This window comes from Paraburkholderia sp. SUR17 (genome assembly GCF_029536165.1).
GTDB lineage: Bacteria > Pseudomonadota > Gammaproteobacteria > Burkholderiales > Burkholderiaceae > Paraburkholderia > Paraburkholderia kururiensis.
Genome location: NZ_CP120509.1, coordinates 974,929 through 1,205,614, shown reverse-complemented (window position 1 = coordinate 1,205,614; position 230,686 = coordinate 974,929). Strand labels below are relative to the sequence as shown.

194 protein-coding genes, 2 tRNA genes, 3 rRNA genes, 6 pseudogenes and 2 riboswitches (2 of these 207 running past the window's edge) are annotated in these 230,686 nt (G+C 65.3%); of the genes and pseudogenes, 88 read left to right on the top strand and 117 right to left on the bottom strand.

Annotated elements, in window-relative coordinates; all coding sequences use genetic code 11:
- From cydB to P2869_RS22835, 3 genes are all read left to right on the top strand, one after another.
- Positions 1-245: the end of a cytochrome d ubiquinol oxidase subunit II gene (gene cydB, locus P2869_RS22845; RefSeq protein WP_126877535.1), read on the top strand. It extends 760 nt beyond the left edge of the window; 245 of the gene's 1,005 nt are visible here — the last part of the coding sequence; its start codon lies off the left edge, out of view; its stop codon occupies positions 243-245.
- Positions 220-546 (top strand): hypothetical protein, encoded by a 327-nt coding sequence (locus tag P2869_RS22840; RefSeq protein WP_277599939.1) that lies wholly within the window; start codon positions 220-222, stop codon positions 544-546. The genes cydB and P2869_RS22840 overlap by 26 nt, the downstream gene beginning before the upstream one ends.
- A 627-nt stretch (positions 547-1,173) precedes the next feature.
- Positions 1,174-1,926, top strand: a complete 753-nt coding sequence (locus P2869_RS22835; protein ID WP_277599651.1) for a response regulator transcription factor — start codon at positions 1,174-1,176, stop codon at positions 1,924-1,926.
- Here the strand turns inward: P2869_RS22835 and P2869_RS22830 are convergent.
- On the bottom strand, positions 1,892-3,874 hold the full coding sequence (locus P2869_RS22830; protein ID WP_277599650.1) for a hybrid sensor histidine kinase/response regulator: 1,983 nt from the start codon (positions 3,872-3,874) through the stop codon (positions 1,892-1,894). The two genes, P2869_RS22835 and P2869_RS22830, sit on opposite strands and share 35 nt — an antisense overlap.
- 379 nt (positions 3,875-4,253) lie before the next feature.
- Between P2869_RS22830 and P2869_RS22825 the strand changes: the two genes are divergently transcribed.
- The 3 genes from P2869_RS22825 (at position 4,254) to P2869_RS22815 (ending at position 9,751) form a co-directional block, all read left to right on the top strand.
- The gene (locus P2869_RS22825) at positions 4,254-5,162 is read left to right on the top strand and encodes a hypothetical protein (RefSeq protein WP_277599649.1); all 909 of its coding nucleotides are present in this window, start codon (positions 4,254-4,256) and stop codon (positions 5,160-5,162) included.
- 244 nt (positions 5,163-5,406) lie between these two features.
- A complete protein-coding gene (locus P2869_RS22820; RefSeq protein WP_277599829.1) occupies positions 5,407-8,841 on the top strand; it encodes a GMC family oxidoreductase N-terminal domain-containing protein in 3,435 nt (1,144 codons plus the stop codon).
- A 106-nt stretch (positions 8,842-8,947) separates the two neighbouring features.
- Complete coding sequence (locus tag P2869_RS22815; protein WP_277599648.1) at positions 8,948-9,751, top strand: hypothetical protein; 804 nt, start codon at positions 8,948-8,950, stop codon at positions 9,749-9,751.
- A 41-nt stretch (positions 9,752-9,792) separates the two neighbouring features.
- Here P2869_RS22815 and hutC (P2869_RS22810) read toward each other — a convergent pair whose 3' ends face one another.
- The 8 genes from hutC (P2869_RS22810) to P2869_RS22775 form a co-directional block, all read right to left on the bottom strand.
- Positions 9,793-10,677 carry a histidine utilization repressor gene (gene hutC / locus P2869_RS22810; protein ID WP_277599647.1) on the bottom strand — a complete coding sequence of 295 codons (885 nt, stop codon included), beginning with the start codon at positions 10,675-10,677 and terminating at the stop codon, positions 9,793-9,795.
- A complete protein-coding gene (gene hutH, locus P2869_RS22805; RefSeq protein ID WP_277599646.1) occupies positions 10,658-12,334 on the bottom strand; it encodes a histidine ammonia-lyase in 1,677 nt (558 codons plus the stop codon). The genes hutC (P2869_RS22810) and hutH overlap by 20 nt, the downstream gene beginning before the upstream one ends.
- A gap of 17 nt (positions 12,335-12,351) precedes the next feature.
- Entirely contained in the window at positions 12,352-13,143 is a 792-nt protein-coding gene (locus tag P2869_RS22800; protein ID WP_017773643.1) for an ATP-binding cassette domain-containing protein, read from the bottom strand.
- Positions 13,144-13,213: 70 nt separating this feature from the next.
- On the bottom strand, positions 13,214-13,960 hold the full coding sequence (locus tag P2869_RS22795) for an ABC transporter permease subunit (RefSeq protein ID WP_126877543.1): 747 nt from the start codon (positions 13,958-13,960) through the stop codon (positions 13,214-13,216).
- A 14-nt stretch (positions 13,961-13,974) separates the two neighbouring features.
- Positions 13,975-14,697, bottom strand: coding sequence for an ABC transporter permease subunit (locus P2869_RS22790; RefSeq protein ID WP_277599645.1), 723 nt, complete (start codon positions 14,695-14,697; stop codon positions 13,975-13,977).
- Between the two features lie 144 nt (positions 14,698-14,841).
- A complete protein-coding gene (locus P2869_RS22785; protein ID WP_026121213.1) occupies positions 14,842-15,699 on the bottom strand; it encodes a transporter substrate-binding domain-containing protein in 858 nt (285 codons plus the stop codon).
- A 451-nt stretch (positions 15,700-16,150) separates the two neighbouring features.
- Positions 16,151-17,053 carry an arylamine N-acetyltransferase gene (locus P2869_RS22780; RefSeq protein ID WP_277599644.1) on the bottom strand — a complete coding sequence of 301 codons (903 nt, stop codon included), beginning with the start codon at positions 17,051-17,053 and terminating at the stop codon, positions 16,151-16,153.
- Between the two features lie 266 nt (positions 17,054-17,319).
- A complete protein-coding gene (locus tag P2869_RS22775) occupies positions 17,320-18,627 on the bottom strand; it encodes an MFS transporter (RefSeq protein ID WP_017773638.1) in 1,308 nt (435 codons plus the stop codon).
- Positions 18,628-18,744: 117 nt separating this feature from the next.
- On the opposite strand from P2869_RS22775, the gene P2869_RS22770 reads away from it, so the two are divergent.
- The 11 genes and pseudogenes from P2869_RS22770 (at position 18,745) to P2869_RS22725 (ending at position 30,374) form a co-directional block, all read left to right on the top strand.
- Positions 18,745-19,527, top strand: a complete 783-nt coding sequence (locus tag P2869_RS22770; RefSeq protein WP_277599643.1) for a GntR family transcriptional regulator — start codon at positions 18,745-18,747, stop codon at positions 19,525-19,527.
- A 26-nt stretch (positions 19,528-19,553) separates the two neighbouring features.
- Positions 19,554-21,242, top strand: a complete 1,689-nt coding sequence (mdcA, locus tag P2869_RS22765) for a malonate decarboxylase subunit alpha (protein WP_277599828.1) — start codon at positions 19,554-19,556, stop codon at positions 21,240-21,242.
- 5 nt (positions 21,243-21,247) lie between these two features.
- Positions 21,248-22,393 carry a triphosphoribosyl-dephospho-CoA synthase gene (locus tag P2869_RS22760; protein ID WP_277599642.1) on the top strand — a complete coding sequence of 382 codons (1,146 nt, stop codon included), beginning with the start codon at positions 21,248-21,250 and terminating at the stop codon, positions 22,391-22,393.
- Entirely contained in the window at positions 22,381-22,713 is a 333-nt protein-coding gene (locus tag P2869_RS22755; protein WP_026121211.1) for a malonate decarboxylase subunit delta, read from the top strand. Before P2869_RS22760 ends, P2869_RS22755 begins: the two co-directional genes overlap by 13 nt.
- A pseudogene (locus P2869_RS31140) lies at positions 22,710-23,561 on the top strand (biotin-independent malonate decarboxylase subunit beta); the annotation flags it as partial. The gene P2869_RS22755 and the pseudogene P2869_RS31140, both read left to right, overlap by 4 nt.
- A gap of 63 nt (positions 23,562-23,624) precedes the next feature.
- Entirely contained in the window at positions 23,625-24,443 is an 819-nt protein-coding gene (gene mdcE / locus P2869_RS31135) for a biotin-independent malonate decarboxylase subunit gamma (RefSeq protein WP_346833759.1), read from the top strand.
- Positions 24,443-25,237, top strand: a complete 795-nt coding sequence (locus P2869_RS22745; protein ID WP_277599640.1) for a malonate decarboxylase holo-ACP synthase — start codon at positions 24,443-24,445, stop codon at positions 25,235-25,237. The genes mdcE and P2869_RS22745 overlap by 1 nt, the downstream gene beginning before the upstream one ends.
- Positions 25,237-26,175, top strand: a complete 939-nt coding sequence (gene mdcH, locus P2869_RS22740; RefSeq protein ID WP_277599827.1) for a malonate decarboxylase subunit epsilon — start codon at positions 25,237-25,239, stop codon at positions 26,173-26,175. The genes P2869_RS22745 and mdcH overlap by 1 nt, the downstream gene beginning before the upstream one ends.
- Positions 26,176-27,387: 1,212 nt before the next feature.
- Complete coding sequence (locus P2869_RS22735; RefSeq protein ID WP_277599639.1) at positions 27,388-27,648, top strand: hypothetical protein; 261 nt, start codon at positions 27,388-27,390, stop codon at positions 27,646-27,648.
- Positions 27,649-27,723: 75 nt separating this feature from the next.
- The gene (locus tag P2869_RS22730; protein WP_277599638.1) at positions 27,724-29,901 is read left to right on the top strand and encodes a peptidase M23; all 2,178 of its coding nucleotides are present in this window, start codon (positions 27,724-27,726) and stop codon (positions 29,899-29,901) included.
- A complete protein-coding gene (locus P2869_RS22725) occupies positions 29,898-30,374 on the top strand; it encodes a hypothetical protein (protein ID WP_277599637.1) in 477 nt (158 codons plus the stop codon). Before P2869_RS22730 ends, P2869_RS22725 begins: the two co-directional genes overlap by 4 nt.
- 572 nt (positions 30,375-30,946) lie before the next feature.
- On the opposite strand, the gene P2869_RS22720 is transcribed toward P2869_RS22725, so the two are convergent.
- A complete protein-coding gene (locus P2869_RS22720; protein ID WP_277599636.1) occupies positions 30,947-34,177 on the bottom strand; it encodes a hypothetical protein in 3,231 nt (1,076 codons plus the stop codon).
- 473 nt (positions 34,178-34,650) lie between these two features.
- Here P2869_RS22720 and P2869_RS22715 point away from each other — a divergent pair, with 473 nt between their 5' ends.
- A complete protein-coding gene (locus P2869_RS22715) occupies positions 34,651-35,085 on the top strand; it encodes a universal stress protein (RefSeq protein ID WP_277599635.1) in 435 nt (144 codons plus the stop codon).
- Positions 35,086-35,127: 42 nt separating this feature from the next.
- On the opposite strand, the gene P2869_RS22710 is transcribed toward P2869_RS22715, so the two are convergent.
- Positions 35,128-35,718 carry an alpha-ketoglutarate-dependent dioxygenase AlkB gene (locus P2869_RS22710; RefSeq protein ID WP_126877553.1) on the bottom strand — a complete coding sequence of 197 codons (591 nt, stop codon included), beginning with the start codon at positions 35,716-35,718 and terminating at the stop codon, positions 35,128-35,130.
- Between the two features lie 189 nt (positions 35,719-35,907).
- On the opposite strand from P2869_RS22710, the gene P2869_RS22705 reads away from it, so the two are divergent.
- Complete coding sequence (locus P2869_RS22705) at positions 35,908-36,492, top strand: malonic semialdehyde reductase (RefSeq protein WP_277599634.1); 585 nt, start codon at positions 35,908-35,910, stop codon at positions 36,490-36,492.
- A gap of 21 nt (positions 36,493-36,513) precedes the next feature.
- Here the strand turns inward: P2869_RS22705 and P2869_RS22700 are convergent, their stop codons facing one another.
- Entirely contained in the window at positions 36,514-36,843 is a 330-nt protein-coding gene (locus tag P2869_RS22700) for a hypothetical protein (RefSeq protein WP_026121209.1), read from the bottom strand.
- Between the two features lie 498 nt (positions 36,844-37,341).
- On the opposite strand from P2869_RS22700, the gene P2869_RS22695 reads away from it, so the two are divergent.
- Both P2869_RS22695 and P2869_RS22690 read left to right on the top strand, forming a co-directional pair.
- The gene (locus tag P2869_RS22695; protein WP_277599633.1) at positions 37,342-38,514 is read left to right on the top strand and encodes a metallophosphoesterase; all 1,173 of its coding nucleotides are present in this window, start codon (positions 37,342-37,344) and stop codon (positions 38,512-38,514) included.
- A gap of 105 nt (positions 38,515-38,619) precedes the next feature.
- The gene (locus P2869_RS22690) at positions 38,620-39,684 is read left to right on the top strand and encodes an AI-2E family transporter (RefSeq protein WP_277599632.1); all 1,065 of its coding nucleotides are present in this window, start codon (positions 38,620-38,622) and stop codon (positions 39,682-39,684) included.
- A 90-nt stretch (positions 39,685-39,774) separates the two neighbouring features.
- Here the strand turns inward: P2869_RS22690 and P2869_RS22685 are convergent, their stop codons facing one another.
- From P2869_RS22685 to P2869_RS22660, 6 genes are all read right to left on the bottom strand, one after another.
- Entirely contained in the window at positions 39,775-41,220 is a 1,446-nt protein-coding gene (locus P2869_RS22685) for a heavy metal sensor histidine kinase (protein WP_277599631.1), read from the bottom strand.
- Complete coding sequence (locus P2869_RS22680; protein WP_017773624.1) at positions 41,217-41,903, bottom strand: heavy metal response regulator transcription factor; 687 nt, start codon at positions 41,901-41,903, stop codon at positions 41,217-41,219. Before P2869_RS22680 ends, P2869_RS22685 begins: the two co-directional genes overlap by 4 nt.
- Positions 41,904-41,997: 94 nt before the next feature.
- Complete coding sequence (locus P2869_RS22675; protein ID WP_277599826.1) at positions 41,998-43,569, bottom strand: efflux transporter outer membrane subunit; 1,572 nt, start codon at positions 43,567-43,569, stop codon at positions 41,998-42,000.
- A gap of 32 nt (positions 43,570-43,601) precedes the next feature.
- Positions 43,602-44,966 carry an efflux RND transporter periplasmic adaptor subunit gene (locus P2869_RS22670; RefSeq protein WP_152494976.1) on the bottom strand — a complete coding sequence of 455 codons (1,365 nt, stop codon included), beginning with the start codon at positions 44,964-44,966 and terminating at the stop codon, positions 43,602-43,604.
- Positions 44,967-45,006: 40 nt separating this feature from the next.
- A complete protein-coding gene (locus P2869_RS22665) occupies positions 45,007-48,243 on the bottom strand; it encodes an efflux RND transporter permease subunit (RefSeq protein ID WP_277599630.1) in 3,237 nt (1,078 codons plus the stop codon).
- Positions 48,244-48,470: 227 nt separating this feature from the next.
- Positions 48,471-49,505 (bottom strand): LysR family transcriptional regulator, encoded by a 1,035-nt coding sequence (locus P2869_RS22660; RefSeq protein WP_017773620.1) that lies wholly within the window; start codon positions 49,503-49,505, stop codon positions 48,471-48,473.
- A 517-nt stretch (positions 49,506-50,022) separates the two neighbouring features.
- Here P2869_RS22660 and P2869_RS22655 point away from each other — a divergent pair.
- The 4 genes from P2869_RS22655 to P2869_RS22640 all read left to right on the top strand — a co-directional run bounded on the left by P2869_RS22655 (position 50,023) and on the right by P2869_RS22640 (position 55,311).
- Positions 50,023-51,291 (top strand): MFS transporter, encoded by a 1,269-nt coding sequence (locus P2869_RS22655; protein ID WP_277599629.1) that lies wholly within the window; start codon positions 50,023-50,025, stop codon positions 51,289-51,291.
- Between the two features lie 31 nt (positions 51,292-51,322).
- Complete coding sequence (locus tag P2869_RS22650) at positions 51,323-53,755, top strand: glycoside hydrolase family 31 protein (RefSeq protein ID WP_277599628.1); 2,433 nt, start codon at positions 51,323-51,325, stop codon at positions 53,753-53,755.
- Positions 53,756-54,141: 386 nt separating this feature from the next.
- The gene (locus P2869_RS22645; protein ID WP_277599627.1) at positions 54,142-54,849 is read left to right on the top strand and encodes an MgtC/SapB family protein; all 708 of its coding nucleotides are present in this window, start codon (positions 54,142-54,144) and stop codon (positions 54,847-54,849) included.
- A gap of 210 nt (positions 54,850-55,059) precedes the next feature.
- Positions 55,060-55,311 (top strand): GlsB/YeaQ/YmgE family stress response membrane protein, encoded by a 252-nt coding sequence (locus P2869_RS22640; RefSeq protein ID WP_017773616.1) that lies wholly within the window; start codon positions 55,060-55,062, stop codon positions 55,309-55,311.
- A 62-nt stretch (positions 55,312-55,373) separates the two neighbouring features.
- Here the strand turns inward: P2869_RS22640 and P2869_RS22635 are convergent, their stop codons facing one another.
- From P2869_RS22635 to P2869_RS22625, 3 genes are all read right to left on the bottom strand, one after another.
- Positions 55,374-56,912 (bottom strand): acetyl-CoA hydrolase/transferase family protein, encoded by a 1,539-nt coding sequence (locus tag P2869_RS22635; RefSeq protein ID WP_017773615.1) that lies wholly within the window; start codon positions 56,910-56,912, stop codon positions 55,374-55,376.
- A 231-nt stretch (positions 56,913-57,143) separates the two neighbouring features.
- A complete protein-coding gene (locus P2869_RS22630; RefSeq protein ID WP_017773614.1) occupies positions 57,144-57,386 on the bottom strand; it encodes a hypothetical protein in 243 nt (80 codons plus the stop codon).
- A 128-nt stretch (positions 57,387-57,514) separates the two neighbouring features.
- Positions 57,515-59,731: an FUSC family protein gene (locus tag P2869_RS22625; RefSeq protein ID WP_277599825.1), complete on the bottom strand. Its 2,217-nt coding sequence runs from the start codon at positions 59,729-59,731 to the stop codon at positions 57,515-57,517.
- A gap of 202 nt (positions 59,732-59,933) precedes the next feature.
- Between P2869_RS22625 and P2869_RS22620 the strand changes: the two genes are divergently transcribed.
- A complete protein-coding gene (locus tag P2869_RS22620; protein ID WP_033350579.1) occupies positions 59,934-60,944 on the top strand; it encodes a LysR family transcriptional regulator in 1,011 nt (336 codons plus the stop codon).
- Positions 60,945-61,640: 696 nt separating this feature from the next.
- Here P2869_RS22620 and rrf read toward each other — a convergent pair.
- The 13 genes from rrf to phnS form a co-directional block, all read right to left on the bottom strand.
- Positions 61,641-61,754, bottom strand: a 5S ribosomal RNA gene (gene rrf / locus P2869_RS22615).
- A gap of 144 nt (positions 61,755-61,898) precedes the next feature.
- Positions 61,899-64,779: ribosomal RNA gene (locus P2869_RS22610) — 23S ribosomal RNA — on the bottom strand.
- Positions 64,780-65,071: 292 nt separating this feature from the next.
- Positions 65,072-65,147 (bottom strand) — tRNA-Ala (locus tag P2869_RS22605).
- Between the two features lie 40 nt (positions 65,148-65,187).
- A tRNA-Ile gene (locus P2869_RS22600) sits at positions 65,188-65,264 on the bottom strand.
- A 63-nt stretch (positions 65,265-65,327) separates the two neighbouring features.
- Positions 65,328-66,858 (bottom strand): 16S ribosomal RNA (locus P2869_RS22595).
- The 16S, 23S and 5S rRNA genes sit together here with 2 tRNA genes alongside, the layout of an rRNA operon.
- 549 nt (positions 66,859-67,407) lie before the next feature.
- Positions 67,408-67,977: a phosphonate degradation HD-domain oxygenase gene (locus P2869_RS22590; protein WP_277599625.1), complete on the bottom strand. Its 570-nt coding sequence runs from the start codon at positions 67,975-67,977 to the stop codon at positions 67,408-67,410.
- A 6-nt stretch (positions 67,978-67,983) separates the two neighbouring features.
- Positions 67,984-69,465 (bottom strand): phosphonoacetaldehyde dehydrogenase, encoded by a 1,482-nt coding sequence (phnY, locus tag P2869_RS22585; protein ID WP_277599624.1) that lies wholly within the window; start codon positions 69,463-69,465, stop codon positions 67,984-67,986.
- Complete coding sequence (phnA, locus tag P2869_RS22580; RefSeq protein ID WP_277599623.1) at positions 69,462-70,748, bottom strand: phosphonoacetate hydrolase; 1,287 nt, start codon at positions 70,746-70,748, stop codon at positions 69,462-69,464. The genes phnY and phnA overlap by 4 nt, the downstream gene beginning before the upstream one ends.
- A gap of 73 nt (positions 70,749-70,821) precedes the next feature.
- Positions 70,822-71,559, bottom strand: coding sequence for a phosphonate utilization associated transcriptional regulator (locus P2869_RS22575; protein ID WP_277599621.1), 738 nt, complete (start codon positions 71,557-71,559; stop codon positions 70,822-70,824).
- 84 nt (positions 71,560-71,643) lie between these two features.
- Positions 71,644-72,540, bottom strand: a complete 897-nt coding sequence (gene phnV, locus P2869_RS22570; protein ID WP_277599824.1) for a 2-aminoethylphosphonate ABC transport system, membrane component PhnV — start codon at positions 72,538-72,540, stop codon at positions 71,644-71,646.
- 4 nt (positions 72,541-72,544) lie between these two features.
- Positions 72,545-73,507: a 2-aminoethylphosphonate ABC transporter permease subunit gene (locus P2869_RS22565; RefSeq protein WP_277599620.1), complete on the bottom strand. Its 963-nt coding sequence runs from the start codon at positions 73,505-73,507 to the stop codon at positions 72,545-72,547.
- Positions 73,485-74,516: a 2-aminoethylphosphonate ABC transport system ATP-binding subunit PhnT gene (gene phnT / locus P2869_RS22560; protein ID WP_277599823.1), complete on the bottom strand. Its 1,032-nt coding sequence runs from the start codon at positions 74,514-74,516 to the stop codon at positions 73,485-73,487. Before phnT ends, P2869_RS22565 begins: the two co-directional genes overlap by 23 nt.
- A 350-nt stretch (positions 74,517-74,866) precedes the next feature.
- Entirely contained in the window at positions 74,867-75,955 is a 1,089-nt protein-coding gene (phnS, locus tag P2869_RS22555; protein ID WP_126879417.1) for a 2-aminoethylphosphonate ABC transporter substrate-binding protein, read from the bottom strand.
- Between the two features lie 388 nt (positions 75,956-76,343).
- Here phnS and P2869_RS22550 point away from each other — a divergent pair, with 388 nt between their 5' ends.
- Positions 76,344-77,453: a 2-aminoethylphosphonate--pyruvate transaminase gene (locus tag P2869_RS22550; RefSeq protein ID WP_199541334.1), complete on the top strand. Its 1,110-nt coding sequence runs from the start codon at positions 76,344-76,346 to the stop codon at positions 77,451-77,453.
- Here the strand turns inward: P2869_RS22550 and P2869_RS22545 are convergent, their stop codons facing one another.
- Positions 77,454-78,209 carry a DeoR/GlpR family DNA-binding transcription regulator gene (locus P2869_RS22545; RefSeq protein WP_017778314.1) on the bottom strand — a complete coding sequence of 252 codons (756 nt, stop codon included), beginning with the start codon at positions 78,207-78,209 and terminating at the stop codon, positions 77,454-77,456.
- Positions 78,210-78,591: 382 nt separating this feature from the next.
- Here P2869_RS22545 and P2869_RS22540 point away from each other — a divergent pair, with 382 nt between their 5' ends.
- Positions 78,592-80,154: an AarF/UbiB family protein gene (locus tag P2869_RS22540; protein ID WP_277599619.1), complete on the top strand. Its 1,563-nt coding sequence runs from the start codon at positions 78,592-78,594 to the stop codon at positions 80,152-80,154.
- Positions 80,155-80,200: 46 nt separating this feature from the next.
- Here P2869_RS22540 and P2869_RS22535 read toward each other — a convergent pair whose 3' ends face one another.
- A complete protein-coding gene (locus P2869_RS22535; protein ID WP_277599618.1) occupies positions 80,201-81,619 on the bottom strand; it encodes an FAD-binding oxidoreductase in 1,419 nt (472 codons plus the stop codon).
- Positions 81,616-82,623, bottom strand: a complete 1,008-nt coding sequence (locus tag P2869_RS22530; RefSeq protein ID WP_277599617.1) for a 2-oxoglutarate and iron-dependent oxygenase domain-containing protein — start codon at positions 82,621-82,623, stop codon at positions 81,616-81,618. Before P2869_RS22530 ends, P2869_RS22535 begins: the two co-directional genes overlap by 4 nt.
- A 271-nt stretch (positions 82,624-82,894) precedes the next feature.
- Here P2869_RS22530 and P2869_RS22525 point away from each other — a divergent pair, with 271 nt between their 5' ends.
- The 7 genes from P2869_RS22525 (at position 82,895) to P2869_RS22495 (ending at position 88,425) form a co-directional block, all read left to right on the top strand.
- Complete coding sequence (locus P2869_RS22525) at positions 82,895-83,722, top strand: transporter substrate-binding domain-containing protein (protein WP_017778310.1); 828 nt, start codon at positions 82,895-82,897, stop codon at positions 83,720-83,722.
- Between the two features lie 9 nt (positions 83,723-83,731).
- The gene (locus P2869_RS22520; RefSeq protein WP_017778309.1) at positions 83,732-84,382 is read left to right on the top strand and encodes an amino acid ABC transporter permease; all 651 of its coding nucleotides are present in this window, start codon (positions 83,732-83,734) and stop codon (positions 84,380-84,382) included.
- A 27-nt stretch (positions 84,383-84,409) separates the two neighbouring features.
- Positions 84,410-85,072 carry an amino acid ABC transporter permease gene (locus P2869_RS22515; protein WP_017778308.1) on the top strand — a complete coding sequence of 221 codons (663 nt, stop codon included), beginning with the start codon at positions 84,410-84,412 and terminating at the stop codon, positions 85,070-85,072.
- Positions 85,073-85,216: 144 nt separating this feature from the next.
- The gene (locus P2869_RS22510; protein ID WP_277599615.1) at positions 85,217-86,092 is read left to right on the top strand and encodes an amino acid ABC transporter ATP-binding protein; all 876 of its coding nucleotides are present in this window, start codon (positions 85,217-85,219) and stop codon (positions 86,090-86,092) included.
- Positions 86,093-86,272: 180 nt separating this feature from the next.
- Complete coding sequence (gene hutC / locus P2869_RS22505) at positions 86,273-87,064, top strand: histidine utilization repressor (protein WP_017778306.1); 792 nt, start codon at positions 86,273-86,275, stop codon at positions 87,062-87,064.
- Positions 87,065-87,209: 145 nt separating this feature from the next.
- Positions 87,210-87,395 (top strand): hypothetical protein, encoded by a 186-nt coding sequence (locus P2869_RS22500; RefSeq protein WP_017778305.1) that lies wholly within the window; start codon positions 87,210-87,212, stop codon positions 87,393-87,395.
- A gap of 154 nt (positions 87,396-87,549) precedes the next feature.
- Positions 87,550-88,425: a DMT family transporter gene (locus tag P2869_RS22495; protein WP_277599614.1), complete on the top strand. Its 876-nt coding sequence runs from the start codon at positions 87,550-87,552 to the stop codon at positions 88,423-88,425.
- 98 nt (positions 88,426-88,523) lie between these two features.
- Here P2869_RS22495 and P2869_RS22490 read toward each other — a convergent pair whose 3' ends face one another.
- Positions 88,524-89,615, bottom strand: coding sequence for a L,D-transpeptidase (locus P2869_RS22490; protein ID WP_277599613.1), 1,092 nt, complete (start codon positions 89,613-89,615; stop codon positions 88,524-88,526).
- A gap of 207 nt (positions 89,616-89,822) precedes the next feature.
- Between P2869_RS22490 and nadE the strand changes: the two genes are divergently transcribed.
- Positions 89,823-90,680 carry an ammonia-dependent NAD(+) synthetase gene (gene nadE / locus P2869_RS22485; RefSeq protein WP_199541275.1) on the top strand — a complete coding sequence of 286 codons (858 nt, stop codon included), beginning with the start codon at positions 89,823-89,825 and terminating at the stop codon, positions 90,678-90,680.
- 235 nt (positions 90,681-90,915) lie between these two features.
- On the opposite strand, the gene P2869_RS22480 is transcribed toward nadE, so the two are convergent.
- On the bottom strand, positions 90,916-91,458 hold the full coding sequence (locus tag P2869_RS22480; RefSeq protein WP_277599612.1) for a hypothetical protein: 543 nt from the start codon (positions 91,456-91,458) through the stop codon (positions 90,916-90,918).
- 397 nt (positions 91,459-91,855) lie between these two features.
- Between P2869_RS22480 and P2869_RS22475 the strand changes: the two are divergent.
- The 4 genes and pseudogenes from P2869_RS22475 to P2869_RS22460 all read left to right on the top strand — a co-directional run.
- Positions 91,856-92,070: pseudogene (locus P2869_RS22475) on the top strand (SDR family NAD(P)-dependent oxidoreductase); the annotation flags it as partial.
- A 1-nt stretch (position 92,071) separates the two neighbouring features.
- A pseudogene (locus tag P2869_RS22470) lies at positions 92,072-92,224 on the top strand (L-rhamnonate dehydratase); the annotation flags it as partial.
- Positions 92,225-92,775: 551 nt separating this feature from the next.
- Positions 92,776-94,239 (top strand): mechanosensitive ion channel, encoded by a 1,464-nt coding sequence (locus P2869_RS22465; protein WP_277599611.1) that lies wholly within the window; start codon positions 92,776-92,778, stop codon positions 94,237-94,239.
- 42 nt (positions 94,240-94,281) lie between these two features.
- Entirely contained in the window at positions 94,282-94,896 is a 615-nt protein-coding gene (locus tag P2869_RS22460) for a S41 family peptidase (RefSeq protein WP_346833758.1), read from the top strand.
- Between the two features lie 123 nt (positions 94,897-95,019).
- On the opposite strand, the gene P2869_RS22455 is transcribed toward P2869_RS22460, so the two are convergent.
- Together P2869_RS22455 and P2869_RS22450 are read right to left on the bottom strand one after the other, a co-directional pair.
- The gene (locus P2869_RS22455; RefSeq protein ID WP_277599610.1) at positions 95,020-96,735 is read right to left on the bottom strand and encodes a peptidase S1; all 1,716 of its coding nucleotides are present in this window, start codon (positions 96,733-96,735) and stop codon (positions 95,020-95,022) included.
- A gap of 120 nt (positions 96,736-96,855) precedes the next feature.
- Positions 96,856-98,418, bottom strand: a complete 1,563-nt coding sequence (locus tag P2869_RS22450) for a S53 family peptidase (protein ID WP_277599608.1) — start codon at positions 98,416-98,418, stop codon at positions 96,856-96,858.
- A 292-nt stretch (positions 98,419-98,710) separates the two neighbouring features.
- Between P2869_RS22450 and P2869_RS22445 the strand changes: the two genes are divergently transcribed.
- On the top strand, positions 98,711-99,226 hold the full coding sequence (locus P2869_RS22445; RefSeq protein WP_017778295.1) for a DUF1993 domain-containing protein: 516 nt from the start codon (positions 98,711-98,713) through the stop codon (positions 99,224-99,226).
- Positions 99,227-99,315: 89 nt separating this feature from the next.
- On the opposite strand, the gene P2869_RS22440 is transcribed toward P2869_RS22445, so the two are convergent.
- Positions 99,316-99,999: a LysE family translocator gene (locus P2869_RS22440; protein ID WP_277599607.1), complete on the bottom strand. Its 684-nt coding sequence runs from the start codon at positions 99,997-99,999 to the stop codon at positions 99,316-99,318.
- 149 nt (positions 100,000-100,148) lie between these two features.
- Between P2869_RS22440 and P2869_RS22435 the strand changes: the two genes are divergently transcribed.
- From P2869_RS22435 to P2869_RS22420, 4 genes are all read left to right on the top strand, one after another.
- Positions 100,149-100,619, top strand: coding sequence for an Lrp/AsnC family transcriptional regulator (locus tag P2869_RS22435; protein WP_026122149.1), 471 nt, complete (start codon positions 100,149-100,151; stop codon positions 100,617-100,619).
- A gap of 174 nt (positions 100,620-100,793) precedes the next feature.
- Positions 100,794-101,027 carry a hypothetical protein gene (locus P2869_RS22430; protein ID WP_042303213.1) on the top strand — a complete coding sequence of 78 codons (234 nt, stop codon included), beginning with the start codon at positions 100,794-100,796 and terminating at the stop codon, positions 101,025-101,027.
- A 237-nt stretch (positions 101,028-101,264) separates the two neighbouring features.
- Entirely contained in the window at positions 101,265-102,299 is a 1,035-nt protein-coding gene (locus tag P2869_RS22425; RefSeq protein WP_277599606.1) for a DUF72 domain-containing protein, read from the top strand.
- A gap of 205 nt (positions 102,300-102,504) precedes the next feature.
- A complete protein-coding gene (locus tag P2869_RS22420) occupies positions 102,505-103,659 on the top strand; it encodes a methyl-accepting chemotaxis protein (protein WP_277599605.1) in 1,155 nt (384 codons plus the stop codon).
- Between the two features lie 40 nt (positions 103,660-103,699).
- Here the strand turns inward: P2869_RS22420 and P2869_RS22415 are convergent, their stop codons facing one another.
- The 9 genes from P2869_RS22415 to cbiE form a co-directional block, all read right to left on the bottom strand.
- Entirely contained in the window at positions 103,700-104,383 is a 684-nt protein-coding gene (locus P2869_RS22415) for a Fe2+-dependent dioxygenase (protein ID WP_017778289.1), read from the bottom strand.
- Positions 104,384-104,471: 88 nt separating this feature from the next.
- On the bottom strand, positions 104,472-106,712 hold the full coding sequence (locus P2869_RS22410; protein WP_277599604.1) for a TonB-dependent siderophore receptor: 2,241 nt from the start codon (positions 106,710-106,712) through the stop codon (positions 104,472-104,474).
- 355 nt (positions 106,713-107,067) lie between these two features.
- Positions 107,068-107,436 carry a hypothetical protein gene (locus P2869_RS22405; RefSeq protein WP_199541265.1) on the bottom strand — a complete coding sequence of 123 codons (369 nt, stop codon included), beginning with the start codon at positions 107,434-107,436 and terminating at the stop codon, positions 107,068-107,070.
- 378 nt (positions 107,437-107,814) lie between these two features.
- Complete coding sequence (locus P2869_RS22400) at positions 107,815-108,462, bottom strand: DsbA family oxidoreductase (RefSeq protein WP_017778286.1); 648 nt, start codon at positions 108,460-108,462, stop codon at positions 107,815-107,817.
- 110 nt (positions 108,463-108,572) lie between these two features.
- On the bottom strand, positions 108,573-110,138 hold the full coding sequence (locus P2869_RS22395; RefSeq protein WP_277599603.1) for a methyl-accepting chemotaxis protein: 1,566 nt from the start codon (positions 110,136-110,138) through the stop codon (positions 108,573-108,575).
- A gap of 267 nt (positions 110,139-110,405) precedes the next feature.
- The gene (gene cobM, locus P2869_RS22390) at positions 110,406-111,146 is read right to left on the bottom strand and encodes a precorrin-4 C(11)-methyltransferase (RefSeq protein ID WP_277599602.1); all 741 of its coding nucleotides are present in this window, start codon (positions 111,144-111,146) and stop codon (positions 110,406-110,408) included.
- A gap of 27 nt (positions 111,147-111,173) precedes the next feature.
- Complete coding sequence (locus tag P2869_RS22385; protein WP_277599601.1) at positions 111,174-111,911, bottom strand: cobalt-precorrin-6A reductase; 738 nt, start codon at positions 111,909-111,911, stop codon at positions 111,174-111,176.
- Positions 111,908-113,011 (bottom strand): cobalt-precorrin-5B (C(1))-methyltransferase, encoded by a 1,104-nt coding sequence (locus tag P2869_RS22380; protein ID WP_277599821.1) that lies wholly within the window; start codon positions 113,009-113,011, stop codon positions 111,908-111,910. Before P2869_RS22380 ends, P2869_RS22385 begins: the two co-directional genes overlap by 4 nt.
- Positions 113,011-114,273 (bottom strand): precorrin-6y C5,15-methyltransferase (decarboxylating) subunit CbiE, encoded by a 1,263-nt coding sequence (cbiE, locus tag P2869_RS22375; RefSeq protein ID WP_277599820.1) that lies wholly within the window; start codon positions 114,271-114,273, stop codon positions 113,011-113,013. Before cbiE ends, P2869_RS22380 begins: the two co-directional genes overlap by 1 nt.
- A 98-nt stretch (positions 114,274-114,371) precedes the next feature.
- Positions 114,372-114,627: riboswitch (cobalamin riboswitch) on the top strand.
- Between the two features lie 130 nt (positions 114,628-114,757).
- Here cbiE and cobG point away from each other — a divergent pair.
- The 4 genes from cobG to cobJ are packed head-to-tail and all read left to right on the top strand — an operon-like array spanning position 114,758 to position 119,574.
- Positions 114,758-116,287, top strand: a complete 1,530-nt coding sequence (cobG, locus tag P2869_RS22370) for a precorrin-3B synthase (RefSeq protein WP_277599600.1) — start codon at positions 114,758-114,760, stop codon at positions 116,285-116,287.
- Positions 116,280-116,906 (top strand): precorrin-8X methylmutase, encoded by a 627-nt coding sequence (locus tag P2869_RS22365; RefSeq protein ID WP_277599599.1) that lies wholly within the window; start codon positions 116,280-116,282, stop codon positions 116,904-116,906. The genes cobG and P2869_RS22365 overlap by 8 nt, the downstream gene beginning before the upstream one ends.
- A complete protein-coding gene (locus P2869_RS22360; protein WP_277599598.1) occupies positions 116,903-117,661 on the top strand; it encodes a precorrin-2 C(20)-methyltransferase in 759 nt (252 codons plus the stop codon). Before P2869_RS22365 ends, P2869_RS22360 begins: the two co-directional genes overlap by 4 nt.
- Complete coding sequence (gene cobJ, locus P2869_RS22355; protein WP_277599597.1) at positions 117,649-119,574, top strand: precorrin-3B C(17)-methyltransferase; 1,926 nt, start codon at positions 117,649-117,651, stop codon at positions 119,572-119,574. The genes P2869_RS22360 and cobJ overlap by 13 nt, the downstream gene beginning before the upstream one ends.
- Before the next feature lie 66 nt (positions 119,575-119,640).
- On the opposite strand, the gene P2869_RS22350 is transcribed toward cobJ, so the two are convergent.
- The 4 genes from P2869_RS22350 to cobW form a co-directional block, all read right to left on the bottom strand.
- Positions 119,641-120,270, bottom strand: a complete 630-nt coding sequence (locus P2869_RS22350) for a VWA domain-containing protein (protein WP_277599596.1) — start codon at positions 120,268-120,270, stop codon at positions 119,641-119,643.
- A gap of 62 nt (positions 120,271-120,332) precedes the next feature.
- Positions 120,333-121,451 carry an ATP-binding protein gene (locus P2869_RS22345; protein ID WP_277599819.1) on the bottom strand — a complete coding sequence of 373 codons (1,119 nt, stop codon included), beginning with the start codon at positions 121,449-121,451 and terminating at the stop codon, positions 120,333-120,335.
- A gap of 26 nt (positions 121,452-121,477) precedes the next feature.
- A complete protein-coding gene (gene cobN, locus P2869_RS22340) occupies positions 121,478-125,428 on the bottom strand; it encodes a cobaltochelatase subunit CobN (RefSeq protein ID WP_277599595.1) in 3,951 nt (1,316 codons plus the stop codon).
- A 6-nt stretch (positions 125,429-125,434) separates the two neighbouring features.
- Entirely contained in the window at positions 125,435-126,562 is a 1,128-nt protein-coding gene (gene cobW, locus P2869_RS22335) for a cobalamin biosynthesis protein CobW (protein WP_277599594.1), read from the bottom strand.
- 210 nt (positions 126,563-126,772) lie between these two features.
- A riboswitch (cobalamin riboswitch) is annotated at positions 126,773-127,055 on the bottom strand.
- A gap of 167 nt (positions 127,056-127,222) precedes the next feature.
- Between cobW and P2869_RS22330 the strand changes: the two genes are divergently transcribed.
- The 3 genes from P2869_RS22330 to P2869_RS22320 are packed head-to-tail and all read left to right on the top strand — an operon-like array spanning position 127,223 to position 129,748.
- On the top strand, positions 127,223-127,816 hold the full coding sequence (locus tag P2869_RS22330) for a cobalamin biosynthesis protein (RefSeq protein WP_277599593.1): 594 nt from the start codon (positions 127,223-127,225) through the stop codon (positions 127,814-127,816).
- Positions 127,813-128,415: a cob(I)yrinic acid a,c-diamide adenosyltransferase gene (gene cobO / locus P2869_RS22325; protein ID WP_017778270.1), complete on the top strand. Its 603-nt coding sequence runs from the start codon at positions 127,813-127,815 to the stop codon at positions 128,413-128,415. The genes P2869_RS22330 and cobO overlap by 4 nt, the downstream gene beginning before the upstream one ends.
- A 19-nt stretch (positions 128,416-128,434) precedes the next feature.
- Entirely contained in the window at positions 128,435-129,748 is a 1,314-nt protein-coding gene (locus P2869_RS22320) for a cobyrinate a,c-diamide synthase (RefSeq protein ID WP_277599933.1), read from the top strand.
- A gap of 54 nt (positions 129,749-129,802) precedes the next feature.
- Here the strand turns inward: P2869_RS22320 and P2869_RS22315 are convergent, their stop codons facing one another.
- A complete protein-coding gene (locus tag P2869_RS22315) occupies positions 129,803-130,099 on the bottom strand; it encodes a hypothetical protein (RefSeq protein WP_017778268.1) in 297 nt (98 codons plus the stop codon).
- Positions 130,100-130,783: 684 nt separating this feature from the next.
- On the opposite strand from P2869_RS22315, the gene P2869_RS22310 reads away from it, so the two are divergent.
- Positions 130,784-132,760, top strand: a complete 1,977-nt coding sequence (locus P2869_RS22310) for a phosphatase PAP2 family protein (RefSeq protein WP_277599592.1) — start codon at positions 130,784-130,786, stop codon at positions 132,758-132,760.
- Positions 132,761-132,884: 124 nt separating this feature from the next.
- On the opposite strand, the gene P2869_RS22305 is transcribed toward P2869_RS22310, so the two are convergent.
- From P2869_RS22305 to P2869_RS22270, 8 genes are all read right to left on the bottom strand, one after another.
- Positions 132,885-133,679 (bottom strand): glucose 1-dehydrogenase, encoded by a 795-nt coding sequence (locus P2869_RS22305; protein ID WP_277599591.1) that lies wholly within the window; start codon positions 133,677-133,679, stop codon positions 132,885-132,887.
- Between the two features lie 49 nt (positions 133,680-133,728).
- Positions 133,729-135,210, bottom strand: a complete 1,482-nt coding sequence (locus P2869_RS22300) for an FGGY family carbohydrate kinase (RefSeq protein ID WP_277599590.1) — start codon at positions 135,208-135,210, stop codon at positions 133,729-133,731.
- Between the two features lie 105 nt (positions 135,211-135,315).
- Entirely contained in the window at positions 135,316-136,851 is a 1,536-nt protein-coding gene (locus tag P2869_RS22295; protein WP_277599589.1) for a sugar ABC transporter ATP-binding protein, read from the bottom strand.
- A gap of 11 nt (positions 136,852-136,862) precedes the next feature.
- Positions 136,863-137,804: a sugar ABC transporter substrate-binding protein gene (locus P2869_RS22290; RefSeq protein ID WP_017778263.1), complete on the bottom strand. Its 942-nt coding sequence runs from the start codon at positions 137,802-137,804 to the stop codon at positions 136,863-136,865.
- Positions 137,805-138,004: 200 nt separating this feature from the next.
- Entirely contained in the window at positions 138,005-139,045 is a 1,041-nt protein-coding gene (locus tag P2869_RS22285) for an ABC transporter permease (protein WP_277599588.1), read from the bottom strand.
- 179 nt (positions 139,046-139,224) lie between these two features.
- Positions 139,225-140,022, bottom strand: a complete 798-nt coding sequence (locus P2869_RS22280; RefSeq protein WP_277599587.1) for a GolD/DthD family dehydrogenase — start codon at positions 140,020-140,022, stop codon at positions 139,225-139,227.
- A 127-nt stretch (positions 140,023-140,149) separates the two neighbouring features.
- The gene (locus tag P2869_RS22275) at positions 140,150-141,130 is read right to left on the bottom strand and encodes a transketolase C-terminal domain-containing protein (protein WP_277599586.1); all 981 of its coding nucleotides are present in this window, start codon (positions 141,128-141,130) and stop codon (positions 140,150-140,152) included.
- Positions 141,123-141,974 carry a transketolase gene (locus tag P2869_RS22270; protein WP_042303194.1) on the bottom strand — a complete coding sequence of 284 codons (852 nt, stop codon included), beginning with the start codon at positions 141,972-141,974 and terminating at the stop codon, positions 141,123-141,125. Before P2869_RS22270 ends, P2869_RS22275 begins: the two co-directional genes overlap by 8 nt.
- A gap of 309 nt (positions 141,975-142,283) precedes the next feature.
- Between P2869_RS22270 and P2869_RS22265 the strand changes: the two genes are divergently transcribed.
- From P2869_RS22265 to P2869_RS22225, 9 genes are all read left to right on the top strand, one after another.
- Entirely contained in the window at positions 142,284-143,060 is a 777-nt protein-coding gene (locus tag P2869_RS22265) for a DeoR/GlpR family DNA-binding transcription regulator (protein ID WP_017778258.1), read from the top strand.
- A 109-nt stretch (positions 143,061-143,169) separates the two neighbouring features.
- Complete coding sequence (locus tag P2869_RS22260) at positions 143,170-143,877, top strand: FadR/GntR family transcriptional regulator (protein ID WP_277599585.1); 708 nt, start codon at positions 143,170-143,172, stop codon at positions 143,875-143,877.
- 78 nt (positions 143,878-143,955) lie between these two features.
- Complete coding sequence (ltnD, locus tag P2869_RS22255; RefSeq protein WP_277599584.1) at positions 143,956-144,846, top strand: L-threonate dehydrogenase; 891 nt, start codon at positions 143,956-143,958, stop codon at positions 144,844-144,846.
- 62 nt (positions 144,847-144,908) lie between these two features.
- A complete protein-coding gene (gene otnK / locus P2869_RS22250; protein WP_277599583.1) occupies positions 144,909-146,279 on the top strand; it encodes a 3-oxo-tetronate kinase in 1,371 nt (456 codons plus the stop codon).
- Positions 146,279-146,917, top strand: coding sequence for an aldolase (locus P2869_RS22245; protein WP_277599582.1), 639 nt, complete (start codon positions 146,279-146,281; stop codon positions 146,915-146,917). Before otnK ends, P2869_RS22245 begins: the two co-directional genes overlap by 1 nt.
- 192 nt (positions 146,918-147,109) lie before the next feature.
- Positions 147,110-147,886 (top strand): 2-oxo-tetronate isomerase, encoded by a 777-nt coding sequence (gene otnI, locus P2869_RS22240; protein ID WP_277599581.1) that lies wholly within the window; start codon positions 147,110-147,112, stop codon positions 147,884-147,886.
- A gap of 87 nt (positions 147,887-147,973) precedes the next feature.
- On the top strand, positions 147,974-148,957 hold the full coding sequence (gene denD / locus P2869_RS22235) for a D-erythronate dehydrogenase (protein ID WP_277599580.1): 984 nt from the start codon (positions 147,974-147,976) through the stop codon (positions 148,955-148,957).
- A gap of 139 nt (positions 148,958-149,096) precedes the next feature.
- Positions 149,097-150,083: an alpha/beta hydrolase gene (locus P2869_RS22230; RefSeq protein WP_277599579.1), complete on the top strand. Its 987-nt coding sequence runs from the start codon at positions 149,097-149,099 to the stop codon at positions 150,081-150,083.
- Between the two features lie 66 nt (positions 150,084-150,149).
- Complete coding sequence (locus P2869_RS22225; protein ID WP_277599578.1) at positions 150,150-150,440, top strand: hypothetical protein; 291 nt, start codon at positions 150,150-150,152, stop codon at positions 150,438-150,440.
- A 195-nt stretch (positions 150,441-150,635) separates the two neighbouring features.
- Here the strand turns inward: P2869_RS22225 and P2869_RS22220 are convergent, their stop codons facing one another.
- The 4 genes from P2869_RS22220 to P2869_RS22205 all read right to left on the bottom strand — a co-directional run bounded on the left by P2869_RS22220 (position 150,636) and on the right by P2869_RS22205 (position 155,616).
- On the bottom strand, positions 150,636-151,202 hold the full coding sequence (locus P2869_RS22220; RefSeq protein WP_277599932.1) for a DUF3005 domain-containing protein: 567 nt from the start codon (positions 151,200-151,202) through the stop codon (positions 150,636-150,638).
- An 88-nt stretch (positions 151,203-151,290) separates the two neighbouring features.
- Positions 151,291-152,910 carry a pyrrolo-quinoline quinone gene (locus P2869_RS22215; protein WP_277599931.1) on the bottom strand — a complete coding sequence of 540 codons (1,620 nt, stop codon included), beginning with the start codon at positions 152,908-152,910 and terminating at the stop codon, positions 151,291-151,293.
- 383 nt (positions 152,911-153,293) lie between these two features.
- Positions 153,294-154,112 (bottom strand): flagellin domain-containing protein, encoded by an 819-nt coding sequence (locus P2869_RS22210; RefSeq protein WP_277599577.1) that lies wholly within the window; start codon positions 154,110-154,112, stop codon positions 153,294-153,296.
- A 319-nt stretch (positions 154,113-154,431) separates the two neighbouring features.
- Positions 154,432-155,616 (bottom strand): acyl-CoA dehydrogenase family protein, encoded by a 1,185-nt coding sequence (locus P2869_RS22205; RefSeq protein ID WP_277599576.1) that lies wholly within the window; start codon positions 155,614-155,616, stop codon positions 154,432-154,434.
- A 238-nt stretch (positions 155,617-155,854) separates the two neighbouring features.
- Between P2869_RS22205 and P2869_RS22200 the strand changes: the two genes are divergently transcribed.
- The 3 genes from P2869_RS22200 (at position 155,855) to P2869_RS22190 (ending at position 157,578) form a co-directional block, all read left to right on the top strand.
- Positions 155,855-156,271, top strand: coding sequence for a MarR family winged helix-turn-helix transcriptional regulator (locus tag P2869_RS22200; protein ID WP_277599575.1), 417 nt, complete (start codon positions 155,855-155,857; stop codon positions 156,269-156,271).
- 49 nt (positions 156,272-156,320) lie between these two features.
- The gene (locus P2869_RS22195; protein ID WP_277599574.1) at positions 156,321-156,608 is read left to right on the top strand and encodes a hypothetical protein; all 288 of its coding nucleotides are present in this window, start codon (positions 156,321-156,323) and stop codon (positions 156,606-156,608) included.
- Between the two features lie 145 nt (positions 156,609-156,753).
- Entirely contained in the window at positions 156,754-157,578 is an 825-nt protein-coding gene (locus tag P2869_RS22190) for a MetQ/NlpA family lipoprotein (RefSeq protein ID WP_277599573.1), read from the top strand.
- Between the two features lie 13 nt (positions 157,579-157,591).
- On the opposite strand, the gene P2869_RS22185 is transcribed toward P2869_RS22190, so the two are convergent.
- The 5 genes from P2869_RS22185 to P2869_RS22165 all read right to left on the bottom strand — a co-directional run bounded on the left by P2869_RS22185 (position 157,592) and on the right by P2869_RS22165 (position 162,318).
- Positions 157,592-158,614 carry an SGNH/GDSL hydrolase family protein gene (locus P2869_RS22185; protein ID WP_277599572.1) on the bottom strand — a complete coding sequence of 341 codons (1,023 nt, stop codon included), beginning with the start codon at positions 158,612-158,614 and terminating at the stop codon, positions 157,592-157,594.
- A 145-nt stretch (positions 158,615-158,759) separates the two neighbouring features.
- Positions 158,760-160,055: an FAD-binding oxidoreductase gene (locus P2869_RS22180; protein WP_277599571.1), complete on the bottom strand. Its 1,296-nt coding sequence runs from the start codon at positions 160,053-160,055 to the stop codon at positions 158,760-158,762.
- 2 nt (positions 160,056-160,057) lie between these two features.
- Complete coding sequence (locus P2869_RS22175; protein WP_017778242.1) at positions 160,058-160,816, bottom strand: amino acid ABC transporter ATP-binding protein; 759 nt, start codon at positions 160,814-160,816, stop codon at positions 160,058-160,060.
- Positions 160,813-161,469 carry an amino acid ABC transporter permease gene (locus P2869_RS22170; RefSeq protein WP_042303179.1) on the bottom strand — a complete coding sequence of 219 codons (657 nt, stop codon included), beginning with the start codon at positions 161,467-161,469 and terminating at the stop codon, positions 160,813-160,815. The genes P2869_RS22175 and P2869_RS22170 overlap by 4 nt, the downstream gene beginning before the upstream one ends.
- Before the next feature lie 81 nt (positions 161,470-161,550).
- A complete protein-coding gene (locus P2869_RS22165) occupies positions 161,551-162,318 on the bottom strand; it encodes an ABC transporter substrate-binding protein (protein ID WP_017778240.1) in 768 nt (255 codons plus the stop codon).
- A 175-nt stretch (positions 162,319-162,493) separates the two neighbouring features.
- Between P2869_RS22165 and P2869_RS22160 the strand changes: the two genes are divergently transcribed.
- Positions 162,494-163,300, top strand: a complete 807-nt coding sequence (locus tag P2869_RS22160; RefSeq protein WP_277599570.1) for an IclR family transcriptional regulator — start codon at positions 162,494-162,496, stop codon at positions 163,298-163,300.
- Between the two features lie 66 nt (positions 163,301-163,366).
- On the opposite strand, the gene P2869_RS22155 is transcribed toward P2869_RS22160, so the two are convergent.
- The 3 genes from P2869_RS22155 to P2869_RS22145 all read right to left on the bottom strand — a co-directional run bounded on the left by P2869_RS22155 (position 163,367) and on the right by P2869_RS22145 (position 166,422).
- Positions 163,367-163,666, bottom strand: a complete 300-nt coding sequence (locus P2869_RS22155) for an antibiotic biosynthesis monooxygenase (protein WP_017778238.1) — start codon at positions 163,664-163,666, stop codon at positions 163,367-163,369.
- Between the two features lie 140 nt (positions 163,667-163,806).
- Positions 163,807-165,027, bottom strand: a complete 1,221-nt coding sequence (locus P2869_RS22150; protein ID WP_277599569.1) for a YeeE/YedE family protein — start codon at positions 165,025-165,027, stop codon at positions 163,807-163,809.
- 372 nt (positions 165,028-165,399) lie between these two features.
- Positions 165,400-166,422 carry a hypothetical protein gene (locus P2869_RS22145; protein ID WP_199541234.1) on the bottom strand — a complete coding sequence of 341 codons (1,023 nt, stop codon included), beginning with the start codon at positions 166,420-166,422 and terminating at the stop codon, positions 165,400-165,402.
- Between P2869_RS22145 and P2869_RS22140 the strand changes: the two genes are divergently transcribed.
- The gene (locus P2869_RS22140; RefSeq protein WP_277599568.1) at positions 166,415-166,636 is read left to right on the top strand and encodes a hypothetical protein; all 222 of its coding nucleotides are present in this window, start codon (positions 166,415-166,417) and stop codon (positions 166,634-166,636) included. The genes P2869_RS22145 and P2869_RS22140 overlap by 8 nt on opposite strands.
- A 48-nt stretch (positions 166,637-166,684) precedes the next feature.
- Here the strand turns inward: P2869_RS22140 and P2869_RS22135 are convergent, their stop codons facing one another.
- The 5 genes from P2869_RS22135 to P2869_RS22115 all read right to left on the bottom strand — a co-directional run bounded on the left by P2869_RS22135 (position 166,685) and on the right by P2869_RS22115 (position 172,400).
- Positions 166,685-167,917, bottom strand: coding sequence for an MFS transporter (locus P2869_RS22135; RefSeq protein WP_277599567.1), 1,233 nt, complete (start codon positions 167,915-167,917; stop codon positions 166,685-166,687).
- Between the two features lie 33 nt (positions 167,918-167,950).
- Positions 167,951-168,514: a hypothetical protein gene (locus P2869_RS22130; RefSeq protein WP_277599566.1), complete on the bottom strand. Its 564-nt coding sequence runs from the start codon at positions 168,512-168,514 to the stop codon at positions 167,951-167,953.
- Between the two features lie 51 nt (positions 168,515-168,565).
- On the bottom strand, positions 168,566-169,183 hold the full coding sequence (locus tag P2869_RS22125; RefSeq protein ID WP_346833756.1) for a hypothetical protein: 618 nt from the start codon (positions 169,181-169,183) through the stop codon (positions 168,566-168,568).
- Positions 169,184-169,548: 365 nt separating this feature from the next.
- Complete coding sequence (locus tag P2869_RS22120; protein WP_277599565.1) at positions 169,549-170,919, bottom strand: sigma-54 dependent transcriptional regulator; 1,371 nt, start codon at positions 170,917-170,919, stop codon at positions 169,549-169,551.
- Positions 170,904-172,400, bottom strand: a complete 1,497-nt coding sequence (locus P2869_RS22115) for a HAMP domain-containing sensor histidine kinase (RefSeq protein ID WP_277599564.1) — start codon at positions 172,398-172,400, stop codon at positions 170,904-170,906. The genes P2869_RS22120 and P2869_RS22115 overlap by 16 nt, the downstream gene beginning before the upstream one ends.
- A 366-nt stretch (positions 172,401-172,766) precedes the next feature.
- On the opposite strand from P2869_RS22115, the gene ilvD reads away from it, so the two are divergent.
- The gene (gene ilvD / locus P2869_RS22110) at positions 172,767-174,629 is read left to right on the top strand and encodes a dihydroxy-acid dehydratase (protein WP_277599563.1); all 1,863 of its coding nucleotides are present in this window, start codon (positions 172,767-172,769) and stop codon (positions 174,627-174,629) included.
- Positions 174,630-174,775: 146 nt separating this feature from the next.
- A complete protein-coding gene (locus P2869_RS22105) occupies positions 174,776-175,945 on the top strand; it encodes an epoxide hydrolase family protein (protein WP_277599562.1) in 1,170 nt (389 codons plus the stop codon).
- Between the two features lie 48 nt (positions 175,946-175,993).
- Here the strand turns inward: P2869_RS22105 and poxB are convergent, their stop codons facing one another.
- Together poxB and P2869_RS22095 are read right to left on the bottom strand one after the other, a co-directional pair.
- Positions 175,994-177,715 (bottom strand): ubiquinone-dependent pyruvate dehydrogenase, encoded by a 1,722-nt coding sequence (gene poxB, locus P2869_RS22100; RefSeq protein WP_042303168.1) that lies wholly within the window; start codon positions 177,713-177,715, stop codon positions 175,994-175,996.
- A gap of 386 nt (positions 177,716-178,101) precedes the next feature.
- A complete protein-coding gene (locus P2869_RS22095; protein ID WP_161978085.1) occupies positions 178,102-178,635 on the bottom strand; it encodes a TetR/AcrR family transcriptional regulator in 534 nt (177 codons plus the stop codon).
- A gap of 198 nt (positions 178,636-178,833) precedes the next feature.
- Here P2869_RS22095 and P2869_RS22090 point away from each other — a divergent pair, with 198 nt between their 5' ends.
- A complete protein-coding gene (locus P2869_RS22090) occupies positions 178,834-180,243 on the top strand; it encodes an amidase (RefSeq protein WP_277599561.1) in 1,410 nt (469 codons plus the stop codon).
- 193 nt (positions 180,244-180,436) lie between these two features.
- Here P2869_RS22090 and P2869_RS22085 read toward each other — a convergent pair whose 3' ends face one another.
- The 7 genes from P2869_RS22085 to P2869_RS22055 form a co-directional block, all read right to left on the bottom strand.
- Positions 180,437-181,828 carry a cytochrome c gene (locus P2869_RS22085; RefSeq protein ID WP_277599560.1) on the bottom strand — a complete coding sequence of 464 codons (1,392 nt, stop codon included), beginning with the start codon at positions 181,826-181,828 and terminating at the stop codon, positions 180,437-180,439.
- Positions 181,829-181,838: 10 nt separating this feature from the next.
- The gene (locus P2869_RS22080; RefSeq protein ID WP_277599559.1) at positions 181,839-183,614 is read right to left on the bottom strand and encodes a GMC family oxidoreductase; all 1,776 of its coding nucleotides are present in this window, start codon (positions 183,612-183,614) and stop codon (positions 181,839-181,841) included.
- Between the two features lie 3 nt (positions 183,615-183,617).
- On the bottom strand, positions 183,618-184,337 hold the full coding sequence (locus P2869_RS22075; RefSeq protein WP_277599558.1) for a gluconate 2-dehydrogenase subunit 3 family protein: 720 nt from the start codon (positions 184,335-184,337) through the stop codon (positions 183,618-183,620).
- 252 nt (positions 184,338-184,589) lie between these two features.
- On the bottom strand, positions 184,590-186,143 hold the full coding sequence (locus tag P2869_RS22070) for a methyl-accepting chemotaxis protein (protein ID WP_126876372.1): 1,554 nt from the start codon (positions 186,141-186,143) through the stop codon (positions 184,590-184,592).
- A gap of 326 nt (positions 186,144-186,469) precedes the next feature.
- A complete protein-coding gene (locus tag P2869_RS22065; protein ID WP_277599557.1) occupies positions 186,470-187,981 on the bottom strand; it encodes an alginate export family protein in 1,512 nt (503 codons plus the stop codon).
- Positions 187,978-188,892, bottom strand: coding sequence for a glyoxalase (locus P2869_RS22060; protein ID WP_277599556.1), 915 nt, complete (start codon positions 188,890-188,892; stop codon positions 187,978-187,980). Before P2869_RS22060 ends, P2869_RS22065 begins: the two co-directional genes overlap by 4 nt.
- A 94-nt stretch (positions 188,893-188,986) precedes the next feature.
- Positions 188,987-189,673: a hydrolase gene (locus P2869_RS22055; protein ID WP_017778219.1), complete on the bottom strand. Its 687-nt coding sequence runs from the start codon at positions 189,671-189,673 to the stop codon at positions 188,987-188,989.
- A gap of 262 nt (positions 189,674-189,935) precedes the next feature.
- On the opposite strand from P2869_RS22055, the gene P2869_RS22050 reads away from it, so the two are divergent.
- Entirely contained in the window at positions 189,936-191,519 is a 1,584-nt protein-coding gene (locus P2869_RS22050; RefSeq protein ID WP_277599929.1) for a Na+/H+ antiporter, read from the top strand.
- A gap of 131 nt (positions 191,520-191,650) precedes the next feature.
- Here P2869_RS22050 and P2869_RS22045 read toward each other — a convergent pair whose 3' ends face one another.
- The 12 genes and pseudogenes from P2869_RS22045 to P2869_RS21995 form a co-directional block, all read right to left on the bottom strand.
- Positions 191,651-192,055: a hypothetical protein gene (locus P2869_RS22045; protein ID WP_017778217.1), complete on the bottom strand. Its 405-nt coding sequence runs from the start codon at positions 192,053-192,055 to the stop codon at positions 191,651-191,653.
- Entirely contained in the window at positions 192,052-192,183 is a 132-nt protein-coding gene (locus tag P2869_RS22040) for a hypothetical protein (protein WP_277599554.1), read from the bottom strand. The genes P2869_RS22045 and P2869_RS22040 overlap by 4 nt, the downstream gene beginning before the upstream one ends.
- Before the next feature lie 17 nt (positions 192,184-192,200).
- A complete protein-coding gene (locus tag P2869_RS22035) occupies positions 192,201-192,338 on the bottom strand; it encodes a hypothetical protein (RefSeq protein WP_277599553.1) in 138 nt (45 codons plus the stop codon).
- Positions 192,339-192,374: 36 nt separating this feature from the next.
- Positions 192,375-192,539 carry a hypothetical protein gene (locus tag P2869_RS22030; protein ID WP_277599552.1) on the bottom strand — a complete coding sequence of 55 codons (165 nt, stop codon included), beginning with the start codon at positions 192,537-192,539 and terminating at the stop codon, positions 192,375-192,377.
- Between the two features lie 15 nt (positions 192,540-192,554).
- Positions 192,555-192,719 (bottom strand): OmpA family protein, encoded by a 165-nt coding sequence (locus P2869_RS31130; RefSeq protein ID WP_346833767.1) that lies wholly within the window; start codon positions 192,717-192,719, stop codon positions 192,555-192,557.
- Between the two features lie 15 nt (positions 192,720-192,734).
- Complete coding sequence (locus P2869_RS22025; RefSeq protein WP_017778213.1) at positions 192,735-193,025, bottom strand: hypothetical protein; 291 nt, start codon at positions 193,023-193,025, stop codon at positions 192,735-192,737.
- Between the two features lie 7 nt (positions 193,026-193,032).
- Positions 193,033-194,850: a tetratricopeptide repeat protein gene (locus P2869_RS22020; protein WP_277599551.1), complete on the bottom strand. Its 1,818-nt coding sequence runs from the start codon at positions 194,848-194,850 to the stop codon at positions 193,033-193,035.
- Between the two features lie 44 nt (positions 194,851-194,894).
- Positions 194,895-195,113: a hypothetical protein gene (locus tag P2869_RS22015; protein ID WP_277599550.1), complete on the bottom strand. Its 219-nt coding sequence runs from the start codon at positions 195,111-195,113 to the stop codon at positions 194,895-194,897.
- Between the two features lie 50 nt (positions 195,114-195,163).
- Positions 195,164-195,322 (bottom strand): annotated as a pseudogene (locus P2869_RS22010) (DUF2827 family protein); the annotation flags it as partial.
- Positions 195,323-195,350: 28 nt separating this feature from the next.
- Positions 195,351-196,460, bottom strand: coding sequence for a DUF2827 domain-containing protein (locus P2869_RS22005; protein WP_277599549.1), 1,110 nt, complete (start codon positions 196,458-196,460; stop codon positions 195,351-195,353).
- Complete coding sequence (locus P2869_RS22000; RefSeq protein WP_277599548.1) at positions 196,454-197,584, bottom strand: DUF2827 family protein; 1,131 nt, start codon at positions 197,582-197,584, stop codon at positions 196,454-196,456. The genes P2869_RS22005 and P2869_RS22000 overlap by 7 nt, the downstream gene beginning before the upstream one ends.
- Before the next feature lie 173 nt (positions 197,585-197,757).
- A complete protein-coding gene (locus P2869_RS21995) occupies positions 197,758-198,369 on the bottom strand; it encodes an OmpA family protein (RefSeq protein WP_346833755.1) in 612 nt (203 codons plus the stop codon).
- A gap of 296 nt (positions 198,370-198,665) precedes the next feature.
- Between P2869_RS21995 and P2869_RS21990 the strand changes: the two genes are divergently transcribed.
- Positions 198,666-198,905, top strand: coding sequence for a hypothetical protein (locus P2869_RS21990; RefSeq protein ID WP_277599546.1), 240 nt, complete (start codon positions 198,666-198,668; stop codon positions 198,903-198,905).
- A gap of 508 nt (positions 198,906-199,413) precedes the next feature.
- Here the strand turns inward: P2869_RS21990 and P2869_RS21985 are convergent.
- Positions 199,414-200,064, bottom strand: a complete 651-nt coding sequence (locus P2869_RS21985) for an EAL domain-containing protein (protein WP_277599928.1) — start codon at positions 200,062-200,064, stop codon at positions 199,414-199,416.
- Here P2869_RS21985 and P2869_RS21980 point away from each other — a divergent pair.
- Entirely contained in the window at positions 199,978-200,376 is a 399-nt protein-coding gene (locus tag P2869_RS21980; RefSeq protein WP_277599938.1) for a hypothetical protein, read from the top strand. The two genes, P2869_RS21985 and P2869_RS21980, sit on opposite strands and share 87 nt — an antisense overlap.
- 70 nt (positions 200,377-200,446) lie before the next feature.
- Here the strand turns inward: P2869_RS21980 and P2869_RS21975 are convergent, their stop codons facing one another.
- Together P2869_RS21975 and P2869_RS21970 are read right to left on the bottom strand one after the other, a co-directional pair.
- Complete coding sequence (locus tag P2869_RS21975; protein WP_277599545.1) at positions 200,447-200,701, bottom strand: hypothetical protein; 255 nt, start codon at positions 200,699-200,701, stop codon at positions 200,447-200,449.
- A gap of 289 nt (positions 200,702-200,990) precedes the next feature.
- Positions 200,991-201,221: a recombinase family protein gene (locus P2869_RS21970; protein ID WP_277599927.1), complete on the bottom strand. Its 231-nt coding sequence runs from the start codon at positions 201,219-201,221 to the stop codon at positions 200,991-200,993.
- A gap of 92 nt (positions 201,222-201,313) precedes the next feature.
- On the opposite strand from P2869_RS21970, the pseudogene P2869_RS21965 reads away from it, so the two are divergent.
- Together P2869_RS21965 and P2869_RS21960 are read left to right on the top strand one after the other, a co-directional pair.
- Positions 201,314-201,574, top strand: a pseudogene (locus P2869_RS21965) (MFS transporter); the annotation flags it as partial.
- A gap of 122 nt (positions 201,575-201,696) precedes the next feature.
- Positions 201,697-202,032: a recombinase family protein gene (locus P2869_RS21960; RefSeq protein ID WP_277599544.1), complete on the top strand. Its 336-nt coding sequence runs from the start codon at positions 201,697-201,699 to the stop codon at positions 202,030-202,032.
- Positions 202,033-202,485: 453 nt separating this feature from the next.
- Here P2869_RS21960 and P2869_RS21955 read toward each other — a convergent pair whose 3' ends face one another.
- From P2869_RS21955 to P2869_RS21945, 3 genes are all read right to left on the bottom strand, one after another.
- Positions 202,486-202,836, bottom strand: a complete 351-nt coding sequence (locus P2869_RS21955) for a VOC family protein (protein WP_042271375.1) — start codon at positions 202,834-202,836, stop codon at positions 202,486-202,488.
- Positions 202,837-203,082: 246 nt separating this feature from the next.
- A complete protein-coding gene (locus P2869_RS21950; protein WP_277599543.1) occupies positions 203,083-203,472 on the bottom strand; it encodes a VOC family protein in 390 nt (129 codons plus the stop codon).
- A gap of 176 nt (positions 203,473-203,648) precedes the next feature.
- Positions 203,649-204,170: a GNAT family N-acetyltransferase gene (locus tag P2869_RS21945; RefSeq protein ID WP_245639926.1), complete on the bottom strand. Its 522-nt coding sequence runs from the start codon at positions 204,168-204,170 to the stop codon at positions 203,649-203,651.
- Positions 204,171-204,893: 723 nt separating this feature from the next.
- Between P2869_RS21945 and P2869_RS21940 the strand changes: the two genes are divergently transcribed.
- The 9 genes from P2869_RS21940 (at position 204,894) to P2869_RS21900 (ending at position 213,945) form a co-directional block, all read left to right on the top strand.
- Complete coding sequence (locus P2869_RS21940; protein WP_277599542.1) at positions 204,894-205,676, top strand: GntR family transcriptional regulator; 783 nt, start codon at positions 204,894-204,896, stop codon at positions 205,674-205,676.
- A gap of 135 nt (positions 205,677-205,811) precedes the next feature.
- Positions 205,812-207,443: a gamma-glutamyltransferase family protein gene (locus P2869_RS21935; protein WP_277599541.1), complete on the top strand. Its 1,632-nt coding sequence runs from the start codon at positions 205,812-205,814 to the stop codon at positions 207,441-207,443.
- Between the two features lie 108 nt (positions 207,444-207,551).
- Positions 207,552-208,838 (top strand): oxalate/formate MFS antiporter, encoded by a 1,287-nt coding sequence (gene oxlT / locus P2869_RS21930; protein ID WP_017777567.1) that lies wholly within the window; start codon positions 207,552-207,554, stop codon positions 208,836-208,838.
- A gap of 275 nt (positions 208,839-209,113) precedes the next feature.
- Positions 209,114-209,977, top strand: a complete 864-nt coding sequence (locus P2869_RS21925) for an ABC transporter ATP-binding protein (RefSeq protein WP_277599540.1) — start codon at positions 209,114-209,116, stop codon at positions 209,975-209,977.
- Positions 209,970-210,782: an ABC transporter permease gene (locus P2869_RS21920; protein ID WP_277599539.1), complete on the top strand. Its 813-nt coding sequence runs from the start codon at positions 209,970-209,972 to the stop codon at positions 210,780-210,782. The genes P2869_RS21925 and P2869_RS21920 overlap by 8 nt, the downstream gene beginning before the upstream one ends.
- On the top strand, positions 210,779-211,756 hold the full coding sequence (locus P2869_RS21915) for an ABC transporter substrate-binding protein (RefSeq protein ID WP_017777564.1): 978 nt from the start codon (positions 210,779-210,781) through the stop codon (positions 211,754-211,756). The genes P2869_RS21920 and P2869_RS21915 overlap by 4 nt, the downstream gene beginning before the upstream one ends.
- 2 nt (positions 211,757-211,758) lie before the next feature.
- Positions 211,759-213,117, top strand: coding sequence for an amidase (locus tag P2869_RS21910; RefSeq protein ID WP_277599538.1), 1,359 nt, complete (start codon positions 211,759-211,761; stop codon positions 213,115-213,117).
- On the top strand, positions 213,114-213,779 hold the full coding sequence (locus P2869_RS21905) for a GntR family transcriptional regulator (protein ID WP_277599537.1): 666 nt from the start codon (positions 213,114-213,116) through the stop codon (positions 213,777-213,779). The genes P2869_RS21910 and P2869_RS21905 overlap by 4 nt, the downstream gene beginning before the upstream one ends.
- A 22-nt stretch (positions 213,780-213,801) precedes the next feature.
- Complete coding sequence (locus tag P2869_RS21900) at positions 213,802-213,945, top strand: hypothetical protein (protein ID WP_277599536.1); 144 nt, start codon at positions 213,802-213,804, stop codon at positions 213,943-213,945.
- Positions 213,946-214,622: 677 nt separating this feature from the next.
- On the opposite strand, the gene P2869_RS21895 is transcribed toward P2869_RS21900, so the two are convergent.
- Entirely contained in the window at positions 214,623-215,261 is a 639-nt protein-coding gene (locus P2869_RS21895) for a hypothetical protein (protein ID WP_277599535.1), read from the bottom strand.
- 280 nt (positions 215,262-215,541) lie between these two features.
- Here P2869_RS21895 and P2869_RS21890 point away from each other — a divergent pair, with 280 nt between their 5' ends.
- Positions 215,542-216,846, top strand: a complete 1,305-nt coding sequence (locus tag P2869_RS21890) for a chloride channel protein (RefSeq protein WP_126876552.1) — start codon at positions 215,542-215,544, stop codon at positions 216,844-216,846.
- Positions 216,847-217,082: 236 nt separating this feature from the next.
- On the opposite strand, the pseudogene P2869_RS21885 reads toward P2869_RS21890, so the two are convergent.
- The 5 genes and pseudogenes from P2869_RS21885 to P2869_RS21865 form a co-directional block, all read right to left on the bottom strand.
- Positions 217,083-217,358 (bottom strand): annotated as a pseudogene (locus tag P2869_RS21885) (tyrosine-type recombinase/integrase); the annotation flags it as partial.
- A gap of 257 nt (positions 217,359-217,615) precedes the next feature.
- Positions 217,616-218,806, bottom strand: coding sequence for a M20 aminoacylase family protein (locus P2869_RS21880; RefSeq protein ID WP_277599534.1), 1,191 nt, complete (start codon positions 218,804-218,806; stop codon positions 217,616-217,618).
- Between the two features lie 64 nt (positions 218,807-218,870).
- Complete coding sequence (locus P2869_RS21875) at positions 218,871-220,217, bottom strand: DUF3100 domain-containing protein (RefSeq protein ID WP_277599533.1); 1,347 nt, start codon at positions 220,215-220,217, stop codon at positions 218,871-218,873.
- 128 nt (positions 220,218-220,345) lie between these two features.
- The gene (locus P2869_RS21870) at positions 220,346-221,857 is read right to left on the bottom strand and encodes an aldehyde dehydrogenase family protein (RefSeq protein WP_277599532.1); all 1,512 of its coding nucleotides are present in this window, start codon (positions 221,855-221,857) and stop codon (positions 220,346-220,348) included.
- 29 nt (positions 221,858-221,886) lie between these two features.
- Positions 221,887-222,897, bottom strand: a complete 1,011-nt coding sequence (locus P2869_RS21865) for an NAD(P)-dependent oxidoreductase (RefSeq protein WP_277599531.1) — start codon at positions 222,895-222,897, stop codon at positions 221,887-221,889.
- Between P2869_RS21865 and P2869_RS21860 the strand changes: the two genes are divergently transcribed.
- On the top strand, positions 222,896-223,807 hold the full coding sequence (locus tag P2869_RS21860; RefSeq protein WP_017777555.1) for a LysR family transcriptional regulator: 912 nt from the start codon (positions 222,896-222,898) through the stop codon (positions 223,805-223,807). The genes P2869_RS21865 and P2869_RS21860 overlap by 2 nt on opposite strands.
- Positions 223,808-223,898: 91 nt before the next feature.
- A complete protein-coding gene (locus P2869_RS21855; RefSeq protein WP_277599530.1) occupies positions 223,899-224,213 on the top strand; it encodes a hypothetical protein in 315 nt (104 codons plus the stop codon).
- A 176-nt stretch (positions 224,214-224,389) separates the two neighbouring features.
- Here the strand turns inward: P2869_RS21855 and P2869_RS21850 are convergent, their stop codons facing one another.
- The 3 genes from P2869_RS21850 to P2869_RS21840 form a co-directional block, all read right to left on the bottom strand.
- The gene (locus P2869_RS21850) at positions 224,390-227,488 is read right to left on the bottom strand and encodes an efflux RND transporter permease subunit (RefSeq protein ID WP_277599529.1); all 3,099 of its coding nucleotides are present in this window, start codon (positions 227,486-227,488) and stop codon (positions 224,390-224,392) included.
- Positions 227,485-228,615, bottom strand: a complete 1,131-nt coding sequence (locus tag P2869_RS21845; RefSeq protein WP_277599528.1) for an efflux RND transporter periplasmic adaptor subunit — start codon at positions 228,613-228,615, stop codon at positions 227,485-227,487. Before P2869_RS21845 ends, P2869_RS21850 begins: the two co-directional genes overlap by 4 nt.
- 77 nt (positions 228,616-228,692) lie before the next feature.
- Positions 228,693-229,310 carry a TetR/AcrR family transcriptional regulator gene (locus P2869_RS21840; protein WP_026122002.1) on the bottom strand — a complete coding sequence of 206 codons (618 nt, stop codon included), beginning with the start codon at positions 229,308-229,310 and terminating at the stop codon, positions 228,693-228,695.
- Positions 229,311-229,396: 86 nt separating this feature from the next.
- Between P2869_RS21840 and P2869_RS21835 the strand changes: the two genes are divergently transcribed.
- Positions 229,397-230,686, top strand: partial view of an efflux transporter outer membrane subunit gene (locus P2869_RS21835; protein WP_277599526.1) — the 5' portion only. Its footprint extends 216 nt past the window's final position; only the first 1,290 of its 1,506 coding nucleotides appear in the window; the start codon lies at positions 229,397-229,399; the stop codon falls past the right edge of the window.

Genomic DNA, 230,686 nt, shown 5'->3' with positions numbered 1-230,686 from the left:
TCACGCCGTTCGTGCTCGCGCTCGGGCTCGTGCTGCTCGGCTACGTGGGGCTGCTCGTGAGCCTCTGGCCGTACGCCATTCCGCAGAGCCTGACCGTATGGCAGGCGGCGGCGCCGCGCTCGAGCCAGATGTTCACGCTGGCGGGCACGGTGGTCATTCTGCCGATCATCATCGGCTACACGACGATGGGCTACTGGGTCTTTCGCGGCAAGGTGCGCCATGGCGACCAACATCACTATCACTGAGCAGGCGGCGGGAACGGGCGGCGGGTCGGGTGTGCGGAGTGTGTCGGACATGTCGGGCATCCCGGCCGTCGCGGGCACGAGAGGCATCGCCAGCGTCGCCACCGACACGACGCGCAATGCCGCAGTCTCCGGCGCGGCTGCCCATGCGGCAGCCGCACGGACACCTTCCGTCGGGTCGCCGAGCCACCTGCCCGGCTGGTTCTGGTTCGTCGCGCTGTGGTGCGGCGGCGTGGGCGCCGCCATGGGGCTCGGGTTCGCCTTCAAGGTGCTGATGAACCTCACGCTGTTCGCCGTGAAGTGAGCGCCTGACCTGCCATTCGCCGGCCACGTGCCTGCCACTCGCTGACCACTTGCCGGCCATTCGCCGGCCACGCGTTGGCCACTCGCCGCCCCTCTGGCCGGCGCTTCAAAAATTCCTCCCGCTTTCCGTCTTCGAAACAGGCTCCGGCGTAAGCGCCGCCGGGGCCTCGCTGCAGTGCGGACGCGAAGGCCCGTGGCCACGCCACGAACCACGCGCTGGGTCGCAGACAGACCATAGAGTGCCGGCGCAGGGAACACGGCGCGCGGGGGGACCAATCTTTCATTCGCCGAAACCGTTGCAATCGTTCGCGAGCCGTGCGAACAATCACGCATCGCGCGAGAGGCAAGCGCGAGACGAAGCCGGCAAGGCACGGCGGGACATTGCAGCGTTCGCTGCAACATTCGCCGCCGCCATCGACGGGGAGCCGGCAGACGCCGCCGCACGGGGAGCGGCGCGCCTGCCGGCTGACGATGGACCGGCCGCGAGGCGCGACGAATGCAACGGATGCGGGGAACGGATGTCGAGAGCGATGGACAAGCGCGATGCAAACGAAGCGGCGCAGCGGGCACAACGTACCGGCAGCGGCAGCGGCGCAATCAACCGGCAGGGCCGGCACGCGGAGACACCATGAAGTTTCTTGTGGCCGACGACCATGAACTCATCCGCCAGGGCGTGAAGGGCCTGCTGCGCGGGCTCGACGCGGACGCACAATTCGACGAGGCCGACAGCTGGGAAACCCTCGTGGCCGCCGCGCGGCCCGATGCCGACCACGATCTGGCCATCGTCGATCTGCACATGCCGGGCATGAGCGGCGCGGCGTCGCTGGCGACGCTGCTCGCGGGCAACCCAGCGCTGCCGGTGGTGGTGCTCTCAGCGGAAGAGTCACCCGACGAAATGCGCGCCGTGCTCGCCGCCGGCGCGCTCGGCTTCGTGCCGAAGCGGCAGCCGGCCAGCGTGATGCTGAAGGCGATCGAACTGGTGCTGTCGGGCGGCGCCTACGTGCCGATGGAGGCGCTAAGCCTGCTCGGCGCACGCGACGGCGCCCAGCGCGAAGCGGCGCCGTCCGCACCCTTCTACGAAGACTCCGGCGCAACGCGATCCGCCGGCAGCGCCGCTTCTACCTCCGATACACCCGCCACGACCTCGCTCCTGCAACCCCACCAGCGCCATCTGCTCGAAAACCTGTCGCCTCGGCAGCAGGACATCATGCGGCTCGTCCATCGCGGCTGGACCAACAAGATGATTGCGCGCGAGCTAGGCGTAGCCGAGGGGACCGTGAAGGTGCACCTCTCCGTGATTTTTCGCGCGCTCGGCGTACACAACCGCTCCACGGCGATCGCCGTGATCAATGGATGGCTGGAGGCGGGCAAGACACTGTGAGCGTCGCGCTTGCCGAGTCCACCTCCTGGTGCTGCTGGTGCTGCTGGTGCTGCTGCTCCTCGCGCTCCTGCCATAGCGTCTGCAGCGTGCGGCGCAGCCGCGCCGGCGTCACCGGCTTGTGCAGCACGGGAATGCCTTGCGCCGCGAGCGCATGCAGCTCCGACGACGCCATGTCCCCCGTAATCAGCAGCGTCACCGGGTCCACCACGCCCGCGCGATGCAGCGCCTCGCGCACCGCGGCGAGCGCCTGCGCGCCGGTGCGATGGTCGGCCAACTGGTAGTCGCAGAGCACCGCGTCCGGCGCGAAGCCGGCTTCGATCTGCCGCGCGGCCTCATGTTCGTTGCGCACGCCGCGCACCTCGCAGCCCCAGCGCGCGAGCAGACTTTCCAGCCCGGCCAGAATGGCGGGCTCGTCGTCGATGCACAGCACGCGCCGGCCTTCGGGCGCCGCGCCCGCAGTCACCGTATCGTCGAGGCTCGTCACGATGCGGCTTGCGTCGCCATTGGGCACCGCGAAGCGGAACACCGTTCCCCGCTGCGGCGCCGAGCGCAATTGCAGTTCGCTGCCCAGCAGGTCGATCAACCGCTTCACCGTGGGTAGCCCAAGGCCATGCCCCTGGCGCGCGTCGCGTGCCGGATTCGCCACCTGGTAGAACTCGTCGAAGATGCGCTGCTGCTCTTCTGCCGCGACGCCGATGCCCGAGTCCCGCACCTCGATATAGCCGCCGTCCGGCCGTCCCCCGCGGCGAAAACCCATCCAGATGGCGCCCTCCTCCGTGTAGCGGATCGCGTTCGAGAGCAGGTTACCGAGCACGCGCTCCAGCAGCACCGGGTCGTCGTAGAGCACGGCCTGCGTCGGCGCGATGCGCAGCGCGAGCCCCTTCGCCGCCGCCTGCGGCCAATACTGGTTGCCCACGCGCTCGAACAGCTCCGCGAGCCGGAAGTGCAGCCGGATCACTTGCGTCACGCCGCTTTCGAGGCGCGCGAGGTCGAGCACCTGATTGAACAGCTGGTTCAACGCCTCGACGTTGTGGACGATGTGGCGCGCGGTCCGCTCGCGCTGCGCCGCGGCATCGGGGTTAGGGTTGGCGCTGGTGTCGGCCTGGGCGGCATCGCCCGTGCCAGAGCCTGCTTCGGTACCCGCTTCACCGCCCTTGCCCCCACCCTTCCCCGCGCCGGGACCCGCGGCGCCGCCGGGATCGTTCAATGACGCAGCCAGCAATCCGATGGCATGCAGCGGTTGGCGCAGGTCGTGGCTTGCCGCCGCGAAGAAGCGCGTCTTGGCGAGGCTCGCCTCTTCGACCAACAGCTTTTGCTGCGCGAGCGTCTCGGCGAGCCGCTGCTGATCGACGCGCGCTTCCACCACGCGGCGGAACAGCCGTCGGTAGCTCGCGGCGTAGACGTTGATCGCGCAGAAGAAAAACGCCAACACGATGGCGAGAATCGTGCGATCGAACGTGTGCGCGCTGAAGTGAAGCGCGATGGAAGGCAGCAGCAGGAACGGAATCGATGTCGAGAAGTTGAGGAAGTCGAAGCCGTTCGACATGAACACACCCGCCGCCAGCGTGACCAGCATGACGGTGTGCAGCACCGGCAGATCGGCCTGAGTACTATGAAACGCGAACCAGATGGACAGCCCCGGGGCGCTGTAGATGAACACGCCGCGCAGCGCGTGCAGCACGATCCAGCTGCGCGCGCTCAGCGCGCCTGCCGCGTACCGGTGCCACAGCCACAGCCCGAGCCCGGCCACGTTCGCGGCGCTGTAGAACGCCATCCATGCCGTGAAGAGATGCGAGTACGACGCCGACCAGTGCGGACGCTCGGACCAGTAGATCGCCACGAGCGTGCCGAGCGAAAACCAGTGGGTGAAAAAGGCGATGGGGTCCTGCGCGTAGAGCACGCGGACCTGATCTTCGTCGATGGCCTGCTGGACGGGGTTGGCCCGCATCGCGCGGTCTCCTTGCCGGATAGAGGGTGCGGCTGCTTTGGCTTTGCTGGGCTTTGGCTTTGCTGGGCTGCGGCCCGCTGGCGCCCGGTTGCATTCGATTGCGTTCGGCTGCATTCACGTGCGCCGTTGGGCTGCGTCGGCAACGGTTGGCGCCGCCCTTTCAGCGGGCGCCGTTCCTGCGCCTGACGGTTTACCCGCGCAGTTTACCCACCAGCTATCACTTAATCCATATAGGCGAACGGAGGGCCAAAAACCATACTGCGTGCAACTTTCCGCGCGCCCCGCTTTCCCCGCGAACCTCGCGGACGCCCGCAGCACGGGCCTCCCCGCCGGCTTCCCCCGTTTGTCGCGCGCAAGCCATTCCCCGATGGAGACCGCCATGAACGCCCTGACCACCGCGGCAAGCAGCCGGCCGACGCCAACGCCCACCCCCACTGCGTCCCGCCTTCCCGACGACGCCATCCTGCCCGACCTCTGGCGCCGCCGCACCGCGCTTTCCGACGACGAAATGGTCTCGATGTACGACCTCGTGCGCCGCACGCTGCGCAGCTACCACCCGCACGAGCTCTACGCGCTGGGCGAAGACAAGGACGAACTCGTGTCCCAGTTCATCTACGCGCGGGTGCTGCGTCTCGCGCCCGGCCGCGAAGACACCGAAGCCTGCGCGGGCAGCGCGCCCTCCAACGGCTACGCGCTGTGCGCCTACTTTCGCCGCTACCTGATCGACTGCCTGCGCAGCGCGAGCCACCAGCGCAACGTTTCGATGGAGGAAGACGGCATCCTGCTCGACATGGAGCGCCGCACTCACAGCATCGACGACCCGGTGCGCAGCGTGCTGCTCGACTACGGCCTCGACGAGTGCGGCGTGCGCGCCGCGGCCCGCACCTTCATTGCGAGCCTCGACGAACCGGAGCGCATCGTGCTGGCCGGCAGTCTCGGCTGGTGCTCCGAATACAAGGGCGGCCTCGCCGCGGTGGCCGCGGCGCACGGCGTGCCTTCGTATCACTACCGCGCCGTGAAACTCGGCGTCACCACGAAGAAGACGGGCAACGCCGCCGATTTTTCCACGACGAAAATCGGCCAGTGGCTCACGCAGGTGCTTCACATCGAGATCGAGCCCGACAATCGCGCGGCCATTCTGGTCGTGCTCAACCTGCTCGCGGCGGAATCGCGGGAATCACGGGATACGCAGGAGTCGCGCAATTCGCTCAATTCACGCGATGAACGCGATGAATTCGCCAATTGCGAAGAAAGCGCCGAGCCCGAATTCAACGAAGCCGCCGCATGATCGGACGCGCAGGCGTGCGCGGGTGCCGGGATCGCGACGGCACCGCACCCGCGAAGGACCGCCTGCGCCGCGGCCCGGCTTTTCTTTCCGCCCGCACCGTCTACGATGAATACGCGCAATACGCGTCCCGCCGTTTTCGCCGTCCGCTTGATTCCCGCCATTCCCGCAGCGCACAACACGTTCGGGCACGCCAGGGCACAGGTCCGTGGCCGCCCGGTCAACAACACGAGGTGACCGCATGGCCATGAATCGTCTGTCGAGCGCCATCGACGCGCTCAAGCCGCACTACGAAGTCGTCGTGATCGGATCGGGCTACGGCGGCGCTATCGCCGCAAACCGCATGGCGCGCGCGAAGCGCAGCGTCTGCGTGCTGGAGCGGGGCCGCGAGTTCATGGCCGGCGAGTTCCCGGCCACGCCGCTCGAAGGGCTCACGCAGGTGCAGTACAACACGGCGGCCGGGCAGATCGGTTCGCCGCTCGCGCTCATCGAAGTGCACGTGAATCCCGAGGTCAACGTGGTGGTGGGCTGCGGGCTGGGCGGCACGTCGCTCATCAACGCGAATGTCGCGCTGCATCCCGAACCGCGGCTCTGGGACGACCCGCGCTGGCCCGCCGCGCTGCGCGAAGACCGCCTCGGCGTGGCCGAGGGTTACGAGCGCGCCACGGCCATGCTGCAACCTTCGCCCGTGCCCACCGACTTCGCCCGCCTGCCCAAGCTCGACGCGCTGCAGCAGTCGGCCGCCGCGCTCGGCATGGAACAGTCGTTCTACCGGCCGCCCGTCACCGTGACCTTCACCACAGGCAAGAACGCGGCGGGCGTGGAGCAGACGCGCTGCATCGGCTGCGGCGACTGCAACTCGGGTTGCAACCACGGCGCGAAGAACTCGACGCACATGAACTACCTGCCCGACGCCGTCGCGCACGGCGCGCAGATCTTCACGGGCGTCTGCGTGCATTCGGTGGCACGCGACGACGAGACGCAGCCCTGGCAGGTGCGCTATCAGCTCGTGGACCTGGGACGCGAAAGCTACGGCGCGCCCGACCTCTTCCTGACCGCCGACGTGGTGATCCTCGCCGCCGGCACGCTCGGCTCCACGGCGATCCTGCTGCGCTCGCAGGCCGCGGGCCTGCCGCTCTCGCCGCTGGTGGGCCGGCACTTCACGGGCAACGGCGACGTGCTCGCCTTCGCCTTTAATACGGACCACGACATCAACGGCGTGGGCTGGGGCGCGCAGGCGCCCGGCGTGGTGCCGCCCGTGGGACCGACCATCGCGGGCATCATCGACCAACGCAATACGCCGGACGTGCGGGACGGCTACGTGATCGAGGAAGGGTCGCTCGCAGCGCCCATCGGCGAGGCGATGATGGGCGTGCTCGGCATTGCGTCCGCGGCCGAGGGCGTGCCGGTGGCCGATACGGCCGATGCCGCTGATGCAGCCGACGCAGCCGATGCCGAATTGCGCGCCGCCGCCCGCCTCGCACAAAGCGTGCTGCGCGGGCCGTACCACGGCGCCATGCGCAACACGCAGACCTACCTCGTGATGGCTCACGACGACGAGAGCGGCGAAATCCGCGTGGAAGAGGGCCGCGCGCGCGTTGCCTGGCCCAACGCGGGCAAGCAGCCCGTCTACGCGGCCATCGAAAAAACGCTCGAAGCGGCCACGGCGGCGCTGGCCGGCGACTACGTGCGCAATCCGATCTCCACGGGCCTCTTCAACGACCGCACGGTCACCGTGCATCCGCTCGGCGGCTGTGCGATGGCCGACGACGCCGCGCACGGCGTGGTGGACGACGCAGGCCGCGTGTTCCGCGGCGCGAGCGGCGATGCGGTGCACGCAGGCCTCTACGTGATGGACGGTGCCACGATGCCGATGTCGCTCGGCGTGAATCCGCTGCTCACCATCTCCGCGCTCGCGGAGCGCAACTGCGCGAAGCTGGCCGCTGCGCACGGCTGGTCCATCGACTACGCCGCGGCGGGCAATGCCGCGCCGCCGCCCGCGCCGCGCATCGGCCTACGCTTCACGGAAACCATGGTGGGCACCTACACGCCCGCGGACGGCAGCGCGCCGTCGCCCATGAGCTTCACGCTCACGGTGATGTCCGACGATCTGGAGGCGATGCTCGCGAGCCCGCAGCACGAAGCGCGCATGGCCGGCACGCTCACCTGCCCCGCACTTTCCGCGCAGCCGCTCACCATCGCCGATGGCCGTTTCAACCTCTTCGTCACCGATGAAGAGAACGTGGACCGGCGCAACATGAACTACCACATGACGTTGGAGTCGGCGGAGGGCAGACGCTACGCGTTCTTCGGGCAAAAGATCGTCACGCATTCGTCGCTGCTGGAGCTGTGGCCGCAGACCAATACGCTTTACGTGGAAGTGCGCGACTGGCCAGCTGCGTCCGCCGAACCCACGCCCGAGGTCATCGGGAAGGCCACGCTCATCATCACACCCGAGAACTTCCTCAAGCAGATGCGCACCATCGAAGTGACGAACGCGCCCGATCTCGAGACGCGGCTCGCCTGGACCCTGCGCTTCGGCCGCTTCTTCGCGGGCGTGCTGTTCACCGAATACGGCGGCGTGGCGGCGCCATTGCAGTACGCGAGCAGTCTCGCGGGCGACCCCGTGCCGCAGACGCCGCGCGTGCGCCGCGCGCTGCGCGCGCCCGCGCCGCAACTCACGTTCTTTCCCACCGCGGACGGCAAGACGCTGCGCCTCACGCGCTATCAAGGCGACGCAAAGGAACAGAAGGGCCCGGTGCTGCTGATCCACGGCTCGGGCGTATCGAGCCGCATTTTCTCGACGGACCTGATCGCGACCAACCTCGTGGAGTATCTGTGCGCGGCGGGCTACGACGTGTGGCTCGTCGACCTGCGCGTGAGCATCGAGCTGCCGGGCGCGGGCGACCCGACCACCGCCGACGCCATCGCCCGCGAGGACATTCCCGCCGCCGTTGCCAAGGTGCGCGAACTGACGGGCGCCGCGTCCATCCAGGTGGTCGCGCATTGCCTCGGCGCACTGGCGTTCACCATGTCGATGCTCGCGGGGCTCGAAGGCGTGCGCTCGGCCGTGCTCTCGCAGGTGTCGGCGCATCCCGTGCCGGGGCTGCTGCAAAAGATCAAGGCGGGCCTGCACACGCCGCAGATTCTCCAGCACCTCGGCGTGGAAGACCTGAGCGCCTACACGCGCGAAGCGTCGTGGCCGGGCAACCTGCTCGACGAAGCGCTGCGCTTTTTCCCCGTGGGCCACGACGAGGGCTGCAACAACGCCGTCTGTCATCGCGCGACGTTTCTCTATGGCCTGCTCTACGAACACATGCAACTCGACGAGCCGCTGCACGCGCATCTCGACGAGCTGTTCGGCATTCACGACGTCACGCTCTTCAACCAGCTCGCCGCGATGGTGCGTGCGGGCCATCTCGTGGATGCCGATGGCGAGGACGTCTATCTGCCGCACCTCGATCGCCTGCAACTGCCGCTCACGTTCCTGCACGGCGCGGAAAACCGCTGCTACGTGCCGGCGAGCACCGAAACCACCTTCGGCATGCTCGTGGACCGCTTCGGGCCCGGGCAGTACGAGCGGCACGTGATTCCGGGCTACGGTCATATCGACTGCATCTTCGGCAAACATGCGGCCACGGACGTGTACCCGCTGATCCGCGGGCATCTGGACGCGCACTGAGGATGCAAGATGCACTGACGAAGCGCGGTACGGGCCATGTTGTCATCGTCGTGCAGGCGGCCGCGCGCTACACTGCGGCCACCTGCAACAACGACGAACAACAACCATGGAACAGATGACCTTTCGGGACTGCGTGACGGGCAGCTGGGCGAGCGCGCGCCAGGCCATTGCGCAGATGTCCACGCTTTTCGCCGCGTGTGCGGCGGTGCTCGCCGTCGCGGCGTTCGTCTCCCTGCCGCACATGCCCATGGACGCACCTGAGGCCGACCGCGCGATGCATATGGCCGGCCGCGCGTTGGCGTCGGTCGCCATGCTTGTCGTGCAGCTCGTGCTCTACGCCGTGCTGTCCATCAAGGTGCATCGCTTCGTGCTGCTCCGGGAGGGCGCCCAGCCGATGATTCCGCTCAACGGCAAGCCGCTCCTGCGGTATGTCGCGGTGGCCGTCGGCATGGGATTGGCCATCATCCTCGCGGCATTGCTGCTCACCCTGGTGCTGCGCCCGCAGCACGTGGGCGGCGCGGTCTTCCTCCTGATCGTGCTTTATCTGGCGTGGATCTACCTGATGGTGCGCCTGAGCCTCGTGTTTCCCGCCATCGCGCTGGGCGGCCCCATCGCGCTGCGCGCCACGTGGCATGACACCCGCGGGCATTTCTGGAGCCTGACCGGCGTGACGGGCGTCGCTGTCCTGCCCGTCATCGTGATCGGCAGCGTGCTGCTCGTGCTGATGTCCGCGGCCTTCTCGATGCCCGACGCGACGTGGCTGCGGCCCGTCGTCGCCATCGTGGAAGGCGTGATCAACGCGCTCTTCGTGGTGCTGACCGCGTCGTCGCTGTCGTGGCTTTATCGGCGGTATGCGGACGAGCTGCCGACGCCGGGCGCAGGAGAGGCCGGGCAAGAGCCCCATCCGTAAGAGCAGGTAAGCCCGGGGCCTGGTCACATTGAAAACAGGCCCTAAACGTGCCCCGCCAAATGGAACCGTGAGGCGGGGTGCCACAGCTGAACCGAAGTCGCGATGTCCTCGCCCACCCAGGTGCGGCGCCACAGCAAGAGGCACGGCTCGCCGATCTCCATCAGCAAATGCCGGCGCACGTGAGCATCGGGCTTTTGCGCGTAGATGCGGAATTCGGCGTGCTGGATGGGCGCAAGCCGCACCATGTAGTGATTCGGCGTTTCCACCGCGAAGTCCTGCTCGAGGTAATGCGGAAAGACACGCGGATTGACGTAGCGGTCCTCGTACTGAATCGGCTCGCCCTCCTCGCTATGCACGATGCGCGAGTGAAACACCGGTCCGGTAGCGAGGCCCAGGGCGTCGCGGGCCAGGGCGTCGTCGCTGGCTTCTAGCGTCAGTACGCGAGCCGTATGCCGGTGCCCGCGCGCGGCGATTTCGTCGGCGATGTTGCGGATTTCGAGCACCGTGGATTCGTAGTGCCGCGGCGCCACGAACGTGCCCGAGCCCTGCACGCGCGTCAGAACGCGCTCGGTCGTGAGTTCGCGCAGCGCGCGCGACACGGTCATGCGCGCTACGCCGAATTCCTTCACGAGTTCGGCTTCGGAAGGAATCAGGCCACCCGGCTTCCACACGCCTTCGGCGATGTTCTTCACGACATAGCGCTTGATCTGCTCGTAGGCCGGCACAGCTTGCCGCGACACCGCGGCGCGCGGGGACGGCGTACTGACGGAGCTTTCCTCGTTCGTATTCACATGGGCCTCATGGATGGCGGGCGGAGCACAACGCAACGGGTCTTCGCATGCGGGCGCGGGCAGCGGCAGAACCGGACCGCTGCCGCTGCCCGCGAGTACGCGGCCCGAGCTCTGTTCAGCCGGCATGGGCAGCATGCGGGTCGTTGGCGGCCGGGTCTGACGGAGCGACGCCCGACGTAGCGACGCCCGACGTAGCCACACCATGCGCAGCAGCCTGGCCGGTCGCAGCCGCTTCAAGCGCCGCCGTTTCCGAACCGCCCTCGACCTTGCCCGGCTGCGGCCACGTAGGCGGCGCTTCGTCGGCGATCAGGTGGAACGCCACGGCGATGTCGTCGGCGAGCGGCCGGTCGTCGCAGTACGCCGGCACCTTCGCCCGCACGCGCTGCCACAGCGCTTCCGTGAGCGCGGCGCGCGGCGCGTCGGTGGGCTGAAGGTCGCAGGCCTGCGCCGTTGCCAGCAGTTCGATTGCCACGATCCGGCCGGCATTCTCCACAACTTCGAGCGCCTTGAGCGCAGCCGGCGTCGCGTGGCAGAGGTGATCTTCCTGGAGCCCCGAGGTGATGCCGCCGTCCAGACTCGCAGGCGCGGCGAGCCGCCGGTTCTGGGCCACGAGCGACGCCGCCGTGTACTGCGCGATCATGAAGCCCGAACAGGTGCCGCCCGGCTGCGCGAGAAACGCGGGCAGACCGCTCACGAGCGGATTCACGAGCCGGTCCAGACGCCGCTCGGCCATGGCGGCCACCTGGGCAATGGCGGGCGCGAGGCTGTCCATGGCGAGCGCAATCGATGCGCCTACCGCATGCGCCTGCGAGTAGACTTTCGGCGCGTCGGGCGTGCCGGCCACGATGGGGTTGTCCGTGATCGACGCCAGTTCGCGGTCCACCACGCGCGCCGTTTCCGCCAGCACGTCGCGCGCGGCGCCGTGCACGTGGGGAATGGTCCGCATGCTGAGCGGATCCTGCGTGCGTCGGCCCACGGCTGAGGCCAGCACACCGCTATCCGCAAGCGCCGTGCGCAGCCGTTCCCCCACGGCGTTGAGCCCGGGCGACAGCCTTAGCGCGAGCGATTCGGCGTCGAACGCCGCCAGTTGTCCGCGCAGGTTCTCGAAGCTCATCGCGGCGACGGCGTCCACCCAGTCGAGCAGCCGTTCCGCGCGCGCCACTGCAACGGCCGCAAGCCCCGTCACGCAGGGCGTGCCGTTCACGAGGCTCAGACCTTCCTTCGCCTGCAACACGAGCGGTTCGAGCGCGAGGCGCCGGTGCGCCTCTTTCGCGCTGATACGCTCGCCTTCCGGCGCGCAGCCTTCGCCATGCATGCGCACATAGCCTTCGCCGATGCACGCGAGCGCAATGTGCGCCATATGGCTCAGATATCCGACGGACCCGAACGCGGGCACTTCGGGCAGGCAGTTCGCATCGAGCAGCGCGACGAGCCGCTCGACCACTTCGAGCCGCACGCCCGAATGGCCGTGCGCGAAGTTGTTGACGGCGGCGGCCATGATGGCGCGCGTCTGCACGGCGGAGAGCGGCGCACCTACGCCCACCGCGTGGCTCATGAGAATGTTGTGCGACAGCGCGCGCTGTTCGCCCGGCGACACCACGACATCGCAGAGCGCCCCCACGCCGGTGTTCACGCCATAGGCGCGAATGTTGCGCTCGACGATGCGCTCCACGAGCAGGCGCGCCGCCGCGATGCGCTCGCGCGTGCTCGCCGAGAGTTGCAGCGCTTCGCCTGCGGCGACGGCGGCGATGTCGCGCCAGTCGAGCGGACGGTCGGAACGGATCACGGTCATGGCAAGCCTCGCGAAACTCAGTGGGCGGTACGGTGCTGGTGGCTCGAGACGAACTGGCGGAAGCGCTCCGAGCGCAGTTCGCCGAACACCTGGTCGGGCGTGCCGTCGTCTTCCACGCAGCCCTGATGGAGAAACACCACGCGGTTCGACACGTGCCGCGCGAAGCCCATCTCGTGCGTGACGACGAGCATGGTGCGGCCTTCCTGCGCGAGCGCGCGCATCACGCGCAGCACTTCACCCACGAGTTCGGGGTCGAGCGCGGACGTGGGTTCGTCGAACAGCATGACCTTCGGATGCATGGCGAGCGCGCGGGCAATCGCCACGCGCTGCTGCTGCCCGCCCGACAGATGCGCCGGATAGTGGCCGCGTTTTTCCGCGAGCCCGACCTTCGCGAGCAGGGCTTCGGCTTCCTCGATCGCCTCGGCGCGCGGGCGCTTCAACACGCGCATCGGTCCTTCGATGCAGTTCTCGAGCACGGTCATGTGCGACCACAGGTTGAAGTTCTGGAACACCATGCCGAGCTGCGAGCGGATGCGATCCACCTGGCGCCGGTCGCCCGGCTGCAGCTTGCCGTCGCCGCGGCGCTTCAGCACGAGTTCTTCGCCCGCCACGGCGACGGAGCCGTCGTCGGGCGTTTCGAGCAGATTGAGGCAGCGCAGGAACGTGCTCTTGCCCGAGCCGCTCGCGCCGAGAATCGAAATCACGTCGCCCTCGCGGGCATCGAGCGAGATGCCCTTCAGCACGTGATGCTCGCCGAACGACTTGTGGATGTTTTTCGCCGACAGCGCGACGGGCGCGGGTGCGTTCATGACTGTCTCCGCAGCGGTGAAGCTGGATAAAGAGGAATGAGGGTATGCAAAGGTGTGTCCGGGTCAGGCCTCACCGCGCGCCGCTTTGCGCGCTCGCCGTGGGCGGCAGCGTCTGGGACTGAAGGGGCGCCGCGCGCAGATGACGCGACAGCCGCCATTCGAGCCACCCGAGCAGCCTCACGACGATGAAATTGAGCAGCAGATAGATGAGCGCCGCGCAAATGAACACCTCGGTCGTGCGATAGGTCTGCTGGATGATCTGCTGCGCGACGCCCGTCACTTCCCAAACCGTGACGAGGCTCGCCAGCGCCGTCGATTTCACGAGCAGCACGGCTTCCGTCGAATACGCGGGCAGGCACTGCCGCAGCGCAATCGGACCGATCACGCGAAAGAGCAGCGTGAAGCCCGACATGCCGCAGGCGTAGCCCGCTTCGATCTGGCCCACCGGCACGGCCATCAGGCCGCCGCGAATGATCTCGGCCGTGTAGCCCGCCGTGCAGAGCGCAAGCGAGAGCACCGCGCAGGTGTACGGGTCGCGCAGCACCGGCCACACGAAGCTCTCGCGGATCACGCCGAACTGGCCGAGCCCGTAGTAGACGAGAAACATCTGGATCAGAAGCGGCGAGCCGCGAAACACGAGAATGTAGGCGCGCGCGAAGCGGTTCGGCAGCCAGTGCGGCGACACGCGCATCGCCACGATCACGAACGAAAGCAGCCCGCCCAGCACGAGCGAGCACGCGAAGAGACTCAGCGTGGTGGGCACGGCCGCGAGCAGCTGGCGCGTGGTGTCGAAGAGAAAGTCGAAGTCGATGGGCATGGCGGCGGTTCCCGTCAGTTGCGTGCGAAGTTGCGGCGAAAACTCTTGCCCACCTGCGCTTCGGCCTTGTTGAAAATGCGATTCGAAATGCCCGTCATGACGAGATAGAGCGCACCGCCCGCCACGAAGAACGTGAAGTACTGGTGCGTAGAGCCGGCCGCGACCTGGCTCGTGCGCAACAGCTCGGCGAGACCGGTGACGGAGATCAGCGCCGAGTCCTTGAGGCTCAACTGCCACACGTTGCCGATGCCCGGCAGCGCGAAGCGCAGCACCTGTGGAATCAGGATGCGGCGAAACACGGTGAGCGGCGCCATGCCCATGGCGCGCGCCGCCTCCAGCTCGCCGCGCGAGACGGCGAGCACCGCGGCGCGATAGACCTCGGCCTGGTACGCACCCGAGATCATGCCCACCGCGAGCGCGCCGATCACGAACGGCGGCACGCCGATGAACCCTTCCGCGCCGAACCATTGCCCCACCGTGGTCACGAGCGTGGAACCGCCGAAGTAGAAGAGATAGATGACGAGCAGTTCGGGCACGCCGCGAAACACGGTGGTGTACACGTCGCCCAGCACGCGCGCCACGCGAAAGCGCGACAGCTTCGCGGCCGCGATGGCCGCGCCCGTCACGGCGCCCACGGCGAGCGCCGCGAGCGTCAACACCACGGTCATCAGCGCCGCCAGCAGCAGCACGCCGCCCCACCCTTGCGGGCCGAAGCCGAGCATCTCGATCAATTCCATTCGCCTGCTCCTCGCTCGATGCGAGTCATGAAGATGCGCGCATCGCACGAGGCGATGCGCGTGCCGCCAAAGACGGCGGGGGTGCTGCTCAGGTCGTTACGCTCAGGTCGCCACGCTTAGGTCGCCACGCTTAGGTCGCCACGTTTAAGGCGTGACGTCCGTCTTGAACCACTTGGCGGCAAGCTTCTTCACCGTGCCGTCCGCGAGGGCCGCCGCGATGGCCGTGTCGAACTTCGCGCGCAGATCGGCGTCCTGCTTGCGGAACGCCAGACCCTCGCCTGGGCCCCAGATCGAGCCACCAATCTTCGGCCCGGCCAGCACGATCGACGCGTTCTCCTTCTTGTCCATCAGCGCCGCGTAGTACGTGACGTCGTCGAACGAGGCGTCGATGCGGCCCGCCACGAGGTCGAGATCGCGCTCGGGCGACGTCTTGTAGACGCGGATGGTGGCGACGTCCTTGAAGCTGTCGTTGATGAACTTCGTGTAGACCGTACCCGACTGGATGCCGATGGTCTTGCCCTTCAGCTGCTTGCGCAGCGCGTCGACGGTGGGCTGGTCGGTCTTCGCTTCGCCGGTGAGCTTCACGACCGGCGCGCCGGCGGCGGCCTTCGGCAGCACCTTCGTGTCCGTGACGGCGAACGTGGCGGGCGTGGCCGCATACGGACGCGAGAACGCGATGATCTTCTCGCGCTCGGGGGTAATGGAGATCGCGTCCATCAGCACGTCGAACTTGCCCGCCTGCAGGCCCGGGATCATGCCGTCCCAGTCCTGCGCGACCATGTTGCACTGGATCTTGATGCGCGTGCAGAGATTGGCCAGCAGTTCGGGCTCGAAGCCGCCCAGCTTGCCGCCGGGCAACGTCAGGTTCCAGGGGGCATAGCCGCCTTCCAGCGCGACCGTGACCGACTTCCATTCCTTCGCCTGCACGGGCGCGGCGAGCACCGCCGCTACGCCGAGCACGGCGCCCATCCTTGCCACCCACGTCATGCGCTTGACCATCACGTCGAATCTCCTTTTCTCTGAGGGAACATCATTCAGCGGCCGGGCGCCCACTTGATCAGGTTGAGTGCCGAGGTTTAAAAATTTGTATAGACAAGCTTGCACAGTCAAAAACAGTTGCGCAAGTGCATCGGCGTGGAAATGTGGCCGACCTCGGGTATGCCCTTATACCGGCGTGCCTTTCCGCGCCACACGGGGCGGGAACGACCGGTCTGCCCGGCGTGCCGTGCTTCGAAAACGGCCGTTTACGTCCCTTGGGCGGTGCAAAAGCACGCCAGCACGGTGCGTTTTGTCTAGACAGGTTGACGTGGAAACGATGCGCGCTGGGTGGGCTTAGGCGGTGTGCGAGCGGCCCATACGGGCACGCGAGCGCGTCGGCGCGGTGACGCGCTCGCGCGGGCCGGCACGGTGCCGTCGTGCCGAAGAAAAAGAAGGAGGCCGGGCCGGCGCCCGATCAAACGTTCATGCCGCGCCCTTGCACGCGCGCGTAGAGGGCGTCCAGATCCATGCCGGCGATGTCCAGCCCGAAGCGCTCGTGCAGACATTCGCCAAGTTCGGCCGCGCTGCCGATGGCGTGGTCGGTGCCGCGTCCGTCGCTGGCGCGCTCGGTGAGCCGGTCGTTGAAGAGCGTGGCGCGACCGTGCGGCATCACGCGACACACCATCAGGTTGTGGGTGAAGATGGATTCGGGCCAGGTGGAGGTGTACCAGTTCGCCACTTCGTAGTCGATCCACTCGGCAGGCCGCAGATCGAAACGGTAGACCTTGATCCAGCTGCTATCGGCGGCGGATTGCGCGGTGTCTTGCGAAGCTTCCTGTGAAGTTTCCTGGGAGATTTCCTGGGAAATTTCCTGGCGAGGCGCCTGGATTTCGAAGTCGAATGCGCCGTCTGCGGCTTCGGTGAGACGGCACGCTTCCAGCGGCGTCTGCTGCACGCCGCCCGCCGCGAGACGCAGCGGCGCGGTCAACGTGACCCCGCCGAAGCCGACGTCCGCGATCCAGGGTCCGTCGTCCAGATCGACGCGCAGCAGCATGTGCGAGCGCGCCGTTACAGCGTCCGGTCCGCGGCCCCAGAGCACGCGCGCGATCAGCGGCGTCACGCGAAAGCCTAGTTGCATGAGCACGTGCGCAAACAGCGTGTTGTGCTCGAAGCAGTAACCGCCGCGACGGCTCTCCACGAGCTTCTCCGCGATGGCGGGCAGCGTCAGCACGACACGGCGGCCCGCGAGCGGGTCGAGGTTCTCGAACGGAATGGCATGCGGATGCAGCCGATGCAGCTCCGTCAGCACGTCGAGCGTCGGCACGCGGGCGCCGCGGTAGCCGATGCGGGCGAAATATCGGTCGGGATCGAAGGGCATGGGCAGTGATCGCTTCGGGAGCGAAGGGTGACGGGCGGTGTTTCGTGGGGCGGCGAACCGTCGGGTCGGGTCCCGCTTGGGTCATGTCCCGCCAGGTCATGTCCCGCCAGGTCGTGTCCCGCTGGGTCGTGCCCCGCTTGGGTCATATCTCGCTGGGTCGTGCCCAATCAACCGCCGCACGCGTCATGATAGGCCGGCCCGCCCGCTTGGGGCGCTTCGGGCTGAACCCCAAAACCCGCCCCCTCACCACTCACTTCCCTCACCGCTCACTGCGGCAGCACCTCACCCTTCGTTTCCGGCGCGAACGGAATGATGAAGAGACCCGCGACGAACACGATGGCCGTCAATGCAACCGGCACGCCGAGCGTGTGCATGTTGAGCACCGCGGCGCCCAGCAGGAAGTTCACGCCCGCCCCGACGAAGCGCCCGAACGACGTGCAGAACGCAAACGCCGTGGCACGCACGCGCGTCTCGAACTGCTCGGGCAGCCACAGGCTGAAGAGCGCGAAGTTGCCGCCGAAGAAGCCGAGCACGAAGAGCCAGGCGATGAACGGCGCGAGCCCGTTGGGCAGATAGAACGCCCAGCCGAAGCTGCCCGCAATCGCCACGGCCATGCCCGAGAAGTACACCGCGAGTGTGCGTTTGCGGCCGATACGCTCGGCCATCGGCGGCAGCGCAAGGCAACCGAGGATGGTGCCGATCGAAAGCAGCCCCGTGGCGAGCGACGCCGTCTTGATGGCATCGGCCTTCGCCATGCCCGACTTCAGCGCGAGCTGGATGACGGCGGACGGCTCGTACACGGCGCCGGCCCACAGCCCGATGATCGCGATGGTCAGGAGCGCACAGGCCACCCACGTACGGCGGCGGTAAGCCGGTCCGAGAATCTCGTGCAGCGGACGCGTGCGCACCACCTTGGCCTCGGCCTTCTGCCACTTCTCCGATTCCTTCACGCGCGTGAGGATGAGGATGGCGACCAATACCGGCACCGCGCCCGTCAGGAACATCGCGCGCCAGCCGAAGTGCACGCCCACCGTGTAGTTCAGCGCGGCGGCAAGGAAGAAGCCCGCGTAGTAGCCGGTCTGCAGGTAGCCCGCGCCCATCTTGCGGCGGTCCTCCGGCCATGATTCCGCGACGTAGGTCCCGGCCAGCGCCCATTCGCCGCCAATACCCACGCCCGCGAGAAAGCGGTACACGCCCAGTTCCCAGACGCTATGGGACGTTGCCGCAAGCCCCGTGAAAATGGCGAACATGAAAATGGTGCCAGCCAGCACCTTGGTGCGGCCAAAGCGATCGGCGAGCGGCCCCCAGATGAACGAGAGCCCCCAGCCGACGAGGAAGAGCGCAAAGAGAATGGAGCCCGCCAGGCCGACGTTGCCCGGCGTGGCGGCATAGCCCGAGCGCGGCAGCAGTTCGGTGAGCGCGGGCGTGAGCACGAGCGCGTAGATGAACGAGTCCATCCCGTCGAGCGTCCAGCCCGCCCAGGCGCCCCAGAATCCCGCAATCTGCGAGCGGTTGAGCGGCGTACGCGCCGCGCGTGGCGCGCCCTGCGCGCGGTCCGTGATTGAATTCGACATGCTCCTGTCTCCGGGGGATACGGTTGGAATGCAGTAGAAAAAAGGCCTCGGGGCAGTACAACCCTGGGGCCGATCCTGACTGGAATTTGGTTGTTTTTATATATAATATGCAATCCCATGAATGACGCAACGAATGGTTTTCCCCTGGATCGCACCGCCACGCCTCGCCTTGGGGTCGCGGTCGCGCCTCGTGCCAGCACCTCGCGGGTGATTGCCGACGCGCTTCGCACGGCGATCATCGATGGCACGCTCGCGCCCGGCGCCCCGCTGCGTCAGGACACGATCGCGCGCCACTTTTCGGTAAGCGCGATTCCCGTGCGCGAAGCGCTGCGCCAGTTGGAAAGCGAAGGCTGGGTCAACGTCGAGATGAACAAGGGCGCCACGGTCGCGCCGCTCTCGGCGGACGAGGCGCGCGAGATCTACGAGATCCGCTCGGCGCTCGAAAGCCTCGCGCTCGGGCTCGCCATTCCGCATCACACGCCCGAAACGCTGGCTCGCGCGCGTGCGCTTTGCAATGCCGCCGAAGGCGAGCCGGACCCGTCGCTCTACGTCACGCGCAACGAGGCGTTTCATATGTGCCTCTACGAACCGTCGGGCCGGCCGCGCCTCATCGAGATGATCGCCGCGCTGCACCGGCGCGGCGAACGCTATCTGCGGCTCAAGTTCGGGCTGCCCGAGTACAAGGGCGAATCGGACGCCGAGCACCGCGCCATAGTCGATGCCGTCGTGCGCAGCGACACGGCGGCGGCACAGTCGCTCGTGGCCGCGCATCTGCTCGGCACGGGCGAACTGATCCATCGTTTTCTTACCGACCGCGCGCGTGCCGATGCCGCCGCAGGAGTAGGAACACGGACACCCCGCGCGCGTGGCCGTCGCCCGCGCGCTCAAAACGGGAGTTGAACCTGCCGATGAAGCCCCCAGCCGAGATGCTCTCCCCGTTGCCGAACCACGCCGCAGGCTCCGCTTCTCCGACCGCGGGCGCCGCGCGTTCGTGGACCACGCTGCGCGACGAAAAGGCCCGGCGCCTTGCCGCTGTCGCACCGTGGCTCGAAGACGGCGTGCTGCCGCGCGAACGTATCGTCGATGCGCTCGAACAGCTCGTGCGCCCAGGCGACCGCGTGGCGCTCGAAGGCGACAACCAGAAGCAGGCCGACTTCCTCTCGCGCTCGCTCGCGAAGGTGGACCCGGAACGCGTGCACGACGTGCATCTGCTCATTTCGAGCATCAGCCGCCCCGAGCATCTCGCGCTGTTCGAACGCGGCATTGCGCATCGCGTGGACTTCTCATTCGCGGGGCCGCAGAGCCTGCGCGTGGCGCAACTGCTCGAAGACGGCCAGCTCGAAGTGGGCGCGATCCACACCTACGTGGAGCTGTACGCGCGCATGTTCGTGGACCTCACGCCGCAGGTGGCCCTGCTGTGTGCGGAAAAAGCCGACCGCCACGGCAACCTCTACACCGGCCCGAATACCGAAGACACGCCCACCATCGCCGAAGCCGCGGCGTTCCGGCATGGCATCGTGATCGTGCAGGTCAACGAGATCGTCGATACGCTGCCGCGCGTGGACATTCCGGGCTCGTGGGTGGACCTCGTCGTGCAAGCGGACCGCCCCTTCGCCGTGGAGCCGCTCTTCACGCGCGACCCGCGCCACATCGGCGACCTGCAGGTGCTCACGGCGATGATGGTGATCAAGGGCATCTACGCGCCCTACGGCATCAGTTCGCTCAATCACGGCATCGGCTTCGACACCGCCGCCATCGAACTCTTGCTGCCCACCTACGGCGAAAGCCTCGGGCTCAAGGGCAAGATCTGCCGCAACTGGACGCTCAACCCGCACCCCACGCTGATTCCCGCCATCGAATCGGGCTGGGTGGAGAGCGTGCATTGCTTCGGCAGCGAGGTGGGCATGGAGGCGTACATCGCCGCGCGCCCCGACGTCTTCTTCACGGGCAGCGACGGCAGCCTGCGGTCGAACCGCGTGCTGTGCCAGTTGGCGGGCCAGTACGGCGTGGATCTCTTCATCGGCTCCACACTGCAGATCGATGCCGACGCCAACTCGTCCACCGTGACGCGCGGGCGCCTGGCGGGCTTCGGCGGCGCGCCGAACATGGGCCACGATCCGCGCGGCCGGCGCCACGCGAGCGAAGCGTGGCTCAAGCTGCTGAAGGACCAGGGGCCGGTCTCGCGCGGACACAAGCTCGTCGTGCAACTGGCCGAGACCTGGAAGAAAGGCGGCGAGCCCACCTTCGTCGAAGAACTCGACGCGGTGGCCGTGGGCGAGAAAAGCGGTATGCCCGTGGCGCCCGTGATGATCTACGGCGACGACGTGAGCCACGTGGTGACCGAGGAAGGCATCGCGCATCTGCACAAGGCCGAAGGCGTCGAGGAACGGCGCGCCGCGCTCGCCGCGGTGGCGGGCGTCACGCCCATCGGCCTCACGGCAAAACGCGAGAAGACCGACGAGCTGCGCCGGCGCGGCGTCGTCGCTTTCCCCGAGGATCTCGGCATTCGCCGCGGCGATGCGAAGCGCTCGCTGCTGGCGGCGCGCAGCATCGACGACCTCGTGACCTGGTCGGGCGGACTCTACGCGCCGCCGGCCCGCTTTCGCAGCTGGTGAGCGCGATGCCTCCTCAGTGCGCGACGCGGGATTCAGCGGCCCTTGGCTACGGCTGCGCGGAAACGTCCGGGACGGCAGTCGATGCCGCGGCGGGCAACGAACTCGCCCGCGCGCAAGCGCTCGCCGCTGCGTCCCTGCCACGCGAAACCGACGCCCTGCTCGCGCGCCTTGCCGTCGAAGCGCTCGTGGACGAAGCACTGCTTACACCGAAGCCCGCGCTCGTGGACACACGCGGCAGCGGCGCACATCGTGATCTGAATCTCGCCACCATGCTGCGTTCCGCGCACACGCTCGCGCCGACGTTCGCCGCGCTCGCACGCGCGGCGCTCGCGCACGGCGAGCCCTCGGCAGCGATGCGCACGGAACTCGCACGCATCGGACGCCACGGCGAAGCCGAGATGCTGCGCGCCACGGGCGGCAGCAACGCGCATCGCGGGGCGATCTGGATTGTGGGTCTGCTCGTGGCGGGCGCGGCAATCGACTCGCCTGGTGCTGCTGTTGCAAACGCAGCCGCCGTTGCCTCGCATGCGTGGCCGAACGCGGCGCCGGAAAGCTGTGCGTTCGCTGCAAGCGGCACCCACCGCGATTTCAGCGACGTCGCGCGCTGCCTGGGCAGCGCCCCAGAGCATAAGCACGACGACCACTACGCCCGCGCCGCCCGCATCGGCTCGCTCGCCGCGCAGATCGCCGCCTTCCCCGATCTTCACGCCGTGCCCACCCACAGCAACGGCGAGCGCGTGCGCGCCCGCTTCCAGGTAGGCGGCGCGCGGCGCGAAGCGCAAGACGGCTTTCCACATGTGATCAAGATCGGCCTGCCCGCGCTCGGCACGGCACGCGCGCGCGGCATCGGCGAAACCGCGGCGCGGCTCGATACGCTGCTCGCCATCATGGCCTCGCTCGACGACACCTGCCTGCTGCATCGCGCGGGTCTGGCGGGACTCGAAGCCGGCCGCGGCGGCGCGCAGCGCGTGCTCGATCAGGGCGGCAGCGCCACGCCCGCGGGCCGCGCGGCGCTCGCTGCACTGGAGCGGCGCCTGCTCGACCTGAACGCCTCGCCGGGCGGCGCCGCGGACCTGCTCGCCGCCACCCTTTTCATCGACAGACTGGTTCGACACCGCACCCGCGGAAGGACAAGCTCATGGAACAACTGACTTTCGACTACCCGGCGCACCGCGCATTGACGGCGCGTGCGCACGTGGGCGTGGTGGGCTCGGGCGACCTCGAAGTGCTGCTCTCGCCCGCCGGCGCGATGAGCGCGCACGTTGTAGTGCGCACGAGCGTGGACGGCTACGGCCACATCTGGAAAAGCGTGCTGGACCGCTTCTTCTCGCGCTACGACGGCGCCGCGAGCATCGAAATCAACGACTTTGGCGCCACGCCCGGCGTCGTCGCGCTGCGTCTCGCGGAAGCGGTGGAAGCCGCCGAGGCCACCGGGTCCGCAGAAAGCAACAACGAGGGAGGCCGCCCATGAGCGAAGCCGGCGTACAAACCGCAGCGGCTCAGGCACCGCTGCTGCGCGACAGCTTCATCGAGCTTTCGGCGCGCGAACGCGCGCGCGCCCTGCTCGACGCGGACTCGTTCCGCGAACTGCTGGGTCCGTTCGACCACATCGAATCGCCGTGGCTGCCGCTGCAAGGCATCGTCTGCCAGGCGGACGACGGCGTCGTGATCGCGCGCGGCAGCATCGACGGCGAACCGGCCGTGGTGGCCGCCATCGAGTCCGCGTTTCAGGGCGGCAGCATCGGCGAAGTCTCGGGCAGCAAGATAGCCGCGGCGCTCGAACTCGCGCTGGCGGACTGCGAGCGCGGCCGCATCGTGCGTCCCGTCGTGCTGTTCGAGACGGGCGGCGTGCGGCTGCAGGAAGCGAACCTTGGGCTCGCCGTGATCTCGGAGATCCAGTCGGCCATCGTCGCGCTGCGCCGCCACGTGCCCGTGGTGGGCGTGATCGCGGGCATGGTGGGGTGCTTCGGCGGCATGTCGCTTGCGGCGGCGCTGTGCTCGTCGCTCGTCATCACGAAACAGGGGCGGCTCGGCATGAACGGCCCTGAAGTGATCGAACAGGAAGCGGGCATCGAAGAACTTGATTCGAGCGACCGCCGCCACGTGTGGCAACTGATCGGCGGCGCGCAGCGCGCGGCCACGGGTCTCGCGGATGCGCTCGTGGACGACGACGCCCACGCCATGCGCGACGCCGTGCGCGCGGCCTTCGCGCGCGGCCTCGATGGCACGCCGCGCAGCGCGCAGGTGGAAGCTTATCTGGCTCGCCTCGCGCAGATCGACCCCGCCACGGTGACGCCCGAATCCATGCGTGCGGTGTTTCACGGTGGGGAACCTGCACGCGCTGGCGACCCTCCGGCTCAAACGCCCCAGGCGGCTCAGACAATCGAACCCGACACGCGCGGCGCGCACTGGTTTCGCGCGCTCGCGGGCGAGAGCGCGACGTCTGCGCCCGTCTGGAGCGCGGACGCGCCGCTCGGCGACGAACGCGCGCGCTTCATCGCCGTCGTGCCCGATGCCGGCAACCGCTTCCCGCGCGCCACGACCAACGTGGTCGGCCTCGAACAGGGCTGGCGCCTTGCCCAGGCCGTTCGCGAAGCGATTGCCGAAGACGCCGCGCGCGACGTGCGCCGGCCCATCGTCGCCGTGGTGGACGTGAAGAGCCAGGCGTACGGCTATCGCGAGGAAATGCTCGGCATTCACCTCGCGTGCGCCGCCGCCGTGGACGCCTACGCGTCGGCGCGCCAGGCCGGGCATCCCGTGGTCGCGCTGATCGTCGGGCCGGCGATGTCGGGCGCGTTCCTCGCGCACGGTTATCAGGCCAACCGTATCGTCGCGCTCGACGCGCCGGGCACCATGGTCCACGCCATGGGCAAGGAGGCCGCGGCGCGCGTGACGCGCCGCACCGTGGAAGCGCTCGATGCGCTCGGCGAGACCATCGTGCCGATGTCGTATTCGATGGCGTCGTTCGCGAAGCTCGGTCTGCTGGACCGGCTCATCGACGGCGTGGACGCCGACGCCCCCAACGACGCGCAGATCGAACGCGTGCGCAGCGTGCTGGTGGAGATGGTGCGCGAGGTCCGCGAGGTGGGCGCCGGTTCGCGCGATCTCTCGCATCGCTTGCAGTCCGAGACTGCGAAGAAGACGCGCGCCGCGTCCATCGAAGTGCGCCGGCGGCTAGCCGAACAGTGGAACGAGGCGTAATGCGCGCGTGCGCGCCACCGCCGTTTGCAGTCGCGGAGTCGGGCGCGAAGGCCGGCGTCAGGCCTGCTGACGAATTCGCTGATGGAGTCGGCCATGCAAACGCCGACACTGCTCACGCGAAGGCCGCCGCTGAGCTCACAACCGACCTCACAACCGACGCACGCTGGCGCGCGCACGATCTGCTGCGTCTCGCGCGCCTGTCTGCCTATGAAAACGAGCCGCCTTGGGTGCGCGAGGCCTGGACGCGCGCGCCGTTCGTCGTGGTGCGGCGAGCGCTTGCGGCAACGGGTTTCGTCGCTGTCGGCGTGCGCGGCAGCGCGCGTGCGCAGCGCTATGGCACGTGGGCCGAAACGGCGGACATCGAAGCGTCGATTGCCCCCGAAGACCTTCTCCACGTAGCGCCTGTGCCCACCCGCCGCGCGTTGCCCGCCATGCGCGCGCTCGTAGCGCTGCGCAGCGCGGCGTCGCCGCTCGCATCGTTCGTTTGGGGTCCTACCGGAAGCAGCGGATTCGAACTCGCGACAGGCATGCCCTGCGTAACCGAAGCGAGCGACCTCGATCTGCTAGTCCGCACGCCCCACCGGCTTGCGTGCGCCACCGCGCGCGACCTGCAAGCCGCCCTCGCGGAGTACGCCACGCACGCGGGCCTGCGCATCGACGTGCAGATCGAAACGCCCATGGGCGGCGTCGCGCTGGCCGAACTCGCCATGAGCAAGCCGCGCGTGCTCGTGCGCGATCCCGCGGGGGCACGGCTCGTGGCGGACCCGTGGGCGTTGCCTGCGGAGACAGCGTGATGCTCGCGCTGCTCTTTCCCGGCCAGGGCGCGCAAAGCGCAGGGTTTCTGCATCGTTTGCCGGAGCATGCGGCGGTGCGCGAAACGCTCGCCGAAGCATCCGATGTGCTGAACCAGGACGTGCTCGCCCTCGACACCGCCGACGCGCTGCACTCCACCGTAGCCGTGCAGATTGCGCTCATGGTGGCCGGCGTGGCCGTATGGCGGGCGCTGGAACGCGAAGGGCTGCACGCGCAGATCTGCGCGGGGCTCTCGGTGGGCGCCTATCCTGCCGCGGTGAGCTGCGGCGCCGTCGCGTTCGCTGACGCATTGAAGATGGTGCGCCGTCGCGCCGAGCTGATGGAAGGCGCGTACCCGTCGGGCTACGGCCTCGCCGCCATTTCGGGTCTCAACGAAGCGCAATGCGAGCGGCTTGCCGAAGAGCACGCGCGCGACGGTCATCCGCGCGTCTACGTCGGCAACGTCAATGCGCCGCGCCAGATCGTGATGGCGGGCGCGAACGCGGCGCTCGACACGTTCATCGAACGCGCACTCGCGGCGGGCGCGCGCAAGGCGACGCGCCTCGACGTGAGCGTGCCGTCGCATTGCGCGCTGCTGGCCCACGCCGCCGATGCACTCGGCGCCTGGTCGCGCGACCTTCCCTTCCGCGCGCCGCAGCGCACCTACGTCGGCAATCGCGGCGGCAGGCCGCTCTACACCGGCGAGGCGATTCGCACAGACCTCGCGAGCAACATGCGCTATACCGTGCGCTGGTTCGACGCGCTCACGGTCATGGTGGAAATGGGCGCGACGGTGCTCGCCGAGGCGCCCCCGGGCCAGGTGCTGACCGACATCGCGCGCGAGGCGTACCCCGACGTCACGGCGCTCGCGGCCTCCACGTTGCCCTTCGATCGCTTCGCCGCCACGTTGCGGCGGCGGCTCGGCACGGACGGAGAATAGAGCTCCCCCGCCCGTAGTGCTGCGGACAGTTAGAGTGGCCAACATGACGGACATGAGGCGATAGACGTCATATCCCTGCGGCGCCTCGAGGCGCAAGATCAGTAACGCGTTATGGGGCATTGGAACCGCTGTTTCCGTGTTTGTGCCATCGCCCAACGGCACGCAACGCCGAACGGCGAATGATGGTGCAGCATTTAATGGCATCCTGTATGGCCTGCGACAAGCATTTCTAAGGAAGGCCTGTCGAAGAAACTGGGTTTCAGTAGAGCGACATGACGTGCTGGCGGCTGTTCCCGGTGTGGCAGGTTCGCGGCGTGTTGAAGCCGTTGCATCCGGCGATGCCTGGCCGTTGCGTGCGCATTACCAGATTGATTGGAAGTGGGCGCGCCTTGGTGTGATCAATGTTTCCGGACCCGGCGGGCCAGGAAAGCGGCACCATCCCGACAGCCCCTCGGAAGCGCGGGTCAAAACGGCGCATTGCCGCGGACGGACGCGGTATTCCGATTACCATCGCTGTGACGGGTATCAACCGGCACGACTCGATAGCGCTCCAGTCCACGCCCGCCGCCATTCCAGTGGTGCCAGCCCCAATGGCCAAACGCACACACGCCCCGGCAGGTTGCAGGCGGACTAGCGCTATGACTTCGCCCGCTGTCGGCATTACCCGAAGCCACGCCACACCGGTATCGCCCATCGCCAGGAGGACGGCAGGGAACGCCTCGGACGGTATCGCTAGATGGTCGAGCCGATTCCGCCAGTTTGCTAGCCTCGACAAACTGCGCGTTCGCTTTAAGTGGGATCTCAATATTCATGTCGCGTTGCCGTCTCTTTCTGATGCCATTAGCCCTTCGCGCTTCGCGGACGAGTTGTTAGCGACTCTTAACAGCATGCGCGGAGCATGGCATTTATCAGAAGTTACTGTCCTCTGAAAAAACGGCCAAGTCTATTGACCATTAGTGACAATATCCACGTGGCGTTTCTGCTACGTTTATCCGATTTGATAACGTGCGAATTGACCAGCTTCGCATCGTTCCTTTAAACCGGACAGGAATGCACGGAATGAATACTCCCGCAAAGCGTTTTACCGATGCGTGGCTCCGCCCGAGAGCACGTCTGACCCGGCATCTCACGTTGTGGACCGGCAGTGAGGACCACGACCTGATGTGCTCGACTTCAGGGCGCACGGCGGTATCTGCAAGAACTACGTGGTCAATGTCACAGTCACTTCCGTGGACCACACGGCGGCCACCCCTCAATGGGGCCGCGACGCGCTGGAAGCGCATCCACACGAGTCGCGACGAAGCGGCGTACGAACAGAGCATCGAGCCGTGCTTCGCTGGGGACTATCCCGGCGCGTTCCCGATCAAGGTGGCGTCGTTCACGTTCGTCGGTCCCGATAACGTGCCCGCGCAGTTGCCTGTCCTGCCGAAAAGCGACCTCAAGGTCAACGACCGTCCTCCCCATACGAACTGACACGTCATGATCATCAGTCCCCCCTTTCTGCCCGCATCGGGCCTGACGTCCAGTGACGCGTCCAGGCCTGACCCCATGATGGATGCCGTCGACAAATTCGAGCTGGCGCACGGCATCTATCCGGTTGCAGCCGACCGGAGCTGGCATTGCGGCGCCCATCTTGCGCCGGACATGCACGGCCCGGTCCATGCCATCGCCGACGGCGAGGTGGTGGCGTACCGCGTCTGCCAGCATGCGATGGATGACGGCAACGGCAATGCGGGCTTCGTGCTGCTCAAACACTCCACCGAAACCGGTGATGGACGCACGCTGACGTTCTATTCGCTCTACATGCACCTGCTGCCGCTTGCGGAATACCACACGTTCGGACACGACGGGACCCAGCTACCGGCGTTCCTGCACAAGCCGTCCGGCCCGGATACCCGCGGGAAGGTCACGCCTGCGGCGAAGGGGAATGGCGAGAAGGTGCGGCGCAAGGATGTGCTGGGTTTTCTCGGCCGCTATCAGGGCGTCACCTACATGCATTTCGAGATATTCATGACGCCGGGCGATTTCGATGCGTATTTCGGGCACACGCAACTCGGGGTGGCCTCGCCGGGAACGGCGACAACGTCGGACTGCTGGGGGCATACCTGGTTCACCATTCCAGCAGGGCAGCAGTTTTACGCATTGCCTCAGGGAACGGACGCGCACGGCAAACTCCACGGCATCGCTTTCAAGGCCGGCCTCGCAGGCACGAACGCCCTGCCCCTTGTCGTCGAGATGTACTTCAGCAAGGGGGCGAAGTACACCAACGTCTGGAGCGTTGCTGCGGACGGCTCGCGCACACTTCTGACGCCAGAGCCGGTCGAGGAAAAGGACTACGAATACGATCTGTACCATCGTGCAACGGCGCTCTACGAAGCCTGCCCGAGCGACGGATACGAGATACTGCGCTTCGGGCGCATTCTGTCCACGCCTGCGACCCTCCCGGAGGCAGTCCGTGCGACGTGGGTGCAGATACCCTACGACACGGGGAAGCAGGGTTACATCGATATCAGCAAGGAAGAGGTCAGGAAACTTTCTGACGCGGATTTCCCGTCCTTCATGGGCTGGCAGAAGATCAGCGATGGCAATACGCCCTTCGGCAGTGACGGGTTGTGCGATGTCGACATGTTGAAGAAGCTCGTCAGGGACGCCGCGGCCAACGAGCAGCCCGCAGTAGTGAAGGACGCAACCGAAGTCCAGAAGGCAGACGCGCTTTCTTACTACGTGAAGGGCCATGATGAGGTACGTCGAACCCTGCGCGGATTCATCTGCAACGCGCCGAGTGAATGGGATAGCACGCACAACGAGACGCGCTTCGCGAGGCTGCTCGACGAGGGCGGGTTCTATCACGGCAACCGAAAGGGCTACGAGGATTTTCTGAAGTACCTCGAGGAACTTCAGTTCTGGGACGTGACGGGGTTGCCTGCCGGCCAGAAGCTCTGGTTTTTCCATCCGCTCGCGTTTATCCGGCATTTCAGGAAGTGTGGGTGGCTAAGCAAGGGGGAATTGTCCCAAATCTACGATGAGTCAACATACACAGCGCTAGGGAAGACGGGCGAGCAATATCGGGAACTTTATCGCGGAGCCATTAATGCCGTTTTTAGGAAATACAGGATTCATGATCCGATGCGTAGCGCTCATTTTTTTGGGCAATGCGCAATCGAGTCATACCATATGATGGTGGTTCGCGAAAGCTCCACCGCCATTGGTAAAGCAGTTAAGACAAATCACCCTTCGATTATTCCTGAATTGAATGGATATTTTCGCTCGCCTGCCGCCACCCCAATAGATGAGACATACTTTAGCCAATACGATGGAAATATAAATTTGGGAAATACCGATCCAGGCGATGGAATAAAATTTCGCGGAAGGGGCTTTAAGCAACTCACTGGACGATATAATTACTCTGAGTATTGGATATATAGAGGATGGCTCGATCGCAAATCGTACGATCACACGTGGTTTAAGAAGAAGGAAGGCAATAATTTCAAGCCCGGCCCAAAAATAAATAATCCAGAACTTATCGGAAATGACACCTACTCCTGCGTTGACATTGCGGGATTTTTTTGTGTTCATACTGCGCTTCAAAAGGCAGCAGATCATGGAATTTCAGAGTCCGTTTCGCGCACAGTGACCAAAATAGTTAATCCGTACGACGTAAAAAGTCCACCCTTGCGTTGGCGGGAGACACAAAATTCATATCGAGCATTGGGAGATCAGACGTGAAAAGATATTCTTTATTATTTCTTTTGGCGGCTCACCTTGGCAATGCATGGGCAGGTGTTGTCAGTTCTTGTGACGGGAATTATTCGGCAGTAGACAATGTTCGCGGTCAGGTAATGATAAATCATGGCGAGCGAAATATTGGATCAGCAAAAATCGACCATACTATTCGGGGAGGGGTATTTAGTCTCGATAATTCAATATTAGTAGCATTTGGGCCACCCAGGAAGATTGATCCGAATTATCCGCAGGTTACGCATCTATCCGTTTTTTTGGTGAAACCAAAATTTCGACTCATTGAAAAGGAGGTATATGGGGGTGGCGTGTACGATGCTGCGTTTAGCATTGACAAGAATTTTGTTGTTGTAAATAACCAATTTGGAGTAGATATAATAAATATCAAGAAAAAAAGGACTCAATTGTTTGACGCGGCGCATATTCCGAAATTCAAGACTCAGCATTGCCTGGAAAAATAGTTTCCTCGAAACCTTCCTTCTGCAAGGCCGACAAGCTCGAATCAGTTTAAGTGCATGAACAAGGAGCCTCTTCTGCGAAAAATTAGCTCGTATTTATAGCGCCATTCGCCACTTCGACCCGTGCATACTGTGATAACGCACCGAACAGCGCAGAATATTTCAATTCCCCTATGCGGATCAAGACAGAGAAATTTCATTGCTTGATAAATGAGAAGTCGATTGGCGCCCCACTGAGTTCGAATGATGGGGTAGTTGCTGTATCGGGCGCTGCCTACGTTCCTGTTGCTGATTTAAACCACTGCAAGGCTGATGTCCTCTTGCCATTCGGCGCGCACCGCCACACGCGGGATTTCTATTAGACGCAAATATGAGGAATGGCGTTTACCTCTCATTGCCCCCGGCTAGTGCCTCGCCCATGATTTTTTGGCAGTTTTTGCAAATCCTGATCAATGTAAACATTTTTTATGATGAATGCTTTACACAAGCACTATACAAGGGCACTAATTCGATTCGACGGGAGTTTGAAAGAGAATGCGCCAGCACGCGCAAATGACATAGTCGTCGCGAGAACCCTATGAGTTCCGCGCCGTCAGCGTACTCACCTCCCGCTCCGCCGATACCTGCTTCACGGACTGCGCACCGATCACGTACATCGGTCCCTTCACCTGCTGCTTCACGTTGATCTCGTAGGTGTACAGCACCTGGTTCGTCCAGCTCGCGGGCGACTCCAGCACGCGCGCCATCTCGCCCTGGATACGCGCAATCTCTTTCTTGTCTTCGTCGCTGTGCGGCCGGCCGCTTTCGTCGTAGAGACGCAGCACGTTGCGATACGCGTTGATTTCCGCGCCTGCTTCGGGCGTCATGCGCTGGCGCTCGCCATGAATCTGGTTGCCGTGGCCGCTGTTGAGCTTCACTTTCGTGAGGTACTCGTTGACCTGCTGCTGGCCGTGTTCGGCCGACGCGCTCCAGTCGGCGTTGCGGCTGTCGATGTATTGCAGATAGTGATCGACGTTCGTGAATTCGGTGTCGCGGAACGTGCGCTCCGGCACCACGTTGCCGTCCTCCTCGGCAATGCGCAGTGCCGCGCCGGTGGCCGACTGCAGGACCGACACGCCAATGCCGAACGCGGGCGTGCTCGGCAGCGAAGACGAGCCGAACGGACTGCCGGTTGAATACGGGCTGGGCGCCGGCGCCGCAACCAGCGACGCGCTGCCGTTCACGCCGGCCGTGCGCCCCTTCACCGCGGTCTCGACAGTCTGCATGCCGGTGGCGTCTTCGCGATGCATCGTGTTGCCGCTCACACGCCCTTCCGCCGTCGCATACGGGCCGAACTTGTAGCCGTCCGGGTTCACGTAGCGCGCGCCTGCCGTACCGGAGACAGACACGTAGTTCGTTGCCGAGTTGTTCTCGAGCCAGTTGATGGAGAGGTCCGGGTCCTTGTAGAACTCTTCGGCAAGGCCGTCCCACATCTCCGTCTGCGAGCGCGGCGCCTGCGCGCCAGGCCCGGACCGATAGATGTTGCGCACCACCGACTGCAGTTTGTCGCGCCACGCTTCGGGTTCCCCTGCGGGATCTTCCGTGCTTCTCACGCGTGCGCGAAACATCACGCCGCGCGGCTTGCTCGTGTCGCGCCCCGCTACGGCGCTACCGTAGCCGCTCGCCATGAGCCGGCCGCCCAGCAACGACCAGCCGATAAAGCCGCCCATGCCCGCGTGCATCGACACGCGCTTGTCCGTGCCGATGAAAAGCTGGCCGTTGTGCGCCGACGAACCCACCTCGACGACGGAATGCCGCCCGCGCAGAAGCGCCACGTCGGGCGCAATGGCCGCTGCGGGCAGCCCGACGATGCCGAGCGCTGTCGCCAGGTTATCCGAAATGTTTGCGTTGACGCCGTAGACACCGCCGCTCGAAAGCTGCATCTGCCACGTGCGCGGCATGTTGCCGATCACGTAGCAGAGCGAATCGCCAATGCCCTCCACGCTGCTGCTCGCCTGCGGGTCCGGTTCGTAGAGCACGACCTTCATGCGTTCGATGTTCTGGCGCAGCGTGCGGTCTCTCGTATCGGGCACCACGTCGTCCATGGCCGCGCCGGATTCCTCGGCCCAGGTGGCGAGTTCGTCGGCCGTCATCTGCCTGGGCAGGTCCTTGAACGCCTGGCTTTCGCGTACCGTCTTGCGATCCACGTGCAGCATCTTCGCGACTTCGCGCTCGATGATGCCGCGCTGCGTGCGTCCAAAGCCAATGCCCCGGCGCAGCTTGCCCTTCGCGCCAATCGCCTGCTGCCACTGACCGAGCGCGACCGCGCGCACCGCATTCTGCACGAGCTGGGGGTCCGGCTGCTGCCCGTACGGCGTGACGGGCGCAGCCACGATGCGGTTGTTGAGCTGCTTCATGACGACGTCGATGGAAAGCACCGTGCTGAAGTCGTCTTCGGGATGCTGAAGCAGGCCGCCTGCTGTGCCGAGATTCAGTGCGTCGTGCGCCGAATTATTGGTGCCGACGGTGTGCTGCGCGGCCTGCGCCATGCGCCTCGGACTCTTCATGAAATTGGCGGCGCGACGCAGCCACGAGCCGGTTTGCGCGTTCTGCGCGGTGCGCTGCGCCTGCGTGACCATGTGGTACATGCGCGACTGCACCTGCCCGAGCTTCTCTTCGCTGATGTGATTGCGAAACGCGAGATACGCCGAGCGAAAGCGCGTTTCGGGATTCGCCCGCGGATCGTCGATGAGCGCTGCGCCGCAGATCAGCGCCTTGGCAGCGAGCGGTTCGCTGCCAAGCGCCTTCGCGACCGTATCGGGCGCGTCGCTCGCCAGTCCCGGGTGGCGGTCGGCGCGCGGCAGTACGGTGTTGGCGGCCACCAGCATCTCGCCGATGTCGCGCGGACGCGGTTCGTTCGGCGGCCAGTGCTTGAGCAGCTTGTCGGCGGCACGCCGGGTTTCGCGATTCGCGTCGTTGTGAATCTTGTTCTCGGTCTTGCTGAACGAAGAGGACTGCAGTTGCGTGAGTTCGTGCGGCGCGACGATGGAGAGCGCCTCGAAGCTGAGCGGCGCACGGGACAGTGCGCACGTCAGCGCGAAGAGATCGCGGCGCTCGTCGTCGGAGCGCGGCACGGACGAATCGCGCAACTGGTCGAGCAGTGTGTTCGCACGGCCCACGTCGCCGCCCGACACCTCCGCGAGCGCGCGGCCCAGCATCAATGCGAGCGTGTGAGGCGGCTCGCCGCGTTTGTCCGCGGGAATGGCATCGCGGATTTTTTCGCCGAGCGCCGCCCGCTCGTCTCGCGCGGTGGGATGCGTGCCGAGCGTGAAGCCCGACGCAATGCGCTGCGCCGCGGGGCCGGCGTGATTGAGTTCGAAGCTGGCTTGCGAACGCGTGCGGTCGGTCTTGCCCGTCACCCTCTTCACGTCCTTGTTGCGCAGGCGTTCGACCGCGGCCGGCGCAGTCGCCTTCGGGTCGGGCGTGCGCACCTGGCGCTTGTGAAGCTGGACGTCGGGCTGGGCCGGCATGGCGTCGACGGCATTCTTCGTGTAGCCGGGCAGTACCGGAAGGGAACGCGTGCCCGGGCGGAACTTGCGACCCACGTCGCCCTTCAGGTCCGTCCGCATCACGGCTTTTTCATCCGGTTGCGCGGGCTGGCCACGCACCGCCTGGTTGAGTGCGCGCAGCGGCTCGAGCTGGGTGCCGGCCGGGCGCGTCTGGGCAACCGGCTTGACCGCCGCGGGCTCGTTCGGGGTGGCCGGCGTGGGCTGCTGCGGCGCGGAGGGCAGCAAATGGTTCTTTAGCCAGTTTCCAATCGTCGTCACATCGCCTCTCCAATGAGGGACTCGCCCGCCAGACGGCAGGCACAGCCACAGCAAGGCGACTATAGGTCCTGATCGCGATCCTTACGGCCGCCCTGCGAACCGGGAGACGAACGGGCGAAGCTGAATCGCACGACCGTGTCATACGTGTGACGAAACGCTATCGGGCGATGTGCGCGTATCCGGTTTTTATGCGCATAAAGTTTTTTTCGCGTTCGTGCGAGAGAACCGCACGAGGGACAACACTCCGCCGGGCGAAATTGGGAAAGTTGAGCGATATTGAAAGACGTTGAGCGATATTTACAAGCAATAACAATGTATTTCCCGTTACGTCGCGCTTTTGACACCCTTTTTACGCGCCGCCGCCTACTCTTCCCGTCAGCAACCGGAGGGCAACGGCGAATGCCGGTTCCAGCACGCTGTCACCCCCTTCGGCCGGTGAAATTCACTCCCTCATCCGCAAGGAAGGACCTGTCATGCTGAAGCTGCTGGTTCCCGTGGGCCGTTCGAAACGGTCGTTGCAGGCCGTGCGGCACGCGGCGTTTCTCTACCACGAGCGATGCGTGTCCGAAGTCGTGCTGCTAAACGTGCAGCCGCCGCTCGAATCGACGCGGCTCGAAGCGTTCTACCCGCTCGAAGAACTGCGCGCCATGGAAGCCGCTGCCGCAAACGAGGCGCTGGAGCGCGCCGCCCGCATTCTCGACGACGCCCACGTGCGCTATTCGCTAGCGGTGCAGGTAGGCCCCCTCGCCCCGACGATCGCCCATTGCGCCGACGAGCAACGCTGCGACGAGATCGTCGTCGCCGCACCGCCCAAGAGCGTGCTGCATGCAATCCGGCACATCGCCCGCCAAAGCGTGCTCGACCGGCTCGTGCGCATCGCACGCGTGCCCGTCACAGCGGTGCGTTGATGCAAGCGGACTTCACTCGCGCTCGTCGCGCTCAGGGGACCTTCAACGCCGCGGCGTCACCCAACGGAACGTGAGATTCACGCGTTCGCCGCGTACGTCCGGCGCTTTCGGCACGCGGTGCCGCCATTCGGCCTGCGTCCTGCCGCGCATCACGAGCAGGCTGCCCCCCTTCAACTGGAACGAGCGCACCACGCCCGTCGCGTTGTGCCGCAAATCGAAGCGTCGCGTCGCGCCCAGACTGACCGATGCGATGACCGGTTCCGGCCCGAGTTCAGGCTCGCGGTCGGCATGCCAGCCCATGCTGTCCGTGCCGCTGCGGTAGCGGTTGAGCAGCACGCTGTTGAAGCGCACGCCGCACACCGCTTCGGCCGCCGCTTTCAGCGCAGCCACGGCCGGCACCCACGGCTGCGGCACATTGCGAATGCCGGAATACACGTAGACCGCGTCGGGCTCGCCTTGCCATGCCGTCAGGCGCGGCAGCGGCACGCGCCCGGCGGGCGTGCCGATGGTGTCCTGCTGCCATGCAGTCTGCGCGATCACGTCGTCGAGCGCGCGCGACGCCTCGGCGGGCGTGAGCCAGTCGGGATACCAGGCGACATCGGGTTGCGCAGCGTCGTCGAACAGATCGAACATGACAGAGCGTGTAGCTGGACGTAACAAAAAAGGTTCGGAAAAAGCGGGGGTGCGCGGATAAAAACGTCTGCGTCGATCGTTATTATGGCGCTTGAAAAGCACGTGCCTTCCCGCGCCTTGCTGTGTCGTTCGCGTGCGAGCCTGCATCCGGTCGCGGCCCTTCCTCCTCCACGTCAAGAGGTTCCGATCATGATTCTTTCCGACGACACGCTCGACCAGTTGTTTCGCAAAGCGCGCACCCACAGCGTGTGGCGCGACGAACCTGTGGACGACGCGTTGCTGCATCGCATCGTCGAACTCGCGTTGCTTGGACCGACGTCGGCCAACTCGAGCCCCGGCCGCTTCGTGTTCGTGAAATCGCGCGAGGCGAAAGAGATGCTTCGGCCCGCGCTCGCCCCGGGCAATGTGGACAAGACGATGGCGGCGCCGGTCACGGTGATCGTCGGCATGGACATGGCCTTTTACGAGCACTTGCCGAAGCTGTTCCCGCATGCCGACGCGCGCAGCTGGTTCGCCGGCAACGATGCGGCCATTGCCGACACCGCGTTTCGCAACGCCTCGCTGCAGGGCGCGTACCTGATCGTCGCGGCGCGGGCATTTGGCCTGGATGCAGGGCCGATGTCCGGCTTTGACAAGGCGAAGGTGGACGCGGCGTTCTTCGCCGGGACGACCGTGAAGTCGAACTTCCTGATCAACCTGGGCCACGGCGACGCATCCGCGCTGCATCCGCGCAACCCCCGGCTCTCGTTCGACGAAGCAGCGAAGATCGTTTAGCGGCCTTCGTTTAGCGCCCGCTCACGCGAACAGCGCGATGTAGAACACCACCGCGCCCACCAGCGCACCGAGAAAGCAGAACCCCTCGGGCGGCTCGTCGGTGCTCGTGCGCAGCCAGGCGGCCGCGACACCGAAGAGCCCCGCAATGCCGAGCGCCACGAACACCATCACGGCGTCGAAGAGCGCGGTGCGTCCCAGCTCCGAGAAGGCGATGTGCCGCACGCCGTACCAGACGCCCAACGCCATCAGCGAAAGCACGACGAGCGGCAGCATCACATGACTGCCTTCGTGCCCGAGATGGTGAGTCGAGTGCGCGTGATGACCGTGGTGAACCAGCCTTGTCATTCTCATGGTTGTCTCCCCCGCCGCCGTCCGACGGCGATCGAACGCGCTGCCGGCCAAAAAACGTGCGCAGGACGGTGGTCCGCGCTCGATACGCTTGAGAAGCTCGAAGCGCTCAAGACCCGTGGCGGCAGGGTTCCATTCGAGAATAGTCGATGGCGGGTCTGTTTCAAAGCCTGCTTAATTCGGACCCCAACATAGATTTCGGCGACGCGGGGTGCTGTCGCGCCGGCGGCTCTCCAAGGCGTCAGCCCACTCCGATACTGCTCTGATACCGCACCGCACCCAACCCGCACACAGCCGCGTGCGCCCGCGCCATCCCGCCGTTTTTGCGTAGCCGGCAGCCTGTAGCGACTCTGGGTAGAATCATTGCAGCCAACGCTTTCGCGGACGCTGCCGCGTGCTTCGCGGCGGCGTCCAGGCTGTGCACTTGCGCGACCGGCCCTGCCGCCGCATGCCGCACCGCCTCCCCTGCAAGGCGCCCCTTCCCCTCCGTTCACCGCCCGTATGCGACGCTTCTCCTCGTTTTTCATCCGTTTCATCGTCATCGGCGTGCTACTGCACGTGTATGTCGGCTTCCGGCTGATTCCGGACCTGGCCGTCTCGCCCACCGGCAAGTGGCTCGCCGGGCTGTACCTCGTGCTCTCGTGCCTGCTGATTCCGCCCGGCATGCTGGCGCGCATGATCGAGCGCCAGCCGCTCGCGGACCGCCTCGCCTGGATCGGCCTTTCCGCAATGGGCTTCTTCTCGTCGCTGCTCGTCGCCACCTTCCTGCGCGACGTGCTGCTCGCCTCCTTGCTGACCATCGACGCCATCTGGCCGCACGTGCTCGCGCTCGCGCGCTGGCGCACCGACACGGCCGCGTTCGCCGTCGCGCTCGCCGTGGCGTTCTCGGTCATCGGCCTCGTCAATGCGCGGCGCCGCGCGCGCGTGGTAACTATCGACGTGCCCATCGAGCAACTGCCCGAGGCGCTGGAAGGTTTCACCATCGTCCAGATCAGCGACATCCACGTGGGCCCCACCATCAAGAACGACTACGTGAATGCGATCGTCGACGAAGTAAACCGCCTTGAGCCCGACCTGATTGCCGTGACCGGCGACGTGGTGGATGGCAGCGTGGACCAGCTCGCCGACCACACGCGACCGCTCGGCCGCCTCGCCGCGCGGCACGGCGCCTACTTCGTGACGGGCAACCACGAGTACTACTCGGGCGCCCATGCGTGGATCGACGAATTCCAGCGCCTCGGCCTGCGCGTGCTGCTCAACCAGCACGCGGTAGTGGAGCACGAAAGCGCGCGCGTGGTGGTGGCCGGCGTGACCGATTATTCGGCGGAGCAGTTCGACCCCGAACATCGCAGCGACCCCGCGGCCGCCCTGCACGGCGCGCCGCCCGATGCCCGCGTGAAGATTCTGCTCGCGCATCAACCGCGTACCGCGCTCGCCGCCGCGCAGGCGGGCTACACGCTGCAGCTTTCCGGCCACACCCACGGCGGCCAGTTCTTCCCCTGGAATTTCTTCGTGCGCCTGCAGCAGCCTTTCACGGCGGGCCTCGCGCGCCTCGACGGGCTGTGGGTTTACACGAGCCGGGGCACCGGCTACTGGGGGCCGCCGAAAAGATTGGGCGCGCCGTCGGAAATTACCCGGCTGCGGCTGGTCAAAGGGCTGGTAGCGGCTTTGTAAGCCGACCGTATACTTCCTGCATCCCTTTTTCGACCGGTTCGCCGCGCTGGCCCGTTACGCCTGTTATGTCCGTTACGGCCCGCGCGGCGAGCACCGCCCCCGCCCATGGACAACAAGAAGAACCTGAACCAGACGTCGTTCCACCTGTTGCTGCTCGCGGTCTCCATCGCGCTGTGCCTGATTCTGCTGCCCTTCTTCAGCACGATTCTGTGGGCCGCGATTCTCGCCATGATCTTTCAGCCCGTGCAACGCTGGCTGCTTGCGCGGCTCGGCCGGCGCCGCAACCTGGCGGCGCTCGTGTCGCTGCTGATCTGCGTGGTGCTGGTGATCCTGCCGTTGATGCTGGTGGCGGGCACCCTCGTGCAGGAAGTGGTCACGGCCTATACGGCCATGAAGTCGGGCGGGTTGAACTTCGGCGAGTACTTCAACCAGATGGTGCACATGGCGCCCGCGTGGCTGCAACGGCTGCTCGACCGGCTGGGCGTGTTCGACCTGCATGGCCTGCAGCAGAAGCTCACCGCAGGCGCAGCGCAGATCAGCCAGTTTGTCGCCACGCAGGCGCTCTCCATCGGGCAGAACACGCTGCAATTCCTGGTGAGCTTCGGCGTAATGCTGTACCTGTTCTTCTTTCTCGTGCGCGACGGTCAGACCATCTCGCGCATCGTGCGCGACGCGATTCCGCTCGACCGCGACCGCAAGCAATATCTGCTGCGCAAGTTCACCACCGTCATTCGCGCGACGGTGAAGGGCAACGTGGTGGTGGCGCTCGTGCAAGGCACGCTGGGCGGCCTCGCGTTCTGGGTGATCGGCATTCAGGGCGCGCTGCTGTGGGGCGCGCTGATGGCGCTGCTCTCGCTGCTACCCGCCATCGGCGCGGCGCTCGTCTGGGCGCCGGTCGCGATCTATTTCGTGCTGACCGGCGCGCTCGCGAAGGGCATTGGGCTCTTTCTGTTCTGCGCCCTCGTGATCGGCACCGTCGACAACCTGCTGCGGCCCGTGCTGGTGGGCAAGGACACCCGCATGCCCGACTGGGTGATCCTGATCTCGACGTTGGGCGGCATGTCGCTCATCGGCATCAACGGGTTCGTGATCGGCCCGCTCGTCGCAGCCCTCTTCATCGCCTGCTGGGACCTGTTCGCTCGCGACAAGCGCGAAGCGGACAACGAATGAGCGGGCTCGCTCGATACACGTAAGGTCGAACACACCGGCTTGAACGCACAGTTCGAACGCGCCAGACAGCCCCGCGTGCAACGCCCCCGCTCAAGTCGACGCGCGAGCCGGCAACGTGGTGCGCCCCGCGCGCCGCGGCTGCGCGGGTTCGCTCGATGGCGCCGGTTGCGCGCCGCCGCCGGCCGCCACTGAAAAGCCGAACGTGTTGATGCCGCCTTCGCTGCGCACGAACACGCTGCCGTTGTGCATCTCGGCCACGGCCTTCACGATGGAGAGCCCCAAACCGTGGTTTTCGCGGCTATTCGAGCGCGCTTCCTGCAAACGGTAGAAGCGGTCGAAGATGTGCTCGCGCGCCTCGGCGTCGATCGGCTCGCCCGGATTCGACACGGCAATCTCCACATGCTCGCGCTGCTGCACGATGGCGACGTGCAGCATGGTGCCCGCCGGCGAATGCTGGAGGGCGTTCACGAGCAGGTTGCTCATGGCGCGGCCGAAAAGCGACGTATTGACGGGCGCACGCGCGTCGCCGTGCATCGTGACGTGCAGTTGCGCCTCTTCGAGCGGAATCTCCAGGAACTCCAGCATGCGCGCCACCTCGCCTGCGAGCGAGACTTCGATCAGGCCACTCGCGCGTTCGCCGCGATCGCAACGCGAGAGGAACAGCATGTCGTTGACGATCACCTTCAGCCGCTCGAATTCCTCGAGGTTCGATTGCAACGTCTGGCGCAACTGCATGACGGAGCGGTCGCGCGTGAGGGCCACCTGGGTCTGGCCGATCAGGATGCTCACGGGCGTGCGCAGTTCGTGGGCAACGTCGGCGTTGAACGATTCGAGCCGTTCGTAGGCGCGGTCCAGACGTTCCAGCGCGCCGTTGAACGACGTAGCCAGTTCGTGCAGTTCTTCGGGCAACTCGTCGGAATGCAAACGCTGCCGGCGATTCACGGGGCTCAGTTGCGTGGCCTCTCTCGACAGACGCGTGAGCGGCGCAAGGCCGAAGCGCGTAACGGCCCGGCTCAGCAGCAGCACGACGAGCGTCGCGAGCGCGATCAGCAGGCCGAGCGCCACGCCGATGCGATGCAGCATGCGTTCGGTGCGTTCGCAGTCGCTTGCCACCACGAGCTTGAGGTTGGGACGCTCGCCGGCGCCCGGTATGTCGTAAGTGGCCGTGATGACGTCGTAGGGATGGCCCGGCAGACGGATCTTCGCGTAGCGGCCTTCGGGCGCCGCAGTCAGCGTGCCCTTGATCGGCGTGCCGAACGTGAAGCGCGGGTCGGGGCTCTCGATGTAATAGCTCGTGTGACTGTCCGGCGTGGAAAGATCAGCCAGCTTTTCTTGCACGAAATGCCATTTCGCGGCGAGCGGCGAATGCGAGACGATGACCGTCGCCACGCGCGAACGCGTGTCGAGCGTGGCGCGCAGCTCGTTGAAGAGTTGTCGCTGCATCATCACGAAGAGCCCCACGCCGACGAGCGTGAAAACGATTAGCGAGACCACCGCGAACATCGCGGAAAGCCGCATGGAAATGGAGCGCTTCATGTTGGCCCTCCCTCTTCGCGGACTTCGAGCACGTAGCCCATGCCGCGTATGGTGTGCAGCAGCTTGGCGGAATGCGGGCCGTCCAGCTTCGCGCGCAGCCGCTTGATGGCGGTCTCCACCACGTTCGCGTTGCTTTCGAAGTTGACGTCCCACACGAGTTCGGTGATCAGCGTCTTCGAGAGAATCTCGCCGCGCCGCCGCGCGAGCACGGAAAGCAGCTGGAACTCCTTCGCCGTGAGATCGAGCCGCACGCCGTCGCGCATGGCACGTCGGCTGATGAGATCCACCTGTAGATCGCCCACCGAAATGACCGTGGATTCCTGCGCCCGCGCACGCCGCGTCAGCGCGCGCAGGCGCTCAACGAGCTCGAGGAACGAGAACGGCTTGGTGAGATAGTCGTCGGCGCCGTCGCGCAAACCGTGCACGCGGTCATCCACGCGGTCGCGCGCCGTGAGCATGATGACGGGCGTCTGCTTGTGCGCGCGCAGCGTGCGCAGCACGCCGAAGCCGTCGAGCTTCGGCAGCATCACGTCGAGAATGATCACGTCGAAGTCGTATTCGATCGCCATCCACGCGCCTTCCTCGCCGTCCATCGCCACGTCGACGATCCAGCCCTGTTCCGTCAGGCCACTGTGCAGATAGTCGACGACCTTGCGTTCATCTTCGATCACCAATACTTTCATATCCCCTTCCTTACGCTTGCGCTCCGCGGTGTGCCGTGCGGGCCGCAGCATGGCGCGTTCACGAAGGCGAGCGCCATGGCACGGGCTGACCGCTTCAGCCGCCGCGCTTGCCTCGGTTGTCTGCGGCTGGACTCACCGCTTGATTTGCGGCTTGATTTGCCGCTTGATTCGCCGCTTGATTCGCTGCCCCGGCCGTCTCGACACCCGCTCCATCGTGCCCCATGCTGCCCGCGACATGCGCCGTCGCGTCGTCCGCGCTCCAGCCACCGCCCAGCGCCTTCGCAAGAAACACCACGAGCGCCGCGCGCTGCCCTTCGATCTGCACTTCCTGGCGCTCGCTCGTGAGCAGTTGCTGCTCGGCGCTGATCACGTCGATGAACGCCGCGAGGCCGCCCTGGTAACGTGCCTCGGCGAGGTCCACGAGCTGGCGCGCATCCACCACCGCCGCGTGCGCCTCCCGCGCGGCTTCTTCGAGCACGGAAAGCCCCGTGACCGCATTCTGCACCTCCTGGAACGCGGTGAGCACGGTCTGCCGGTAGTTCGCCTCGGCCGAGGCGTAGCCCGCCTGCGCAAACGCGACGCCCGCTGCGCGCTGGCCGCCGTCGAAGAGCACCTGGCTTGCGGACGCACCCACGGACCACACGAGGCTCGGCAAGCTGAAGAGACTCGCGAAGCGCGTGCTTTCCCAGCCGATGCCCGGCGTGAGCGTGAGGTCCGGAAAATACGCGGCGCGCGCCACGCCGATCTGCGCGTTGGCCGCCGCCATGGCGCGCTCGGCGGACGCGACGTCGGGCCGGCGCTGCAGCAGGTCGCTCGGCATGCCCGTGGGCAGCTTCGGCACGGGCAGCGCCTTCACCACGGGCGCCAGCACGAACGTGGGCGCCGGCTGCCCGACGAGCACTGCGATGGCATGCTCGAACTGTGCGCGCTGGTTGATGAGCAACTGCGTCTGGGTACGCGTGGCGTCGAGCTGTGCCTGCTGCTGCAACAGATTGAGCCCCGATACCGCGCCCAGGTCGTGCTGCGCGGTCACGAAATCGAGCGCCTTCTGTTGCAGCACGACGGACCGGTTCACCACGTCCACTTCGTTGTCGAGCTCGCGCAGCGCGAAGTAGTCGGTAGCAAGTTCAGCGGTGAGGACGAGCCGCGCGTTCGCGAGGTCGTCGCCGGCCTGCTGCGCTGAAGCCTTCGCGGATTCGATCGAGCGGCGAATGCGGCCGAACAGATCGGTCTCGTAGCTCACGGTGGGACCGATGGTCAGATCGTTCTGCACCGTGGACATGTTCTGCGTCGCGTAGTTGAGCTTCGGCCGGTTCTGCGAAATGCGCGCGCGCTCCGCGGAGGCGGAGAGATCGATCTGCGGAAACAGCGCCGACGACACGGACGCCAGCGTGGCGCGCGCCTGCGCATAGTGCGCGACGGCCATTTGCAGCGTCTGGTTGTTCGCGAGCGCCTCGATTTCCAGCGTATTCAGCTCGTCCACGCCGAATGCGCGCCACCACTGCGGATCGAGCGGCGCGTGAGACGGCCGCGCCGGCTGCCACCACGTGTCGCCCTGGGCGACGCGCCACGATGCCGGCGCAGCGGTTTCCGGGCGCTGATAGTCGGGGCCCACGGTGCACGCTGCCAGCATCGCCGCCGCAAGCATCGCGGCGGTCGCTCGCATGGCGTTCACGTTCGCTTTCACGGCCTCGCGCTTCACGACGCGGCTCCTCCTTGCGATGGCGCTGACTTTGCATGGGCACCGTTCGTGCTATCCGCGGTAGCCTGACGCGCCTGAGCGCCAGGCACGGAGCCCGGTGTGCCAGGTGTGCCAGGCGTGCCCGGCGCGCTGCGTCCGCCCGGTTCGCCACGCGCAGGAGCCTGCGCGACGATCACGCTGTCGCCGTCAGCCAGCGAATCGCTCGGGTTCACGACGATGCGGTCCTGCGCCGACACGCCCGTGCCGATCACAAGCGACTGCCCCAGGTCCCGCGTGATCGTGACCGGCTGCAAATGCACGCGCCCATTCGCATCCACTACGGCGACGCGCGGGCCTTCCGCGCGAAACAGCAGCGTATTGCCCGGCACCGTGAGCGTGCCCGGTGCGTCGGTATGCAGCGCCGCCTGCACGTAGGCGCCCGGCATGAGCTTGCCGTCGTGATTGGGCAGCGTGATCTCGACCTGCAACGAGCGCGTGGCGACGTCGATGGCGTCCGCGGTACGCGTAACGGTGCCGTCGAACGTCGTGCCCGGCAACTCGGCCTGGGTCACGCTCACGTGCTGGCCGCGCGCGACCTGTTGCGCGTAGGCCTGCGGCACCTGCACGTAGAGCCGCAGCGGATCGGCCTGGGCAATGGCGAACAGCGCGCGCCCCACGCCGCCATTGCCCGCGTTGATGAGGTCGCCCACGTCGATATTGCGTTGCGTGATGACGCCCGTGATGGGCGCCACGATGCGCTGGAACGACTTCAGCTGCGTGAGACGGCGCACGTTCGCATCCGCTGCCGCGAGGTTCGCGACGTCCTGGTTGTAGGCGCCCTGGCGGTCGTCGAGTTCCTGCTGCGCGACCGCATCGCGCTCGCGCAACTGCCGTGCGCGATCGAACGAGGTCTTCGCGAGCGCGAGCGTGGAGGCCGACTGCTCGCGTTGCGCGATGGCCTGCGCGAGTTCCTGGTCGATCTCGGGCGTATCGAGTTCGGCGAGCAACTGACCCTGCTGCACGTGCGCGCCGATATCGGCATACCAGCGCACCACGTAGCCGCTCGCGCGCGAGTAGATGGGCGACTCCACATAGCCGCGCAGCGTGCCGGGCAGCACGAGCCGGCCGTCGTCGCCCGCGGGCACGGGACGCACGACGGTCACGTACTGGCGCGCGTTCTGCTCGGTCATGCCTTCGAGCCGGCGCGCGTCGCGCAGGTTGGCGAGGATCGTGTGCGTCGCGCCGGCCGCAAGCAGCAGCGCGACGAGCAGCACCGCGATGCGGCCGCGCCGCCACACGAGGCTGCGCGACGGCAGATCGAGGCCGCCCTCGCGCGTACTCGCCTGGATGTCCAGAGAGGAGTGATGTTGGTGGTCGTTCATGTCGTCAATCGATCGATGTGGGCTCAGGGTCGGGCCGCATTCAGTGCCCGCCGCGCGCGCCGTCGTGGTCGTTGCCGTCGCCGCTTGCATGCGAACGCGGGCCGGTCATGTCGTCTCCTCCTCTTTCGCCCGCACGGGCCGCCGCGCGCCGCGCGAGCCGGCTGTGCACGCCGGCGAACACGAGCGGCACGAACAGCAGCGTGGAAACCGTCGCGAACAGCAGCCCGCCGATCACGGCGCGCCCGAGCGGCGCGTTCTGCTCCGCGCCTTCGCCTAGACCCAGCGCCATCGGCACCATGCCGATCATCATGGCGAGCGCCGTCATCATCACCGGACGAATGCGCGTGGCGCCCGCTTCGAGCGCGGCCGTGAGCGGCGGCGCACCCGCAGCGAGGCGCTGCCGCGCGAACGACACGACGAGAATGCTGTTGGCGGTCGCCACGCCCACGGTCATGATGGCGCCCGTAAGCGCCGGTACGCTCAGATGCGTGCCCGTGACGAACAGCATCCACTCAATGCCCGCGAGCGCCGCAGGCAACGCGCTGACGATGATGAGCGGGTCGGCCCACGACTGAAAGTTGACGACGATGAGCAGATAGACGAGCACGATGGCCATCGCAATGCCAACGCCCAGGCCGAGATACGACGAACGCATCGTGCTCACCTGGCCGCGCATCGTGATCGTCGTGCCGCGCGGCGCCGTGGCCTGCACGCCGGCAATGCGCTGTTCGATCTGCCCCGCCACCGAACCGAGATCGCGTCCCTCCACGCTCACCAGCAGATCGATGACGGGCCGGATGTTGTAGTGCGTGACCACCGCGGGATTCGTGTGCGCATCCAGTTGCACAAGATTGCCGAGCAGTTGCAGCGGTGCGTCGGCGCGCGCCGAAACCGGCGTGTTGAGCAACTGCCCGACCGACGCCACGTTGTACTGCGGCGTCTGCACGGCGAGCGGATATTCCACGCCATTGGCGGGATTCACCCAGAACGCGGGCGAGGTCTGCGAGCTGCCGGACAACGAAATCAGCACGTTCTGCGCAACGTTTTGCGCGTTGAGGTTCAACTGCTGCATGCGCGTGCGGTCCATCACGAGCCCGAGCGCGGGCTCGTCGTTGCGCTGCGCGATGTGGGCGTCCACAGCACCCGGCAATTGGCGGACCTCTTTCAGGAGGCGGCTTGCCAGCGCCATGTTGGCGTCCTGATTCGCGCCGATCACCTGCACGTCGATGGCCGCGGGCTGCCCGAAGTTGAGGATCTGCGTGATGATGTCTGCGGGCTGGAAGAAAAACTCGACGCCCGGAAAACGCTGCGGCAACAGCATGCGCAGACGGTCGATGTAGGTGCGCGACGGCGGGTGCCCGTCCTTGAGCGCGACCTGGATTTCGCCGTCGAGCGTGCCGATCGTGCCCGCGTTGCTGTACGAAAGATTGATGCCGCTATACGGCAGCCCCAGGTTGTCGACGATGGTCGCGAGTTGCGCGGGCGGAATCACTTCGCGAATGGTGCTCTCGACTTCGTCCGCGAGCCGCGCCGTTTCTTCGATCCGGTAGCCCGTGGGCGCACGCATGTGCAGGCGAATGTCGCCGGCATCCACGCTCGGGAAGAAGTCACGGCCCAGCACGAACACGAGACCGAGCGAAAGCACGCAGAAGCCGAGAAACGCGCTCGCGTAGAAGCGCCGGCGCGCGAGCAGCAGACTCAGCAGCACGATATAAGCGGAGCGGATGCGCTCGAACGCACGATCGAAGCCATGATGGATGCGCTCGAACCGCGAAGGCGCCGCACTCGCCGCAGCCTTGCGGTGCGAGAGCAGCAGCATGGCGAGCGTCGGCACGAGCGTACGCGAGAGCACATACGACGCGATCATCGCGAACACCACCGCTTCCGCGAGCGGCACGAACAGATAGCGCGCCACGCCGGTGAGGAAGAACATCGGCACGAACACGATGCAGATGCACAGCGTGGAGACGAGCGCCGGCACGGCGATTTCGCCCGCGCCCTCCAGAATGGCGTCGTGCAGCGGCGCGCCGAGATGCAGATGGCGCTCGATGTTCTCGATCGTGACGGTCGCGTCGTCCACGAGTATCCCGACCGCGAGCGCGAGACCACCCAGCGTCATGATGTTGATGGTCTCGCCGAGCGCATCGAGCGCAAGCAGCGAAGAGAGAATAGAAAGCGGAATGGACACCGCGATGATCACCGTGCTGCGCCAGTTGCCGAGAAAGAGCAGGATCATCATCGCGGTGAGCGCGGCGGCGATCAGCGCCTCGCGCAACACGCCCTGCACCGCCGCGCTCACGAACACGGACTGGTCGAAGAGCGGCGTGATCTTGAGGTCTTGCGGCAGCGTATCGCGCACATGCGGCAGCAGCGACTTCAGCGTGTTCACGACCTGCAGCGTGGACGCATCGCCGCTCTTGAGAATGGAGATCAGCACGCCGCGCCGTCCATCCTGGCGCACCACGTTGGTTTGCGGCGAAAAGCCGTCGCGCACGTGGGCCACTTCGCCCAGATACGTGGTCGCGCCGTTCACTGTCTGCACGGGAATGCGATTGAGACCGGCGATGGTGTCCGGCGATGCGTTCATGTCCACGCGGTACTCGGTCTGCCCGAGCTTCGCGGTACCGGTGGGCAGGATCAGGTTCTGCGCGTTGACGGCGTTCACGACGTCCGCAGGCGTGAGGCCTTTCGACATCAGCGCCTGCGAATCGATATCCACGGAAATGAGCCGCGTCTTGCCGCCGTAGGGATACGGCACCTGCGCGCCCGGAATCGTGATCAACTGCGGACGCAGGAAATTCATCGCGATGTCGTTGAGCACCTGCTCGCTCATCGTGTTGCTCGATAGCCCCAGCTGGATCACCGGAATGCTGGACGCCGAATAACTGATGACGAGCGGCGGCGTGGCGCCGGGCGGCATCTGGCGCAACTGCGCCTGTTCCGAGGCCACGGTTTGCGCGATGGCGGTCTGCAGGCTCGCGCCGGGCTGCAGGAACAGCTTGATGATGGCGATGCCCGGCAGCGATTGCGATTCGATGTGCTCGATGTTGCTGACCGTCGTGGTCAACCCGCGCTCATTCACCGACGTGATGCGGTCGGCCACGTCTTTCGCCGAAAGCCCCGTGTAGTTCCAGATGATGCTGATGACGGGGATGTTGATGGACGGCAGCACGTCGGTTGCCATGGTCATCAACGCGAACGGCGTGGCCAGCAGAATCATGATGGCCATCACGATGAACGTGTACGGCCGCTTTAACGCGAGATTGACGATCCACATGTGACAGCGTCGGGCAGGAGCAAAAGGCGGTCATGCCCAGGCGCGGGCGGTTCCGCATGATAGGAAAGCGCGCGGGGCGTGCCGATGACGCCAAAATGGCGCGGCTGTCAGGAAAGACGCATGCCGCAACGGCAGCTTGCCGTTGCACGAGCGCCGATCCTGCCTCTTCGAAGAGAACAGGACGGGCGTGGGTGCTTCGGTACGTTGTCGGCGATTCAGTGCGTGAATCAGTTCACGAGGCGCAGTCGCTCGGCTTCGCGGATGTCGCGTACGTCCCGCACGTCGCGTACATCGCGCGATGCACGGTGACGCATGCCGAATTCGGCGAGCCTGCCGTCGTGCGCACGCAGCGCGGCTTCCTGCTCCGTGAGCATCTGCGGCACGCTCTTGCGCAGGAATTCGACGAACGTGCGGATTTTTGCGTCGACGTAGCGACGCGACGCATAGAGCGCGTAGACGTTGAACTGCTGCAGGCGATGCGCAGGCAGCACGTGCACGAGCGAGCCGTCGGCGAGGCCCGGCAGTGCAACCGGTACCGGCAGCGGACCGATGCCCATGCCTTCGCGAATCGCAATGGCAAGCGCCTCGGGGCTGTTCACCTGGAGCGAGGTCAAGCCCGCGTGGCGAAAACGCTCGCCGTCCGCCCCGGTGGAGACCCACTGGCTCGCGGGCAATCCGGCCTCGGTCAGATGCACGCAGGTGTGCCGCTCGAGGTCCGCGAACGAACGCGGCGCGCCGTGCTTCACGAGATAGTCGGGCGAGGCGCAAAGAATGGCCGACGTGGTGCCCAGATGCTGCGAAATCAGCGCGGAATCTTCGAGTTCCGCAGCCACGACGATCGAGACGTCGAAGCCCTCTTCCACGACGGCGGGCATGCGCTGCGACAGCGTGAGGTCGACGGAGACTTCCGGCGCGTGCTGACGATAACGCGCAATGAGCGGCACCACGTAATGGCCGAAACTGGATGCGCCATAGACCTTCAGGCGGCCTGCGGGGTTGGCCTGGGCATCGGCGGCTTCGGCTTCGGCCTGGTCGATCTCGGCGAGAATCCGCTCGCAGCGCTGCAAGTAGCGCTCGCCCGCCTCGGTGAGTGACATGCGACGCGTGGTACGGTTCAGAAGGCGCGTGCGCAGCCGCGATTCGAGGTCCGTGATGGCCCGCGAGACCTGAGCCGTCGTCATGGCCTCGTTCGAGGCTGCCTTCGTGAAACTGCCCGACTCCACCACTCTTACAAACATCCGCATGTTGCGCAGCGTATCCATTGCCTACTCCTGTCCATCCGGTTTCGTGCCAGTCTGGAGAATGGACGAGAGGGGGTGACTGGATGCTGACCCGTTGATGACAACGGTGTCAGTTTTGCCGGCAAGCTCGGGCAAACGCGAAGTGCCGACCTGAACGCCGCGCTTTTTCGTTCGATGTTCGATCGAACATCAAAAGGCTTGACGACGCTCTTTTACGAACATACGATGCGGATCAGGTAGCCATAACATCAGTTATCAGACAACTAGAATCGCTCTGTGTGCGGCCCAAGGCGTTGGTCTGGAGTCGAAGCCGGATTGGCAGAAAAGCCCGCGCAGACTCACCCAATGACCCTCTTCCCGGCGTTGCAGAGAGGATCGCGACACCGGTGGTTCAGCCGACCAAGTTGTGTGACAACCTACCAGCCGAACGACCGACAACCGTCGCGGCATCAAAGAGAGAGCCGCCTTGTTCGATCGCGCCCTTCATCCAGCGCGGCGGCAAGGACGAGCAAACGAGACAAACAGGATGGAGACAACTTTGAAAACGATTAAAGGTCTGCGCTGGTGGATCATCGTGCTCGTCTGCCTCGGCACGATCATGAATTACGTCGCGCGCAATTCGCTCGGCGTGCTCGCGCCGGAACTCAAGCACGTGCTCAACATGTCGACCCAGCAGTACTCGTACGTGGTCGGCGCGTTTCAGATCGGCTACACGCTCATGCAGCCCGTGTGCGGGATCATCGTGGACCTGGTCGGGCTGCGGCTCGGCTTCGCACTATTCGCGGCGCTGTGGTCGGCAAGCGGCGTGATGCACGGCTTCGCGACGGGCTGGATGTCGCTCGGCGCCATGCGCGGCCTGCTCGGCCTCTTCGAAGCCGCGGCCATTCCGTCGGGCATGAAAGCCGTGGCCGAATGGTTTCCGGACAAGGAAAAGTCCGTGGCGGTCGGCTACTTCAACGCGGGCACCTCGCTTGGCGCGCTCATCGCGCCGCCTTTCGTGATCTTTCTCTCGCTGCGCCTCGGCTGGCAATCGGCGTTCATGGTGACGGGCGCGCTCGGCTTCGTATGGGCCGCGCTCTGGTACGCGCTCTACCGCTCGCCCGCAAAGCACGACCGCATTTCGGGCGACGAACTCGCGCTCATCAAGGACGGCCAGACCCAGGCACCGCCCGCCAGCAAGCGCCCCGTGCGCGACATCCTGACTTCGCGCCGCTTCTCGGCCATCGCGCTGCCGCGCTTTTTCGCGGAACCGGCCTGGCAGACGTTCAGTTTCTGGATCCCGCTCTATCTCGCCACCGAGCGGCACATGGATCTCAAGCAGATCGCCATCTTCGCGTGGCTGCCGTTCCTCGCCGCCGACCTTGGCGGCATACTGGGCGGATATCTGTCGCCCTTCCTGATGAAGCACTTCCGTATTCCGCTCGTGTGGTCGCGCGTGGCCGGCGTGGTGCTGGGCGCCTTCATGATGGTCGGGCCGGCCTGCATCGGGCTCGTCGCGTCACCGTACACGGCCATCGCGCTGTTCTGCGTGGGCGGCTTTGCGCACCAGATGATTTCGGCGCTCGTCAACACGCTCTCCGCGGACGTGTTCGACCCCGACGAAGTGGCCACCGCGAGCGGCTTCGGCGGCATGGCGGCGTGGACCGGCGGACTCGGCTTTTCGCTGGTGGTGGGGGCGCTGGCCGATCGCGTCGGGTTCGGTCCGCTGTTCGCCTGCCTTGGCGCGTTCGACCTGATCGGGGCCGTGCTGCTGATCTTGCTGATTCGCGGTCAGACGCGACAGGAACGTGCGCTGTCCGCTGCGTGAGCCGCATTCGCATCCCAATCGAGGAAATTTGATGACGTCGTTACTGCATCCGCCTGTCTTCGAACTTGCGCAACGAGAAGGCAATACGCTGCGTCTCGTGAGCGAGATGGGCCCGGTGATCGAGATTTTCGTGCTGGAAGAGGACATTGTCCGCGTGCGGGTGCTGCCTGACGGCACCGTGCGCAGTCCGCGCACGTGGTCGATCGCGCCGGGTGTGGACGACGTGCCGCTCGAAGGTCGCGAGCGGCTGGACCTCTCGGGCTTCGCATTGCCGCGCTTTTCGCTGCGAGAAGAAGCGGAGCGGATCGTCGTGGAGACTTCGCAGGTGCGGCTCGAGGTGGCGCTGCATGGCGGCTACTGCGCGTGGTCACTGCGACGCGAAAATGCCTGGCAGTCCGTGATGCAGGATCGCGCGACCCAGGCCTACAACTTCGGTTGGTGGGATGACCGCGCGTATCACTACCTGCGCCGCGAAAAAGGCGAGATGTATCTGGGCCTCGGCGAACGCGCGGGCGAGTTGGACCGCGCCGGGCAGCGCTACACGATGGTCAATGTGGACGCGATGGGCTACAGCGCACGCACGACGGATCCGCTCTACAAGCACATTCCGTTTTATCTCACATGGCGGCGCGAAGCGTCGCTCGGCTTCGGCCTTTTCTACGACACGCTCGCGGACTGCACCTTCGACATGGGCCGCGAACTCGATAACTATCACGGCCACTACCGCTATTTCGTGGCGGAGCATGGCGACCTCGACTATTACTTCATCGCTTCGCCGGATACGCCGCTTGCCGCGGTGCGCCGCTTCACGTGGCTCACAGGGCGCCCGGCGTTGATGCCGAAATGGGGCCTCGGTTACTCGGGCTCCACCATGACCTACACCGATGCGCCGGATGCACAGCGGCGCATGGGCGAGTTCATTGAACGCTGCCGCGAGCACGACATCCTCTGCGATTCGTTTCATCTTTCTTCGGGCTACACATCGATCGGCGCGAAGCGCTACGTGTTCAACTGGAACCACGAAAAATTCCCCGACGTGGAAGGCTTCGTGCGCGGCTACCTGGAACATGGCGTGAAGCTGTGCGCGAACATCAAGCCGTGCCTGCTGCAGGACCATCCCGAGTTCGGTCTGGCTCACGCCGAAGGTTTGCTGATCCGCTCTGCCGACGGCAAACCGGCGTGGGTCCAGTTCTGGGACGAAGTGGGCGCGTATCTGGACTTCACGAATCCGGCCACCATCGCGTGGTGGCGCGAACACGTCACAGCCGCCCTGCTGCGATACGGCATCGCCGCCACATGGAACGACAACAACGAGTTCGAGATCTGGTCGCCGGATGCCATCGCGCATGGCTTCGGTGCGCCGTTCCCGGCACGCGAAGCCAAGGTGCTGCAAACCATGCTGATGATGCGCGCCTCGCGCGACGCGCAGCGCGCGTGGGCGCCGCAACAGCGTCCGTTCCTCGTCTCGCGGTCGGGCGGCGTCGGCATGCATCGCTATGTGCAGACCTGGTCGGGTGACAACTACACGTCGTGGGAAACGCTGCGCTACAACCTGAAGATGGGGCTGGGCCTCGCGATGTCGGGCGTCTCGAACATCGGTCACGACATTGGCGGTTTCTCGGGCCCCGCGCCCGAACCCGAACTGTTCGTGCGCTGGGTACAGTTCGGCATCCTGATGCCGCGCTTCTCGATTCACTCATGGAACGACGACGGCACCGTCAACGAACCGTGGATGTATCCCGAGACCACCGCGCACGTGGCCGAGCTCATCAAACTGCGCTATCGCTTCATTCCTTACCTGTACCAGTTGCTCTGGAACTCGACGCAGCATTACGAGCCGGTACTGCGGCCCGTGTTCGCCGAATTCCCGAACGACGCACGCTGCCCAACGGACAGCGACGACATGATGGTTGGCCGCGCGCTGCTGTTCGCTCCGGTGGTGGAGCCGGGGCAAATCGCGCGCACGGTGTGGCTGCCAGAAGGCGCGCGCTGGGTGTCGTACTGGAGCGGCGAAACCTTCGACGGTGGCCAGCACGTCACCCTGCCCGCGCCGTGGGATCAGCCCGTCGTGCTCGTCCGCGAAGGCAGTGTGGTGCCGCTCAACGTGGCCGAACAGCATTTCGCGAGGCCGGCGGAACGACGTGCGTTCATCGTGGTGCCACAGGAGGGCACGGGCGTCACGACAGCCGAATGCATCGAGGACGACGGTGAAAGCGAAGCCTGGCGAGACGGCACGATCGGCTTCTGGCAAGTGCGTGCAGAAGGCGACGACGAAACGCTCGCGCTCTCGGTTGCATGGGCCGGGCGCATGGAGCGGCCAACTCAGCTCCTCGGGCCTGTCGAGGTCTGGCTGCCCGCGTCGGAATCGAGGCGCATCGTCGCGAAAACCGGAGCGCTCGTTTCGCAGCACGCCGAAGGAGGCTGGAAGCGGGTGATGATCGAAACGATCGAAGCGGCCGCATGACAGGACACGGGCAGGCTGCTCGCGCCTGCCCTGAACGCGCGCCTCAAAGGTTGACGTCGCTTTGCCGCGGCCCCTACAATCCGGCCCATCGCCGAACAGGAAACCTCATCTTGGACAGTAGCTGTAGTCGACCCACAGCCCGCTCCGCCCGCTGATCCGCAAGCTTCGCGTCAGATTCTCTTCTGCCGCCGTCTTGCCTGCCGGGCAGGACGGTGTGCGTCGCCGTTATTCCTTTCCAATCGCTGTTGCACGCTCGCCGTGCGACGTCCCACGCGTGGGCTCATCGCGCGTGCCGGGCGTTCGCTCGTGAGCGCGTGGTTTCCGGTCGGCCTTCGCATGCGTGTCATGCATGCCGTTCAACATGCGATAACGACCACAAGAAAACGATGACTCTCGAATTTGCCCTGCGGCTCGCCGCCGCTTTCGCCTGTGGCGTCGCCATCGGCCTCGAACGCCAGATGCGCCAACGTACCGCCGGCCTGCGAACTATCACGCTCGTCGCCAGTGGCGCCTGCCTCTTCGTCACGCTCGGCGTACTCACCGGAAACGGTGTGGCAGGCGTCACGCAGATCGCGGCTTATGTCGTGTCGGGCGTTGGCTTTCTGGGCGGCGGCGTCATCATGCGCGACAAAGGATCCATCCAGGGGATCAATACGGCGGCCACACTGTGGTGCTCCGCGGCCGTCGGCGTGTTGTGCGGATCGGGCCATTACCTGCCGGCATTTGCAGGCACGGGCGTCGTGCTGCTCACCAACACCGTGCTGCGAGACGTGAGCCGCATGATCAATGCGACGCCCGTTTCCGCTGCGGACCTCGTGCAGTTCTACGCGCTCACTATCGTGTGCCGCGAAGAAGACGAGATTCATATTCGCACGGCGATTTCGAACTCGATGTACGCAGCGCCGCTATCGTTTCAGAGCTTGACGAGCGAGGACGTGGCGGACCAGCCCGGACGTATTCGCGTGACAGCGACGTTGAAGCTGCATCCGAAGGACCAGTCGAAGCTGGAACTCATGGCGAGCCGCCTCAGCATGGAGAAAAGCGTGTCGAGCGTCAGCTGGACGGCGGCGGAAGCGGAGCCGGCCCCGGAATAAGACGATTCAACTTCGTCGCGTTGAACCTACGGTGTCCGAATGACTGCAGTCGATGCCACGACTGCTTTCAATTCCCTCACAGCCCATCGTGCCGGCCCGGCAAAGAATTTCAGATAATGTCAAATCGGGTCGCAACGTGTGGACGCGTTCTGTGCGTTCGTCTAAGCTCCCTTTCACCGTGAATTCTTCACGTCAACATGGAGCAACAACATGGAACACGGCATCATCGCCTGGCTCATCATCGGCGCAATCGCAGGCTGGCTGGCCGGACTTCTGGTCAAGGGCGGCGGCTTCGGACTGATCGTCGATATCATCGTCGGCATTGTCGGCGCGTTCATTGGCGGATGGCTCGCGCGCGTTCTCGGCATCTCGATCGGCGGCGGATGGATCAGCTCGATCATTACCGCGCTTATCGGCGCCGTCATCCTGCTGTTCGTCATCCGGCTCTTCCGACGAGGCTAGAACCGGTTGGCGAGAGGCCGGGCGCTGCAAGGCGCCCGGCCTTTTCTTTTTCGGGCCTGTTTTCAGGCTCTGCGCGCCTCGGCAGCCGGCACCGCACCGAAGCCATCGGGCAGCATCGAGCCACTTCCCGCCAGCCGCAGATGCCATGCAAACGCCTGATTCAACTGGTGCGGCGTCTGCCCTCCTCCCCGCAACGCTTCCCTGTAGTAATCGAGCAGCAGATCGCGGTAGAGCGGATGCGCGCAGTTGCGGATAATCTGCTGCGCCCGCTCGCGCGGCGCGAGCCCACGCAGGTCGGCCAGACCTTGCTCCGTCACGATGATGTCGACGTCGTGTTCGTTGTGATCGCAGTGCGGCACCATCGGCACGATGCTCGAGATGCGGCCGCCCTTCGCCACCGACTTCGTCGCGAAGATCGCGCACGAAGCATTGCGCGCGAAATCACCGGAACCGCCAATGCCGTTCATCATGTGCGTGCCGCCCACGTGCGTGGAGTTCACATTGCCGTAGATGTCGCATTCGAGCGCAGTGTTGAGCGCGATAAGCCCAAGCCGGCGAATCACCTCGGGATGGTTGCTGACTTCTTGCGGACGCAGCACGAGCCGGTCGCGATAACGATTGAGTTCGCCAAACACCTGCTTCTGACGCGCGGCCGACAGCGTGATGGACGCGCCGGACGCGAACGTGACCTTGCCTTCGTCGAGCAGATCGAAGGTGGAGTCCTGAAGCACTTCTGAATAGATCGTGAGGGCTTCGAACGGCGACGAGACGAAGCCGGATAGCACAGCGTTGGCAATCGTCCCGATGCCCGCCTGCAACGGCGGCAACGCGGAAGGCATGCGTCCGCGTGAAACCTCGTGTTGCAGGAACTCGATGAGATGGCCCGCGATTTGCGCGGTTTCTTCGTCCGCCGGCAATACGGTGGACGAGCTGTCGGGCGTGTCGGTCAGGACGATGGCCGCGATCTTGCTGGGCGGGATCTCGATTGCGGTCTGCCCCACGCGATCCTGAGGACGCACGATGGGAAGCGGATCGCGATGTGGCCGGCGCCCCGGAATCCAGATGTCGTGCAGCCCTTCCAATGCGAGCGGCTGCGCGAGATTGATTTCGACAATAACGCGCTCCGCGAGAATGGCGAAGCTCGCCGAATTGCCCACAGAGGTGGTCGGCACGATGCCGCCGGTTTCCGTGATCGCCGCGGCTTCGATGATTGCGAGGTCGAGCTTGCCGAGCTGGTTGGCACGCAGCATCTCCACCGTTTCGGAAAGATGCTGGTCGACGAACATCACTTCGCCGCGGTTGATGGCCTGGCGCAGCGTCGCGTCCACCTGAAACGGCAAGCGACGCGCGAGCACACCCGCCTCGGTCAGCATGCGATCGACATCGTGGCCAAGCGAAGCGCCGGTCATCAGCGTAATACGCAGCGGCTCGTTCGCTTCACGTGCGCGCTTCGCAAGCGCAATGGGAACGGCCTTCGCATCGCCGGCACGTGTGAAGCCGCTCGCGCCTACGCGCATGCCGTCGTTCACGAGTTGGGCAGCCTCTTCGGCCGATGTGATTTTTTCGCGCAGCGCGGCGCAGCGGATGCGATCGTCGTACATGAATCTTGTCTCCAGTGTCACCCGGTCTTGCCGTCACCGCTTGCTGCGGTTTCTGATGCGGCGCCCGAGCTCTTTCGATGTGGCCGGGAACGCAGACCGGACCCTGTTCTTGAAGGAACGGCCAGGCCGTGGCGTGGTGTCATCTGGCGTCATGCGTGTGCTCGCGCCGCGGCCCGTCTTGCACCATGCAATGCAACCTTGCAGTCGCATCATGGGCGTTGTGTTGCGTGCTTAGCTACCGAAGTAGATGTTGCAGAAGCTGACGGGACCAACGCACTCGTCCGTCTTCGAACGCTGCTTCACGGACTCCCGCCCTGCGGCCGATGCGGCGCCTTCCTGGTGCGAGCCAGCGACCTCGGCGACCTGTTGGGTCTTCTCCGGCGCGTTGTTGTTCGAGGATTGCGCTTGCGCGACGCCGGCGAGCGTAGAACAAACGATGGTGCAAGTTACAGCGGCGATATTCAGCAATTTCATTGTGTTTCTCCAGTTCGTACGGTTACTGCGTGGCAGTGCGAACACTATAGGACTGCGTCTGTCTGAGATTAAGAAGGCGGCCTGGAAGGCATATTTCCAGGCGGCGGCAAGATTCGATGCCGGCATGCTCATCGGGCCGCTGCGATGGACCATGCGGAACGCGGCGAACGCATACGAAGCGTGCCGAGCGGCGCGTCGCGATCGAGCAGCGCTGTGCGAATGAAGTGCAGGCAACTCAGCATGCGCTGCAGGTCGTGCCGCCGGTCGCGATCGTGGCGAAGACGATCGAGTACGTCCTGCGCCACCCATGTGGCGGCTCTAACGGCAAGCAATGCGCGTACGAGGCGGCGTTTATCGGGTCGCGCGAAGAGACGCGCGATCTCGCCTCTCAGGTCGTCGATGCTCGCGTTCCAACGCGAGTTCATCTGGTTCACGTACGCCGCCGCCGCGCACTCTTTGCGCAGATCGATGATGGCATGGCCGACCTCGAGCGTGACGAGCATCCATCGCAGTGCATCGCGATGCCTTCGCGAGCGTCGCGTGAGCAACATGCGCAACTGAAACATCAAGTCGTGCGTGCCGGACTGGAAGCGTCGATTGAGCCCAGGCAGCACGCCGTGGCATGCGAATACGCCCTGCCTTCTCAGATCTCCACACATGCGGTCGATCAGCCAGCCCATGTCTGGAGGAAACACGACGGCGAATCCAACCGAGGCGGCGAGCATGGACGCCACGATCGCCATGCCGTTGTTGATGAGCGGCATCGGAGCGTAGGCGATGACGTTGTCGGGCCCCGCGAGCAGACAAAAGAACACGGAGAAGCCGACGCCGTAGCCTGCAATGCCCCGACGGGTCATCAGGAACGCACCTGCAGCGAGCACCGGTGTGAGCGCAGCGCATAGGAGCGGAAAGCCGTCGATGGCGGGATACACGAAACTGGTGAATATGTATCCCGCTGCCGTGGCGAACAAGGCCCCCACTGCCATCTGAAATGCGAGGCGCGTCGCATTCGGCGCCGACGACGTGAGCGCGCAAGTGAGCGCCGCGCCGGTGAGGGCGAGACTGCCGCTGGGCCAGTCCGTCTCGATCCAGAACCATCCCACCATGGCCATGACCAGCGCTGTCCGCAGGAACATGAACGCGACGACATAGCCATTCGTCTTGTTCATGTAGGGGGCAATGCCCGGCTCGCGGCTTACGTTGTCTTCGATAGCAAGCGATGCATAGGTGTTCGCATAGAGCATGAACTCGCTGACAAAGCGGTAGAGCAATTCACCCGATGTATCGAAATCAGGCAACAGCGAAGGTGCGCGCGCTTCGACGGCATGGCGTGTCGACCGCATGCGTTTCGGCAGCGACGCCTGGAACGTCCCGAGTGCCGCAGACACGCGACTGGCATGCGCGCCATCGCTTTCGCCGTCACGCGGCGGCGCCGACAACAGGCTCGCAAGCTCATGAAAATACGGTTCAACGCTCTCGATCACTTCCCCGCGCCAGTGCAGACGTTTCAGCAGCTGGCGCAACGCATGCAATCGCGCGCACAGGTCCATGAATTCGCTGTTCAACCGCGCGAGATGCTGGCTTCGCATACGAATCGATGGGTCCTCGAAGGCAGCGAACACTCGCGTGGCTTCGAAACCTACGATCGCATCGACGAGATCGGCAAAACGACGCTCGAAGGTACCGCGAGGCAGCCGGGTTGAAAGCACGCTTGAGGCGAGCGCGGTAAAATTCGCGTACCGCACATGTAGCGTCCGCAGTAGCACCGTGCTGGTCTGCATTGGTACGATCAATGCACTGACTGCACTCGAGCACACGATGCCAACTGCTACTTCCGCTGCACGTCCGAGCGCCGCAAGATAAAGTGCATTTGGCTGCATCACGAGCGGAGTGCCGATCAGCGCCGCGGTGTATCCCGCAAGCACGAAGCCGTACCAACGAAAATGTCGATTCCGGACTGCTGCTGCCGTACAGGCAGCAACCCAGACAGTCAAGCCAAATACATACCATTCCGGCTGCTGTACGAATACGGCGCCCAACACGAGCGCCGCGATCGTGCCGACCGCAGTGCCCACGATCCGATAAAAGCTCTTCGCGAGCACCATGCCCGAAAGCGGCTGCATCAGCACGAACACGGTCGTCATCGCGATGCGAGGCTGCGGCAGGTCGAGCAGCATCGCAATGCCCATTGCTCCGAGCACGGCCACTACCGTCTTGAAAAGATGCAGCCAGATAAGGCCTTCGCCCGCTCCCCACTCACGGGCCGCGCGCTTGATGGCTTGCAGCATTGCTGCGCTGCGCCGATGCAGAGGCGACGTGCGCGAGATCGCCTGCTGCCGGTTCATGAAATGCACGACATTCCGCTCCGGCTGTTCCAGGAAATGAAGCCGGCAACGGCAAATACATACCGGCTGGACGGCGCCGATTGTAGGAGTGCCCCGCGCACGAATTAACGGGACATGCAGAGAACGTCCGTTATGGAATGCACAACAATGCCGTCGTGTGTCAGGCGGACAATATCGCTTCTTTATTGATCAAGAAGGGTTGATGGATACGTTACAGAATATGCGGGTGTTTGTCCGCGTCGTTGAAGCCGGCAGCTTTACCGCCGCCGCGCAATCCCTGAACTCGACCACCGGTGCAATGTCGCGTGCAGTGTCCGAACTCGAGGCGCACCTGCGTGCACGGCTACTCAATCGTTCGACAAGAAGACTCGCGTTGACGACGGCAGGCGAACGCTATCTGGAGCGCTGCCTGCACATTCTTGCAGACGTCGGTAAGGCTGAAGAGGAAGCAAGTTGCGCACATGAACGTCCCAGCGGCGCATTGCGCATGCACAGCTATGCCAGCATTGGTCAGCACTACGTGTTACCGGCGATCTCGCGCTACCGTGCACAGCATCCTGAAGTGACCGTCGAGCTCACGCTCTCGCAACGCATGCCGGATCTGTTCGAAGGCAGTGCAGATGTCGCAATCGTCACCGCTGCATCCCTGCCCAACTCGGATCTCGTCTCGCATGAACTGGGCTCTACGTGCAGCGTGCTTTGCGCGTCGCCCGCCTATATACGCTCAAGAGGTGTGCCGCAGTCGCCGGCCGATCTCGCCCGCCACGAGTGTTTGATTCTGAAAACGCCCGCATTCCCCGCACACGAATGGGTGCTCGATGGGCCCGAAGGCAGTGAGCGAATGGAAGTCGACGGACCGGTCCAGGTGAATATTGCGGAATGTCTCGTGGTGGCGATTCGGGAAGGCATGGGAATCGGCATGTTGCCCGTTTATGCGGCAATCAACGGGTTGCGCGACGGCACACTCATGCGAGTGCTGCCCGAGCATACATTGCAGAAGATGAACATCTACGCGCTCTATCCGTCGCGCAAATTCGTCGATGCAAAAACGAAGACGTGGGTTGAATTTCTCCGGACACATCTGCCCAAGGTCCTCGCGCGCGATAAGGCGCTGCTCGACGAGCTCTCACAGGCGCAATTGGACGAAACAGTCGTTCCGATGCCCGCCTCGACGACGTCCGCGCCTGCACCGGCTTTGGCAATAAAGGAGTGAAGTATCGTGCAGCGAAGCGGTCATGCAGCGCAATGCATGAGCTGCAATGCACGGCGCTTCACTTCACCTTCCACTGGAATATGCTCATCTTGCATTGAGCGCTACAGGACGGCGGAGCGCCTGACCTGCCGCCTGCGCGGCAGGGCCAACAGAAGTTCAGTGAAGTCGGCCGTCGGAGAATAGAGCTCGATGCGGCGAAGCAATCGTCGGGTTCCTGAAGGAAGCTGCGGGCGGTATGCCGGACAAAGAGCTGCTCAGCGAGCACGGGTTCGGTAACGCTTCGTTTTATACGTTCGGCGGGAGTTCGGCGGGCTGGATGTGTTGGAGGCGCGCCAGAGGATCTAGGGGCAGGGGAACGCGCGGCCGAAGAATCTGGGGGCAGACACGATAGTACATGTGGATGCGTTGCAAGTGGTGGCTAAAGGGAAGCCTGAGCCCGCGAGCCAAATGCAAAGCAACGAGGGGCGACTCCGGAGCGTCGCCCTGCCGTTTTCAGCAGCAGTGTCTGGAGCGGAACATCGGCCAACACTAAACGCTCATGGCGCATTTCAGGAACTGGCTTAAGTGTGGACTTTGCTGGAAGCTGTCGTGGCGAATACCGGAGGCCTGTCGGGCTGCCAGTGGGGATTGAGGGAAGCACGCGCGCAAAGCAGAAGACCCCGCCACATGGGTGGCGGGGTCTTTGCTGGGTAAGGAGCCTGACGATTACCTACTTTCACACGGGCAATCCGCACTATCATCGGCGTGGAGTCGTTTCACGGTCCTGTTCGGGATGGGAAGGGGTGGGACCGACTCGCTATGGTCATCAGGCATGACGGGTTGCTGCGTCGCGTGGGCGGGGCCGGTATGAGGCCCGGCTGCGGCGCAGCCAATCGGGAAGCAGCGTATGTAACTGTGGGGTTGTGACTGGGCACAACGCGCAACTGTAGCGGTGTGCTGAAACACACCGGTTATAGGATCAAGCCTTACGGGCAATTAGTACCGGTTAGCTTAACGCATTACTGCGCTTCCACACCCGGCCTATCAACGTCCTGGTCTTGAACGACCCTTCAAGGGGCTCGAAGCCCCGGGGAAGTCTCATCTTGAGGCGAGTTTCCCGCTTAGATGCTTTCAGCGGTTATCTCTTCCGAACATAGCTACCCGGCGATGCCACTGGCGTGACAACCGGTACACCAGAGGTTCGTCCACTCCGGTCCTCTCGTACTAGGAGCAGGCCCCCTCAAACTTCCAGCGCCCACGGCAGATAGGGACCAAACTGTCTCACGACGTTTTAAACCCAGCTCACGTACCTCTTTAAATGGCGAACAGCCATACCCTTGGGACCGGCTACAGCCCCAGGATGAGATGAGCCGACATCGAGGTGCCAAACACCGCCGTCGATATGAACTCTTGGGCGGTATCAGCCTGTTATCCCCAGAGTACCTTTTATCCGTTGAGCGATGGCCCTTCCATACAGAACCACCGGATCACTATGACCTGCTTTCGCACCTGCTCGACTTGTCGGTCTCGCAGTCAAGCACGCTTATGCCATTGCACTATCAGCACGATTTCCGACCGTACCTAGCGTACCTTCGTACTCCTCCGTTACGCTTTGGGAGGAGACCGCCCCAGTCAAACTGCCTGCCATGCACTGTCCCCGATCCGGATTCACGGACCTGGGTTAGAACCTCAAACAAGCCAGGGTGGTATTTCAAGGTTGGCTCCACGCAGACTGGCGTCCACGCTTCACAGCCTCCCACCTATCCTACACAGACCGGTTCAAAGTCCAATGCAAAGCTGCAGTAAAGGTTCATGGGGTCTTTCCGTCTAGCCGCGGGTAGATTGCATCATCACAAACACTTCAACTTCGCTGAGTCTCGGGAGGAGACAGTGTGGCCATCGTTACGCCATTCGTGCAGGTCGGAACTTACCCGACAAGGAATTTCGCTACCTTAGGACCGTTATAGTTACGGCCGCCGTTTACCGGGACTTCAATCAAGAGCTTGCACCCCATCATTTAATCTTCCGGCACCGGGCAGGCGTCACACCCTATACGTCCACTTTCGTGTTTGCAGAGTGCTGTGTTTTTATTAAACAGTCGCAGCCACCAGTTTATTGCAACCCCTTCACCCTTCCGGCGCAGGCCGGTCAAGCTACCAGGGCGTACCTTATCCCGAAGTTACGGTACCAGTTTGCCGAGTTCCTTCTCCCGAGTTCTCTCAAGCGCCTTAGAATACTCATCTCGCCCACCTGTGTCGGTTTGCGGTACGGTCAACGTGAAACTGAAGCTTAGAGGCTTTTCCTGGAACCCCTTCCAGTTGCTTCGCAGCCGAGGCCGCTCGCGCCACACCCTTGAATTGCGTGCCCGGATTTGCCAGGGCACCTTCTCCAATGCAGCGACCGGGACTTCCAACACCCGGACAACCTTCCGCGATCCGTCCCCCCATCGCATTTCACGCCGGTGCAGGAATCTTGACCTGCTTCCCATCAGCTACGCATTTCTGCCTCGCCTTAGGGGCCGACTCACCCTACGCCGATGAACGTTGCGTAGGAAACCTTGGGCTTACGGCGAGGGGGCCTTTCACCCCCTTTATCGCTACTCATGTCAGCATTCGCACTTCCGATACCTCCAGCACACCTTCCGGTGCACCTTCGCAGGCTTACGGAACGCTCTCCTACCATGCGAGCAAGCTCGCATCCGCAGCTTCGGTACATGGCTTAGCCCCGTTACATCTTCCGCGCAGGACGACTCGATCAGTGAGCTATTACGCTTTCTTTAAAGGGTGGCTGCTTCTAAGCCAACCTCCTGACTGTTTTAGCCTTCCCACTTCGTTTCCCACTTAGCCATGTTTGGGGACCTTAGCTGGCGGTCTGGGTTGTTTCCCTCTTGACACCGGACGTTAGCACCCGATGTCTGTCTCCCGTGATTGCACTCTTCGGTATTCGGAGTTTGCTATGGCGAGGTAATCCGCAATGGACCCCTCAACCATGACAGTGCTCTACCCCCGAAGGTGATACACGAGGCACTACCTAAATAGTTTTCGGAGAGAACCAGCTATTTCCAGGTTTGTTTAGCCTTTCACCCCTATCCACAGCTCATCCCCTGACTTTTCAACGTCAGTGGGTTCGGCCCTCCAGTACGTGTTACCGCACCTTCAGCCTGGCCATGGATAGATCACCTGGTTTCGGGTCTACACCCAGCGACTGGACGCCCTGTTCGGACTCGCTTTCGCTACGCCTGCCCTATACGGTTAAGCTCGCCACTGAATGTAAGTCGCTGACCCATTATACAAAAGGTACGCCGTCACCCCTTTCGAGGCTCCGACTGTTTGTATGCATGCGGTTTCAGGATCTGTTTCACTCCCCTCCCGGGGTTCTTTTCGCCTTTCCCTCACGGTACTGGTTCACTATCGGTCGATCACGAGTATTTAGCCTTGGAGGATGGTCCCCCCATCTTCAGACAGGATTTCACGTGTCCCGCCCTACTTGTCGTACACCCAGTTCTTCCAACCTGTTTTCGCCTACGGGGCTATCACCCGCTATGGCCGCACTTTCCAGAGCGTTTGGCTAACAGTTCAGATAAAGAGTACAGGCTGCTCCCATTTCGCTCGCCACTACTCTGGGAATCTCGGTTGATTTCTTTTCCTGCGGCTACTTAGATGTTTCAGTTCGCCGCGTTCGCTTCACATGGCCTATGTATTCAGCCACGGATACTCCAGAAGGAGTGGGTTTCCCCATTCGGACATCTCCGGATCAAAGCTTGTTTGCCAGCTCCCCGGAGCTTTTCGCAGGCTACCGCGTCCTTCATCGCCTGTGATCGCCAAGGCATCCACCACATGCACTTGTTCGCTTGACCCTATAACGGGTGTGTCTCTTCCCACACAGGGAACAGACCTCGACCGCTACAGGTTGAGTTTTAGCGTTGTGCCGTATTCCAATGCCATCCTTCGATGGCCCTGAGATACTTTCGATACAATCACAACCCTGACTGACCTACTCACGCCCATCTCACAAGGCGCTTTCGCATCAGTCAAATTACTGCTGCTTCCTGATTGTTAAAGAACGACAGCGGCATCAACCTCATGCCGTCTGGCTGGCAGTCGCCAGGGCGCAGTACCCGTGTCTCACCGACACTGCGCGCTGGGGACTGGTGGAGGCAGACGGGATCGAACCGACGACCCCCTGCTTGCAAAGCAGGTGCTCTCCCAGCTGAGCTATGCCCCCTCACCGACTCCTGCAGGGGACTGCCCGTCACAGACAAAGTTGGTGGGTCTGGTTGGATTCGAACCAACGACCCCCGCCTTATCAAGACGGTGCTCTAACCGACTGAGCTACAGACCCCTGAGTCTGTCATTCATACAGCCGACAAGTGTGAGCGCTCTGACTTTGGACGCGCTGCTCTGGAAAGGAGGTGATCCAGCCGCACCTTCCGATACGGCTACCTTGTTACGACTTCACCCCAGTCATGAATCCTGCCGTGGTGACCGTCCTCCTTGCGGTTAGACTAGCCACTTCTGGCAAAACCCACTCCCATGGTGTGACGGGCGGTGTGTACAAGACCCGGGAACGTATTCACCGCGGCATGCTGATCCGCGATTACTAGCGATTCCAGCTTCATGCAGTCGAGTTGCAGACTGCAATCCGGACTACGATCGGTTTTCTGGGATTGGCTCCACCTCGCGGCTTCGCAACCCTCTGTTCCGACCATTGTATGACGTGTGAAGCCCTACCCATAAGGGCCATGAGGACTTGACGTCATCCCCACCTTCCTCCGGTTTGTCACCGGCAGTCTCCCCGGAGTGCTCTTGCGTAGCAACTGGGGACAAGGGTTGCGCTCGTTGCGGGACTTAACCCAACATCTCACGACACGAGCTGACGACAGCCATGCAGCACCTGTGTTACGGCTCCCTTTCGGGCACCCCCGGCTCTCACCAGGGTTCCGTACATGTCAAGGGTAGGTAAGGTTTTTCGCGTTGCATCGAATTAATCCACATCATCCACCGCTTGTGCGGGTCCCCGTCAATTCCTTTGAGTTTTAATCTTGCGACCGTACTCCCCAGGCGGTCAACTTCACGCGTTAGCTACGTTACTAAGGAAATGAATCCCCAACAACCAGTTGACATCGTTTAGGGCGTGGACTACCAGGGTATCTAATCCTGTTTGCTCCCCACGCTTTCGTGCATGAGCGTCAGTATTGGCCCAGGGGGCTGCCTTCGCCATCGGTGTTCCTCCACATCTCTACGCATTTCACTGCTACACGTGGAATTCCACCCCCCTCTGCCATACTCCAGCGCTGCAGTCACCAATGCAGTTCCCAGGTTAAGCCCGGGGATTTCACATCGGTCTTACAGCACCGCCTGCGCACGCTTTACGCCCAGTAATTCCGATTAACGCTCGCACCCTACGTATTACCGCGGCTGCTGGCACGTAGTTAGCCGGTGCTTATTCTTCCGGTACCGTCATCCACCAGGGGTATTGGCCCCGATGATTTCTTTCCGGACAAAAGTGCTTTACAACCCGAAGGCCTTCTTCACACACGCGGCATTGCTGGATCAGGGTTGCCCCCATTGTCCAAAATTCCCCACTGCTGCCTCCCGTAGGAGTCTGGGCCGTGTCTCAGTCCCAGTGTGGCTGGTCGTCCTCTCAGACCAGCTACGGATCGTCGGCTTGGTAGGCCTTTACCCCACCAACTACCTAATCCGCCATCGGCCGCCCCTTGAGCGCGAGGCCCGAAGGTCCCCCGCTTTCCTCCTCAGAGCGTATGCGGTATTAATCCGGCTTTCGCCGGGCTATCCCCCACTCCAGGATACGTTCCGATGTATTACTCACCCGTTCGCCACTCGCCGCCAGGCCGAAGCCCGCGCTGCCGTCCGACTTGCATGTGTAAGGCATGCCGCCAGCGTTCAATCTGAGCCAGGATCAAACTCTTCAGTTCAAACCTGTTACTGTCTCTGTCCGTCTCCGGACAGGTCGCTCAACTCGGTACTGACAGGTCGTGAATTGCTTCACTTCCTATTCCTTACCGTGTGAGACTCTTGATACCTTTGCTTGCCCGGCAACACAACGTCACCGGGGCACGCCGCCATCAAGCGCCCACACTTATCGGCTGTAAGTTTTTAAAGATCGTTCGCACCGTCACCAGAGTCACTTCCCTCCAGCACCGCCTGCGTCGCTGCATCAGCAGCAGAGAAACGAGATTATGAAGACTTCCGGGTCAGCCGTCAACAGGTTTTTTACCGCTTCCCAACCCGCCAACTTCACCACCATCGCCCGGAATGCCACGCCACGCGGGCCTTCCCGTCTCTCCGCGCCCCGCTTCCCGGAGCGCGAAAGAGCGAGATTCTAGTCACCTCCCGCGCCCGTGGCAAGCAGTTTTTTAGGCTCTTGCCGACGAACTAAAAGAAGCCTCAAGAACGCGGTGCTCGTACCGCAATCGAAGCAATCGGGCGTCATCCGAAGCCGGTTGCGCAAAAAGCTCTAACGTTCACTGCGAAACTACATCTCCGTGCCGGTCCATCACGCGCCGCACTATCTCAAGGAAGTGTTCGATATCGGGCGTGGCCCTGTTCCGCTCCTTCGCCAGATCGTCCCAGTGGCGCAGCCGCACCGCGTCCTGAGCGAACGGCTTGCGCAAAAACGCTTCGACGCCCTCTTCGTCGAACACGCCGCCCTGCAATTGCAGGCTCCGCCTGGAATCGGCCGACAGGCGATCGAAGTACGTTCGATCGCTCGCACACAGATACCGCTTCGCATCCACATGCAGCCGAATGGGCTCCAGCACGCTATCGGGCAGCACCGGCCGCAGGAACGGCAGCACGAAGTACTGATGCACGTCGTCGATGCCGCGCGCCGTCGGCGTTTCGCCCTGCTGGTTCAACAGATGCCCGAGGTCGTGCAGGAACGCCGCAGTGATCAGTTCCTCGCTCGCGCCTTCCTGCTCCGCCAGCGCACCACTCTGCAGTGCATGTTCGAGCTGGCTCACCGGTTCACCGCTATAGGACATGCTCCCGTACTGCTCGAACAGCGTACGGACGTCGTCAACATTCAATGCCACGTCTTCCTACTCCCAAGGTAACGAAAACGTCTTCAGATTCGTGAAGCTCTTCATCGCTTCCTGCACGCCTTCCTTGTATCCGAGCCCCGAGTCCTTGATGCCGCCGAACGGCGTGAGTTCGATGCGGTACCCCGGCACTTCCCACACGTTCACAGTGCCCACGCGCAGTTCGTTGATGAACCGCACGATCGCGTCCTGCCGGTTCGTACACACTCCCGCGGACAACCCAAACGCCGTCCCGTTGCTGAGCCGGATGGCGTCGTCGATGGTGTCAAACGTAATAACAGGCGACACGGGCCCGAACGTCTCCTCGCGCACGAGCGTCATGCTCGGATCGACACGATCGAGCACCGTCGGCGCATAGAGCGCGCCCTCTCGCCGGTTGCCGGTGAGCAGTCGCGCACCCTGTGCCACGGCTTCGTCGACGCGTACCTCGAAGCACTTCGCCGCCGCTTCGTCGATCACGGTGCCCATCTGGCTGGATGGATCGAACGGATCGCCATACGTCCATTCGCGCGTCTTCTCGACCACAAGCTCGGTGAAACGCTCGGCCACGTTGCGCTGTACGAGCATTCGCTTCACAGCCGTGCAGCGCTGCCCCGAGTTCTTATACGAGCCCTGTACGGCCAGCGTCGCCGCCCGTTCGAGGTCGGCGTCGTCGAGCACGATCAGCGGATCGTTGCCGCCCAGCTCCAGCACCGTGCGCCGGTAGCCCGCCTTCGACGCGATGTACTTGCCGATCGCCACGCCGCCCGTGAACGTCACCAGTTCCGCGAGCGGATGCGTGATCAGTTCGTCGGCGATCTCGCGTGGATCGCCGGTCAGCACCTGCAGCATCGGGGGAGGCAACCCCGCTTCGTAGAGCAGATCGGCAAACCACAGCGCCGAGAGCGGCACCTTTTCCGAAGGCTTCAGCAGCACGCGATTGTTCGTCGCGACCGCGGGCGCCACCTTGTGCGCGACCTGGTTCATCGGATGGTTGAACGGCGTGATCGCGACAATGACGCCCGCGAGCGGCTCGCGCTGCGTGAACACGCGGCGCGACTTGCCGTGCGGGGTGAGGTCGCACGAGAAGCTCTGGCCGTCGTCGCGCAGCGCCTCGATGGAGGCGAACTTCAGCACGTCGGCCACGCGTCCTGTCTCGTAACGCGAGTCCTGCTTCGAGAGACCCGATTCGAGCGAGATCAGATCCGACGCTTCCTCGGCGCGCTCGCGCAGCAGCATGCCCGCACGTTCCAGAATCTGCGAGCGCTCATAGCGCGTCAGCTTTGCCTGATACGCGCCTGCGTAGTCGAACGCAGCCCGCACGTCGTCGACGCTCGCAAGCGGCACCGTGCCGACGCGCATCCCGCTGTACGGATCGAACACGTCGAGCGTGCGTTCGCGCGCCACGCGCGCGCCGGCGAGCCGCAGCGTCTCGGCGCGAAAGGCCGGATGAGCCGGATGAGCCGGATGATCGCGTCGCACCTCGTTCGCCACCTTGTTCACGACACCTCCACGTGATTCAGCGCCAGGTCGAAGACGTCGAAGTTGCGCAGCCGCCGGCCGCCGTAAAGGCGCTCGATACCCTCGATGCGCCGGTTGAACACGAGCGGCACGGTCTGTTCGGAGAGGCCGCCGTGCGAGCGCAGCGGCACCGTGAGCCCCGAGAGGTCGTGCTCTTCGCGCCGCGTGCCGAGCACGACGTCCTGCCGGCTAATCACGACGACGTCGCCGACGCGATCGCGCGGCAACTCGAAGCGCTCGCACGCCGCCGCGTTGTCGAGCACAAGCTCGATGCCATCGATCGAACGCATGCGCGCCATCACCTCGGCCGCATTCGCCTGTGCCGGCAGATACACCGTCGCAAACGACCCCAACGCGCCGTGATGCACCACATACGGGTCGGTGATCGGCAGGATCACGCGTGATGCGCGCGCGCCGAGCCACGCATCGAGCACGTCCTGCAGATAGATCACGTTCGGCTCGCCGCTCGCCCGGTCGTGCTTCGCGTTCATGCCGTGATCAGCCGTGAGGCCAATGGTCCAGCCGAGCGCATCGAGCGTCGCAAGATAGCCGTCCATCATCGCGTAGAACGCGTTCGCGCCGTCGCTGCCCGGGGCGCACTTGTGCTGCACGTAGTCGGTCGTCGAGAGATACATGAGGTCGGCCTGCCCGCTCTGCGCGAGCCGCACGCCTGCCGCGAACACGAATTCGGAGAGCTCGGCGCTGTACACGTCGGGCACCGGCCGGCCGACGAATTCCAGCACGTGCTCGATGCCGTTTTCTTCCAGCGTGGCCGCGTCGGCCTTTTCCGCCGAGAAGCAGATGCCTTCGAGCTGCCAGCCCAAAAGACGGCGCAGTTTGTCCTTCGCGGTCACGACAGCCACACGCGCACCCGCACGGGCCGCCGCAGCGAGAATCGTCCCGGCGCGCAGATAGGCCGGGTCGTTCATCATCACCTCGGCGCCCTTGCCGCCGTTCGCCTGCGGGTCCCAAAAGTAGTTGCCGCAGATGCCGTGCACCGACGGCGGCACCCCGCACACGATCGAAAGGTTGTTGGGGTTCGTGAACGACGGAATCACACAGTCGCCCTTCGCCGCCGTCCCCTCTCTCAGCATGCGGCCGATGAAAGGCGCCGCGCCGGCCGCGACCGCGGCTTCCAGATAGTCGTACTCGCAGCCGTCGACGCAGATCACCGCCACTGGCTTCGACGCCAGTTGCCCGACGCGATAGACGCGGCCATTCACCGCGACGTCGCCGCCGATGCTGCGCGCGGATGTGTCCTGCACGTTCGTATTTCCTTGCACGCTCGTTTCCCCTGCTCGCAATCCACTTCACCCGCCAGGCTCTGGCCCCGGGCTATCACATTCGACCCATTCCACCGCGGCCCGCGACGCCTGCGTTCCGCACCTGCCCCTCGCACGCCTCATGCGCCCGGCGCCGCCCGCCCTCGACATGCGCGCGCATCAACGCCGCGGCACGTTCGGCATCGCGCGAGGCGAGCGCTGTCAAGATCTCGCGATGTTCCGCGAGCGACTGTTCCATCGCATCGGCCCGCACGGCGAGCGCTGCGCGGCGAAACAGGCTCAGCTCGCCCACGAGACGCCGATACGTTTCATACAGCTTCGCGTTGCCCGCGCCCGCAACGATGGCATCGTGAAACGCCACATTGGCGCGCGCATAGGCGTCGTGATCGTGCACATCGAGCGCCTCGCGCATCGTCTCGACGCAACGGCGCAGGCGCTCGACCTGCGCGGCATCGACGCGGTCCGCCAACATCCGGCACGCCGCCTCTTCGAGCACGACGCGCACGGCGTAAATCTCGTCGGCCTCGCCAAGCGAGACGGTGCGCACGAACACGCCGCGATTCTTCTCGGTGCGCACGAGCCCCGCCTGCTCCAGCGCCCGGAAGGCTTCCCGAACCGGACCGCGCGATACGCCGAGGCGCGCCGCCCAGTCCGCTTCGGTGAGCTTCTCGCCTGGTGCGAGCGCCTTCTGCACGATGTGCCGCTCGATTTCGTCGCGCACGAGCGCCGTGAGCGAATGCCTGCGCACCACCTCGATGACGTCGACGGAATCGGATTGCATATTTTCAGTCATTTCGACACATTTTGCCACCTTCGCACGTGCGACCCAGGCACGGCAGCCGCCTCGGCGCCGGTGGAGAAAAAACACACACCAGCATCAATCCATGCGGCGACGCGGCGCGCGCGCGGCAATCAGCAACAACGCCGCGAGCGAGGCCAACAAAAGAATCAGCGAGAGCGCCGACGCCGGCAGGTAGTAGCCGCGCTCCACCTGGCCCACCACGACGATCGGCACCGTCGCGAATCCCGGCGGATAAACCGTGAGCGTCGCGCCCAGTTCGCCCAGCGAAAGCGCGAAACCGAGCGCGAGACTCGCGCGGATAGCCGGCACCAGCTGCGGCAGCACCACGCGGCGCAGCACCATCGAAGGCGGCGCACCGAGGCTTGCCGCCGCCTCCCTCAGCACGGTGAGTTCCGGCCGCAGCGCGGCCGCCGCACAGCGATAACAAAACGGCAGCACCAGCGCGAGCTGCACTAGCACGACGATCGCCGCCGAACTCGACAGATCGACCGGCGCCTTGTGATACGCGATCAGCACCGCGAGCCCGAGCACGACGCTCGGCACGCCGTTGGGCATCATGGCGACGGTGTCGAGCACCGCGCCCAGACCGCGCCGGTCGCGGCCTTCGAGCGCCAGCGCGAGCCACAGCCCGAGCGCCGTACCCAGCACCGATACACCGAAGCCGATCTCGAGGCTCGTCATCACCGCATCGAAATCGCTCGACGAAAGACGCTCGAACCAGCGCGTACTGAAGCCGTCGGGGAGGATCGTGCCGGACCAGTGCGCGGCGACGCTCGAGAGCGCCACCACGATCACGGGCAGCACGAAAAGCCAGAAGCACAGCAGCCCGGCGAGCGCGAGCAGCGCGCCGCCCGCGATGCGCGCGGGCAGGCTGCGCTGCACGGCGCGCGCGCGTCCGTGCAGCGGCGGCAGCGCGGCGGGCGCCAAGGAGGCCGGCCCCGGGGTCGGCAAGGCGGAGTCCACGCGGCTCATGCGCTCACTTTCCATCGCCGGCTCCTCCCAGCTTGCGTCGGTTCACGCGCCGGTACAGCGCGTAGAGCGACAGCGACATCGCGAGCATCACGACCGCACCGGCGGCGGCCATCGGCAGGTCGAGATCCACGGTCGCGGAACTGTAGATGGCGACCGGCAGCGTCACGAGATGCGCGCTGCCCAGCACGAGCAGAATGCCGAACTCGTTGAGCGTGAGCAGGAAGCAGAGAATGGTGCCCGCCGCGATGCCGGGCCACGCGAGCGGCAGCACCACGCGCGCGGCCACCATCCAGCCGTTCGCGCCGAGACTGCGAGCCGCCTCGACGAGCCGCATGTCGAGCAGCGCGAACGACGCCAGCGTCGGACGCACCACGAACGGCGAATAGAACACGACCTCGGCCAGAATCACGCCGCCAATGCCGAACAGGAAATCGAACGACGCGGAATCCAGATGCAGCAGCCGTTGCAGCCCGATGCTCACGGAGCCCTGCGAGCCATACAAAAAGATCAGCGTGAAGGCGACGAGAAACGACGGGAATGCCACGAAGAGTTCCAGGAAGCGCGTCACGAGCCGCGCGCCCGGGAACGGCTTGAAGAACAGGATGGCCGCGAGCGCCACCCCCAGCACCGAGGCAATGCTCGCGCTCGCGAACAGCACCCATAACGTCGTGCCCACCACCCCGCGCGACTCCGGATTCTGGAAGAACGCGGCATAGGCGTGCAGGCTCAGGCCGTGCGGCCCCGTGAGACTCAGCAGCACGAGCCGCACGAGCGGATAGATCACGAGCGGCCCCAGCACGATCACGGCCAGCAACAGCAGATGCCCTTGCGCCAGCCGCTCGCGACGCCGCACCGCCGCTGCATGCGAGGCGGCCATCGCGGCCCGGCGGTTGCTGGCGGCGTCGACCGCGTTGGCCACGTCGGCCGAACCCGCGGCACCCGCTTCAGGATTGAACAAGGACGACATCGTCTGCCTCGTAACGCAGTGACACGCGCGCGCCGCGTTCCGGTGTCATGCCCACGCCGCGCTGGGCCGTCACGAGCACCGGTTCGGCCGGCCACGCGTCCAGCGCGACGGAAACCGAAAGCACCGGCCCATACCATTCGACGGACGCAATCGTGCCGTGCAACTGCCCTTCGCCAAGCGGCACGATGCGCAGGCTCTCGGGACGCAGGCACGCAAGACGGTCGCGCTCGACGTAACGCGCGTCGCCCAATGCAAAAGCCACGTGCGGCGGCAGCAGATTGGCCGGCCCCAGGTAGCGCGCGACGTAGGCGTCGTTGGGCGTGTCGTAGAGCGCCTGCGGCGTGCCGAGCTGCGCGATGCGGCCATCGCGCATGAGCAGCGTGCGGTCGGACAGCACGAGCGCGTCGTCCTGGTCGTGCGTCACGCAGACGATCGTGAGATTCGGCAGGCGCTCGTGCAGCGCCTTGAGTTCGGAGCGCACCGAGGCGCGCAGGTTCGCATCGAGCGCCGACAGCGGCTCGTCGAGCAGCAGCACGTCGGGCTCGATCACGAGCGCACGCGCGAGCGCCACGCGCTGCTGCATGCCGCCCGAGAGCTGCGCGGGCATCACGTGACCCGCATCGCCGAGCTGCACGAGCTTGAGCGCATCGGCCACGCGCCGCGCAATTTCCTTCGACGCAATGCGCCGCGCCCGCAAGCCGAACGCGACGTTTTCGAACACCGAGAGATGCGGAAACAGCGCATAGCTCTGGAACAGCAGCCCCAGATTGCGACGATGCGGCGGCACGTGCGTCAGATCGTGACCCGCCACCGTGAGCGTGCCCGTCAGGCCATCCGCTTCGATGAAGCCCGCGATGAAGCGCAGCAACGTCGTCTTGCCGCAGCCGCTGCGGCCCAGCACCGTGAGCAGTTCGCCGCGCTCGATGGTGAGCGACAGGTCGTCCAGCACCGTGCGCGAGCCGAAGCGCACCGTGAGATGTTCGATCTCCACACCCGCCGCGCCAACCACCCCGCCTGACTGCGCGCCAGCGGCGGGCCGGGCCGCCGCCGCAGGCACATCGAGGCCCGCTTCGCCCGCCAGCGGCGACGCGGCCACAGCCGCCGTAGCGGCACGCGCCGCCGCGCCCTGCGCCGTGCTCTCAGTTGTCACCCGCTACATCCTCCAGACGTCGAGCCTGTACGCGGCAAACGCGACAGGCCCGGGATTCAGAACATGGCAGCAGCGCTGCGGCGAAGACTGGCTTGAAGTTCACGCGAAGCTCACCTGAACTTCGCACAAGGCTCACACGAAACCCCGTGCGAAGCCGCACATGAAACTCGCTTGAAACGCCCCCTGCCCGTCCGCCGCACCACCCACCTTTACTGCTTCGGCTTCACGACTTCCGTCTGCTTGCCCGAGCTGCCGATCACGTCGTTCTTCCAGCGCGTGGTCCAGTCGGCCTTCTTCGTCATGACCTGGTTCCAGTCCACGGGGATCAGCTTCACGCCCGCAATCGACTGCTTCACGGTTTCGCCGTTCTTGCCCGCGAGCGGCACGTCGGTGCGCGCCGGAATGCCGAACACGTCGGGCACCTTCGCCTGCACTTCCTTCGACATCAGATAGTCGATCAGCTTCTTGCCGCCTGCCTGGTTCGGGCCGTTCTTGATCAGGCCGATCGCGTACGGCAACTGGAACGTGGTGGGCTGGCCGTTCGACTCGGCGGCAAGAAACACCGGCTTGAGCGAAAGACCGCCGTTCGCCGCGTCATCCAGATCCATCTGGAGGTCGCCGTTCGCGACCATGATCTCGTTACGCGAGAGCAGCACGTCGAGGTAGCCTGTGCCCTTGGTATGGAACTTCGCACTTTGTTCGAGCTTCTTCAGGTAGTCGAACGCCTTGTCCTCGCCCATCAGCGACGTGGTGAGGATGATCACCGCCATGCCGTCGCCCGCCGTGGCCGGGTTCGAGTACGCAATCTTGCCGCTGTAGTCGGGGTGCAGCAGGTCCGCGAACGTCTTCGGCTGGGTCTTCACCACTTCCGGGTTGATCGCGAACGAGAAGTAGTTGTTGACGAACGTGGCCCACGCGCCGTCCGAGGCCTTCGCGATGGCCGGCACGTTCTTGTAGTTCACGCTCTGATAGTTCTGCAGCAGGCCGCCCTGCGCCGCCTGCTGGATGAACGGCGGCAGCGTGACGATCACGTCGGCCTTCGGCGCGTCCTTTTCGATGGTCGCGCGGTTCACCACCTCGCCGCTGCCCGCCGTCACGATGTTCACCTTCACGCCTTCCTTCTTCTCGAAGGCAGGCAGCACGTCGCGGTAGAGATTTTCGAGCCCATCGGCCGTGTACAGCACGACGGCGTCGGCTGCGTGGGCCGGCATCGCGGCACCTTCCATCACCGCCGCTGCCGCGAGCAGCGGCACCAGCTTGCGGACTGCGCTTGCGAGAAGGGGATGCTTCATTGTCATGTCGCTCTCCGAAGGCATAAAGATCAGACGGGACGCCCGGCATGCGGACAAACCCGGTAGCAGTTGTGATTGGGACGACGGCGCCGCCGGCCGACGGTATCCCGGATGTGGCAGGAATTGCAGATTGCAAACAATCTGCGCGCCGCGACCCGGGCGCAGGCGCTTGCGGGCTTCGCGGCGTGCGCCGCTCAAGCCCTCAAAGCCCCGTATTGCCGGGCACGGCAAGAATCACAGTGTTTCGTGACAGCGCCATGACGATTGGATCAATTTCCATAAAATGACACAATCCGCCAATAAAGTGCATATCATCGAGACGCTGGGCCGCCCGTTCGTGTCCCCTGCCGTTCGCATTCTTTGCCGTCCAATCCCTTCGCCGGAGGCCATGTTGATTCTCGGAAACGATCCCGTCCTGCTCACGCCCGGCCCGCTCACCACGTCGCCCTCGACGCGCGAGGCGATGCTGCGCGACTGGGGCTCCTGGGACGCGGCCTTCAACCGCATCACGCAAAGCGTCTGCGCCGATCTCGTGCAGATCGTACACGGCGAAAATGACTATGTCTGCGTGCCCCTGCAGGGTAGCGGCACCTTCTCCGTGGAAGCCGCGATCGGCACGCTCGTGCCGCGCAACGGCTGCGTGCTGGTGCCCGACAACGGCGCCTATTGCGCGCGCATCGTGCGCATTCTGGAGCGCATGGGCATTGCCCACGTGGCGCTGCCGCTCGGCGAGGACAAACCCGCGACGGCCGCCGCCGTGGAAGACGCGCTGAACCGCGACTCGCGCATCACGCACGTCGCGCTCGTGCATCTGGAAACGAGCGCGGGGCTGCTGAACCCGCTCGAAGCCATCGCTGCCGTGTGCAAGCGGCACGGCAAGCGGCTGATCGTGGACGCGATGAGTTCGTTCGGCGCGCTGCCCATCGATCTGCGCGACGGCGGCATCGACGCCCTGATCTCAGCGAGCGGCAAATGTCTGGAGGGCGTGCCGGGCATGGGCTTCGTGATCGTGCGCCGCGCGCTGCTGGAGGAATGTGCGGGGCGCTCGCCGTCGCTCGCGCTGGATCTGCACGATCAGTACGTCTACCTGCAGAAGACATCGCAGTGGCGCTTCACGCCGCCCACGCACGTGGTTGCGGCGCTGCGCCATGCGCTCGACCGCTTCGCGGCCGAAGGCGGCCAGCCCGCTCGCGGCGCGCGCTACACGCGCAACTGCGCCGTGCTGATAGAAGGTATGAGGGAACTGGGCTTCGAGCCGTTTCTACGGAGCGAAGTGCAGGCGCCCGTGATCGTGACGTTCCACGCGCCGCGCGACCCGGCATGGCGTTTCGCGGATTTCTACGCCGCCGTGCGCGAAGCCGGCTACATCCTTTATCCCGGCAAGCTCACGCAGCTGGAGACGTTCCGCGTGGGCTGCATCGGCGCTATCGACGCCAACGAGATGCACAACGCCGTCGCCGCGATCGGCCGCACGGTGGCGGCCCTTGGGCTGCACGTCAGGTAATCAGGCGACCACGATTTCCGGGCCGCGCGCCGTGATCGCCTTCGCGATGGCGCGCTCCGGCGCGAGTTCGGTCACGACGTAACGCACGGTCTCGAAGCCGTTGATGCGCACGGGCGTGACGCGGCCGAACTTCGAATGGTCCGCCACCACGATGGCCGTGCCGGCCGCGCCCAGCATGCGGCTGCGCACCTCGGCCACCATCCGCGAATAGTCGGTCAGATAGCCTTCGGTCGTGATGCCGCCCGCGCCCACGAACGCGAAATCGGCGTGGTATTGCGCGAGTTGCTGCACTGTGTCGAGCCCGAAGGCGGCGTCTTCGCTGTCCGAAAGCTCGCCGCCCAGCAGCGTCACGCGATTGTCGTTGCGGCGGCCCAGCAGCAGCGCGATGCGCCAGTCGTTGGTATAGACGGTGAGCCGGTGGTGCGCCGTGAGCGCGCGCGCCACCGCATGCGTGGTGCTGCCCGAATCGATGATGACGGACACGCCGTCGGGCACCAGTTGCGCCGCTCGTTCACCGATGGCGCGCTTCGCGCTGGCATTCGCCGCTTCGCGCACGTCGAGGTCGGGTTCGCGGCGCTCGTTGGAAAGCGCGCCGCCGTGTGTCGTCACGATCAGGCCGCGGCCGGCCAGGGTATTGAGATCGCGCCGGATGGTTTCGCGCGAGACGTTCAGCTCGCGTACCAGTTCGGCCACCGAGAGTGCGCCGTGCTTCGCGACCTGCGTAAGGATGTATTGATGACGTTGTTCTGCAAGCATCGCGTTGTCCGGGCCCCGGGGCAGCAGCGGTAAGGTTGAGCCGCCGTATTGTATTACGTGAAACCGCGCGACAGAATGCGTGCCCCGGCATGAAAAGCCCCATGCGAGCGGCCTGCGCCAAAGCGTCCAGCCTGCTGGAACGCAGCCCTCGCGACGCTCGCGGTTAGGCTCGTGGTTAGGCCCGGGGTTACGCCTTGGTTACGCTCGGGTGACGCCCTGGTTACGCCCTTGTATGCGGCCCTGAGCGCAAACCCTGATGCCCCGCCCCACTGCGTTCCCTGTTACCCTCAACGCTCCGATTGCGTGTCGAAGACCCGCACGCGCGCCGCCTTGCAGGCGGCACCGTCGCTCTTCCGCTGCTTTCCTGCATTCCGTGCGTTCCATGCGTTCACTGTTCCGTCGCTTCCTGCTCGTCCTGTGTGCCTTGCGTTACGGCGCCCGCCTGCTCCGGCGCGCGGCGCCCGAGCACCACAAGCTCCACTGGTTCGTCACGCTTGTCTCGGGCATGCACGAGGCCGGCAACGCGCCGCCGGGACTCGCCGCTGCGCTGCCGCGTCTCGCGCCGGTCGCCGGTGCATTCGCCGAGGCGCTTGCAGCGCACCCCGAACTGGCGCAGAGCACGCTGCACGACGCGCTCGACGCCGTCGCACATCTCGAAGAGCCGCTTGCCCCCGCCGCCACCGAGGCCGCGCTGCACACCGCCTTCGGCCGCCCGCTCGCCGACCTCTTCACTGCGATCGATCTCACGCCCGTGCACACGGGCTTCTGCGAGCAGACCCACATCGCGCAGCTCGCCGTGCCGGTCAACGGCCATCGCACCGTGGCCATCAAGCTGCTGCGCGCGCACGAAGTCGAACAGGTGGGCGACGAAGCCGCGTTGCTGCGCGGCGCCGCCCACTGGATGGAACGCTTCTTCGCCGCCGCTCGCCGGCTCAACGCGCAGGCGCTCGCGGAGTCGTTCACGCAAGATATTCAGCGCCGCTTCGATCTGCGCGAGCAGGCCGCCAGCCTCAGCCAGACCGGTCGACAGTTCGAAGGCGACGCGCGGCTCGTGGTGCCCGACGTGATCTGGGAACTGTGCACGGCGCGCACGCTCGTCGTGCAGCACGTCGAAGCGGTGCCGGCCCTCGACATCGCAGCGCTGCACGCGCACCACGTGAACGTAGCCGAAGTGGCCGTGCATCTGATCGAGGTCGTGACGCAGCAGGCGTTCGAGCACGGCTTCTTTCATGCGGCGCTCGACGCACGACGCGTGCGCGTGAGCGTGGAGCCCGAGAGCCGCGGGCGGCTCGTGCTGGCCGAGTTCGCCGTGATGTCGAGCCTCTCGTCGCCGGAGCGCGACTTCTTCGTGCACGGCGCCACCGCGCTCTTCGAACAGGATTACGGACGGCTTGCGCAGATCCACCAGGCCGCCGGCCACGTGCCCGCTCAGACGCGCACGGAACAGCTCGAAGCCGAACTGCGCACGCGCAGCGAGGCCCATTTCGCAGCCGCCCCCGAAGACCGTTCGGCGGGCGCGGCGTTCCACCATCTGCTGCACGCTGTGCAGCCATTCGACGGCGCCGTGCCCGCGCGGCTCGTCACCGCGCAGCGGGCCTTTAGCCAGGCCGAGACGCTTGCGCGTGCCCTTCATCCCGAGATCGATTCGTGGAACATTGCGCGCGGCGTGCTGGCCGATATCGCGCGGCGCGATCTGGGCCATCGCGGCTGGATCACACGGCTCTCGCGCGAACTGCCGCACCTCGCGCATATGGTGCCGCGCATGCCGCAGCTACTCGTGCGCTATCTGGAGCACGAGCATCGCGCGGATCGCAGTGAAACGCGGCTGCGGCTTGCCGCGGACATCCGGCGCGAACATCGGCGCACGCGTGCGCTGCTGTGGGCCTGCGCGCTCTGCGGCGGGGTGCTGGGCGCCAGCGCGATCGTGCTGACTGTGGTTCGCTGAACGAAAACGGCGTGGCGCTTGCGGGAAAGGCGCGCAGCGCGCCGGCCTAAATCACCTTGCCCGGATTGAGAATCCCGTTCGGATCGAGCGCGCGCTTGATCGCGGCCATTGCGGCCAGTTCTTCGGGCGAGCGCGACACTGGCAGAAACTCCCTCTTGAGCAAACCGATGCCGTGCTCCGCCGAAACGGAGCCGCCATACGGCGCGAGCATTGCGTAGACGAACGCGTAGACGTCGTGATGCGAGACGCCGGGCACCGAGTGTCCGTCCACGGTCACGTGCAGATTCGAGTCGCCGATATGCCCGAAGAAATACGAGCGATTGCCGGGCCACCGGCGGTCCAACTCGGCGCGGCAATGATCGACGAAGCGCCCGATGTCGCCAATCGGCAGGCTCACGTCGAAGTTGACGGGATCGAGCCGCGACGGAAACTCCGCCGTGCATTCGCGGATGGCCCACAGCGCGCGGGCATCGGCCACCGTCTGCGCGATCACGGCATCGCGAATGGCGCCGTCTTCCAGCGCCTCGCCGAGCAGGGTGGCGAACCGCTCGCCGCCGTCGGCCGCATCGAAGCTCGTGTGCTCCACGAGCGCATAGAGCGGGTGCGCCGTGGCGAACGGCGAGCGCGCGCTTGCCGTGAGCGCGACGCCGAAGTCGAAGAAGTCCGGCCACATGATCTCGAATGCGCCGATGTCGTTGCCCACCCGCGCCGACAGCCGCCGCAGCAGACTCACCACGGCATCGTAGCTTTCGAGCGCGACGAGCGCCGTATGCCGCGCCGCACGTCGCGGCTGCAGGCGCAACACGGCGCGCGTGATGATGCCGAGCGTGCCTTCGGAGCCGATGAAGAGCTGCTTCAGGTCGTAGCCGGTGTTGTTCTTCACCATCTTGTTCATCGAACTCAGCACGGCGCCGCTCGCGAGCACGGCTTCGAGCCCCAGCACCTGCTCGCGCGCCGTGCCCGACTGGATCACGCGATTGCCGCCCGCATTCGTCGCGAGGTTGCCGCCGATCTGGCACGAGCCGCGTGCGCCGAGATCCAGCGCAAGCTCGAAGCCCGCCGCCTCGGCCGCTTCCTGCGCAGCCTGCAGCGTCGTGCCCGCGCGCACGGTCAGGGTGGCCGCGGCGCGGTCGATCTCTTCCACGCCCGCGAGACGGTCGAGCGCAATCGCGATGTCGGTGGCGCGCGCCACAGCGCCTGCCGCGAGTCCCGTCATGCCGCCTTGCGGCACCACGGGCTGACGCGCAGCGTTGCAGATGGCGAGCGCTCGCGAAACGTCATCGGTCGTGCGCGGCAGCAGCAGCGCCGCGGGACGCGCCGGGGCGTGATGCGTCCAGTCCGTCATGGAACGCTCGCCAATTTCGTCGCCTGTGCGCACCGCGTCGTTGCCCAAGGCCTCGCGCAGCGCCGCGAGAGTCGATGCAAGCGAAGCGCTCTCGCTCTCGCCCGCGCCCGAATCCGTCATGCCGTTTTCTCCTGTTGTCCTGGGTGTTGCTGTTGCTGGGCCGCGAGTTTTTTGCGATAGCCCATCGAATCGTTGATGCGCCCAAGGATGTAGTCGCCCGCCGCCACAGGCGGATAGCGCACCTCGGCGGCCGACGTGCCCAGATCGCGCGGGTCGACCGTCGCACTGTACGTGGGATCGTAGAAGGTCGCGATGGAATAGCGCTCGCGGCCCGATGCATTGATCACGCGGTGCAGCGTGGAGCGGAAACGGTCGTTGGTCCAGCGCGCGAGCAGATCGCCCACGTTCACCACGAAGCTGCCCGCCATGGGCGGCGCATCGACCCACGTTTCGTTCGCGATCTCGCGCACCTGAAGCCCGCCCACCTGGTCCTGCCATAAGAGCGTGATGCAGCCGTAGTCCGTGTGCGGCGCGACGCCGAACTGGTCTTCGTCGGACTGCGGCGGCTGGGGCGGGTAATAGACCATCTGCGTGCGCTGCATCCGCTTCGTATAGCGCGAGGCGAAGAAGTGTTCGTCAATGCCGAGCCCCACGGCCACCGCGCGCAGCAGGTCCGCGCCGCACTGCGCGACGGCTTCGTAGTAGCCATAGAGCACCGGCTGCAGCGACGGCATGAAGTCGGGCCAGTTGTTCGGCCCGCGCAAGGCCTGGCCCGCGAGCACGTCGGGATCGTCTTCGGGCAGTTCCAGGCCGATGCTGAAGAACTCCTTGTAGTCGGGGCGCGTCGCCTGGTACATCGTGGCGTCCCCAAGCGAATTGAAGCCGCGGTGCCGCTTGTTGACTGCCGCGCGCCGCTTCGTTTCCACCGGAAACGCGAAGAACGCGCGGGCCGCTTCTTCTGCGGCGTCGATCACGTGCTGCGGCACGCCGTGATTCACGATGTAGAAGAAGCCGATCGTCCTACACGCGTCGTAAATCTCGCGGCCGGCGCGCGCGAGCGCAGCGGCGTCGCCCGCGCGCACGCCGGCGAAGTCGATCACGGGAATGGTGGCAACGGACGGCATCGGCAGCTCCTCGAATGGGCTTCTGGGGTACGTAAGGCGCAGGTATCGAAGCGGTATATACCGCCAAAACGCCGGCCGCAAGCTGCATCGCAATGCGTGTTTTCACGGAGCCGCAAGCGCTTGCCGGATAGCGCCCGCAAGGCCGCGCGTGGCCGTTTATCCCTGCGGTTTTTATTTTTTTCGCGCCAAACCTGCGGTATATACTGCGCCGCATACTCGCGCCGCTTCGCGTTCCCGCGCGACTTTCGCTTTGCCACCCGGAGAGAGACCCATGAAGATCGCTGCAGGCTGGAAGCGTGGTTTGCTGATGCTCGCGCTGTGTTCCGCGAGCCTCGCGGCGTACGCCGAAGATCAGCTCACGAAGGTGAAGAAAGCCGGCGAACTGGTTGTCGGCACCGAGATGCAGTTCGCGCCGTTCGACTTCCTCGAAAATGGCCAGCAGGCGGGCTTCAACAAAGACCTGTTCGCCGAGGTGGGCAAGGAACTCGGCGTGAAGGTGCGCTTCATCGACCTGCCGTGGCCGAGCGTGCTGCCGGGCCTCGAAGCGGGCAAGTTCGACATGGTGGGCGGCCCGCTCACGGTCACGAAGGCGCGCATGGAGCGCTACACGTACACGCTGCCCATCGCCGACGCCACCGATGCGCTGCTCAAGCGCGCCAACGACACCAGCATCAAGCAGTCGTCCGACATCGCGGGCAAGACCGTGGGCGCGGGCAAGGGCTCGGCGCAGCTCGATCAGTTGAAGAGCTATGTCGCCACGCTGCCGAAGGCGCCGGAGATTCGCGAATACGTGGACAACAACCAGGCCTACGCGGACCTCGCCGCCGGGCGCATCGTGGCCGTGGCCAACTCGATGACCAACATCGCGTATGTCGCGAAGCAGCGGCCCGAAACGTTCGCGGTGGTGCAGCCGCCGTTCGGCGCGAAGGTCTACTTCGCCTACTGCCTGCGCAAGGACGCCGACAGTAAGCCGCTCGCCGACGCCTTCAACGCGGCGCTCGTGAAGATGAACAAGGACGGCCGGCTCGCGGCGCTGCAGAAGAAGTGGTTCGGCGTCGCGATGGACGTGCCCTCCACGATGCCCTCCCCGAACTACTGAACTCCTGACATGTTCAGCCTGAGCGCGTTCGTGCAGGGGCTGCCGCTGCTGTTGCACGCGGCGGTGGCCACTGTCTCGATTTCGCTCGCCGGGCTCGTGATCGGCTTCTTCGTCGCCGTGGGCGTGTGCGCGGCGCGGCTTTCGTCGCATCGCGCCGCACGGCTTTTTGCCGGCGCCTACGTGTTCTTCTTTCGCGGCGTGCCGATGCTCGTGCAACTGCTGCTGGTCTACTACCTGCTGCCGTTCGCGGGCATCAACGTGCCGCCGCTCGTGGCCGCCATCAGCGCCGTGTCGCTGTGCTCGGCCTCGTACATTTCCGAAATTCTGCGCGGCGGATTCCTCAGCATTCCGCCTGGACAGATCGAGGCCGCGCGGCTGCTCGGGCTCGGTTCGTTCGATACGCTGCGCCGCATTCTCGTGCCGCAGGCGTTTCGTCTGACGCTGCCTTCGCTCGTCAACGAGATGGTGCTGCTCATCAAGGCGTCGTCGCTGATTTCCGTGGTGGGCGTGGCCGAAATTACGCGCACGGCGCAGAACATCGCCGCGAGCACGTATCGTCCGCTCGAAGCCTACGTCGCCGCGGGGCTCATCTACTTCGTGATCTGCGGCACGCTCGCGCTCGTGGCGCACGCCGCCGACGAACGCCTGCAGCAGAGTTAGCGCACGCCGCCCACCGCACAGACCGCCATGCAGCAGCTCGATCCCACCGTCATCACGCACAACCTGCCCGCCATCGGCGCGGGCTTCGCGATGACGCTCGGCACGTGGCTTGCCGGCGTCGCCATCGGCATCGTGCTCGGCTTCGTGATCGCGCTGCTGCAACTCTTCTGCGGACGATGGGTGCGCGGCGCATTGCGCGTCTACATCGAACTGCTGCGCGGCACGCCGTTCCTCGTGCAGCTGTTCCTGCTCTACTACGGCGGCCCGTCATTCGGCATCACGCTCGAACCGCTCACCGCGGGCGTACTCGGGCTCGGCGTGTACGGCAGCGCCTATTTCGCCGAGGTGTTTCGCGCGGGCTTTCGTTCCGTGCCGCGCGGACATCTGGAAGCGGCGTCGTGCCTCGGCTTCACGCGCTGGCAAGCGGTGTGGCGCATCCAGCTGCCGCAGATGGCCGTGCTGATCGTGCCGGCGCTCGTGAACCTCATCATCGTGCTGAGCAAGGAAACGGCGGTGCTTTCGATCGTCACCGTGCCCGAGCTGACGTTCGTGCTGACCGGCATCGGCTCCGCCACGTTTGCCTTCGTCGAAACGCTGCTCGCGCTGTGCGTCTGCTATCTCGTGCTGGTGGAACTCGCGTCGCGCACCGGGCAGTGGGCCGAGGCGCGGCTCGCACGGTTTATGGCCTGAGCGTGAAGACTGCCTTCACGCGCCTCGCGCTCTGACTGCTGCCTCACAACTTGCTGCCTCACGATTGCCTGCCTCGCGATTCCCGGCCCGATCGCCAGCAAAGCGGAACATCCCGGAAGGATCCGGAACAAGCGGAACAACCCGATGAACGTCATGACCGACCTGCCCTCCTCCTCTTCCGGCGCGCCGGCGCAAGCCACCGGCCGCGCGACGCCGCTGATCGAAGTGCGCGGGCTCGGCAAGCGCTTTGGCGACGTCGAAGTGCTGCGCGGCGTGAACCTGGGCATTGCGCGTTCCGAAGTGGTCTGCATCATCGGGCCATCCGGTTCGGGCAAGAGCACGCTGCTGCGCTGCCTCGCCGCGCTCGAAACCTACGACGAGGGCGAGGTGCTCATCGAAGGCCAACTGCTCGGCTACAGCGAACGCAACGGCCGCCGCGTGCGCGCCACCGCGGCCGAGATCAACCGCGTGCGGCGCAACGTGGGCATGGTGTTCCAGCAGTTCAACCTGTGGCCGCACATGACGGCGCTCGGCAACGTCATGGAAGCGCTCGTGCGCGTGCGCGGCCTGCCGCACGACGAAGCGCGGCGCCGCGCGGGCGCGATGCTAGAAACCGTGGGCCTGTCGCACAAGGGCGACGCCTACCCCGCGAAGCTGTCGGGCGGCCAGCAGCAGCGCGTGGCCATAGCCCGCGCGCTCGCCATGGAGCCGCACATCATGCTGTTCGACGAGCCGACGTCCGCGCTCGACCCCGAGCTCGTCGGCGAAGTGCTGCAGGTGATGAAGCAGCTTGCGCGCGACGGCATGACGATGGCCGTCGTTACGCACGAAATGGGTTTTGCGGCGCAGGTGGCCGATAAGGTCGTGTTCATCGACCAGGGCCGCATCGCCGTGCAAGGCAATCCGCGCGAGGTGTTTCACGACGCGTCGCATCCGCGGCTGCGGCAGTTTCTGCAGAACTACTTCGACCGCAATGCGTTCTGGACGCGCGCGGAAGACGTGGGCCCGGGCGCGGCATGATGGCGAACGGCGGGCATCGCGGCGACTGTTGCGCCCGGCGCGCTGGGCACGGCATGAGCCTCAAAGGCTTGGCGAGGCTCATCCGCAGCACGCGTCGCTGTTGCGCGCGCCATCCGCGCGCGTGCCCAACGCGAGCTTTATCGACGCATTACACGCATCACTGAACGAGGAGGCTGCGCGATGTCCGTCACCACGCACCACGGGGCACGCGAGAAAGCCGGGGCGGCCAGCCCGGCACACGCCGGCGACGCGCCGGTGGCCCGCTACGAGCAGGTCAAGCACTACATCCGCTCCTCGATCGAAGCGGGCACCTGGCAGCCCGGCGACCGCATTCCATCCGAAAACGATCTGGTGGCCTCGCTCGGCGTCTCGCGCATGACCGTGAACCGCGCGCTGCGCGAGCTCACGGGCGAAGGCTGGCTTACGCGGCTTTCGGGCGTGGGCACGTTCGTCGCGGAGGCCAAGCCGCAATCCACGCTGCTGATGATCGCCCACATCGGCGACGAGATCCGCTCGCGCGGTCACGAATACGCCTGCGAAACGCTGCTCACGCAACGGGAGACGGCGCCGCTCGTAGTCTCGAACGCGCTGGAGTTGCCCGCGGGCGCGTCGGTTTTTCACGTGACGTGCGTGCATCGCGAGAACGGCCTGCCCGTGCAACTGGAAGACCGCTACGTGAATCCCGCCGTGGCGCCGGCCTTCATCGAACAGGATTTTTCGACGGTGCGGCCGTCCGAATATCTCTATGCGGTCGTGCCTGTGCACGACATCGAGCACGTGGTCGACGCCGGCCTGCCCACGCCCGAAGAGGCCGAGCTTTTGCACATCTCGCCGGGCGAGCCTTGTCTCACGCTCGTGCGCCGCACGTGGTCGAACGGCGTCGCGGTGACCTACGCACGCTTCGTGCATCCCGGCTCGCGTTACCGGCTGGGCTGCCGCTTCACGCCGGAGTTCGCGCAGCGGCAAAGCTAAGCGGCGCTCGGCTCGCGTGCGAATCGCGAAGGAAATTCGGGCTTCGTCAAGCCGCGATCGGCAGGACTGCATTTCGCAGCGGGCACGAATTCGGGGCGGTTGCGTTGCTACACTGCGCGCTCGTCAGTTCAAAGGAGCACGCGACGTGTACCGAAAGGGAATTGCGGTCGAAATCCAGTTTCCACCCGAACGGCTCAACGACGCAGCCGGCGATCCTTACTGGATCGATCTCACGCTGGACGAGGCGCGCCGGCTCTACGAGCAGTTGCGCACGCGCTTTGCCGGCGACACCAGCACGAATCAGCCGGTGGATACCTTTTCCATCGAATAACCGCTGCGCCGGATCGAAGCCGGCACAGGCGGCACAGGCGGCACGGGCCGCACGGGCCACACATACGCCGGCATTGCACGACTGAACAAGACGCGGCCCCGGGCCTCACGCGATACTGCGGGCTTTCGACTGCCCACGCCCGATTGCCCCACCCATGCTCATTGCCACGCTGGCTGCCGCCGTGTTCGTCGTGCTCTGGTCCACGGGCTTTGTTGTCGCCCGTGCCATCACGCCGTTCGCCGACCCCAACCTGTTCCTGCTCGCTCGCTTCGGCGGCACCGCCCTGCTATTCGCGCTTGCGGCTCTCGCGGCGCGGGCACGGTGGCCTTCGGGACGCGACCTCGGCAAGCATCTGTTCGCGGGCGCCCTGCTGCAGGGCGTGTACCTGGGCGCCGGATACTGGGCCGTCGCGCAAGGGCTGAGTGCCGGCGTCATGGCGCTGCTCGGGGCATTGCAGCCGCTTTTCACGGCGGCTGCGGCGGCTCCGCTTTTCGGCGAACGGCTGCATCGACGTGGCTGGGCCGGCATGGCGCTCGGCCTTGCCGGCGTCGCGCTGGTCCTCGCGCCGAAAATCACTGCGCCTGCCGGGCAGGTGACGCACGGCGCCGCGCCGCCGTGGCTCGTCGTGGCCGTCTCGATTCTCGCGGTGGGCGCCATTACCGCCGGCACGCTGTTTCAGAAGACGTCGCTCGCAAGGGCCGACATACGCAGCGCGAGCGCCGTGCAGAACTTTGGCGCCGCGCTCGTCGCGTGCCTGCTCGCGCTTGCGCTCGGCGAGCACCGCTGGATTCCTTCGCCGGCACTGTGGGTTTCGCTCGCGTGGGGCATCGTCATGCTCTCCGGTGTGAGCGTCACGCTGCTCGTGTGGATGGTTCGGCGTGGCGATGCCGCGCGCGCCACTGCGCTGCTCTTTCTTGCACCGCCGCTCGCGGCCGTCGAGGGGTATCTCGGGTTCGGCGAGACGCTGCTGCCGGTGCAGATTGCGGGCTTCGTACTGGCGCTTGCAGGGGTGACGCTGGCCCGGTCGTGAAGCGCTGATCACTGGCGCGGGGCATCCGCTCCACTCGGAGCGTCACGTCCGCTCGGGCCGTGCCGGCTTTCTCTCGATGCCGCTTCGGCCGTTCGCGCTCAATCCGCCGTGTCGCCGCCCGGCGGCAAGTTGGCTCCCGCCTTCGGCCCCGGCAAGGGCGACCATGCCGGGCGTACCTTGCGCTCCGAGTCCACGACCACGAGATAGCGCCCGGCCCAAGGCGTGATGACGCGATCTCCATGCAGCACCCACAGCGGTTTGCCGGCTTCGACGGTCGCTTCGTATTCGGCATCGAGAATGCCGTAGTGATCGAGGAACGCATTGAGCGAGGCGGGGATGCGCACACAGCCCTTCGAGTGCCGGACGCCAAGCAGCGGCTCGAGGCGATCGGGATCGGTTGCGTGCATCTGGAAGCGCATCTGCGAGGTGCCGCCCTTGCCCCACCCGCGCTCGGCCTCGGCCCAGCCGAAATCGAAAATGCGCATGTCGCGTTGGCCATAACCGCGCACGCCGTTCTCGTTCATGGTGCCTTCCGCGCGAAAGTCCATGTTCGCCGGCGTGTGCTCGAATACGCCGAGCGGCGTGACGAAGTGATCGTACTGTCCCGGCAGGCCGGTCGCGACCGGTGACGCGCCGAGCAGTTGCCAGCCATCCACGGGCAGCGCGCGATAGTAGATGAAGAGCGCCTGCACGTTCTCGTTGCGATCCACGAGCACCACGTACTCGCCCGCAAGGCTCCCCAGGTTGTGCGCCGCGAGCGCGCCCTGCAACTGGCCGGCATAGAAGTGCTGATCCGCGTCGGGCACGTCGAGACGGCGCGTGACTTCGTGCGCGAAGGCGTCGCGCATCTTCAGGGCCGCGTTGGGGTCGCCGGGCTTTGCGCCTTCGGGAACGAACAGGCTCGATGCGGCGGGCGTCGATGCGGCCTGCGCGGGTGGTTCGGATGGCGGCAACGATGCGGACGACGCCGGCAGCGACGACTGCGCCAGTGCGGCCGTTGCGACCGCACCGGTCGTGAGGCAGACAAAGAACGTCGCGACGACGTGCGCGGCCCATCGTGACTGCGCCCGAGCTTTCGCCGGCAACATGCGGCGATCCGGCGCGCGATCACTTTCGTGGCGATTGTCCATACCTTCCCCGTGTGTGCCGATACAGCCCGTGCCGGCACACGTTTCTCCGTTCTGTTTCATGACGTATTCGAAAACAGGCTTCTGCGTATCATGAAGGCTAGTGCGTTCAGGCGCATCGACGCGCGCGTCGTAAGGCCGCGCATCGAGGTCGCATCATGAACAATCACGCATGATGCATGCCCGAAACAACTGGCCTGGCCAATCTTGAGTAGTGTGGAGCAGATGGATGACGTCCGCTGCCCGCGAGACCACGAAGGAGATCGCCCCATGAAGCCATCGAATCATGCCGCGCACGAGGCGCGCATCCGCGCGGAAATGCGCGTGACGCCCGACATCGATCCCGCCGCCGAAATCGAACGTCGCGTCGCGTTTCTCGCGCGTTATCTGCGTGCTAACGGATTGAAAGCCTACGTGCTGGGCATCAGCGGCGGGATCGACTCGGCCGCGGCCGGGCGACTCGCACAACTGGCGGTGGAACGGCTGCGCGCCGACAACTACGAGGCACGCTTCGTCGCGATGCGTCTGCCCTATGGCACGCAACACGACGAAGCCGATGCCCGGCAAGCGCTTGCGTTCGTACGCGCCGACGAAACGCTGACTGTCGACGTCCGCCCGGCCGCGGACGCGATGATGACCTCGCTGGCCGCAAGCGGCCTTTCATTCGCGAGCCACGAACAACAGGACTTCGTGCACGGCAACGTCAAGGCGCGGCAGCGGATGATCGCGCAATACGCGGTGGCGAGCGCACGCACGGGCATCGTGATCGGCACCGATCACGCCGCGGAATCCGTCATGGGTTTCTTCACGAAGTACGGCGACGGCGGCGCCGACGTGTTGCCGCTGGCCGGCCTCGACAAGCGGCAGGTGCGCGCGGTGGCGAAAGCGCTGGGCGCATCCGAAGCGCTGACGCAGAAGATTCCCACCGCGGATCTCGAAACGTTACGGCCGCAGCGTCCGGACGAAGAGGCTTATGGCGTGACCTACGAGGTCATCGACAATTTTCTGGAAGGCAAGCCCGTGAGCGAAGAGGCGCGCGAGACCATCCTCCGTTTCTATGACGTCACGCGGCACAAGCGCGCATTGCCTTACACGCCATACGACGAGTGGCCTGGCCGCGACGGGTGAAGTCAACGCGTCGACGGGCAAGCGTGGGGGCTACGGCGAGGCCGGTGCCGAGGCATCATGTTTGCGCGGGGCGCCTGACGTCGTGAGCACGTGGCGTTCGCGTGGTGCGCTTCGAGCGCTTCGAGCGCTTCAAGCGCTTCGAGCGCTTCAAGCGCTTCACTCGCTTCGCGCACTGGCACGCGCTCCCGCTATTAACGCGGGCTCGCGCTGAGGAATGCCAGCACCCTCAAGCCTCTCAAGAGCCGTTGTCGCCAGACCTTTCGGCACTCGCGCTCGCGCCGTCGTCAAGCTCTCCATCGCAGCGGCGCCCAAGACGCCCGTACCGCGCCGGCCAGTTGCCGACGATGGCGGCCTGTGCCTCGGCCAGCGTCATGCGCCCCGCGCACACGCATCGCTTCAGCCTCGCGGTCAGCAATTCCTTGCGGCGCTCGCCGGCGTGCCCGGCCCATGGGCGCAGCTCGAAATTCGCGGCAGCGTCCGGAGAACCACCCAGCACGATAGGCACGCGGCGATCCAGCGCGTACGAGGTGCCGTCCTCGGCATCGATACCGTGCCTCGCCAGCATGCGGTCTTTGCGGGCCATGATGCTGTCGAGCGACGGAGACACCGCGTCGGCATAGCCGGGCCGGCAGATCGTGTCGGCAACCGAATGCTGCGTCACACGATCGTCGAGCAGCGCCGCGTCTTGCGCCCACGCAGTGTGCATGCCCTGCATGCCGATCAGCCCGATTGCGATTGCGAGTACGGTGCGTACTCTCCGCTCACGCAGCGTCTTCACGCCTCCACCAGGCGACAGGCGCGCCGTCTGGCGATTCTCTTCTGTGTCTGCGTCCGATGTGTTTCCTGTGCTGGCTGTTTTCCCTGCGTTCATTGGTCGGCACACCATGGATGCGGAATGGATGAGTTAAAGGCAATTAAAACATATCGAGGATGGCTGCGTCGTGAAAGGCTGCCGTGGTCGCATGCGCCGCGGCAGCGTCGGGGCCAGCGCCTATGCGCCACGCCCGCCATTCATAGCGTCAAATTGGCACCCCCCTGGCCATCGAAGACATGGCACTTGTCCATCTGAAAAACAGAATCGTGTCGTTCTTCACGCCGCTTGTTCGCGAGCGCCCCGAGGTGGCCGTGTGGCCGGCGGTCGGCGGGCAAGCGGCACGCGAACGGAACACCGGCAACTGGAGCCGGCCGTGTGGCGACGCGTGATCGAATGATCGAAGTCGATCTGATCGGCTCCTACCTCACGTGCCGCAGCGTGGTACCGCACATGGTGGCAAAGGGCTTGGGACGTATCGTCAACATCGCCTCGGTGGCCGGCAAGGAAGGCAATCCGAATGCGTCACGCTACAGCGAGTCGACGGCCGGTGTGACGCGCCTCACCCAATCGCCTGGCAATGGGCGTGCCAACAACCAAGCACATTCGGGCGTTCACGCTGCGCGGAGCGGGCGCCGACAACCACGATCAAGGCCAGCGACACTGGATCGACGATCACTGCGCAACGCCGACGAGCCGCTACCCCGAGTACCGCAGCAGCCGGCAGAGCTTCGCTGCTGACGCACGTATTCGACGATTCCGTTGCTCACGCGCCGCCTTGCGAACAGGCTGCCGGAGCAAAGCTTGCGATGCATGCTCAAGCATTCGCTTCGGCTGACCGACCGTTGGATCTGCAAGGAGTCGTGGTGTGTCGAATGTGCCCGTGTGCGAGCCGACACAACTTCGTGACAAGGCGCGTACGGCTCATGGACCTGCCTCCTAGAAGTTATGTCGTGACGCCCTTAACGCGCCCTTAACGCGCCCTTAAGGCGAGAGGGCAATTCTTGACTTATGCCGCATGCACGCATGGAGACTGTGAATATTTCTGAACTCCGGTCGGCGCTCAGGCCAGGCGCATTTCGCTAGCCATCTCTTCCTCCATGGCCGAGCTGCGAGGCGCACTCGAGCGGAGGGGCACGCTTAAAAAGATCCGATGCCGCATTGTCACGAATAGTCAAATCCGGCACCTGTCAGCGCTACCGCGATGTATGCTCAGCGAGCAGGTTCTATTGCTGATGTCCTACGTAGTCCAAATTGTGTTTCAACAACGGGGAGGGAATAAAAATGGACGTATCCAGTTTCGTTTCGCCATTGCTGGCCGCCTTGGGAGGTTTTCTACCGAAGATCGCCGGAGCCATTGGTCTTTTGATCGTCGGTTGGATCGTCGCCGCGATTCTTCGAGTGGTCGTACGCAAGCTCCTGTCCGCGTTGAAGGTGAATCAGCAGATCGCGCATGGCACAGGTCAGGTGATTCGCGTCGAACAGGGCATCGCGGCGGGCGTGTTCTGGTTTGTGATGCTCGTCACCGTTGTCGGCGTGTTCAACGCGCTGAATCTCTCCGCTGTCTCGAATCCCTTTTCCGCGCTCATTGCGCGGATGGTGGATTACCTTCCGAACCTGATCGGCGGCGTCACGCTCGCGTTGATCGCGTGGCTCGTCGCATCGCTACTGCGTAGTCTGGCGAACCGCGCGCTGAGATCGGGCAAGTTCGACGACAAGCTCACGGGCGGCGCGGGCATCGCGCCGGTGAGCGGCTATCTGGGCGACGTTCTGTTCTGGCTCGTGATCCTGATGTTCCTGCCCGCGGTACTGTCCGCGTTTGCGCTGTCCGGGCTGCTCGCGCCCGTGCAAGGCATGATCGACAAGCTGCTCGGCGTCGTGCCGAACCTCTTTGCGGCGGCGGTGATCGGCTTCGTGGGCTGGATCGTCGCGCGCGTGCTGCGCGGGCTCGTGACCAACCTGCTCGCCGCGGCGGGCGCGGACAAGCTGGCGCAGAACCTGGACAGCCCGACGCCGGTGCGCGTATCGAGTCTCGTTGGCACCCTCGTCTACGTGTTCGTATTCGTGCCCACGCTGATCTCCGCGCTCGATGCCCTGAAAATCGAGGCGCTCTCGGGTCCTGCGACCAACATGCTCAACCAGTTTCTCGGCGCGGTGCCGGACCTCTTTGCGGCCATCGTGATCGTGACGGTCACGTTCTACGTTGCGCGCTTCGTTGCCGCGCTCGCGCAAAAGCTGCTCGTCGCCGCGGGCGTCGACGGGCTACCCGGCGCACTGGGTCTTGAGCGCGTGTTCTCCGGCATGCTGCAGCCGTCCGTGCTGGCCGCGCGCCTGATCGTGTTCTTCGCAATGCTGTTCGCGACAGTCGAGGCGGCCAACCGGCTCGGCTTCGCGCAGGTACGCGACGTCGTGACACTGTTCATCGAGTTCGGCGGCCATGTGCTGATGGGCGGCGTGATCCTCGTGATCGGTTTCTGGCTCTCGAATCTCGCGCGTCGCGTCATCCAGCAAGCGGACAACGAACATAGCGAGCTGTTCGCCCGCATCGCGCAGTTCGCCATTCTGGGCCTCGTGTTCGCGATGGGGCTTCGCGCGATGGGCATTGCCAACGAGATCGTGCAACTCGCGTTCGGCCTCGTGCTCGGCGCAATCGCTGTCGCTGTCGCGCTCTCGTTCGGTCTGGGCGGCCGCGAGGCGGCGGGCAAGCTGCTTGATCGATGGATAGGCCGCGGCCGGTCAGGCGAATAATCGTGGGGGCGCGAGTCACGTCGCGCCCCGCGTAATGCGGCAATTGCCTCGCCTGAAAACCGTGCGACTCGTCTACCGGCCGGCAGAAGACCGGTCGATGACCTTCGTTCTGACGCGCGCATTCATTCACCAAAACAACGTCACGTTGGAGCGCCCGGCACCAGGCTTCGGCTGCCGCAGCGTTGCAGGACACACATCGCCGTCGTGATGGGCAGCGCAACGTTCGGCAAGGGGACGATCCAGGTGACCGGTCCCTTGACAGGCGGCACCGGCCTCATGCCGACCGTCGCGCGCTACTACGCGCCAACGGGCCGGTCCATCCAGAACGTGGGCGTTCAACCGGATGTGCCCGTGGACGACCAACCGCCCGATCAATCCGGCGACCTGCCTGCCGTGAGGGAGATCGATCTCGATCGCCATCTATCGAGCCAGGCCGGTCGCCCGGACACCGCGCTGGAGCAAACGCATGCGCGTGAGGTCACAGGGCAACAGCAGACAATCGAGGCTCAACGTGCGCAGTCGTCCAACCCGAGCGTCGGTAGGCGGCCGACGACTCCACCGGTGGTGTACGGCAAACCCGGCGACTTCATGCTGAGCCAGGCGCTGAACTGGTTGCAGCACAAGCCGGTGAGCTTGTCGAAAGCGAAGCCGGAATAGTGCGCGACACCACCGCAGTCGACACACCGCCAATGCGTCGCAGATGCATCGCGCTTGCCGCCACCGAGGCCGACGGCAAGCGCAACGCCGCCACCTGACGCCTGGCGCTTAACCGCGACGCCGCTAACTCGTCTTGCGTGCCTGGAGCGCCCGAATGCGGCCCACCGCCGCCGTGTCGGACACGGTTGCGTCGTACATCTTCGCGAGGTCAGCCTTGAGCGCGGTACGTGATCCGCCGTCCAGATAGACCATGTGCCCCGATGGGTAGAACCGCGCCGACAGGTTTTGCCGCACCGACTGGCTCACGAGCGGCATCTGCTGGAGATCGAGCACCGTCTGGTAGAACGGCGTGACGAAGTCGTAGAAGCCGTTTGCCGAAAGCACCTTGAGATCGACGTTGAGCGCCATCACGGCCGCGAGATCGCCCGCCGTATAAAGCACGATGTTGCCCTTCGAGTCCAGGCCCTTCTGTTCGCCCGTTGGGTCGATGTGGCTGAAGTCCCAGTTCAGGAACGCCTGGTCGTTCAGATCCGTGAACGACGAGTTCGACGTGTACTTGAGCTGCTCGTTCAGGTACTGGTTCCACATCGCGGTGTAGACGCCGCTCACCGCCGTCATGGTCGGATCGTTGCCGCCCGAGTTCGGATCGATCTTGCCGGCAATGCCGGTATCGATAGCGGTGACGCGACCGTCATAGGCGCCCAGCGCCACGCCCTTCGATTTGAGCAACGTCGTCAGGAAGAGCGAATTGCCGCGGCTGTCGTAGGCTGCAACGTCGAGGCTCCATGCAAGCAGCGTCGTCTTGTCGATGCCGGTGTACTCGGAGAGCTTTTCCACCGTGGCGTCGTCGGTGGATGGAAACTTGCGCAGAGCGGCGAGATAGTCGGTGCGCGCGAACTGCGCGACCTCTTCCACGAACGCACCCAGGTCCGTTGGTGTGGGCGCCACGCCGAGTTTGCGGTGATACCACGCGTCCGCTGCTGCCGTAGGCAGCGCACCCACCGGATTGCCCGCCTGTGTGTAGTCGAGGATCGACGACTGCAGCGTGACGCCGTTCAGATCCACGCCGTCCTCATGCAAGCGGTACGCGAGCACGCAACTGCGCGCCGTGCCGTACGACTCGCCGAACAGATACTTCGGCGAATTCCAGCGGTTGTTCTTCGTGAGGAACCGCTTGATGAACTGCTTGATGGAGTCGGCGTCTTTGTCCACGCCCCAGAAATCCCGGTTCTTGTGCGGCGCGATGGCTGCCGAATAGCCTGTGCCCACCGGGTTGATGAACACGAGGTCGCTCTTGTCCAGCAGACTGTCCGGGTTGTCTTCGAGCTGATACGGCGCGGGCGGCGTGAAACCCGGCATCGAAGTCTTGATGCGCTTCGGCGCAAACGAGCCCAGCAGGACGAACACCGAAGACGAGCCCGGCCCGCCGTTATAGAAGAACGTGACGGGCCGCGCTTCCTCTTTCTGCCCGTCTTCGGTGAACGCCACATAAAAGATCCTGGCATTCGGCTGCGAACTGCTCGGGTCGACCGTGACGAGGTGGCCCGCCGTGGCCGTGTAGTTGATCTTCTTGCCGCCAATCACGATGGAATGCTTCGTAATGGCCGCGCTCTCGCTCGTATCCGTAACCGAATCGTCGGGACCGTTGCCGTAGGCGACGGGGTCGAAGAATGGCTGGTCGCCGCTGCGGTGCGCTGCCGGCGACGACGGCACCGGCGCCGGAGAAGGTGCCGCCAGTGCGGACGAAGCCGCGGAGGCTACCGACGCGCGCGATGCGGGCGACGCGTGGGAATTGTGGGACGACTGCACACTGCCGGAAGCTGAATCGGGGTTCGTCATGATCGCTCCATCGGATTCGTTATGCGTTTTCACGCCACGCGACCGCCCGGTGGCGAGCCGCGCCAGACGGAAACCGCCGGCAAGCCGGCGGCCCTTTCACCACACCACGTTCGCCAACGACTATAGAGCCGCGGCGATTTTCTGACCATTGGGGCTGCCAAGCCCCGTGCAGGCGTCCCAGCCCGGCGCCGCCTCGAAACTGCCGTTGTTGCCCTGGGTGATGTCGTTGCACACGCGTTGAGCCTTATACAGCTTCGGATTGATGAACCCGGCCGGCTGGCCCTTCGCTGCATTGATGCGCGCGATCAGTCCCGCCCACAACGGCGCCACGGCGCTCGTTCCGCCCACCACCGTTTGCGTGCCGTCCACCAGCACCTCATAGCCTGTTGCAGGCGATGCGTCTCCCGCAACATCGGGCACGCCGCGGCCGGAAAGCGCAATTTTCGAACCACCGGTTCGCGTTACGCTCAAGCCTTCCTGCCAGGCAGGGACCGGGAACGCCCCGCTCACCCCGCCACCGCCCGCGCCGCCTGAAGGTCCGTCGTTCCAGACGGTTTCGCTCGTCACCGACTGACCCGATGCCTGCACGCTCGTGCCGCCGCAGGCAAGCACATAAGGGCTCGATGCAGGAAAGTCGACGTGATCTGCGCCGTCGCTCACCCCGTCGCTCGATCCACTGTCGCCCGATGCCACACATACCGTGACGCCCACCGCGACCGCGGCTTGCAGCACGTTGTTGAAGGCCTGCAGGGATTGCGCTGTCCACGCCGTTTCCGGCGCTCCCCAACTGATCGCGATGACGGATGGCTTGTGCGTGGTGTCGTGCACCGCACGGCTCACCGCGTCGACGAAGCCGGCATCGCTGTTCTGAGTGAAATAGACAGCGATGGTCGCGCCCGGCGCAACGGCGCCCGCGATCTCGATATCGAGCGCTACTTCGCCGTCGGGCCCGCCCGGGTCGCCTGTCGGCAGGTTGCTGCCCTGGTCCACGCCCACGGCCACCACCTTCGGCGCCGGCACGCCGAGGCTCGAGAAATACTGCTGCAGGTCGGCGTTGCGATATCCGCCGCCCAGTTCGATGACGCCAATGCATTGGCCGGCGCCGTCGCCAGCCGGAAAGTCGTAGAGCGCGGCCAACTGCGGCGGCGTGAACGACGCGGTTTCGCGCGCCTGGGCCGGCCGGAACGGGGGGCGGATACGAAAGTGCGGCCGCGCCTGCGGACGATTGTCCAGCCCGAGCACGGCGGTGACGACGCCGTGCAGATCGTCTGGCAAGTTGACCGGCCCGGTGCGCCCGCGATAGCGGCCGATGGTGTGATGCTCGTAATGCTGCAATTCGACGTCGAACGCCTTCTGGAATTCGGCAATCGTGCCCTTCAGTACGACGGTGCACGCGGCGGCGTCGGAACGGACGACGGTCAACCCATGCTGCGCCGCGAAAGCCTGCACCTTGGCAAGGTCGTCAGCGGGCGTGCCGAAGCGCTTCGCGAACTCTTCCCTCGAAAGCGGCTTCGCGTCCGGGGCGCCGGACTCCAGCTTCTGCATGAGCGCGTGAAACGCCGGTTCGTCCCGGCGACGCAGCATGACCACCACCTCGATTACCTCGGCCGGGTCGCAATGCCCAACCACCTTTGATCCTTCAGCAACTGCACGCTCACTTCCTGCCAGCGGATGTTTCGCCATGGTTTCGACACCTCCGGAATGCACGACGGTAGCCACGCGTTGCCCGCGCCGGGCACGGCCGCAGCACGCACGCTGCGATTCGAACCCGAGGGGATTTTCGTTTCAGTGGGATAGCGCAGAACCGTCCGACAAAACCATTCAAGCACAGTTCCTCCGCACGGGCACCTGTCCGTATGGCCGATGGCGACGCATTCAGAAGATGACGCATAATGGGCCGCCCGCAGCTTCCGGTGCGTCGCAGTGCGCAACCGGGCGAAGCGCGGCGCACACTATCGAAGAACGAGGAATTCCCATGTCCATTTCCATGTATCAAGCATCGGTGCCCGTGCTGCTGCACGGCTTGACCAACCTGCAAGCCATTCTGGGCAAAGGCGAAGCGCACGCGGCCGAAAAGCAGATCGATCCTTCGGTGTTCACGGGCGCACGCCTGTTCCCGGACATGCTGCCGCTCGCGCGCCAGATCCATATCGCGACCGACACCGCCAAAGGCTGTGCTGCGCGGTTGGCCGACGTGGAAGCGCCGCGCTACGAGGACGTCGAATTCACGTTCGACGAATTGCAGGCCCGCATCCAGAAGACGATCGATTACCTGAAGGAATTCAAGCCCGCGCAGATCGACGGCTCCGAAGAGCGCACGATCACGCTCAAGATGCGCACCGGCCCCATCGAATTCACGGGCATGAGCTATCTGCTGCACTTCGTGCTGCCCAATTTCTTCTTCCACGTGACCACGGCCTACGACATCCTCCGCCACAACGGTGTGGAACTGGGCAAGCTGGATTACCTCGGAGCAAAGCGGGGCGCTTGAAGATGTAGAAGGCGGTGGAGAATGCCGCTGCGGCGGTCTTGATCGCCCAAATCGCCTCAACAATCGCCTCAACAATCGCTTCAATCGCCTCAATCGAGCGAGAGTCGCACCGCGAACCCGATCAGCGCAGCGGAAAATGCCCAGCGCTGCGTAGTCTGCGCGAGTGGATGCGCGCGGACCCAGTTCGCGATGCGTGCCGCACCCAGCACGTAGAGGGCGTCGAAGCACGCGCCCATTGTGACCAGCACGACGCCCAGCTCCGTCACCTGAAACGCCACGGGGCCAGCGTCGGCACGCACGAACTGGGGCAATAGGACTGAGCAGAACAGCAGGGCCTTCGGGTTGAGCAGGTTCGTCAGCAGCCCCTTGACGAAGTCGACGCGCCGCGGCCGCTGCAGCGCCGCCGACACCGCGGCTGCGCTGGCCGCAGGCTGACGAGGCGTGGCCGCGCGACTATCGCCAGCTCCGGCCCCCGGCAACGCAAACACGGGCGAACGGAATATCTGCACGGCGACCCATGCCAGATAAACCGCGCCCGCATACCGCACCGCCTCGTAGAGCCAGGGTGCGTTGTGAAGCAGCGCGGCCACGCCGCACGCAGACAGCGTCACGTGCGTCGCGCGCGCCGTGCCCAGGCCGGCTGCGGCCGCGAGGCCGCTGCGCACGCCTCGTCCGATACTGGTTTGCAGGATCAAGGCCATGTCGGGGCCCGGCAAGGCATAGACAACGATCAGTGCGGCAACGAAGACGACCAGAAGGTGAGTGGAAACCATCGCAGAAAACCCCGGCAGGAACCCGTTTTGTCGGGCTCTATCTTGCTATCGCCACACGAGGGATGTCTGGCGACTTTCAGTCCGTGACCGGCTTCGCCTGGAGGAATACGCTAACATCCACACTTAATTTCGAGAATTCCATTTTCGCCGTGAACAACCCCGAACTCGACAGGATTGACCGCGCCATCCTCTCCGCCGTACAGGCGGATGGCCGCATCCCGAACGCGCGCCTCGCCGAAACGGTGGGGCTCAGCGAAACGCCCTGTGCTCGGCGTCTGAAACGACTCGAACAGGAAGGCTATATCGAGCGGTACCGGGCCATGCTCTCGCGCGAAGCGCTCGGGCTCGGTGTGGTGGCGTTCGTGTACGTGCGCTTCGCCGTCCACGACCGCGCGCTCGCCGACCGCTTCGAACGCGAGGTGTTGGCCATTCCCCGCATCCTGTCGTGTCATAACGTCTCGGGCAGTGCCGATTACATCCTGCAGGTCGTTGCCCGCGACCTGGACGACTACGGTACGTTCATGCGCGACGAGCTTCGCTGCCTGCCGGGCGTGACGTCCGTGGAATCGTCGCTGTCGCTGCGCGAAGTGAAGGCCAACGGCGGACTGCCCGTGCCGTGAGCAGCACGGGTTGGCGGCCGCGCCGCAGAGACCTTGCCGCCCTGCGGGCGGATCTCGTCGTCGCTCGCACCGTCGCCTTCCGCAGCGCGCCGCACGCCCGATCCACTCCGATCCACGGTCCCGCCGAACGCGGGCCGTTTTTCCCGAATCTGATTTGAACCTGACGGAGCATCCATGACACCCGAAGAAGCACGAGCCGAAGAAACCCGCGCAATGGACCGTGTGCTCGCGGCGACGCAGCGCGTCCACACCACCTTTGCCGCCCTTCAGTCCCAGTTTCCGCCCAAGGGCGACGGACGCCCGTCGCAACTCGCCTTGCAGACGTTCGACGCCGCGCTGGAGGAACTCGAAGAAGCCCAGGCAGCGTTCGACGAATTGCTGAACGACCTGCTTGACGGGAACCGCTGACCGGCATACCTGCCCGCCCCGGTCGCTTGCCAGCCGGCGAAGCACGATGGATCGAGCAGGCAGGTGACCGGAACCGATCCGGAGGTGCCCTGCGGGACAGACCGTTAGTTGCGAACAAACATTCGGGACGTCACGCCCCGATGCGCTCGCTCGCCAGCGAAACGCCGTCCGCGTTCACGCTGTCTCACCCGATATCCGGCGCCGGCGCGCCGCGATAAGGGAAACAAGGGGGACGGCATGAAAACCATCCGCATCGGCATTTCGGGTTGGCGCTATGCGCCGTGGCGCGGCGTGTTCTATCCGCCCGAACTGCGGCAGGCGCAGGAACTGCACTACGCCGCGCAGGCGTTGCCCACTATCGAAATCAACGGGTCGTTCTACAGCCTCATGCGCCCGTCCGATTACGCCGGGTTCTACGAGCAGACGCCGCCCGGCTTCGTCTTCGCCGTCAAGGCGCCGCGCTTCTTGACGCATCGGTTGCGCCTCAAGAACATCGAAGCCGCGTTTGGCAACTTCCTCGCATCGGGCGTCTTCGAACTCAAGGAAAAGCTGGGCGTCTTGCTCTGGCAGTTTCCGGGCTCGTTTCGGTTCGACGCCGAGCGCTTCGAGCACTTCTTCGCCCTGCTGCCGCGCGACACGCAAGCGGCGCTCGACTTCGCACGCGAGCATCACGATGAGCGCGTTGCCGGCCGCTCGACTCTGGCTATCGACCGCAAGCGGCCGCTGCGCCACGCCATCGAGATCCGGCACGAAAGCTTCCTCTGCGAAACCTTCGTCGATCTGCTGCGCCGCCATCGCATCGCACTCGTGTTCGCGCATTCCGCCGGCAAGTGGCCCTATGCCGAAGACGTGACGAGCGACTTCGTCTATCTGCGGCTGCATGGCAGCGAGCAGATGTACCACGGCGCCTATCCCGACGACGCCCTCGCCCGTTGGGCCGAACGGATCGCGGCCTGGCATGCGGGCGCGGAGCCCGCGGACGCCCGGCGCATCGGCCGCCCGGCACCGAAGCCGCGCGGCCAACGCGATGTCTTCTGCTATTTCGACAACGACGTGAAGGTGCGCGCACCGTTCGACGCGCGCCGCCTGATGACCCGCCTCGGGCTCGATGCGCACCTCCCGCCCCTGCCCGAATACGAAGGCAAAGCACCCCGCACGGGCAGCCGCCCGCCATCGCCGGCAAGCGACCGGGAAAGCAGACCGGAAAGCAGCCCAACAACCGGTCCAAAGACGGGCCCAGAAAGCGCCCCGCCAAGCCGCCGCGCGAATTGACTAAACGATCGCTTATGCATCGCCCGAAAAAACGCTGCAAGTCTGTTGCACGCTTCGCGTAAACCCCCGTGAGTCGCCGTCCCCCGCCTTGCCGTAATAACGCGTAGATGCTGGCCGGCCGCGGAATGGAACATCGCGCCGATGCCTCGCGCGCCACTCGAGCCGCGTGCCTGGCAGCCTTTATAAAAGCGTGACCGAGGTGACTGTGATCCGACTCTCCAATTTCCGTCTCACGACGCGTATTTCCGCAGGCTTCGCCGCAATGATCCTGCTCGTGCTCTGCGCGAGCGGCGCCGCGCTATGGGCGGTGCAACTCGCCAGTTCGGAGCACGCCGCGGGCACCGCCACAAGCACAGCGGCGAGCGCGCTCGTGCCGGTGGTGATCGTGTCGTCGGGGCTGGCGGTCGCGGTAGGCGTGATGCTTGGCTGGGGCATCCGGCGCGCCATCAAGACGCCGGTCGAGGGCGTGGTCGCTACCGTGGGCCGCATTGCGGGCGGCGATCTGGCGACGAAGATCGAATCGGCCGGTCGCGACGAAATCGCGTGGCTCAACTACGAACTCAACATGATGCGCAAGAAGCTCCAGTCGACTATCGCCGAAGTCCGACAGTCCGCGGAGACGGTGGCGCAGGCCTCGTGCGAGATCGCCGCCGGCAACAACGACTTGAGCACGCGCACCGAGCAGCAGGCACTGAGCCTGCAGCGCACGGCGCACTCCATCGCCGCGCTCACGGACGCCGTGAAGAACAACGCCGAGCACGCCGCGCAGGCCAACGAACTGGTCGCCTCCGCGAGCGAAGTGGCTACCGAAGGCGGGCGCACGATGAGCGAAGTCGTCGCGACGATGGGCGAGATCAACACGAGCGCGACGAAGATCGGCGACATCATCAGCGTGATCGACAGCATCGCGTTCCAGACCAACATCCTCGCGCTCAACGCCGCGGTGGAAGCCGCCCGCGCCGGCGAGCAGGGCCGCGGCTTCGCCGTGGTCGCAACCGAGGTGCGCGCGCTCGCGCAGCGCAGCGCCACGGCAGCCAAGGAGATCAACGAGCTCATCAGCCGCTCCGTGGAGCGCATCGAAACGGGTGTGCGGCTCGTGGACGTGGCCGGCCGCACCATGGAAGAGATCGTGAAGAGCGTGAAGCAGGCCGAGCAGATCATGGGCGAGATCAGCACGGCCACGACCGCGCAGCGCACCGGCATCGAGCAGATTCACACCGAGATCGCGCAGATCGATAACGCCACGCAGCAGAACGCGGCGCTCGTCGAGCAGGCGTCGGCGGCGGCCGGGTCGCTGCAGGAACAGTCGCAAACGCTGGCCGAAGCCGTGAAGATCTTTCAGGTGAAGAAAGCCGGCTGAGACGCAGGCGGCTTGCCCGTCTAGTCCTACCGGTTCAGGCCTACGTCTCGCTCCAGAGTCGCAGCAGGTTGTGATAACAGCCAACGAGGCTGCGGCGCGCCGCGTCGTCCGCGCCCGTCGCGTTGAGGCGCTGGATCGCCGTGTCCATGTCGAACAGCAGCGCGCGCTGCGTGTCGCTGCGCACGAGGCTTTGCACCCAGAAGAAACTCGCGAGCCGCGTGCCGCGCGTGACCGGCGTCACCTGATGCAGGCTCGTTGCGGGATACACCACCATGTGCCCGGCCGGCAGCTTGACCTGATGCATGCCGTAGGTGTCTTCGATCACGAGTTCGCCGCCGTCGTATTCGTCGGGGTCGCACAGGAAGAGCGTCGCCGAAACGTCGGTGCGCAGCTTCACGCCGTTCGGCAGCACGCGCACCGCGCCGTCGACGTGACTGCCGAACGTCATCCCGCTCTCGTAGCGATTGAAGAGCGGCGGATACACCTGATTCGGCAGCGCCGCGCTGATGAAGAGCGGATTGCACTCGATGGCGCCCACGATCACGTCGCCCAGTTCGCGCGCCACCGGCGAATGCTCGGCGATCTGCTGGTTGCGCTTCACGGGCGCGCCCTGATAGCCCGCTGTCGCGCGGCCATCCACCCACGCGTCGCCTGCGCCTTCCAGACGCTCGCGCACGTAGCGCACCTGGTCGGCGGTCAAAACATCGGGAATGGGCAGCAGCATGGGTGGACCTTCGATACAGATTGAATGACGCCCGCCGCATTCAGAGGCGAGCTTGAAAGCGCGTTCAAAACCGGCTTCAGAACCGGCTTCAGAACCGGTAATTCGCCGTCGCCAGCAGCGTGCGCCCGATGCCCGGCACCGACCGGCCCCCGTCCGACTGAATCAGCGCGTCGTAGTAGCGCTTGTTCGTCAGATTCAGCACGTTCAACTGCACGTCGTAGCGCTTCGTGTGATAACCCGCCATCGCGTCCCAGCGCGTATAACCGCCCACCTCGACGAGATTCGTGTTCGCCGCATAGCGCGCGGACATGTAGGTCGGCCCGCCGCCAATCTGCCAGTGCGGCGTGATCGCATACGTGCTCCACAACGTCAGCGTGTTGCGCGGCGTATTGGCCGGCACGTGGCCCTGGGTGCCGTCGCGTGCGGAGACGATGCGCGCGTCCATGTACGTGTAACCCGCGAAGATCTGCCAGCGCTCCGTGAGGCGGCCCGTCGCGCTCGCCTGGAAACCGTTCACGCGCACGTCGCCGTCGAGCGTGTATTCCGTCGACGACACCTGGGTTCGCGCGTTGCGCTTTTCCTGCTGGAACAGCGCCGAGGTCAGCGAGAGGTTGCCGTTCAGCAGGTCCCACTTGCTGCCCACTTCGAACGAACGCGTCGTTTCGGGCGGCAGGTTCTGCGTGAGGTTCGTGACCGTGAGCGCTTCCAGCGACGGATTGAACGACGTGCCGTACGACGCGTAATACGACTGCCAGTCGCTCGGCTGCCAGATCACACCGCCGCGCACGCTCGTGTAGTTGTTGGTCTGCGCGGCATACGAAGGCGCGTTGATGGTGTTCGAGATGTGCGCTTGGTAGCGGTCCCAGCGCAGCCCGCCCACCACCTTCCAGTGCTGGCCGAGCGAGACCGTGTCGTTGACGTAGGTCCCAATCGAATTCGCCGACGACGACGCATAGTTTCCCTTCGTCGTGGTCACGCCGGCCGGATCGGACAGATAGACCGGATCGATCAGCGACACCACGGGCAGGTTGCCGCGCGTGTAGGCCTGGTTCGAGTAAGTCTCGTGGCCCAGTTCGACGCCCGCGATCAGGTCGTGCGCGACGGGGCCAGTCGTGAATTTGTACTGCGCCATCGTGTCGTTGTAGATGGCGTGGTTCTGGATCACGCGGTCATGGCTTTGCAGCTTCACGTACAACTGGCTCAGCGGAATCTGCGTGTAGTTGCCGTTCGAGAGCGCGGTGCTCGTGGCGAGCGGCCCCGTGAGCACCGCCTGCGGCGCGGTTTCGCGCGCGTCCGTCATGGAGTGCGAAATCTGCGTGCGGTTGGTGATCGTGAAGTGGTCGTTGAAGCGGTGCTTGATGCTCGCGTTGAACGTCTGCACGTCCTGGATCGTGCGGTCCGACGTGATGCCGTAATACGTGTTGCGCGACACGGGCGCGGGATGGCCGTTGAGCGGCGGCACGCCGTAGTCGGGCTGATCGTAGTTGTGCTGGATGAGCGCGGACAGCGTGATCTCGGTGGGCGTGCCGATACCGAAGCGCGCTTCGGGCGCAAAGCCGTAGTCCTTGTTGTGCATCTCGTCGCGACTCGAGCCGAGCGATTGGCCGAACGCATTGAGCCGGATCGCCGACGTATCCGTGAGCGGCCGGTTCACGTCGACTGCGGTGCGGTAGCGGTCGTCGGTGCCGATCATCGTGGAAATTTCCGCCGAGGGCGTGAGATTCGCCTTCTTCGTGACCTGGTTGATGACGCCGCCCGTGGAGCCGCGGCCGAACAGCATCGACGAAGGCCCGTACAGCACTTCCACGGCTTCCAGGTCGAACGTGTCGCGATAGTACTGGTTGCGGTCGCGAAAGCCGTCCAGGTAGATGTCGTTTTGCGCCGTGAAGCCGCGCAGGTTCACGTTGTTGCCGATCTGCCCGCCCTCCGCGCCGCCGATCGTCACGCCCGGCGCGTTGCGCAGCGCGTCCTGAAACGACGTGGCGGCCTGAGAGTTGAGCAGCGCCTTGTTGATGACGGTAACGGTCTGAGGAATGTCCCGCAGCGACGTGGGCGTCTTCGCGCCCACGGTCGCGCGGTCGGCCTGGAAGTCGTGCTGGTCGGTGGCGCTGGACACCACGACAGCAGGCAAAGTGCCTTCGCTGGCAAGCTGGGTGCCGTCCTTCGCCTGGGCGCTGGTGGTGCTGGTGGTGCTTGTAGCGCTGCGCGTTCCACTGGCGCCGGCAGGCACCGCAGCCGCAGCGGATGAGGTTTGAGCGGACGCGTGCGTGGCGGCCGATGTGACGCACAGCAGTGCCATCGCTGTGGCCAGCGGCTTCTTGTCGAACATGGAATCCCCGTCGAAGATGAACACGCGCCAACCGGTCGAACGAAACCGGGGGCGGCGCGATGCTGGCTGGCGGGGCGACCTTTACGCGCGGAGCGAAGGTGCGAGGCTGGCTACGATTAGTTTTGCGTTGCGATCATCGGACGATGCGCGGCATGTCGCCACGCATCCAGATGCGAATCGTTATCATTACACGCGTTTCAAAATCTTTCAAGCCTTCGGCTGGTGCTTGACGAAAACGAGGCCACGGCGGAACGGCGGCAATGCCCCTTCACGGCGTCGAGCCTTCGAGCCTTCACGGATTCAAGCCTTCAAGCCGATCTTCGGCAAATCCCGCCGGCAACCGCACGCAGCCCGCCTACCGTGCCGCGTCGCGCGTAGTCTGCTGCACGGGCGGCAGCGCGGAAAGCGAGGACGAGCAGGCCTGCAGCGCCGCCATCGCTTTTCGCGCGACGGCCAGCGTTTCCTGGCACACGAGCGGGCGCACCGAGTGCGGACAGCCGCCGTCCGCATCGATTCGAGCCAGCGCGTCGCGCACTTTGCCGAGTGCCGCCTCAGGCGAACCGGCGTCCTTGACGAGGTGGGCAATGTCGAATGCGCTGCCCGAAGGCAGTTCGACGTAAGCGGGACATGCCGATTTGGCGAAGGCGTCCGTCACCGGCATGGCAACGAGGAAAACGGCCGCGCACCAGACTGGAACGCGCGACCCGTCGGGAATGTCTTGCATGATTCGCCGCTCCCGTCCGTGATGCCCGGCCCGACGGGCCGGCGCACGCGCCGCAGAGGCCGGCGGCGCAAACCCTGGCGGCCGGCGGCAAGGCCTGACCGCAGCCCACTGCGCTCCGGCGAAGGGTCCACGCCGAAGCGAGCCATGCTCAATGCATTCTAAGAGACCGTGCCGACAATTCAACGTCGCGACGGACGCTTTGTGCGGTGACGCACTCTGCAAAGCGCTTTGCAGTGCGTTTGCAGACGGTCTGCAAACGCTTTGAAGACATCTCGCGCCGTGCTCGCCACATGGGCGCAAGAGCCGCATTTGTCGTACCCGACAGGGCACGCAGAGCGCTGGAGACCCGCCGCAGATCACGGCCGCTTCACAACCCCATCAAGCCTGCGCCTCCGCCAGCACCTGCCGCACCACCTGCTCGAACGCTTCCACCGGCTGGCCGCCTGTCACGAGATAGCGGCCGTTGAAAATGATGGACGGCACCGACTGAATGCCCATCGACTGGTACTGCGCTTCTTCCGCACGCACCTCGTCGGCGTAGGCGCCGCTTTGCAGCACCTGGCGCGCCGCGTCGGCGTCGAGCCCCACCGATCGCGCCGCCTCCACCAGCACTTCGTGATCGCTCGGGTCTTTGCCTTCGCCGTGATAGGCGCGCAGCAGCGCGAGCTTGAGCGGCAACTGCTTACCTTCGATGCCGGCCCAGTGCAACAGCCGGTGCCCGTCGAACGTGTTGTAGACGCGCGTGCGCGGACCGAAGGTGAAGCCCACGCTCTCGCCGCGCTCGCCGATCATCGTCTGGGTCTCGGCGATCTGCTCGGGCGTACGGCCATATTTCTTGCCGAGATAGTCCACAATGGCCTCGCCGCCCGGGCCCATCTGCGGATTCAGTTCGAAGGGATGCATCACGACCTGCGCGTCCACCTCGTTGCCCAGGCGTGCGAGCGCAAGTTGAAGCGAAGAAAGGCCGACGGCGCACCACGGGCACGCGATATCGGAGACGAAATCGATTCTGAGCGGTTGGGTCATTGCGTTCCTGAAAGCGATAGCGGTTGCGGCCGCGCCCTGTGCGCAGCGTGAGGCGCACAGGTTAACCGGAATCGCCGCAGGCCGCAGAACGCGTCCGTACACCTATGCGCTCACGCCATCGCCTCGTCCCGCACGTTGAACTGCGCGACGGCCTCATAGAGCCGCGCGCTCTGCGCTTCCAGCGAGAGCGCCGCCGCCGATGCTTCCTCCACGAGCGCCGCGTTGCGCTGCATCGTCTGCTCCATCTGCGTCACGGTGGCGTTCACCTGTTCGATGCCGGCGGACTGTTCGTCGGAGGCGAGGCTGATCTCGTTCATGATCGTGTTCACGCGCGCCACCGCATCGACGAGCGCGCTCATTGTCGAACCCGCCTGTGTGACGAGCTTGCTGCCGTCCTCCACCCGCTGCGTCGAGTCGCCGATCAGTTCCTTGATCTCCTTGGCCGCCGATGCACAGCGCTGCGCGAGCCCGCGCACTTCGGCCGCGACCACGGCGAAGCCCCGGCCCTGCTCGCCCGCACGCGCCGCCTCCACCGCGGCGTTGAGCGCGAGGATGTTGGTCTGGAACGCGATGCTTTCGATCACGCTCACGATGCCCGCGATCTTCGACGCGCTCTCCGAAATCGAGCCCATCGTCGATACGGCGCGCTGCATGGCATCGCCGCCGCGCGAGGCGAGATCTGCGGCGCCCGCGGCATGGCTGCGCGCGTCGCGCGCGTTGTCGGCGTTCTGGCGCACCGCCGCCGTCAGTTGCTCGACGCTCGCGGCCGCCTGCTGGAGCGAAACCGCCTGCTGTTCCGTGCGAGCGGAAAGGTCGACGTTGCCGCTCGCAATCGCGCGCACGTCGCCCACGATGGTGTGTGCGCTCGTGCGCACCTGCAGCACGGTCTTCGCGAGCCCTGTCTGCATCTGCTTCAGGGCGTCGAGCAGGTACGCCATCTCGTTTCGGCGCGTCGCCACCACGTGAGCGGTGAGGTCACCCTGCGCGATCTTCTGGAAGTGATCCACCGCGAGATGAATGGGCCCCACCACCGCCTTTGCGAGCGCGCGCTGCGCCACCACGCCGATCACGAGCGCGAAGAGCGCCACGCCCGCCATGCCGCCCACAAGCTTGCGCAGGCGCGCATCCGCCGCTTCGTAGCGGGCTTTTTCGCGCGCCACCTGGAAGTCTTCGAGCGCGCCGATGGCCTGCTGGTAGGACGCGAAAAGCGCGGGCGGCATCTCGCGCTGGGTCTGGAGAAAATTGAACGTGTCGTCCTGATCGAGCTGCGCGAGCGCCTTCGTGACCACCTGATCGAGCAGCGCCTGGCGGTGTTGCTGCAGCGTGGCGACGAGCGCCTGTTCCGCCGCGTCGGCCGCATGCAGGCGCGTGTAGGCGTCGAGTTCCGCATTGCTTTGCGCGAGCAGTTCATGCAGCCGCGCAATCGCCTCTTTCGCCGGTTGCCCCGCGCTCAGCATCTGCCCCACGTCGCCCAGCGCGCCGCGCAGCACGAGCATGCGTTCGGAACTGGTTTTCAGATGCAGCAGCGCAGCCGTATCGTCGCGATACATGGCTTCGAGCGAGGCGTTGCCCGCATAGAGCCCGGCGATGCAGGCGCCGACCACGAGCATGAGCAGGACGGTATAGCCGCCGATGGTCGCGGCCAGCCCGCCGCGGATGGTGAGTTGTTTTCGCATGACGTGCCCTGAAGCGCCGGCCGGCGCATGCCGGCTGGGCGCGGGATACCCCGGTTCGGATGAACGAGCTGCGTGTGGCGCCCGGTAATCGAACGAAGAATCGAACACGTGTCGAACGATTGATCGCGGGGCCCAATCGGGATGACGTCAGAACACGTCAGGAAATTTTGCGCGCATCCGACATGGATATGACGAATTGCGCCAGCGGCGCACGGGCTGGGCTCAGTCAGATGCGTCGGCGAGATGCGTTGGCGCCCTGCCCAACCTTCATTGACCGCCGGTCAGCGCCCTGGCATACAGCGACGAATCGGCGAAGCCTTCCGCAGCCAGCACGCGGCCCACGAGAATCAGCGCCGTGCGTTCGATGTCGGTCTGCCCGACTTTCCCCGCGATGTCGGCGAGCGTGCCCGTCACGCGTTCCTCGTCCGGCCAGCTCGCGCGGTAGATCACCGCGACGGGGCAGTCCGCGCCGTAGTGGGGCAGCAGTTCGTCGACGATGCGCGCCATGTGACGCACGCCCAGATGAATCGCCAGGGTGGACCGATGACGCGCGAGGTCGCCTAGCTGCTCGCCCTCGGGCATCGCGGTCTTCGTTGCATAGCGCGTGAGAATCAGCGTCTGCGAGATGCCGGGTAACGTGAGTTCGCAGCCGAGCGCCGCCGCGCACGCCGCCGTCGCCGTCACGCCCGGCACGATTTCGTAGGGAATGCCGAGCGCGCGGATGCGGCGAACCTGCTCGCCGATCGCGCCATAGAGCGACGGGTCGCCCGAATGCACGCGCGCCACGTGCTGCCCGTTTCGATGCGCCTCAGCGAGCAGCGCGACGATCGTATCGAGGTCGAGATCCGCCGTATTGACCACGCGTTCAGCCGTGTTGCCCGCGAGCACGGCGGGCGGCACGAGCGACCCCGCATACAGGATCACGGGACAACTGCGCACGAGCCGCTGCCCCTTGACCGTGATGAGTTCGGGGTCGCCTGGCCCCGCACCGATGAAGTACACCGTCATTCGTTCGCTCCGTGATGATTCGTCGGATTACCACCGGTGCGCGGCGCGCCACGCGCGGATGGCGTCGAGCAGCGCTGCTGCGTCGTCGAACGCGCGGTCCGCTTCGGGCAGCGTGGGACGCTGCAGCAGGATCACCGGCAAGCCGCGTTCGCGCGCCACGTCGAGCTTCGCTTCGGTCGCGACGCCACCGCTGTTCTTGCTGACCACGACGTCGGTACCGCACTCGTCGAACAACGCACGTTCGCCTTCCAACGTGAACGGACCGCGCGCGCCGATCACGCGGCAACGCGCGTTGCCGGCATGCGCGTCGAGGCAGCGCACGGTCCAGTATTGATGCGCGGGAATTTCGTCGAGACGCGCGAGCGGCTCGCGCCCCGAGGTGAAGAGAGGCCGCGCGAACGGCGCGAGCGCCGCCATCAGTTCGGACCAGTTGCGCACAAAACGCCAGTCGTCGTGCGGCCCCGGCTGCCATGCGGAACGCCGCAGCGCCCAGCACGGCACGCGAGCCGTGCGGCACGCCGCGACCGCATGCCCGCTGATGTTCGCCGCATACGGATGCGTCGCATCGACCACGAGGTCCATGCGCTGCTCGCGCAGATACCGCGCGAGCCCGTCGCTGCCGCCGAAGCCGCCCACGCGCACCTGGCATGCCAGATCGCCGGGCACCTTGCCGAGTCCCACGAGGCTATAGACGTCGTCGCGCGCCAGACCTCGCGCGATCCTGAGCGCATCGCCCGTTCCGCCGAGCAGTAACAGGCGCTTCATCGTGCTTCGCCGACGAAGCGGCCCTCGCGGTTGATGGCGAACATTTCCACGGCGACTTCGGGCGGCACGATGCCGCGCGCCACCTCGAGCGCCTCGCGGCACACGATGTCCCCCAGCGCGATGCCCTCTGCCTGCGCAAGCGCGAGCGCCTGCTGGCTCGTGTTGGCCGCGCGCATCGCGGCCTGCAGTTCGTCGCTCGCGCCGTGTTCGGCGGCCCATTGCGCGAGCAGCGGCAAATCGATGCTCGACTGCCGGCTGTGCAGATCGAGGTGCCCGGCGGCGAGCTTGCTCAACTTGCCGAATCCACCGCACAGGCTGAGCCGGGCGACGGGCGCGCGACGCAGATGCTTGAGCACGGCGCCCGCGAAGTCGCCCATTTCGATCAGCGCCATGTCGGGCAGGCCGTAGCGGCGACGCATGGCGTCTTCGCTCGCGTTGCCCGTGCAGGCGGCGATATGCGTGATGCCGTTGGCGCGCGCCACGTCGATGCCTTGATGGATCGACGCGATGTAGGCCGAGCACGAGAACGGCCGCACGATGCCCGTGGTGCCGAGAATCGAGAGCCCGCCCACGATGCCGAGCCGCGGGTTCATGGTCTTGAGCGCGAGAGCCTCGCCGCCTTCCACGCCGATCGCCACCTCGAAGCCGCCCGTGTACGCATACTGCGCCGCGAGTTGCGCGAGGTGGTCGCGCATCATCTGGCGCGGCACGGGATTGATCGCAGGTTCGCCGACGGGCACGACGAGCCCGGCGCGCGTCACGGTGCCCACGCCGGGCGCCGCGTGAAAGCGCACGCCGGGTTCCGTGCTCAATCGCACGCGCGCGAAGACCACCGCGCCGTGCGTGACGTCGGGGTCGTCGCCGGCATCTTTCACGGTGCCGGCTTCGGCACCCTCGGCGCCATCATGACCGTTCACGAAGCGGCAGTACTTGAGCTTCATCGCAACGTGCTGCCCCTTCGGCAAGACGATTTCAGCCACATCACCTGTCTCGCCGCCCAGCAGCAGACGCGCCGCCGCGAGCGACGTTGCCGTCGCACAGCTTCCCGTGGTGTAGCCGCTGCGCAGTGGCCGCGGCGTTTCAGACGTTTCGTCGCGCATCATCGTTGCTCGCCGTTGCGAGCGGTCGCGCCGCCATCATGGGGTAAAGGGGGTAAAGGCTTCGTGACTTCGTAGAGCGTGACCGGCAGCGCCGGCCGCCATGTGTCGAAGCTGCCCAGCGGCAGCGCCTCGTTGAGTGCGATGCGCGTGAGCGTGCCGCCGCAACGGTCGCGCCATGCCACGAGCGCAGCATCGCCCTGCAACGTCACCGCGTTGGCCACGAGCCGGCCGCCTTCGCGCAGGTTCGACCAGCACGCCTCCAGCACGCCGGGCACGGTCACGCCGCCGCCGATGAACACGGCATCGGGTGCCGGCAAGCCAGCCAGCGCATCGGGCGCACGGCCCGCCACCAGCACGAGCCCGGGCACGCCGAGCGCGTCGCGATTGTGCTCGATGAAACGCTGGCGCCCCGCATCGGCTTCGATAGCAAGGGCGCGACATGCGGGATGCGCGCGCATCCATTCGATACCGATCGAGCCGCTGCCCGCGCCCACGTCCCAGAGCAGTTCGCCGGGACGCGGCGCGAGACGCGCGAGTGTGATGGCGCGTACGTCGCGCCTGGTGAGTTGGCCGTCGTTGAGAAAAGCGTCGTCGGGAAGACCGCAGGTGAGCGGCAACGAACGCGCGTGGGTGGCCTCGCACGCGAGGGCTACGACGTTGAGCGCGGCCACGTCCTTTGCTTCGTCGGTCTGCCAGGCGGTTGCGCGCGTGTCGATGCGCCGTTCGCGATCGCCGCCCAGATGCTCGAACACGTGCATGCGCGTGGCACCGAACCCGCGCTCGCACAGCAGCGCCGCGATGGCGGCCGGCGAGCCGCCGTCGCGGCTCAGCACGAAGATGCGCGCGCCGTCGTGAAGATGCGCATTCAGTGCCGCAAGCGGGCGGCCCACCAGCGACACCACCGCCACTTCCTGCAACGCCCACCCGAGCCGCGCCGCCGCGAGCGAGAGCGACGACGGCGCCGGCAGCACGCGCCATTCGTCGGCGGGCAATGCCCGCGCGAGCGTAGCGCCTACGCCGTACAGCATGGGATCGCCGCTCGCGAGCACGCACACCGGCTTGCCGCGACGCGCGAGCACCGGTGCAATGTCAAACGGCGAGGGCCAGGGCTCGCGTTGCGCCCCAATGCGCGCGGGCAGCATGGCGAGGTGCCGCTCGCCACCCACCACCACATCTGCTTCGAGCAACGCGCGCCGCGCGGCTCGGCCGAGCCCGGCAAACCCGTCTTCCCCTACCCCCACCACCGTCAGCCAGGCCGGCATCGCATCGTTTCCTTTGAGCTTGATCAGTGCCGCCTCGCCTTCGCTTGTTCGGGCTTCCATGCGGCCTCGCCACGGGGTCGTGCCCGTCGCAAAAAAGAGGATAATACCGCCTCGCCGGTGCCCTACGGGGCTGAAAAGGGAACACAGCAAAGCTGTGGCTGCCCCCGCAACTGTGAGCAGAAAGTCCGCGCCGCCACGCGCCACTGGACGATCGGGCAAGCCAGCCGATCCACCGGGAAGGCCGGCACGGACGCCGGGTCGCACATGGTGTTCAGCGCGTTTTTTCGTGCGTCGTCCATGAGGCAACCCGGCAAGCTGCGAGCCAGGAGACCTGCCGGCAAGAACGTTCGTGCAAGCCAACACCGGGCGGGGTGCACCGGTGCAGCGTGCTCTCCTCGCCACGCAGGGAGCGCACCTGGCCGCAGCGCGACGCCTGATTCTTCGTTGAGCCTTCTCACCGATTTCACTGAACGAGCGCTGCGCATTGAGCCACGATTTCTCTCTTTCGCTTCGGCCTTCCGCCTGTCCCGCGCTTACGCGCATCGTGAACGCACGCGACGGCGGGTTGTGCCGCATCAAGCTGCCCGGCGGCGAACTGCTCGCCGCGCAGGCCGTCGCGATTGCCGAGGCGGCCAGCGAACACGCGTCCGGCGTGATCGAACTGACGAACCGGTCCAACGTGCAACTACGCGGCGTGCGGGCGGGTCACGAGGCCGCGTTGATCGCGCGACTGCTCGCGGCGGGGCTCGGGCCGCGGCAACTGCCGGGCGCGTCGCCCTTTGCGTCTGACGCGTCATGCAACGCTCCGTCGTTGACCCCGCGCCTCGCTGCCGCCGACGACGTGCGCAACGTGATGGTGAGTCCCACCGCGGGCCGCGATGCCGGCGCGCTCATCGACACGCGTCCGCTCGCCGCGCAACTGCTCGCGCTGCTGGAAGGCGAGCCGCGTTTCGCGGCGCTCTCGCCGAAGTTCGCGTTGCTGCTCGACGGTGGCGAGCAGCTCGCGGCGCTCGATCATCCGCACGACATCTGGCTCTCGGCCATCGCGCCCGAGCAACATGCCGACGAAACGTGGTTCGCGTTCGGCCTCGCGGGCAAGCCTTCGTGCACGCAGCGCTGCGCACTGGCCGCCGTGCAGACGGCCAACGTGCCCGCGCTGGTTCGCGCACTGCTCACGCTCTTTCTCGACCTCGCCGGCCCCGACGACACGCGCATGCGCCACCTCGTCGCCACCCACGGCGAGGCCGCGCTGCTCGAACACCTGGCACGCCGTATCGATTTTCCGTTGCGCCGTGACGCCGCCGTCGACGCGTGGCGCCGCCAGCCGGCCGATGCATCGCTGCGATTCGGCGCGCATCGGCAACGCGATGGCGAACGCTGGTACGTGGGGGCCCAGCCGCCGCTCGGTCGGCTCGATGCGCCCGCGCTGCACGAACTCGCGCGGCTGGTCGAACAGGTCGCCGCAAAGCACGGCCACGCGACGCTGCGCGCCACGCCCTGGCAAGGCCTGCTGCTGCCCGACCTCGAAGCGGCCGCGCTAGCGCAGGTCGAACGTGGGCTGGATGCACTCGGACTGATTCAGGACGCGCGGCATCCGCTCGCAAGGCTCGTCGCGTGCGCCGGCTCACCGGGCTGCGTGAAGGCGCATGCCGACACGAAAGCCGATGCCCTCGTGCTCGCGCCGCACCTACCCGCGGACATGAACGTGGAAGTCCACCTGAGCGGCTGCGTGCGCTCGTGCGCCGCCGCGCACTGCGCGCCCTATACGCTGCTGGCGGTGGAACCGGGACGCTACGACGTCTATCGGCGCATCGAGCAGGCGGCCGCGCAAGCGCCTTCCGATGAAAACGAAGCTCTTGACCTGGCCTTGCGCCCCAAAAAATCGCGCCCCGAAAACCCGCGCTTCGAACACCCGCGCTTCGGCGAACGCCTCGCTGCCCACCTCACCCTCGACCAGGCTGCCCGCATCCTTCACGCGGCACGCCCGGGCGCCGGAGTTTCTTCCCATGCTTGATTACGTCCGCGACGGCCAGGCCATCTACCGCGAGTCTTTCGCGACGATACGCGCCGAGGCCGATCTCTCCCGCATCCCGCCCGACCTCGAAAAGCTCGCGGTGCGCGTGATCCACGCGTGCGGCATGGTCGATATCGTCGAAGCGCTCAGGTTTTCGCCGGGCGCCGCCACGGCGGGGCGCGAGGCACTCAAGCGCGGCGCCCCGATTCTCTGCGACGCCCGCATGGTGGCCGAAGGCGTCACGCGCGCGCGGTTGCCCGCGGCGAACCCGGTGCTCTGCACGCTCGGCGACCCGGCCGTGCCGCAGTTGGCACGCGAGCTTGGCAACACGCGCTCGGCTGCGGCGCTCGAACTCTGGCGCCCTCATCTGGAAGGCAGCGTGGTCGCCATCGGCAATGCGCCCACGGCGCTCTTCCATCTGCTCGACATGCTCGACGCGGGCGCGCCGCGGCCCGCGCTGATTCTCGGCTTTCCGGTGGGGTTCGTGGGCGCCGCCGAATCGAAAGCAATGCTCGCCGCCGACAGCCGCGGCGTGCCCTACGTGATCGTGGCAGGCCGGCGCGGCGGCAGCGCGATGGCCGCGGCTGCCGTGAACGCGCTCGCCTCGGAGGCTGAATGACGACACAGAGGACGACAGAGCGCACGACACAGCGCGGACGACTCTACGGCATCGGCGTCGGCCCCGGCGACCCCGAGCTTCTCACGCTCAAGGCGCTGCGTTTGCTCAAGGCCGCGCCCGTGGTCGCGTATTTCGTCGCGAAGGGCAAGAAGGGCAACGCGTTCAGCATCGTCGAAGCGCACCTCGCCCACGAGCAGATCCAGTTGCCCCTCATCTACCCCGTAACGACCGAAACGCTTGCGCCACCGCTGTCGTACGAAGCCATCATCGCGGACTTCTACGACACGGCCGCCGCCGTGGTGAGCGCGCATCTGGATGCAGGCCGCGACGTGGCCGTGATCTGCGAAGGCGATCCGTTCTTCTACGGCTCGTACATGTACCTGCACGACCGCCTCGCGCCCCACTTCGACGTAGACGTGGTGCCCGGCGTCTGTTCGATGCTGGGCGGCGCGGCGGTGCTGGGCGCGCCGCTCGTCTATCGCAACCAGAGCCTTTCGGTGCTCTCCGGCGTGCTGCCCGAAGACGAACTGCGCCGCAGGCTCAAGGACGCCGATGCGGCCGTCGTCATGAAACTGGGCCGGAACTTCGAGAAGGTGCGGCGCGTGCTGGATGAACTGGGTCTCGCGAGCCGTGCGCTCTACGTGGAGCGCGCCACGATGGCGAACCAGCGCATCGTGCCGCTCGCGGAGGTGGACCCCATGGCGTCGCCGTATTTTTCGCTGCTCGTCGTGCCGGGGGAAAAATGGCAAGGGTAAGCGCACCGCCCGCGATCGTCGTGCTGGGGCCGGGGGCGCTCGACACCGCGCGACGCATTCAGGCGAGCTACGCGGGCGCGCAACTGCACGGGCTGCACGCGCGCGTGGATGCCGACGTGGCATTCACCGAACTCGGCGTCCATCTGCGCACGCTCTACGCGCAGGGCACGCCCATCGTGGCGCTGTGCGCGGCGGGCATCGTGATTCGCAGCCTCGCGCCCGCCCTGGCGAACAAGGGCAGCGAGCCGCCCGTGCTCGCCGTGGCCGAAGACGGCAGCGCCGTCGTGCCGCTGCTGGGCGGACTTGCGGGCGTCAACGTGATGGCGCGCGAGATCGCCGCGACGCTCGGCGTAGCGCCCGCCATCACGACGAGCGGCGAACTGCGCTTCGGCACCTGCCTGCTCAATCCACCCGAAGGCTACGCGCTCGCGAGCCTCGAACAAGGCAAGCGTTTCGTCTCCGATCTGCTGGCGGGCGAACATGCGCGCATAGAAGGCGAAGCGCCGTGGCTCGACGGCGTGCCGTTGCCGGTGGACGCATCCGCGCGGCTCACGATCCGCGTGACGGCCCAGGTACCGGACGAACGGCGCGATGAACTCGTGGTGCATCCGAAGAGTGTGGTGGCGGCGGTAGGGGGTTTGAACGCGACGGATGGCGCGCATACGGCCTGCAACGATGGCGCAACGAAGAACGGCGCGCACGACCTGACGGCGAAGAACAACACGAGCGGCGAAGAGAACGATCTGGACTCGACCGACCACTCAATCGCAGCACCAGGCCTCCACAGCCGCTCCGGTTCCGATGGCGAACCCGACTCGACCGGCACGCCAATCACCAAGGCCGCCTCCCTCGTGCACCGCGTTCACGAGGCGCTGCGAGCGCAAGGTCTTGCACCCCTTGCGCTCGCCGCATTGCTCGCGCCTGAAGAGCGCATGGACGACAACGCCCTCGAAGAAGCGGCGCGCTCATTGGGCGTGCCGCTGCGGTTTAGCGCCGCCGGTGACGCAACGGAGCAAGGCAGCGCGCCTCACGAGCGCGCCGGACACCTGCTCCGCACAGCGTTGCGCGTGCCTCACGAAATCCATACGCACCACAACGGCATTGCCCTTGCGGTCGCGTCGCGGCCCGTTGCGGCGGCTCTGCCGGGCGAGGCGCGCGGACGCGTGACGGTGGTGGGTCTGGGCCCCGGCAGCGCCGAACTGATGGTGCCGGCCGCACGCACGGCGCTCCATGAGGCCACCGACATCCTCGGCTACGCGACCTACGTGAACATGGCCGGCCCGTTCCGCGACGATCAGCGCGTGCATCCCACCGACAACCGCGAAGAGCTTCAGCGCGCGCGCCACGCCTTCGCGCTCGCGAGCGAGGGGCGGCGCGTCGCGATCGTCTCGTCCGGCGACCCCGGCGTATTCGCGATGGCAGCCGCCGTGCTCGAAGCGCTCGATACCGCCGACCACCCGCGCTGGCGCAAGGTGGCACTCGCCATCGTGCCGGGCGTTTCGGCGGCGATGGCCACCGCGGCACAGGCAGGCGCGCCGCTGGGCCACGACTTCTGCATGCTCTCGCTCTCGGACAACCTCAAGCCCTGGCGCATCATCGAGCAACGCCTGCGCCACGCCGCCGAGGCCGATCTGGTGATGGCGTTCTACAACCCGATTTCCCGCGCGCGGCCCTGGCAGCTCGACCGCGCGCTCGACATCGTGCGCGGCTACCGCGCGCCGCAGACGCGCGTGGTGCTGGGCCGCGACATCGGCCGGCCCGGCGCCACGCTCGTCACGACGACGCTGGGCGCCTTGCGCGCCGATCAGGTGGACATGCGCACGATGGTGATCGTCGGGTCGTCGACCACGCGCGGCGTGGCAGGCGGCCCCCACGGCGAGTGGATCTATACGCCGCGGTGGTATGAGGCGTAAGGGCGGGTTGGCGCGCCGGCTTTTTTCAGTCGTGACCGGTCTGCCGCGCCCTGCTCGCCGCTCACCTCATCCGGTCAGCGCTTGCGCCCGCACCCACTCCGCGTCCCACGCCTGCGCGAGCCGGCCGCAAACCTGAAGCGCCGGCACCTCGCGCTCGAAGTCCACGAACACGATGCGATCGGCCCAAGCCGGCTTCGCGGGACGTTCGCTGCTGCGGCCGTCGGTGAGAATCCAGAGCGCGCGGTGCTGTGCCGGTTGTCTGCGCGCGGCACGCTGAAGCACCTGGCCCGCTGTGCGCAGGCCGAGCGCGAAAGGCGTTCCGCCTCCGCCGCCCACGGGCGCGAGCCATCGTTCGTTCCACCAGCGCGGCACGCCCGGACCGAAGCGCACGTCAGCGCGCACACCGCCGAAAGAGACCAGCGCCACCTCGACGCGTGCCCGCGCCGCGGAATCGAAGCAGCGCACCAGCAGGCCCTTGGCGAGCGCGAGACGTTCGCCGCCCAGCATCGACGCCGAGCAGTCCAGCACGAAGCAATGCAACTCGCCGCGCTCCGCGGTTTGGCGCACGTAGCGCAGATGGTCCGCGCGCAGCGGCGCGTTGCGCTTGCGCGCGAAGGTGGCGGGCCACGCGATGCGCGTGCTGCTGCTGCCTGTGCCGATGCTCGTGCGAGGTCCGCCATCGCGCCGTGCGCTCACGCCCACTTCACCCGGCCATCGGAATCCGCTGCGCGAGTCAGCGGCGGCGCCTTTCCGATGGCTCAGCGTTTTTTTACGGACAGCGGGATCACGCCCTTCACGTTGGCGATGCCCGTGTGCTCGGGCGCAAGGTAGCCCCAGTCGCGCTCGCCGCCCGGGCTCGGCGTTCCGGCATCGGGTTGCGCCGCTGCCGCGTGCGGCGGCGATCCATGACGAACGTCACCGCTTTCTGTGGAACGGCCCTTCTCTTCGTGAGCCCCGGCAGCCGTGTCACCTCGCGGTGCAGACGACGAGCCAGGCGATGCAGCCCGCTCGTCTCGCTGCCCGCCCGCCTCCTCGCGTCGCCGATGCCGCAGCACCGCGGGCGCCACGCGGTCCACGTGTGCGGTCGTGATGGCCGTGGCGCGCTCCAGCGCGGCCAGCGCGCGGGCTGCACGCAACATGACGAGGTCGGCACGCAAGCCGTCCACGCCGGCTTCGATGCAACGCGCGCTCACGTCGGCGTGAATCGCGTCGTCGAAGGCGAGCGCGGGCAGCGCTTCACGGGCCTCGCGGATGCGTTGCGCCACGGTTTGCTGCTCGTCGGCATAGGCGCGGCAAAACGCATCGGGATCCGCGTCGAATGCGAGCCGCGTCTTCACGATCTGCTGCCGCGCGGTCGCATCGAAGCAGTTGTCGAGTTCGACCATGAGCCCGAAGCGGTCCAGCAGCTGCGGGCGCAGTTCGCCCTCTTCCGGGTTCATGGTGCCGATCAGCACGAAGCGCGCCGTGTGGCTATGCGACACGCCGTCGCGCTCCACCACGTTCACGCCGCTTGCGGCGGCGTCGAGCACGGCGTCCACGAGCGCGTCGTCGAGCAGGTTCACCTCGTCCACGTACAGCACGCCGTGATGCGCCTGCGCGAGCAAGCCTGGCGAAAACGTGACGCTGCCGCCGCGCAGCGCTTCGTTCAGGTCGAGCGAGCCCACGAGCCGCTCCTGGGTCGCGCCGAGCGGCAGCGTGACGAAGCGGCCCTCGGGCAGCAGTTCGGCCAGCGAGCGCGCCGCCGTCGATTTCGCCGTGCCGCGCGGCCCGCTCACCAGCACGCCGCCCACGCCGGGGTCCACGGCGGCGAGCAACAGCGCTTCGCGCAACGCGGTCTGGCCGACGAGGGCACTGAACGGATAGGACCGCGGCAACATGCCGGGCACGGATTCAGCGGATGCGTTCACGATGACCTCTCTTCAATGCGCTCGTCGATGGCGAGCAACTGGCTTTCGATCTGCGCGCGCCGTTCGCCGGGCGCCTGCCACAGGCCGCGGTCCATCGCCTCGATCAGCCGCTCGCACACCGAACGCAGCGCGTGCGGATTGTGCTGCTGCATGAAAGCGCGCGTGTCGGCGTCGTTGACGTAGGCGTCCGCCACCAGCGCGTATTGATGGTCCGAGACGACGCGCGCGGTCGCGTCGTAGCCGAACAGGTAGTCCACGGTCGCGGCGATTTCCGCGGCGCCCTTGTAGCCGTGGCGCTTCACGCCGTCCAGCCACTTCGGATTGACCACGCGCGAGCGGATCACGCGCGCCATCTCTTCGGCGAGCGGACGCACGCGCGGTGCGGCCGGGTTGCTGTGGTCGCCGTGATAAACCTGCGGCTGCTGTCCCGCGAAATGGCGCACGGCCGCCGTCATGCCGCCGTGGAACTGGTGGTAGTCGTTCGAATCGAGCACGTCGTGCTCGCGGTTGTCCTGGTTCTGGAGCACGACGTCGATGGTGGCAAGCCGCGTAGCGAACGCGCCGTGCGCGGCTTCGCCCGCGCCCGTTTGCGTGTAGGCGTAGCCACCCCAGGCGCGATAGGCCTCGGCAAGGTCTTCGTCGGTCTGCCACTGGCGCGCGTCGATCATCTGCTGCAAGCCCGCGCCGTAGGCGCCGGGCCGCGCGCTGAACACGCGCCAGCCGGCCCGCTGGCGGGCTTCCTGCGCGTCGAGCCCGCGTGCAATCCACGCGTCGCGCTCGCGCAGCACGCGCGCGCGGATGGGGTTGACGTCCTCGGGCTCGTCGTCGAGATCCGCCACGGCCTGCACGGCGGCGTCGAATAGATGCATCACGTTCGGAAACGCGTCGCGAAAGAAGCCCGACACGCGCAGCGTGACGTCGATACGTGGACGCTCCAGCGCGCCCGCCGGCAAAATCTCGAAGTCCGTCACGCGATGGCTGCCCGCCGCCCACTTCGGCCGCACGCCGATGAGCGCCAGCGCCTGGGCGATGTCGTCGCCGCCCGTGCGCATGGTCGCCGTGCCCCAGACCGAGAGACCGATGGCGCGCGGATAGTCGCCGTGCTCCTGAAGATGCCGCTCCACCAACTGGCGCGCCGACTTCACGCCGAGCGCCCACGCGGCCTGAGTGGGAATGGCGCGCGTATCCACCGAATAAAAGTTGCGGCCCGTGGGCAGGACGTCGGGGCGGCCGCGTGACGGCGAGCCGCTGGGGCCCGGCGGCACGAAGCGGCCTTCCAGACCGCGCGTGAGCTGGCGCAATTCTTCGCTGCCGCAGGCGTCGAGACGCGGCAGCACGTCGTCGCGCAGACGGTGCAGCACCTGGGTCGCGAGCGGCAAGGCGGTTGCTGCTTGCGCGGCATCGAGCAAACCGGCAAGGCGGGATGGCCCCGCATCCGCGCGAGCCGCTTCTGCCGCTTCCGCCGCTTCTGCCGCTTCTGCCTCTTCTTCCGCATCAATCCCTTCAGCCGCATCGCCCGCCGTCGCTTCGCAGACGCCTTCGAGCAACACCTCCGCCAGTTGCTCCAGCCGCTCGCGGGTGTCGCCGTTGTGGCGCCACGGCGCATCGCTCACGGCTTCGAGCCACGCGGGCCGCGGGCCGGTCCACGGCGTGGACCATTCCGCCGTCAGCGGATCGAAGCACTCAGCGATGCCGAGATCTTTCGCGAGCGCATCGATCAAGCCCACGTTCGCGCCCTGGCCGTCGCCGGCAGGAAAGCGTGCGAGCGCGAGCAGCGTGTCGCGTCGCTCGCGCCCTTGGGGCGAATGGCCGAACACGTGCAGGCCGTCGCGAATCTGCGCTTCCTTCAGCTCACAGAGCCATGCGTCCACGCGCACGAGCAGCGCGTCTTCCTCGTCCGCCCCGCGCGGTTTTGCGACGCTCAGTTCCTCGTGCAGCCTGTGCTTCACGATGGTCTCGAGAATGCTTGCGCGCAGCAGCTTCGCGCGCCGCGCGTCGACCATCAGTGCCTCGTAGTATTCGTCGACCTGGCGTTCGAGGTCCTGCATCGGCCCGTAGTTTTCGGCGCGCGTGAGCGGCGGCATCAGATGATCGACGATCACCGCATGCGCGCGCCGTTTCGCCTGGCTGCCCTCGCCGGGGTCGTTGACGATGAACGGATAGAGATGCGGCGTGGGCCCCAGCGTGAGGTCGGGCCAGCACTGCTCGCTCAACGCCACGCTCTTGCCGGGCAGCCATTCGAGGCTGCCGTGCTTGCCCACGTGGACGATCGCGTCCACGCCGAACGTGTGGCGCAGCCAGAAGTAGAACGCGAGATACGCGTGCGGCGGCACGAGGTCGGCGTCGTGATAGCTCGCGTAGTCCGCGGCCTCGCGCGAGCGCGAGGGCTGAATGCCCACGAACACGTGGCCGCAGCGCCATCCCGCGATCATGAAACGGCCGCGGCGCACCGTGGGGTCCTGCTCGGGCGCCCCCCATCGTGCGTTCAGCGCGTTGCGCACCTCGGCGGGCAGTGCGTTGAAGTGCGCGAGGTAGTCGTCGAGCGCAAGGCTCTGCAAGGCGGGACGCAGGTCGCGCACGGTGGGGTCGTTGGTCACGCCTTCGGTCAGGCGGTCCATCAACACGGCGCCGTTTGCGGGCACTTCGGCCACGCGATAGCCTTCGGCAAGCAACGTTTGCAGAATGCCCACCACCGACGCCGGCGTATCGAGCCCCACGCCGTTGCCGATGCGCCCTTCGCTCATCGGATAGTTGGCGAGCACGAGCGCCACGCGCTTGTCGCCGTTCGGCAAGCTGCGCAGCCTGCACCAACGCCGGCTCAACTCGCCCACGAACGCCACGCGTTCCGCGTCGGGCTGATAGCGCACCACGTCCACTTCGGTATGCGGGCAGCGCCACGCGAAACCCTTGAAGCTCACGGCACGCGTGACGATGCGCCCGTCCACCTCGGGCAGCGCGACGTGCATGGCGATATCGCGCGAATGCAGGCCCTGGTTGTCTTTGAGCCAGTCGTCGCGATTGCCCGAACTCAGAATCACCTGGAACACAGGCGCGTCGCCCGTGAGCGCGAGCGATGCAGGGGCAGCGGGATCATCCAGCGACGACGCCGCGAACGCCGTCGTATTGAGCACAAGCGCGACGCCATGGTCGGCACACAACTGCGCGACGACGTCGCGGCTCATCGCATCTTTCAGCGACGTCACGGCGATGGGCAACGGGTTCATGCCGCGCGCTTCGAGCGCTTCGATCAGCGCATCGAACACGGCCGTGTTGGCAGCCTGCACGTGCGCCCGATAGAAGAGCAGCGCGACCACCGGCGCGCCTTCGCGCCAGCGGGCCTGCCAGTCTGCGACCGTCGGCACGGTTGCCGCCGTGCGGGCCTCATTCGCGGGATTCGCCGGGTAGTACAGCATCGCAGCGGGCAGCGGCACGGGCGGCGCGGGCTCGCGGCCCCAGCCCAGCGCGTGCCAGGCGATAGCGCGCAGGAAGCCTTCGGCATTCGCGAGGCCGCCTTCGCGCAGATAGCGCCACAGTTGCCGGCACAGCGCGGCATCGGCGGTGCTTCTCGCAATGAGATTCGGGTCTTCCTGCAAGTCGCCCGAAAACATCGCGAGCGTCTGGCCCTTGCGCTGCGCGAGTTCCACCACGCGCTCGATGCCGTAAGGCCAATACGCTTCGCCGCCCAGATGGTCCACCACGACCACGCGCGCGTGCTGCAACACGTCGTCGATATAGAAATCCACCGACGCGGGCTGGCGCAGGAACGCGACATTCGCAAGCCGCAGGCTCGGAAAACCCGGCTCCATGTGCTCGATCACGCTCGCGAGCAGCGAGAGCGTGGTGTCGGCCGAACTGAGCACGACGATGTCGGCCGGACGCTGATCGATGCGGATCACGCCCGCCGTGTCGTCGACAAAACCGCCGGGTACGGTGCGCAGCAGATGCATGGCGGTCTAGCGTCCCGTGGCTTCGGCGGTGGTGGAGGCCAGCGCCGCGTCGAACGCTGCTTGCAGCACGGCCTGATCGAGGTCTTCGCCAATCAGGACGAAGCGGCTCGTGCGCGCCTGGTGGCCCATTTCGTCATGCATTTCATCCTCACGCCAGCGGCGGTCGAAGTAGCTGTCGAAGCGCCGGCCCACGCCTTGAATGACGAGCCGCATCGGCGCGCCGGGCAGCGCGGCGAAGCCCTTCGCGCGGTAGATGGTGTGACGTTCCACGAGCGCGCCCAGCGCCGCAATGGCCGCCTCGCGCGTGGCCGGCGCACCCGTGACGACGACCGAATCGAAGTCGTCGTGATGGTGATGGTCGGGATCGTTCGACGAGCCGTGATGGTCGGGACGTTGATCGATGGTGGCTTCGGACGCCGCCGCGAGCCCGAGCAACGCGGGCAGCGCAAGCTGACCGCCCTGCGCGCGCAGAATCTTCACGTGCGGCGGCAGTTCTTCGCGAATCAGCGCCTCCACGGCGGCCTGCTCCGCTTCGCCGATGAGGTCCGTCTTGTTGAGCACGACGAGGTCCGCGGCGCTCAATTGATCTTCGAACAGTTCGTGCAGCGGCGACTCGTGATCGAGATTCGGATCGGCGCGGCGCTGCGCGTCCACGGCGTTCGGGTCCGCGGCGAACTGGCCGCTCGCGGCGGCGGGTCCGTCCACCATCGTCACGACGGCGTCCACGGTGAAGCTGTTGCGAATCGAAGGCCAGTTGAAGGCCTGCACGAGCGGCTTGGGCAGCGCGAGCCCCGACGTTTCGATCAGCACGTGGTCGATCTGCGCGCGCCGCTCCACGAGCGCTTCCATCACGGGAAAAAATTCTTCCTGCACCGTGCAGCACAGGCAGCCGTTCGCGAGTTCGTAGAGCTGGCCTTCGCTCCCGTTGCCGCCTTCGTTGTCGCCTTCATCGCAGCCGATGCCGCAGCCCTTCAGTATTTCGCCGTCGATGCCGAGTTCGCCGAACTCGTTGACGATGACGGCGACGCGCAGGCCGTTGGCCTCGCGAAGAATGTGACGCAGCAGCGTGGTTTTGCCGCTGCCGAGAAAGCCGGTGACGATGGTCACGGGAATCTTGCGCATGAGTTCTGACATGCGGGGCCTCGATGGTTCAGGTAGTGGCCGTGCCACGCCGCACGATGCGCGCCTCACGCGTCGCATGGAAGATGCATGAAGCAACCTGACTTGCCGAAGCAAAAGAAGCCACGCTGGAAAGCAGTCAGGCGCCCTGGCGGGTCGAGCCGATTGAGCAACGGCCGGCATGCGCATAACGATGCCGACCCAGCGGAACGCCGCTCACCCGCAGCGCCCACTCTTCGCTCTGGCCGGTATCCGGGCTGGCGAAAGCGCCGCTTCACCTTCCCACGCGAGTGATGTTGTTTCTCGCGCAGTGGTTGTCTGCATGCGCGGCCTTGCGCGCATACATCGAAGCCGGCTCCGCATCGCATGTCGCGATGCTTTCGCTTACCGTTGCGGGGGCAGCACAGTTTGGTTCGGACCGTGCGTCAATAGACGGCGAACCGCTGTTTCCCGTTTAACTGCGCGCGCAAGGAACGCGCGCGGGAGCACCAGATCGCCACGGAGTGTAGGTGCCACGGCAGGCCGCGTCAAGGAAGCCCGGCGGCTGCAAAGGCCCTGGGGGAGAGGCCTGGGTGAGGGGCTTGGGTCAGCGGCCTGTGCGAGGGGCCTGTGCTATCGTATGCGCCCGCCTGCGGATGGGCGCGGGCCTATCCAACCCAGTCGATTCAACCCAGCATGAGCCGCACCGCAATGCCGGATTCGTTGACCGCCGCGAACGCGCAAACCGCACAGCCGGTTCGCGACGCCGATGCCACGCATGCCACCCAAGCCACCGATGCCGCCAACCGCGCGGCCACCCACCGCTCGGGCCGCTCGCTCGTGCTCGGCATCGGCTGCCGGCGAGGCGTGTCGATCGCTCAGATCGAAGCCGCGGTGCAAGCGGCGCTGCGCGATGTGGCAGACGATGATGACGCTGCACACCGCGCTTCAACGCATATCGCTGAACACGTCGCCTGCCTCGCCACCCTCGACTCGAAAGCGCACGAGGCCGCCTTGCTTGCGTTCTGCCATCGTCACGCATTGCCGCTGAAGGTTTTTTCCGCAGACGAAATCGCCGCCTGCCTGCGTGAGCACCCTGACCTCGCCCGTTCGCCCGCCGCGCTCGACCATGTCGGCGTAGCAGCCGTGTGCGAGCCGTGCGCGCTGCTCGCGGCGCGAGGCGGCCGGCTCGTTGCAGCGAAACGCGCCTGCGACGGCGTGACAGTCGCCATTGCCGACGCGCACGCATCCCGTCACAGCCCTAATCAGCCACCCATGAGGACACCATGAAGACCGATCCCGACGCGCATCAGCGCATGACGCAACGGCGCCGCGAAGGACACGAGAAGAAGCAGGCGGCGGCCACCGTCGAAAAGGGCCTGCTGATCGTGCACACCGGCAACGGCAAGGGCAAGAGCACCGCCGCCTTCGGCATGGGCGTGCGCATGCTGGGGCACGGCCAGCGCCTTGGCGTCGTGCAGTTCATCAAGGGCGCGCTGCACACGTCCGAGCGCGACTTCCTCGGCACTCACCCGCAGTGCGATTTCGTGACCATGGGCGACGGCTACACCTGGAACACGCAGAACCGCGACGCCGACATCGCCACCGCGCGCAAGGGCTGGAACGAGGCCGTGCGCATGATCGAGAGCGGCGAATACTGCATGGTGATTCTCGACGAACTGAACACCGTGCTGAAGTACGAATACCTGCCGCTCGACGAAGTGCTCGGCGTGCTGCAAGCGCGCGACCCGAGCCTGCACGTCGTGGTGACGGGGCGCCATGCGCCGGATGCGCTCATCGACGCCGCCGATCTCGTCACCGAAATGCGGCTCGTCAAACACCCTTATCGCGAGCAGGGCGTGAAGGCCCAGCGCGGCGTGGAGTTCTGAGGTGCCGCATCTACCCGGTATGCCGCCGCGCTGCCCCGCGCTGTTCGTGAGCGCGCCGGCTTCGGGCCAGGGCAAGACCACGATCACGGCTGGCCTCGCGCGCCTGCACCGGCGCGCTGGCCGGCGCGTGCGCGTCTTCAAGACCGGCCCGGACTTTCTCGACCCGATGATTCTCGCGCGCGCGAGCGGCGCGCCCGTGCAGACGCTGGACCTCTGGATGGTGGGCGAAACGGCGTGCCGTCAACTGCTGGCCGAGGCGGCGCGCGAAACCGACCTGATCCTGATCGAAGGCGTGATGGGGCTCTTCGACGGCACGCCCTCCAGCGCCGACCTCGCCGCCACCTTCAACGTGCCCGTGGCCGCCGTGATTTCCGCGAAGGCGATGGCGCAGACCTTTGGCGCCATCGCCTTCGGCCTCGCACGCTTTCGGAAAGACGTGCCCTTTTACGGCGTGCTGGCGAACCACGTTGGCTCGGCACGTCATGCGCAGATGCTGGAAAGCGCGCTACCCAACGATCTTCGCTGGCTCGGCCACGTCGCGCCCGCCACGGAGATGGCCCTGCCCGACCGGCATCTGGGCCTGCATCAAGCCGATGAAATAGACGACCTCGAAGCACGCATCGAACGCGCCGCAGATGCGCTGGCCGATACCGCGCTGGCACAGTTGCCGCCCGCCATCGAATTCGCGGCCGAGCCGCGCGAGACGTTGCCGCCGCTGCTCGCCGGCCTGCAGATTGCCGTGGCACGCGATGCCGCGTTCTCGTTCATCTATCCCGCGAACCTCGCGCTGCTCGAAGCGCTGGGGGCGCACGTGAGCTTCGTTTCGCCGCTCGCGGACGAGCCCGTCCCTGCCAGCGCTCACGCGCTGTATCTGCCGGGCGGTTATCCCGAACTGCACGCCGCGACGCTGGCGGGCAATGTGCACAACGCGGCGCGCACCGCGGCATCCATTCGCGAGCACGCGGCAAAGAACAAGCCGATCGTCGCGGAATGCGGCGGCATGTTGTATCTGCTGGAAACGCTCACTGACGTGAACGGTGAATCGACGCCCATGCTCGGTCTGCTGCCTGGCCATGCCACGATGCAGGCGCGGCTCGCGGCGCTCGGCATGCAGGCGCTCGACACGACACACGGCACGCTCCACGGGCACACGTTCCACTACTCGCGCATGACGACGGCGCTTACGCCGCTGCGTTACACGCGCCATGCGCAAAGCGATGCGCAAGGCGAACCGGTGTGGCGGCATGGGTCGATCTTCGCGACCTATATGCACGGTTACTGGCCGTCGAATCCGGCGCTGGTCGCTGCGCTATTTCGCGGCGAGGCGGTCTGACGGCGGCCGCCGCCGCCGCCGCGATACGCCTCGGGCCCCACGCCCCACGCCTGATCAGGCGTCGAGCCCATCCACCTGGTCGCGCCCTTGACGGCCCGCGAACACGTCGTCCACGAAGCGTTGCCCCGCGGTGAAGCCGGCCATCAGCGCCGTGCTGGCACTGTCGAAGGGCCGATCGTTATCGTCGGACAAGTTCCACGCGGGAAACGCGCGGGACGACATTTCGTGCCGCACGCTCACGATGGCGAGATAGCCCGTTCGGACCAGCACCGTCCCACCGACAATGGCGTCCGGCAAGCTGTCCGCCTCGACGGTAATTTCATAGCCCCGATATTGATAGACGCGCTGCATTTCTTCCTCCCATGCAGCACAGTGTAGGTCGCCAGAAAGCGCGTGGCGAAAAGAATTGACGCGCCGGGACCATCGGCTTCAATCGCATGAGCAGGCGAATCTGCGGCGGATTATTCGCAGCGGATCGCTTTGTCGATATGCGCCTATATCAGACGTGAGTTCATTGGCGCCCAGGAGAAGCAAGGCTGGGCAATCGCAATGCGTAAATCGCGTGACAGCCGAACGTCGCCTGAATGACAATCGCTGCCGGAGTATCGGGCGCTATAACGCTATTACCTCCAACCGACAAAACGACGACAAAACGAATAAGCCGCGAAAATAGCGCGCAGTTCGTTCACGGTCACGGCAGGCCGAATCGCAGCACGGGTTGCCGATGTGATCGCTTGAAGCCCACCCCATCCGCCACGTCGCGTCGACGCCCGCAAATAGAGGCAGACAAATGACGTCTTTCTCTCCCCACTGCCCCGGCGCATTTAACGCCTTCGTTAAAGCGTTTAACCGAATTGTCATATAAGAGGCCCATCCCATATTCTGAGCAGATTCGACGCCATTTCAGTCATCCGCCATTACACTTTTACGCCTTCTAGCCCTCGTCTTATTCAATGTTTCTCGCGCCTTTCTCGAATCTTTCATAAAGCGACCGTATCTTGCTCGCTTTCTTGACAACGATCCGGGAATCACACCATGCCCGTGCACCGCACGCCACGCTTCGTTTCGCCTCACGCTTTCGCCATGGCCGTCGCCGTCTCGTTCCTCGTCGCTGCCTGCGGCGGCGGCGGGGTGAGCGACAACGCGCCGCCCGCCACCGTCGCGAAAGTGCCCTCGCCGCCGGCCGACCCGGGCTTCGTCGACAGCGCGCCGGTGCAGGCCAACGTGCTCGCCTTCGTCGACAACGCGGCCACGAACCAGCGCGGCGACGCGCGTTACGCCACGATGAGCACGAACGCCGGCGTGCGCGTGCTGAACGGCTTTCGCTCGCTCTGGCAACCGCTCACGGACCTCGTGGACGCCGGCGTGAACGCGCCCGCTGTCGGCAGCTTCCCCGCCATCACCGCGTCGACGTGGACCGGCCTGCCGAACGACGGCACGCCGAACGGCACCGCGCTCAACCCCACGGTGCTCAACGCAAACATCCAGTACGTGGTGGGCGCCACCACGCAGCGCACCGCGGCCCAGGCTTCAGCCGCCTACTTCGACGACCGCCGCGGCAAAGGCTACAGCGTCACGGACGGCATGGGACCGCTCACCACCGCGTGGCGCACCGCGGCGCAGCAGACCACGAGCATCACCACGATTCCCGCCGACGCCACCACGACGCTCTACAACGACAGCGGCAACAACACGGGCGTGGGCGGCAGCGCGAACGCGCAGTTCGGCGCCGTGGTGGACCTCGTCAACGCAATGGGCACGAACGGCTCCACGGAACCCGCAAAGCGTTTCTACAAGTACGAGCGGCCGTACCGCTGGAGTTCGAGCGTCGTCGTCGCGCCCACGCTCGTGCCGGCCGAAAGCACCACGCCCGCAACGGACGGCGGCTTCCCGAGCGGCCACGCGGCGGAAGCCTTGCGCGATGCGCTCGCCATGGCCTACGTGGTGCCCGAGCGCTACCAGGAAATGCTGAGCCGCGGGCTCGAACTGGGCGAGAACCGCATCTTCGCGGGCATGCACTCGCCGCTCGACGTGATGGGCGGCCGCATACTCGCCGAAGCCGTGGTCGCGGCGAACCTCGCTGATCCGACCAACGCCACGCTCAAGCAGACCGCCGTCTCGCTCGCGCATGCCACGCTCTACGCCGCCACCGGCACGACGGCGGCTACCTTCCCAGCGTTCGCGGAGTCGGGCACGACGGCGACAGACCGCTTCGCCGACTACGCCACCAACAAGGCCAACTATCTGCGTCGCCTGACCTACGGCTTCACGCCCATCGCCGCGACCACTGCGGCGCCCGTCGTGCCGAAGGGCGCCGAGGTGCTGCTGGAAACGCGCCTGCCCTACCTCAGCGCGGACCAGCGCCGCGTCGTGCTGAAAACGACCGAACTCGCCTCGGGCTACCCGCTGCTCGACGACGCCGAAGGCTGGGGCCGCCTCAACCTGTTCGCGGCGGCGGACGGATACGGCCAGTTCTCCGGCAACGTGAGCGTGACGATGGACGCCACCCAGGGCGGCTTCAACGCCGCCGACACATGGCGCAACAACATCGGCGGCAGCGGCAAGCTGACCTTCGCGGGCACGGGCGCGCTCACGCTGGCGGGCACGAACAGCTATAGCGGCGGCACCGAGGTCCAGGGCGGCACGCTCGTAGCCGCCTCGCCGCAGGCCTTCGGTGCCGGCGACGTCTACGCGAGCGGCGGCACGGTGGTCGTCCGCACGGGCGCACGCATGAGCATCAACGGTCAGTACACGCAGTTGAAGAACGCCACGCTCGAACTGGATCGCGGCGCGGGCGACACGGGCCGGCTCGCGGTGGCCGGGCTCACCACCTTTGTGGGCGGCACGTTGCACGTGAAGTTCGCGGCGGGCGCCGCGCCGAAGGTGGGCGACATCGTGCCGCTGATCGACAGCGCGCAGTTGCAGGGGCGCTTCGATTCGGTCGTGGTGGACGGCTTCAAGGTGACGCCGCTCTACAACTCGGGCGGCGTCGAAGTGCGCATCGACGGTTGAGGCCGAGCTTCGTCATGGGAACGGCGGCGAAGAAAAGGGTGGATGCAAGCGCGGCAAGGTCGCTGCCGCGTTTTGCTCGCGCCCACTCGCCGTCGCGACTGTTGCCTTCCGGCACCGGCGCGGCTCACGACATGAACATCCCGCCATCCACGTTGATGGTTTGTCCGGTGATATAGGCTGCGTCGCCGGAGGCGAGGAATGCCACGAGGCCCGCCACGTCCTCGCCGCTGCCCGCGCGTTTCATGGGAATGCCCTTCACCCATTCCGCCATGAGTTCGCCGGGCTGGTAGTCGCCCAGCAACTTGCCCCAGGCTTCGTCGTTGTAGGCCCACATCTCGGTCGTGATGATGCCGGGGCAGAACGCATTGACGGTGATGCCCGTGGGCGCCAGTTCTCTTGCGAGGCTCTGCGTGAGCCCCACCACGCCGAACTTGCTCGCCGCGTAGTGCGGCGTATAGATGAAGCCCTGGCGCGCCTGGCCCGAAGCGGTGTTGATGAGACGGCCCGGCTTTCCCGCTGCGAGCATGCGTGCCCCTGCCTCCTGGCAGCACAGGAACACGCCCTTGGTGTTGACGGCGAGAATCTTGTCCCACTCTTCTTCCGTGAGGTCCTGCAGTTTCGCGATCGTGATGACGCCCGCGTTCTGCACCGACACGTCCACCTCGCCCAGCTTCGCCGCCACTTCGTCGTAAAGCGCCTTCACCTCGGCTTTGTCCGTCACATCGGCTTCTACCGCGATGGCGTTGAAGCCCGACTCGCGCAGTTGCGCGGCGGCGTCGAACACGCGTTTCTCGTTCGCGCACAGGCACACCTTCGCGCCCTCGCGCGCAAAGCGCTCCGCAATGCCGAGGCCGATGCCGCGGCTGCCGCCCGTCACCACGACTACCTTGTTCGCGAAACGTCTGATTGCGTCGTTCATGTGGGTTTGTCCTTGCTGGTTAGTGGCCATGCCGCGGGTGCCGATGCCCTCACTCGAGCCGCGCGATCCAGCGCAGCCATTGCGCGTGATGCTTCGCCGCCTGCTCGCGGCCGCTGCCGGGCACGACGCGTCGCAGCACCTTGCGCTGCGCGCGGTTCGCGCCCAGCTCGCTCGTCAGGCCTAACTGCAGCAGGCCGAGCGCCGCGGCGCCCGCCGCCGAAATTTCCGTCAGTTCGAGCGTGCTCACCGGGCGGTCCAGCGTGTCCGCCAGAAACTGCATGAGAAACGGACGCTGCACGAGCCCGCCGTCCAGAAACAGTTCCACGAGCGGCAGTTGCGCCGCGCGTTCCATCACGGTGATCACGTCCTTGATCTGATAGACGATGGACTCGTACGCGGCGCGCACCACGTGCTGCCACGACGTCGAGAAGTCGAGCCCGACGATCTGCGCGCCGCCCGGGTACTTCCAGTGCGGGCAGCCGATGCCGGAGAACGCCGGGATGAAATAGACGCCGCCGTTATCGACTTCGCTGAAGGCCTGCTCGGCGGCAGCGAAGTCGTCGAAGAGGCGCAGTTTGTCCTTGAGCCAGCCGGGCGTGGAACCCGCGCTGATCACGATGCCTTCGAGCGCATAGTCCACGCGTCCGCGCGCGCCGAAGCAGAGCGTGGAGACGAGGCCGTCGACAGGCGCCTGCGGCCGCGGCCCCACGTTCATCATGATCGACGAGCCGGTGCCCATCGTGGCCTTGGCAAGGCCCGGCGAGAGGCAGCCTTCGCCCACGGCGGCGGCATGCGAGTCGCCGATCATCGCCACGATAGGGATGGGCTTCGGCAGCAAGCCGTCCAGGTCCGTCGAACCGAAATCCGCCGCCGAAGGTTTCACGTCGGGCAACCGCAGCGCGGCAAGCCCGAATTCGTCGATCAACTCGCGATCCCAGTTCAGCGTGTGCAGGTTGAACAGCATCGTGCGCGACGCGTTGGTGTAGTCCGTGAGATACGACGCACCGCGCGTGAGCTTGAACAGCAGCCAGCTATCGACGGTGCCGAAGCGCGCCTCGCCCGCCTCCATCGCGCGGGCCACGTGGGCGTCGTTGCCGCGCAGCCAGATCAGTTTCGACGCCGAAAAATACGGGTCGATCAAAAGCCCCGTGCGCTCGGCAATGCGCGCGGCCATGCCGTCGCGGCGCAATTGCTCGCAGATGCCAAGCGAGCGCTGGCACTGCCACGACACGGCGGGCGCGAGCGGCTCGTCCGCGGCGTCCCAGAGCACGGCCGTTTCGCGCTGGTTCGAAATGGCCAGGCCCGCGAGTGCGGCGACGTCGCCATCGAAGGCCGCGAGGCATTGGGCCGCAGCCGTGAGCACCGAGCCATACAGCGCGTGCGGGTCCTGTTCGACGAAGCCGGCCTGCGGGTACGTGCAGTGCACGGGCGCGAACCCTTTCGCGCGAACGGTGCCCTCTGCGTCGAAGATCAGCGCCTTGGTGCCGCTCGTGCCCTGGTCGATGGCCAGCACGTATTGCATTGAGGACATGTGACGAAGTCCGTGAAGTTTCAACACTGTTTGCTATTGGCGGGCGCGGCAAGGCTGGAGGGCCTGGGGTCTGGATGCAAGAAACCAGGCACCCGCAGGCAGGCCTCACGCCGTGGCGAGTTCCATCACGCGCACGTCGCTCGCTTCCTCGCGCGGCAGCACGCCCTTGCAGCGGCCGCGCGCCAGCACCATCACGCGGTGAGACAGACCCAGCACCTCGTCGAGGTCCGAACTCACCACCACCACGGCTACACCACTCGCCGCGAGTTTCGCAATGACCTCGTAGATGGCGGCGCGCGCGCCCACGTCGATGCCGCGCGTGGGCTCGTCGAGAATCACCACCTTTGGTTCGCGCGCCAGCCACTTCGCGAGCACGACCTTCTGCTGGTTGCCGCCCGAGAGGCTGCCCGCGCGCTGCTGCGGCCGCCCCTTCACACCGAGCCGCGCGATCAGCCCATTGGCGAACTCACGCACCTGCTGCGGCTGCACCCAGCCGCGCGCGCCGAGGCGGTCGAGGCTGCCGTACGCGAAGTTGTCTTCAATGGAGTGTTCGAGCACGACGCCCTGCTCCTTGCGGTCTTCGGGCACGAGCACCACGCCTGCGCGAATGGCTTGTGCCGGGCTGCGCAGATGTAGCGCCTCGCCCTCCACGAGCACGCTGCCGGACGAAACGGGATCGGCACCCGCGATGGCCCGCACGAGTTCGGTACGCCCCGCCCCGACGATGCCTGCGATGCCGAACACCTCGCCCGCACGCACGGAAAACGAAACGTCGCGAAATGCGGCCTGCTGCGACGTCAGCGAACGCACGTCGAGCACCGTGCGTTCGCGCGGCGCGGCAAAGTGCGGAAAGATGCGCTCCACGTTGCGGCCCACCATCTGCTCGATCAGCGTCTTCACGGGCACGCTGCCGTTGTCGTGGCTCGCAATCAGCCGCCCGTCGCGCAGCACGACGATGCGGTCGGCAATGCGCTCGATTTCTTCCAGCCGGTGGCTGATGTAGATGAACGACACGCCCTGCGCGCGCAGCTTCGCGATCTGCTCGAAGAGCCGGTCGGTTTCCGCGCCGCCCAGCGCGGCAGTGGGTTCGTCGAGAATCAGCAGGCGCGCGTCGAGCGTCAACGCCTTGGCGATTTCCACCTGCTGCTGCGCCGCCACCCGCAAGGTGCGCACGAGCCGGCTGGCCGACACGTCGAGCCCGAGTCGATGCAACTGCTCTTCGGCGCGGCGCGACATCTCCGCGCGGTCGATCTTGCCGTGCCGCATGGGCAACCGCCCGACGAAGACGTTCTCCGCAATGGAGAGATCGCGCAGCAGCCGCGTTTCCTGATGGATCAGGCCGATGCCGCTCGCGAGCGCGTCGCGCGGCGACTGCGGGGCATACGGCTCACCACGCCAGAACATGCGGCCGCCGGCATCGGGTTCGAGCGCTCCGGCAATGATCGACGAGAGCGTCGATTTGCCGGCGCCGTTCTCGCCCAGCAGCGCCACCACGCTACCCGGACGCACGTCCAGATCGATGCCGTCCAGCACCGTGTTGCGGTTGAAGGTCTTGCCGATGCCTCGCACGACGAGCCCGTCGTGCGTCACGTCGGGCATACCGTCGCTGATCTGGCCCGAGGCGGCTGCGCTCGCGATCATGATGAACTCCGTTACGGATGCTGCGAGATGAACGGTCCGACGTTCTCTTTGGTGGTGAGCGTAGCGGGCAGCAGCTGCTGGGCCGGCACGCTCTTCTTCGCGATGAGCTCAAGCGCAGAGTCCACGGCCATACGGCCCATGCGCTGCGTCTGCTGCGTCATGGTCACGTCGATCACGCCGTCGCGCACGGCCTTGAGGCCGGCGAAGTCGCCGTCGAAGCCGGCGATCAGCACCTTGTGCCCCACGTTCGAGACCTTGACCGCCTGCGCGGCGCCCAGCGCCATTGCGTCCGCGTGGCCGAAGATCACGTTGATGTTGGGATTGCGCTGGAGCATGTCCTGCGCCACCGCGAAGCCCTTGTCCTGCGCCCACTCGGCGGGCTGGCGCGCCACTACCTTGATGCCCGGCGCCTTCGCGATGGCCTTGCTGAAGCCCTTTTCGCGCGCGAGTTCAGGCGTCGTGCCCAACTGGCCTTGCAGTTCGGCGAGCGTCGCGGTGCCCTTGGTCTGCTTCACGATCCACTCGCCCAGTTGCTCGGCGGCGGCTTCGCTGTCGGTCGCGATAAAGGTGTTGCCCGGGGCGTCCGGCGGGTTGCGGTCCACGGCGATCACGGGCACGCCCGCGGCCTTCGCGGCGCGCACCGGCACGCCGGCAGCCGTCGCGCCGGCCGGAATGTAGATGAGCGCGTCGATCTTGCGCGTGAGCAGGTCCTGAATCTGGTTGACCTGAGTGGCGGCATCGCCCTTCGCGTCGACCGTGATGACGTTCACGCCCTTCTCTTTGCCGTAGGTTTCCACCGACTGCTTGATCTGGTTGAAGAAGTCGGCCTGCAGGTTCGCAACGGCAAGACCGATGGTGGTGGTGCCCGCCGCCGACGCGCTGGGCGCGGCCAGCGCGAAGCCGAGCGAGGCAGCAAGGGCAAGCAGGGATGCACTGGCGGAACGTCGATTCATGTCTGTCTCCTGGTGATGCTTGTTGTTGATGTGACGCGGTTGAGGTGACGCGGTTGAGGTGATGCCGTTGAAGCGGAGAGGCCCGGAAGCGAAGCGGCTCGAAGCGAAGCCGCCCGGAAGCGATGAAACGGCCCGCGCATTCCTGCGCCATACGGCCCGGCTTGCGGCAAGTGAAAAGCGAGCCGCGGCCGGCCAGATCCCTACGCGGCGTTGCGGCGGCGCAGTGTGTCGGCACCCACGGCGAGCACGATCACGAGGCCGATCACGATCTGCTGCACGAACGGCGACACGCCGATGAGGTTGAGCCCGTTGCGCAGCACGCCGATGGTCAGCACGCCCACGGCCGTGCCGAGCACCGTGCCCGTGCCGCCCGCGAGGCTCGCGCCGCCGATCACCACGGCCGCGATGGTGTCCAGTTCGTAGCCCGTGCCCGCGCTGGGCTGCGACGAGTCCAGGCGGCTCGCCAGCACCACCGCCGCCACGCCGGCCAGCGCGCCGCACAGCGTGTAGACCGCGAGCGTGGTGGCACGCACCTTGATGCCCGCAAGGCGCGCCACCTCGGCACTGCCGCCGATGGCGTAGAGGCTGCGTCCCGCCGCGCGGTATTTGAGGATCACGAAGCCCACCACCATCAGCGCGACGAAGAGGCCCACCGTCGCGGAAAGAAAGCCGAAATGGCGGTCGATGGAAAGTGCCGTGAACCAGTCCGGGTAACCCACGATCTGCTCGCCGTTCGTGATGATGTTGGCGAGCCCGCGCGCCACGGACATCATCGCGAGCGTCGCGATGAACGCGGGCAGGCGCATCACGACGTTGAGCAACCCCGAGACGAGGCCGCACAGCCCGGCCACGAGAATGCTCGCGGGAATCGCGACGACGAACGGCAGGCCCGCGGTGTTGGCGAGCCAGCCCATCACCATCATGGCGAGCGCCAGCACGGAGCCCACCGAAAGATCGATGCCGCCGATGATGATCACCGCCGTCATGCCGAGCGCCATGATGCCGAGCACCGTGATCTGATCCAGCACGTTGAGCAGATTGCGCACCGAGAGGAACGACGGCGTGAGAAGCGAGATCACCACGCACAGCAGCACGAGGCTGATGAGCGGCCCCTGTTCGAGCAGCACGGGAAGCCACGCGCGGCGCGAGAACCCGGCAGCGGCACTGCCAGCACCGGCGGCGCCGGAACGGCCGGCTGCGCGGTCCGGCAGTTCAACGCTGTTTTCGATGGACTTGCTCACGTCTCGTCTCCTGTTTTTCCCTTTGCTGCACGGCTCGACTCGCGGCTCGGCACGCGACTCGACTCGCGGCTCGACTCGCGCATTGGCGCCGCACCCTGCTCGCGCCACCGGCACGCAGAACGCCAAGGCAGCCGCGCGCGAAAACACAGCGCAAAAACACAGCGCAAAACCCGGCCGCGTCAGCAGATCGTGTATCCGCCGTCGATCATCAGGTCGGCGCCCGTAATCATGTCCGCGCCGTTCGATGCGAGGAACAGGATCGCAGCGGCAATCTCGTCGGTATAGGCGAAACGGCCTGCGGGAATCAGTTCCTTCATGCGCTCGCCCTTTTCGCCTTCCCACGCGGCGGCGCCCATCGGCGTTAGCACGACCGTGGGCGACACGGTGTTCACCGTGATGCCGCGCCGGCTCCATTCCTTCGCGAGCACCTTCGTCATGCCGATCAGGCCAGCCTTCGCCGACGTGTACGCGCAGTGCTGATCGATCGCGACCGTGGCCGCCTGCGACGCGATGTTGATGATCTTGCCGCGATGCCCGCGTGCGAAGACATGCCGCGCGAAGTGCTTCGAGCACAGGAACGGCCCCGTCAGATTCACGTCGATCTGCCGGCGCCATTCTTCCAGCGTGATGTTTTCGGCGGGCGTGAGCGTGATCGTGCCCGCCGCGTTCACGAGCAGATGCAGCGCGCCGAAGCGTTCGGCTGCGGCGTCCACGGCCGCGGCCACGTCGTCTTCGTTGCCCACGTCGCAGGGAAAGGCTGCGGCGTGGTCGGCGCCCAGCGTTTCGATGGCGGCGGCCACGCGCTCCTCTTCGAAGCGCGGGTAAAAAATCGCAACGCGCGCGCCCTTGGCGATCAGCGCTTCGTTGGTGGCCATGGCGATGCCGCCCAAGCCGCCCGACACGACAGCCACCTGGCCATCCAGCCGGAAATTGAAATCGACGCCGTGTCTCAACGACATGTCGTACTGCGTTGCCATGCCCATCTCCTGAATGTCTGCCTGTTTCGTCGGATGCTTTAGGCCGGGATTTTTAGGTGGGTTTTGCGTGGGCGCCGCCCCGCGGCCATCAGGCCATCAGGCCATAAGGCCCTAAGGCCCTGAGGCCCTACGCCGCTGCGAGCGGCATGCCGACCAGCTCCAGCACCGCGCTTTCGATGCCCTGCGCGTCGATGCCGTAGTAACGGCGAATACCGGCGCGCGTGCCGTAGTGCGCGAACTCGCCTTCGGTCACGCCAAGCATGCGCAGCCGCCGCGCCACGCCGCGCCTTGCAAGCTGCACCGCGATCAGCGCGCCGATGCCGCCGTGCAGCGAATGCTCTTCCACGGTCACGATGTCGTCGTGGGCACACAGTATGTCGGCGAGCAGGTCGGAGTCGAGTGGCCGGATGGACGAGAGGTTCACGAGCGTCGGCGCCACGCCGCGCGCGCCGAGCGCCTCGCAGGCGGCGAACGCCTCGCCCACCACGGAGCCGAGCGCCACGATCGCCACGCGCCGCCCGCCGGCTTCGTCGATGGGCTGGCCGCGCCGCAGCACGTCGGGCCGGCCGGGCTGGAAGGCGTAGTCCGCCTCGTGCAGCACGGGAAATTTCGCGTTGTCGAGCCGGATATAGACCGGGCCCTCGAAGGTCGCCGCGTAGCGCACGATCTGCGCGGCCTCCAGCGCATCGCACGGTGCAAAGATCTGGACATTGCCGAGCCCGCTCATGATCGAAACGTCGTCGATGGCATGGTGCGTGGAAGCGAGCGGCCCGTAAGCGACGCCCGCGTTGAGCCCCAGCATCTTCACGTTGGTCTGGCTGTAACAGACGTCGTTCTTCACCTGTTCGTTGGCGCGCGCCACCAGAAACGGCGCCGCGTTCGCCGTGAACACCACGTGGCCGGCGAGCGCCATGCCCGCCGCCATGCCCACCATGTTCTGCTCCGCGATGCCGACGTTGACCACGCGGTCGGCGTAACGCTTCTGGAACGCGCCGATCTTCGAGGTGGAGGTGGAATCGCTCACCATCACGATCACATCGGCGCCGCCGTCGGCCAGCTCCGTGAGCGCGCCGACCACACCGTCACGCAGATCCGCCGCTTCATGCATGGTCCAGCTCCTTCAGGGCGAGCGCGAGCTCGTCTTCGTTCGGGTACTTGTGATGCCAGGCGGCCACGTTCTCCATGAACGACACGCCGCGGCCCTTCACGGTCTGCGCGATGACTGCCTTGGGCTTGCCATTGCGAAAATCCAGGCTTTCCATCAGTTTCGAAAGTTCGGCGGGGTCGTTGCCGTTCGCCTCGTGCACTTCCATGCCGAAGGCGGCGAACTTCTCGCCGAGCGGTTCGGGATCCATGATGTTTTTCGTGGCGTCCGCCAGTTGCAGGTGATTGCGGTCCACGATCACGACGAGGTTGTCGAGCCGAAAGTGGCTGGCCGCCATCGCGGCTTCCCAGTTCGAACCTTCTTCGAGTTCGCCGTCGCCGGTCAGCACGAACACGCGACCCGGCACGCCGCCGTCCGGCGCCTGGCGGCGCTTCGCGAGTGCGAGGCCGGTGGCGATGGGCATGCCGTGCCCGAGCGCGCCGGTATTGACGGTCACGTACCCGGGCAGCTTCTGGCGCACCGGGTGGCCGGGCAAGCGCGTGCCGTCGCGCAGATAGCCGGAGAGTTCCTCGTCGGCGAGCCACCCCAGCTCGGCGAAGCAGCAATAGAGACCGCCCACGCCATGGCCCTTGCTCAGCACGAACTGGTCGTGCCAGACCGGTGCCTGCGGCAGCTCGGCGCGGTAACGCATGACCCGGAAGTAGAGCGCCACGAGAATGTCGACCTCGGACATATCCGCGCCCGTGTGGCCGTTCTTCGCATGCGCGTTCATCACGCAGATGCGCTTGCGGATGGCCCGCGCACGCGCCTTCAGGTCGGGTTCATCGAGCCGGAATGGGTTTTCCATGTACTTTCCAATTGTTTCCTTTTGCTTGTCTTCAGTTTCTATTTCAGGGAAGAGAAAGTCAAGGCGTTTCCTATGCTTTCCGGGCCAGGGAATACCCTCGAAGTAAGGCATAGCCTCGGACAAGCCGCCATTGCGCGCTGCACAGAGACGCTCTCGCGCGCGGGCAACGCGTCACACGACTTTCCAAAAAGAAAGCCGCGCTATAATCGACGGAAACCATACGCAAGAAGCCATGCGCAGCTGCGCCCGGCATCGCCGCCCACGACGCGATGCGACGGCCGGCCCGCAGGCGCCCTACCGGAAAGCACGATGGATCAGAAAACCCGCTGGGAAAACATCTACGCGAGCGTGCGCGACATGAAGGCCGTGAGGCTCTCGGACCTCGCGCGCACCTTCAACGTCTCCATGCCCACCATCCGCAAGGACGTCGACGCGCTGGAACGCGACGGGCTCGTGGAGCGCGTGCACGGGCTCGTGCGCCTCAAGACGCTCTCGTACATGTTCGACGGCACGGGCATGAGTCACCTGCAACCCACGGCCGCCAAGGTGTGGATCGGCGCGAAGGCGGCCACGCTGGTGGGCAACGGCGACTCCATGATCCTCGACTGCGGCGCCACCACCACCGAAATGGCGAAGAACCTGGTGGGCCGCCAGCATCTGCGCATCGTCACGAACGCGCTCAACATCGCGATGCTGCTTGGCAACGAACCGTCGAACCGCGTAATGCTCACAGGCGGCCAGTTCATGCCGGAGACGCTTGCCGTGTCCGGCGAGAAAGCGTCGGCGTTCTTCGAAGGCATGTTCGTGGACAAGCTGTTTCTGGCGGCGGGCGGCGTCTCGAAGGAAGGCGGCATTTCGTATCCCGACTTCATCGACCTGCACGTGAAGAGCGGCATGATCGGCGCCGCGCGGCACGTCTATCTGCTCGCGGATTCGCAGAAGTTCGGCCGCCGCGAGTTCGCCACGTTCGGTGCGATGGACCGCGTGCATACGGTCGTGACGGACCGCGGCCTCGCGCCCGAATACGCGAAGTGGCTCGACGGCATGGGCGTGGAAGTGATCTACGCGGACGCGCCGTCGCCGTAACGGCGGGGACCCAGGGCAACCGGAAGCACGCCGCCGTCGAGGGTTATCCCGGATGTCGTCGTACGCACAGATTTGTATGATGACCATATCACCCGATCACCTAAGCACCATGTTCGAGACCATTTCCGCGCCCGCCATGAGCGAGCGCGTCGCCCAGCAACTGCTCGCGCAGATCGACGCCGGCAGCTTCAACAGCACCGGCAAGCTGCCCACGGAAGCCGTGCTCGCGCGCGAATTCGGCGTGAGCCGCACGGTAATCCGCGAAGCCGTTTCGCGGCTCAAGAGCGAAGGCGTGGTCGAGCCGCGCCAGGGCAGCGGCGTCTATATCGCGCGGCATGCGGCCATCCGGCCGCTGCGCATCGATTACGCGGAGGCCGTGGAGTCGTCGGGTTCGCTCGCGCATCTGCTCGCCGTGCGCCGCGCCATCGAAGCCGAGGTGGCCGCCGAGGCTGCCCTGCACTGCACCGCCGCCGGCATGGAAGAGATCGACGCCGCCCTGCATCGCATCGAAGAAGCCGTGGCCGAAGGCCGCGACGGCGTGGCCGAAGACATGGCGTTTCATCGCGCCATCGCGGTCGTGACGGGCAACCCGTACTTCCTCAAAACGCTCTCGTTTCTGAACCAGTACCTCGAAGCGGGCATGAAGGTGACGCGCGGCAACGAAGCCACGCGCGAGGACTTCTCGCGGCAGGTCCGCGAAGAGCACGCGGCCATCGTGGACGCGATTCGCTCGCGCGACCCCATGGCGGCCCGCAACGCCGCCCGCACGCATCTGTACAACGCCGCGCGCCGCCTCGCGGAAGCCGGCATCAGTTGAACGCGCTGAATGCGCGGAATGCGCCGAATGCGGCGGCAATAACGCGCCGCTCTCTCTTGCGAATGACCAGGATCTGCCATGTCACGAAATGTTGGAGTCATCGGCCTGGGGGCCATGGGCCTGGGCGTTGCCCGCTCGCTGTTGCGCGCCGGTTTTCGCGTGCACGCCTGCGACGTGCGTGCCCACGTGCTCGAAGCGTTTGCTACTGAAGGCGGCGTGGCCTGCGCCACGCCAGCCGACCTCGGCGCGCAATGCGACGTGGTGATCACGCTCGTGGTGAACGCGGCGCAGACCGAAACCGTGCTGTTCGGCGAGCACGGCGCCGTGGCTGCCATGAAGCCGGGCAGCGTCGTGATAGCGAGCGCCACGGTCGCGCCGGACTTCGCCCTGGCGCTCGGCAAGCGTATCGACGCGGCCGGCGTGCAGATGCTCGACGCGCCCGTCTCCGGCGGCGCCGCGCGCGCGGCATCGGGCGAGATGACGATGATGACCTCGGGCCCGGCCACCGCCTACGCCGCGTGCGAAGACGTGCTCGCCGCCATCGCGGGCAAGGTCTATCGGCTGGGCGACGCGCACGGCGCCGGGTCGAAGGTGAAGATCATCAACCAGCTGCTCGCGGGCGTGCACATTGCCGCGGCAGCCGAAGCCATGGCGCTCGGCCTGCGCGAAGGCGTGGACCCCGATGCGCTCTACGACGTCATCACGCACAGCGCCGGCAATTCGTGGATGTTCGAGAACCGCGTGCCGCACATCCTGAACGGCGACTACACGCCGCTGTCCGCCGTGGACATCTTCGTGAAGGACCTGGGCCTCGTGCTCGACACCGCGCGCCGCACGAAATTCCCGCTGCCCCTGTCGGCCACGGCGCACCAGATGTTCATGAGCGCATCGAGCGCCGGCCACGGCGGCGAAGACGACGCCGCGGTCATCAAGACCTTCCCCGGCATCACGCTGCCGGGCGCCCGCTGATCTGCCGCCGCAGCGCATCGAGCGTTGTAAGGCCCGCAAAGAACGTCTTTCATGAGCCCCTCATGAGTACCGATACCGAAATCCAAACCGCCCAAGCCGCTTCCCGTCCCCTGCTCGGCTGCATTGCCGACGATTTCACGGGCGCCACCGACCTCGCCAACATGCTCGTGAAGAGCGGCATGCGCACGGTGCAGACCATCGGCGTGCCCGAGCCCGACGCAAACGAAAATGCAAACGGCGCGCCGATGCTCGCCGCCGACGCCATCGTCGTCGCGCTGAAGTCGCGCACGATTGCCGCTGCGGACGCCGTCGCGCAATCGCTCGCCGCGCTCGAATGGCTGCGCGCCCAGGGCTGTCGCCAGTTCTTCTTCAAGTACTGCTCGACGTTCGATTCCACGGACGCGGGCAACATCGGCCCCGTGGCCGATGCGCTGCTCGATGCACTGAGCGATGTGTCGAGCGATGCATTGGCCAATGCCTCCGGCCGCGGCTTCACGATTGCCTGCCCCGCGTTCCCCGAAAACGGACGCACGGTCTACCGCGGGCATCTCTTCGTGGGCGACGCGCTGCTCAACGAGTCGGGCATGGAGCACCATCCGCTCACGCCGATGAAAGACGCCAACCTCGTGCGCGTGCTGCAACGGCAGACGGCATCGAAGGTCGGCCTGGTTCGCTACGACGCGATCGCGCTGGGGGCCGCGGCCGTGCGGGCCTCCATCGACCAGCTGCGCGCCGAAGGCGTGCGCCTCGCGATTGCGGACGCGCTCACAGACCGCGATCTCTACGTGCTCGGCGAAGCGTGCGCGGACCTGCCGCTCGTGACCGGCGGCTCCGGCGTCGCGCTCGGCCTGCCCGCGAATTTCCGCCGAGCGGGGCTCTTGCCCGAACGCGACGACGCGGACGCGCTGCCGCGCATCGAAGGCCATGCCGCGGTGCTGGCCGGCAGCGCGTCGAAGGCGACCAACGCCCAAGTGGCCGCGTGGCGCGCGCATCGTCCGGCGTTTCGCATCGACCCGCTCGCGGCCTCGCGCGGCGAGCCTGTCGTCGACGAAGCACTCGCCTTTGCGCGCCGTCATCTGCCCGAGCCCGTGCTGATCTACGCCACCGCCACGACCGACGAAGTCAAGGCCGTGCAGCAGACACTCGGCGTGGAGGCCGCAGGGCACCTCGTGGAAAGCACGCTCGCCGCCATCGCGCAGGGCCTGCGCGAAGCCGGCGTAACGAAGTTCGTCGTGGCAGGCGGTGAGACCTCGGGCGCGGTCGTGCAGGCACTCGGCGTGAAGTCGTTGCAGATCGGCGCGCAGATCGACCCGGGCGTGCCCGCCACCGCGACCATCGGCGTGCGGCCGCTCGGCCTCGCGCTGAAGTCGGGCAACTTCGGCGCCGTGGACTTCTTCGAGAAGGCGCTGCGCGAACTGCAAGGAGCCCGCTGATGAGCGCCGAAGCGAAGCTGCGCGAAGAAATCTGCACGGTGGGCGCGAGCCTCTATGCACGCGGTCATGCCGTGGGCAGCGCGGGCAACATCAGCGCACGCCTCGCGGACGGCTGGCTCATCACGCCCACCGACGCGTGCCTCGGCCGGCTCGATCCCGCGCAGATCGCGAAGGTGGACGCGAACGGTGTGGCCGTCTCGGGCGCCAGGCCGTCGAAAACGCTGACCCTGCATCGCGGCATCTATGCACGCAATGCGGCAGCGCACGGCGTCGTGCACACGCATTCCACGCATCTCGTCGCGCTCACGCTCGCGGGCGTGTGGCGCGAGACCGACGTGGTGCCGCCCATCACGCCGTACTACGTGATGAAAGTGGGACACGTGCCGCTCATTCGCTATCGCCGGCCCGGCGACCCCGAGGTTGCCGCCGAAGTGGCAGCACTCGCGGATCGCGTGCGCGGCGTGCTACTGGAACGCCTGGGCCCCGTGATGTGGGGCGAGTCGGTCTCGCAGGCGTCGTATGCACTCGAAGAACTCGAGGAGACAGCACGGCTCTGGCTCATGACGCAACCGAGGCCCGAGCCGCTTGCCGAAACAGCCATCGACGAATTGCGCTCGACTTTCGGCGCACGCTGGTAGCCGTTTTTTGCACGCCATGTGGACGCGGCTACGTGGAAGGGTTTCCGCACTGCGTAAGCACAGGCTCCGCGAGCCGCTACGTGATCGGCACCCTTGCCGTGGCTCACGCCGACGACGCGGGTCAACCCATAATCTGCGCGGACACGTCGCGAGCGTGCCCTGCGCCCCACTCACCTTTCAGGACTTGCCGCCATGCCTCGCTTCGCTGCCAACCTCTCGATGATGTACAACGAGCACGCGTTCCTCGACCGCTTCGCCGCTGCCGCGCGCGACGGTTTCAAGGCCGTCGAATATCTGTTCCCGTACGACTTCGAAGTTGAGGCGCTGCGCGCCCAGCTCGACGAACACAGCCTCGTACAGGCGCTTTTCAACGCGCCGCCCGGCGACTGGGTCGCGGGCGAACGCGGCATCGCGGCGTTGCCGGGCCGCGAAGACGAGTTCAAGCGCAGCATCGATACGGCCTTGCGCTACGCCAGCGTGCTCGGCAACACGAAGCTGCATGTCATGGCCGGGCTCGTCGCGGCGGGCGCAGACCGCGCGCGCTATCACGCGACTTACGTCGCGAACCTCGCCTATGCCGCGCGAACCGCTGCCACACAGGGCATCACCGTGTTGATGGAGCCCATCAACACGCGCGACATGCCAGGCTATTTCCTCAACCGCCAGGACGACGCGCATGCGATTCGCGCCGAAGTGGGCGCGCCCAATCTGAAGGTGCAGTTCGACTGCTACCACTGCCAGATCGTGGAAGGCGACCTCGCGATGAAACTCAAGCGCGACTTCGCGGGCATCGGCCACATCCAGATTGCGGGCGTGCCGGAGCGGCACGAGCCGGACATCGGCGAACTGAACTACCCGTACCTGTTCGAGCTGATCGATGCGCTGGGCTACGACGGCTGGATTGGCTGCGAGTACCGGCCGAAGGCGGGCACCTCCGATGGGCTTGGCTGGCTCAAGCCTTATCTGTGAGGCGCGGTCCGGTCTTGCGGCTCCATTCGAATCTGTATCTGCAACCATCACCGTTGCTGTTTCAGCCATTCAAACGAGGCACATGACATGAAGGTACTGATCACCGGCGGCGCCGGCTTTCTCGGCCAGCGCCTCGCCCGCAGGCTGCTTGAACGCGGCGAACTCGCGGGCCCGAACGGTCGCGCCGAAAAGATTTCGACGCTCGTGCTGCTCGACGTGGCCGCGGCCCCTGATTTCAGCGATGTGCGCGTGAAGACGATGGTGGGCGACATCGCCGATCGCGCGGTGCTGGAACAGGCCATCGATACCGACACGGCCGCCGTGTTCCACCTCGCCGCCATCGTGAGCGGCCAGGCGGAAGCGGAGTTCGATCTGGGCATGCGCATCAATCTGGACGCCTCGCGCACGCTGCTCGAGGTGTGCCGCGCGCGCGGGCACCGTCCGCGTGTGGTGTTCACGAGTTCGGTCGCCGTCTACGGCGGCACGCTGCCCGACGTGGTGCGCGACGACACTGCACTGAACCCGCAGTCGTCGTACGGCACGCAGAAGGCGATGGCGGAACTGCTGCTCAACGACTACACGCGCCGCGGTTTCGTGGACGGCCGCGTGCTGCGCCTGCCCACCATCAGTGTGCGGCCGGGGCGGCCGAACGCGGCGGCGTCGTCGTTTGCGAGCGGCATCATTCGCGAGCCGCTGAACGGCGAGACGAGCGTGTGCCCCGTGCCGCGCTCCACCCGCCTGTGGCTGCTCTCGCCGCGCCGCGCCATCGACGCGCTAGTGGCGGGCTGCGAACTCGACGCCGCGGTGCTCGATGCGCTGCCGGGCAACCGGCGCGTCGTCAATCTGCCGGGCATCTCGGTCAGCGTGGACGAGATGATCGCGGCGCTGCGCGAAGTGGCCGGCGACGACGCAGTGAAGCGCATTCGCCATGAAGTGGACGACCGCATCGCGAAGATCGTGGTGAGCTGGCCGGGCCGCTGGGACACCTCGCGGGCCGAACGGCTGGGGCTGCATGGGGATGCGTCGTTTGTGGAAGTGATTCGGGCGTATGTGGAGGATGAGCGCAGGTAAAGACCCGGCGCATTGTCCACTCCAGGTGAACTGACTTTAAAACCCTCGACGACTTCCGCCGCAAGGGTCCCGATCCTAGACTCACATCCATCGCGACAACCGCACGCCGTGCGACTCGCATCATCGATCGGGACCCGTCATGAAGAAAATTCTGCTTGCCGTACTCGCCACGCTGGGCGCGTCGGCCGCGTTGGCCTCGGCTTCGGCCTCAGCTTCAGGTTCAGCCAGCCATGCACGTGCCGTCAATGCCGGCGCGCCGCGCCACCCCACCACGTACCACACCGTGAAGGTGGACGGCCTCGACATCTTCTATCGCGAAGCCGGCCCGAGCGATGCGCCCACTATCCTGCTGCTGCACGGCTTTCCGTCGTCGTCGCGGATGTTCGAGCCGCTCTTCGCGCGCCTCTCGGAGCGCTACCATCTGATCGCGCCGGACTACCCCGGCTTCGGCCATAGCGATGCGCCCGCACCGCAGGACTTCGCCTACACGTTCGACCATCTCGCGGCCGTCACGAACGACTTCCTCGAAACGCTGGGCGTGCGGCGCTACGCGATGTATGTGCAGGACTACGGCGGACCGGTCGGCTTTCGGCTCGCGCTTGCGCATCCCGAGCGCCTGACCGGGCTCATCGTGCAGAACGCGGTGGCGCACGAAGACGGTCTCGGCCCGCTGTGGGAAAAGCGCCGCGCGTTCTGGGCAAACCGCGAAGCCAACGAAGCCGACTTGCAGCGCACCTTCCTTTCGTTCGACACGACGAAGCAGCGTCACGTGGGCACGAGCCCGCATCCCGAGCGCTACGACCCGGACCTGTGGACCGACGAATACGCGTTTCTCACACGCCCGGGGCAGAAGGCAATCCAGACCGACCTTTTCTACGACTACCGGACCAACGTGGCGTCGTATCCCGCGTGGCAGGCGTGGCTCAGGAAGACACAGCCGCCCACGCTCGTGGTGTGGGGCCGCTACGATCCGTCGTTCCAGGTGGCCGAGGCCGCGGCGTACCAACGCGATCTGCCCCATGCGGAGATTCACGTGATCGACGCCGGTCATTTCGCGCTAGACGAACGCGCAGACGAAGTAGCGGCGCTGGTCGGCCGCTTCATGCAGCGCCTGCCCCAAAGCTGAAAGCGAAGACCCCGCGTGGCCGGTGCGTACAATACGGGCTCTCCGATTCCCGAAAAGAGCCCTCGTATGGCAATGAAGAAAACCGACCTTGAGAAGAACAAGGCGCTCAAGCTGACTCATTCGATGAAACAGACGCACTCCGAGCGCTTCGGCAAGGGCGCGACCGAAGCACCCGTGAGCCGCAAGGAGCAGCGCAAGCTGGACCAGGCGAAGGGGCTCGTGCCGTTCGCGTGCAAGCTGGACAGCGAGCTCGTGGAAGCGCTCAAGGCGCGCGCGGCCGGGCATCCTGAAGGCATGAACGGTCTCGTCGACGAATTGCTGCGGCGTGCGTTGGCGGGCGGCGATCAGGCGGCTTAATCAGGCGGCTTGAGCGGGCTACTTGAGCGGGGCGTGGCGCAGCCCGCGTTGGTCCCCGCCCCTCTCAAGCCCACCTTCAGCCCATAACGCTGCCGCGGCCCGCACAAGCGGCGCGGCGGCAGCGTTGCAAGTCGCGCGGCAAAGCCCCCACCTCCCAGCCCAGCCCCGCCCCGCCCGTTCGCTTCGCGCGAACCGCTATTCCGGATCGTTGCCGATGCGCTCGAACCGGATCATCTGTTCGGCCTTCGTGCCGTTCGACTCTTCGCGGTACACCGTGCCGCAATACACCACGCGATAACCGTCGCGCGCCCTCACCTCCGGCAGGTTGCCGGCCGGTCTGCTGTCCACGCCGCCCAGCCCGGCTGCGGGCGCCGGAATGTAGTTGTCGAGCGTGGCATTCGACGTAACGACGTTGTCGTGCCAGACCGACGCGTCCCGCTTCGCTTCCAGCGACTTGCCGTCGGTGTCTACGGTGTTGTCGGTGGCGTCCATGCCCGCGCTGTCCACGGAAACAATGCGGCTGTTCGCGCGCTGCACCGGGTCTCCCGCCTCGCGCGTCACCTTGTCCATGTCGATGGACGGCAACGCGGACTTATCGCGGGTCGAAGTCGCCTCGGCGGAGCTGGCGTGCCGGGTCTGTCCGAACTCCTTCGCCTGCGTGGCGGCGTCGGGCGAATCACCGGCCGCGGGCGTCTTGGCCGGGCTTTTCGCGGCCATCTCTTTTTGCTGCTGCTGGGTAGGATTGGCTTCGGCGTTCTGCATATCCACCTCACGTACTCGAGTGCTCATCGGGATGCTGTCGTGAGAGCGCGCATGCGGCGTGCCCGGCCTTTCTCTTCTGTAAAAGGCACTACGGCAGCAGTCCGAACACCGCCACGCCGCTGGTCGTGCCGACATACACGTGCCCATGCGCGATCATCGGCGTGATGAACTTGTTGCCGGCGCCGAACGCGTCTCGCGAGCCGGCCTGGTTGCTGTTGTACAGCTCGTTGGCGAGATTGCCGGCGTCGAACGCGTGCAGCGCCGCGACGCTGCCGTTCTCCGCCGCCCAGACGATGGCATTGCTCGATCCGTTCGCGGAAATACTGGGCGTCGCGCCCGGATACTGGAACGTGCCCGCGCTTTGCGAAGCCGGCGTAGCGGCGAGACGTGCAGCGTTGATCGGAAACGCCTTGAGGTGATCGCCGAGCGCGCCGATGTAGACCGTGTTGCCGTAGAACGCCGGCATGCCGAACACGCCGGCCGCGAGTTGCCCGTCTATCTCCTGCCAGATCACGTTGGTCGAACTGTTGAACTTGCCCATGGCGTCGCGATTCACCACGTAGATCTTCGCGTCCTTGCCGGCGCCAACCGCAAGATGACGCACGGTGCCGCTCGCGTCGGCGAGATCGGGCAGCACCAGCGCGCCGCCCGAGCCGAGGTCCTGGTCTCGCGACGAAAGCGCCGCCGTATCGAAGGTCGCGAAATAATCCGCGACTGCGAGGCGAGGCGAAGTCGCGAGCTTCAAGAACGTGTTGCCATAGTCGCCGCTCGACGGAAAGCCCTGTGCGTCGAGCGTGGCATCGAACGTGCCGTTCGCGTCGAGCAGATAGAGCGAGGTGCCGTCCGAGGCCATGCCCGCGCCGCACATCCACACCGATCCCTCGCTGCCGTTCGGCGTGAGATTGAGCACGCTGGTCTGCGTGAGCGTGGCGGCGCTGTACGCCATCACCCAGCCGCCATACACGCCCTGATCGCAATGCGAGGTCCACCCCAGATACACGTTGCCGTTGACGAGCGCGAGCGCCTGGCGCTCCGCGTATTGCTGCGGATCGAACACCGTCACGCCGTTGCTGCTGTTCGCGCCCGCGCCGGGATAGGTCGCGGCGATCTGCGCCGGCCCGCCGAGCGCCTCGGCGCCCGTCGTGAGATCGAGCGCGTGCAGGCGTTGGTGAATGGCGCCGCTCGCGTCCTTGCTCATGGCGACGGCATAGAGCACGCCATTCGCGCCGCGCGTGCGATCGATCACCGGTGTCGCGGTAATGCCTATTTCAGGCGTGATTTGCTGGCAGTTGCGATCGTCGCTCGTGGTCTCGCCCGAGCCCAGCAGCGAACGCTGCCAGAGCGGCGTGTTGGTGTCCGCATCGAATGCGTAGACGCTGGCGTGCTCGGTGGCAACGTAGACCACGTTGTGCGGCGTGCCGCCCATCGAGAGGCTGCTCACGTAGAGCGGCTGCGCGTCCACTTTGCCGTCCACCGCGAGGAACGCGACCTTGCCGAAATGCGCGGGATTGACGTTGGCCGGCGTGAGCGTCGGTTCGGCCAGGTACTGGCCTGTGCGCGCGGCGTCGTTGTGATACATGAGCACGTCCGTGGGGGACGATACCGTGGTGTTGACCGGCGCGGACGGCGTGGACGTTGCGGCTGCGCTGCCGGATCCACCGCCTCCCCCGCCGCACGACGCGCAAATTGCGACGATGAGGCATGCCATTGTCGCGAAGGCCGTACCGCGGCGCGCGGTGGCGCGGGTCTGTACCTCGCGGAGGTGGAGCAAGCGGTGCATGTGCGTCTCCCGCGCGGCCCGAAGGCCGCGAAGACTGCGTGTCTTGCCGATGCAGAGTCCGCCGTGGGCTGCGCGTTTCGGCACGGGGAATGAGCAATTGCCGTACCGGAGGCGTTTTATTGCGCCCTATTTTCAGGGCGTTATCGACGTGAGAAAGCCATGCTGGCCGGCTCGGTGGGCAACCAAAGGACCAGAGAACGAGCCCCAAAAGCGAAACGAGCCCTACGCCGCCCGAAAGCCGCGTAGAGCCCGTTCCAAAAAAAGTGACGCACCCCGCAAGAGGCGCGTCACCGAAGGTACTGCGTGGACGTTTATTGCAGGAGCTTCAGCACTTGCTGCGGCAGCGAGTTCGCTTGCGCGAGCACCGAGATACCGGCTTGTTGCAGCACTTGCGCCTTCGAGAGGTTCGCCGTTTCCGAAGCGAAGTCCGCGTCGACGATCTGCGACTGCGCGGCATTCAGGTTGGTCGATTCCGTCTGCGTGTTGCTGATGGCCGACTGGAACGTGTTCTGCGTTGCACCCAGCGTTGCCTGGAAGTTGTTGACTTGCGAGAGGGCTGCGTCGATCGCCGTGATCGCGTTCTGCGCGCCCGAGGTCGTCGAGATGTCGATACCCGAAACGCCCAGGCCCGACGCATTCCACGTGGTCGAACCGAAGTTCGCCGTGATCGTCTGGTTGGCCGATGCGCCGATCTGGAAGTTCACGCTGCCGAGGCCGCCCAGCACGCTCTGGCCGTTGAACGTCGTTTGCGTTTCAACGCGGTTGATTTCCGTCAGACGCGTCGTGACTTCAGTCTGCAGGTTCGCTTGCGCTGCCGAGCCGAGCGAGCCGTCGCCCGATTCCACGGCCAGCTGGCGGATACGCTGCAGGTTGGCCACGGTCGACGAGATCGCGCCCGAGGCGGTTTGCACCATCGAGATACCGTTGTTCGCGTTCATCACGCCCTGGTTCAGCGCGTTGATGGCGGCGGTTTGCGTCGTGGCGATCGCGAGGCCGGCTGCGTCGTCAGCGGCGGTGTTCACGCGCTTGCCCGACGACAGACGCGTAATGGCTTGCGACAAGGCGCTTTGCGAACCGGACAGGTTGGTCTGCGTCGTCAGCGACAGGATGTTGGTGTTGATGTTCAGCATGGCTTCCTCTAATGAATTCGGTTGGGTATCCGGTTGAGTAACAGGACGATGGTGGTGGTGCTCGCTTGCTGCGGTCCGTTCCAGCAACCTGTATGTCCGGGTTATCGTCGGGCACGGGACAAACTTGAGGGGGAAGCCATCGTTGCGACGGGGAATCGCCCGCCGGCGTGAGCACCGGCGGGGAAAGCGGGAAGGCGGCGTAATAAAAGGTAACGGGACAACGGCGGACGTGCCCGTATATAGGTCCGGAATGACGCAGCGGTCCCCACGGTCCTGAGCGGTCCTGCGGTGGTCCCGCAGGAATCCGTCAGCGAGTCGTCTACGAATAGAAAGAAGGCGACGGCAACGTATCGTTCAACGCCCACTCGCCGAGTTCCTGAAGCTTGTAATCGACGGGATCGTGCAGCGTCTGCGTGCGCAGATTGCGCCAGAAGCGGTCGAGTCGCAGCGCGCCTTGCGTGGCCCGAGCACCGGCCACTTCGAACAGCCGGCTCGTCAGATCGAGCCCCACGCGCGTGGCCGCTACCTTCGCCGTTGCCACCGCCACGGCCACCTGCCCTCGTCCTGCTTCGTCCAGCGCCGTGCCTTCGTTCCATGCCGCGTCGAAGCGCGACGCCGCCTGCTGCACGAGAAGCCGCACGCTTTCCAGGCCTACCCAAAACTCTCCATAGCGCAACAGCGTGTAAGGATCTTCGTTCGCGCTCTTCGCGGGCGATTTGAACCAAGGCCGCGACTCGTGCAGCGTGTAGTGCTTCATCTGCGCGAACGCGCCTTCGCTCACGCCGAGAAACAGGTGCGCGAAGATCAATTGCGCAAGCAGCGGCCGCAGGCACGCAAACGGCGTGCTGAGCGGCCCCGGATCGAGCAGCATTTCGCTTTCCTGAACGCGTACCTGATCGAACGCGGCACTGCCGCTATCGGTTTGACGCTGGCCGAAGCTGTCCCAGTCCGAAGGGATGGTGATGCCCGCGCGCGCGGTGGGCACCGCGGCAATCAGCAGCTTGCCGCTGGCTTCATCCACGCCGGACGCAATCAGCATGTCCGAATCGAACGCACCGGAGCAAAAGCTCTTGCGGCCTGAAAACTCATAGCCGCCATCGACTTTACGCACGACCGTCCGCTTGTCGAGCGGATTGAGCGCGTTGCCCCAGAACCGGTTGTGGCGTGCTGTCTCTTCGAACCAGGGCTCCCACTGGGCGGGCCGCGCGAACAGTTGCACCGTGGCCAGCAGCAGATGATGAAAACCGTAGACGTGCGCGATGGAGCTGTCCACGCGCGCGAACTGCCTGACCGTATCAAGCGTTTCGATCCAGTTCGCGCCCTGCCCGCCGTACTGCTTCGGAATGGAGAGCGCGAGCAGGCCGCTGCCGCGAATCGCATCGCGCTCCGCTTTCGGCGTGCCGCCGCGTGCGTCGCGCTCGGCAGCCGTTGCGGCGAAGTCTTGCACGAGACGGTCAATCGTCCGCTGAATCGATGAGAAGTCGGACTCGGATGATAAGGACATGGGTCTTGCCTCCAGCACGGGATGGGAGCGGGTTCAACCCGCTATCTTAAAAGCGCGCCGCGCGCGCGTCCCGGCCAGAATACCGAATGCTTCGAAGCGGGAGTGATATGGGCGGCGAGGATGAGGGCAAGGAAAGCCTACGGGCCGAAATGCGTCGGTTCGCGCCTGGAGAACTTCCATGCTGACACGAAGCCACATATGATTGCGTTGCTAACCACTTCATGGTCTAATCGCCGCCATGTTCGATCACTGCCTGTATTTCAATTCCGCTGCCCTGGCCCGCCTCGTTGAGCGAGAATGGACCGCCGTTTATGCCCCATTCGACCTCACGCCGCCGCAGGGCTTCGTTTTGCGCGTCGTGCTCGCCTCGCCTGGATGTCTCGCCAGCCAGGTCGCCGACATGCTGGGCATTGCCCGTCCCACGGCGACGCGGCTCGTCGACAACCTTTGCCAGAAGAAGCTCGTGGAGCGCCGGCAAGGAAAATCCGACGGCAGAGAATGGTGTCTATACCCCACGGCCGCGGGCAAGGCGCTCGACAAACCGATCAATGCGGCAAGCGCCAACGTCGCCAAGGCACTGCGCGGACGAATCGGGACCGGCTTGTTCGACACAACGATCAGCAGCATGCGGGACGTCAGAAAGGCGTTGGGCTAACGCTTTTTTTGATCACAAATAGTTGTGATGCTAACTAAATGGAGCCAGCATGAAAGGCACTGCGATACGAGAATCGAAGAAGTGCATCGCGCCACGCAAGCAACGCCGGGCGATAACCCGTGACGCACAAAAGTGGATTGCAGGGCTCACGATCACCGCAATATCCATCGCGCTATTCGTCACGGCCGCCGTCTCTGCAATGAAAAGCGTTCCGGTGAACAACGCGCGATGTCTCGCGCAGATCGCCAAAGAAGAACACACGACGCTGGAAGCGTTCTTTCAAAACCCCTCCGGACACGATGCTCTGGTACAGGCGCTCACCGCGTGTGCCCAATGATGGCCCCGGCGGCACCCTTTCTAATGCACGATTCGACCTGTCCATATAACCACGCACTGCATGACGAACGCAGACAAAAATATTTGTCAGCCCGTCATGCCGTTCTCTAGCATCGAGCCCTGTCGACCCCAAAACGAACCCCCACATGCACAAACGAAAACTGCTCGGTACGGCGCTGACAGCGCTCCTTCTCGGCTGGAGTATTGCGAATGCCGCCTCGGCCGCAACCACGGAAAAGACGCTTCGCGTCGGCATCATGTCCGGCGAGGACGAAGACGTCTGGAAAGTGGTTGCCGCCAATGCGGCAAAGCATGGTCTCGCCATCAAGGTCACCACGTTCGCCGATTACACGCAGCCCAACGAGGCGCTGGCCCAGCATGACCTCGACGCCAACTCGTTTCAGCACAAGCCCTACCTCGAGGCGCAGATCAAGGCGCGCGGCTACAAGATCGTGCCCGTGGGCTACACCTATGTGCAGCCCATCGGCCTCTATTCGCGCAAGGTGAAGTCCGTTGCCGACCTTCCGCAAGGCGCGACAGTGGGCGTGCCAAACGACCCGAGCAACGAACGGCGCGCGCTGCTCCTGCTGCAATCGCTCGGCCTCATCACGCTGAAGCCCGCCGTGGGTCTCCTGCCGACGGCGCGCGATATCGAACGGAATCCGAAGAATCTGCACGTCAAGGAACTCGATGCCGGCATCGTCGGCCGTGCCATCGGTGACCTCGATGCGGCCGTCGTGAACACCGACTGGGCCATCAAGGCGGGCATCAAGATTCCGCAGGAACGCATCGCGCAGGAGAAGGTGCCGAACAATCCGTATCGCAACTTCATCGCCGTGAACGAGCAGGACGCGAACGCGCCGTGGGTCCATGACCTCGTGGAGAGTTATCAGCAACCCAATGTGTCCGCCGCAATCCTGAAGGTTTATCGCGGCGCCACGCTGCCCGCGTGGGACGGCGCGCCGCAGTAGTTCCGCACACTGCTCAGCGCCCGAGCCCGCTCTTCGCAATCTGTTGCTCCACGAACTGCGCGAAGAGCGTATGCAGGCGGGTGGCGGGATGCAGGTCGTCGGCGAACATGTAGGTCTGGTCGGCGTTGGGCGTCGTGTAGGTGGGCGGTGAACAGAGCAATGCGGTGTCGTGCGGCGTCTTCGCAGGGTCGCACGCCGTGCCCGTGTTGGAGACGGCGAAGCCGTTGGCCTGGAAATTCGCGACAACCTGGTTGAGCCAGGTGAAGGCATCGATCTCGATGACCTTGCTCTGAAGACCGTTGGTCTGCAAACCCGCGTTCAGCGTGTCGTTGAAGCGTTGCGAAAGCTGCGTCAGATTCGCGCCGCCGTCCGCGGACGTCACGCCTTTGGGCGATAGCCCGATGTTGGGCAGATTGACCACGACGACGTGCGTCGCCCCACTCTGCACGATCTGCGCGACGAGCTGGACGAGCGTGTTCGCTGCTGTCTGCACCGTGGGCGCGGCAGCGGGCAGCGAGCCGGCACGCAGCACATCGTTTGCGCCGGCCCACACCAGCACCAGCTGGTTCGCGTTGAAGCTTCCATGCGCGGCCAGATAACTCGACACCTGCTGGTTCATGGGCATTTCGATGTTGCCCAGCACGTCGGTCAGATAGTCGTAGAGGTTCGCGGGCGTGGCCACCGTGGCGCCGCCCTCTGCGTAGCCCAGACCGCTTTGCGCGCTGAGCTTGTGGCTGGCGTCGATCGAAAAGGCGGGCGTCAGCGTGTCGCCGTAGTACTGCGCGACATCCTGCGTCCACACCTGGCCCGGGTTGGTCGTGAAGCGTCCACCGCCCAGGGCGCCCGCGAGCGGCGCATAGGTGCCGACGTCAGAGAGGCTGTCGCCGAACGACACCACCTGGAGATGCACGCCGCCAGCGGGGCCCGCCGTGCCGGCGCTACTGCCCGAGCCGGTTCCTCCGCCGCCGCACGCCGCGGTCAGCAGGCTCATCGCGACAACAATTGCGGCACACCCCCTTGCGTTCATGCGTTGCATGGCTTTCCTCCAGTGGACGGCGGCTTTCACGTGACGGACGTTGTGCCCGCGAACCTGCTGCACATGCAGCACATGCAGCGGGCTCTACCGTGTAGCAAGAAAGGTGCGCCGAGGTTTGCGGCGCTGGAGGAAGGTCTTGTCGCGCTCAGGCGATGGCGTCCATCAGCCGGTACCACGCAACGCCCGCCGCGATGTAAAAGCGCTGCAGCCCATGGAACGGGATCGGTTTGACCGCGGTGACGGCAAACGGAAACGGAGCGCGGGCGTCGCCTGCAATGCGCGCGGCAAGATGCTTGCCTAGCGTCGTGGCCATCGCAATGCCGCGGCCGTTGTAGCCAAGCGCGATGCTGAGCCCCGGCGCGGGTTCGTGGACGTGCGGCAGAAAATCGGCCGTGATCGCGACGCGCCCCGCCCACCGATACTCATACTCGATGCCCTTCAATTGCGGATACATCAACTCGACGGCGCGTTCGAGATGCGCCCAGTCGCTGTTCGCACGCGGGTCCGAAAAAGGCCCGCGACCGCCCATCAACAACCGCCCTGCCGCATCGCGCCGGAAGTACAGCAAAAGACGACGCGAATCGGAGGCCACTTCACCGCCGCGCAGAATGGCGTCGCCCACGCCGGGAGCCAGCGGCCGCGTAGCGACGAGAAAGCTGTTCGCCGCGATCACCGACTGCCGCAGGCCCGGCCAAAGCGCCCCGGTATAGCCGTTGGTCGCGATCACCACGTGCTGCGCGACCACGTTCGCACCGCCGTGCGTCTCTACCTGCCAGCCGCGTTTGTCACGCGAGAGGCGCTTGACCGACGTGTGTCCATGCACGGCAACGCCGAGCGTCTGGGCCGCGCGCGTGAGACCCCGCACATAGCTGAGCGGCTGGATGCTGCCGGCGCGATGATCGATCCATCCGCCCACGTAAGCGCTCGTGCCAAGCCGCTGCGAAATGCCGGCGGCATCGAGCAGGCTGACCTTCGCGCCGCGCGCCGCCCACTGCTGCGCACGGCGCGTCACGGTTTCGAGCATGGCACGCGACGGCGCCGGCTGGATCCAGCCGCCCCGTACCGCCTCGCAATCGATGCCGTACCGCTCGATCAACTCGAACACGCTGTCGGCCGCGCCGCCCACCGTCTCCACCAGACGATTGCCGGCTGTTTCGCCGAACCGCCGCACGAGTTCGTCGGGGTCGTACTTGAGCCCGGGAATCACCTGACCGCCATTGCGGCCCGAGGCGCCCCACCCCGGCTGCGCGGCATCGAGCACGCACACCTTCACGCCGCGCTCCGCCAGATGCAAGGCCGTCGAGAGGCCCGTGAACCCTGCACCCACGATCGCCACGTCGCACGATACCGACTCGCGCAGAGCCGGCGTATCGGGCGCAGGCTGCGCCGTTGCGGCCCACAACGAATCGGGCAGCATTGCACCTTCTTTCACTTCGATCATGTTCAGTTCGGGTTAGCGCCGGCGGGCGTGCCGTCAGGAGACAGCAGGCGCCGCAGGAAGTCCTGCGTGCGCGGATGCTGGGGATGGCTCAGGACCTCGCGCGCGGCCCCCGTCTCGCAGATCGTGCCGCCGTGCAGGAAGCACACGCGGTCGGCCACTTCGCGGGCGAAGGCCATTTCGTGCGTGACGACCACCATCGTCATGCCGTCGCGTGCGAGCGCGCGCATCACGGCCAGCACTTCGCCCACGAGCTCGGGATCGAGCGCGGACGTGGGCTCGTCGAAGAGCAGCGCCGCCGGCTCCATGGCAAGCGCGCGCGCAATCGCCACACGCTGCTGCTGACCGCCCGAAAGCTCCGCAGGATACGCATTCATCCGATGCGAGAGGCCGACCTTATCGAGCAGGTGCCGCGCCTCGTCGCGAGCCCGCGCAACCGGCGTGCGGCGCACATAGACCGGCCCTTCCATCACGTTTTCGAGGGCCGTTCTGTGCGCAAACAGGTTGAAGCGCTGAAACACCATGCCCACGCGCATGCGCAATTCGTGAATGTTCTTCGCGTGAGCATCCACGCGCACGCCGTCTATCGTGATGGACCCGGAATCGTAGGTCTCGAAGCCGTTGATACAGCGCAGCACGGTCGACTTGCCCGACCCGGACGGCCCGATCAGGCACACCACTTCCCCCGCCTCGACGTTGAGGCTCACACCCTTGAGCACTTCCTGGTGGTGAAAGCGCTTGTGTATCGCGTTGATTTCGATCATCGGCTTTTCCTCACGGCAAGCCGCTTGCCAAGCTGGTTGACGCCGAACATCAGCGGCAGGCTCAGCACCAGATACAGCAGCGCGACGAGCGTGTAGACCGTCATGTTCTGGAAGGTCGACGACGCAATCAGCTGCCCCGCGCGCGTGATTTCGGCAACGGTGATGGTGGAGGCAACCGACGAGTCCTTCAGCAGCATGACGAGCGTATTGCCATAGGGCGGCAGCGCGATCCTGAACGCCTGCGGCAGCACCACGCGCCGCATGATGAGTGGGCCGCGCATGCCGATGGCGTGCGCGGCTTCAATCTGCCCGTGGTCGATGGCTTCGATGCCCGCGCGAAAGTTTTCCGCCTGATACGCGGAGTAAGCGATGCCAAGCCCGATGACCCCGGCCTGAAACGCCGACAGCTGCACGCCCAGGTCCGGCAGCACGAAATAGATGTAGAAGAGCTGCACGATGATCGGCAGCCCGCGGATCAGATTGATCACGGTGCTGCCGAACGCCGATGCGGCACGGTTGCGCGACACCTTGAGCAACGCGAGCACCAGACCGAGAACCGAACTGAGCACGAATGCACAGGCCGTGATCTCGATCGTGATGACTGCGCCTTTCAGCAGGATCGGCAAAAAGTCGATTGCGTTCTGCACGAACATCGCGTCTCCCGACACACTTTGCAGATCGTCCGGGCCGCTATGGGGCACGGACAGCTTCGAATACAGCGCAACGTCTCGCCGTTAGCTCATGTGCCACTTCTGCAGAATCTGCTGCAGCGTGCCGTCGGTCTTCATCTTCCTGATGGCCGAGTTCAGCTGTTCGAGCATGGCCGTATCGCCCTTACGCACGACGAAGCACACCTGCCCCTTCACCGCCGACTGATACTCGGGCACGAGCCGCACCTGCGGATTGGCGCCCTGCTGCAACTGGTAGGCAACGATGGGCTGATCGGCGAAACCCGCCTTGATCCGGCCCAGTGCCACGTCGCGCATGATGTCCGCGACGGAATCGTAGGTGCGCACTTCCTTGAAGATGCCCTTCTTGTTCAACGCATCGACGAACGCCGTGCCCACCTGCGCGCCCACCACTTCGCCCTTGAGATCGTCCATCGAGGTGTAGTGGCCTTTGTCGTCGGCCCGCACGACGAGCCCTTCGCCGTACGAATAGACCGTGTCCGAAAAATCGACGATCTGCTGGCGCGCGGGCGTCTTCAGCATGGCCGCGGAAATGATGTCGATCTTCTGCGTGGTCAGCGATGGAATCAGCGCGGAAAACACGCTCTGCTGCACCTCGACCTTGAAGCCGCCCGCGCGGCCCGCCGCTTCGATGGCATCCACCATCATTCCCTGAATGGAATTGGTTTTGACGTCGAGGAACGTGAACGGCACACCCGTGGCCGTTGCGCCCACCTTCCAGGTGGGCTCGGCGCGCGCGGCGCCCGAGGAAATGGCGAAACAGGTGGCAAAGCCGGCTGCAAGCAAGGTAAGGCGTTTGACGAACGTGACCATGCATTTCTCCTGGCAAGGCGCCGCCGGATCGACATGAACCGTCGGCAATGTTGTTTTGTGACCGCGAGATCATGATAGTCGAATCAAAAAAATCGCAAATAGATTTTTGTGTATCGATATTCGATACGATATGATGTGGTATTGCACTCAACGCGCGTTCAACGGACGGACCACGATGGACAATTCGCCTGCCGACAATGACGCCGGAAACGGCACCGACCTGCTCTTCAATCAGTCGCTGGAAAAGGGGTTGAACGTGCTGCGCGCGTTCAGCGCGAAGCGCCGCACGATGACGCTGGCCGAAGTGGCCGAGGCGGCGTCGATGTCCAAAAGCTCGGCGCAGCGCATGGTCTACACGCTGGAGAAGCTGGGCTATATCCGCAAACATCCGCTCACGCGCCGCTACCAGCTGGCGCCGCGCGTGATGCAGATCGGCTTCAACTATCTGGCTGCGGACACCTTGATCGATGTGGCGAATCCGTTCCTCTCGGAACTCACGAACATCACGGGCGAGACGACCAACCTCACGGAGCCCGATGACGACGAGATGGTGTACGTCTCGCGCTTCGTCTCGACGAAGTTCGTGCCGATACACATGCCCATCGGCAGCCGCATCCCCATGTATTGCACAGGCAGCGGGCGCGCATTCCTGAGCGCGTTGCCTGCGGACGAGGCACGCGCGCGCCTCGAGCAGATGAATCGCGTGGCGTTCACGGCGAACACCGTGACCGACGTGGCACGGCTCGGCGAACTGCTCGCCGAAGTGCGCCAGAACGGCTATGCCACGAACCGCGAAGAGTTGTTCATTGGCGATATGTCGATCGCGGCGCCGGTGGTGGGAAGCCAGGGGCGCCCCGTCGCCGCGGTACACGTGGTGGCGCCCACCAGCCGATGGACTTTCGACGACGCACGGCTAAAGCTCGCACCGGCCGTGATCGATTGCGCGCGAGGCATCAGCAATTCGATACGAACGCTCGAGTAAGCACGCGAGGGTCCATGCGAGCGTGCGCCGCGCTCATACCAGACTCACACCAGGTTCAAACCAGGCTCAAACTCCGCCGTCGCCGTATTGCCGGATGACCTTCGCGATCACGACGCGGTAGCCGTCGAGCCAGCGCGCCTGCTTGCCCTTCGCTTCGCGGTGCGCCGGATGCTCGATCAATTGCCGCAGCGCCGCTTCCGACTCCCAGTAGTAGATGTTCTGGATCAGCCCCGCGCTTGCGTTCTCCCAGGTCTCCTCGCCGAGATAGCCGGGAATCGCGCGCGCGGCTTCCGCGATCTGTTTGTCGAGGCGATGGAACTCGTCGTCGAATTGACCGGCCTTGAAAACGAAGGTGGACGAGTACATGCGGCTTCCTTTGAGTGATCGAAAAAAGCGGACGGCGCACCCCGCCTGCTGCCTTCCCGTCGAATAAAAAAAGGCAACGCGCGAGGCGTTGCCTTCCTTGCTCCATCGACCACCGGAATTCGTGGCCGAAGCCGCTGCGATCAGCAACCCGTCTGCTTCACGCGCTCCACGGCGAGCCCGAATGCCGGACGCAGCTTCGTGCCCACCACGTTGCCGAGAAACGCCGCGACGAGCCACAGCCAGCCGTGCAGGCTGCCCGACACGATGCCGCTGAAATACGCGCCGATATTGCAGCCGTACGCAAGACGCGCGCCGTAGCCGAGCAGCAGCCCGCCCACCACGGCCGCGATCAGCGAGCGCAGCGGCAGCCGCCACACCGGCGCATAGCGGCCGGCGAGCGATGCAGCCACCATCGCGCCGATCACGATGCCGATATCCATCACCGACTTCACGTCGTGGCTCACCGGCGCGGCGAGCGCCGCCGCGTTCGGGCCGGTGCTCCACACATGCCAGCTCGCAACGTCGACGCCCATTGCCGAGAACGCCTTGGCGCCCCACAGCGCAAACGCCGACGTGACGCCCCAGGGACGGCCCGAGATCGCAAGCGTCACGAAGTTGAGCACGGCGAGCACCACGCCGCCCACGAGCAGCGGCCACGGGCCACGCAGCCACGACGACGTGTTCGGTGCGTCGTCGCTCACGAGACGGCCGTGACGGCGTTTTTCGATCAGCACGGTAAGCGCCGCAATCAACGCGAACACCACGAGGTTCAGCGCGATGGCGGGGCCCGCGCCCAGCGTTTTCACGAGCGAGATGGGCTGCAGATGCGGCAGCGCGCTCCAGAACGGCAGATGCGCGGTGCCCACCACGGAACCGACGACGAACGCAATCAGCGTGACCACCATGCGCGTGCTGCCGCCCCCCACCGTGTAGAGCGTGCCGGAGGCGCAGCCGCCGCCCAGCTGCATGCCGATGCCGAAGATGAACGCGCCGATCAGGACCGACACGCCGACGGGCGCCACCTCGCCCGCCACCGGATGACCGAACAACGTGCCGGCCGAAAGCGCCGGGAAGAACAACAGCACGCCCACTGCGAGCATCAGCATCTGCGCACGCAGACCGGCGCCGCGCCCGTCCGCGATGAACACGCGCCACGCGGACGTGAAGCCGAACGCGGCGTGATAGAGCGTCATGCCGAGCAGCGCGCCCAGCACGTACAGCGTGGCCTGCTTCGCGCTGACGGTCTGCGCGAGATAGAGGGCACCGAGTACGACGAGCGCGAGCGCAACGGCAAGCGGCTTCGGATTGATGTTGACGAGCCGGCTAGACGCGCCGCCGAACGGCGTGGAGAGATCGGACATAGTGAGCGGAAGCGGTCGCGCTCAGCGCACGGGGGCGGCACGCCGGTAAACGGGCGGTCGCTGCGCGGGCGAAAGGCCGCGAAAAGTCGTTAGGGGAAAGTTCGCAAGTATATCGAAATGTCACGATTCGGCTGGGACGCACCCTGAGCCGCGGCGCCTCGCGCCAAGGGCTGCCGCGCCTCGTGCCGCGAGCCCGCAAGGCTCGTCAGACGGGGCTTGGCGAGCATTCCGCGCGATTCAAAGCCGGCCGCCTAATAACGTGCTCGTATATCGATATTTCGAATCTGGCTTGACAGATGCCCGTCGAAAAAACCGCCAGGATCCGACCACCCGACCACCCGACCATCCGACCGCCGGCAGCCGGCAGCAGACTCAGATCACCAGGTGCCTCGCCTCCTCGTGCATGCTCGCGGGCGGCAGCAGGTCGGCGCGCGAGAAGCGCACGAGCGCAAATGCGCGCCAGGTGCCCGGGTCGGCGGGGAGGCGCGCAAGGCGAAATTCGATCTCCTCGCCCTTCGCCGGATCGTTGTCTTCGAGCACCACGTTCATCGCGTTGAGCCGCAAGCGCTTTCTCGTCACGTCGAGATGCGAAGCCGGATCGGCCAGCACGTCGCAGATCAGCTGGAGTTCGCGTTGCAGGGCGTCGGTCTGCAGTCCCAGGTCGGCGAGGCTGCGCTCGTTCTCGTCCATCAGCGACTGGATTTTCGCGCGCTCCGCGAGGTCGGGCGCCGTGCCGCTGCCCATCACCTGGCGCATGCCCACGCCGCCCCGCTCGAGCAGCTGCATGCGTGCCTTCAGCAGCGCGCGCTCCTGCTGGAGTGCATCGCGCCGGGCCGTATCGGCTTCGACGTGCGAGAGCCCTTCCAGGGCCAGCTGATCGAGCACGCGTCGCACGATTTCGCGCCGCAGGAGTGTCTCCGTGAGTCCGCATACACGGACTTGATAATCGCCGAAGCTAACCGTGGTACGCATCACGTCAGAGCGAACCTCGAGCCCGACCTGTTTTGCGCCCGGCGCACGACGTTCGGTCATCGCCATGCCGAGCACCGCGAAGACCTCGCCGGCGGCCGGACATTCATCGAAGAAGTGCTGCAAATCGGTGGAGCGGCTGAGCGCCGGGGCCACGTCGTCGGGCGCGGTGAAGAACGCGTGAATACAGGCGTCGGAAGACCATGCCGCGGCGCTGGCCTCGCGTGCAGGCGGTAGCGACTCGACCAGACCTTCGACGTACTGCAGCGAAACACTCACGGCACGCGCAAGGTGTGCCTCGTACTGCCCGACCAGCCGCAATTGCGGATGCAGCTTGACGATGCGCTCCACGGCGTCGCGCACCTCGTCGCTTGCGGCCGGCGGTACCGCAGTGTTTCGATGCCACATCCAGCTCAACATGCCCATGTCCGTCTTTCCTTGCCTGCGCTCGCGCCTCGCGCTGCATGGTCGGCTGCACGCCGGAATTTCCGGCAACGGCCAGCAAGCAACTGTCTTGATTCGGCGCCCGAATCTCACCTTAGCCACGCGGGCAACGGGTTCTTTGATCCTGGTCAGTTGTCTCTCGTTGAAGGCATTCGATCTGGCCGACAACATCGGGCCACCGAAACGGGCACGCTGATGCCGCGCATGAGAGCGAACACCCTGCCTCACGACCGGAAAACCGGATTCATGCGGCCAAAGACGGATCGCTTGCGACGTCACGCTGAATGGCGCACGCCGTTTTAAGCGCGGCGCCAAACAGAAGCCAGAGCGCGAGCGACCCTGTCGACACGGCACCCAGCACGAGAAAGGCGGTTGCGTAACCGAAGTGCTGGGCGAGCACACCGCCCAACGCAGGGCTGAGCGCAGCGCCCATGCCCTGCACGGTCATGACCATGCCCTGCCCGACGTTGACGCGCCCGGTTCCCTGCAACAGTCGCACCACCAGTGCGGGCACCGCCACGCTTTGCAGGCCGGCACCAATGCCATCGAGCGCCTGCACCGGCCACACGCCCCACGCGTCGATGAACATCGCGGCAACGAGCCCGCGAAGCGGCAGCGCGAGGAACGTGATCAGGATGACGCCCCAGTAGCCGATACGCCGGATGAGGCGGCTCGCCAGGAACGCCGCGACCACCATGACGAGTTGCGCAACCACGATCGTCTGCGCAGTGAAGGCGCCTGGATCGCCCTTGTGCGCGGCGACCACCGCCAGCCCGTAGAGCGGAAGCATCGCCGCATTACCCAGATGGAAGATCGCCAACGAGGCGGCCAGCAGCAGCAACGGCCGGCAGCTCAGCAGCACGCGAAAGCCGCTCGCGTGCTCATGGCTTGCCGCCGACGAACCGCCCAGCCCTCGCGCACTGTCGTGATCGATCGAATCGCGCCGGATGAGCAGCGTCGAGATCACCGTCATCACGCCAAATACGCCGGCGGGTACGAACACCGCACCGAACCCATACCGCCAACCCAGCCAGCCCGAAAGCGCGGCACCCACCACATTGCCCGCGTGATTGGCCACCTGGTTGCGACCGAACTGCCGGTCAAAGCCCTGTTCGCGCGCGATACCGAGCGTCAGGCCCGCTAACGCGGGCCCCAATGCGGCCCCTGTTACGGCCGTGAAGATTTGGGAAGCGGCGACCATCCAGTAGCTGTGCGACACCCATAGGACGAGCGATGCGAGTGTCGTCATGCCCGCCGCAATCACGACGACGCCGCGCTTGTGACGCGTGCCATCGACGAGCGCACCGGCCGGTGAAGTGGCGAGCATGCCGGCGACGCCGCCGAGCGTCATGACCGTTCCGATCGCGCCCGGATGCCAGCCCTGTGCCTGCAGAAAGACGCCAAGGAACGGCCCGATGCCCGCCTGCACATCGGCCACGAAGAAGTTGAGCCCTTCCAGTGCGTATCGGGGATTCATGGGGGCCCAGGTTGTGCGTGTGCCGCCATGCGCTCAGGCCGTTACCGGCGTATCGACGAGTTCCGCAATCTCGTCCACCTCGATCGTTCGCCCGTGGCGGTTCTTGATGCCAGCCCCCCAGGCCTGGACATGCGCGCCCGGCGCCAGGTACTCGGCCAGATACCCGGCCAGCTCTGCCGCCGCGTGAGTCGGCATGCGCAACGACGTGCCGTCGTCGAGCAACGCCCCGCGCAACTCGCCCTTCGGGCCGAAGAGCGACAGCACCACTTCACCGGACGCCTCCATCGGCTTGCGTTCGACAGGCGGCTTCCGATGCTTCTCCCCCTCGTGGTGTGGACCTTCGTCGAGAATGAGCACGCCGCTCGTTGTCGTGAGGGAAACGGCGGCAATCATGTCCGCATTGCGGGGCTTCACCCCGCGCACCCGAACCGCATCGCCCGGCGCGACGTGCCGCGCAAGCTGTTTCGACAGATGCGGCGGGAAATGCACCTGGCGCGCGCCAAGTACGAGCCCGTCCAGTTCGCCGTGCGGATTCAACAGAAAGCGCGTGACCTTGCCGCGGGTTTCCGGAAGGCTTGCGGGGTCGATCCAATGCATGTCGTTTCTCCGAAATCGATGTGGGCCAAAGATTGTTCAGGTAGCGCTCGTTCAGGGCGCGGGCGGAATACGGTCGTAGCGTCCGTAGATCTGGGTCAGGTTGCCGGGCGAGCCGAACGACGTTGCCTGCAACGCCGTGCCGTACTGGTTGCGCGTGCCGTAACCCTGCGCGGACACCGTTGCGCCCGTCCTGACGAGCGCCGCGAATTGCTGTGCGACAGGCGGCGTGAGTTTGATGACCGTGCCGTCCGCGAGGATCACGCCGTCGGGTTCGCCTCGTCTTGCGGTCGTGACATACGCGACCTGGCCTTGAGCGCTCATCAGCGCGAGGCCTGCGCCTCGCAACTCGCGCGGCAGGGGCCGGGCATCCGGCGGCGGGGGTTGATCGACGAGTTGCTGACCGCTTCGGGCGTTGGTGATGCGTTGGGCGTCGAAGCTGCCTCCCGCGTCGCGCCAGCCACTGACCTGCACCACGTCGCCGGGGCGGACCGCCGACGTGAGCTGCGCGCTCATGTGAGGCGGGAACCTCACCAGCACTCCATCACGCGTGAGAAAGCCGTCCACGTCGCCGTCCGGATTGGTGAGAAAGCGGGTGACGGTGACTTGCGTCGTGGTGAATGCGCCTGAATCGGCGAGGCCGGGCGGCGGAACGTCCCCAGGCGGCGCCAATGGGGCTAACGGGGCTAACTGGGCTAACGGCGCTGCTGGAGGCGGTGGCGGGGCATCCTGTGCCACGGGCGGCGGCGGGGGAACCGGGGCTCCTTCCGGTCGAGGTTGCGCTGCGCATCCGGCGCTTGCCGCGAGCAAGGCGGCGAAGCTCATTGCGCTCACGACGCGGACGGCGATGCGTTGTCTGGGGTATGGGGTCGATGGCACGGTTCACTCCTTTCATGTTGCGCGGAGTGTTTTGCAAAGGCCATGCCATTCGTCCCGAGTCTGTGTTCTCGGGCTTCCGTGGTGATTTGCGCGATGCAGAAGCGTCGACGTGTCAGGAAACCGGACATACGCTGTCCGCTTCCTTGACACCCTTGCCGTTACGACGCGTTCCCGGAGAGGCCCAGGCTCGTCATACGCGTGTAGAGCGATTGACGGCTGATGCCGAGCTTGCGCGCCGCCTCGGCGCGATTGCCTTCCGATGCGGCCAGCGCGTGGACAATCAGCGCACGTTCGAGCCGTGCAACGGCTTGCGTGAGGGGCAGTTCGAGAAGGTCGGGAGGAATGGCGTCATCCGCGCCGCCTTTCGCCGCCGAGAGAAAACCGAAGTCTTCGCGCATGAGCACCTGTCCCGGCGCCAGCGCGCTCGCACGCTCGACCGCGTTGGCCAGTTCGCGGACATTTCCCGGCCAGGCGAACGTGGCGAGCAGACGCTGCGCATCGGCGGAAAGATGCTTGCGTTGCGTGCCGCTGGATGCGCTCGAAAGAAAGTGTTCGGCAAGCGGCAGAATGTCGGCCACGCGCTCGCGCAATGGCGGCATGTGCAGCGGAATCACGTCGAGGCGAAACAGAAGGTCCTGTCGAAACGTGCCTGCCGCGACCATCGAGGGAAGATCGCGATGCGTTGCCGCGACGACGCGCACGTCAACCGTCACGACGCGGTTCGTTCCAAGCGGCGTGACCTGGCGCTCCTGTAGCACGCGCAGCAGCTTGGCCTGCATGGCAAGCGGCATGTCGCCGACTTCATCGAGAAACAGCGTGCCGCCGTGCGCTTCTTCGAAACGCCCTGCCCTGTCGCTCTGGGCGCCCGTGAACGCGCCCCTTGCGTGCCCAAACAGTTCGCTTTCGAGCAGGTCGTCGGGAATCGCCGCGCAGTTCACCGCAACGAACGGACCGCCGGCGCGCGCCGATGCGCGATGGAGCACACGTGCTGCGACCTCCTTTCCGGTCCCCGTTTCTCCCGTGATAAGCACGGTGGAGTTCGTTGCCGCCGCGCGGCCGATGCGTTTCTGCACGTCACGCATGGCTTCGCTCACACCGAGCAGTTGCGGCTCGCGCGATGCGGCTTCATCCTGGAACGCGCGCGCAACGGGCGCGTTGCGCTGGGTGGAAAAAATGCGTTCGAGCAGCGCGGCGATCTCGTCGCGGCCCACCGGCTTGGTGAGATGCTCGAAGGCACCGAGCCGCATCGCGCCGATGGTGTTGTCGCTCGTCGCGTGCGCCGTGAGCATGACGACCGGCACGGTCTGCCATCCCGGCGTGTTACGCAGCGTTTCGAGCACGGCAAGGCCATCCGCGCCCGGCAAACGGAAGTCGAGAAAGACGCAGTCGGTGGCAGCGTGCTCGTGCAACCGCTCGAACGCTTCCTTGCCCGAGCGCGCTTCGAGCGGCCGGTGGCCAAGGTCTTGTACCGTTTCAGCGAGGCCTTCGCGAAAGGCATCGTCGTCGTCGATGATCAGTATGGTCGCCATGGCAAGTCGATCACGAAACGCGTCATGTTCAAATCATCCGCAAGATACGCCCGCCCGCCATGCGCAGACGCGATCTCGCGCACCACGGCGAGGCCAAGACCCGAACCGTCAGGCCGCCCGGTCACAAAAGGCTCGAAGATGCGCTCACGTTCCGTCGCGCTCACGCCGGGACCATTGTCGACGACTTCGAGCCTGAGCCGCTCGCCCTCGTCCGAGCTTGCCTTGCCTGCGCGAATCGTGACGTGACCGCCGGACGGCGCATGCCGCAGCGCGTTCACGACGAGATTGTCGAGCGCGCGGGCCAGTTGCGCCGCGTCGAAAACCGGGTTCGCCTCGCAACCGGCCATGTCGACACTAAGTTCGACATGACGGCTTTCAGCGCGCGACTCATGCGTGCGCACCATCTCGTCGAGCCACGCGCGCAAGTCGACCTCGCGTGCCTGGACCGTTATCGGCTGTGTCAGCGCGAGCAGGCTCGCAACCTGCGTCTCGATGCGCCCCACCTGTTCGATGATGGTCTTCAAGGCGGCTTCGCGGCGCGCACCGTCGCCTGCAAGCGCGTTCTCGGCCTTGAGACGCATTGCGCCGGCCGGGTTGCGAATCTCATGCGCGATTTGCGCAGCCATCTTGCCCAGCGTGCTGAACCGCTCGGCCTGCGCAAGCTGCGCACTGAGCGCGTTGGCTTCCCGCTTCAAGCGTTCGGCGCGTTCGACATAGCGGTTGAGCGCATCCACGATCTGATCCAGGTCGCGCTCGCCGAGCCGTTCGAGCCGCCTGCCCTGTTCGAACTCGCCATCCGGCGCAAGCGCATGTTCGAGCCGTGCGAGATTGCGCTTCCAGCGCCGGAGTGCCAGCGCCAGAACCCCCGCCAGCCCGACGATGATGGCCAGCACGCTCGCGAGGATGGTCACGGCGCGTTCGCCGTAAGGCCCGAGCGGTGGCCGCGCACGCGTGAGCACCCACGCGAACACGTCCGTTTGGCGCGGCACGGGACACGCCACCGCGACGACGGCATCCGCTCCGCTCGAGACAACGTCGGCCTGTGTCTGCCGTGCGCTCGCTACCTTTCTCAGCGTACGCAGAATGAGCGGCGTCTCGGCTTCGGGGATATCGCGTTTGACACCGCTGCCGTCGTAGGTAGGAAAGGCGTAGGCAAGAAAGCCGTTCGGCGCGCCCGGCGCTGGCTCGCTCGTCCAGAAACCGCCTTCTATACCGTCGGTGCGAATCAGCACGAGATCGAGCACCGCGTGCATGAGATCGACGTTGGCTTCGCCGGGACGTTGCATCGACAGGTCATAGCGGGAGGCGACCGCCGTACACGCCGCAGCCGCCTGCTGCTTCGCGGTCGCCACGCGCTCACCCAGCGCAGACGACAGGACGAGCCATACGGCTGCGCTCAGCAGGCCGCAGAGAACGGCGACGAGCATCCAGAGTGCGAAAAGCTGGGTGGCGAACGACGGTCGCGGTCTCGGCATGAGCATCCCGTGTGAGCAGCGTTGGTGCTTTACCTGGAAACTTACCTGGCAAACTTGATTGGCAAACTTATTTGGCAAAACTTATCTGGCAATTCAGCTGGCAAATCCTTCGCCCACCCGCGGCAGGATACGCATTTTTTGCGGTGCACGGTGTCTTGCCGCGTGGCTCGGCTGGAGCAGCATTTGTCTACCCATACGCGCGGCGAATCAATTGATCGAGCAAAATATATTGGACGACGCAGGCAAGTTCTCGCAGTATTGGCAACCGAACTGCGCGCACCCTATCCGCACGGCCGCCACTGGCCGCCGTGACGCCTCCTTGAAGGCGGCGCTTTTTCCAACCCTGATAAACAGCAACACCAGAGGACACAGATGCCTAACTATCGGTCACGCCTGTCTACGCACGGTCGCAACATGGCCGGCGCCCGTGCCTTGTGGCGCGCCACCGGCATGAAAGACGACGATTTCGGCAAACCCATCATTGCCGTCGTCAATTCGTTCACACAATTCGTTCCGGGCCACGTCCATCTGCGCGATCTGGGCGCGCTCGTCGCCAAAGAGATCGAAGCGGCCGGCGGCGTAGCCAAGGAATTCAACACGATCGCCGTGGACGACGGCATTGCCATGGGCCACGGCGGCATGCTGTATTCGCTGCCCTCGCGCGAGTTGATCGCCGACTCGGTCGAATACATGGTCAACGCGCACTGCGCCGATGCCATGGTCTGCATTTCCAATTGCGACAAGATCACGCCGGGCATGCTGATGGCCGCCATGCGCCTGAACATTCCCGTCGTGTTCGTGTCCGGCGGTCCGATGGAAGCGGGCAAGGTCAAGTCGCCGACAGACGGCCACGTCATCGCCAAGATTGACCTCATCGACGCGATGATCAAAGCCGGCGACCCGAAAATCAGCGACGCCGAAGTGGCCGAGGTCGAGCGCAGCGCCTGCCCGACCTGCGGCTCGTGCTCCGGCATGTTCACCGCCAACTCGATGAACTGTCTGACAGAAGCGATCGGCCTGTCGTTGCCCGGCAACGGGACGATCGTCGCCACGCATGCATGGCGTAAGGGCTTGTTCGAACAGGCGGGACGCCTGATCGTGGATCTGTGCCGTCGCTACTACCAGGAAGACGACACCTCGGTTCTGCCGCGCAGCATCGCCACCAGGCAAGCGTTCGAAAACGCCATGGCGCTCGATGTCGCGATGGGCGGATCCACCAACACCGTGTTGCACCTGCTGGCGGCAGCGCAGGAAGCCGGCGTCGACTTCACGATGTCGGACATCGATCGCATCTCCCGCAAGGTGCCGTGCCTGTGCAAGGTCGCGCCTGCGACCGACAAATACCATATCGAGGACGTCCATCGCGCGGGCGGCATCCTAGGCATTCTTGGCGAACTCGCTCGTGCCGGGCTGCTCGACCTGTCGTGCGGCAACGTGCACAGCGGCACGCTCGGTAACGCCATCGCAAACTGGGACATCCTGGGCGGCGCGGGCGAAGAAGCGCAGAAGTTCTATCGCGCAGCGCCTGGCGGCATTCCGACGACGGTCGCATTCAGCCAGGAAGCCACCTTCGCTGCACTCGATACGGACCGGAAAGCCGGTTGTATTCGCAGCAGGCAAAACGCTTATTCGAAGGACGGCGGCCTCGCTGTGCTGTACGGCAATCTGGCCGAGAAGGGTTGCATCGTCAAAACGGCGGGGGTCGACGAATCGCAGTGGGTCTTCTCCGGTCGCGCGCGCGTGTTCGAAAGCCAGGACGATGCCGTGGAAGCGATCCTCGGCGACAAGGTGGTGGCGGGCGATGTGGTGGTGATCCGCTACGAAGGTCCTCAGGGCGGCCCGGGTATGCAGGAAATGCTGTACCCCACGTCGTATCTGAAATCGAAAGGCCTCGGCAAGACGTGCGCGCTGTTTACCGATGGCCGTTTCTCGGGCGGCTCGTCAGGGCTCGTGATCGGCCACGCGTCGCCGGAAGCAGCCGCCGGCGGCACGATAGGTCTCGTGCAGGAGGGCGACGTCATCGAGATCGATATTCCGCAGCGCAAGATCCATCTGGCGGTCGCAGACGATGAATTGGCGCGCCGCCGTGCCGCCATGGATGCACGCGGCGACAAAGCGTGGCTGCCGGCTCATCGCGAGCGCGTCGTATCGCAGTCGTTGCAGGCCTATGCCGCGCTGGTGACGTCCGCCGACCGCGGCGCCGTGCGCGACGTTTCGCTGCTCAAGCGCAAGTGACGCGCACGATGCAGCTCGGGCTCAGGCCGCGCAAACGGCAGGGGCACGATGTGCCATGAGCCCATGTCCAGGCGCCTCACCGGCGCCTGGACGCCAGGACAACCGGCCCCGGCGGGTGTCACTCTCCTTGAAAGCGGGACGCGAGCATGGACCTGCGAGACTTCAAGATCAACGTTCCGGACGGCCAGATTGCAGACCTGAAGCTGCGTCTGCGTAACACGCGCTTTCCTGCCGCGCTGGATGCAGACCAGTGGGACGACGGTGCGAGCCTCGCCTTTGTCCGGCGCCTGGCAGACTACTGGCTGCATCAATTCGACTGGCGTGCGCAGGAAGCGCGGCTCAACCGCCTCCCTCAGTTCCAGGCGACGGTTGAAGGACACGACATTCACTTCGTCTACCAGACCGGCAAAGGGCCCGCACCTATGCCGCTCGTCCTGACGCATGGGTGGCCGGGCTCCTTCGTCGAGATGGAACGCGTGATCCCGCTGCTGACAGACCCCGCATCGCATGGCGGCGATGCGGCCGACGCGTTCCATGTGGTCGTCCCTTCGTTGCCGGGCTTCGGTTTTTCCGCGGCTGCGGCAGGCCCCGGCGTCAGCGCTCATCATGTCGCCGGGCTGTGGCTGAGGCTGATGAACGGGCTCGGTTTCGATCGCTTCGCGACGCAAGGCGGAGACATCGGAGCCGGCGTCTCGATGTGGTTGGCGCGCCGGTTTCCCGAGCAGATCATCGGCGCCCATCTCAACTACATTCCCGGCAGCTTCCGGCCATCGCTCACCGGCAACGTTCCGCCGGTGAGCGCGGACGAGCAGGCGTTTCTCGACACGGCTGCGGCCTGGTCAGCCGCAGAAGGCGCGTATGCGGCTGTGCAAAGCACCAAACCCCAAACCCTGTCGTACGCGATGACTGATTCGCCCGTGGGGCTTGCCGCCTGGATCGTCGAGAAGTTTCGCAGCTGGAGCGATTGCGACGGCGATGTCGAGCGCGTCTTCACGATGGACCAGTTGCTGACCGATATTTCCCTTTACTGGTTCGGCCACATGCTCGACGCGTCGTTTCGCATTTACAGGGAAAACCGGCTACGCCCGCTCGCTTTCGGTCCGAACGAACGGGTAGCCACGCCGCTAGGCGTCGCGCTATTTCCCCACGAGTTACCGACACCGCCGCGTTCCTGGGTCGAACGCGTCTTCGACGTGCAACGATGGACACCCATGCCACGCGGCGGCCACTTCGCAGCGCTGGAGCAACCCGAGCTGCTGGTCGAAGATATCCGCGCCTTCTTCCGTCCGCTGCGTCGCGCGAGCGGGCAGTCGTGAAACGGGCCTGCCGGGTTCCCGCGCCGCGCGGCGAACCCGGGCGTGCGGCTAACGCAGGTTGGTACGCACGAGCTCGACGATCTCGTCGCCGCGCCCGTTGAGAATGGCACGCATCATGTAGAGACTGAAGCCCTTCGCCTGGGCGAGTTCAATCGTGGGCGGCATCGCGAGTTCGTGTTTCGACGTGACCACATCGACAAGCGCCGGACCAGGATGGCTGAACGCCTGCTTCAGCGCGCCCGCCACGTCTTCCGACTCCTCTACGCGAATGCCGAAAATGCCGGCGCCTTTCGCAATGGCCGCAAAGTCGGTTTTACTGAGATCGACATTGGTATCGAGATAACCGGCCGCCTTCAATTCCATCGAAACAAAGCCGAGCAGGCTGTTGTTGAACACCACCACCTTGATCGGCAAATCGAGCTGCCGGGCGGTAAGCAGATCGCCGAGCAGCATCGACAAACCGCCATCGCCCGATAGCGACACGACCTGCCGTCCGGGATGCGCGGCTTGCGCACCGAGGGCCTGCGGCATCGCGTTGGCCATGGACCCGTGATTGAACGAGCCGTGCAACTGACGCTTGCCGTTCATCGTCAGATAGCGCGCCGCCCAAAGGGTTGGCGTGCCGACGTCCGCGGTGAAGATCGCATCGTGGCTGGCGGCCTCGTCGATCATCTTCGCCAGATACTGCGGATGGACAGGACGGCCAGGACCGGCCGGTGTCGCCAGATCGTCCAGGCCCTTGCGGGCGGACGCATAGTGCTTGCGCGCGTTGTCGACGAAACTGCGGTCCGTCTTGCGTTGCAACCTCGGCAACGTCGCGGCGACGGTTTCCTTCACCGTGCCCACCAGCCCGAGCGAGAGGGGCGCGCGATGCCCGAGCTGCGAGCCCTTCCAGTCGATCTGGATGATCTTCGCGTTCGCCGGATAGAACGCGCGATAGGGAAAGTCGCACCCGAGCAGCAGCAGCGTGTCGCACGACATCATTGCGTGATAGCCCGAGCTAAAGCCGATCAGGCCGGTCATGCCGACGTCGTAGGGATTGTCGTACTCGACGAACGGCTTGCCGCGCAGCGCGTGGACCACCGGTGCGCCGAGCGCATCGGCAAGCGCGACGACTTCGTCGTGCGCGCCCTGCGTGCCGCTGCCGCACATGATCGTGACCGCGTCGGAAGCATTCAGCATGGCGGCGAGGCGATCGAGATCCGCTTCGGCCGGCAGAATCCGCGGCGGCGCGCTTTCCGTCCAGGACGGCACTTCGGTGGGACCTTCGCTCAGCGCCACATCGCCCGGCAGCACGATCACCGACACGCCGCGTTCCTCGACGGCCGTGCGCATCGCACGCGCGAGCACGCGAGGAAATTGCGCGGCAGACGACACCACCTCCACGTAATGGCTGCACTCCTTGAACAGTTCCTGGGGGTGCGTTTCCTGAAAATAGCCCAGGCCGATTTCGGTCGACGGAATGTGCGCGGCAATGGCCAGCACCGGCTGCTGGTTGCGATGACAGTCGAAAAGGCCGTTGATCAGATGCAGGTTGCCCGGGCCGCAACTGCCTGCGCACACCGCGAGGCGTCCGGTCGAGGCCGCGTCCGCACCGGCGGCAAAGGCGGCCGCCTCTTCGTGGCGAGTGTGCATCCAGCGGATCGAGCCGACCTGATCGAGGCTGTAGGCGAGCCCATTCAAACTATCGCCGGTCACGCCCCAGATTCGTTCGACACCCGCGGCGGCGAGTGTCGCGGCAAGGTAGGCGGCAATGGTAGTGCTGGCCATGCTTGACTCCTTTTCACAGTTGAAAGGGCTCGACCGGATGGGGAAAACCACGATCACGGTCGCGACGCCGGCACCCACAGCCGCGCGCGGAAACGGCGCGGCGCGGGTGTACCACACGTATCAAGGTAGGAGGACATCGTGAAAAAGTCCTGAATTCCGGCTGAAAACACCTGTATCAGACAGACTGAAATCCATCTGTATGGCGCCTGGCGGGGCACTGTAGTCCACGCGCAATGCCAGAGAAAGGGCACCACCAGATACACAAGGTCCTGCGTTTGGGGTGTCGTTGGTTCGCGTGAAGCGCGGCGCTTTCATCGCTTTCATTTGAAATGCGTGGACGCGACCCTATTCAATCGCTCGTGTACGACCAAGCCTTCACAGACGGCTCAACCGGGCAGGAGCCCCGATTCGCGGTAAGTCTTGATCAGCGAATCAAAGAGCGATATGTCCGAACGGCCGCGCGCCATCAACTGCGCGCCGGCCACTGCCGCATAGATCGCGCGGGCCCGCCTTTCAGACTCCCTGTTACTGAGATGGCCCGCGGCAGACAAAACTTTGCTGAGCCAGGCCACGTTCACGTCCGCGAATTTCTGAATCTCGGTCTTGACCACGTCCGGCAAATCGTCGTACTCGGCCGCCATGAAACTGGACAGGCACATCCGGTTTTCGCTCTCAAGGGACTTGCGAAAGGTGGCCGGATACCGTCGCAACCAGCGCGCGGGCTCCGGCGAGTCCAGCCACATTGCCTCCAGCGCCGCGGCTGAGTTCTCCCAGTAGCGCTTCGCTACAGCGGCCGCAAGATCGGCCTTGCTCGGAAAGTGATGGTAGATGCTTGCGGCCTTGATGCCGACAGCCTGCGCGAGATCGCGGATATTGAGCCCGCCGTAACCATGCGCCTGCGCGATCTTCGTTGCGGCCATCAGAATCTTGTCGCTGGAGTTGGTGCCTTCTGCATTCTTCACTGGCCGCGTCCTTGAAGAGAGAACTTGTTGACGGCCAGAATTATAGCGCCTATGGTAAACCTAACTATCGTTAGGTAGAAAATCAGCGCGGTCTTTCATCGTCTCTTCCCGTCTTCAATCGTCTTCAATTTCGTGAGGTCATTTGTGAGTTCATTTGTGAGTTCCGACATCGTCTTTCAGGACGCCACCCGGCTGGCAGAACTGATCCGCACCCGCCAGATCTCCCCGGTCGAAGTCATGCAGGCCCATCTCGAACGCATCGAGGCTGTCGACCCAAAGGTCAATGCCATCGTCACCGTTGCCGACGACGCGCTCAAGGCAGCGAGGCAAGCAGAAGCGGCCGTCATGGCCGGCGAGACGCTCGGCCCGTTGCACGGCGTTCCCTTCACGGCCAAAGACTCCATCGACACCGCCGGTGTTCTGACCCAACGCGGGTCGCCCATTTTCAGGGGGCGCGTGCCGGACACCGATGCGACGAGCGTCGCCCGGCTGAAAAAGGCGGGCGGGATTTTGCTGGCAAAGACGAATCTGCCGGAGTTTTCGTACTGGATAGAAAGCGACAATCTGCTCAGCGGGCGTTCAAACAACCCATGGGATCTGGAGCGCACGCCGGGAGGATCGAGCGGCGGCGAGGCGGCGGCCATCGCGGCGGGCATGTCGCCGCTGGGCCTCGGCACCGATCTCGCCATTTCCGTGCGTGGCCCGGCCGCGCAAACGGGCATTGTTTCGCTCAAAGCGACGCACGGGCGCGTTCCGATGACAGGCATTTTCCCGCGTGCGCCGCGCCGCTTCTGGCACGTCGGACCGATGGCCCGGAGTATCCGCGACCTCGCGCTCGCTTTCTCCCTGCTCACTGGACCCGATGGGCTCGACGCATACGCGTCGAGCACCGCGAACTTCGACGCCGGCGCAGGGCGCTCGCCGCATCGTCCGCTGCGCGTGGGCTGGCTCGTGGAACCGGGGTTCGGGCCCATTGACCCGGAAGTTGCCGCCACGGTCAAGGCAGCCGCAGACGCGCTGCAGAGCAACGGTGTCGATGTGGCGCCCGTGCGAATTGCCGCGCTCGAGCGCGACTTCGCTCTGGATGTCTTCAATCGCCTGCACGTCATGGAGATGAAACCCGCATTCGCGCAAGTGACGGCCGGTCATAGCGAAGACGAGCTGTACAAGATGGCGAAGACCATGCGCGCCCTTCCCGAGACGTCCATGAAGGACTACATAGACGCCGAGCAGGCGGCTGAACGGTTGCGCGACGGGTTTGCAGCCTGCTTCCAGGAATACGATGCACTGCTTACGCCCGTCCTGCCGATTCCGGCACACAGGCATGGTGCCGATACCTTCGTCATCAATGGAAGATCGGTCGATGCGACCTTCCTTCAGGGCGCAACCGTACCGCTCAACATCACCGGCTTGCCCGGCCTCTCCATGCGATTCGGAACGAGCAAGGAGGGGCTACCCATCAATGTGCAGCTGGTCGGCAGCTGGCTCGCCGAATCCACCATCCTGCACCTTGCCTCGCTACTGGAAAGCGTGAGCGTTGTGCGAGACCTTCATCCGGCACTTTGATGCACCGAAGACGAGGCGTATCCGTGGGCGCCCAAAGTCGAGCCGGCCCACGGGGTCCGCGCAATGCGTCCGTCCAGGTACGCGACACGTGAGGCGTGCAAGTCACGATTCGCGCCCTGCCGGACGTCGGCGTGCGGAGGACCGTGGTGAGCCGCACGCCGATCCCGGCACTGCACTGTCAATACGTCGCCCGTTATTCATTCTCCGCGCGAACGGGCTGCGCGGACGCATCGGACGTCTTGCGCACCTTCGCCACTTGCGCCGCCGTCACGGCCGACGCGCGGTTACCCCAACTCGAGCGCACGAACGTCAGCACGTCGGCCACGTCGCGATCCGTCAGCCGCTGCGCGAAACCCGGCATCGCGTAGTGTGCGGGGCCGGCCTTCGTCCATGGCATTGCACCGCCTTGCAACACGAGGTGGATCAGCGAAGTCGGATCGTTCGTGTTGACCACCGTCGACAGCGCGAGCGACGGGAACGTGCCGCCGTAGCCGCGGCCGTCCGTGCGATGACAGGCCGCGCAGTTGTCGATGAAGGTCAGCGCGCCGTTGCTGCGGTCGGTGCCGGCGCGCAACGCCCTGGCGGCGGCCGGATCGGCCGTGAGCGCACGGCCCGACGCATCGGCCGGTGCGAGGGTCTTGAGATACGCCGCGATCGACGCCAGATCCTGATCGCTCATGTGCTGCGTGCTGTTCTCGACCACCTCCGTCATGCCGCCGAATGCCGCCGAATGCGCGGTGCGCCCGCTCTTCAGGAACGCGACGATATCGGCCGCGCTCCAGCTCGCGAGCCCATCCTTCGCATCGCCGCGCAGGCTCTTCGCCAGATAGCCGTCCACAACGCCGCCTGACAGGAACGTCTTGCCGTCGTCGTTGAGCGCCGTTTCCTGCAGCGCGAAGCCGCGCGGCGTGTGGCATGCGCCGCAATGCGCGAGCCCTTCCACGAGATAGCGACCACGCGCAACAGGGTCGTTCGGCAGCGGGGCGTCGTCGGCGACGGTATCCGGTGCGAACGCCATACGCCAGAAACGCAGCGGCCAGCGCATCGACAGCGGCCACGGAATGTCCGACGCGCGATTGCCCTGCGAAACCGGCTCGACGCCGTGCATGAGGTAGGCGTATAGCGCCTTCACGTCGGTCGGCTTGACCTTCGCGTACGACACGTAAGGCATCGCCGGATAGAGCGACGTGCCGTCTTTCGCCATGCCGTGCCGCAACGCGCGATCGAACTCTTCCAGCGTGTAGCGCCCGATGCCGGATGCCGCATCGGGCGTGATGTTGGTCGAGTAGATCGTGCCGACAGGCGACGCGATGCCGAGGCCGCCCGCGAACGGCTTGCCGCCCTTCGCGGTGTGGCACGCGATGCAATCGGCCGCGGCGGCGAGGTAACGGCCTTTCTCGATCAGTGCCGCATCTGCGCTCGCCGCAACGGGTGTCGCGCTCGCTGTCGCTGTCGCGGTCGTAACGGCGGCGGCCGGAGCGGCGCTCGCGGCCGGCGCAGTCTGCGCCGATGCCACCGCCGCAAAACCGGCAGCAACAAGCACGGCCGCCGAAAGAACGGTCAACGTGATTCTGGTTGGGGTCATCGCCGTCTCCTTATGCCTGCACCAGCGGAGCCGGGTTCTTCAGGTACTGCTCGCGGATCGCCTTCGCGGAGTGGTAGGCGAGCGCGGCCACGATGCCGGTCGGGTTGTAGCCCATGTTCTGCGGAAAGGCCGAAGCGCCCATCACGAATACGTTGGGCACGTCCCAGCTCTGCAGATACTTGTTGACGACGCTCGTTGCAGGCGACGCCCCCATCACCGCACCGCCGGTCGTATGCGTCGACTGATACACGCGCGTGTCGTAGTGCTGGCCCTTCTTGCGAATGGCCCGGAAGTACTTCTCCGGCCGCATGGCTTTCGCCACGTCCTCCATGCGCGTGCCGATGTAGTCGAGCATCGCGTATTCGTTGTCGTGCCAGTCGAACGTCATGCGCAAGAGCGGCAAACCGTGCGCATCGCGATAGGTCGGATCGAGATCCAGGTACGCGTCGCGATACGGCATCACCGAACCGGAAATGCCGATCGTCATGTAGCGCTGGTACGCGTCCGTGATGCCGGCCTTCCAGCCGCTGCCCCACGTGGGTGTGCCGGGCACGGTGGCCGCCTGCTTGATCGGTCTGCCCCCGGTGCGAATGTGGCGGATGCTCGCGCCGCCCACGAAGCCGAGCGGTCCGTGATCGAACTGGTCGCCGTTGAAGTCGTCCATGCCTACGCCGCCCGCGCCCGTGCCGATGAACGGATTGAGCTGCGTCCCCTTGGGCAGCAGCACATTGATGCCGCCGTTCATCTGGTACGCGTAGTTGCGTCCTACCACGCCTTCGCCCGTCTTCGGGTCGTACGGCTTGCCGATACCCGAGAGCAGCAGTAGCCGCACGTTATGCATCTGGAACGCGGCCACGATCACCATGTCGGCCGGTTGCTCCACTTCGCGGCCCTGCGCATCGATGTACGTCACGCCGGTTGCACGCTTTCTGTCCGGCGAAAGCAGCACTTTCGTGACGTACGATTTCGTGCGCAGCTCGAAATGGGGCTTCTTGAGCAGCACGGGCATGATCGTGGTCTGCGGCGAGGCCTTCGAGTACATGTAGCAACCGAAGTCTTCGCAGAAGCCGCAGAAGTTGCACGGCCCGAGGCGCACGCCGTACGGGTTCGTGTACGGCGTCGATGCATTCGCGGCGGGCGCCGGGTACGGATGAAAACCCGCTTCGCGCGCGGCCTTTTCGAACAGCGTCGCACCGAGGCCGTTCGTGAGCGGCGGCGTGGGAAACTCGCCGGTTCGCCGGCCTTCGAGCGGATTGCCGCCCGCCTGGATCTCGCCATTCAGATTGCCGGCCTTGCCCGACGTGCCGAACACCTTCTCCGCGAAATCGAAGAACGGCTCCATCTCGTCGTAGGTCACGCCGAAGTCCTGCACCTGCATGCTCTCCGGAATGAACTTCTTGCCGTAGCGCTCTTCATAGCGCGTGCGCAGCTGCAGTTCCTCGGGCAGCATCCGGTAATGCATGCCGTTCCAGTGAAACCCCGCGCCGCCCACGCCGTTGCCGAGCAGAAACGAGCCGTGCTGGCGGTACGGCACCGCGAGATCGTCCACGCCATGGCGAATGGTCACGGTCTCGCCCGATAGATCCTGGAAGAGCGCGCCGCGTACGGCGTACTTGAGTTCGTCGGCCACCCGCGGATAGTTCGCGTCGGTGGGCGTATCGCGCATCGCGCCGCGTTCGAGCGCGACGACGTTGAGCCCCGCATCGGTGAGTTCCTGTGCGAGGATCGCGCCGGTCCAGCCGAACCCCACGATGACGCAGTCCACCTTGTTCTTTTTGATTGTCACGTCTTACCCCCGCTTACCGTCGATCGACACCGGACCGTACGGATATTTCGCACCCGGCTGATCGATCCAGTCCATGAAGTCCGCGCGTGCGCCGGGAAACCCGACCATCTTCCAGCCGGCCATGTCCTTGTTGCCGCCGTAGATGGGATCGGAGAGGAATCCTTCCTTCGTATTGCCAAGCAGGAACGAAAAGAAGGTGCGCGCCGGCACCGTCTCGAACGCGATCTTCGCGTGCTCGAGTTCGTGCAGCACCTGCTCCTGGGTCTTCGCATCGAGCTGCGCGAACGTCTTGCCGTACTGCTTCTTGCAGTGCTTCTCGCAGGCTTCGATGCCGTGGCGGTAGATGTCGCGCGGCGCGAAATTGATCTGGTAGCCCATCTCGGGCGCTACGTCGGGATGGAACGGCCCCTGCATGTACCAGAGCTTGCCGTGGCCGTACGGCGTCTCCATCTGCCGGTCGATGTATTCGGGCACGCCGGCCTTGAGGGCACCGGGACCGTGTTCGTCCTCGGGAATCAGCCGGTCCACTGCGGCGTGCAGGAAGGTCCATTCCGCGTCGGTGAAATAGGCAGGTCGATACGCTGCGCCCTCGGTAGCGGAGGAAGAAGCGGCGTTGCTGCAGGCGCTTTGCGTAAGCGTGGCGCCCGACGCGACAGTGGCGGCGGGCACGATGGCCAACACCTGTCGCAGGAAGCGACGGCGCGGTTCCGGTTTATTTGACATCGGTCTTCTCGTGGGTTGTTGTGAAGTGCCCCGGACTGCGTATCAGCCTGTGCATCGACAGGCTGACGCAAGGAGAGCGAAGCATCGCAAGATGGCCGGCAACAGGCGCGCGCGTTGCACCGGCCCTGCCTCATTGAAGCAGGTCGCCGGTCGCGCACACGCCGCGTTCAAACCATCCTCGGGCGACCTTCAAGGCCGCCCATGCGCGAGAACGTCGGCGGCATCGAGCGGCAAGGCAAGACATGCCGCCCTTCAGGCAACGTGCTCGCCGAGAGTGAACTGTGCCGCCGCGTCCGCGAGCGTGCGCGCCTGGTCTTCGAGCGAGCGTGCGGCGGCCGCCGCCTCTTCCACGAGCGCGGCGTTCTGTTGCGTCGCGTGGTCCATGTCGTTCACCGCGACGCTCACCTGGCTCAGCCCGTGGCTTTGCTCCTGGGTCGCCGCCGAGATTTCGCTCATGATCGCGTTCGCGCGCGAGACAGCGTCGATCAGGTCGCTCATCGTGTCGCCGGCCTCGTTCACGAGCTTCGCGCCTTCGTCGATGCGCGAAGTGGAGTTGGCGATCAGGTCGCGAATTTCCTTCGCGGCCGAAGACGAGCGCTGCGCGAGCGAGCGGACCTCGCTCGCCACCACCGCGAAACCGCGCCCCTGCTCGCCTGCGCGCGCCGCTTCCACTGCCGCGTTGAGCGCGAGAATGTTGGTCTGGAAGGCAATGCCCTCGATGATCGATGTGATCTCTGCAACGGCTGTCGAGCTCTGGCTGATCGCGCCCATCGTGTTCACGACGCGCGCCACGACGTCATGGCCGCGCCGTGCGATATCCGATGCGGAAGACGACAGCTCGCTCGCCCGCCGCACGTTGTCGGCGTTCTGCTGCACGGTGCTCGACAACTGCTCGGTGCTCGATGCGGTTTCCTGCAGCGCCGCGGCCTGAGACTCGGTGCGTGCCGACAGATCGGCGTTGCCGGCCGAGATCTGGCGCGTCGCCGTCGCGATGGCGTTACTGCCTTCGCTCAGCGTGCGAACAGTGCGCCTCAAGCTCGACTGCATTTCAGCCAGCCCTTCGAGCATGCGCCCCATCTCGTCGTGCGAACGCGCTTCGATCCGGCGGCCCAGGTTGCCCTGCGCGATCTCGCCGAAGTGCGCCACGGCATCGTTGACCGGCACGAGGATTGCCTTGCGCAGGAAGTACCAGCCGCCGACCGCGGCCGCGAGGCCTGCGACGATCGCCGCAATGCTGCCCGCAAGGAACAGCTGGTATTGACGCTCCGTTGCTTCGTACTCTTCCTTCGACTGGTTGAACTGGTAGCGCTTCAATGCGTTCGCGGCTTCCTGCATGCTCGTGTAGATCTTGCCCACGCTGAACATCAGCTTGAGGATCTGGTCGCGGTCGCCGCTCTTCGTCGCTTCGCGAAAACGTGCGAGTTCGGCTTCGGTCTGTTCGTACTGGCTGGTCACGCCTGCGGCAAGCCGGTCTTCTTCAGCGTCGCGCGGCAGCGAAAGATACTGGTTCCACGCCGCGGCCGCCGCGGCTTTGACCTCGTCATCCTTCTTGTACATGTTCAGCGCATCTTCGGAGCCGGGATTGATCGCCGCACGGTCGAGCGACGTGCGTTGCCGGCCCACCATGATGGTCATCTCGCCAACTGCAATGGACTTGGGCAACTGCTCGGAATAGGTGCGCCGGTTCGCGTTGTTACTCGTGACCATGCCGGCAATGCCGAGGGCGCCAATAATGACCAGCAGGACGCCTAAGAAGGACATGGCCGCAACCAGGCGGCCATTGATGGAGATGTGGGTTCGAAGCATCGTGACGGAGACCTTTATTACGTTCTGTAAGAGTTCCGTGCATCGACGCGACACGGCCCCACCTGGTTATCGGCCGCTTCCCCGACGTCTTTACAGTGATTGCTTAAACCAGCGCGAAAGGCACGCGGGCAAACGCTCCGCTCGCGATCGCGAGGTTGTCGGCAGGCGTGAATGAGGGGCGGGCAGTCCGACACATCGGACACCGAATGCCCCTTGCTTCATGAGCGCCTGGCTTGATCGGTCGACATGAAAGACGCGCTGTCGCGGGCGGCAGATCGAAGACGATCCATGCGGCTCCATTCCCTCGCCGCAAGCACCCGCGAGTCCTACCACCCGTATTTGAGTTCGACGCCCGCGTAGTCGGCGTTGCGCCCGCCTGCCTCGCGTATCGTGTTGCCCACCTGGAAATGCACGGCTTCGATGGAGCCGATCAGGTTGGCCGCCATCGTCCAGTCCGCGCGCAGCTGCACGTACATGCCCGTCCACAGGCTGCCTTTACCCGCGGTGCCGGGCACCACCTGGCTGCCTTGCTGGTACACGGCATCGCCCGTCGTCGCGCGCCACTGGAAACCGAGCGCGCCCAGCAGCGCGAGGTTCGCTGTCGGCTTCACCGTAATGGAGGGCTTCACGTGGATCAGGTTCGAGTAACCGGTGTAGCTCGCAAGCGTGAAGTAATAGCCGTTCGGAAACAGCGGATTGAACGTCTCCACGCGGCCATCGTGCGGGTGCCGGTCACCCGACGCCGCATCGATCTGCAGGCCGATACGAGGCGACCACGGCAGGTCGAGCTTGTACCCGGCGATCGAGCCGATCGCCCACGCCCCGATCGTGCTGTTGCCCACCGTCCCCGTCTGCAGCATGCCTTCCACGTCCCAGTCGAAGCGGCCGTGCGTGCCCGTGTACCGCAGGTCCCAGACGTCGCGACGCTCCGCGCCGGCTGCATCCAGAAACCGGGCGTTGCTGCGGTTGTAGCGCGACCAGTAGCCGGAAAGGTCGCCCGGTCCTACCGACTGGCGCTCGAAACGCACGCCGCTGAACGTGAGGTCGCGGTTCGATACGTCGTCGAACGCGGTGGCGTCGCGGTATTGAACCGGTTGCGTCGCGTAGGCAATGAATCGCCACTTCTGGTATTCGTAGTCGGCCCACACGGCGTCGAACGCCTGCCGCACGTTCGGGCCGTCGCGCACGGAAATGAAACGCTGCAAGTCGAACGCCATCTCCTGCCGGCCCACACGAAACTTGAAGATGCCGCCGCCCAGCGCGCCGGTGTAGGTAGCGAACGCCTGCTCGAGATCGAGCGGGTTCTTGTCTACCGGCGTGACGGAATCCTTGGCCCATGCGCGTGCGTCCTCCAGTTGCGCGAAGAACTGCCAGTGCTCGCCGACGCGTGCGTCGGCATGCACTTCCACGCGCTGAATCAGATACGTGTCCGACTGCGCCTTGCCGACGCCGAAGAGCCGTGCGTTGTTGGTTTCCATGCGCTCGCGCAGATTGACGCCGAGCGAGAGCCAGGAAGACGGTATGCCCGGCAACGGCATGTACTTGAGCGCATCGAGCGGCTCGCGCGGCACACAGGGGTTCGCGAGCACCGACCAGTCTTCCTGCCAGCGATTGAACATGACGACCGGGCGTTTGGCGCTGCATGCAGCAACCTGCGTGGCGGCGCTTCCCCCAGCGGCGGCAGCGGCGGCCGTTGCGTTAGCGGGCACCGCGACGGTATCGGCGAGCGCCGCGTCCGCGCCCGTCAGCAACAAGCCGCCGACGAACGCCGGAAACACCCTGCGCTTGTGCACGAGCCCAGCAAGGAATGCGGCAAAAAGCGCGTCGGCGGACTTCATTTCGCTGCGTCGGCGTGGATTTCGGCGATGTAGCCGCCCGGGAACTGGACGATCGCGGCATGGCGCCCGTCTGCCGTGAACGGCGGCACGAGCACCGTCACGCCCGCGGCTTTGGCCTTCTCCAGCGTGGCGTCGAGATTGGCCACTTCATAGCCGGTCGTTTCGCGGCCGAACGGGTACGGCAGATGGCCGTCGGTCGCAAGCACGGTCATCTTGCCGAAGCCCGACTCGATACGAACGCGGCGATACGTCTCGTCAGGCCGGCCGATCTCGATACCGGGCGCCTTCGCCTCGTCGGACACCACCTTGCCGTGCGAGAACTTCACGAAATCGTGCACGAGCTTGTTGAGGCTTTGCGGCGAAACGTAGACCCGATTCTCGGGAACCGTCTGCAGCGCGTCGTAGTGCGGAACCCGGTTATGCCAGTACAGCTGCATGTTGAGGCCGCCCGGCCAGGTCACGATGACGTCGCGGCCAATCGGATCGGGAAAGGTGTCGACGATCACGTCCGCGCCGAGCGCGCGTGCCGACTTGACCGCCGCATCCATGTCGGTCACGAGATAGCCGGTGCGCTCCGCGCCGAACGGATACGGAATCGGCGTCTTGAAGCCAAACACGGAGATCGTGCCCGAGGGCGTGAAGACGAGTTGCGACATGGTCTGGCTGGGCGTGGGCGTGACCTGGAATACGCCCTGCTTCGACTTGCTGCCGCCGAAGGTCGCGACGAAGCTGTCCGTGAAGCGGTCGAAGTCTTCGGGCGCGACGTAGACATGCGTGGTGTCGTACTGCGGACCGACGGCAACGGCCGGCGGCGTGGCTGGCATCACGGGCGGTTTCGCAAACGACACGGGCGCGGCGACGAGCCCGCCCGCGATCATCAGCGCAACCAGTGCGCAGCGAATGGCTTTCATAACGGAGTTTCCTTCGTTGAGTACAGGCGCGAAACCAATGGGACGCGTTCGCGCCGAACGCGTCCTGTCGGCTTCGGGAACAGCGGGGGCGCGATTACTTCGCGGGCACGGCGGCCAGTATTTCGTGGGGCACTGACGTGCGCTGCGCGGCCTTGTGGACCATCGTGTACGCGTAATCGACGCCCATGCCGTACGCGCCCGAGTGTTCCTTCGCGATGGCCATGACGGCGTCGTAGGTCTCGCGGCGCGCCCAGTCACGCTGCCACTCGAGCATCACCTGCTGCCAGGTGACGGGCACGACGCCGGCCTGGACCATGCGCTGCATCGCGAAGTCGTGCGCGTCTTTGGAGGTACCGCCCGACGCGTCGGCCACCATGTAGATTTCGTAGTTGCCTTCGAGCATGGCGCAAAGCGCGAACGTGGTGTTGCACACCTCCGTCCACAGGCCGGCCACGACGACTTTCTTGCGGCCGTTCGCGGCCAGTGCGTCGCGCACTTTCTGGTCGTCCCACGAATTCATCGAGGTGCGCTCGAGCACCTTGTGATCGGGAAACACGTCGAGCAGTTCGGGGTAGGTGTAGCCCGAAAAGCTTTGCGACTCGACCGTCGTGATGGTGGTGGGAATGTTGAATACCTTGGCCGCTTTGGCGAGACCGACCACATTGTTCTTCAGCACCTGGCGGTCGATGGACTGCACGCCGAAAGCCATTTGCGGCTGCTGATCGATAATGATCAGCTGGCTGTTGTGGGGAGTCAGGACTTCAAGATTGGGATTGCTCATGGCAGAAATATCCTGTGAACGGGTGAAAGAAAGCCCCCGCGCCGAATGAACGAACGGACGGGCGGAGCCTCGTGTGTGATGCGCCGGGAGAGTGGCCGTACAGCCGCACTTATTGGACACGCAAAATCGCGGGCCCGACAGATAAAAAAAGTTAATTAATCTGATTCAGGAAATCCGCTCTTAATTAATCTTAATGGGACCTTTCAGGTTCTTGAAACGCGATACCCTTTCGGGCACCCTCGCACCATCCGGCAATCTGCGCATGACCAACGTCGAGCTGTTCCATTACCTGCTGCTGTTGATCGCTGGCGCGAGCGCGCTCACCTGGCTGGCCGACCGGATCTCGATTCCGCCGGCGGTCGTGCTGTTGCTGGGCGGCTGTGTCATCGCCGTGGCCGGCAAGGGCGTGACCGGCATGGACCCGGACCTCCTGCTCGTGGCCGTGTTGCCGCCGCTGCTGATGTCGAGTTCGTTCTATACGGCGTGGAAGGAATTCCGCGCAGAACTCGGCACGATCGTCTCGCTCGTGCTGGGTGCCGTAGCGTTCACCACGGTCGCGGTCGCCTTCGCCGTGCATGCGTTCAATCCCGGCTTGCCCTGGGCCGCGTGCTTCACGCTCGGCGCAATCGTCTCGCCGCCGGACGCCGTCGCCGCGAAAGCGATCCTGCAGCGCTATGCGCTGCCGCCAAGGCTCGTGGCCGTGCTTGAAGGCGAAAGCCTCGTGAACGACGCGTCTGGTCTGCTGCTCTACCAGATGGCGGTTTCAGCGGCGCTCGCCGCTACCACGATTACGGTCGCGAGCGGCACGGGCCTCTTCTTCAAGCTCATCCTGCTCGGCATCGCCGTGGGTCTCGTGTGCGGCCAGGCGATGTGCGCGGTGCTGACGCGCCTCGTCGATTCGAAGCTCGGCATCGTGCTGACCTTCACGATGGCGTGGGCGAGTTACGGCGTCGCCGAAGCGATCGGCGGCTCGGGGGTGCTCTCGGTCGTCACCTGCGGACTCGTGCTCGGCATACGCCAGCATCGCGTATTCAGCGCCGACATGCGGATCAAGGCCAAAGCCACGTGGGACGCCATCGTGTTCGTGCTCGACGCGCTCGTGTTCGTGCTGATCGGGCTCGCGCTGCACGGCATTCTCGCCAGCGTGAACCAGGAAGGCGCAGTGGTCATGGCGGGCTTGCGCGTTGCGTTGCCGGCCACCGCGGCGGCTGTCGTCGCGCGGCTCGTGTGGGTGTTCGCCGCGATCTGGCTGCCGGGCCGTCTGCGCGCACGGCGCACGGGGGGCCGCGCCTGGTCGTTCGGCGAAGCGGCCGTGATGGGATGGGCCGGCATGCGCGGCGTGGTCAGTCTGGCCGCGGCGTTGGCGCTGCCCGATCACTTCGCAGGCCGCGACGTGATCATTTTCAGCACGTTTGTGCTGATCATCACCACGCTCGTCGTGCAGGGCGGCAGCCTCGCGCCGTTGATCCGGCTGCTGAAGCTGCGGGCGCCCGCGCGCCACACGATGTCCGAGCACGAGACGCGTGCGCGCACGTTTGGCGCCTCGCTCGCGGCGCTTGCGGACATCGGCAAGCGCGAGGACGGCATCGAGCCGGCCATGCTCGCGCGACTGCAAGCGGAATACCGCGTGCGCGTCACCTCGAACGAGAATGCGCACACCGCGGGCGAAGAGCGGATCGAACATCGGGCGCGCTTCCTGCGCGTCGAACTCGAGCTTGTCGGCGTCTCGCGCGACACGTTGCTCGCCCTGCACCGCGCCGGCAAAGTCGACGATGCGGTGCTCCACCGCATCGAGTCCGAACTCGACCTGGAAGAACTGCGGCTACTGCGTCTGCTCGAACCGTGACGGTTTAACAGGCCATTCACCCGGCGCTCACGCACGTCGTTGCACGGCCCTACCTCGCGTTTTGCATGGCCCAAGCGGATGGGTGCTCTCGTCACGCGTCCCCGGAAAAGTCGCCGCGTGGCCAGAGCGCGTCAGACGTGCGGGTCATCGCGCAATCCATCGTGAGCCTCGTGTACGTAACGCGGTCTGAACTGGCTGCCCAGCCTGAAGGCAGACATGCGCCGTGCCGGCAGACGCGGGCGCGAACGCTGCAACGCGCCGAGCTGCACGAGTTCGTTGACGGCATCGGTCCAGCGTCTGGCCGTAAAGCCGCAGGCCGCGCGCAGGTCGAGATCGGGAATGGGACGCTGCTGGCCGAAATCGAGCAGCGGCACGACCAGCAGCGCGACGAGGAAAGCGTCGTCGCTCAGCGCGTGCTCGACGAGCCGCGCAAGAAAGGTGCGTTGCACATTCGAGAGCGCGGCGTGCAGCGTCTTGACCGACACCGCGCCCGGTATCGCGAGGCAAGGCATGGGTACGAAGCCGTAATCGCTCATGGCTGCTCCGCTTCGTTTGCGGTATTCGTGAACGGCCGCCACACCCGCGCGTCATCGCGGGGCAGGTCACTCGCCACGACGCGTGCTGCCGTAGCCGGCACGGGAACAGTGATGTTGATGCGCTTCATGCGGACGGGTCTCCGTGTCAGAACGAGGTGCCGGCCTGGCAGCCGCCGGCCGCTGTGCCATTGGTTGCGTTCATGCCGCAGCCGAGAAGCGAGCAGCCGGACAGCGCGAGGACGGCCACGACGGCGAGCAGGTGGAGCAAGCGGTGCAGGATCATGTCGGTGACTCCGTTCAGTAGCCCGTTGCCGGTGCATCAGCGGGGAAAGACGATGGCGATGAGAAGCCTGAGAAACATCCACGCGGCGAGCACCGATAGCGGGATGACGAGCAGCACCGCGGCAATCAGCCATCCCACGCGTGGCAATGCGTGCGGGTCTCGCCCTTCGTGGGGCGCTCTGGTTGCGGCTTCGCCTCGCATACACGCCTCCCACGCTCAGAGCGGCACAAACTCGATGCGCCGGTTCTCAAAACGTCCGGCGGCTGTCAGCGTGCCGGCCACTGCGCGGTCCGCCCCGTACCCACGCGCAACCAGCGACGCCGCCGGTACGCCCGCATTCACGAGAAAGCCGCGTATGGCATCGGCGCGCCGCTGTGTCAGGGCAAGTCAGGGCAGTCAGGGCGAGCGGGCCATTGCCGTCGTCCGCGCGGTTTCCGTGCGCAGTTCACTGTCGTCGGTGAACCGCCAGTCGCCGCACTGACCGCAGATGCGCACGCAGCCGGCATAGATCTGGATCACCGCGTCGTCGCCCCATGCCTGCCGCAAACGCCGCAGCCACGCACGCTGTCTGCGGCTCAGGTAGAACGGCCAGTCGCATCGCCGTGCCAGGTGCGGCTCCACCTGCAGGCTCGGAAAGCGAAACGCATCGGGCTGCGCTCGTGCAGCACCGGCAAGTTCGTCCTCCATGCATGCCTCACGCGGCTGTGCGACCCGCCGTTGCGGCGTGCTCGCGGTGCTCGTGCGCCAGTGTTGCGAGGTCGCGCGCGAGCGCGTCGAAGACCGGGGACCACGCTCCATATGCCGGCTGGCGATACAGCCGGGCGCTCGGATACCAGGGGCTGTCGGTGCGCCCGCTCATCCAGGGCCAGTGCGGATTCACGTCGAGCAGCACCCAGACCGGCACGCCAAGACCGCCCGCGAGATGCGCAACCGACGTACACACCGTGATGACGAGATCGAGGCTGGCCACGAGCGCGGCCGTCTCGTCGAATGAGCCCAGTTCCGCCGTGTGGTCGACAAGCGCGAGGCCGGCGTCGTGCATACGCTGCACGTCGGCTGCGGCATCGAGCTGCAGGTTGACGAACGTGACGTCTTCGATGGCGGCAAAGGCCTGGGCACAGGCGAGCGGATCGACCGATCGCATGGCATTGCGTTGATGGTCGTGGCTGCCTGTCCATACGAGTCCCACGCGCAGCTGGCGACCCCGCCTCAGGCGGGCATCCCAGGCCTGCGTTTGCGCCGGATCGGCCTTGAGGTACGGCACCGCGCCCGGCAGGTCCGCGAGGCCTGTGCCGAGCATGAGCGGAAGGCTCGCGAGCGGCAGATGAAAGTCATACGGCGGAAGCGGCCGCTGGTCGTGGGCGATGATGGTCGGCACGCGATCGCCGAGGCTGCGCATGAGCAGCGTATGCAGGCTGTCGAAGCAGCAGTAGACGAGCGTGCCGCCTTCCTGTTCCACGCGCGCCGCGATCGCCGGCACGAAACGCGCGAACTGCAGCACGTCGCCATGCCCCTGCTCGCCCCAGACAAAGAGCGTCCTGCCCGCTAGCGGTTCGCCGTTCCACCGCGGCGCGGGGATGTTGGGCACAACGTCGCGCAATTCGGGCGAGCCGTGCCAGCGTGCCTCGTGGCTCTGCCAGCCCCGCCCGTAGTCGCCCAGCATGAGTTGCAGCATGGCGACGGTCCAGAGGAGCGAAGCATTCTGCGGGTCGAGCGCAAGCGCACGTTCGGCCACCGCAAGCGCGGCCGGAAATTCCTGCCACTCGCGCAGCACGTACGAATACGTCTGCAGCGCGTTGACGTAGTTCGGCGCAAGCGCGCAGGCGCGTTCGGCCGCCACCAGGCTGTCGCCGGTCTCGCCCATGCGCAGCAGCGTGGTGGCGAGGTTGGTCCAGGCAAGCGCGTGGTCCGGCTCTTCGGCGAGAGTGGCTTCCAGCAGTGCCTTTGCCTCGTCGTATTGCCGCAGTTCGAGGTGCGCCGCGCCCATGTTGTTGCGTAGCATCGGCAGGCGCGGATCGAGCCGCATTGCGTGACGATAGGCGTCCAGCGCCTGCAGATGATGGCGGTCCTGCTGATGCGCGAGCCCCAGCCGGAACCAGGTGTGCGCCTCTTCGGGCGCGCGCTCGCAGCGAACCATGGCGATGTTGCGCGCCTCCTCGTGGCGGCCGAGCCGCAGCAGCACGTCGATCCAGTCCACCATCCAGTCGTCGCCGCGCGCGCCCTCGTCCCAGGCGCGCTGGAACCAGCCGTTCGCGCCGGGATCGTCGCCGAGGCGAATGGCAAGGCGCGCGCGTTCGATCAGCGCGTCGACGTTCGCCGCGTCGGCATCCAGCGCGCGATCGAGCAGGTCTCTCGCCTCGTCAAGACGACCACGCAGACACCACAACCGGCTGCCTATCACCAGTTCCTTCGGCCGCGTCGATTCCATGACGCGATGGGCATCGAGCAGTCGCGAGGCGGCAATCAGGTCGCCGCGCGCAATCATCCCTTCCACCTTGTTCAGCCAGGTCATCCGTTGTTCTCCATGCAATAGACAGGCGGTGCAGCCATCGCGGCCTACGCGGCCAGTGCCGTCATCAGCCCCAGTAACAGTCCGGCAAGACGTGTGCACCACAGCCGGTACGGTGGTGTGCCGGGCTCGCCCGGCTCTGGCCAGCGGCGCAGGGCACACCGCGCGAGCGATGGCCCCGCGAAGAGCACGCCGGCGGCCGCTGCACCTGCCAGCGCCGCCCGCCCGATGGGCGAAGCGGCATGCCCGGGCGGCACGTGAAACATCAGTTCCTCCACGGCGAGCGAGGCTTCCCAGGCGATGAAGACACCCAGTTGTTGACGAGCAGCACCTGGTGTCGCAGCGGCGAGTGCTGGAACAGCTTGGACAGGTACAGCGCGTTCTGCTTGATGCCGTTGATCCACAGGCTCTCGGCAGCATCGCGCAGACCGATGGTGATGCCGATGCGCAGCCCGCGCGGGCATGGGCCGTTCATGTTTCCTCCCGGATGACGGTATGTGCGTTCATGACCAGAGGGCTGCAATGGCAACGCTGTACTGTTCGACGTTCGACGGCGCGAGCGGGTCGAGCGTCGCGAGAAAGGCGCGGGCGGCGCTGCGGTAGCCGGCAAGCGTCGCGTCGTGTACGGCAAACGCCTCGCGCAGTGCCAGCGCCCCGCCTTCGCAGTCGAAATCGTCGTAGCGGTAGCCGCATCCGCCCAGCAGGTCCGAGTTGTGCACGAGCGGATAGCCGCCGTGCAACGCCTCGTAATAGAGGTAGTTCTGTGCGTTTTCCCAGTGGTGCGAAACAACCGCGTCGGCCTGCTGCGTGAGAATCTCGTAGACGGGCAGGCGCGGCTCGAAGGTCGCGCGCCCCTGCGTGACCAGATCGAGGCTGCGCGCGAAGCCGACGAACTGCGCGTCGCCCTTCAGCTCCATCGTGTTGAAGACGCGCAGGTAGTCCACCATCCCGGGCTGCTGGCGATGCGCCAGGTCGGCCGCGAGCATGGCAATGTGCGACGTCTTGACCATGCAGATGTTCGGTTCGAGGATCGCGAGGCGCCAGCGGCCACGTCCTGGCTCGTAGCCGAACACACCGCCCGACGCGCGTTCGAGCAGCGCCGGACTCCACAGGTGCTGCATGGCCGTCACCGGCGCGCGCAGTGCGTTTGCGTAGTAGCCGCCGCAGGTCCGCACGAAGGCAGGCAGCGTCCACAGCGCGTCGTAAGGCGTGCCGGATATCAGCATGCCGGGCGGCCGGTCGAACATCATGCGTTCGATGTCGATCACGTAGTCGTTGGCCACGCGCATGCCCACGATCTTTCCGCCGCGCGCGGCGAATGTGCGTCCCCATTCCGGGTCCAGTTGCGCGCTCAGTTCGATGACCACGTCGAGCGAACGCTGGGCCGTTGCCAGGTCCATCACGGGAACGGGCGCGAGCGCGAGGAAGTCTTTCGCCTCAGCCGGGTCGCCGTCGCCGCCGTTGACGAGATACACCGCTTCGACAAGCGGCGAATGCGCGAGCAGCGTCGCGAGGAAATAGCAGTTCTGGAAGATGCCGTTCTCCCAGATGGACTGGAAGCCCTGGCGCAGGAAGATCGTCACGCCTACCTTGAGACGCCGGCCGTTCAGCATGACGCCCTCCCCGGGCCGGTGTCCGACGTCAAGGCGAGCAGCCGCCGCGCGTAGTGCGATCCGTTTTCGGCATGGCGCGGCGAAAGCGTTGCGAGGAAGCTGCGGGCGCGCGCTACGTAACGCTCCTGCTGCGAATCGTGGTGGCGCGCGGCATGCGCGAGCTGGGCAGCACCCGCTTCAATGTCCGAGTCCGGGTAGTAGTAACCGAGATCCCTGAGCCACGGCGAGTTGTGCACGAGCGGATAGCCGCCGTACAGCGCATCGAGGTACACGATGTTCTGTTCGTTCTGCCACTGGTGCGAGACGATTGCATCGGCGTGCTGGCTCATGAAGCCGGCAAAGTCGTGGCGGCCATCGAGCTTCACGCGCTCGCGGTAGTGAAGGTCGAGCGAACGCAGCAGGAAGGCGAAGGACGGATGCGCCTGCATCTGCACGCTGTTGAGGACATGCAGGCGTGCAACGGCTGCCGCGTCGGTGCGAAAGGCGCGGTCGCACACGAGCATGGGCACCATGCAGCACTTCACCACCGAGATATTCGGTTCGAAGACGGCCACGCGCAGCCCGCGCGGCGTGCCGTCCCTGCCGGCCGGCCGCGGCGCGTAGCCAAAGCGCAGGCCCGCGACGTCAAGGGCGGCCGCGCGCTGATCGATGAACGTGCTGTCCCACAGAAACGGCACGTCGACCACGGGGCAGCGATGCAGCGTGCGCAGCATGGGCGCGAAGACGCGGTCCTTGCCGAGCGTCCAGATCTCGTCGCACCGTGTGGCTCTCGTGAAATACCCGCCGCGTGCGAAGACGCTGGGCTCGACGAGCCCCACATACGGCTGGCCGCAGCAGAAGAACACCACCTTCGAGCCACGTGCGCGCACGTAGTCGAGCCATTCGACGTCGAGACCGCCGCCCATTTCGAACACCACGTCGGGCGGCTCATCCAGATCGCGCGGCGCGACGAGCGGCAATCCGTCGGCGAGCGCCTGCGCTTCCGCAGCCACGCTGGACTGGTCGCCGCAGTTGAGCAGCACGATGCCGGTGACGAACGGCAGCGTGCGCAACAGCTGCACGAAGTAAAAGACGTTCTGGCCAAGCCCGTTTTCCCAGATGCTCTGGCCGGCGTGGGTCAGCACGGAGATGCCTATCCTCATCGTGTTCGGGTATCCGGTGGGTTGACTGTCATGACCACAGCCGCAACGCCAGGGGCGACGCGGAAAAAAATGACGGACCGCCTCGGGGAGCGGCAGTCCGCCGAACGTCCGCCTGCCGCTGCGGACGACACCATCGCGCTGGCATTCTTTCGCTCTTATTCCAGCGTGATCTCCACGCGACGGTTCTGTGCCCTGCCGGCCGCCGTCGCGTTGGTGGCGACCGGATTGCTCGCCCCGTAGCCATGCGTCCCGAACCGCTGCGACTGCAGGCCGTGATCGTGCAGGTACTGCGCCACCGACTGCGCACGCCGCTCCGACAGGTTCTGGTTGTGCGCTGCCGACCCTCTCGAGTCGGTGTAGCCGTTCACCGTGACCGAGGTGAACGCCGTGCCGCGCGCAGCGTCGATCAGCGCGTCGAGCTTCGCCCGCGCGTCCGGCCGCAGCGTTGCCTTGTCGGTGTCGAAGTTCGCGTCGCCCTCGAGCGTGATGTGCTTCGGCGCCGGTGCAGGCGGCGGCGGAGGCGGCGGAGGTACCGGAACGGGCACCGGTGCCGGCTGCACGGGCTGCGGTGCCGGTCCGCACTGGAACGTCAGGACACGCACGTCGCGCGTGGTATCGGCATCCGCGAGCGGGGCCACCTGCTCGATGGGACGCACCTGCTGCTTGCCGCCGCAGATCTCTGCCGCCTTCGAATAGCAGGTGTCCTGCCCTTCGAAGATGCCGTGACAGTCCACCCGGAACGCGCGCTGCCCGTTGGGCAGGCCCACCGAATATCCGTTCCACGTGGGCCCCTGCGAGCTTGAACATGCTGCGAGCACTGCCGTTGCAACAAGCGTTAGCCACATTCGAATTGCCAATTGCAACAGCGCCCTGACCAGACGACGTGTTATTGGCCCCCACCGCTACCGCACCAGTCCCAGTTGCCGAGTTCGGATCACCAATAGCTACGGCCCCATTCCCTGAGGCAGTTTGTGTATTCCCGATGGCCACCGCCCCTGTGCCACTTGATACCGTCGAGTTGTAGCCAATAGCTGTTGCCCCTAAACCAGCGCCTGACGCAACTATGCTGCCGCTACCCATCGCAATCGACGAAGTCGCACTTGCCGTGGTCGAAACGCCGATAGCAAGCGCGCCATTCGCCGAAGCGGTCGTCGATACCCCAATTGCACTCGCGTTAGTTGCGCTTGCGGTCGAACTGGAGCCAATAGCAACCGAAGCCTGCCCGCTAGCAGTCGATGAACTGCCAAGAGCTGTCGCATTTTGCGCGGACGCTGTCGAATTTGAGCCAATCGCACTCGAGTAATCACCCGCCCCCAAAGCGTCGTGGCCCATCGCAACAGCATAGTTTCCCGACGCAGTGGCATTTGGGCCGGTCGCCGTTGCATATAGATTTGCATACGAAGCAAACCCTAATGCAACAGCCCCGGAGTTCGCAGCAGTTGCGAAAGAACCAAAGAGCGTAACACCCTTAAAATTCCCCCCGTTAGCGCTGCATCCCGCGACGTTCGAGTAAGCCCCATTTCCATCGACAGGTGCTGTACCCGCTGGATACGTCGTTCCATCAGGCATGGACCCTGCGACTGTATTACACGCGGATCAGCGCGTGTACCGACCTCCGGAACCACTCCACCCGGGTCCGCAGCCCGTCCCGGTCGGCTCCCGACTGCCCGGTGCCACTGTTCGCCAAAGAGGAAATTCCGGCCAGCACGGTGGCCAGCGTTCGGACCCCCAGGTCGGCCCGGCTATACGTTTCGGATAACTGAATTGACTTCCATTCACGTGAAGCCATCGTTCGTGTCGATGCACCCATGTCAGATCTCCCCGCCCGCTTGCCCGGCTGTTGCCGTCCTGTCCACATGACCCTGCTTCACGCTGTCCTGCGACTCATCAAGCAGACGGCCCTGCGCCCATTTCGCTCCGCATTCGCGCGCATGCGTCAGATCATCCTGCTGCTCGACTCCTTCCACGACCACTTCCCCGGCCAGTTCGGATGCGAGCCGCACAAGGCGCGCGAGACGCGCCAGGTAGGTTTCGCCGCGCCGCGCAGCGGCAACGAATGACCCATCGATCTTGATGATGTCCGGTGTCTGGATACCGATGGCTGTCTCGACGCCATAGCCCACGCCGAAATCGTCGATCGCCACACGACAGCCGGCCTGCCGGAGGCGTTGTGCGAAGCGCCGGCCCTGCCCGGCGTCCAGCGGCGCGGTTTCGGTGATTTCCACAACGAGCCGCGTGGCAACGTCCGGGGCGCGCTCAACCAGATGAAGCATGGCTTCCCATGCGATGTCGGCCACCGCACTCTGGGCCGAGATGTTGATGCCCAGCCGGACTTCAGGCATGGATCGCAGCAGCGTAATGGCCTGTCTGAACACGTGCCGGTCAAAGGCGCCAATGAGCTGGAGACGCTCAAGCGACGGAATGAACTGGACAGGACGCAACTGACGCCCATGGGAATTGATTACCGTGGAAAGACATTCGCAATACAGAACGGCATCGCCGCCGACGATGCTGCGCACCGGTTCGCCGCGCTGATGCAGCGCATCGCCGCGCTGCCCGACCGCTCAGGCGTCTATACCGGAAACGGCGACCAGTTTTATTTCATCGAAGTGATGCGTCAGCACAACCTGCTGGACGAAGACCTGATCGACAGTCCGCTGCTGCTCAATACGCCGTGGTTCATGCGCGGCCCACACAGCTTCATCGTTCATTACTTCGGCATGTGGACACAGATGCGCGCGCTGATGATGGCGCATGACGATCGCCGCAGCTGAGCGAATGCGGCGGCGAATTTGGCCACAAATTCAGCGAAATTCGCGCCGCCGCCTTGCAGAGAAACACGCATCAACCCGACACGGTGGTCAACCTCAATTCCAGCACCTTTTCGCCGGCCTCATCCCGGTCCATCCGCAGGACCGGCGGCGCTTCGAGTTCGCACGCACCCGTCGAATAGATGCGGCACTCGAGCGCCGACACGGGCAGCGCCGCATCGACGCGAAGCGTGAAGGATTCAAAGGCATCGAAGCGTATTTCGCCCCACGTGACTTCCCGCCTCGCGAATTCCCGGTCGCTGCCGTCCGACCCGACGACATCGAGCACCGCAACGACCGTATCCGCAGCGAGCGTGCGCGGCTCACCGAAATACCGCCCTGCTCGAAGCTGGAACGTAGAGGTGGCCGAGCAAAACCGGGCGGTCGGATAAGGCAGTATGACTTTCCGTGAGGCGAGGGCTGGCCTGGCGCGGGTTAGCGTCGCTGCCAGAGCCGCACGGTGTGGACAGGGTCACCACGGCTACAGCATGTACAGCGACCCTCGGTCGCTTTGCTTTCTGGCACACCGACATCCATTCTGACCCGGGGCACCACTGCGCGAGGCTTCGGAACCGCCCTCAATCGGGCTTTCGCAAATGGCGCTGCAGTGTGCTCCGGTGGACGTTGAACGTCTGGGCGACTACGTTGGCCGAATGGTTCTTGAGAAGAGCACGTGCCTGTTCGCGTTGCGCGGCACTCATTCCTGACGGACGCCCAATGCTGCTGCCCCGCTGACGCGCAGCCGCCATTCCAGCGCGCGTCCGTTCACTGATCAGCCCGCGCTCGAATTCTGCAAGTGCCGCAAGCATGCCATCGCGCTCGGGCTCGGCGTCCTGGTACTCAGCCTGCCCACGGCACGACATTTCGGCCGCTTCCACGGCGGCAATACACCGGGGCATTCGTGAGCCCTCCGGCAACCGGTGTCTTCCGTTCGCTGAGAAACGTCAACTACCGCATCTGGGCGGCAGGCGCGCTGGTTTCGAACGTGGGCACGTGGATGCAACGTACGGCCCAGGACTGGCTGGTGCTGACCCAACTCACACGGCACAATGCGGCCGCCGTGGGCACCGTGATGGCGCTCCAGTTCGGGCCACAGCTTCTGCTGCTGCCCTGGACGGGATTCGCCGCCGATCACTACAACCAGCGCAAGCTTCTGATGGCACACGCCCCCCTGGACAAGCGCGAGAAGGGCGATATGTGCGGCTCGTCTGGGACGAGATTGAAGAAAGATAGATTTAATAGCGTTTTTCCAAAAAAATTACCGTTCCAATTCATTTTTTAAAAATGCAATTCAAAAAAATAAAGATCGGATATGCCCGTGTTTCCACTGAGGAACAGCATCTGGACATGCAGCTGACGGCTTTAAGAGATCATGGATGCAATATGGTCTTCTTCGACAAAGGAATCTCGGGGGCACGATTCGACCGGCCCGGCTTGCGCCAGGCATTCGAAGCCGTCGCCAGCGGGGGGGCGTTGGTGGTCTGGCGGTTGGACAGATTGGGGCGTTCGCTGCAGCACCTTGCCAGCATCATGGTCGATCTGGAGCAGCAAAAGGTGCGGCTCGTCTCTCTAAGCGAATACATCGATATACCCCATGCAATCTGCTGTCTCTTTGCGTAGCGATCCCCGAGTGGTGCAAGCAGCGGCATTGCAAAAATCGTGGTGATGGCGATGCTTACGGTGTAGACCGCCAGGTCATGCGCGCCGGCCCGGTGAACGATCCACCAGGGGAGCGTGATATAGCCAACCATTTCTGCCACGATCCTCATCAGATCGCTGAGAAGCAGACTCGCAAGAGGGACGCCGATCGAGCTTATGCGAGCCTTGATTTGCCGGATCACCGTCTTCCCCCTGTTGAGTTCGATGATGCTACCTCACCACTTTTCTCGGACAGGCCCTTCATGGCAGACCAGCGCACCACGATCGAGCGTAGCGATCTTCCTTGGACATGCATCCAAGCCAAAAGGCATGGACCGGACCGGAAGTGCCATTCCACGTGACTCGTGAAACGACCTGTCGCCGACGCGAGGCAGTCGTTCGTAAGGAAATGCGAGAAGCAGCAGGGCCGCGAGTTTAGTTACGGCACGTGCAAAGCTCGAATTCGTGTCCGTCGGGGCTGCTCAGTACGATGCTTTTCATCGACTCTATTTTTAATCCGTCCATCACGACCGAAGCTCCGTTTTCTATTGCTCGCTTCAAAAATTCGTGAAGCGCATTTTCTTCGAACTCAAAGACAGGGACTGAACCGCTACCCTTTATCTCGTCTCCGAAGTCGTTTAGCAACAGGCCCAGCCGGTTAGTGCCGATCATGAACTCAGTCCACTTCCCGGACCGCTTAAGCGGTTCATATCCGAGGAGTCTCGCCCAAAACGAAGTGGATGTCTCCATCTCATTCACCTTCAAATACACGGTCCGAAGCTTCATGACGAGTCCCCCAATGGATACGAACCGAATGTATCAGACGCCAATATAGTCCGCTCACGACAGCGTCCGGCCAGGCGCCATCGAGCGATTGGAGCTTGAGACCCATGCAATGGGCATAAACGTTCCCCTCAGTGGACGTACGATTGATACGCCGGAACCTCTCTTCGTGGCCAGGGTTGCCTTTCGCGCGACCATACGAGTTGCTGCAAAGCGATCAGGCTTACGCCTAATGACATTACGTACGCGTCATGAGGGCCACGCCGAGTTTTGCAAAACGATGCGGTAGCCGTCGTGATCCTCAAATGTTCTGCCTGACACGTCCCAATAAGGATTAAGCGACGTCACGCGAACAAATCCGCTTTCGGCGAGGCGCTCGTAAGTGGACTTCCACTCAACGTGATCCGGGACGTAAAACACCAGCAGATCCTCACGCGTTGGTGTTGGCATTACCGGATGTTCGCAGCACTGTGTGAACTCGAAGTGATAATCCATGCCGGGACGTCCCAGCATCACTCCGTCGAACCCCTGGTGGTCTTGGAAATTTGCCAGGACAACGAGGCCGAGTGCTGCGCAATACATGCTTTCTGCCCGCGAAAGGTCGCTGACAGGTCTGGCGATTCTAAGATGTGCTTGCATCGGATTTTGCTATCGGAATCGTGGCCAAGGGTGTCGGAAATCGATCGCTAAGGATACGCCGAACTAAATTGTCTCCAATTCTCGTTGTCTTGCCGAGTGACCGGTTGAATTCGCCGCAGAGTGATGTTGACGACAAACAGAGGCGACGTATGCAACCTGTTGGGGCAAGATCTGCCTTAGGCAGGTATTGCGGCCGCTAGAGCGCGCTCCATTACGATTGCCTGCCCGTCGAAATCCATCGCAGGCTTGCGAAGCAACTCAATGAAGCCTTCGCGTTTCCAGAATTCGAACGCTCTCGAATTTGTGTCGATGACGGCAATGCGTAATGCGCGACATTGCCACCCCATCCCGATCGCTTCGGCGAGGCGTAGAACCTGCGGACCCAAGCCCCGTCCCTGCGAGCTTTCCCGGAACAACAACAAGCCGATGAAAGCGATATCGACCTCAGGATAGCCCCGCACCATCTCGATACACCCAACCGCCTCGACATCGTGGGAGATTTCAAAGACGAACTTGTCCGAGTGGCTTTTGCCGGGCGGCAGCGCATCAAGTAACTCGATCGCGGCGTTCGGCGCGGGCAGCTTGCCTTCCACTGCAAGGCTATAACCCGGCGCGCCTTCGAGCACAGCTTGCAGACGTTCTATGTCATCCGATGATCGACGGTCGATTCGACGTAGCGTGGGTGTGTACAGGGTCATAGCGATTCAGGCGGCAATGTGCGATGCCGATTGTGGGCCATCTGGCCGTCGGAGTCGAAGGACCGCTCCGGCCGACCACCGAATCATGCGCTTTGCAGCGAAACGTCAGCGAGCCGTCCGGGCGACCGACTCTACGCGACCCGCTACTGCTCTTCGGCCGTTGAGCGACTCAGCGGCCGCTATGGGTACGACTTCTGGCCGTACAAGTGGTGCGCCACATTCATGGGGCGGCTGTCCGTGGTACCTCAGTTCGCCGCAGAAGGTTGTCTTCGCTCCCGCTTTCCCTCGCAGATGTCTAGCGTAAATACGGCAAGCGCGCCGCTCGCGATGGCGGATTCAACCGGTTGAATCCGCCAAGGACAGCGGTCGTTCGCGCTGTCGGGGCACGGCAATTCGTCGGTCGTAGACGACGCTCACCGGTCATCTGCCAAGCGGCCAGACCTGGTCGCTTTGCCGTCCTTCCAAACCCAGTGCTCCGAGAAGCCGGCTTCCAAGATCGGCGAACGGCTCTCGGCGCGCGCAGGGACGGGCATACGAGATCGGTTTGCTCATTGGCACGGCGAGAAAAATGATGAAAGCGCTTGCCGGTGAATTCGAAGCGCCTCGAAGAGGGTGCCCTCGTGTCACGCGCTCTTGCCGCCGGTTGCTCGCACACCAAAAGCGCAGCCAACCCGAAGCCACGGACCTTTTGCAACGCGCGGTCCTTTGTTAAGCTCTTCGGCCATGCCCGACATCAAGCTGAACATGACGCCCGACGAGCCCCCTGCCATCACGCCGGACGCCGCGCTTTCGCGCGCGGATCGCGTCTATTACACGCTGCGGGCAGAAATATTCGACATGCGCCTCCTGCCGGGGGACCGGCTCACCGAGGGTGCGATAGCCGAACGCTTCGCGGTCTCGCGCACGCCTGCGCGGGAAGCACTGCAGCGCCTGCAAAGCGATGGCCTGATGCAAGGCTACGTGCGCGGCGGCTGGGAAGTCGTGCCGATCGACAACAAGCGTTTCGACGATCTCTACGAAATGCGTCAGATGATCGAAACCTTCGCGGTGCGCAAGCTCTGCGCGGGCGACGCACCGCAAGCCGAACTGCATCTGCTGCTCGATGCGCTGGACCGCATCTGGAAAGTCGAGCGCGCGCGGCGCATTGCCGACGGCCGGAAGCTCGTCGAACTGGACGAAGCGTTGCACCACGCACTGGTAGCCGCCGCGGGCAACGACGAACTGACCTCGACGATGCAGCGCGTCACCGACCGCATCCGCGTCGTGCGACGGCTCGATCTCGTGCATGGCGACGGCATCGCGGAAACCTACGACGAGCACGCCGCGATTCTCGACGCCATTCGTCGCGGCGACGCCACGCAGAGTGTCGAACTCGTCTCGCGCCATATCGGCGGCAGCCAGGCCAGCGTGAGCAGCCTGACGCTGCAACGCCTGCTCGCCGCCCGCACCGAGACGGGGCGAACGGTCACCAACGAGGCACCAGCGCGGCCTCGGCGCACCATCTGACGACATCGTCAGACGTTATCCAAAGCTCTAGCATGCAGGCCGCCGGGCCTTACGCAGCAAGCCTTCTTAGGGTTTGCACCGATGCCTGGCACGGATCTCGCGTTGATGGATTTCCATGTATACAAGGAAACGTCAATGCCTCTGACTCACCCGCACATCGCGGCGAACACATTGAATCCCACGCGCGGATCGCGCGGCATGGCGGTCGCGCCGCACGCGCTTGCATCGCAAAGCGCGCTCGCCGTGTTGCGCGAAGGCGGTAACGCGGTCGAGGCAATGATCGCCGCCGCCGCGACCATCGCGGTGGTGTATCCGCACATGAACAGCATCGGTGGAGACGGCTTCTGGCTGATCTCGCGCCCCGGTCATGCACCGATCGGCATCGAGGCGTGCGGCGCGGCGGCGATGCGCGCCGACATCGACACGTATCGCGGACTCGGCCTGAGCGCGATTCCCGCACGCGGTCCGCTCGCAGCCAACACGGTCGCGGGCACGGTGTCCGGCTGGGACTTCGCGCACCGCTTCTCGCAAGACGCGCTCGCCGGCCGCCTGCCCGTTGCGCGCCTGCTGGAGGACGCGATCCACTACGCGAAGCAGGGTATTCCCGTGACGCGCAGTCAGGCCGACTGCATCGCGGCCAGGCGCGGCGAGCTGGCGTGCGCGCCCGGCTTCGCGCAGACCTTCCTTCCGGATGCACGCGCGCCGCGCACCGGCGACCGCTTCGTCAACACGCGTCTCGCCGCGACGCTGCAACGCCTCGCCGATGCCGGCCTCGACGACTTCTATCGCGGCGATCTCGCGCGCAGCATCGCACACGATTTGTCGTCGCTCGAAACGCTCGTCACGCTGGACGATCTCGAACGGCACCGCGCCCGCGAGCGCACGCCGCTCGCGCTGAAACACACGCTCGGCACCGTCTACAACATGCCGCCGCCGACGCAGGGCCTCGTCTCGCTGCTCATCCTGGGCGTGCTGGACCGCGTGCTCACCGACGACATGGACCCGCTCGGGCCCGAGTTCGTGCATGCGTGCGTCGAGGCGACGAAGCTCGCCTTCCAGGTGCGCGACGAACACGTGACGGACCCGGATCACATGCGTATCGACGCGGTCACGCAACTCGATCCCGCCTCGCTGGACACCATGGCGAGCCGACTCTCAATGACGCGCGCCGCGCCCTGGGGCCGTGGGCGCGGTCCCGGCGACACGGTGTGGATGGGTGTCATCGATGGCGACGGCGTCGCTGTCAGCTTCATCCAGAGCATCTATCACGAATTCGGCAGCGGCATCGTGCTGCCGGAGTCCGGCATCAACTGGCAGAACCGCGGCTGCAGCTTCTCGCTGGACCCGTCGTCGCTCAATCCGCTGATGCCGGGCCGCCGTCCGTTCCACACGCTCAATCCGGCGCTGGCTCATTTCGCCGATGGCCGCACGATGGTCTACGGCAACATGGGCGGCGACGGCCAGCCGCAATCGCAAAGCGCGGTGTTCTCGCGCATCGCGCGATTCGGCTGGAATCCGCAGGCCGCAATCGATGCGCCGCGCTGGCTGCTCGGCCGTACCTGGGGCCAGTCGACCGATTCGCTCAAGCTCGAAGCGCGTTTCTCCGGAGAGACCGTCGACGCCTTGCGCGCGCTCGGCCATGACGTGGACGTCCTCGCCCCGTACGACGAAGTGATGGGTCACGCAGGCGCGATCATTCGGCATCCTGATGGATTGTTCGAGGCGGGATCCGATCCGCGCAGCGACGGCGCTGCCGCAGGCTGGTAGCGCGCCACGCGCGCATAACGTCACCGCTTCATCTCCCCGGTCCCGCGATTCGTCGGACCGGAGGGCACCTTTCATTCTTTCGATTCGCGATTCAACCGGGGAACGCACATGAACACACGCATTCATACGCTGCACGATGATGCCGCCGCGAGCGCGCCCGCCGTCGCGGCCTGGCACCGCTGGCTTCAACTGGGCTTGGGCCTGCTCTGCATGATGGCGATTTCCAGCCCGCAATATGTCTGGACGCTGCTGACCAGGCCGCTCTCGGCGAAGCTCGGCGTGCCGTTGCCCGAATTGCAGGTGACGTTCTCGCTGCTCATCATCCTGCAGACGTTCTTTTCGCCGTTTCAGGGCAAGCTGATCGACCGCTTCGGCCCGCGTCTCTTGATCTCGCTCGGCACGGTGATGTCGGGGCTGAGCTGGGTGCTCGCGTCGATGGCCACGAGCACGTCCATGCTGTATCTCACGTACGGGCTGGTCGGCGGGCTGGGTACGGGCATCGTGTATGTCGGCGTGGTCGGCCTGATGGTTCGCTGGTTTCCGGATCGGCGCGGGTTCGCGGCCGGCGCGGTGGCGGCGGGCTATGGCATGGGCGCGATCGTCACCACGTTCCCGGTGTCCGCTTCGCTGGCGACGCGCGGACTCGACGCCACGCTGTGGATCTACGGCATCGCGTTCGCGATCGTGGGCTTCGTCGCATCGCAGGGTCTGCGCGTGCCGCAGGATGCAACGCCGGCCAGGACATCGGCGCTGGCGGCATCGAACGTGCCGAACCTTCGTCCCTCGCAGATGATGAAATCGCCTCTCTTCTGGCTCATGTTCGCGATGATGACGATGATGTCCACCTCCGGCCTCATGGTCACCTCGCAGATGGCTACCTTCGCGGCGGACTTCGGCATCACGAAAGTCATTGTGTTCGGCATGGCCGCGCTGCCGCTCGCGCTGACCATCGATCGCTTCACCAACGGCCTCACGCGTCCGCTGTTCGGGCTGGTTTCGGACCGCTTCGGCCGCGAAAACACAATGTTCTTTGCGTTCGCGCTGGAAGGCATCGCGATGGCGCTGTGGCTGCTGACGCGCGACAACGCCCTGCTGTTCGTCCTGCTGTCGGGCGTGGTGTTCTTCGGCTGGGGCGAGATCTTCTCGCTCTTTCCTTCTACCCTGACCGACACGTTCGGCACGCGCCATGCCACCGAGAACTATGGGTGGCTGTATATCTCGCAGGGCATCGGATCGATCTTCGGCGGCCCGCTCGCGGCGCTCCTGCATCAGCATGCGGGAAGCTGGGTGCCGGTTTTCAGCGCCGCCATCACGCTCGACATCGTCACGGCCGCGCTCGCGCTCTTCGTGCTCAAGCCGATGCGCACCCGCTTCCTGAAAAACACGGCGGCATGATCGTCCGTCGGGGCCGATGGCGACGCGCGTTCGTGAATCGTTCCTGCGAACGCGGCATGCGTGGCATCGGCTCGAACGAGACTGCGCTGCACGTGAAGCCTGCCGTGTTCCACGATGACGCTTATCCCGGCCCTTGCGGCATCGTCGTGCGCATGACGCGTCGCGTTCGGACTCCACGCTAAAAACTTTTTTGGGGAAAACACCTTCCTGTTTTTGATTGTGCATTATGCATTTCAGGAACCACTTCACTTGTGCGAGACCTTGCGAGGAACGACATGAAGGGATCGAACGCAACCGCAGCCGACACGTTCCCGGAAACGCTGACCGTGCGGCAGCTCATTCACGGTTTCCAGTCGCCCGACGGCTCGACCGTGACCATCTTCGACCGGCTCGACTTTTCCGTGCGGCAAGGCGAGATCGTGTCGATCGTCGGACGAAGCGGCGCGGGCAAGAGCACGCTCTTCAATCTCATCTCGGGCCTGCTCAAGCCGCAGTCGGGTGAGATATCGGTCGGCAGACGCGCCGACGGCGAAGCGGGCCGCATCGCGTACATGCTGCAAAAGGACCTCATGATGCCGTGGCGCACCGTGCTGCAAAACGCACTGCTCGGCATCGAGCTATATCGCAAAGTCCGCCCGGACGATGTGGCCCGCGCGCGGCAAATGCTCGCGCGTTACGGGCTCGGCGCCGTCGCCGATGGCTATCCGCATTCGCTTTCGGGCGGCATGAGACAGCGCGTTGCGCTCTCGCGCACGCTGCTCGTCGATCCGACGCTCGTGCTGCTCGACGAACCCTTCTCCGCGCTCGACTACGAGACGCGGCTCGCACTCGAGGACGACATCATCTCGCTGCGTGCGCAAAGCGGCACCAGTGTCGTGCTCGTCACGCACGACATCGAAGAAGCCATCGCGATGAGCGACCGCGTGATTCTGCTTGGCGGGCGTCCCGCGCGCATCGAAGATCAGATCCTCATCGAACTGACGACGCACGGACCGCGCAACGCCGTGTCCGCGCGCGAAGCGCCAGAATTCCGCGGCTACCACGCGCGCATCTGGAACGGCCTGCGCGGAAACGTCGCCGCGCGCGACACCGATCAAGTCGCTCAACCGACTACTCTGGCAGGAGCCGTCCATGACTGAAGCCGTTCTCTCCACGCACGTCACGCAGAAGAAAGCCGGACACCGCGCGTCCCGCAAGCTCGGCACGACCGGCGCCGTGGTCGGCATCGTCGTTGCGCTGATCGTCCTCTGGCAGCTTGCTGTCAGCGCGGGCTCGATCAACGGCAAGCTGCTCGGCTCGCCATCCGGCATCTATGAGGCCGCCGTCATCGGACTGACGCAAGGCACGCTCGTCTCCGACACGTGGGTCACGCTGTATGAAACGCTGGCGGGTCTCGCCATCGGCAGCGGCCTCGGAATCGGTCTTGGCCTGCTGCTATGGTTCCTGCCCGCCGTGTCGGGAGTCGCCGAGGGTTTGTCCGTGATCCTGAACAGTATCCCGAAGATCGCGCTCGGCCCGCTCATCGTGATCTGGTTCGGTTCCGACGCCTCCTCGAAGATATGGCTCGCTGGCATCTCCACCTTCGCTGTCGCCATGATCTCGTCCTGCGCCGCCGCGCGCGAAGTCGACAAGGACCTGCTGAATCTCTTCCACTCGTTCAAGGCGAAGCCGTCGATGATCTTCACCAGGCTCATCGTACCCAGCGCGCTGCCGTGGATCTTTTCGACGCTGCGCGTGAACATCGGCTTCGCGTTGATCGGCGCGGTCGTCGGCGAATACATCGCGTCGCAAGCAGGGCTGGGTCACGCGGTGTTCGTGGCGGGCTCCCTCTTCGATCTCAATACCGTCTGGCTCGGCATCATCGTGCTCACCTTGATGGCCTCGGTTCTCAGCTGGATCGTTCAACTCGCGGAAGCGAAGATCATTTCCTGGAAGAAAAAATGAAGAAGACACACGCTCTGCTCAACAGTATCGCGGCGGCATGTCTCGTTGCATCGGGAATCGGCGCGACGAGCGCGGCGGCCGCCGAGCCGGTCGTCATCTATCAAGCGTTTCAGTCCATACAGTATCTGCCGCTCTATGTCGCCATCGACAAGGGTATCTTCGAGAAGAACGGGCTGGCCGTGCAGAAAGTGACTGCCGGCAGCGGCGCGGCGGGCGTGGCGGCCGTGATCGGCGGTCACGCGGACTTCTCGCTGCAAGACCCCATGACCGCGATGCTCGCAAACCTCAAGGGCGCATCGCTCGTGAACGTGGCGAACGTCGTCGCGGGCGTGCCCGTCTGGGTGATCGCGCCGAAGGATTCGAAGGTCAAGGACGTGGGCGACCTCGCGGGCAAGAGCGTGGCCACCGCGTTGCCGCCATCGACCAGCACGTACCTGTTGCAGCGCCTCATCAGCGAACAGAAGCTCACGGACGTGAAGATGAACACGGTGCAGATCGGTACCGAACTCGCACCCGTGACCGCGGGCCGGTCCGAAGCCGCCGCGCTTTACATGCCGCAAGCGGAAACGGGGCTCGCGCAAGGGTATCGCATCGTCTATGCGTTCCCGAAGGCGTATCCGGGCGGGTATGCGTTCTCGACCATCGACACGCTCGCTTCCACCGTCAAGAGCAAGCCGAAGATGGTGGCCGCGTTCGTGAAGTCGATCGGCGAGGCCGAAGCCTTGATTCAGCAATCGCACGATACGGCGAAGAGCGTCGCGCGCGCGGAGTTCCCCTCGCTCGATCCGAAGATCGTCGATTCAGCGGTGCAGCGCCTCATCGATCAAAAGATCTATGCGGCCACGCCCGATATTTCCGAGCAGGCCTTCCGCAATGCGCTCGACCTTCAGGAGTCGATTGGCAACATCAAGCCCGGCGCGATCACTTATGCCAATGGCGTCGACAACACTTTCGCCGCGGCCGTGAGCAAGTAGCCATGACCCAGCGCGCTCGTTCCCTGCTCGCGACGCTGCTCGCGAACCGTCACGACGAGGCTGCCGCGCGTGCGACGCTCCTCGCCGCGCAGACCCGCGCCGATGCGCTCGAGCCCTGGCTTCGAGCCTTCATACATCGGCCGGATACGTACGACGTGCATAGCGCGGTGGCGCATCCACTCGCCGGCGTGCCCATCGGCGTCAAGGACCTGGCCGACACGGCCGACATGCCCACGGGCTACGGCTCGCCGGCCTACGACGGCCATCGGCCCGAGCGCGACGCGCACATCGTATCGACGATCCGCGCGCTCGGCGGCGCGATTTTCGGCAAGACCGCGACGACCGAGTTCGCCTGGCGCGGTCCGGCTGCGACCGTCAATCCCTGGAACCGTGCGCACACGCCGGGCGGTTCGTCGAGCGGATCGGCGGCGGCCGTCGCGGCGGGCATCGTGCCGCTTGCCATCGGCACGCAGACGGTCGGCTCCATCATTCGTCCGGCGGCGTACTGCGGCGTCGTCGGCTACAAGCCGTCGTATCGCGCGGTGCCGAGCGAAGGCGTGCATCCGCTTGCTGCATCGCTCGATCACGTCGGGTTCTTCGGGCGATCCGTCGAAGACGTGGCCGTGGCGCATGCACTGTTCGTCGAACGCGCGCCGCACGCGGTGGAAAGCGAATCGGCGTGGCGCGGTCACTTTCCGCGCAATACGTCCGCGCTCACGCTCGGCGTCGTTCGCACGCCGTTCTGGGACGAACTCATCGCGCCGCATCAACGCGAGAACTTCGAGGCATCGTTGCAGACGCTCGCCGAAGGCGGCGCGCGCATCGTCGAGCTGGACTATGGCGCGGACCTGCCGCGCATGCGCGAAGCGACATTGACCATCCTCGCGGTCGAGGCGTATCGCGCCATCGGCGATGTGGCCGCGCGCGCACCCGCCCTCATGAGCGAACATATGCGCGTGCTGTTGTCCGAAGGCGCGGCGATGCCGCTAGAACGGTATCAGCAAGCCTTGCTGCTGCAAGCGCACGTGCGCTCGCAGTCCGCCGCACTGATGCAGGGCTGCGACGCGCTCGTGACCCTGCCTGCCAGCGGCGAAGCGCCTCACGGACATGCGGATACCGGCGACGCCCGCTTCTGTGCGCCGTGGAGCCTCATGGGTGCGCCCGCCATCAACGTGCCCTCCGGATGGAGCGAAGCCAATCTGCCGCTCGGCTTGCAGATCGTCGGCGCGTTCGGCGATGATGCGAAGCTGCTAAGCGTGGCCGCGCGCATCGAAAGCATGCTGGAATTCGAACCACGCGCTATCGTTGCTGGATCGGCATGCGCGGCAGACAATGACAACCGCTCACGAAGACGCGCATGAGCCAGCCCTTTCGCACGATTCAGCAATACGTGCTCGGCACGTTGCGCGCCGAGATACTCAACGGCATCCATGCACCGAACACGCGGCTGCGGCAGGAAGAGATCGCCAAACGCCTGAGCGTGAGCACGACGCCAGTGCGAGAAGCGTTTCGCGACCTGCGCGCGGAAGGGCTTGTCTCCATCGATCCCAACAAGGGCGTCGTCACGCGCCCGCTCACGGCTGCGGACGTGAGCGAAATCTACGAGTTGCGCATGGTGCTCGAACCGATGCTGGCCGGGCGTGCCTGCGCGCATGCCACCGAGAGCGACCTCACCGCTGCCGCAAACGTTCATGCACAGATGTGCGCGACATCGTCGGCAGAAACGTGGGCCGTACTCAATGAAGGGTTCCACAAGCATTTGATGACGAGCGCCGCCGGCACGCGTCTCTCCGAAATGGTCGAAGGGCTGTCGCTCATCGCGCGGCCATACGTGTCGCTTTCCATGCACGTCAAAAGCGATATGCTCGACAGCAACAACCGCGAGCATGCGGATCTCCTCGACGCATTCCGCGCGCGCGATACGCGCGCCGTGCATGAGCAGACGCGCGCGCATCTCGAGAACACGCGCGATGCGATCATCGCCTGTGTGGTGCAAGCCTCGCCTTCGCAAGCCGCAGCTTGAGCAGCCATCCGATTCATACTCGATGCCGATGCTGCTCGATGTCTCGGAGGCGCTCGAAGGGGCATTTTCCACGGACGACGCCCTGCGCCGCCCTGTGCCGGACATTGACGCACTGTCTAAGCCGGTGCCTGAGCTGCGCTCTATCGTGCTCTCCCCGCCGCGCTGATCAATTGCTCGAGCACGGCCAGGTAGGCGTGATCAGATACTCGCTGCGGCTGCAGCTGCGGCTGCACGCCGCTCCACGCGTAGCGCCGCTCGCGTGGGCTCGAGCGTTTGATGCGCCAGACCAGCAGAGACAAAAGCGCGACGTTGCATGGCAGAGCCAAGGCAGCGGCGACGCCGCCGACGTGTCAACGCAACAGGTGCTCCGTGGAGCGTCGAGGTAGTCAAGGCAGATCTCCGCACCGCAGCATTAGCGCACGCGACAGTTTTTGCGAGCGATGGCGGAGGCTCCCGGAGGCGTCGCCTGTGCTCGTCAGCGGAAGCCTTCGCCTCCAAGCGGTTTCCTCAATTCGACGCCATATGGCCTTGGGGGCGGCGCCTGTTGGCTCGTTCTCAGTTGCCGCGCCTGGACATGCCCCCACCTTGAGGTTGTATCCCATCCACGCCCATCTCGGTAACCAAGGGAACCGCCTAATCGATTTACTGAGCGCACCGGAGGTCGGGGAAGATGACGTGCGTATCGCTAAATGGCTCAGCTGATCAGTTGCCCGACGCGTCACTGGCGCGGACGTCCCTTACCGGTCGTGCGTCCGTTGTTGAATGCTGAGCCGACGCCCGGACGTCAGTATGACCGCCTGACCGAACCGCCCGATGGCCCATCGACACCGGGCGCGCAGGCGCTCAAGTCTGCCGAGGGCGCGTATTGCGCTCGATGGCCATGACGGTCAGCAATAGCGTGAGGGTGGCGGCAACTCCGAGCAGCGTGCCGAAAGCATTGCGATACTCGTCAAGCTTTTCGGCCGCGCGCTTGCGGGCGTCGGCAACCTCTGCGAGGCGGTCGATGGTCATGCGCGCATACTCGCTCATCGCCGCCGCGACGTAGTGCTGCCGGTTGTCCCACTCCCACGACGTCGCGTGCTGGTCGGCCGCAGCAACCACCGCAGCAAGACCGTTGACGAAAGCGGGTCGATTTTGCACGGGAATGTCGTCGAGCCAGCCGTTCAGAACGGGCTGGCTCGTCGCATCGCTTGTCAGCACCGAGCTCAGCGGCTTCGGAATCGGAATCCCCATCGCGTTGGGAATGTTGATGCCCGCGTCATGTGCGCTGAAGAATTCGTCGTTCGCCGACTGAGTGCCCGGTACCGCGGCCAGTACCGTCGCGACGGACACGGGCGTCGCATGGTCAGGGGGAAGGGCAGTCTTGCCCACCACGATGCTCACACCCACCATCGCGATAGCGGCGAGTGCGCCGCCGAGCAGGATCTGGCACAACGCCCTCGCGACGCTGAAGAACACCCGTTTTTCGGCCTTTACAGTCATTTTTCTGACTCCCGTTTGCGGATACCGCCTTGGCGGTCCGGTTTTTGCGACAGGCGTGCTGGTCTTTCATTCGAATTACGGCGGGAGGGCATGAGCCTTGCCCGCCGATCGCAGAGAGCCATTTTGCGCGGGACAGTTCCCCAAGATTGCGCGACGCAGGATAGGGACAACCCCTCCCCCGCAGGGAACACCGCTCGTGCAGGCGACTGCTCGCAGGGATGCGCAACGGTATACTTCCGCCTTCCGCATGAACCGCACGCCCATACCAATGCCGATCCTAATGGACAAATGGTCTTTCAGGCACGCCTACAAACTGTGGCTTCACTACGGCGTCTTCTGGATGGGGGCCGTTACCGCAGGGCTCGTCGCGGTACTGTATGCCCGCCTGATCGATTTTGGATACACCCTCTTTCTCACGTACCTGGCGCACAATCGCTGGCTGCCGTTGCTCGTCACACCGGCGATCAGTGCGCTATGTGTGTGGATCACGAGACGCTTCTTCGAAGGAGCGGAAGGCAGCGGCATTCCGCAGGTCATCGCCGCGTTGCACGGCCCGCGGGAATTGGGCCAGCGGCTGCTCACGCTCCCCATTCTCGTCGGCAAGATCCTTGTTTCGTTTCTCGCTATCATGGGTGGACTGACGATCGGCCGCGAAGGGCCGACCATTCATGTGGGCGCCGCACTGATGTTCAGCCTGCGGCAGTTCTACCCGGCGCGTTTTCGGGCAATCAGCGGGGCGGCACTCGAGCGCAAGCTAGCGCTGGCCGGCGCGGCGGCTGGCCTCTCGGCGGCCTTCAACGCGCCGCTCGCCGGGGTGGTCTTTGCCATCGAGGAACTCACGCGCAGTTTCGAACAGCGCACGAGCGGCGTGCTGATTACCGCGATCATCTTCGCGGGCGTCGTATCACTGGGTCTGCAGGGCAACTACGTCTATTTCGGCACAATCGAGATCGGCTCGCACCTGCCAGATCTCCTTGTTGCGGCCGTGCCGCTGATCGGCGTAATCGCAGGGGTGGCCGGTGGCGTTTTTTGCTGGCTGCTGCTGAACACGAAGCGCTGGATGCCGCCCAGCGTGCTGCAGATGCGCCTCGATCGCCCGGTCATGTTTGGCGCGCTCTGCGGACTCATCATCGCAGTGATCGGCGTCGTCAGCTCAGGGCATACGTTCGGTAGCGGATACGCGGAAGCGCGTTCGATGCTGGAAGGGCACGGAGAATTCACAGCGCTCTATCCCGTGTTCAAGATGGTCACGATGGTGGGCTCTTATCTGCCCGGCTCGCCAGGCGGCCTCTTTGCGCCGTCGCTGGCAATCGGCGCAGGTATCGGCAATTCCGTTCACATGGTGTTCTCGCAGATGCAACTGCCCATGCTGATCGCGCTCGGCATGGTCGGCTATCTCGCAGCAGTCACGCAAAGCCCCATTACGGCGTTCGTCATCGTGATTGAGATGATCAACGGCCACGCCCTCGTTATCTCCCTGATGGCGACGGCATTGATTGCCAGCCGGGTATCGCGGCTCTTCGCTCCCCCCTTGTACGAAGCGCTATCGGAACGCTACGCGGCGCCGCGGCATGCGCCTTCATGACCGCGCCGTAGACATTGCCCGTCAACACGCGGGCCCGCCGCGCATCCGGCTGCAGTGCCCTCGCCAATACCGACATCTGCGGCGCCATGATGGCCACGAACGCGACGGTAGAGGTTGGCGAGCGAACGTCCGCCATCTACTGCGGAACGACCGTTTTCACGTCCCAGGCTGCACGGTGATGAATGACAGCAGGTGGCCGGGCAGCGACCCGACGCCGTCCGGCCTACGTCCCCACACACGTCGGTTTGCTCAGCCATCTCGAGCGCATCATCGACCTCAATTCCGAGGTATCGAACCGTGCTCGCTAGCTTCGTGTGTACGAGCAGTAACTGAACTGCCCTCAGATTTTTCGTGCGACGATCAATCAGCGAAGCCTTGGTCCGGCGCATCGTATGCGCTCCGTAAGCCGCATCATCCAGTCCGATCGCTCGTATCCAGCGATGGACCAGTCGGGCGTATTCTCGCGTCGACAGGTGCGGCGAGTCGTGGATGCGCCCCGGAAACAGATAGTCGCCGCCCGAAAGCGCTGCGGCCCGAGCCCTCAGGTCAAGCTGCCCTGCGCCTCGTACGTGTGAGGCTCCAGGGGACCTCCCGAAAGAGCTCACGGTCAATCGGGTTTGAATCGCGTGCAAAGGGAACGGCATCGCAGATGCCAGTGCAGTATTCTTCTACCCGCCTCCGCCAATATTCTTTCCCCTTTGTCCAATACCTGCCACACCGTCAGTCGCGCCACCACGACGGAACCGTGGCATGCGTGCAGTCCTCAGAACTACGTCTGAAGGAAACGCTCAACCAGCCTGACAAAGTAGCGCGCGCCGATGGTCAGCAGTTCGTCGTTGAAATCGTAGCTGCTGTTATGCAGCAGACACGGGCCGCCGCCATGTCCCATCTCGCGATGGTCGCCCATGCCGTTGCCGAGGAACGCATAACAGCCCGGCCGTGCCTTCAGCATGAACGAGAAGTCTTCGGCGGCCATCGTGGGATCGACCGCTGGGTCGACTTTCTCAGTACCGACCACCTCGCGCATCACCTCGACCGCGAACGCGGTCTGTGCTGGGTCGTTGACTGTCGGCGGATAGTTGCGGTCGAACGCAATCTCGTATTCGCAATCGAATGCTGTGGCGGTCGCCGCGACGACTGCGCGCAGGCGTGATTCGATCAGGTCGAGCATCGCCGTCGTGAATGTGCGCACGGTGCCGCCGAGCCAGGCGTCGGCCGGCACGACGTTTTGCGCCTCGCCCGCATGAATCTGCGTGACGGACAACGCAGCGGCTTCCACCGGATTCTTGTTGCGCGACACGATACTTTGAAGCGCGAGCAGCACATGGCCCGCGGCGATGACGGGGTCGCGGCCAAGGTGCGGCATCGCGCCATGGCAGCCTGCACCACGCAGCGTGATTTTGAAGAGACTCGTCGAGGCCATCAGCGGCCCCGGACGAACCGCAAAATGGCCAGTGGGAATGCCGGGCCAGTTGTGTACGCCGAATACGGCATCGACTGGAAAGCGTTCGAACAGGCCGTCGTCGATCATCGCCCGCGCACCTGCACCCGCCTCTTCAGCGGGTTGGAAAATGAAATGCACGGTGCCGTCGAAGTCGCCATGGCTCGCCAGGTGCCGGGCCGCACCAAGCAGCATCGCCGTATGACCATCGTGTCCACACGCGTGCATCACACCGGCCACCGTCGAGCGATGCGCGAACGTATTGGTTTCCTGCATGGGCAAGGCGTCCATGTCCGCGCGCAGACCGATCGAGCGCGTGCCCGCGCCGCGGCGCAGCGTGCCGACCACGCCAGTCCTGCCGACGCCCCGCGTCACCTCGATGCCCCACTCTTCCAGCTTGCGCGCCACCAGGTTCGATGTCCGGAAAACCTCGTAGCCGAGTTCGGGATGCGCGTGGATATCGCGCCGAAGCGCTTTGAGAGCAGGCGCAAGCGCTTCGATGTCAGCCGTCGGTGTCATGTCGTAACAGATGGAATACAACGAGGTGCAGCCGGGGGAACGTCGGCTGCACGCAGAGGACAGGTCAGATGTGGAAGATCTGTGCGACGAGTGCGGCGCCGATGAATGTGCCGGCGTTGGCGACGAACGACACGAGCACGATGCGCCAGCCGAGCCGGCGGAACGCCGGGATGTCCTTTGCGATCGAAAGGCCGGCGAAGGTCAGCATTGGCGTCACGACGCCCAGGAAGTCGTTCTTTGCGCTCATCGCCGCGATCTGCGACGCCCACGGGCACAGAGGCGAAGTCATGAACATCGCGACAATCGACACCCAGCACACCGCCGGAATCTTGCGTCGTGTAGCAGTCGACAACGCATCACCGATTATGGTGGCGAGTACCATGAAGCCCATACCCGGCAGCCCTTGCAGCGGTGTCGTGCCGTGCGTGATCCAGTCGCACACGAGCGAGAAGATCGCGGTCAAACCCCAAGCCGCGATCTTGCCTGAATAGCTCAGCGAGGGTGCTTCGGTCTGGACGTCGCCGAGCTTCGGGCGCGCTGCATCCACAGCTTCGGATGCGCCCGATGCCTTCGTCGTACGCCCGATGAGCGGTTCGAGCACGCGATAACCGAACACCGCGAGCGGCAGGGAGATGAACAGCGTGAAATACGTGCCGATGGTCGTCGTGATCAGGTTGCTGGCCGCAGCAAAAGTCAGCACGTCCCTTGCGACTTCCGGCGACTGCTGTGCCGCCGCGATCGCACCAGACGCAGCAGCCATCATGCTGCCCGAGCCGACGCCCGCGCCCATGGCGAGCGCCAGCGGATGGAAGATGTTCAGGCTCGCCACAAAGCCCGCGAAAATGGCGATGAACACGGCCCCAAACACCGTGCCCGTCAGATATTCGGCCAGCACGCCGCGGCCTTCCGCCGAATTCATCCCATATTTTTCGCCGATGATGGCAAGACTAGGTTCACGGCCCACGGAAAACGTTGCGCCGATGGCTTCGCGCTTGATGCCGAGGAGCAGCGCAAGCGGCAAGCCCAGCAGGATCGTGCCGACGAAGTGTCCGAGTTCCTGAAAGGCGAGCGCCCAGCCGGCTGCGGCGAGCTTCGGCAATGCGCTGCCGACCATCAGACCGAGCTTCGATACGAAAAGCAGCAACGCAGGCTGTAGCACGGCGGCAGCCAGAAACTGCGTCTTCACGTCCAGCCGCATGCTGCTACGCCAGCGCTCCGATACCAGCCCCAGCGCGCCGCCCATCAACAGGGCCCAGACCATCGGCAACAGCACCACCTTGCCCGGCCCCACCTTGAACGTGAATGCGCCGATGCACTGCGCGACCAGCAGGATCGCAGCCGCGTAGACCAGCAATTTTGCGCCCCTGAAACCGCTGCCCGATGCACCGTCCGTCGTTATCGTGTGTTCCATGCTGGTCTCCGCCCCAGGGCACAATGGCCCGATATCAAGGTTATCAAGCTTGTCGTCTTCGTCGAACAACTCAACTGAGTTTATGGCGCAACCTGCCTGCGCCCCCCCTGGGCGCAGGCAGGTTGCGCTCACAGATAGCCGAACGCGGTCGACGGCGCCTTTGCCGTTTCAACCCACACGCTCTTGGTCTGCGTGTACTCGTACAACGCCTCGACGCCGCTCGAACGGCCATAACCGCTCATGCCGTAACCACCGAACGGCGAAGCCACGTTGATCGTCTTGTAGCCATTGACCCAGAACGTACCCGCGTCGACCTGTGCGGCCACGCGATGCGCGCGCGCCACGTCGTTCGTCCACACCGCGCCGGCCAGGCCGAAGTCCGTGTCGTTGGCGATGGCGATCGCTTCTTCCTCTGTGTCGAACGGAATCGCGACCACCACAGGCCCGAAGATTTCGGTGCGCGCCACGTCCATCTGATTGTTCACGTTCGCGAGTACGGTCGGCGAAACGAAATAGCCGCCGTGCGACTTCTCCGCCGATCCGGCCGCGAGCGTCGCGCCCGCTTCTACCCCGCTCGCGATCATCTTCATCACATGATCGTACTGGGCGCGATTGCAGATAGGGCCGACTTCGGTGGCGTCGTCGGTCGGTACACCGACCTTGATCTTCTTCGCACCCGTGGACACCATCGCGACAAACTGCTCGTAGATCGAACGCTGAACGAGCAGACGTGAGCCCGCCACGCAACTCTGACCCGCTCCCGCGAAGATCGCGGCCTGTGCGGTGAGCGCCGCGCGCTTCAGGTCCGCATCCTCGAACACGATGTTGGCCGACTTGCCGCCCAGTTCCAGCACGCAGGGCAGTACGCGCTTGGCCGCCGCTTCCGCGATGCGGGCACCGGTTGCCGGAGAGCCTACGAACACGACCTTCCTGATGACCCTGTGCGCAATCGCCGCCTGCGCGATGGTGTGGCCATAGCCCGCGAGCACGTTGATCAGCCCCTTCGGCACGCCGGCACGCTCGGCGAGCATGCCGACGGCGAGCGAACTGAACGGCGTGAGTTCCGACGGCTTGAGCAGCACCGCGTTGCCCATCGAAATGGCCGGCGCGAGCTGCCAGCCGCAGGTGAACACCGGCGCGTTCCACGGCGTAATCTGAAGCACGGTGCCCGCAGGCTCGCGGCGCGTGTAGTTCAGATGCGAAGTGGGCACCGGAATCACGTCGCCGTAAAACTTGTCGGCCCAGCCGCCGTAGTACTCGAACATTTCGGCGACCTTCGCGACTTCACCGCGGCAATCGCGGATCGGTTTGCCCGCGCCGAGCGATTCGAGGCGTGCCAGCTGTTCGGCATGCTGACGAATATGACGGGCCACCTCAAACATCGTGCGGCCGCGCGCGGCATGCGTCAGCGACCACCACTGCTGTTGCGCAGTCTGCGCCGCCGAAGCCGCGAGCGCGACGATTTCGGCTCCGCCATCACGGTAGGCGATGCTCTTCTCGCCGGAAGCGGCGTCGTACAGCTGGATGGTTTCGCCCCTGCCTTCGACCAGTTCCCCGTTCACATACGAACCCACGGTTTCTGCATTCGGGAAGAAGTGCTGAAATGCCTTGAGCAGGTTATCTGCGATGCTGTGTTCCATAGCGTTTCCTCGTTGTATTCCGTGAGCGCTCATTGCCCGTCGACGAACTGAACGATGCGATTGAAATCTTCTGCATCGCCAATCGATTCCTCGCTCTTCGCCCACAGCCGTCCCGCTTCTTTCGCGACCGGCGCGCTGACGTTCTGGCTCCGCAGCAGCTCAAGCGCGAGGCGCATGTCCTTGCGCATCAGTTTCATCGTGAAACCCGAGTCGAATTTCCCGTTGAGGATCCACGTCGGGTAATTGGTCAGCGTCGCGCTGTTCCTGCCGGAGCCGCCGCTCAGCGCTTCGATCAGACGCGCGCCATCCACGCCCGCGGACTCCGCTGCGCGGACTGCTTCGCTCGTCACCAGCAGATGAACGCCCGTCAGGAGGTTGTTGATGAGCTTGGTGACGTGGCCCGCGCCCACCGGCCCGACGTGAACCTGCTTCGCGCTGATTGCGGAGAGAATCGGCCGCACGGCGGCGATATGTTCATCGGCACCGCCCAGCACCATCGTCATGGTGGCCGTGGCGGCGCCCTTCGGACCTCCGCTCACCGGACCATCGATGAACGCAACGCCACATTCCGCGAGTGCGGCAGCGACCTTGCGCGTGCTGTTCGGGTCGGCGGTCGTCGTGTCAATCACGGTCAGACCGCGTTTCGCATGGGACGCTACGCCGCCATCGCCGAGCACGACCTGCTCGACGATCGCCGATGTCGGCAGCGAGAGGATCAGCACGTCGACCGCGGCGGCGATTTCCGCGACTGATGCGCAAGGCCGCACACCCTCTTCGCCCAGCTTCCTCGCGCTGTCCTGGCTGGTATCGAATCCAAACACGTCGAAGCCTGCCCGCTTCAGCGACAGGGCCATCCCGCGCCCCATGTTTCCGAGTCCGACGACACCTACCGCTTTCATTTCTGCGCTCCTGGTCAGTACATTGAGATGCGCCTGGCTCGAGGCCTGGTCCGCTCCGTTGACGTCGATATTCGGCGCATTGACCGTTTCAACCAATAAGTGCCAATATTCGAATCGTTCTAATAATTCGAACACCACCATGGCAGACAGCCTGACCGAAAGCCGGATCACCTATTTTTTCGAAGCGGTGCGTTGCGGCACGATCCGCGCAGCGGCTGACTGGCTCGATGTCGCACCCTCTGCCGTAAGCCGCCAGATCACCTTGCTGGAAAAGGAACTCGACGCCCCGCTGATCGAACGTCACGCCCGTGGCGTTACACCGACCGAGGCCGGCCAGTTCGTCATCCAGTATTTTCGGGAGCAGCGCGCGCATCGCGAAGACCTGTTGTCCCGACTGCAGGAACTGCGCGGCCTGCGTACCGGCCGCGTCAGCGTGGTGCTGGGAGAAGGATTCGTATCCGACATGCTGTCGGGACCGATGCAGCATTTCTGCAGACAGTATCCGAACATCAAGGTCAATCTCGACGTGGGCAGCACGAACGACGTGGTGACGAAGATTGCGGAGGACGAGGGAGACATCGGCCTCGTCTACAATCCGCCGAACGAACCGCGCATCGTATCGCGTGCGTTCCGCCAGCAGCCGATGATGGCCATCGTCGGCACCAGGATGGCGCGCACGATCAGGCGCAAGAGTCTTACGGTGCAGGAACTGGCGTCGTATCCGATTGCCGCGACCCATGCCACCTATGGCACACGGCAAATGCTGCAGGCGGTCGAGTTCGCCGAGAAGATCACGCTGGAGCTGGCCGTCACGACCAACTCCATCAACATCATGAAGCAGTTCGCTCTTTCCGAACTCGGGATCGTGGTGCTACCGGCTTTTGCTGTTGCCGGCGAACTCAAGGCTGGGCAACTGAAGGCCATTCCCATCGAACACCCGATTCTTCAGAACGCCGAAGCACATCTCGTGACGCGTGTGGGACGCACGTTGTCCGTTGCATCGAACAAGATGCTGCAGATGATCTCGTCGCAAATGAGCGCGTTTCGCTAGGCGGTCGCGGCAGGAGCAGCCCCCGGCCCAGGACGAGGACAAGGACAGCGGAGATCAACATGGACAACAATCGGGCAGCACTTCGGTTTTCATGCCGTGCAAACAGGTGGACGCCGTGGTGATGGGCGCGTCCCCCATCGACGCGAAGGTGGCAATCATCGCCTCCGGCGGACTGAGTCACTTTCTGTGCGAAGCGGCGTTCGACCGACAGACCATCGATGCCATCAAGAACCGCGACAAGGTCACGCTGACCAGCATTCCACAGCAGTCGCTTTGCTCGGGGTCGTCCGAAATCCGAAACTGGATCACGGTGGCCGGTGCCATCGGCGAACTGGAGTGTATTGGCGGCTTTATCGATGTGTCGATGCTCGATTCAGCCATCGTCACGATGGGTCGAACCTGCTGATCGCAGGACATGTTTCCGTACCGTCGTCGTTTCCTGAGTGGATGTCGGTGATGGAATGTGCCGCGGCTCCGGAAGTGTTTGCGTCAGCCGGACGTACGCACGCTGTTGTTTGATGGAGAACCGGGCCGCAACGGCGCGGCCCGGGGGTGGCATTGCGGGCATGCACGTGGCGACGCTTATGCAACCGCTGTCTCGCTCTCCACATGGGGAGCCGGTGCATCGCCGGCATCGGGCCGGATCTTGAACCAGATCGAGTACATCGCCGGCAGAAAGACCAGCGTCAGGATCGTGCCCGCGAACGTTCCGCCGATCAGCGTGTAGGCGAGCGTGCCCCAGAACACCGAATGGGTCAGCGGGATGAAGGCGAGCATCGCAGCGAGCGCCGTCAAGATGACCGGCCGGGACCGCTGGATGGTGGCCTCCACCACCGCATGGAACGGCGTCATCCCTTCGCGCCCGTTATGCTCGATCTGTCCGATCAGGATCAGCGTGTTGCGCATCAGGATGCCCGACAGCGCAATGAGCCCGACGAGTGCATTGATGCCGAACGGCTGATTGAACAGCAGCAGCGTGGGTACCACGCCGATCAATCCGAGCGGACTCGTCGCGAACACCATCATCGTGGCGGCAATCGAGCGCGTCTGGAAGATGATGATGAGCAGCGTCAGCGCAATCATGATCGGAAAGAGCGGCACGAGCGCCTTCGTCGCCTTGCCCGATTCTTCGATGGAACCGGCCTCCTCGATCCGGTAGCCCTCCGGAAGTTTCGCGATGATGGGTTGCAGCCTGGCCAGCATCGCCGTGGACACGTCGGGCGGTTGCAGGTCTTCCGCGATATCACCGCGCACCGTGATGGTGGGCGTGCGATCGCGACGGCGCAGGATCGGGTCCTCCATGCGGATATCGACCTTGCCCACCTGTGAGAGCGGCACGCGCTGTCCTGCCGAGCCGACCAGCGTGAATCCGCTGATGCGGTTGGGATCGAGCCGAATCTCGCCGGCCGATCGCGCGACGACTTCCACCGAACGGATGTCCTCGCGCACGTTCGTCACCGGGATGCCGGTCAGCAGGAACTGCAACTGCTGCGCAACCGAACTGGAGGTCAGACCGACCGCCGCGAGCCGATCCTGGTCCAGCGTAAAGTGCACCGTGGGCACGAGCGGACCCCAGTCGGTATTCACGGTTCGCATCATGGGGCTTCCATTCATGACGCCTTCCACCTGCGCGGCGATGGTGCGCAACGTGCGGGCGTCCGGTCCCATGACACGGAACGCGACGGGATACGGCGAGTACGGGCCGAACACGAGCTGCGTCACGCGCACCTGGGCTGCGGGCACCAGCCCTTCGGCAACCGCTTCGCGCAGACGGAATTTGAGCGCCTCGCGCTCTTTCTCGTCATTCGTGCGGATCACGATTTTGGCGAACGACGGGTCGGGCAATTCCGGAGACATCGCCAGATAGAAGCGCGGCGCGCCTTGCCCGATGTACGAGGTCACGATCTTTGCTTCGGGCTGCTTAGCGAGCCATCCCTCCACCTTGCCCGCGGCCGCGGAGGTCTGCTCGATCGAGGTGCCATAGGGCATCTGCACTTCGACCATCACCTCGGGGCGGTCGGAGGTCGGGAAGAACTGCTTCTTCACCACGCCCATGCCCATCACCGCCACCACGAAAGCCCCCACCACGATACCCGCCACCATCCACTTGCGCTGAACCACACGCACGAGGAAGCGGCGAAAGCGCTGGTAATTCGGCGTGTTGTAGATCGCCTCGTGGCCGCCCTCGATCTTCGGAATGTCCGGCAACAGCTTGACGCCGAGATACGGCGTGAACACGACCGCCACGATCCACGAAGTGATCAGCGCGATGCCCACGATCCAGAACATGTTGCTGGTGTATTCGCCGGCCGTGGAGCGCGCAAAGCCGTTCGGCATAAAGCCCACCGCCGTGACAAGCGTGCCGGAGAGCATCGGCGCGGCCGTGTGGCTCCATGCGTAGGCCGATGCCTGCACGCGGCTGTAGCCCTCCTCCATTTTCACGACCATCATTTCGATGGCGATGATGGCGTCGTCCACCAGCAGCCCGAGCGCGAGGATCAGCGAGCCGAGCGTGATGCGGTCGAAATTCTTGCCGGTGGCAGCCATGACGACGAACACCCCGGCGAGCGTCAACGGCACGGCCGCCGACACCACGATGCCCACGCGCCAGCCCATGCTCACGAAGCTCACGATCATGACCACGAGCAGCGCGACGAAGAACTTGACCATGAACTCGTCGATGGCCGAATGGATGTTCACAGCCTGGTCGGTCACCTTCGTCAGGCTCATGCCGAGCGGCAGGCCCGTGTTGATCTTCGCCACTTCCTTGTCGAGTGCCTCGCCGAGGTTCAGCCCGTTCCAGCCGTCGCGCATGACGACACCGAGCAGCAACGCCGGTTCTCCACTATTGCGTATCTGGAAAGTGGCCGGGTCTTCGTAGCCGCGCTCGACGGTAGCCACGTCAGAAAGCTTCAGCGTGCGGCCCTGCACGACGATGGGCGTGTCGCGAATTTTCTGCAACTTGTCGAAGGCGCCCTCCACGCGAATGAACACCTGCGCGCCGGCCGTATCGATCGAACCGGCCGGCGTCAGGACGTTCTGGCCGTTCAACGCAGCGAAGATGTCCTGCGGCGTCACGCCGAGCGTGGCGAGGCGGTCATGCGAGAACGAGATGAAGATGCGTTCGGCCTGTTCGCCCACGATGTTCACCTTCTTCACGCCCGGCACGTGAAAGAGCCGCTGACGAAGGTCTTCGGCATCGCGCACGAGCAACCGCTCGGGCTGCCCTTTCGCTTTCAGCGCGAACAAGGCGAAGGTAACGTCCGAGTACTCGTCGTTGACGAGCGGGCCGATCACGCCGGCCGGCAAATTGCTGGCCTCGTCGGAGAGCTTTTTGCGCGCCTGGTAAAACTCTTCGGGAACCTCGCCGGGCGGCGTGCTATCCAGCAACGTTACCGTCGTGAACGCGAGGCCCGGACGCGTATAGGTTTCCGTGCGGTCGTACCAGCGCAGTTCCTGCATGCGCTTTTCGAGCGGCTCGGCCACCTGGTCCTGCATCTCCTGTGCCGTGGCGCCCGGCCATGCCGTGATGACCGTCATCGACTTGACCGTGAACGGCGGGTCTTCGGCTCGCCCCAGCTTGAAGAAGGCGACGATGCCGGCAACGGAGATGAGGATGATGAGGAACAGCGTGACGGACCGCTCACGAACCGCGAGGGCCGACAGATTGAAGCCGCTCATTGCGTGTCCCCTTTCTGGGCGACCGAAGCCGTGGCCATGCTGTCATCGGCCAGTCGCACCTTTTCGCCGTCGTGAAGCAGGTGAGCACCCAGCGCGACCACCCGTTCGCCTTCGCGAAGGTCGCCTATGACCGTCACGGTATCTGTGCCCAGCGCCGTGACGCGCACCTTGTGCCAGGACGCGTGCGCCGGAGCGCCCTCGATCGTCCAGACGCCGGTGCCCGTGCCCGGGTCGAACACCGCGCCCGCCGGCACCTCCAGCGCGGCCTCGTGCTGGCCGCCCTCACCGGCCGGGCGCGGTAGATCGATGGTCACAGTGGCACCGAGCGGCGCATCGGCAAGCGCCCCGCCAAGAACGTACCTGGCCTCGTAGGTGCGCGTGAGCCGGTCGGCGGAATCCGAGAGCTGGCGCAACGTGGCGGGCACCGCCTTCTTGCCGGCGCCGTAGAGCGTTGCCTGCGCAATCGAACCCGCAGCCGGGCGCAGCGTTTCGGGGAGTTGCACGACGGCTTCGCGCGGCCCTGCGTGCGCCAGGCGCACGACAATCTGCCCCGCACTGACCACCTGACCCGGCTCGGCGAGGGTCTCGACAATCACGCCGTCGGCGTCCGCTACGAGAACGGCGTATCCCACCGCGTTGCTCGCGAGGTCGGCCTGTGCTTTCGCATCGGTGAGTTGGGCTCGTGCCGCGTCGGCGGCCGCCTTGAGTTGTTCGTATGTCGATGCCGAAACCGCACCCGCCGCCACAAGGCTGCGATAACGGGCCTCGTCGTCCGCGGTCTGCGTGGCGCGCGCCTGCGCAGCGTCGACAAGCTGCCGTTGCGAGCGCGCCTGCAGCCCAAGATCGATCGGATCGATGCGCATCAGGGGCTGGCCGCGCTTGACCGTCTGGCCTACGTCGACCAGACGCTCGATGACTTTTCCCTGAACGCGGAAGCCGAGATCGCTTTGGACGCGGGCGCCCACCACGCCCGTGAACGAGCGGCTCGCGCCCGGGGCCTGCTGGACGATGCTGGCGCGCACCAGCGGAATCTCGGTGCGCGGGTCGGAGACATGCCCGTCACCGCATGCCGCAAGAGCAAGCGATGTCAGGCTCAGTGTGTAAAGAAGATGACGACGCCGAAACATGAGGTCGCTCCTTGCGACGAGTGGGAGCGCTCATTCTGGTTCTAGTGACCAATTTAGTCAATGGTCACAGCAAAAATTTACGGAGACAGACTTCTGAGCACGAGGCTCGCGAGCTGGGTCGTCGCTTCCTCGGCGGAATCGAAGTTGTACTGGAGCAGTAACGGATTGAAGTAAGGCTTCATCACGAGAAAGATCGCGTTCACCGTTTCGTCGAGCGGTGTCTTGCGCTCGAATTCACCGGTCTCGCGGCCCAGCCGCAGGATGTCCGACAGCAACTGACGGATCTGCGCCTCGTAGCCTTTCACCGAAGGCCACGGCGACGCAGCGGCCACCGAGGCGATGTCGTAAAGCTTGCGATCCTGGAAAAAGAGTTGGCTGCCAGAGACCACTAACACCTTGAACATACGGCGAAATTTCTCGGTGGCGCTGGAGGCGTCGGCGACGGCTTCGTTCACGGCTGCGACGATGATCGCGAGGCGATTGGCGCAAATCACCTCGCCGATAGCCTGCTTGGAATCGAAAAATTTGTAGATGTAGGCCTTCGAAAAACCGATTTCTTTCGCGAGGTCGGAAACGGTGGTTTTCTCATAGCCATACCGGCTGAAGTATTCCATGGCGGCATCGACAATCTGCGCGCGCACCTCGTGGTCCGTGGGGCCGCGGGACGGCTGGGCGGGGGGGATGGGATTAGTCATACCTCAAGCTTAGCCTCTCAGACAGTGATTGACAACAAGTGACCATATTGTATATTAGTCACCGCGTTATCACTTTGAGGCTCATCATGCTTTCACGTCGCCCCGTCCTTCTTCTGCTGAGCGCCGCCGTGCTCTCGGCCTGCACGGTGGGTCCGGACTACCGGCGGCCCGATGTTCCGCTCGCGCAAAGCTACACGGCCCGGCCGTCCGCCGCGTCAGCGGGAGCCGCCGCAGCGGCTCCCGCGGCGAATCTCTCCGCCTGGTGGGAAGGGTTCGGCGACCCGCTCCTCGCCCGCTATGTTTCGCTCGCGTTGGCCCAGAACCTCGACCTTGCCCAGGCCGTCGCGCGAATCGACCAGGCCCGCGCGCGCCTCGGCGGCGCCACCGCAGCGCTGCTGCCCTCGGCGACGGTTTCGGGCTCCGCGGCGCGGGCGTACCAGTCCATCGATACGCCCGAAGGCCAACTGCTCAACGCGACGCCGAATTACCAGCGCCGGGGCAGCGAATACGAGACCGATCTCGAAGCCGGCTGGGAAATCGACATTTTTGGCGGACTGCGCCGGCAGCGCGAAGCCGCACTCGCCGACTATTCCGCGACCCAGGCATCGGCAGTCGCTACGCGGCTCGCCGTCGCTGCGCAGACGGCGGACATCTACGTTACGATCCGCGGCCTTCAGGCGCGGCTGGATATTGCCCAAAGGCAGGTGAAGACCCAGCAGGACCTGCTGGCGAGAGTCAGGCTCCTGTATGCGAACGGCGCCGCCGCCGACTATCAGGTCCAGCAGGCGCAAGGATCGCTCGACCAGGTTCAGGCCACCGTGCCGGTGCTCAACGCCAGTCTCGACGCGGCGATGAACTCGCTCGACGTCATGCTCGGCACGCCGCCGGGTACGCATCGTGGCGAACTCCTCGCAGCCGCGCCCATCCCGGATGCGCCCTCCATCTCCGATATGGGCACCCCGGCCGATCTGCTGCAACGACGTCCGGACCTGATCGCGGCCGAACGCCACCTTGCCGCCTCGAATGCCCGGATCGGTGCGGCGATCAGCGAATACTACCCGAAGCTCTCGCTCTCTGCCCTCGCAGGCGGCGCGACTGCGGTGTCGGCCGGCACGCTCTTCACGGGCGGCGCCACGCAGGCGGCGGGGCTCGTCGGCTTGCGCTGGCGCCTGTTCGATTTCGGACGCATCAACGCCGAAGTCAACGAGGCAAAAGGCCAGGATGCCGAGGCGCTGGCCGGCTATCGCCAGGCCGTATTGCGCGCGAGCGAAGACGTCGAGAATTCGCTTTCGTCGCTTGTGAACCGCGAGGCGCAAACGACGATGCTGGAGCAGGCGGAGTCGTCACTGTCGAAGGCGAGAGACTCGTCGATGGCG

Excerpts from the sequence above, each read along its gene's own strand:
- P2869_RS22840 (WP_277599939.1), top strand. The coding sequence starts at position 220 with ATGGCGACCAACATCACTATCACTGAGCAGGCGGCGGGAACGGGCGGC.
- P2869_RS22835 (WP_277599651.1), top strand. The coding sequence starts at position 1,174 with ATGAAGTTTCTTGTGGCCGACGACCATGAACTCATCCGCCAGGGCGTG.
- P2869_RS22830 (WP_277599650.1), bottom strand. The coding sequence starts at position 3,874 with ATGCGGGCCAACCCCGTCCAGCAGGCCATCGACGAAGATCAGGTCCGC.
- P2869_RS22825 (WP_277599649.1), top strand. The coding sequence starts at position 4,254 with ATGAACGCCCTGACCACCGCGGCAAGCAGCCGGCCGACGCCAACGCCC.
- P2869_RS22820 (WP_277599829.1), top strand. The coding sequence starts at position 5,407 with ATGAATCGTCTGTCGAGCGCCATCGACGCGCTCAAGCCGCACTACGAA.
- P2869_RS22815 (WP_277599648.1), top strand. The coding sequence starts at position 8,948 with ATGGAACAGATGACCTTTCGGGACTGCGTGACGGGCAGCTGGGCGAGC.
- hutC (WP_277599647.1), bottom strand. The coding sequence starts at position 10,677 with ATGCTGCCCATGCCGGCTGAACAGAGCTCGGGCCGCGTACTCGCGGGC.
- hutH (WP_277599646.1), bottom strand. The coding sequence starts at position 12,334 with ATGACCGTGATCCGTTCCGACCGTCCGCTCGACTGGCGCGACATCGCC.
- P2869_RS22800 (WP_017773643.1), bottom strand. The coding sequence starts at position 13,143 with ATGAACGCACCCGCGCCCGTCGCGCTGTCGGCGAAAAACATCCACAAG.
- P2869_RS22795 (WP_126877543.1), bottom strand. The coding sequence starts at position 13,960 with ATGCCCATCGACTTCGACTTTCTCTTCGACACCACGCGCCAGCTGCTC.
- P2869_RS22790 (WP_277599645.1), bottom strand. The coding sequence starts at position 14,697 with ATGGAATTGATCGAGATGCTCGGCTTCGGCCCGCAAGGGTGGGGCGGC.
- P2869_RS22780 (WP_277599644.1), bottom strand. The coding sequence starts at position 17,053 with ATGCCCTTCGATCCCGACCGATATTTCGCCCGCATCGGCTACCGCGGC.
- P2869_RS22775 (WP_017773638.1), bottom strand. The coding sequence starts at position 18,627 with ATGTCGAATTCAATCACGGACCGCGCGCAGGGCGCGCCACGCGCGGCG.
- P2869_RS22770 (WP_277599643.1), top strand. The coding sequence starts at position 18,745 with ATGAATGACGCAACGAATGGTTTTCCCCTGGATCGCACCGCCACGCCT.
- mdcA (WP_277599828.1), top strand. The coding sequence starts at position 19,554 with ATGCTCTCCCCGTTGCCGAACCACGCCGCAGGCTCCGCTTCTCCGACC.
- P2869_RS22760 (WP_277599642.1), top strand. The coding sequence starts at position 21,248 with ATGCCTCCTCAGTGCGCGACGCGGGATTCAGCGGCCCTTGGCTACGGC.
- P2869_RS22755 (WP_026121211.1), top strand. The coding sequence starts at position 22,381 with ATGGAACAACTGACTTTCGACTACCCGGCGCACCGCGCATTGACGGCG.
- P2869_RS22745 (WP_277599640.1), top strand. The coding sequence starts at position 24,443 with ATGCGCGCGTGCGCGCCACCGCCGTTTGCAGTCGCGGAGTCGGGCGCG.
- mdcH (WP_277599827.1), top strand. The coding sequence starts at position 25,237 with ATGCTCGCGCTGCTCTTTCCCGGCCAGGGCGCGCAAAGCGCAGGGTTT.
- P2869_RS22735 (WP_277599639.1), top strand. The coding sequence starts at position 27,388 with ATGTCACAGTCACTTCCGTGGACCACACGGCGGCCACCCCTCAATGGG.
- P2869_RS22730 (WP_277599638.1), top strand. The coding sequence starts at position 27,724 with ATGATGGATGCCGTCGACAAATTCGAGCTGGCGCACGGCATCTATCCG.
- P2869_RS22715 (WP_277599635.1), top strand. The coding sequence starts at position 34,651 with ATGCTGAAGCTGCTGGTTCCCGTGGGCCGTTCGAAACGGTCGTTGCAG.
- P2869_RS22710 (WP_126877553.1), bottom strand. The coding sequence starts at position 35,718 with ATGTTCGATCTGTTCGACGACGCTGCGCAACCCGATGTCGCCTGGTAT.
- P2869_RS22705 (WP_277599634.1), top strand. The coding sequence starts at position 35,908 with ATGATTCTTTCCGACGACACGCTCGACCAGTTGTTTCGCAAAGCGCGC.
- P2869_RS22700 (WP_026121209.1), bottom strand. The coding sequence starts at position 36,843 with ATGAGAATGACAAGGCTGGTTCACCACGGTCATCACGCGCACTCGACT.
- P2869_RS22695 (WP_277599633.1), top strand. The coding sequence starts at position 37,342 with ATGCGACGCTTCTCCTCGTTTTTCATCCGTTTCATCGTCATCGGCGTG.
- P2869_RS22690 (WP_277599632.1), top strand. The coding sequence starts at position 38,620 with ATGGACAACAAGAAGAACCTGAACCAGACGTCGTTCCACCTGTTGCTG.
- P2869_RS22685 (WP_277599631.1), bottom strand. The coding sequence starts at position 41,220 with ATGAAGCGCTCCATTTCCATGCGGCTTTCCGCGATGTTCGCGGTGGTC.
- P2869_RS22680 (WP_017773624.1), bottom strand. The coding sequence starts at position 41,903 with ATGAAAGTATTGGTGATCGAAGATGAACGCAAGGTCGTCGACTATCTG.
- P2869_RS22675 (WP_277599826.1), bottom strand. The coding sequence starts at position 43,569 with ATGCGAGCGACCGCCGCGATGCTTGCGGCGGCGATGCTGGCAGCGTGC.
- P2869_RS22670 (WP_152494976.1), bottom strand. The coding sequence starts at position 44,966 with ATGAACGACCACCAACATCACTCCTCTCTGGACATCCAGGCGAGTACG.
- P2869_RS22665 (WP_277599630.1), bottom strand. The coding sequence starts at position 48,243 with ATGTGGATCGTCAATCTCGCGTTAAAGCGGCCGTACACGTTCATCGTG.
- P2869_RS22660 (WP_017773620.1), bottom strand. The coding sequence starts at position 49,505 with ATGGATACGCTGCGCAACATGCGGATGTTTGTAAGAGTGGTGGAGTCG.
- P2869_RS22650 (WP_277599628.1), top strand. The coding sequence starts at position 51,323 with ATGACGTCGTTACTGCATCCGCCTGTCTTCGAACTTGCGCAACGAGAA.
- P2869_RS22645 (WP_277599627.1), top strand. The coding sequence starts at position 54,142 with ATGACTCTCGAATTTGCCCTGCGGCTCGCCGCCGCTTTCGCCTGTGGC.
- P2869_RS22640 (WP_017773616.1), top strand. The coding sequence starts at position 55,060 with ATGGAACACGGCATCATCGCCTGGCTCATCATCGGCGCAATCGCAGGC.
- P2869_RS22635 (WP_017773615.1), bottom strand. The coding sequence starts at position 56,912 with ATGTACGACGATCGCATCCGCTGCGCCGCGCTGCGCGAAAAAATCACA.
- P2869_RS22630 (WP_017773614.1), bottom strand. The coding sequence starts at position 57,386 with ATGAAATTGCTGAATATCGCCGCTGTAACTTGCACCATCGTTTGTTCT.
- P2869_RS22625 (WP_277599825.1), bottom strand. The coding sequence starts at position 59,731 with ATGAACCGGCAGCAGGCGATCTCGCGCACGTCGCCTCTGCATCGGCGC.
- P2869_RS22620 (WP_033350579.1), top strand. The coding sequence starts at position 59,934 with ATGGATACGTTACAGAATATGCGGGTGTTTGTCCGCGTCGTTGAAGCC.
- P2869_RS22575 (WP_277599621.1), bottom strand. The coding sequence starts at position 71,559 with ATGACTGAAAATATGCAATCCGATTCCGTCGACGTCATCGAGGTGGTG.
- phnV (WP_277599824.1), bottom strand. The coding sequence starts at position 72,540 with ATGAGCCGCGTGGACTCCGCCTTGCCGACCCCGGGGCCGGCCTCCTTG.
- P2869_RS22565 (WP_277599620.1), bottom strand. The coding sequence starts at position 73,507 with ATGTCGTCCTTGTTCAATCCTGAAGCGGGTGCCGCGGGTTCGGCCGAC.
- phnS (WP_126879417.1), bottom strand. The coding sequence starts at position 75,955 with ATGACAATGAAGCATCCCCTTCTCGCAAGCGCAGTCCGCAAGCTGGTG.
- P2869_RS22545 (WP_017778314.1), bottom strand. The coding sequence starts at position 78,209 with ATGCTTGCAGAACAACGTCATCAATACATCCTTACGCAGGTCGCGAAG.
- P2869_RS22540 (WP_277599619.1), top strand. The coding sequence starts at position 78,592 with ATGCGTTCACTGTTCCGTCGCTTCCTGCTCGTCCTGTGTGCCTTGCGT.
- P2869_RS22535 (WP_277599618.1), bottom strand. The coding sequence starts at position 81,619 with ATGACGGATTCGGGCGCGGGCGAGAGCGAGAGCGCTTCGCTTGCATCG.
- P2869_RS22530 (WP_277599617.1), bottom strand. The coding sequence starts at position 82,623 with ATGCCGTCCGTTGCCACCATTCCCGTGATCGACTTCGCCGGCGTGCGC.
- P2869_RS22525 (WP_017778310.1), top strand. The coding sequence starts at position 82,895 with ATGAAGATCGCTGCAGGCTGGAAGCGTGGTTTGCTGATGCTCGCGCTG.
- P2869_RS22520 (WP_017778309.1), top strand. The coding sequence starts at position 83,732 with ATGTTCAGCCTGAGCGCGTTCGTGCAGGGGCTGCCGCTGCTGTTGCAC.
- P2869_RS22515 (WP_017778308.1), top strand. The coding sequence starts at position 84,410 with ATGCAGCAGCTCGATCCCACCGTCATCACGCACAACCTGCCCGCCATC.
- P2869_RS22510 (WP_277599615.1), top strand. The coding sequence starts at position 85,217 with ATGAACGTCATGACCGACCTGCCCTCCTCCTCTTCCGGCGCGCCGGCG.
- hutC (WP_017778306.1), top strand. The coding sequence starts at position 86,273 with ATGTCCGTCACCACGCACCACGGGGCACGCGAGAAAGCCGGGGCGGCC.
- P2869_RS22495 (WP_277599614.1), top strand. The coding sequence starts at position 87,550 with ATGCTCATTGCCACGCTGGCTGCCGCCGTGTTCGTCGTGCTCTGGTCC.
- P2869_RS22490 (WP_277599613.1), bottom strand. The coding sequence starts at position 89,615 with ATGAAACAGAACGGAGAAACGTGTGCCGGCACGGGCTGTATCGGCACA.
- nadE (WP_199541275.1), top strand. The coding sequence starts at position 89,823 with ATGAAGCCATCGAATCATGCCGCGCACGAGGCGCGCATCCGCGCGGAA.
- P2869_RS22465 (WP_277599611.1), top strand. The coding sequence starts at position 92,776 with ATGGACGTATCCAGTTTCGTTTCGCCATTGCTGGCCGCCTTGGGAGGT.
- P2869_RS22455 (WP_277599610.1), bottom strand. The coding sequence starts at position 96,735 with ATGACGAACCCCGATTCAGCTTCCGGCAGTGTGCAGTCGTCCCACAAT.
- P2869_RS22450 (WP_277599608.1), bottom strand. The coding sequence starts at position 98,418 with ATGGCGAAACATCCGCTGGCAGGAAGTGAGCGTGCAGTTGCTGAAGGA.
- P2869_RS22445 (WP_017778295.1), top strand. The coding sequence starts at position 98,711 with ATGTCCATTTCCATGTATCAAGCATCGGTGCCCGTGCTGCTGCACGGC.
- P2869_RS22440 (WP_277599607.1), bottom strand. The coding sequence starts at position 99,999 with ATGGTTTCCACTCACCTTCTGGTCGTCTTCGTTGCCGCACTGATCGTT.
- P2869_RS22430 (WP_042303213.1), top strand. The coding sequence starts at position 100,794 with ATGACACCCGAAGAAGCACGAGCCGAAGAAACCCGCGCAATGGACCGT.
- P2869_RS22425 (WP_277599606.1), top strand. The coding sequence starts at position 101,265 with ATGAAAACCATCCGCATCGGCATTTCGGGTTGGCGCTATGCGCCGTGG.
- P2869_RS22415 (WP_017778289.1), bottom strand. The coding sequence starts at position 104,383 with ATGCTGCTGCCCATTCCCGATGTTTTGACCGCCGACCAGGTGCGCTAC.
- P2869_RS22410 (WP_277599604.1), bottom strand. The coding sequence starts at position 106,712 with ATGTTCGACAAGAAGCCGCTGGCCACAGCGATGGCACTGCTGTGCGTC.
- P2869_RS22405 (WP_199541265.1), bottom strand. The coding sequence starts at position 107,436 with ATGCAAGACATTCCCGACGGGTCGCGCGTTCCAGTCTGGTGCGCGGCC.
- P2869_RS22400 (WP_017778286.1), bottom strand. The coding sequence starts at position 108,462 with ATGACCCAACCGCTCAGAATCGATTTCGTCTCCGATATCGCGTGCCCG.
- P2869_RS22395 (WP_277599603.1), bottom strand. The coding sequence starts at position 110,138 with ATGCGAAAACAACTCACCATCCGCGGCGGGCTGGCCGCGACCATCGGC.
- cobM (WP_277599602.1), bottom strand. The coding sequence starts at position 111,146 with ATGACGGTGTACTTCATCGGTGCGGGGCCAGGCGACCCCGAACTCATC.
- P2869_RS22385 (WP_277599601.1), bottom strand. The coding sequence starts at position 111,911 with ATGAAGCGCCTGTTACTGCTCGGCGGAACGGGCGATGCGCTCAGGATC.
- P2869_RS22380 (WP_277599821.1), bottom strand. The coding sequence starts at position 113,011 with ATGCGCGACGAAACGTCTGAAACGCCGCGGCCACTGCGCAGCGGCTAC.
- cbiE (WP_277599820.1), bottom strand. The coding sequence starts at position 114,273 with ATGCCGGCCTGGCTGACGGTGGTGGGGGTAGGGGAAGACGGGTTTGCC.
- P2869_RS22365 (WP_277599599.1), top strand. The coding sequence starts at position 116,280 with ATGCTTGATTACGTCCGCGACGGCCAGGCCATCTACCGCGAGTCTTTC.
- P2869_RS22360 (WP_277599598.1), top strand. The coding sequence starts at position 116,903 with ATGACGACACAGAGGACGACAGAGCGCACGACACAGCGCGGACGACTC.
- cobJ (WP_277599597.1), top strand. The coding sequence starts at position 117,649 with ATGGCAAGGGTAAGCGCACCGCCCGCGATCGTCGTGCTGGGGCCGGGG.
- P2869_RS22345 (WP_277599819.1), bottom strand. The coding sequence starts at position 121,451 with ATGTTGCCGCGGTCCTATCCGTTCAGTGCCCTCGTCGGCCAGACCGCG.
- cobN (WP_277599595.1), bottom strand. The coding sequence starts at position 125,428 with ATGCATCTGCTGCGCACCGTACCCGGCGGTTTTGTCGACGACACGGCG.
- cobW (WP_277599594.1), bottom strand. The coding sequence starts at position 126,562 with ATGTCAGAACTCATGCGCAAGATTCCCGTGACCATCGTCACCGGCTTT.
- P2869_RS22330 (WP_277599593.1), top strand. The coding sequence starts at position 127,223 with ATGAGCCGCACCGCAATGCCGGATTCGTTGACCGCCGCGAACGCGCAA.
- cobO (WP_017778270.1), top strand. The coding sequence starts at position 127,813 with ATGAAGACCGATCCCGACGCGCATCAGCGCATGACGCAACGGCGCCGC.
- P2869_RS22320 (WP_277599933.1), top strand. The coding sequence starts at position 128,435 with ATGCCGCCGCGCTGCCCCGCGCTGTTCGTGAGCGCGCCGGCTTCGGGC.
- P2869_RS22315 (WP_017778268.1), bottom strand. The coding sequence starts at position 130,099 with ATGCAGCGCGTCTATCAATATCGGGGCTATGAAATTACCGTCGAGGCG.
- P2869_RS22310 (WP_277599592.1), top strand. The coding sequence starts at position 130,784 with ATGCCCGTGCACCGCACGCCACGCTTCGTTTCGCCTCACGCTTTCGCC.
- P2869_RS22305 (WP_277599591.1), bottom strand. The coding sequence starts at position 133,679 with ATGAACGACGCAATCAGACGTTTCGCGAACAAGGTAGTCGTGGTGACG.
- P2869_RS22300 (WP_277599590.1), bottom strand. The coding sequence starts at position 135,210 with ATGTCCTCAATGCAATACGTGCTGGCCATCGACCAGGGCACGAGCGGC.
- P2869_RS22295 (WP_277599589.1), bottom strand. The coding sequence starts at position 136,851 with ATGATCGCGAGCGCAGCCGCCTCGGGCCAGATCAGCGACGGTATGCCC.
- P2869_RS22290 (WP_017778263.1), bottom strand. The coding sequence starts at position 137,804 with ATGAATCGACGTTCCGCCAGTGCATCCCTGCTTGCCCTTGCTGCCTCG.
- P2869_RS22280 (WP_277599587.1), bottom strand. The coding sequence starts at position 140,022 with ATGGCAACGCAGTACGACATGTCGTTGAGACACGGCGTCGATTTCAAT.
- P2869_RS22275 (WP_277599586.1), bottom strand. The coding sequence starts at position 141,130 with ATGCATGAAGCGGCGGATCTGCGTGACGGTGTGGTCGGCGCGCTCACG.
- P2869_RS22270 (WP_042303194.1), bottom strand. The coding sequence starts at position 141,974 with ATGGAAAACCCATTCCGGCTCGATGAACCCGACCTGAAGGCGCGTGCG.
- P2869_RS22265 (WP_017778258.1), top strand. The coding sequence starts at position 142,284 with ATGGATCAGAAAACCCGCTGGGAAAACATCTACGCGAGCGTGCGCGAC.
- P2869_RS22260 (WP_277599585.1), top strand. The coding sequence starts at position 143,170 with ATGTTCGAGACCATTTCCGCGCCCGCCATGAGCGAGCGCGTCGCCCAG.
- ltnD (WP_277599584.1), top strand. The coding sequence starts at position 143,956 with ATGTCACGAAATGTTGGAGTCATCGGCCTGGGGGCCATGGGCCTGGGC.
- otnK (WP_277599583.1), top strand. The coding sequence starts at position 144,909 with ATGAGTACCGATACCGAAATCCAAACCGCCCAAGCCGCTTCCCGTCCC.
- P2869_RS22245 (WP_277599582.1), top strand. The coding sequence starts at position 146,279 with ATGAGCGCCGAAGCGAAGCTGCGCGAAGAAATCTGCACGGTGGGCGCG.
- otnI (WP_277599581.1), top strand. The coding sequence starts at position 147,110 with ATGCCTCGCTTCGCTGCCAACCTCTCGATGATGTACAACGAGCACGCG.
- denD (WP_277599580.1), top strand. The coding sequence starts at position 147,974 with ATGAAGGTACTGATCACCGGCGGCGCCGGCTTTCTCGGCCAGCGCCTC.
- P2869_RS22230 (WP_277599579.1), top strand. The coding sequence starts at position 149,097 with ATGAAGAAAATTCTGCTTGCCGTACTCGCCACGCTGGGCGCGTCGGCC.
- P2869_RS22225 (WP_277599578.1), top strand. The coding sequence starts at position 150,150 with ATGGCAATGAAGAAAACCGACCTTGAGAAGAACAAGGCGCTCAAGCTG.
- P2869_RS22220 (WP_277599932.1), bottom strand. The coding sequence starts at position 151,202 with ATGCAGAACGCCGAAGCCAATCCTACCCAGCAGCAGCAAAAAGAGATG.
- P2869_RS22215 (WP_277599931.1), bottom strand. The coding sequence starts at position 152,910 with ATGGCATGCCTCATCGTCGCAATTTGCGCGTCGTGCGGCGGGGGAGGC.
- P2869_RS22210 (WP_277599577.1), bottom strand. The coding sequence starts at position 154,112 with ATGCTGAACATCAACACCAACATCCTGTCGCTGACGACGCAGACCAAC.
- P2869_RS22205 (WP_277599576.1), bottom strand. The coding sequence starts at position 155,616 with ATGTCCTTATCATCCGAGTCCGACTTCTCATCGATTCAGCGGACGATT.
- P2869_RS22200 (WP_277599575.1), top strand. The coding sequence starts at position 155,855 with ATGTTCGATCACTGCCTGTATTTCAATTCCGCTGCCCTGGCCCGCCTC.
- P2869_RS22195 (WP_277599574.1), top strand. The coding sequence starts at position 156,321 with ATGAAAGGCACTGCGATACGAGAATCGAAGAAGTGCATCGCGCCACGC.
- P2869_RS22190 (WP_277599573.1), top strand. The coding sequence starts at position 156,754 with ATGCACAAACGAAAACTGCTCGGTACGGCGCTGACAGCGCTCCTTCTC.
- P2869_RS22185 (WP_277599572.1), bottom strand. The coding sequence starts at position 158,614 with ATGCAACGCATGAACGCAAGGGGGTGTGCCGCAATTGTTGTCGCGATG.
- P2869_RS22180 (WP_277599571.1), bottom strand. The coding sequence starts at position 160,055 with ATGATCGAAGTGAAAGAAGGTGCAATGCTGCCCGATTCGTTGTGGGCC.
- P2869_RS22175 (WP_017778242.1), bottom strand. The coding sequence starts at position 160,816 with ATGATCGAAATCAACGCGATACACAAGCGCTTTCACCACCAGGAAGTG.
- P2869_RS22170 (WP_042303179.1), bottom strand. The coding sequence starts at position 161,469 with ATGTTCGTGCAGAACGCAATCGACTTTTTGCCGATCCTGCTGAAAGGC.
- P2869_RS22165 (WP_017778240.1), bottom strand. The coding sequence starts at position 162,318 with ATGGTCACGTTCGTCAAACGCCTTACCTTGCTTGCAGCCGGCTTTGCC.
- P2869_RS22160 (WP_277599570.1), top strand. The coding sequence starts at position 162,494 with ATGGACAATTCGCCTGCCGACAATGACGCCGGAAACGGCACCGACCTG.
- P2869_RS22155 (WP_017778238.1), bottom strand. The coding sequence starts at position 163,666 with ATGTACTCGTCCACCTTCGTTTTCAAGGCCGGTCAATTCGACGACGAG.
- P2869_RS22150 (WP_277599569.1), bottom strand. The coding sequence starts at position 165,027 with ATGTCCGATCTCTCCACGCCGTTCGGCGGCGCGTCTAGCCGGCTCGTC.
- P2869_RS22140 (WP_277599568.1), top strand. The coding sequence starts at position 166,415 with ATGCCCATGTCCGTCTTTCCTTGCCTGCGCTCGCGCCTCGCGCTGCAT.
- P2869_RS22145 (WP_199541234.1), bottom strand. The coding sequence starts at position 166,422 with ATGGGCATGTTGAGCTGGATGTGGCATCGAAACACTGCGGTACCGCCG.
- P2869_RS22135 (WP_277599567.1), bottom strand. The coding sequence starts at position 167,917 with ATGAATCCCCGATACGCACTGGAAGGGCTCAACTTCTTCGTGGCCGAT.
- P2869_RS22130 (WP_277599566.1), bottom strand. The coding sequence starts at position 168,514 with ATGCATTGGATCGACCCCGCAAGCCTTCCGGAAACCCGCGGCAAGGTC.
- P2869_RS22120 (WP_277599565.1), bottom strand. The coding sequence starts at position 170,919 with ATGGCGACCATACTGATCATCGACGACGACGATGCCTTTCGCGAAGGC.
- P2869_RS22115 (WP_277599564.1), bottom strand. The coding sequence starts at position 172,400 with ATGCTCATGCCGAGACCGCGACCGTCGTTCGCCACCCAGCTTTTCGCA.
- ilvD (WP_277599563.1), top strand. The coding sequence starts at position 172,767 with ATGCCTAACTATCGGTCACGCCTGTCTACGCACGGTCGCAACATGGCC.
- P2869_RS22105 (WP_277599562.1), top strand. The coding sequence starts at position 174,776 with ATGGACCTGCGAGACTTCAAGATCAACGTTCCGGACGGCCAGATTGCA.
- poxB (WP_042303168.1), bottom strand. The coding sequence starts at position 177,715 with ATGGCCAGCACTACCATTGCCGCCTACCTTGCCGCGACACTCGCCGCC.
- P2869_RS22095 (WP_161978085.1), bottom strand. The coding sequence starts at position 178,635 with ATGGCCGCAACGAAGATCGCGCAGGCGCATGGTTACGGCGGGCTCAAT.
- P2869_RS22085 (WP_277599560.1), bottom strand. The coding sequence starts at position 181,828 with ATGACCCCAACCAGAATCACGTTGACCGTTCTTTCGGCGGCCGTGCTT.
- P2869_RS22075 (WP_277599558.1), bottom strand. The coding sequence starts at position 184,337 with ATGTCAAATAAACCGGAACCGCGCCGTCGCTTCCTGCGACAGGTGTTG.
- P2869_RS22070 (WP_126876372.1), bottom strand. The coding sequence starts at position 186,143 with ATGCTTCGAACCCACATCTCCATCAATGGCCGCCTGGTTGCGGCCATG.
- P2869_RS22065 (WP_277599557.1), bottom strand. The coding sequence starts at position 187,981 with ATGAAGTCCGCCGACGCGCTTTTTGCCGCATTCCTTGCTGGGCTCGTG.
- P2869_RS22060 (WP_277599556.1), bottom strand. The coding sequence starts at position 188,892 with ATGAAAGCCATTCGCTGCGCACTGGTTGCGCTGATGATCGCGGGCGGG.
- P2869_RS22055 (WP_017778219.1), bottom strand. The coding sequence starts at position 189,673 with ATGAGCAATCCCAATCTTGAAGTCCTGACTCCCCACAACAGCCAGCTG.
- P2869_RS22050 (WP_277599929.1), top strand. The coding sequence starts at position 189,936 with ATGACCAACGTCGAGCTGTTCCATTACCTGCTGCTGTTGATCGCTGGC.
- P2869_RS22045 (WP_017778217.1), bottom strand. The coding sequence starts at position 192,055 with ATGAGCGATTACGGCTTCGTACCCATGCCTTGCCTCGCGATACCGGGC.
- P2869_RS22040 (WP_277599554.1), bottom strand. The coding sequence starts at position 192,183 with ATGAAGCGCATCAACATCACTGTTCCCGTGCCGGCTACGGCAGCACGC.
- P2869_RS22035 (WP_277599553.1), bottom strand. The coding sequence starts at position 192,338 with ATGATCCTGCACCGCTTGCTCCACCTGCTCGCCGTCGTGGCCGTCCTC.
- P2869_RS22030 (WP_277599552.1), bottom strand. The coding sequence starts at position 192,539 with ATGCGAGGCGAAGCCGCAACCAGAGCGCCCCACGAAGGGCGAGACCCG.
- P2869_RS22025 (WP_017778213.1), bottom strand. The coding sequence starts at position 193,025 with ATGGAGGACGAACTTGCCGGTGCTGCACGAGCGCAGCCCGATGCGTTT.
- P2869_RS22020 (WP_277599551.1), bottom strand. The coding sequence starts at position 194,850 with ATGACCTGGCTGAACAAGGTGGAAGGGATGATTGCGCGCGGCGACCTG.
- P2869_RS22015 (WP_277599550.1), bottom strand. The coding sequence starts at position 195,113 with ATGTTTCACGTGCCGCCCGGGCATGCCGCTTCGCCCATCGGGCGGGCG.
- P2869_RS22005 (WP_277599549.1), bottom strand. The coding sequence starts at position 196,460 with ATGCTGAACGGCCGGCGTCTCAAGGTAGGCGTGACGATCTTCCTGCGC.
- P2869_RS21990 (WP_277599546.1), top strand. The coding sequence starts at position 198,666 with ATGCTGCCGCTACCCATCGCAATCGACGAAGTCGCACTTGCCGTGGTC.
- P2869_RS21970 (WP_277599927.1), bottom strand. The coding sequence starts at position 201,221 with ATGCTTGCGGCACTTGCAGAATTCGAGCGCGGGCTGATCAGTGAACGG.
- P2869_RS21960 (WP_277599544.1), top strand. The coding sequence starts at position 201,697 with ATGCAATTCAAAAAAATAAAGATCGGATATGCCCGTGTTTCCACTGAG.
- P2869_RS21955 (WP_042271375.1), bottom strand. The coding sequence starts at position 202,836 with ATGAAGCTTCGGACCGTGTATTTGAAGGTGAATGAGATGGAGACATCC.
- P2869_RS21950 (WP_277599543.1), bottom strand. The coding sequence starts at position 203,472 with ATGCAAGCACATCTTAGAATCGCCAGACCTGTCAGCGACCTTTCGCGG.
- P2869_RS21945 (WP_245639926.1), bottom strand. The coding sequence starts at position 204,170 with ATGACCCTGTACACACCCACGCTACGTCGAATCGACCGTCGATCATCG.
- P2869_RS21940 (WP_277599542.1), top strand. The coding sequence starts at position 204,894 with ATGCCCGACATCAAGCTGAACATGACGCCCGACGAGCCCCCTGCCATC.
- P2869_RS21935 (WP_277599541.1), top strand. The coding sequence starts at position 205,812 with ATGCCTCTGACTCACCCGCACATCGCGGCGAACACATTGAATCCCACG.
- oxlT (WP_017777567.1), top strand. The coding sequence starts at position 207,552 with ATGAACACACGCATTCATACGCTGCACGATGATGCCGCCGCGAGCGCG.
- P2869_RS21925 (WP_277599540.1), top strand. The coding sequence starts at position 209,114 with ATGAAGGGATCGAACGCAACCGCAGCCGACACGTTCCCGGAAACGCTG.
- P2869_RS21920 (WP_277599539.1), top strand. The coding sequence starts at position 209,970 with ATGACTGAAGCCGTTCTCTCCACGCACGTCACGCAGAAGAAAGCCGGA.
- P2869_RS21915 (WP_017777564.1), top strand. The coding sequence starts at position 210,779 with ATGAAGAAGACACACGCTCTGCTCAACAGTATCGCGGCGGCATGTCTC.
- P2869_RS21910 (WP_277599538.1), top strand. The coding sequence starts at position 211,759 with ATGACCCAGCGCGCTCGTTCCCTGCTCGCGACGCTGCTCGCGAACCGT.
- P2869_RS21905 (WP_277599537.1), top strand. The coding sequence starts at position 213,114 with ATGAGCCAGCCCTTTCGCACGATTCAGCAATACGTGCTCGGCACGTTG.
- P2869_RS21900 (WP_277599536.1), top strand. The coding sequence starts at position 213,802 with ATGCCGATGCTGCTCGATGTCTCGGAGGCGCTCGAAGGGGCATTTTCC.
- P2869_RS21895 (WP_277599535.1), bottom strand. The coding sequence starts at position 215,261 with ATGACTGTAAAGGCCGAAAAACGGGTGTTCTTCAGCGTCGCGAGGGCG.
- P2869_RS21890 (WP_126876552.1), top strand. The coding sequence starts at position 215,542 with ATGGACAAATGGTCTTTCAGGCACGCCTACAAACTGTGGCTTCACTAC.
- P2869_RS21880 (WP_277599534.1), bottom strand. The coding sequence starts at position 218,806 with ATGACACCGACGGCTGACATCGAAGCGCTTGCGCCTGCTCTCAAAGCG.
- P2869_RS21875 (WP_277599533.1), bottom strand. The coding sequence starts at position 220,217 with ATGGAACACACGATAACGACGGACGGTGCATCGGGCAGCGGTTTCAGG.
- P2869_RS21870 (WP_277599532.1), bottom strand. The coding sequence starts at position 221,857 with ATGGAACACAGCATCGCAGATAACCTGCTCAAGGCATTTCAGCACTTC.
- P2869_RS21860 (WP_017777555.1), top strand. The coding sequence starts at position 222,896 with ATGGCAGACAGCCTGACCGAAAGCCGGATCACCTATTTTTTCGAAGCG.
- P2869_RS21865 (WP_277599531.1), bottom strand. The coding sequence starts at position 222,897 with ATGGTGGTGTTCGAATTATTAGAACGATTCGAATATTGGCACTTATTG.
- P2869_RS21855 (WP_277599530.1), top strand. The coding sequence starts at position 223,899 with ATGCCGTGCAAACAGGTGGACGCCGTGGTGATGGGCGCGTCCCCCATC.
- P2869_RS21850 (WP_277599529.1), bottom strand. The coding sequence starts at position 227,488 with ATGAGCGGCTTCAATCTGTCGGCCCTCGCGGTTCGTGAGCGGTCCGTC.
- P2869_RS21845 (WP_277599528.1), bottom strand. The coding sequence starts at position 228,615 with ATGTTTCGGCGTCGTCATCTTCTTTACACACTGAGCCTGACATCGCTT.
- P2869_RS21840 (WP_026122002.1), bottom strand. The coding sequence starts at position 229,310 with ATGACTAATCCCATCCCCCCCGCCCAGCCGTCCCGCGGCCCCACGGAC.